General features: G+C 64.0%; 196 protein-coding genes, 3 tRNA genes and 1 other RNA gene (2 of these 200 cut by a window edge). 122 read left to right on the forward strand and 78 right to left on the reverse strand.

All coding sequences use genetic code 11. From position 1 onward, the window contains the following. The 3 genes in view from ACFZAI_RS10160 to ACFZAI_RS10170 are tightly spaced (at most 20 nt apart) and all read left to right on the forward strand, a layout consistent with a single transcriptional unit that may run on beyond the window. On the forward strand, window positions 1-523 hold the 3' end of the coding sequence (locus ACFZAI_RS10160) for a P1 family peptidase (protein WP_391567101.1). 572 nt of this gene lie to the left of the window's left edge; only the last 523 of its 1,095 coding nucleotides appear in the window; the start codon falls outside the window, past its left edge; it ends in the stop codon at window positions 521-523. Between the two features lie 20 nt (window positions 524-543). After that, on the forward strand, window positions 544-1,389 hold the full coding sequence (locus ACFZAI_RS10165) for a M55 family metallopeptidase (protein WP_391566780.1): 846 nt from the start codon (window positions 544-546) through the stop codon (window positions 1,387-1,389). Window positions 1,390-1,403: 14 nt separating this feature from the next. Next, a complete protein-coding gene (locus tag ACFZAI_RS10170; RefSeq protein ID WP_391566781.1) occupies window positions 1,404-3,194 on the forward strand; it encodes an aminopeptidase P family protein in 1,791 nt (596 codons plus the stop codon). Window positions 3,195-3,280: 86 nt separating this feature from the next. Here ACFZAI_RS10170 and ACFZAI_RS10175 read toward each other — a convergent pair whose 3' ends face one another. Continuing rightward, window positions 3,281-4,255 (reverse strand): hypothetical protein, encoded by a 975-nt coding sequence (locus ACFZAI_RS10175; RefSeq protein ID WP_391566782.1) that lies wholly within the window; start codon window positions 4,253-4,255, stop codon window positions 3,281-3,283. Window positions 4,256-4,478: 223 nt separating this feature from the next. Between ACFZAI_RS10175 and ACFZAI_RS10180 the strand changes: the two genes are divergently transcribed. The 4 genes from ACFZAI_RS10180 to ftsB all read left to right on the forward strand — a co-directional run bounded on the left by ACFZAI_RS10180 (window position 4,479) and on the right by ftsB (window position 8,439). Beyond that, the gene (locus tag ACFZAI_RS10180; protein WP_046802645.1) at window positions 4,479-6,131 is read left to right on the forward strand and encodes a CTP synthase; all 1,653 of its coding nucleotides are present in this window, start codon (window positions 4,479-4,481) and stop codon (window positions 6,129-6,131) included. 217 nt (window positions 6,132-6,348) lie between these two features. Beyond that, on the forward strand, window positions 6,349-6,633 hold the full coding sequence (locus tag ACFZAI_RS10185) for a DUF1330 domain-containing protein (RefSeq protein ID WP_006223888.1): 285 nt from the start codon (window positions 6,349-6,351) through the stop codon (window positions 6,631-6,633). Window positions 6,634-6,637: 4 nt separating this feature from the next. After that, a complete protein-coding gene (gene eno / locus ACFZAI_RS10190) occupies window positions 6,638-7,924 on the forward strand; it encodes a phosphopyruvate hydratase (RefSeq protein ID WP_050447681.1) in 1,287 nt (428 codons plus the stop codon). A gap of 71 nt (window positions 7,925-7,995) precedes the next feature. Continuing rightward, complete coding sequence (ftsB, locus tag ACFZAI_RS10195; RefSeq protein WP_391566783.1) at window positions 7,996-8,439, forward strand: cell division protein FtsB; 444 nt, start codon at window positions 7,996-7,998, stop codon at window positions 8,437-8,439. Between the two features lie 25 nt (window positions 8,440-8,464). Here ftsB and ACFZAI_RS10200 read toward each other — a convergent pair whose 3' ends face one another. The 14 genes from ACFZAI_RS10200 to ACFZAI_RS10265 form a co-directional block, all read right to left on the reverse strand. Then, window positions 8,465-9,211: a TadE/TadG family type IV pilus assembly protein gene (locus tag ACFZAI_RS10200; protein WP_391566784.1), complete on the reverse strand. Its 747-nt coding sequence runs from the start codon at window positions 9,209-9,211 to the stop codon at window positions 8,465-8,467. A gap of 91 nt (window positions 9,212-9,302) precedes the next feature. After that, window positions 9,303-10,232 (reverse strand): Hsp33 family molecular chaperone HslO, encoded by a 930-nt coding sequence (gene hslO, locus ACFZAI_RS10205; protein WP_391566786.1) that lies wholly within the window; start codon window positions 10,230-10,232, stop codon window positions 9,303-9,305. Between the two features lie 73 nt (window positions 10,233-10,305). Beyond that, on the reverse strand, window positions 10,306-10,827 hold the full coding sequence (locus ACFZAI_RS10210) for a gamma carbonic anhydrase family protein (protein ID WP_054423916.1): 522 nt from the start codon (window positions 10,825-10,827) through the stop codon (window positions 10,306-10,308). Continuing rightward, window positions 10,827-12,680: an acyl-CoA synthetase gene (locus tag ACFZAI_RS10215; RefSeq protein WP_391566787.1), complete on the reverse strand. Its 1,854-nt coding sequence runs from the start codon at window positions 12,678-12,680 to the stop codon at window positions 10,827-10,829. The genes ACFZAI_RS10210 and ACFZAI_RS10215 overlap by 1 nt, the downstream gene beginning before the upstream one ends. Window positions 12,681-12,809: 129 nt before the next feature. Continuing rightward, a complete protein-coding gene (locus tag ACFZAI_RS10220) occupies window positions 12,810-13,682 on the reverse strand; it encodes a UDP-2,3-diacylglucosamine diphosphatase (RefSeq protein WP_391566788.1) in 873 nt (290 codons plus the stop codon). 103 nt (window positions 13,683-13,785) lie between these two features. After that, a complete protein-coding gene (locus ACFZAI_RS10225) occupies window positions 13,786-14,697 on the reverse strand; it encodes a DUF2167 domain-containing protein (RefSeq protein WP_391566789.1) in 912 nt (303 codons plus the stop codon). Window positions 14,698-14,826: 129 nt separating this feature from the next. After that, window positions 14,827-15,342, reverse strand: coding sequence for an RDD family protein (locus ACFZAI_RS10230; protein WP_391566790.1), 516 nt, complete (start codon window positions 15,340-15,342; stop codon window positions 14,827-14,829). A gap of 127 nt (window positions 15,343-15,469) precedes the next feature. Then, window positions 15,470-15,658, reverse strand: coding sequence for a hypothetical protein (locus ACFZAI_RS10235; RefSeq protein WP_035212795.1), 189 nt, complete (start codon window positions 15,656-15,658; stop codon window positions 15,470-15,472). Window positions 15,659-15,911: 253 nt separating this feature from the next. Further along, a complete protein-coding gene (locus tag ACFZAI_RS10240; protein WP_391566791.1) occupies window positions 15,912-17,741 on the reverse strand; it encodes a THUMP domain-containing protein in 1,830 nt (609 codons plus the stop codon). A 34-nt stretch (window positions 17,742-17,775) separates the two neighbouring features. Beyond that, the gene (locus ACFZAI_RS10245) at window positions 17,776-18,204 is read right to left on the reverse strand and encodes a CopD family protein (RefSeq protein WP_006218118.1); all 429 of its coding nucleotides are present in this window, start codon (window positions 18,202-18,204) and stop codon (window positions 17,776-17,778) included. A gap of 60 nt (window positions 18,205-18,264) precedes the next feature. Then, window positions 18,265-19,716, reverse strand: coding sequence for a bifunctional 2-methylcitrate dehydratase/aconitate hydratase (locus ACFZAI_RS10250; protein ID WP_391566793.1), 1,452 nt, complete (start codon window positions 19,714-19,716; stop codon window positions 18,265-18,267). 72 nt (window positions 19,717-19,788) lie between these two features. Further along, on the reverse strand, window positions 19,789-20,982 hold the full coding sequence (prpC, locus tag ACFZAI_RS10255; RefSeq protein ID WP_391566794.1) for a 2-methylcitrate synthase: 1,194 nt from the start codon (window positions 20,980-20,982) through the stop codon (window positions 19,789-19,791). Between the two features lie 96 nt (window positions 20,983-21,078). Beyond that, window positions 21,079-21,969 (reverse strand): methylisocitrate lyase, encoded by an 891-nt coding sequence (gene prpB, locus ACFZAI_RS10260; protein WP_391566795.1) that lies wholly within the window; start codon window positions 21,967-21,969, stop codon window positions 21,079-21,081. Window positions 21,970-22,154: 185 nt separating this feature from the next. Beyond that, on the reverse strand, window positions 22,155-23,144 hold the full coding sequence (locus ACFZAI_RS10265; protein ID WP_391566797.1) for a malate dehydrogenase: 990 nt from the start codon (window positions 23,142-23,144) through the stop codon (window positions 22,155-22,157). Window positions 23,145-23,514: 370 nt separating this feature from the next. Here ACFZAI_RS10265 and ACFZAI_RS10270 point away from each other — a divergent pair, with 370 nt between their 5' ends. The 9 genes from ACFZAI_RS10270 to ACFZAI_RS10310 all read left to right on the forward strand — a co-directional run bounded on the left by ACFZAI_RS10270 (window position 23,515) and on the right by ACFZAI_RS10310 (window position 31,645). After that, window positions 23,515-24,294 (forward strand): GntR family transcriptional regulator, encoded by a 780-nt coding sequence (locus tag ACFZAI_RS10270; protein ID WP_054423901.1) that lies wholly within the window; start codon window positions 23,515-23,517, stop codon window positions 24,292-24,294. A gap of 121 nt (window positions 24,295-24,415) precedes the next feature. Then, on the forward strand, window positions 24,416-24,832 hold the full coding sequence (gene sdhC, locus ACFZAI_RS10275) for a succinate dehydrogenase, cytochrome b556 subunit (protein WP_006223904.1): 417 nt from the start codon (window positions 24,416-24,418) through the stop codon (window positions 24,830-24,832). Beyond that, on the forward strand, window positions 24,833-25,216 hold the full coding sequence (gene sdhD / locus ACFZAI_RS10280) for a succinate dehydrogenase, hydrophobic membrane anchor protein (RefSeq protein ID WP_006223905.1): 384 nt from the start codon (window positions 24,833-24,835) through the stop codon (window positions 25,214-25,216). 3 nt (window positions 25,217-25,219) lie between these two features. After that, complete coding sequence (gene sdhA, locus ACFZAI_RS10285; protein ID WP_391566798.1) at window positions 25,220-26,998, forward strand: succinate dehydrogenase flavoprotein subunit; 1,779 nt, start codon at window positions 25,220-25,222, stop codon at window positions 26,996-26,998. A gap of 18 nt (window positions 26,999-27,016) precedes the next feature. Next, on the forward strand, window positions 27,017-27,733 hold the full coding sequence (locus ACFZAI_RS10290) for a succinate dehydrogenase iron-sulfur subunit (protein ID WP_006218127.1): 717 nt from the start codon (window positions 27,017-27,019) through the stop codon (window positions 27,731-27,733). Between the two features lie 41 nt (window positions 27,734-27,774). Next, the gene (locus tag ACFZAI_RS10295) at window positions 27,775-28,035 is read left to right on the forward strand and encodes a succinate dehydrogenase assembly factor 2 (RefSeq protein WP_006218128.1); all 261 of its coding nucleotides are present in this window, start codon (window positions 27,775-27,777) and stop codon (window positions 28,033-28,035) included. A 20-nt stretch (window positions 28,036-28,055) separates the two neighbouring features. Next, window positions 28,056-29,366 carry a citrate synthase gene (locus ACFZAI_RS10300; protein WP_006393556.1) on the forward strand — a complete coding sequence of 437 codons (1,311 nt, stop codon included), beginning with the start codon at window positions 28,056-28,058 and terminating at the stop codon, window positions 29,364-29,366. Window positions 29,367-29,465: 99 nt separating this feature from the next. Then, window positions 29,466-30,584, forward strand: a complete 1,119-nt coding sequence (locus ACFZAI_RS10305) for a hypothetical protein (RefSeq protein WP_391566799.1) — start codon at window positions 29,466-29,468, stop codon at window positions 30,582-30,584. A gap of 161 nt (window positions 30,585-30,745) precedes the next feature. Continuing rightward, on the forward strand, window positions 30,746-31,645 hold the full coding sequence (locus ACFZAI_RS10310) for a LysR substrate-binding domain-containing protein (protein WP_391567102.1): 900 nt from the start codon (window positions 30,746-30,748) through the stop codon (window positions 31,643-31,645). Here ACFZAI_RS10310 and ACFZAI_RS10315 read toward each other — a convergent pair. The 3 genes from ACFZAI_RS10315 to mdeB form a co-directional block, all read right to left on the reverse strand. Continuing rightward, window positions 31,635-32,087: a DUF2214 family protein gene (locus ACFZAI_RS10315; protein ID WP_054423893.1), complete on the reverse strand. Its 453-nt coding sequence runs from the start codon at window positions 32,085-32,087 to the stop codon at window positions 31,635-31,637. The two genes, ACFZAI_RS10310 and ACFZAI_RS10315, sit on opposite strands and share 11 nt — an antisense overlap. A 235-nt stretch (window positions 32,088-32,322) precedes the next feature. Further along, window positions 32,323-34,620, reverse strand: coding sequence for an NADP-dependent malic enzyme (locus ACFZAI_RS10320; RefSeq protein ID WP_391566800.1), 2,298 nt, complete (start codon window positions 34,618-34,620; stop codon window positions 32,323-32,325). Between the two features lie 181 nt (window positions 34,621-34,801). Then, window positions 34,802-37,492: an alpha-ketoglutarate dehydrogenase gene (gene mdeB / locus ACFZAI_RS10325; protein WP_391566801.1), complete on the reverse strand. Its 2,691-nt coding sequence runs from the start codon at window positions 37,490-37,492 to the stop codon at window positions 34,802-34,804. Between the two features lie 220 nt (window positions 37,493-37,712). On the opposite strand from mdeB, the gene ACFZAI_RS10330 reads away from it, so the two are divergent. Continuing rightward, window positions 37,713-39,860 carry an OPT family oligopeptide transporter gene (locus ACFZAI_RS10330; protein WP_391566802.1) on the forward strand — a complete coding sequence of 716 codons (2,148 nt, stop codon included), beginning with the start codon at window positions 37,713-37,715 and terminating at the stop codon, window positions 39,858-39,860. Window positions 39,861-39,915: 55 nt separating this feature from the next. Here the strand turns inward: ACFZAI_RS10330 and ACFZAI_RS10335 are convergent, their stop codons facing one another. The 4 genes from ACFZAI_RS10335 to puuE all read right to left on the reverse strand — a co-directional run bounded on the left by ACFZAI_RS10335 (window position 39,916) and on the right by puuE (window position 45,651). After that, a complete protein-coding gene (locus tag ACFZAI_RS10335; protein WP_391566803.1) occupies window positions 39,916-41,421 on the reverse strand; it encodes a nucleobase:cation symporter-2 family protein in 1,506 nt (501 codons plus the stop codon). A gap of 261 nt (window positions 41,422-41,682) precedes the next feature. Beyond that, the gene (locus ACFZAI_RS10340) at window positions 41,683-42,912 is read right to left on the reverse strand and encodes a M20 family metallopeptidase (RefSeq protein ID WP_391566804.1); all 1,230 of its coding nucleotides are present in this window, start codon (window positions 42,910-42,912) and stop codon (window positions 41,683-41,685) included. A gap of 4 nt (window positions 42,913-42,916) precedes the next feature. Next, the gene (uraD, locus tag ACFZAI_RS10345; protein ID WP_391566805.1) at window positions 42,917-44,695 is read right to left on the reverse strand and encodes a 2-oxo-4-hydroxy-4-carboxy-5-ureidoimidazoline decarboxylase; all 1,779 of its coding nucleotides are present in this window, start codon (window positions 44,693-44,695) and stop codon (window positions 42,917-42,919) included. An 11-nt stretch (window positions 44,696-44,706) separates the two neighbouring features. Then, window positions 44,707-45,651 carry an allantoinase PuuE gene (gene puuE / locus ACFZAI_RS10350; RefSeq protein ID WP_391566807.1) on the reverse strand — a complete coding sequence of 315 codons (945 nt, stop codon included), beginning with the start codon at window positions 45,649-45,651 and terminating at the stop codon, window positions 44,707-44,709. A 190-nt stretch (window positions 45,652-45,841) separates the two neighbouring features. Here puuE and uraH point away from each other — a divergent pair, with 190 nt between their 5' ends. Further along, entirely contained in the window at window positions 45,842-46,192 is a 351-nt protein-coding gene (gene uraH, locus ACFZAI_RS10355) for a hydroxyisourate hydrolase (RefSeq protein WP_391566808.1), read from the forward strand. 283 nt (window positions 46,193-46,475) lie between these two features. Next, complete coding sequence (locus ACFZAI_RS10360) at window positions 46,476-47,681, forward strand: urate hydroxylase PuuD (RefSeq protein ID WP_391566809.1); 1,206 nt, start codon at window positions 46,476-46,478, stop codon at window positions 47,679-47,681. An 81-nt stretch (window positions 47,682-47,762) separates the two neighbouring features. Here the strand turns inward: ACFZAI_RS10360 and ACFZAI_RS10365 are convergent, their stop codons facing one another. Continuing rightward, window positions 47,763-48,779 carry a 1-aminocyclopropane-1-carboxylate deaminase gene (locus tag ACFZAI_RS10365; protein ID WP_175169641.1) on the reverse strand — a complete coding sequence of 339 codons (1,017 nt, stop codon included), beginning with the start codon at window positions 48,777-48,779 and terminating at the stop codon, window positions 47,763-47,765. 191 nt (window positions 48,780-48,970) lie between these two features. Between ACFZAI_RS10365 and ACFZAI_RS10370 the strand changes: the two genes are divergently transcribed. The 8 genes from ACFZAI_RS10370 (at window position 48,971) to ACFZAI_RS10405 (ending at window position 60,897) form a co-directional block, all read left to right on the forward strand. Continuing rightward, window positions 48,971-49,441: an Lrp/AsnC family transcriptional regulator gene (locus ACFZAI_RS10370; protein ID WP_391566810.1), complete on the forward strand. Its 471-nt coding sequence runs from the start codon at window positions 48,971-48,973 to the stop codon at window positions 49,439-49,441. A 329-nt stretch (window positions 49,442-49,770) separates the two neighbouring features. Then, entirely contained in the window at window positions 49,771-52,638 is a 2,868-nt protein-coding gene (locus ACFZAI_RS10375; protein WP_391566811.1) for a 2-oxoglutarate dehydrogenase E1 component, read from the forward strand. Between the two features lie 103 nt (window positions 52,639-52,741). Continuing rightward, complete coding sequence (gene odhB / locus ACFZAI_RS10380; protein ID WP_391566812.1) at window positions 52,742-53,977, forward strand: 2-oxoglutarate dehydrogenase complex dihydrolipoyllysine-residue succinyltransferase; 1,236 nt, start codon at window positions 52,742-52,744, stop codon at window positions 53,975-53,977. 129 nt (window positions 53,978-54,106) lie between these two features. Beyond that, window positions 54,107-55,534 carry a dihydrolipoyl dehydrogenase gene (gene lpdA / locus ACFZAI_RS10385; protein WP_054423864.1) on the forward strand — a complete coding sequence of 476 codons (1,428 nt, stop codon included), beginning with the start codon at window positions 54,107-54,109 and terminating at the stop codon, window positions 55,532-55,534. A 79-nt stretch (window positions 55,535-55,613) separates the two neighbouring features. Continuing rightward, window positions 55,614-56,705 carry a cell division protein ZapE gene (gene zapE / locus ACFZAI_RS10390; RefSeq protein WP_183016332.1) on the forward strand — a complete coding sequence of 364 codons (1,092 nt, stop codon included), beginning with the start codon at window positions 55,614-55,616 and terminating at the stop codon, window positions 56,703-56,705. Window positions 56,706-56,816: 111 nt separating this feature from the next. Next, window positions 56,817-57,347 carry a sigma-70 family RNA polymerase sigma factor gene (locus ACFZAI_RS10395; RefSeq protein ID WP_391566814.1) on the forward strand — a complete coding sequence of 177 codons (531 nt, stop codon included), beginning with the start codon at window positions 56,817-56,819 and terminating at the stop codon, window positions 57,345-57,347. Then, the gene (locus ACFZAI_RS10400; protein ID WP_391566815.1) at window positions 57,340-58,299 is read left to right on the forward strand and encodes a FecR domain-containing protein; all 960 of its coding nucleotides are present in this window, start codon (window positions 57,340-57,342) and stop codon (window positions 58,297-58,299) included. The genes ACFZAI_RS10395 and ACFZAI_RS10400 overlap by 8 nt, the downstream gene beginning before the upstream one ends. 138 nt (window positions 58,300-58,437) lie before the next feature. Further along, window positions 58,438-60,897 carry a TonB-dependent siderophore receptor gene (locus ACFZAI_RS10405; protein ID WP_391567103.1) on the forward strand — a complete coding sequence of 820 codons (2,460 nt, stop codon included), beginning with the start codon at window positions 58,438-58,440 and terminating at the stop codon, window positions 60,895-60,897. A gap of 18 nt (window positions 60,898-60,915) precedes the next feature. On the opposite strand, the gene ACFZAI_RS10410 is transcribed toward ACFZAI_RS10405, so the two are convergent. From ACFZAI_RS10410 to ACFZAI_RS10445, 8 genes are all read right to left on the reverse strand, one after another. Beyond that, complete coding sequence (locus ACFZAI_RS10410) at window positions 60,916-61,935, reverse strand: extracellular solute-binding protein (RefSeq protein ID WP_391566816.1); 1,020 nt, start codon at window positions 61,933-61,935, stop codon at window positions 60,916-60,918. Window positions 61,936-61,969: 34 nt separating this feature from the next. Beyond that, complete coding sequence (locus tag ACFZAI_RS10415) at window positions 61,970-63,622, reverse strand: ABC transporter permease (protein WP_391566817.1); 1,653 nt, start codon at window positions 63,620-63,622, stop codon at window positions 61,970-61,972. Beyond that, a complete protein-coding gene (locus tag ACFZAI_RS10420; protein WP_391566818.1) occupies window positions 63,619-64,668 on the reverse strand; it encodes an ABC transporter ATP-binding protein in 1,050 nt (349 codons plus the stop codon). Before ACFZAI_RS10420 ends, ACFZAI_RS10415 begins: the two co-directional genes overlap by 4 nt. Window positions 64,669-64,766: 98 nt before the next feature. After that, window positions 64,767-65,567 carry an inositol monophosphatase family protein gene (locus ACFZAI_RS10425; RefSeq protein ID WP_391566820.1) on the reverse strand — a complete coding sequence of 267 codons (801 nt, stop codon included), beginning with the start codon at window positions 65,565-65,567 and terminating at the stop codon, window positions 64,767-64,769. Window positions 65,568-65,576: 9 nt separating this feature from the next. Beyond that, window positions 65,577-67,307 carry an FAD-dependent oxidoreductase gene (locus tag ACFZAI_RS10430; protein WP_391566821.1) on the reverse strand — a complete coding sequence of 577 codons (1,731 nt, stop codon included), beginning with the start codon at window positions 67,305-67,307 and terminating at the stop codon, window positions 65,577-65,579. After that, complete coding sequence (locus ACFZAI_RS10435; RefSeq protein ID WP_391566822.1) at window positions 67,304-68,464, reverse strand: NAD(P)/FAD-dependent oxidoreductase; 1,161 nt, start codon at window positions 68,462-68,464, stop codon at window positions 67,304-67,306. The genes ACFZAI_RS10430 and ACFZAI_RS10435 overlap by 4 nt, the downstream gene beginning before the upstream one ends. A 20-nt stretch (window positions 68,465-68,484) precedes the next feature. Continuing rightward, entirely contained in the window at window positions 68,485-69,417 is a 933-nt protein-coding gene (locus ACFZAI_RS10440) for a 4-hydroxyproline epimerase (RefSeq protein ID WP_391566823.1), read from the reverse strand. 130 nt (window positions 69,418-69,547) lie between these two features. Continuing rightward, the gene (locus tag ACFZAI_RS10445; protein WP_391566824.1) at window positions 69,548-70,462 is read right to left on the reverse strand and encodes a dihydrodipicolinate synthase family protein; all 915 of its coding nucleotides are present in this window, start codon (window positions 70,460-70,462) and stop codon (window positions 69,548-69,550) included. A gap of 234 nt (window positions 70,463-70,696) precedes the next feature. Between ACFZAI_RS10445 and ACFZAI_RS10450 the strand changes: the two genes are divergently transcribed. From ACFZAI_RS10450 to ACFZAI_RS10470, 5 genes are all read left to right on the forward strand, one after another. Further along, window positions 70,697-71,329, forward strand: a complete 633-nt coding sequence (locus ACFZAI_RS10450) for a DUF4198 domain-containing protein (RefSeq protein ID WP_391566825.1) — start codon at window positions 70,697-70,699, stop codon at window positions 71,327-71,329. A gap of 23 nt (window positions 71,330-71,352) precedes the next feature. Continuing rightward, a complete protein-coding gene (locus tag ACFZAI_RS10455; protein ID WP_054423833.1) occupies window positions 71,353-71,634 on the forward strand; it encodes a DUF3649 domain-containing protein in 282 nt (93 codons plus the stop codon). Then, window positions 71,631-73,367, forward strand: a complete 1,737-nt coding sequence (locus ACFZAI_RS10460; protein ID WP_391566826.1) for a PepSY-associated TM helix domain-containing protein — start codon at window positions 71,631-71,633, stop codon at window positions 73,365-73,367. The genes ACFZAI_RS10455 and ACFZAI_RS10460 overlap by 4 nt, the downstream gene beginning before the upstream one ends. Beyond that, window positions 73,364-73,687, forward strand: coding sequence for a DUF3325 domain-containing protein (locus ACFZAI_RS10465; RefSeq protein WP_054423829.1), 324 nt, complete (start codon window positions 73,364-73,366; stop codon window positions 73,685-73,687). Before ACFZAI_RS10460 ends, ACFZAI_RS10465 begins: the two co-directional genes overlap by 4 nt. 157 nt (window positions 73,688-73,844) lie before the next feature. After that, entirely contained in the window at window positions 73,845-75,146 is a 1,302-nt protein-coding gene (locus ACFZAI_RS10470; RefSeq protein ID WP_391566827.1) for a tryptophan--tRNA ligase, read from the forward strand. A 109-nt stretch (window positions 75,147-75,255) separates the two neighbouring features. Here the strand turns inward: ACFZAI_RS10470 and ACFZAI_RS10475 are convergent, their stop codons facing one another. Beyond that, window positions 75,256-75,768, reverse strand: coding sequence for a hypothetical protein (locus ACFZAI_RS10475; RefSeq protein WP_391566828.1), 513 nt, complete (start codon window positions 75,766-75,768; stop codon window positions 75,256-75,258). A 290-nt stretch (window positions 75,769-76,058) separates the two neighbouring features. After that, on the reverse strand, window positions 76,059-78,437 hold the full coding sequence (tex, locus tag ACFZAI_RS10480; RefSeq protein WP_391566830.1) for an RNA-binding transcriptional accessory protein Tex: 2,379 nt from the start codon (window positions 78,435-78,437) through the stop codon (window positions 76,059-76,061). A 213-nt stretch (window positions 78,438-78,650) separates the two neighbouring features. Between tex and ACFZAI_RS10485 the strand changes: the two genes are divergently transcribed. After that, entirely contained in the window at window positions 78,651-80,762 is a 2,112-nt protein-coding gene (locus tag ACFZAI_RS10485; protein ID WP_391566831.1) for an ATP-dependent DNA helicase, read from the forward strand. Between the two features lie 101 nt (window positions 80,763-80,863). Here the strand turns inward: ACFZAI_RS10485 and ACFZAI_RS10490 are convergent, their stop codons facing one another. Beyond that, window positions 80,864-81,652 carry an outer membrane protein assembly factor BamD gene (locus tag ACFZAI_RS10490; RefSeq protein WP_391567104.1) on the reverse strand — a complete coding sequence of 263 codons (789 nt, stop codon included), beginning with the start codon at window positions 81,650-81,652 and terminating at the stop codon, window positions 80,864-80,866. Between the two features lie 107 nt (window positions 81,653-81,759). Between ACFZAI_RS10490 and ACFZAI_RS10495 the strand changes: the two genes are divergently transcribed. The 10 genes from ACFZAI_RS10495 (at window position 81,760) to ACFZAI_RS10540 (ending at window position 91,277) form a co-directional block, all read left to right on the forward strand. Further along, on the forward strand, window positions 81,760-82,779 hold the full coding sequence (locus tag ACFZAI_RS10495; protein ID WP_391566832.1) for an RluA family pseudouridine synthase: 1,020 nt from the start codon (window positions 81,760-81,762) through the stop codon (window positions 82,777-82,779). Continuing rightward, window positions 82,767-83,636: a peptidoglycan editing factor PgeF gene (pgeF, locus tag ACFZAI_RS10500; protein ID WP_391566833.1), complete on the forward strand. Its 870-nt coding sequence runs from the start codon at window positions 82,767-82,769 to the stop codon at window positions 83,634-83,636. Before ACFZAI_RS10495 ends, pgeF begins: the two co-directional genes overlap by 13 nt. A 123-nt stretch (window positions 83,637-83,759) precedes the next feature. After that, a complete protein-coding gene (locus tag ACFZAI_RS10505) occupies window positions 83,760-85,397 on the forward strand; it encodes a PHA/PHB synthase family protein (RefSeq protein WP_391566834.1) in 1,638 nt (545 codons plus the stop codon). Window positions 85,398-85,474: 77 nt separating this feature from the next. Continuing rightward, window positions 85,475-86,212, forward strand: a complete 738-nt coding sequence (gene phbB / locus ACFZAI_RS10510; protein WP_391566835.1) for an acetoacetyl-CoA reductase — start codon at window positions 85,475-85,477, stop codon at window positions 86,210-86,212. 121 nt (window positions 86,213-86,333) lie between these two features. Beyond that, the gene (gene phaR, locus ACFZAI_RS10515) at window positions 86,334-86,912 is read left to right on the forward strand and encodes a polyhydroxyalkanoate synthesis repressor PhaR (protein ID WP_054423809.1); all 579 of its coding nucleotides are present in this window, start codon (window positions 86,334-86,336) and stop codon (window positions 86,910-86,912) included. 209 nt (window positions 86,913-87,121) lie between these two features. Then, the gene (locus ACFZAI_RS10520; RefSeq protein ID WP_391566836.1) at window positions 87,122-87,658 is read left to right on the forward strand and encodes an iron transporter; all 537 of its coding nucleotides are present in this window, start codon (window positions 87,122-87,124) and stop codon (window positions 87,656-87,658) included. A 32-nt stretch (window positions 87,659-87,690) separates the two neighbouring features. Beyond that, window positions 87,691-88,014 carry a cupredoxin domain-containing protein gene (locus ACFZAI_RS10525; protein WP_056322182.1) on the forward strand — a complete coding sequence of 108 codons (324 nt, stop codon included), beginning with the start codon at window positions 87,691-87,693 and terminating at the stop codon, window positions 88,012-88,014. A 13-nt stretch (window positions 88,015-88,027) separates the two neighbouring features. Beyond that, window positions 88,028-88,879, forward strand: a complete 852-nt coding sequence (locus ACFZAI_RS10530) for an FTR1 family protein (protein WP_391566837.1) — start codon at window positions 88,028-88,030, stop codon at window positions 88,877-88,879. 39 nt (window positions 88,880-88,918) lie between these two features. Continuing rightward, window positions 88,919-90,316 (forward strand): 4Fe-4S binding protein, encoded by a 1,398-nt coding sequence (locus ACFZAI_RS10535; protein ID WP_391566839.1) that lies wholly within the window; start codon window positions 88,919-88,921, stop codon window positions 90,314-90,316. An 88-nt stretch (window positions 90,317-90,404) separates the two neighbouring features. After that, a complete protein-coding gene (locus ACFZAI_RS10540) occupies window positions 90,405-91,277 on the forward strand; it encodes a PhzF family phenazine biosynthesis protein (protein WP_391566840.1) in 873 nt (290 codons plus the stop codon). Window positions 91,278-91,379: 102 nt separating this feature from the next. Here ACFZAI_RS10540 and ACFZAI_RS10545 read toward each other — a convergent pair whose 3' ends face one another. The 3 genes from ACFZAI_RS10545 to ACFZAI_RS10555 all read right to left on the reverse strand — a co-directional run bounded on the left by ACFZAI_RS10545 (window position 91,380) and on the right by ACFZAI_RS10555 (window position 92,228). Then, entirely contained in the window at window positions 91,380-91,718 is a 339-nt protein-coding gene (locus ACFZAI_RS10545; protein ID WP_391566841.1) for a BON domain-containing protein, read from the reverse strand. A 100-nt stretch (window positions 91,719-91,818) separates the two neighbouring features. Then, window positions 91,819-91,983, reverse strand: coding sequence for a DUF1328 domain-containing protein (locus tag ACFZAI_RS10550; RefSeq protein WP_006218179.1), 165 nt, complete (start codon window positions 91,981-91,983; stop codon window positions 91,819-91,821). A 44-nt stretch (window positions 91,984-92,027) separates the two neighbouring features. Further along, window positions 92,028-92,228, reverse strand: a complete 201-nt coding sequence (locus ACFZAI_RS10555; RefSeq protein WP_391566842.1) for a CsbD family protein — start codon at window positions 92,226-92,228, stop codon at window positions 92,028-92,030. Window positions 92,229-92,596: 368 nt separating this feature from the next. Between ACFZAI_RS10555 and ACFZAI_RS10560 the strand changes: the two genes are divergently transcribed. Continuing rightward, entirely contained in the window at window positions 92,597-92,719 is a 123-nt protein-coding gene (locus ACFZAI_RS10560; RefSeq protein WP_276325541.1) for a hypothetical protein, read from the forward strand. Between the two features lie 122 nt (window positions 92,720-92,841). On the opposite strand, the gene cphA (ACFZAI_RS10565) is transcribed toward ACFZAI_RS10560, so the two are convergent. Next, entirely contained in the window at window positions 92,842-95,412 is a 2,571-nt protein-coding gene (cphA, locus tag ACFZAI_RS10565; protein ID WP_391566843.1) for a cyanophycin synthetase, read from the reverse strand. Window positions 95,413-95,426: 14 nt separating this feature from the next. Beyond that, window positions 95,427-98,042 carry a cyanophycin synthetase gene (cphA, locus tag ACFZAI_RS10570; RefSeq protein WP_391566844.1) on the reverse strand — a complete coding sequence of 872 codons (2,616 nt, stop codon included), beginning with the start codon at window positions 98,040-98,042 and terminating at the stop codon, window positions 95,427-95,429. 270 nt (window positions 98,043-98,312) lie between these two features. Here cphA (ACFZAI_RS10570) and ACFZAI_RS10575 point away from each other — a divergent pair, with 270 nt between their 5' ends. Together ACFZAI_RS10575 and ACFZAI_RS10580 are read left to right on the forward strand one after the other, a co-directional pair. After that, window positions 98,313-100,598: an ABC transporter ATP-binding protein gene (locus ACFZAI_RS10575; protein WP_054423783.1), complete on the forward strand. Its 2,286-nt coding sequence runs from the start codon at window positions 98,313-98,315 to the stop codon at window positions 100,596-100,598. Between the two features lie 21 nt (window positions 100,599-100,619). Beyond that, complete coding sequence (locus ACFZAI_RS10580) at window positions 100,620-101,090, forward strand: DUF1854 domain-containing protein (protein ID WP_391566846.1); 471 nt, start codon at window positions 100,620-100,622, stop codon at window positions 101,088-101,090. Window positions 101,091-101,099: 9 nt separating this feature from the next. Here ACFZAI_RS10580 and ACFZAI_RS10585 read toward each other — a convergent pair whose 3' ends face one another. Further along, a complete protein-coding gene (locus ACFZAI_RS10585; protein ID WP_391566847.1) occupies window positions 101,100-102,230 on the reverse strand; it encodes a GNAT family N-acetyltransferase in 1,131 nt (376 codons plus the stop codon). A 97-nt stretch (window positions 102,231-102,327) separates the two neighbouring features. Here ACFZAI_RS10585 and ACFZAI_RS10590 point away from each other — a divergent pair, with 97 nt between their 5' ends. From ACFZAI_RS10590 to ACFZAI_RS10605, 4 genes are all read left to right on the forward strand, one after another. Beyond that, on the forward strand, window positions 102,328-103,152 hold the full coding sequence (locus ACFZAI_RS10590) for a ferritin-like domain-containing protein (RefSeq protein WP_391566849.1): 825 nt from the start codon (window positions 102,328-102,330) through the stop codon (window positions 103,150-103,152). Window positions 103,153-103,177: 25 nt separating this feature from the next. Then, window positions 103,178-104,404: a lytic murein transglycosylase gene (locus ACFZAI_RS10595; RefSeq protein ID WP_391566850.1), complete on the forward strand. Its 1,227-nt coding sequence runs from the start codon at window positions 103,178-103,180 to the stop codon at window positions 104,402-104,404. Window positions 104,405-104,516: 112 nt separating this feature from the next. Then, a complete protein-coding gene (locus ACFZAI_RS10600) occupies window positions 104,517-104,930 on the forward strand; it encodes a YidB family protein (protein WP_054423777.1) in 414 nt (137 codons plus the stop codon). An 86-nt stretch (window positions 104,931-105,016) separates the two neighbouring features. Next, window positions 105,017-105,940, forward strand: a complete 924-nt coding sequence (locus ACFZAI_RS10605) for a DUF4434 domain-containing protein (RefSeq protein WP_391566852.1) — start codon at window positions 105,017-105,019, stop codon at window positions 105,938-105,940. A gap of 15 nt (window positions 105,941-105,955) precedes the next feature. Here the strand turns inward: ACFZAI_RS10605 and ACFZAI_RS10610 are convergent, their stop codons facing one another. From ACFZAI_RS10610 to ompA, 16 genes are all read right to left on the reverse strand, one after another. Further along, entirely contained in the window at window positions 105,956-107,086 is a 1,131-nt protein-coding gene (locus ACFZAI_RS10610) for an acyl-CoA dehydrogenase family protein (protein WP_391566854.1), read from the reverse strand. 9 nt (window positions 107,087-107,095) lie between these two features. Then, window positions 107,096-107,767, reverse strand: coding sequence for an alginate O-acetyltransferase AlgF (locus ACFZAI_RS10615; RefSeq protein ID WP_391566855.1), 672 nt, complete (start codon window positions 107,765-107,767; stop codon window positions 107,096-107,098). A 3-nt stretch (window positions 107,768-107,770) separates the two neighbouring features. After that, window positions 107,771-109,249, reverse strand: a complete 1,479-nt coding sequence (locus tag ACFZAI_RS10620; protein WP_391566856.1) for an AMP-binding protein — start codon at window positions 109,247-109,249, stop codon at window positions 107,771-107,773. Between the two features lie 31 nt (window positions 109,250-109,280). Further along, window positions 109,281-109,520: an acyl carrier protein gene (locus tag ACFZAI_RS10625; protein WP_391566857.1), complete on the reverse strand. Its 240-nt coding sequence runs from the start codon at window positions 109,518-109,520 to the stop codon at window positions 109,281-109,283. A 25-nt stretch (window positions 109,521-109,545) separates the two neighbouring features. Further along, window positions 109,546-111,126, reverse strand: a complete 1,581-nt coding sequence (locus ACFZAI_RS10630; protein WP_391566858.1) for an MBOAT family O-acyltransferase — start codon at window positions 111,124-111,126, stop codon at window positions 109,546-109,548. A gap of 9 nt (window positions 111,127-111,135) precedes the next feature. Continuing rightward, entirely contained in the window at window positions 111,136-112,233 is a 1,098-nt protein-coding gene (locus tag ACFZAI_RS10635) for a cell division protein FtsQ (protein WP_391567105.1), read from the reverse strand. Between the two features lie 4 nt (window positions 112,234-112,237). Then, window positions 112,238-113,242 (reverse strand): twin-arginine translocation pathway signal, encoded by a 1,005-nt coding sequence (locus tag ACFZAI_RS10640; protein ID WP_391566859.1) that lies wholly within the window; start codon window positions 113,240-113,242, stop codon window positions 112,238-112,240. A gap of 38 nt (window positions 113,243-113,280) precedes the next feature. After that, on the reverse strand, window positions 113,281-116,094 hold the full coding sequence (locus ACFZAI_RS10645) for a hypothetical protein (RefSeq protein WP_391566860.1): 2,814 nt from the start codon (window positions 116,092-116,094) through the stop codon (window positions 113,281-113,283). Further along, window positions 116,091-117,788, reverse strand: a complete 1,698-nt coding sequence (locus ACFZAI_RS10650) for a glycosyl transferase family protein (protein WP_391566861.1) — start codon at window positions 117,786-117,788, stop codon at window positions 116,091-116,093. Before ACFZAI_RS10650 ends, ACFZAI_RS10645 begins: the two co-directional genes overlap by 4 nt. 12 nt (window positions 117,789-117,800) lie before the next feature. Then, a complete protein-coding gene (locus ACFZAI_RS10655; protein ID WP_391566862.1) occupies window positions 117,801-120,017 on the reverse strand; it encodes a hypothetical protein in 2,217 nt (738 codons plus the stop codon). A gap of 32 nt (window positions 120,018-120,049) precedes the next feature. After that, complete coding sequence (gene wecB, locus ACFZAI_RS10660) at window positions 120,050-121,210, reverse strand: non-hydrolyzing UDP-N-acetylglucosamine 2-epimerase (RefSeq protein ID WP_391566863.1); 1,161 nt, start codon at window positions 121,208-121,210, stop codon at window positions 120,050-120,052. 423 nt (window positions 121,211-121,633) lie between these two features. Further along, window positions 121,634-122,023, reverse strand: a transfer-messenger RNA (tmRNA) gene (ssrA, locus tag ACFZAI_RS10665). A gap of 93 nt (window positions 122,024-122,116) precedes the next feature. Then, complete coding sequence (locus ACFZAI_RS10670) at window positions 122,117-123,295, reverse strand: MFS transporter (protein WP_391566865.1); 1,179 nt, start codon at window positions 123,293-123,295, stop codon at window positions 122,117-122,119. 352 nt (window positions 123,296-123,647) lie between these two features. Beyond that, window positions 123,648-124,322 (reverse strand): HAD-IA family hydrolase, encoded by a 675-nt coding sequence (locus tag ACFZAI_RS10675; RefSeq protein ID WP_391566866.1) that lies wholly within the window; start codon window positions 124,320-124,322, stop codon window positions 123,648-123,650. Continuing rightward, the gene (ubiG, locus tag ACFZAI_RS10680) at window positions 124,319-125,047 is read right to left on the reverse strand and encodes a bifunctional 2-polyprenyl-6-hydroxyphenol methylase/3-demethylubiquinol 3-O-methyltransferase UbiG (RefSeq protein WP_391566867.1); all 729 of its coding nucleotides are present in this window, start codon (window positions 125,045-125,047) and stop codon (window positions 124,319-124,321) included. The genes ACFZAI_RS10675 and ubiG overlap by 4 nt, the downstream gene beginning before the upstream one ends. Window positions 125,048-125,199: 152 nt before the next feature. After that, window positions 125,200-125,781: an outer membrane protein OmpA gene (ompA, locus tag ACFZAI_RS10685; protein ID WP_006218200.1), complete on the reverse strand. Its 582-nt coding sequence runs from the start codon at window positions 125,779-125,781 to the stop codon at window positions 125,200-125,202. 413 nt (window positions 125,782-126,194) lie between these two features. Here ompA and gyrA point away from each other — a divergent pair, with 413 nt between their 5' ends. The 15 genes from gyrA (at window position 126,195) to cysM (ending at window position 143,012) form a co-directional block, all read left to right on the forward strand. Beyond that, a complete protein-coding gene (gene gyrA / locus ACFZAI_RS10690; protein WP_391566868.1) occupies window positions 126,195-128,864 on the forward strand; it encodes a DNA gyrase subunit A in 2,670 nt (889 codons plus the stop codon). Beyond that, the gene (gene serC / locus ACFZAI_RS10695; RefSeq protein ID WP_391566869.1) at window positions 128,864-129,994 is read left to right on the forward strand and encodes a 3-phosphoserine/phosphohydroxythreonine transaminase; all 1,131 of its coding nucleotides are present in this window, start codon (window positions 128,864-128,866) and stop codon (window positions 129,992-129,994) included. The genes gyrA and serC overlap by 1 nt, the downstream gene beginning before the upstream one ends. Next, window positions 129,987-131,072 carry a prephenate dehydratase gene (pheA, locus tag ACFZAI_RS10700; RefSeq protein ID WP_054423743.1) on the forward strand — a complete coding sequence of 362 codons (1,086 nt, stop codon included), beginning with the start codon at window positions 129,987-129,989 and terminating at the stop codon, window positions 131,070-131,072. The genes serC and pheA overlap by 8 nt, the downstream gene beginning before the upstream one ends. A gap of 11 nt (window positions 131,073-131,083) precedes the next feature. Then, on the forward strand, window positions 131,084-132,205 hold the full coding sequence (gene hisC / locus ACFZAI_RS10705) for a histidinol-phosphate transaminase (RefSeq protein ID WP_391566870.1): 1,122 nt from the start codon (window positions 131,084-131,086) through the stop codon (window positions 132,203-132,205). Next, window positions 132,202-133,104: a prephenate dehydrogenase gene (locus tag ACFZAI_RS10710; protein WP_391566872.1), complete on the forward strand. Its 903-nt coding sequence runs from the start codon at window positions 132,202-132,204 to the stop codon at window positions 133,102-133,104. The genes hisC and ACFZAI_RS10710 overlap by 4 nt, the downstream gene beginning before the upstream one ends. Before the next feature lie 5 nt (window positions 133,105-133,109). After that, window positions 133,110-134,432 (forward strand): 3-phosphoshikimate 1-carboxyvinyltransferase, encoded by a 1,323-nt coding sequence (gene aroA / locus ACFZAI_RS10715; protein WP_391566874.1) that lies wholly within the window; start codon window positions 133,110-133,112, stop codon window positions 134,430-134,432. 12 nt (window positions 134,433-134,444) lie between these two features. Further along, window positions 134,445-135,131 (forward strand): (d)CMP kinase, encoded by a 687-nt coding sequence (gene cmk / locus ACFZAI_RS10720; protein WP_391566875.1) that lies wholly within the window; start codon window positions 134,445-134,447, stop codon window positions 135,129-135,131. A 223-nt stretch (window positions 135,132-135,354) separates the two neighbouring features. After that, window positions 135,355-137,067 carry a 30S ribosomal protein S1 gene (gene rpsA, locus ACFZAI_RS10725; protein WP_006393619.1) on the forward strand — a complete coding sequence of 571 codons (1,713 nt, stop codon included), beginning with the start codon at window positions 135,355-135,357 and terminating at the stop codon, window positions 137,065-137,067. A 3-nt stretch (window positions 137,068-137,070) separates the two neighbouring features. Next, entirely contained in the window at window positions 137,071-137,430 is a 360-nt protein-coding gene (locus ACFZAI_RS10730) for an integration host factor subunit beta (protein WP_054423734.1), read from the forward strand. A gap of 180 nt (window positions 137,431-137,610) precedes the next feature. Continuing rightward, a complete protein-coding gene (locus ACFZAI_RS10735; RefSeq protein ID WP_050447861.1) occupies window positions 137,611-137,925 on the forward strand; it encodes a lipopolysaccharide assembly LapA domain-containing protein in 315 nt (104 codons plus the stop codon). Between the two features lie 60 nt (window positions 137,926-137,985). Further along, window positions 137,986-139,200, forward strand: coding sequence for a lipopolysaccharide assembly protein LapB (gene lapB / locus ACFZAI_RS10740; RefSeq protein ID WP_391566876.1), 1,215 nt, complete (start codon window positions 137,986-137,988; stop codon window positions 139,198-139,200). After that, window positions 139,197-140,138 carry a D-glycero-beta-D-manno-heptose-7-phosphate kinase gene (gene rfaE1 / locus ACFZAI_RS10745; protein ID WP_391566877.1) on the forward strand — a complete coding sequence of 314 codons (942 nt, stop codon included), beginning with the start codon at window positions 139,197-139,199 and terminating at the stop codon, window positions 140,136-140,138. Before lapB ends, rfaE1 begins: the two co-directional genes overlap by 4 nt. Then, window positions 140,135-141,124, forward strand: a complete 990-nt coding sequence (gene rfaD, locus ACFZAI_RS10750) for an ADP-glyceromanno-heptose 6-epimerase (protein ID WP_054423726.1) — start codon at window positions 140,135-140,137, stop codon at window positions 141,122-141,124. Before rfaE1 ends, rfaD begins: the two co-directional genes overlap by 4 nt. Window positions 141,125-141,362: 238 nt before the next feature. Next, window positions 141,363-141,938, forward strand: coding sequence for a ComEA family DNA-binding protein (locus tag ACFZAI_RS10755; RefSeq protein ID WP_391566878.1), 576 nt, complete (start codon window positions 141,363-141,365; stop codon window positions 141,936-141,938). Window positions 141,939-142,103: 165 nt separating this feature from the next. Beyond that, window positions 142,104-143,012 (forward strand): cysteine synthase CysM, encoded by a 909-nt coding sequence (cysM, locus tag ACFZAI_RS10760; protein ID WP_054424663.1) that lies wholly within the window; start codon window positions 142,104-142,106, stop codon window positions 143,010-143,012. Between the two features lie 296 nt (window positions 143,013-143,308). Here cysM and mltB read toward each other — a convergent pair whose 3' ends face one another. Continuing rightward, window positions 143,309-144,463, reverse strand: coding sequence for a lytic murein transglycosylase B (gene mltB / locus ACFZAI_RS10765; RefSeq protein ID WP_391566879.1), 1,155 nt, complete (start codon window positions 144,461-144,463; stop codon window positions 143,309-143,311). A 10-nt stretch (window positions 144,464-144,473) separates the two neighbouring features. Between mltB and ACFZAI_RS10770 the strand changes: the two genes are divergently transcribed. The 17 genes from ACFZAI_RS10770 (at window position 144,474) to ACFZAI_RS10850 (ending at window position 164,769) form a co-directional block, all read left to right on the forward strand. Further along, on the forward strand, window positions 144,474-145,397 hold the full coding sequence (locus tag ACFZAI_RS10770) for a histone deacetylase family protein (RefSeq protein ID WP_082387094.1): 924 nt from the start codon (window positions 144,474-144,476) through the stop codon (window positions 145,395-145,397). A 70-nt stretch (window positions 145,398-145,467) separates the two neighbouring features. Further along, the gene (locus ACFZAI_RS10775; protein ID WP_046802734.1) at window positions 145,468-146,217 is read left to right on the forward strand and encodes an electron transfer flavoprotein subunit beta/FixA family protein; all 750 of its coding nucleotides are present in this window, start codon (window positions 145,468-145,470) and stop codon (window positions 146,215-146,217) included. 2 nt (window positions 146,218-146,219) lie between these two features. Continuing rightward, complete coding sequence (locus ACFZAI_RS10780) at window positions 146,220-147,149, forward strand: electron transfer flavoprotein subunit alpha/FixB family protein (protein ID WP_046802735.1); 930 nt, start codon at window positions 146,220-146,222, stop codon at window positions 147,147-147,149. 193 nt (window positions 147,150-147,342) lie between these two features. Beyond that, window positions 147,343-149,034 (forward strand): aspartate-alanine antiporter, encoded by a 1,692-nt coding sequence (aspT, locus tag ACFZAI_RS10785; protein WP_391566881.1) that lies wholly within the window; start codon window positions 147,343-147,345, stop codon window positions 149,032-149,034. A 110-nt stretch (window positions 149,035-149,144) separates the two neighbouring features. Beyond that, window positions 149,145-150,968, forward strand: a complete 1,824-nt coding sequence (locus ACFZAI_RS10790) for a bifunctional aspartate transaminase/aspartate 4-decarboxylase (RefSeq protein ID WP_391566882.1) — start codon at window positions 149,145-149,147, stop codon at window positions 150,966-150,968. Window positions 150,969-151,001: 33 nt separating this feature from the next. Beyond that, window positions 151,002-152,702, forward strand: a complete 1,701-nt coding sequence (aspT, locus tag ACFZAI_RS10795; protein ID WP_391566883.1) for an aspartate-alanine antiporter — start codon at window positions 151,002-151,004, stop codon at window positions 152,700-152,702. A gap of 72 nt (window positions 152,703-152,774) precedes the next feature. Next, window positions 152,775-154,601 carry an acyl-CoA dehydrogenase gene (locus ACFZAI_RS10800; protein WP_391566885.1) on the forward strand — a complete coding sequence of 609 codons (1,827 nt, stop codon included), beginning with the start codon at window positions 152,775-152,777 and terminating at the stop codon, window positions 154,599-154,601. Window positions 154,602-154,694: 93 nt separating this feature from the next. Then, window positions 154,695-155,336 carry a peroxiredoxin gene (locus ACFZAI_RS10805; protein WP_024068184.1) on the forward strand — a complete coding sequence of 214 codons (642 nt, stop codon included), beginning with the start codon at window positions 154,695-154,697 and terminating at the stop codon, window positions 155,334-155,336. A gap of 213 nt (window positions 155,337-155,549) precedes the next feature. Further along, a complete protein-coding gene (locus ACFZAI_RS10810) occupies window positions 155,550-156,578 on the forward strand; it encodes a sulfate ABC transporter substrate-binding protein (RefSeq protein WP_391566886.1) in 1,029 nt (342 codons plus the stop codon). Between the two features lie 24 nt (window positions 156,579-156,602). Further along, on the forward strand, window positions 156,603-157,493 hold the full coding sequence (gene cysT / locus ACFZAI_RS10815) for a sulfate ABC transporter permease subunit CysT (RefSeq protein ID WP_391566887.1): 891 nt from the start codon (window positions 156,603-156,605) through the stop codon (window positions 157,491-157,493). Beyond that, a complete protein-coding gene (cysW, locus tag ACFZAI_RS10820) occupies window positions 157,490-158,392 on the forward strand; it encodes a sulfate ABC transporter permease subunit CysW (protein WP_391566888.1) in 903 nt (300 codons plus the stop codon). Before cysT ends, cysW begins: the two co-directional genes overlap by 4 nt. A gap of 26 nt (window positions 158,393-158,418) precedes the next feature. Next, the gene (locus ACFZAI_RS10825) at window positions 158,419-159,483 is read left to right on the forward strand and encodes a sulfate/molybdate ABC transporter ATP-binding protein (RefSeq protein WP_391566889.1); all 1,065 of its coding nucleotides are present in this window, start codon (window positions 158,419-158,421) and stop codon (window positions 159,481-159,483) included. Further along, window positions 159,480-160,238, forward strand: a complete 759-nt coding sequence (locus ACFZAI_RS10830) for a phosphoadenylyl-sulfate reductase (RefSeq protein WP_391566890.1) — start codon at window positions 159,480-159,482, stop codon at window positions 160,236-160,238. The genes ACFZAI_RS10825 and ACFZAI_RS10830 overlap by 4 nt, the downstream gene beginning before the upstream one ends. Window positions 160,239-160,278: 40 nt before the next feature. Then, window positions 160,279-161,187 carry a sulfate adenylyltransferase subunit CysD gene (cysD, locus tag ACFZAI_RS10835; RefSeq protein WP_054423693.1) on the forward strand — a complete coding sequence of 303 codons (909 nt, stop codon included), beginning with the start codon at window positions 160,279-160,281 and terminating at the stop codon, window positions 161,185-161,187. A gap of 41 nt (window positions 161,188-161,228) precedes the next feature. Beyond that, complete coding sequence (locus ACFZAI_RS10840) at window positions 161,229-162,527, forward strand: GTP-binding protein (protein ID WP_342066462.1); 1,299 nt, start codon at window positions 161,229-161,231, stop codon at window positions 162,525-162,527. A 212-nt stretch (window positions 162,528-162,739) separates the two neighbouring features. Beyond that, window positions 162,740-164,206 carry a PA0069 family radical SAM protein gene (locus ACFZAI_RS10845; protein ID WP_391566891.1) on the forward strand — a complete coding sequence of 489 codons (1,467 nt, stop codon included), beginning with the start codon at window positions 162,740-162,742 and terminating at the stop codon, window positions 164,204-164,206. Window positions 164,207-164,268: 62 nt separating this feature from the next. Further along, complete coding sequence (locus tag ACFZAI_RS10850; protein WP_391566892.1) at window positions 164,269-164,769, forward strand: hypothetical protein; 501 nt, start codon at window positions 164,269-164,271, stop codon at window positions 164,767-164,769. A gap of 13 nt (window positions 164,770-164,782) precedes the next feature. Here ACFZAI_RS10850 and ACFZAI_RS10855 read toward each other — a convergent pair whose 3' ends face one another. Then, a complete protein-coding gene (locus ACFZAI_RS10855) occupies window positions 164,783-165,655 on the reverse strand; it encodes a DMT family transporter (RefSeq protein ID WP_054423687.1) in 873 nt (290 codons plus the stop codon). 209 nt (window positions 165,656-165,864) lie between these two features. On the opposite strand from ACFZAI_RS10855, the gene rplS reads away from it, so the two are divergent. Together rplS and ACFZAI_RS10865 are read left to right on the forward strand one after the other, a co-directional pair. Next, window positions 165,865-166,245 carry a 50S ribosomal protein L19 gene (rplS, locus tag ACFZAI_RS10860; RefSeq protein ID WP_006218237.1) on the forward strand — a complete coding sequence of 127 codons (381 nt, stop codon included), beginning with the start codon at window positions 165,865-165,867 and terminating at the stop codon, window positions 166,243-166,245. Window positions 166,246-166,368: 123 nt separating this feature from the next. Continuing rightward, complete coding sequence (locus ACFZAI_RS10865) at window positions 166,369-167,100, forward strand: CoA pyrophosphatase (protein WP_391566893.1); 732 nt, start codon at window positions 166,369-166,371, stop codon at window positions 167,098-167,100. A gap of 57 nt (window positions 167,101-167,157) precedes the next feature. On the opposite strand, the gene rsgA is transcribed toward ACFZAI_RS10865, so the two are convergent. Continuing rightward, complete coding sequence (rsgA, locus tag ACFZAI_RS10870; RefSeq protein ID WP_391566894.1) at window positions 167,158-168,120, reverse strand: ribosome small subunit-dependent GTPase A; 963 nt, start codon at window positions 168,118-168,120, stop codon at window positions 167,158-167,160. Next, window positions 168,117-169,367: a M48 family metallopeptidase gene (locus tag ACFZAI_RS10875; RefSeq protein ID WP_391566895.1), complete on the reverse strand. Its 1,251-nt coding sequence runs from the start codon at window positions 169,365-169,367 to the stop codon at window positions 168,117-168,119. The genes rsgA and ACFZAI_RS10875 overlap by 4 nt, the downstream gene beginning before the upstream one ends. A 61-nt stretch (window positions 169,368-169,428) precedes the next feature. Between ACFZAI_RS10875 and orn the strand changes: the two genes are divergently transcribed. Continuing rightward, window positions 169,429-169,974 (forward strand): oligoribonuclease, encoded by a 546-nt coding sequence (gene orn / locus ACFZAI_RS10880; protein ID WP_054423681.1) that lies wholly within the window; start codon window positions 169,429-169,431, stop codon window positions 169,972-169,974. Window positions 169,975-170,113: 139 nt separating this feature from the next. Then, complete coding sequence (locus ACFZAI_RS10885) at window positions 170,114-170,767, forward strand: NAD(P)H-hydrate epimerase (RefSeq protein ID WP_391566896.1); 654 nt, start codon at window positions 170,114-170,116, stop codon at window positions 170,765-170,767. A gap of 6 nt (window positions 170,768-170,773) precedes the next feature. On the opposite strand, the gene paaX is transcribed toward ACFZAI_RS10885, so the two are convergent. Then, window positions 170,774-171,706, reverse strand: a complete 933-nt coding sequence (gene paaX, locus ACFZAI_RS10890) for a phenylacetic acid degradation operon negative regulatory protein PaaX (RefSeq protein WP_391566897.1) — start codon at window positions 171,704-171,706, stop codon at window positions 170,774-170,776. Between the two features lie 172 nt (window positions 171,707-171,878). On the opposite strand from paaX, the gene paaA reads away from it, so the two are divergent. The 9 genes from paaA (at window position 171,879) to paaK (ending at window position 180,083) form a co-directional block, all read left to right on the forward strand. Continuing rightward, on the forward strand, window positions 171,879-172,868 hold the full coding sequence (gene paaA, locus ACFZAI_RS10895; RefSeq protein ID WP_054423676.1) for a 1,2-phenylacetyl-CoA epoxidase subunit PaaA: 990 nt from the start codon (window positions 171,879-171,881) through the stop codon (window positions 172,866-172,868). 109 nt (window positions 172,869-172,977) lie between these two features. After that, the gene (gene paaB, locus ACFZAI_RS10900; protein WP_050447891.1) at window positions 172,978-173,262 is read left to right on the forward strand and encodes a 1,2-phenylacetyl-CoA epoxidase subunit PaaB; all 285 of its coding nucleotides are present in this window, start codon (window positions 172,978-172,980) and stop codon (window positions 173,260-173,262) included. A gap of 15 nt (window positions 173,263-173,277) precedes the next feature. Beyond that, window positions 173,278-174,042: a 1,2-phenylacetyl-CoA epoxidase subunit PaaC gene (gene paaC, locus ACFZAI_RS10905; protein ID WP_391566898.1), complete on the forward strand. Its 765-nt coding sequence runs from the start codon at window positions 173,278-173,280 to the stop codon at window positions 174,040-174,042. Next, a complete protein-coding gene (paaD, locus tag ACFZAI_RS10910) occupies window positions 174,039-174,545 on the forward strand; it encodes a 1,2-phenylacetyl-CoA epoxidase subunit PaaD (protein ID WP_391566899.1) in 507 nt (168 codons plus the stop codon). The genes paaC and paaD overlap by 4 nt, the downstream gene beginning before the upstream one ends. A 13-nt stretch (window positions 174,546-174,558) precedes the next feature. Next, complete coding sequence (gene paaE / locus ACFZAI_RS10915) at window positions 174,559-175,644, forward strand: 1,2-phenylacetyl-CoA epoxidase subunit PaaE (RefSeq protein ID WP_391566900.1); 1,086 nt, start codon at window positions 174,559-174,561, stop codon at window positions 175,642-175,644. A 45-nt stretch (window positions 175,645-175,689) separates the two neighbouring features. Then, a complete protein-coding gene (paaN, locus tag ACFZAI_RS10920; protein ID WP_391566901.1) occupies window positions 175,690-177,354 on the forward strand; it encodes a phenylacetic acid degradation protein PaaN in 1,665 nt (554 codons plus the stop codon). A gap of 13 nt (window positions 177,355-177,367) precedes the next feature. Next, a complete protein-coding gene (paaG, locus tag ACFZAI_RS10925; RefSeq protein WP_391566902.1) occupies window positions 177,368-178,156 on the forward strand; it encodes a 2-(1,2-epoxy-1,2-dihydrophenyl)acetyl-CoA isomerase PaaG in 789 nt (262 codons plus the stop codon). Further along, complete coding sequence (gene paaI, locus ACFZAI_RS10930; protein WP_391566903.1) at window positions 178,156-178,626, forward strand: hydroxyphenylacetyl-CoA thioesterase PaaI; 471 nt, start codon at window positions 178,156-178,158, stop codon at window positions 178,624-178,626. Before paaG ends, paaI begins: the two co-directional genes overlap by 1 nt. Before the next feature lie 137 nt (window positions 178,627-178,763). Then, a complete protein-coding gene (paaK, locus tag ACFZAI_RS10935; RefSeq protein WP_391566904.1) occupies window positions 178,764-180,083 on the forward strand; it encodes a phenylacetate--CoA ligase PaaK in 1,320 nt (439 codons plus the stop codon). A gap of 141 nt (window positions 180,084-180,224) precedes the next feature. On the opposite strand, the gene ACFZAI_RS10940 is transcribed toward paaK, so the two are convergent. The 6 genes from ACFZAI_RS10940 to radC all read right to left on the reverse strand — a co-directional run bounded on the left by ACFZAI_RS10940 (window position 180,225) and on the right by radC (window position 186,521). Continuing rightward, on the reverse strand, window positions 180,225-181,628 hold the full coding sequence (locus tag ACFZAI_RS10940) for an MATE family efflux transporter (protein WP_391566905.1): 1,404 nt from the start codon (window positions 181,626-181,628) through the stop codon (window positions 180,225-180,227). Beyond that, complete coding sequence (locus tag ACFZAI_RS10945) at window positions 181,625-183,355, reverse strand: ArnT family glycosyltransferase (RefSeq protein ID WP_391566906.1); 1,731 nt, start codon at window positions 183,353-183,355, stop codon at window positions 181,625-181,627. Before ACFZAI_RS10945 ends, ACFZAI_RS10940 begins: the two co-directional genes overlap by 4 nt. Before the next feature lie 124 nt (window positions 183,356-183,479). Beyond that, window positions 183,480-183,746 carry a type B 50S ribosomal protein L31 gene (locus ACFZAI_RS10950; RefSeq protein WP_006218255.1) on the reverse strand — a complete coding sequence of 89 codons (267 nt, stop codon included), beginning with the start codon at window positions 183,744-183,746 and terminating at the stop codon, window positions 183,480-183,482. Window positions 183,747-184,017: 271 nt separating this feature from the next. After that, a complete protein-coding gene (gene kynA / locus ACFZAI_RS10955; protein ID WP_391566907.1) occupies window positions 184,018-184,866 on the reverse strand; it encodes a tryptophan 2,3-dioxygenase in 849 nt (282 codons plus the stop codon). A gap of 183 nt (window positions 184,867-185,049) precedes the next feature. After that, the gene (kynB, locus tag ACFZAI_RS10960) at window positions 185,050-185,676 is read right to left on the reverse strand and encodes an arylformamidase (RefSeq protein ID WP_391566908.1); all 627 of its coding nucleotides are present in this window, start codon (window positions 185,674-185,676) and stop codon (window positions 185,050-185,052) included. A gap of 167 nt (window positions 185,677-185,843) precedes the next feature. Continuing rightward, window positions 185,844-186,521, reverse strand: a complete 678-nt coding sequence (radC, locus tag ACFZAI_RS10965) for a DNA repair protein RadC (RefSeq protein WP_391566909.1) — start codon at window positions 186,519-186,521, stop codon at window positions 185,844-185,846. 49 nt (window positions 186,522-186,570) lie between these two features. On the opposite strand from radC, the gene ACFZAI_RS10970 reads away from it, so the two are divergent. From ACFZAI_RS10970 to maiA, 3 genes are read left to right on the forward strand one after another with little or no spacing between them, the layout of a single operon-like run. After that, a complete protein-coding gene (locus ACFZAI_RS10970; RefSeq protein WP_391566910.1) occupies window positions 186,571-187,047 on the forward strand; it encodes a peptidylprolyl isomerase in 477 nt (158 codons plus the stop codon). Continuing rightward, complete coding sequence (gene ispH, locus ACFZAI_RS10975; protein WP_391566911.1) at window positions 187,047-188,024, forward strand: 4-hydroxy-3-methylbut-2-enyl diphosphate reductase; 978 nt, start codon at window positions 187,047-187,049, stop codon at window positions 188,022-188,024. The genes ACFZAI_RS10970 and ispH overlap by 1 nt, the downstream gene beginning before the upstream one ends. A 47-nt stretch (window positions 188,025-188,071) precedes the next feature. Beyond that, entirely contained in the window at window positions 188,072-188,716 is a 645-nt protein-coding gene (maiA, locus tag ACFZAI_RS10980) for a maleylacetoacetate isomerase (RefSeq protein ID WP_391566912.1), read from the forward strand. A gap of 75 nt (window positions 188,717-188,791) precedes the next feature. On the opposite strand, the gene ACFZAI_RS10985 is transcribed toward maiA, so the two are convergent. The 4 genes from ACFZAI_RS10985 to ACFZAI_RS11000 form a co-directional block, all read right to left on the reverse strand. Further along, window positions 188,792-190,234 (reverse strand): DegQ family serine endoprotease, encoded by a 1,443-nt coding sequence (locus ACFZAI_RS10985; RefSeq protein WP_391566913.1) that lies wholly within the window; start codon window positions 190,232-190,234, stop codon window positions 188,792-188,794. 78 nt (window positions 190,235-190,312) lie between these two features. Beyond that, window positions 190,313-191,647 carry an ATP-binding protein gene (locus ACFZAI_RS10990; RefSeq protein ID WP_391566914.1) on the reverse strand — a complete coding sequence of 445 codons (1,335 nt, stop codon included), beginning with the start codon at window positions 191,645-191,647 and terminating at the stop codon, window positions 190,313-190,315. Further along, entirely contained in the window at window positions 191,644-192,303 is a 660-nt protein-coding gene (locus ACFZAI_RS10995; protein WP_054423629.1) for a response regulator, read from the reverse strand. Before ACFZAI_RS10995 ends, ACFZAI_RS10990 begins: the two co-directional genes overlap by 4 nt. A gap of 154 nt (window positions 192,304-192,457) precedes the next feature. Next, a tRNA-Thr gene (locus ACFZAI_RS11000) sits at window positions 192,458-192,533 on the reverse strand. A 232-nt stretch (window positions 192,534-192,765) separates the two neighbouring features. Between ACFZAI_RS11000 and ACFZAI_RS11005 the strand changes: the two genes are divergently transcribed. From ACFZAI_RS11005 to ACFZAI_RS11015, 3 genes are all read left to right on the forward strand, one after another. Continuing rightward, window positions 192,766-192,841 (forward strand) — tRNA-Asn (locus ACFZAI_RS11005). 120 nt (window positions 192,842-192,961) lie between these two features. Continuing rightward, entirely contained in the window at window positions 192,962-193,978 is a 1,017-nt protein-coding gene (locus tag ACFZAI_RS11010) for a CobW family GTP-binding protein (RefSeq protein ID WP_391566915.1), read from the forward strand. A gap of 124 nt (window positions 193,979-194,102) precedes the next feature. Beyond that, window positions 194,103-195,008 carry a LysR family transcriptional regulator gene (locus tag ACFZAI_RS11015; protein ID WP_391566916.1) on the forward strand — a complete coding sequence of 302 codons (906 nt, stop codon included), beginning with the start codon at window positions 194,103-194,105 and terminating at the stop codon, window positions 195,006-195,008. Window positions 195,009-195,696: 688 nt separating this feature from the next. On the opposite strand, the gene ACFZAI_RS11020 is transcribed toward ACFZAI_RS11015, so the two are convergent. Continuing rightward, window positions 195,697-195,773 (reverse strand) — tRNA-Met (locus ACFZAI_RS11020). Between the two features lie 62 nt (window positions 195,774-195,835). Between ACFZAI_RS11020 and scpB the strand changes: the two genes are divergently transcribed. From scpB to typA, 8 genes are all read left to right on the forward strand, one after another. Beyond that, window positions 195,836-196,948 (forward strand): SMC-Scp complex subunit ScpB, encoded by a 1,113-nt coding sequence (gene scpB / locus ACFZAI_RS11025; protein ID WP_391566917.1) that lies wholly within the window; start codon window positions 195,836-195,838, stop codon window positions 196,946-196,948. A 35-nt stretch (window positions 196,949-196,983) separates the two neighbouring features. Next, the gene (gene rluB / locus ACFZAI_RS11030) at window positions 196,984-198,822 is read left to right on the forward strand and encodes a 23S rRNA pseudouridine(2605) synthase RluB (protein ID WP_391566918.1); all 1,839 of its coding nucleotides are present in this window, start codon (window positions 196,984-196,986) and stop codon (window positions 198,820-198,822) included. Window positions 198,823-199,268: 446 nt separating this feature from the next. Continuing rightward, on the forward strand, window positions 199,269-199,772 hold the full coding sequence (rimP, locus tag ACFZAI_RS11035; RefSeq protein ID WP_391566919.1) for a ribosome maturation factor RimP: 504 nt from the start codon (window positions 199,269-199,271) through the stop codon (window positions 199,770-199,772). Next, window positions 199,769-201,247 (forward strand): transcription termination factor NusA, encoded by a 1,479-nt coding sequence (gene nusA / locus ACFZAI_RS11040; protein WP_006225085.1) that lies wholly within the window; start codon window positions 199,769-199,771, stop codon window positions 201,245-201,247. Before rimP ends, nusA begins: the two co-directional genes overlap by 4 nt. 95 nt (window positions 201,248-201,342) lie before the next feature. Then, window positions 201,343-204,429, forward strand: coding sequence for a translation initiation factor IF-2 (gene infB, locus ACFZAI_RS11045; RefSeq protein ID WP_391566920.1), 3,087 nt, complete (start codon window positions 201,343-201,345; stop codon window positions 204,427-204,429). 23 nt (window positions 204,430-204,452) lie between these two features. Beyond that, window positions 204,453-204,854, forward strand: coding sequence for a 30S ribosome-binding factor RbfA (gene rbfA / locus ACFZAI_RS11050; protein ID WP_006218273.1), 402 nt, complete (start codon window positions 204,453-204,455; stop codon window positions 204,852-204,854). A gap of 39 nt (window positions 204,855-204,893) precedes the next feature. Then, the gene (truB, locus tag ACFZAI_RS11055; protein WP_054423615.1) at window positions 204,894-205,646 is read left to right on the forward strand and encodes a tRNA pseudouridine(55) synthase TruB; all 753 of its coding nucleotides are present in this window, start codon (window positions 204,894-204,896) and stop codon (window positions 205,644-205,646) included. Further along, the gene (typA, locus tag ACFZAI_RS11060) at window positions 205,643-207,466 is read left to right on the forward strand and encodes a translational GTPase TypA (protein ID WP_391566921.1); all 1,824 of its coding nucleotides are present in this window, start codon (window positions 205,643-205,645) and stop codon (window positions 207,464-207,466) included. Before truB ends, typA begins: the two co-directional genes overlap by 4 nt. 101 nt (window positions 207,467-207,567) lie before the next feature. Here typA and ACFZAI_RS11065 read toward each other — a convergent pair whose 3' ends face one another. Next, window positions 207,568-207,966 (reverse strand): 4-oxalocrotonate tautomerase family protein, encoded by a 399-nt coding sequence (locus ACFZAI_RS11065; protein WP_391566922.1) that lies wholly within the window; start codon window positions 207,964-207,966, stop codon window positions 207,568-207,570. A 107-nt stretch (window positions 207,967-208,073) separates the two neighbouring features. On the opposite strand from ACFZAI_RS11065, the gene ACFZAI_RS11070 reads away from it, so the two are divergent. Then, window positions 208,074-208,937 (forward strand): LysR family transcriptional regulator, encoded by an 864-nt coding sequence (locus tag ACFZAI_RS11070; RefSeq protein WP_391566923.1) that lies wholly within the window; start codon window positions 208,074-208,076, stop codon window positions 208,935-208,937. A 125-nt stretch (window positions 208,938-209,062) separates the two neighbouring features. Further along, window positions 209,063-210,487, forward strand: a complete 1,425-nt coding sequence (locus ACFZAI_RS11075; RefSeq protein ID WP_391566924.1) for a M20 family metallopeptidase — start codon at window positions 209,063-209,065, stop codon at window positions 210,485-210,487. Window positions 210,488-210,579: 92 nt separating this feature from the next. Here ACFZAI_RS11075 and ACFZAI_RS11080 read toward each other — a convergent pair whose 3' ends face one another. Beyond that, on the reverse strand, window positions 210,580-211,206 hold the full coding sequence (locus tag ACFZAI_RS11080) for a TIGR00730 family Rossman fold protein (protein ID WP_391567106.1): 627 nt from the start codon (window positions 211,204-211,206) through the stop codon (window positions 210,580-210,582). 52 nt (window positions 211,207-211,258) lie between these two features. Here ACFZAI_RS11080 and polA point away from each other — a divergent pair, with 52 nt between their 5' ends. The 3 genes from polA (at window position 211,259) to ACFZAI_RS11095 (ending at window position 215,778) form a co-directional block, all read left to right on the forward strand. Beyond that, entirely contained in the window at window positions 211,259-213,976 is a 2,718-nt protein-coding gene (gene polA, locus ACFZAI_RS11085) for a DNA polymerase I (protein ID WP_391566925.1), read from the forward strand. A 120-nt stretch (window positions 213,977-214,096) separates the two neighbouring features. Continuing rightward, window positions 214,097-214,936: a ZIP family metal transporter gene (locus tag ACFZAI_RS11090; protein WP_391566926.1), complete on the forward strand. Its 840-nt coding sequence runs from the start codon at window positions 214,097-214,099 to the stop codon at window positions 214,934-214,936. A gap of 53 nt (window positions 214,937-214,989) precedes the next feature. After that, complete coding sequence (locus ACFZAI_RS11095) at window positions 214,990-215,778, forward strand: dienelactone hydrolase family protein (RefSeq protein ID WP_391566927.1); 789 nt, start codon at window positions 214,990-214,992, stop codon at window positions 215,776-215,778. A gap of 39 nt (window positions 215,779-215,817) precedes the next feature. Here ACFZAI_RS11095 and ACFZAI_RS11100 read toward each other — a convergent pair whose 3' ends face one another. Further along, a complete protein-coding gene (locus tag ACFZAI_RS11100; RefSeq protein ID WP_391566928.1) occupies window positions 215,818-217,479 on the reverse strand; it encodes a Na/Pi cotransporter family protein in 1,662 nt (553 codons plus the stop codon). Window positions 217,480-217,654: 175 nt separating this feature from the next. Between ACFZAI_RS11100 and ACFZAI_RS11105 the strand changes: the two genes are divergently transcribed. Then, on the forward strand, window positions 217,655-219,046 hold the full coding sequence (locus ACFZAI_RS11105) for an L-serine ammonia-lyase (RefSeq protein ID WP_391566929.1): 1,392 nt from the start codon (window positions 217,655-217,657) through the stop codon (window positions 219,044-219,046). A 158-nt stretch (window positions 219,047-219,204) separates the two neighbouring features. Here the strand turns inward: ACFZAI_RS11105 and htpX are convergent, their stop codons facing one another. Further along, entirely contained in the window at window positions 219,205-220,086 is an 882-nt protein-coding gene (gene htpX, locus ACFZAI_RS11110) for a protease HtpX (protein ID WP_391566930.1), read from the reverse strand. 156 nt (window positions 220,087-220,242) lie between these two features. Here htpX and ACFZAI_RS11115 point away from each other — a divergent pair, with 156 nt between their 5' ends. Next, entirely contained in the window at window positions 220,243-221,097 is an 855-nt protein-coding gene (locus tag ACFZAI_RS11115; protein ID WP_391566931.1) for a DMT family transporter, read from the forward strand. Window positions 221,098-221,127: 30 nt separating this feature from the next. Beyond that, on the forward strand, window positions 221,128-221,985 hold the full coding sequence (locus ACFZAI_RS11120; RefSeq protein WP_391566932.1) for a sulfurtransferase: 858 nt from the start codon (window positions 221,128-221,130) through the stop codon (window positions 221,983-221,985). A 30-nt stretch (window positions 221,986-222,015) separates the two neighbouring features. Here ACFZAI_RS11120 and ACFZAI_RS11125 read toward each other — a convergent pair whose 3' ends face one another. Beyond that, window positions 222,016-222,585: a phosphonate degradation HD-domain oxygenase gene (locus ACFZAI_RS11125; RefSeq protein WP_054423586.1), complete on the reverse strand. Its 570-nt coding sequence runs from the start codon at window positions 222,583-222,585 to the stop codon at window positions 222,016-222,018. A gap of 54 nt (window positions 222,586-222,639) precedes the next feature. After that, window positions 222,640-223,503 (reverse strand): LysR family transcriptional regulator, encoded by an 864-nt coding sequence (locus tag ACFZAI_RS11130; RefSeq protein WP_391567107.1) that lies wholly within the window; start codon window positions 223,501-223,503, stop codon window positions 222,640-222,642. Between the two features lie 147 nt (window positions 223,504-223,650). On the opposite strand from ACFZAI_RS11130, the gene ACFZAI_RS11135 reads away from it, so the two are divergent. The 5 genes from ACFZAI_RS11135 to ACFZAI_RS11155 all read left to right on the forward strand — a co-directional run. Then, on the forward strand, window positions 223,651-224,724 hold the full coding sequence (locus tag ACFZAI_RS11135) for a putative 2-aminoethylphosphonate ABC transporter ATP-binding protein (RefSeq protein WP_054423584.1): 1,074 nt from the start codon (window positions 223,651-223,653) through the stop codon (window positions 224,722-224,724). Between the two features lie 100 nt (window positions 224,725-224,824). Then, window positions 224,825-226,573 carry a putative 2-aminoethylphosphonate ABC transporter permease subunit gene (locus tag ACFZAI_RS11140; RefSeq protein WP_391567108.1) on the forward strand — a complete coding sequence of 583 codons (1,749 nt, stop codon included), beginning with the start codon at window positions 224,825-224,827 and terminating at the stop codon, window positions 226,571-226,573. 15 nt (window positions 226,574-226,588) lie between these two features. Next, entirely contained in the window at window positions 226,589-227,419 is an 831-nt protein-coding gene (phnX, locus tag ACFZAI_RS11145; RefSeq protein WP_391566933.1) for a phosphonoacetaldehyde hydrolase, read from the forward strand. 139 nt (window positions 227,420-227,558) lie between these two features. Continuing rightward, window positions 227,559-228,581, forward strand: a complete 1,023-nt coding sequence (locus ACFZAI_RS11150) for a putative 2-aminoethylphosphonate ABC transporter substrate-binding protein (protein WP_054423577.1) — start codon at window positions 227,559-227,561, stop codon at window positions 228,579-228,581. A 104-nt stretch (window positions 228,582-228,685) separates the two neighbouring features. Further along, on the forward strand, window positions 228,686-229,261 hold the 5' portion of the coding sequence (locus ACFZAI_RS11155; RefSeq protein ID WP_391566934.1) for a TIGR03364 family FAD-dependent oxidoreductase. It continues 555 nt past the right edge of the window; the window shows 576 of its 1,131 coding nt (coding positions 1-576); the start codon lies at window positions 228,686-228,688; its stop codon lies beyond the right edge, outside the window.

The following is a 229,261-nucleotide window of genomic DNA, read 5'->3' on the forward strand; positions in this document are numbered from 1 at the left end:
ATACACCATGGGCGCGCTGGTGCTGGCCAACTTCGGCCGCCTGCCCAACCTGACCGTGGCGGGCCGCCCGTTCGGACGCCGGCTGGCCGGCCAGTTGGACCAAAGCCTGGCGCAGCAGGGCGAGAACGCGGTGATTGTGCCCGAGAAGGGTTCCATCATCTTGCTGCTGGCCACCGACGCGCCGCTGGATTCACGCCAACTGCGCCGGCTGTCGCTGCGTGCCGGGGCAGGGCTGGCGCGCACCGGCTCGGTATTTGGCCACGGCAGCGGCGACATCGCGCTGGCGTTTTCCACGGCTTACACCGTGCCGCAATTGGCCGAGCAACCCATGCCGGCGCTGGCGATGCTGCACGAAACCCGTATCGACCCCCTGTTCGAAGCGGCCGCCGAGGCCTGCGAGCAGGCCATCATTTCCGCGCTCTGGCATGCCGATGGCGTGACGGGGCGAGACGGCCACCACCGCGCCGCCATCCGCGACGCCGCGCCGCAGTGGCGCCAGTGGCTGTCCGACACCGCATTCTGAATCTCTCGAAGGCTGATCCCATGAAGATCCTGATTTCCACCGATATCGAAGGCGTCGCTGGCGTCTTCCATGCTGAACAAGTCCGCGCCGGCAATGGCGAATATGAGCGCGCCCGCGCCTGGATGACCGCCGAGGCCAACGCGGCCGTGCAGGGCGCCATTGCAGGGGGCGCCGAAGACATCCTCGTCAATGACTCGCACGGCGGCTTTCGCAACCTGCTGCCCGACGGCCTGGACGAACGCGCCCGCCTGGTGCTGGGCAAGCCGCGCTACCTGGGCATGATGGGCGGCCTGGAAGAGGGCTGCGACGCCGTCTTCATGATCGGCTACCACTCGCGCTCGCAAGGCCGCGGCATCCTGGCGCACACGATCAACAGCTTCGCGTTCGCGCGCGTGTTCATCAACGGCATGGAACTCGGCGAAGCCGGCCTGTACGGCGCGCTGGCCGGTGAAATGGGCGTGCCGGTGATCCTGGCCACGGGTGACGACGTGTTCATCTCGGAAACCCGCGACACCTTCCCGGGCGCCGAATGGGTGCAGACCAAAGTGGCCCATGGCCAAGGCAGCGGCGTGACCTTGTCGCCGGCCGCTTCGCGCCGCGCCATTGCGGTCGCCGCCGAAACCGCCGTCCGCAACCTGAAAGCGGCCTCGGGCAAGCCGGCCAGCGCAAAAGCCATTCCTTTCCGCATTCCCGCCCCTATAGAATGCCGGTTGCAGACGCAGAGTGCGGCGCTCGCCGACCTGTTCTGCATGTGGCCCACGCTGGAACGCGTGGACGGCGTCACCTTGCGATTCACCGTGGATAGCATGCAGTCGGCCGTCCGCACGTTGAACAGCCTGGCCGCCATGTCTTTCATGTTGCGCTAAGGATTCCCTCCCCCATGTCTAGCACCGACGCCCGTATTGCCCAATTGCGGCAGGCCATGAGCCGCCGCGGCCTGTCCGCCTATATTGTTCCGTCTTCGGACCCGCATCTGTCCGAGTATCTGCCGGCGCGCTGGCAAGGGCGGCGCTGGCTGTCGGGCTTCACGGGGTCCGTGGGCACGCTCGTCGTCACCGCTGATTTCGCCGGCCTGTGGGTGGATAGCCGCTACTGGGTGCAGGCCGAGGCGCAACTGGCCGGCACCGGCGTGCAGCTGATGAAGATTGCGCTGGCGTCCACCCCCGGCCATGTTGACTGGTTGGCCGCCAACACCCGCGCGGGCGATGTCATCGGCGTCGACGGCCAAGTGCTGGGCCTGGGCGCGTTCCGCGCCTTGTCGGTGGCGGCGGCCAAGTCGGGCGCCACGCTGGAAATCCGCGAAGACTTGCTGGATGAGGTCTGGACCGATCGCGCCGGCTTGCCTGACGCGAAGATCTACGAACACGTTGCGCCCGAAGCCTGCGTGACGCGCGCCGACAAGCTGGCGCAAGTGCGCGACGCGATGCGCGCCCACGGCGCCGACGTGCATTTCATCTGCACGGTGGACGACATCGCCTGGCTCTTGAACCTGCGCGGCGCGGATGTGGATTACAACCCGGTGTTCGTCGGCCATGCGCTGATCGGCCTGGACCACGCCACGCTGTTCGTCGCCGACGGCAAGATCGATGACGCCTTGCGCGCCACGCTGGCCGCCGATGGCGTTGAAGTGGCGGGCTATGCCCAGGCAGCGGACGCGCTGGCTTCGCTGGAGCTTGACCAGAAGCTGCTGATCGATCCGGCGCGTGTGACCTGCGGCGTGTTCCATGCCATGGACCCGGCCGTGCCGCGCATTGAAGCCATCAACCCGTCTACCTTGTTCAAGTCGCGCAAGACCGACGCGGAACTGGCCCACGTGCGCCAAGCCATGGCGCAGGACGGCGCAGCCCTCTGTGAATTCTTTTCGTGGTTCGAAGGCGCGCTGGGCAACGAGACCATTACCGAACTGACGATCGACGAGCAGATCACCGCGGCCCGCGCCCGCCGTCCGGCCTATGTCTGCCCCAGCTTTGCCACCATCGCCGGTTTCAACGCCAACGGCGCGATGCCGCATTACCGCGCCACGCCGGAATCCCACGCCACCATCGAAGGCGATGGCCTGCTGCTGATCGATTCGGGCGGCCAGTACCTGGGCGGCACCACCGACATCACCCGCGTCGTCGCCGTGGGCACGCCCAGCGCCGACCAGAAGGTGGACTTCACGCTGGTGCTTAAGGGCATGATCGCGTTGTCGCGCGCGTCGTTCCCGCGCGGCACGCCGTCGCCGATGCTGGACGCCATTGCGCGTGCGCCCATCTGGGAAGGCGGCGCGGAATATGGCCACGGCACGGGCCACGGCGTGGGCTACTTCCTGAATGTGCACGAAGGCCCGCAAGTCATTTCGTATCGCGCGATGCCAAGCCCGCACACGGCAATGGAGCCGGGCATGATCACGTCGAACGAACCCGGCATCTATCGTCCGGGCCGTTGGGGCGTGCGTATCGAAAACCTGGTGGCCAACCGCAGCTGGCTGACGTCCGAACTGGGCGAATTCCTGTGCTTCGAAACGCTGACGCTGTGCCCGATCGACACGCGCTGCATTGAACCGTCGCTGATGCGCGCCGATGAAATCGCGTGGCTGAACGACTATCACAAGACGGTATTCGAACGCCTGTCGCCGTTGGTGGAAGGCGAGGCCCTGGCCTGGCTGGAGCGCCGCACGGCAGCGATCTGATCCTGTTCAGAAACGCATTAAAAAGGCCGCGGGCGATTTCGCCTGCGGCCTTTGTGTTTTGCTCGCAGTTTTTTTGTGTGCGCGGTTCAGTGGGCCGAAGCGGGCTTGGTGGAAGGGGTGTAGAACACCAGCTTGCCGATCAGGCAGCCCAGCGCCAGCAGCGCGGCATACACCAGCAGCGTTGCGGCGGTCGTCAGGTTGGATTGAGCAATGCGCATCAGCTGGCCCAGGCTCATGGCTCGAACGGCCAAAAAGCCCATGCCGACACCCAGCACCTGCGCCAGCCAGAAGGTCAGCGTGCCGTGGGCCACTGCACGCGCTTGACGCGCGGCGCCGATCGGGCGCGGCAGGATTTTCAGGCAGATCTGCGTGCACAGCACCAGGATGATCGCGGGCAGCGCCAGGTAGCCCAGCGTGTATTCCAGCCAGCCCGCGCTAAGCGTCTGCATTTGCAGGTAGCCGCCCAAGGCGAGCGACACACTCAATTGCCAGCCCAGTACCGTCAGCCCCGAACTCCAGGCGGCGTGGCGCTGTTCATACGCCGGAGCGCCGGCGGGGCCGGCAGGCTGCACGGTCCATATGGCGATGCGCACGACGACATACGCGCCCAGGATTTCCAGGACGATCGTCAAGGCTCGGATCAACAGCCCCATGGCGATGAAGTGGCCCACGCCGCCCGCGCGCTCCATGACGTACTGCATCATCACGTTGCTCAGGTAAGCCGAGGCGGCCGACACGATCAACGAGTAGAGCAACAGCAAGGCGATGAAGGTGCCGAATAGCTTGCGGGGTTCGTCCACGGCCTGCGTGTTGTGCTGCCGCAGCCAGCGGTGCATGACGCTCCACACGGTCAAGCCGGTGAAGACGGTCGACGCGGCAATGGTGGTCAGCAGCGGCAACAGGAATTGCGGCTGGCTGTACATTTCGCGCAGCAGGTCGGACTGGGGCAGCCCGAACACCGAGTAGCTTTGCACCAGTGCGGCGTAGGCCACGCGCACGATCACGGCCGTCAAGGCCAGACGCCAGGCGAGTGAGGAGGGGGAGTGGGCAAGGGCGGTCATCAGTGCTGTATGAGGAGTGTTGAGAAAAAACAGCAGTTGAAAAAATTAGGGATCGAACATAGCACGGCGCTGCGGCGCGCTCTGCTACAGGCTGGCTGTGGTTGCGTTTCTAGTGCTGCTAAATGTTACGCGTCATCGCTAGGGGAAAACCCAAATAACCTTCGCCGCCCGGCTATAATCCAAATTTCCCGCACGCGCCCGCTCGTCCCGGGTGCTCATTACGATGACCAAATACGTATTTGTCACCGGCGGAGTGGTGTCTTCCCTGGGCAAGGGCATCGCCGCTGCGTCGCTCGCCGCCATCCTCGAGTCGCGTGGTTTGCAGGTCACCATGCTGAAGCTCGACCCGTACATCAACGTCGATCCGGGCACGATGAGCCCCTTCCAGCACGGTGAAGTGTTCGTCACGGAAGACGGCGCCGAAACCGATCTGGACTTGGGCCACTACGAGCGTTTCATTTCCGCTCGCATGCACAAGGTGAACAACTTCACCACCGGCCAGATTTACGAATCGGTGCTGCGCAAAGAGCGCCGTGGCGACTACCTGGGCAAGACTGTCCAGGTGATTCCGCACATCACCAACGAAATCCAGGACTTCATCGCCCGTGGCGCCGAAGCCGGCTGGAACGGCAACACGGACGTCGCGATTGTTGAAATCGGCGGCACCGTGGGTGACATCGAATCCCTGCCTTTCCTGGAAGCCGCTCGCCAGATGAGCCTGCGCATGGGCCGCAACAATGCCGCCTTTGTGCATCTGACGCTGGTGCCCTTCATCGCCTCCGCCGGCGAACTGAAGACCAAGCCCACGCAGCACTCGGTGCAGAAGCTGCGCGAAATCGGTATCTATCCGAACGCGCTGTTGTGCCGTGCCGACCGTCCCATCCCGGACGACGAGCGCGCCAAGATCTCGATGTTCTCCAACGTGCCCCTGGACGCGGTCATTTCCGTCTGGGACGCCGACTCGATCTACAAGATTCCCGCCATGCTGCACAAGCAAGGCGTGGACAACATCGTCTGCGAAGCGCTGGGCCTGACCCCGCCGCCGGCTGATCTGTCCATGTGGGACAACCTGGTCGAAGCCCTGGAGCACCCGCAGCACCAGCTGACGATCGGCATGGTCGGCAAGTACGTCGACCTGACCGAGTCGTACAAGTCGCTGACGGAAGCCCTGGTCCACGCCGGCATCCACACGCGCTCGAAGATCAACATCGAGTACATCGACTCGGAAGACATCGAAACCCGCGGCACCGACCAACTGAAGCACCTGGACGCCATTCTGGTGCCGGGCGGCTTCGGCAAGCGCGGCACTGAAGGCAAGATCGCCGCCATCCGCTACGCCCGTGAAAACGGCGTGCCGTACCTGGGCATCTGCCTGGGCATGCAGCTGGCCGTTATCGAGTTCGCGCGCCACGTCGCCGGTTTGGGCGGCGCCAACAGCACGGAATTCGATCCGTCCGCGCCGCACCCCGTGGTGGCCCTGATCACCGAATGGATGGACCGCGAAGGCAAGGTCGAAAAGCGCGACAACTCGTCCGACCTGGGCGGCACCATGCGCAAGGGCGCGCAACGCGTGCCGATCAAGCCGGGCACCCGCGCACAGACCATCTACGGCGACGAAGTGAACGAGCGTCACCGTCACCGCTACGAGGTCAACAACGTCTACGTGCCGCGCCTGGAAGAGTCCGGCATGGTGATCAGCGCCCGCACGCCGACCGAGAACCTGCCGGAAATGATGGAGCTGCCCGACCACCCGTGGTTTGTGGGTGTGCAGTTCCACCCGGAGTTCACATCCACGCCGCGTGATGGCCACCCGTTGTTCTCCAGCTATATCCGCGCCGCCATCGAGCAGAAGTCTCGCCGCGGTCAGGAGGCGTAATGCGCGTCTGCGGTCTCGAGTTCCGTAAGCGGATCTTCGGGGCCGCGGGCCGTTCGCCCAGCGCCGCCCTATACGGCGGCGCTTCTTTCGGATACAACCAATTAGCATCGGATATGCGTCGCCGTGCCGCCTTGAGCGACACTGGCGGCCTTGCCGTATCCGGCGCGCCGTATCACGCATCAGATACCAACCAACGCAACTGCTCTGAAGGAACCCCATGAGTGCTTATCTCATCGCCGACGTCACGGTGACCAAGCCTGCGCAATACGAGGACTACAAGCGTCTGTCCACGCTCGCCATGCGCGCGTACGATGCCAAGATCCTGGTGCGAGGCGGAGAATCCAAGCACCTTGAGGGCCGTGAGCCTGGCCGCACCGTCGTCATGGAGTTTCCGTCCATGGCCGCCGCCCAGGCCTTCTACGACTCCTGGCAGTACCGCCGCGCCCGCAATGCCCGTGAGGGTGCGGCCGTCATGAATATGTTTATCGTTCAGGGAATGTAAAGTCATGAGTGCAATCGTCGATATCATCGGCCGCGAGATTCTGGATTCGCGCGGCAACCCCACCGTGGAATGTGATGTGCTGCTGGAATCCGGCGCCATGGGCCGTGCGGCCGTGCCGTCCGGCGCATCCACGGGCGCCCGCGAAGCCATCGAGCTGCGCGACGGTGACAAGGGCCGTTATCTGGGCAAGGGCGTGCTGCGCGCCGTTGAAAACCTGAACACGGAAATCTCCGAAGCGCTGATGGGCCTGGACGCCCAGGAACAGACCTTCGTCGATCGCACCCTGATCGAGCTGGACGGCACCGAGTCCAAGGAACGCCTGGGCGCCAACGCGATCCTGGCCGCCAGCATGGCCGTGGCCCGCGCCGCCGCCGACGAATCCGGCCTGTCGCTGTACCGCTATTTCGGCGGCAGCGGCCCCATGAGCATGCCCGTGCCGATGATGAACGTCATCAACGGCGGCGCGCACGCCAACAACACGCTCGACCTGCAAGAACTGATGATTCTGCCGGTGGGCGCAGGCAGCTTCCGCGAAGCCCTGCGTTGGGGCGCTGAAGTCTTCCACATGCTGAAGAAGCTGATCCACGGCCAGGGCATGTCCACCGCCGTGGGCGACGAGGGCGGCTTTGCCCCCAACGTGCCCAGCCACGAAGCGGCGATCCAGCTGATCCTGAAGGCCATCACCGAAGCCGGCTACGAGCCGGGCACGCAGATCGCCCTGGGCCTGGATTGCGCCAGCTCGGAGTTCTACCGCGACGGCAAGTACACGCTGGCTGGCGAAGGCGGCATCTCGCTGTCCTCGCAAGAGTTCACCAACCTGCTGGCCACGTGGTGCGACAAGTACCCGATCATCTCCATCGAAGACGGCATGGCCGAAAACGATTGGGACGGCTGGAAGCTGCTGACCGACCAACTGGGCAAGAAGGTTCAATTGGTGGGTGATGACCTGTTCGTCACCAACACCAAGATCCTGCGCGAAGGCATCCAGAAGGGCGTCGCCAACTCGATCCTGATCAAGATCAACCAGATCGGCACGCTGACCGAAACCTTCGCCGCCATCGAAATGGCCAAGCGCGCCGGCTACACCGCCGTCGTGTCGCACCGTTCGGGCGAAACCGAAGATTCCACCATCGCCGACATCGCCGTGGCGACCAACGCCATGCAGATCAAGACGGGTTCGCTGTCCCGTTCGGATCGTATGGCCAAGTACAACCAGCTCCTGCGCATCGAGGAAGAGCTGGCTGAAGTGGCGTCGTATCCTGGCCTGGAAGCTTTCTACAACCTGCGTTGATGGGAAGCGCGGTTGCGGCGCCTGGCGCCGCGGCCGCATCCGCGCCACGACTGCTCTGAGGGTTCTCGCGTATGCGCCTGTTGTTCCTGGTGCTGTTCGTGCTGGTAGGCTTGATCCAATACCCGCTGTGGCTGGGTAAGGGCGGCTGGTTCAAGGTCTGGGATCTGCAACGCCAAGTGGCCGAGCAGCGCGAGACCAACGAAGGCCTGCGCGCGCGCAATGCGGCGCTGGAAGCCGAAGTGCGCGACCTTGAAGGCGGTTCTGGCGCCGTTGAAGAGCGCGCCCGTGGCGAGCTGGGCATGATGCGCGACGGTGAAGTGTTCGTTCATATCCTGCCGCAAAATACGCAACCGCCCGCGGCCGGCGCCACGCTGTCGACCGATGCTGGCGCCAAGCCGCCTGCTACGCCTGCGCGTGCGGCCGCACCGGCCGCCAAACCGCCCGCCAGCCGCGCGGCGGCGACGGCGCCCAAACCCCCCGCCAATTCGGCAAACAACGCCACGGCCCGGCACTAGCAACGCGCTAGGGCAGGCCTTGGTTTCAGCCTTGGCTTTCGCCGCACCGCAGCTCGCGGCAGGCGCCCATCACCATGCCCTGTGGCATGGGTGTGATTCCCGCCCAATCGACCGGGTGCGTGTGCATCTCTATTTCCATCTCCAGCTGTATGGGCAACAAGCCCTTGGCCTGCGCCTGGCCGGCATAGCTGGCGGCATCCCCGCGCCCCAGCACGGCAAGCATTGCCCGCATCGGCGGCAACAGCGGTTTGTGCAGATACGTCAGCCGCAGCCGTAGCGTGTTGGCGTCGAAGATGGTCGGGCTGCCCGGCCGCGCGGGTTGGCGCGCGTGCTGCAAGTCTTGATAGTCGTTGTCAATGGCGCGCCGGCCGGGCGCAATGGGTACGCGTAAACCAGCGCGGCCATATTCGCGAAACGCGCGGGCATCGGGTTGAAGCACTTCGATTCGCCACGGCGTCAGGCTGCTCTGTGCCGTCAACGCGGATTGGCTTTGATCCCGCCGACCACGCGCGCCGGCCTCGCCATGTGGGCCGGCGTGTAGCGGCAGCAACCCTTCTTGAAAGGCATCGCGCATGCGCGCAGGATGCCCGTGCGCGGTGGCGCCGGCACGGCCGGCTTCGATCAGCGCCAGATGCGCCATTTGACGCACGGTTTGCCAGCGGGCGGCTTCGATGCCGAGCAATCCCAGCAGCAGCACCACCGCCCCGGCGATGGCAAATTCGATGGCGGCGGCGCCGCGCTGCCGGAAACGGGCAAAGAAAAAGGCGGTCATGGCTGCGCAGTGTGGCGCGGGCATGACCGCCTGTCGATACGGATAAGCCGAAGGGATGGAAACGTCCCGCCAGCAGGCGGGACGCGGGAAATCAGTGCACCGTGGGCGGTGCGTCGTCCGGCGGCGGCTGGTTCGGCGAGAACAGGGCGGCGCAGTCGACGGCGTCGAACTTGTAGGGCTTGCCACAGAAGTCGCAAGACACATCGACCTGGCCGCGTTCCGCCAGGACGCTGTTGACTTCTTCTTCGCCCAGCGAGCGCAGCATGCTGGCCACGCGTTCGCGGGTGCACGGGCAGTGCCAACGCACCGATGCCGGCTCGAAGGCCACCAGCGTGTCTTCCCAGTACAGGCGGTGAATCAGCGTGTCGATATCGGCTTCCAGCAGCTCGTCGCGCTTCAAGGTGCTGGCCAGCGCGTTGGTGCGGTCCCAGGTTTCAGCGGCCGACTGTTCGGTCAGCAGCGGGGCATCGGTGCCGCCATGGAAGGGCAGGCGCTGGATCAGCATGCCGGCGGCATGGTCGGCATCGGCCGCGAGCCACAAGCGCGTGTCCAGCTGTTCGGACGCTTTCATGTAGTGTTGCAGCGCTTCGGCCACCGTGTCGCCTTCCAGCGGCACGATGCCCTGATAGGTCTGCTGGCCCGGCAGCTTGCGCTGCGGGTCCAGCACCACGATGAAGCGGCCATTGCCGCCCGGGTTCAGCAGGCTTTGCATGGTGCCGTCGGCGGGCACGTCCTGGCCTTCACGCACCTTGACGGTGGCGCGCAGGCTCAGGTCAGAGCGGCATTCCACCACCAGCAGGGCGATGGGGCCGTCGCCCTGGATCTGAAGCACCAGCGAACCATCAAACTTGATGTTGGCGGCCAGCAGCGTGGACGCGGCCACCAGTTCGCCCAGCAGGTGGGTGATGGCGGGCGGGTAGTCGTGGTTGGCCTGAACGGCCTTCCAGGTTGCGTCAAGGCGCACGGCCTGAATACGGACGCTGCGGTCTTCGGTGAGGTATTTTTTGAGCTGATCGGTCATAGCGGAATGTTAGCCGATCAGGCCGCCTATTCCCCCTGCTGGCAGCAGGGGGTTCGGCGATTGCCCGGGGGGATCAAGCGAGCCGTTTCAGGGCCGTCTTGTAGTGTTGGCCCCGCGCCACGTAATGCGCGGTGTTCTTGTGCAGATTGGCGATTTCTTCTTCCGAGAGTTCGCGCACGATCTTGCCAATGCCGATCACCAGCGAGTTGTCGGGAATGACCCGGTCTTCGGGAATGATTGCGCCCGCGCCGATCAGGCAGTTGCGGCCGATGACCGCATTGTTCAGCACGATGGCCTGCATGCCCACCAGCGCGCCTTCGTGGATCGTACAGCCGTGCAGCATGGCCTGGTGGCCCACGGTGACGTTGGGGCCGATCGTCATGGGACAGCCGCTGTCCACATGCAGCACGCTGGATTCCTGGATATTGGTGCCATGGCGGATCACGATGGCGTCGTTGTCGCCCCGGATCGACACGTGAGACCAGATGCTGACGCCTGCTTCCAGCGTGACATTGCCGATGATGTCGGCGCTGTCCGCCACGTAAGCGGCGGGGTCGATGCGGGGGATCAGGTCGTCAAGCTGGTAAATGGGCATTACGTCTCCGATTGCTGCTCTGGGCCTCTGGGGGCCGGTTCAATGTTGTCTTCGGCCACGGCGGCCACAACAGGCGTGGCGGGCTTCGGCTGCTGCGCAAGCTCAGGCGCCGGCTGGGGGGCTGGCTGGGGCGCTGGCTTAGGCGATGGCTTAAGCGATGACTCAGGCTCGGGCGCGTGCGCCGGGGCCGCCGCCGCGATGGCGCGGGCGCGTTCTTCTTCGCGCAGGCGCAGAACGCGGCGCTGGATCTTGCCGGTGGTGGTCATGGGCAAGGCGTCGACGAACTCGATTTCCTTCGGGTATTCGTACGGCGCCAGGCGTTCGCGGACGTGTTCCTGGAGGTTTTCAATGACATCGGACCGGTCGCGATGAGCGAACTCGGGCGTCAGCACCACATAGGCTTTCACCAGCGCGCCGCGTTCGGCGTCGGGCTTGGGCACGACCGCAGCGTTGGCCACCGCCGGATGCCCGATCAGGCAGCTTTCGATTTCCCCGGGGCCGATCCGGTAGCCCGCCGACTTGAACACGTCGTCGGCGCGGCCGGCGTACCAGAGGTAGCCGTCGGCATCCACCGACGCCAGATCGCCGGTCAGGCACCAGTCGCCCTTGAACTTGGCCTGGGTGGCGGCTTCGTTGCGCCAGTAGCCCAGGAACATCACCGGGTCGGGAAAGCCGTGAATGTCCAGCCGGTTGACGGCGATTTCGCCGATTTCTCCGGGGGCGGCCGGCTGGCCGTCATCATTGAGCACGGCAACCTGATGGCCGGGGTACGGCCGGCCCATGCTGCCGGGGCGGGCGGGCCAGCGCCGTTGGCTGTTGCCCACCACGTAGTTCATTTCCGTCTGGCCGAACATTTCGTTGGGCGTTACGCCGAGCGCCGACTGGCACCATTCAAAGACGGTTTCCCCCACGCTTTCGCCCGCGCTCATGATGGAGCGCAGCGCCAACTGGTAACGGCTGCGAGGTTCCGGCACCGCCTTCATCATCATCTTCAGCGCGGTGGGGAACAGGAAGGTATTGGTGACCTGATAGCGCTCCATCAACTCAAAGGCGCGCTCAGCGGAAAAGCGCCCGCGCGTGCCGACGATGGGATGGCCGAAATACAGGGTGGGCAGAAGCGCGTCCATCATGCCGCCCGTCCAGGCCCAGTCGGCCGGCGACCAGAACACGTCAGCGGGCTTGGGGAACCAGTCTTGCGAAGCCACGAAGCCGGGCAGGTTGCCGATCAGCACGCTGTGCGGCAACAACGCGCCCTTGGGGGCGCCCGTTGTGCCAGAGGTATAGAGCAGGATGGCGGGGTCGGACGAACGCGTCGGAACCGCCTTGAATTCGCTGGGCTGACGGGCAAGCAGGCTGCGCCAGGGCAACACGCGCTCGTCGGCGAAACCAATGCCGATCACTTGCTGAAGATTGGGACAGTTGTCGCTCACGGCCAGCAGATTGGCGCTTGAGGCGTGGTCCACGATGGCGACGCGCGTTTCCGAATCGCGCAAGCGGCTTTCCAGCGCCTCGGGCCCGAACAAGGCCGACAAGGGCAGCACAACGCCGCCGACGGTGTAGATGGCCATGTGGGCGACGACGGTTTCAGGGCGTTGCCCCAAAACGACACCGACCCGATCGCCGCGGCCCACGCCCATTTTCACCAGGCCGTTGGCCAGTTGATTCACGGCCTCCGCCAAGCGGGCATAGGTCCAGACCTCGCGGTTGCCGGATTCATCTTCGTAGTAGATGGCAATGCGCCGCGCATCCGGACTACTGGATGCCCAGCGGTGGCAGCACGCATCCGCGATGTTGAACTGGGTGGGAACCAGCCAGCGGAAGGATTGGTAGAGCGCCTGATATTGGTCGTTCATGGCCCTATGTTGTAAGCATGTTGCAGCTGCGTGAACGGGGCGGCTCGCCCGTTGCCTCAGATGCAAGCATGACCTAGAGGGCCGTGAACTGCAATATCCCCGTTGCGTAATGGGGACGCATACGGGTTATCACGGGTGTTTGCTTTGGCGGCGCAGCGCTGAGGGCAGGGCAGGCAACGACAGCGAACGCGGCGGACGCACCGGCGGTTCCGTCTGCCGTTCGGCTTGAATGGCGGCCCAGTCCAACAACTGCAACTGGCCGTCGTGGGTTTCGGCCAGGGCCGACAGGCTTTCCACCCAATCGCCATCATTGCAGTAGAGAATGCCGCCCACGTCGCGCAGCTCGGCTTTATGGATGTGGCCGCACACGACGCCGTCCAGTCCGCGCCGGCGCGCCTCGCCCGCCAGGGTTTCTTCGAAGTCGGTAATGAACGACACCGCGTTCTTCACCTTGTGCTTCAGGTACTGCGACAGCGACCAATAATGCATGCCCAGCCGGTGGCGCAGCCGGTTGAAATGGTGGTTGATCCACAGCGCCAGCTGATAGAGCCCATCGCCCAGATGCGCCAGCCAGCGGCTGTGCTGGATCACGCCGTCGAATTGGTCGCCGTGCAGCACTAGCAGCCGCAGGCCTTTCGCGGTGACGTGCACGTCTTCATCCAGAATTTCGATGTCGCCAAACGCAAACCCCGCGAATTCCCGCGCGAATTCGTCGTGGTTGCCGGGGATGAACACCACCCGCGTCCCATTGCGCGCCTTGCGCAGAATGCGCTGGATGACGTCGTTGTGCGCCCGCGGCCAGTGCCAGTGCTTGCGCAATTGCCAGCCGTCCACGATGTCGCCCACCAGATACAGGGTGTCCGAATCGTTGTGGTCCAGGAAATCGAGCAGGAATTCCGCCTTGCACCCGGCAGTGCCCAGGTGGATATCGGAAATCCAGAGAGCACGCCAGTGCGCGGGTCGGATTTCGTTCACGGTCGCTTCCATGTGGGCTGTCGTCATGCCTCAGGATGAAATCATCCGGCGATGACGGGCGTGTGAAGCTTCCGTGACGCAGTTGTGACGGTGGGGCAGCTACCCGCCCCGTCACCGTCACGGGCGGGAATCAGCCGGGTTGCTGCGGGTCGGACTTCTTGCCGCGCAGCCGCTTCCACAGCCCGCCGCCCAGCGCGGCCGCGGCCAGGATGCCAACCTTGGCGAACTTCGCCAGGAACGCGGCGATCACTGCAAACAGACCCAGCTTCTTGGCGGCCACCCCCGCCACCAGCGCGGCCAGCCCATATTCCGCGACCTTGTCGGTCGACGAATCGAAGTCCGCGTAGCGCTTGCCGTCCACGTAGTTCAGGTTGTCCAGCAGGGCCAGTACGGCAGTCTTGTCCTTGGGCACCAGGCTTTGCTGGGTGATGAGGTCCAGCGTGATGTAGCCGTCGCGCCCCAGCGCGTAGGTGTTGTAGTTCACGGTCGGGTCTTCTTCCGCGCCCGCGCCCTTGTGCTTGGCCGCTACCGACCAGACCAGACGCTGGGTGTTGCTGTCGTACTTGGGCGCTTCGACCCAGCCGTCCACGCTCAGCTCCGGGAAGCCGCGCTTCTTGCGTTCCTCGTTGGATTGCTCGGTGCCCTCGCGCAGGCTATCCAGCAATTCGCTGACGTTCCAATTGCGGGCGTCGTCGTCCTTGATATAGCCGGCTTTGTCGAAATTGACGGTGACGACCCAGTCATCATCGTCGCTCTTGGGCATGACAACGCCCAGAAGCGATGGGTCTTTGCCATTGCCATAGGCCTGCATCAGCCGCTCGGCCTGCACGCGCGGCACGAAGAACATGTTCTGCGGCAGGTGCACGACGGCTTGCTCGCCCAGCTTCACATCGGCCGGCCCCTGTTGGGCGGCGGCGAAAGCGGCTTTCATGGCGGACTCGATTTCCTGCTGGGCTGACGCATTCTGCGCCCAGGCCCCCACGGGCAGAAAGAGAAGCGCGCTGGCGGCGGCCAGCGACAGGCGGGAAAGGAAAGCGCGCATGAGAGTCTGGAGGCGTCTGTTTTAAAGGGGCCTCATTGTCTTTGCGGTCGACTTTCAACTTTCTGAAAGCCCACGGGGAATTCGCCGCAGGTTTTTTCGGGATGTAACGTGCTGTGTGCGGGCAGCCGATCAGCGCGCTTTCTGGCGCTGGGGCGCATTGCGCAGGCGGGTGCCCAGCAAACGGTCGTGCAGGAATTGGCCGTCGGGGTCGAACCACGACCAGATGAAGATGGTGAAGGGCGCGGCCACAATGAACATGTCCATCGACGCCCAGCCCGTAAGGCTGGCGGCGCCCCAGACCACGGCAGCGCCTGCCAGCACCAGCGGCCAGACCAGCACATAGCGCAGGATCAGGCGGGGGACGCCGGGGGTGTTGCCGTCGCGGTCAACGAGCCGAATGTTCCAGGTCTTCATGGGCAGGGTCTGCCCGCGCCGGCGCCAGCACAGCACGAAGTAGGCGCCAATCGCCACGAACAGCCACGCCTGCCGGGCCGAGCGCAGTTCCAGCGCATTTTTGCTCTGCGTGAGCGTATCCAACAGATAGCCCGCAAGAAACACCACGCCAAACAGCAGCACGGCTTCGTACATCATGCAGGCAAATCGGCGCAGCCGATTGGGGGTCTGGTCGAGGGCGTCTGTCGTCATGGGACGCCATTATCCAACAATGAGGGCGAAAAAAAACCCGCCGGTAAGGGCGGGTCTATAAAAGGGGCTATGCAGCCCCCAAGGGGAAAATCGTTCGGACCTTAGCGCTTAAGGTCCAGGCCTGTCTTTAGGCTGCGGAGTGCGCGTTCTTGGCGCTCGTCTTGCCAGCCAGGGCCTTAACGCCGTGGGCCAGCTTACGCAGGCCTGCGGCCAGAGCCCGCATCGGATGCGGACGGAATTGTTCTTCAATAGCCTGGAGCATCAGTTGGCGCTCGAGTTCGTCGGTCAGGCGGATGGTGTTGTTCGGGTTGATCACGTTAGCCTCCACGGGCTTGCACAGTTGTTTGCTACTAGGGATAACCCGAATTATAGGGTTTACCCTGAAACTGTGCAAGAGGGAGGTGCAAGCAGGTGCAACTTGGCAACACCTTGGTGCTGATAATGCCCCAAAACCGAGCGGCGGGGCACCATAAGCAAAGATACGGACGCCATGTTGCGGCGCTTTTACAACGTGATGCGGACAGGCTTGTCCAGACGACGCCCGGGGGAAACGCCCCGGGCGTGTGCGATCAGGCGTCGCGGTAGCCGGCGGCGACCAGTTCGAAACCGAACAGGCGGCAGTCCAGCGCGCCGTTGTGCAGCGGCACGCGGCGCTTGGGCTTCAAGCGCATCTGATTGGGCAGGGTCAGGTCGCTGGTGATGACATGCAGTTGCCAGCCGGCGAAGTTGCGCTTCAGGCACGAGGCCCAATCGCGCCACAGGTCGGCGTCCTGCTCGGTCAACATGCGTTCGCCATAGGGCGGATTGGTGACAATCCAGCCATGGTCGGCGGGCGCCGTGATCTCGCGGGCGTCGCCCACTTCAAAACGGATCGAATCGGCGGTCAGCCACGCGCGTTCGGCGTTGTTCTGGGCGAATTCGATGGCTTGCGGGTCCAGGTCATAGCCCACCAGCGGGGCGTCCAGCTGGGGCAGGATGCGCGAACGGGCATCGTCCTTCAGGTCGCGCCAGCGGTAAGCGTCGTGATCGCGCAGGCGCTCGAAGCCGAACGGGCGCGAAATGCCCGGGGGTACGCCCAGCGCAATCCAGGCCGCTTCGATCAGGATGGTGCCCGAGCCGCAGAACGGGTCCAGGAGCGGCGCCGCCGGGTCCCAGCCTGCCAGGGCCAGCATGCCGGCCGCCAGGTTTTCGCGCAGCGGGGCCTCGCCCTTGTCCAGACGCCAGCCGCGCTTGAACAGCGATTCGCCCGACGTGTCCAGATACAGCGTGGCCGTATGGCCCGTCAGGAACAGGTGGACGCGGGCGTCGGGGCGCACCGTGTCGATGCTGGGGCGTTCGCCTTCCAGTTCGCGCAGGCGGTCGCAAATGCCGTCTTTGGCGCGCAGATTGCAGTACTGCAGGCTTTGCACCGGGCTCTTGATGGCCGAGGTGTCCACGCGCAGCGTCTGTTCCGCGCCAAACCAGCGTTCCCAGGGCGTGTCGCGAGCCAGGTCCAGGATGTCGTCTTCGTGCGAAATCTCGGCGTGGGCGACCTGCACCAGGATGCGAGTGGCCAGGCGCGAATACAGGTTCGCGCGCTGCACGCCCGCCCAGTCGGCGGTAAACGAGCAGCCGGCGCGGCCCGCCTTGGCGTCGACATAGCCCAGCGCCTGCATTTCGGCGGTCAAGGCCTCTTCCAACCCTTGGGGGCAGGGGGCGAACACCGTGAACACTTCCGCCTGGCGCGATTCGCGCGGACGGCGGCTGCGGGTCTCGACCGTGGGCGTGCGCTCGCGGGAATAATCCCGTTCGTCGGCGGCGTGCGTGTCCGGTTCGTGCTGGTGTTCCGGCTCGGCCATGAATTCCGGCGCGGGGCCATCTTCCTCGAACGGATCGTAGAAACGGCCGTCGGGGGTGGCGGGGGCGATGTATTGGTCGTCGCGCAGGCGCGGCGCGCGTTGCGGCGGGCGTCCCGAGCGCGCGCTTGGGGCGCTGGGGGTGATGGATCGGGCCTCGCGGCGCGAGTCGTCGGAACGGCTGCGCGTGGACGGGCCACGATCCGCGGAGCGGCGGTCAGACGGGCTGCGATCAGACGTGCCGCGGCCGGCCGCGCTGCGATCGGCGGCGCCACGGGTGGGCTGGTTGCGATCGTACTGGCCACGCTCGGCATGACCGCCGCGTGGCGCCTGTCCGCGCGCACCGGCTCCGGGTTTGCGGCGCGCCTCTTCTTCCTGGCGGCGTTGATAGCCTTCCGGGTCTTTCTGGCGTTCTACGTTTTCTTTGGTGCGCGAAATCTGCGCGACCAGCCGGGCGCGTGCGCCAGTGCGGACGCGCTTGGGCGCTTCTTCGGCGTGGGCGTCGCGCGCCGTTTTTTTGATCGACAGCGTCTTGCGCGGGCGGTCCTGTTCATCAGAGGACATACGAATCCTGGCGAATGTGCAAAGGTAGGGGGAATCAGAAGGGTTTGACGACGACCAGCGCCACCACCACCAAGAGCAGCAAGACGGGAACTTCGTTGAACCAGCGATAGAACTTGTGCGAACGGGTGTTTTTGCCCTGTTCGAATTTACGCAGCATCAAGCCACAGGCGTGATGGTAGCCGATGACGAGCAAGACGAAAAAGAGTTTGGCGTGCATCCAGCCGTTACCCGGGCCCACGCCGATGCGATAACCCAGGTACAGCCACATGCCGAACACGATGGCGACGACGGCCAGAATGGTGGTGAAACGGTACAGGCGGCGGGCCATGCCCAGCAGGGTGGCCTGCACGGAAGCGTCCGATTGCTGCGCCAGATTCACAAAAATGCGCGGCAGATAGAACAGTCCGGCGAACCAGGACGCGATGAAGACGATGTGAAAGGTCTTGACCCAAAGCATGGCCATGGCGGTGTCCGATCGAGGAAAGCCGCATTGTAAGCTGCGGCACCCTCGAGTCCGCGCGGATCAGATCACGTACAAATCTACGTATTCATGCACCGGCATGGCCTCAAGCGCCTGCTGGTTCAGCGATACGGTCAGGATGCGGCGCTGCTGCTTGGCCGGGAACATGCGGGCCAGGTTGGTGCGGAACTTGGCTTCCAGCAGCGGAATGCCGTCGGCGCGGCGGCGCTTGTGGCCGATGGGATATTCGCAAACGACTTCATTGAGCCGCGTGCCATCGTTGAACTCTACCGTCAGCGCGTTGGCAATCGAGCGCTTGTCGGGATCGTGATAGTCGCGGGTGTAGGCCGGGTCTTCCACGCAGACGATCTTGTCGCGCAGCGCGTCAATGCGCGGGTCGCGGGCCACGTCGTCTTCGTAGTCGGCGGCGGTCAGCCGGCCGAACAGCACGGGCACGGCCACCATGTACTGGATGCAGTGGTCGCGGTCAGCAGGATTATTCAGCGGCCCCTTCTTGTCGATGATGCGGATGCACGACTCGTGCGTGCGTATCGTGATGGCCTTGATGTCGTCTGCGGTCTTGCCCGCTGACTTCAGCTTGTCGTGGATGTCCATCGCGCATTCCACGGCGGTCTGCGAGTGGAACTCCGCCGGGAACGAAATCTTGAACAGCACGTTCTCCATTACGTAGCTGCCATAGGGCCGCTGGAATGTGAACGGCTGGCCCTTGAACAGCACATCGTAAAAGCCCCAGGTCTTGGCGCTGAGCACCGACGGATATCCCATTTCGCCCGTCTTGGCGATCAGCGCCAGGCGCACGGCGCGGCTGGTGGCGTCGCCCGCGGCCCAGCTTTTGCGGCTGCCGGTGTTGGGGGCATGGCGATAGGTGCGCAGGCTTTGGCCGTCAACCCAGGCCAACGACACGGCGTTAATCACTTCATCGCGGTCCAGCCCCAGCATCTGCGCCACGACGGCGGTGGACGCCACCTTGACCAGCACGACGTGGTCCAGGCCGACCTTGTTGAAGGAGTTTTCCAGCGCGATGCAGCCCTGGATTTCGTGTGCTTTGATCATGCCTGTCAGCACGTCGCGCATCAGCAGCGGCGCTTTGCCGGCAGCGACCGCCGTGCGCGACAGCCAATCGGCCGTGGCAAGAATGCCGCCCAGATTGTCCGATGGGTGGCCCCATTCGGCGGCAAGCCAGGTGTCGTTGAAATCCAGCCAGCGGATGGCGGTGCCGATGTTGAACGCGGCCTGGATGGGATCAAGCTGGAACGATGTGCCCGGCACTTTGGCGCCGTTGGGCACCACCGTGCCAGGCACGACCGGCCCCAGCAGCTTTTTGCACGCCGGATATTCCAGCGCTTCCAGGCCGCAGCCCAGCGTATCAATCAGGCAGTTACGGGCGGTCTCGTACGCCAGGCTGCTCTTGATCTCGTAGTTAAGAACGTAGTCCGCGATATCAACCAGGACCTGGTCGGGCTCGGGGCGTACGTTAGAGATTGGGGCGGACATTGCGAACCCTCCTTAGCGAAGAAGTGAATACAGGTGGCCATGCCGCGCCGCTCTCGTTGTGGTGGACCCGCCTTACTTGCGCTTGTCCAGCGGCACGAACTTCTGATCTTCCGGGCCGACGTAGTTGGCGGTGGGGCGGATGATCTTGTTGTCGATGCGCTGCTCAATGATGTGGGCCGACCAGCCTGCCGTGCGCGCAATGACGAACAGCGGGGTGAACATGGCGGTGGGCACGCCCATCATGTGATAGCTGACGGCCGAGAACCAGTCCAGGTTCGGGAACATCTTCTTGATGTCCCACATCACCGTTTCCAGGCGTTCGGCGATGTCGAACATCTTGGTGCTGCCGGCCTTCTTGGACAGCTTCTTCGCCACTTCCTTGATGACCTTGTTGCGCGGGTCGGACACGGTATAGACCGGGTGGCCAAAGCCGATGATGACTTCCTTGGCCTCGACGCGGCGGCGGATGTCGGCTTCGGCCTCGTCCGGCGTCTCATAGCGCTTTTGTACATCAAAGGCTACTTCGTTGGCGCCGCCGTGCTTGGGGCCGCGCAAGGCGCCAATGGCGCCGGCAATCGACGAGAACATGTCCGACCCCGTGCCCGCGATGACGCGCGCGGTGAAGGTCGACGCGTTGAACTCGTGCTCGGCGTACAGGTTCAAGGAGATGTGCATCGCCTTGACCCATTCGTCGCTGGGCTTTTCGCCATGCAGCAAGTGCAGGAAGTGGCCGCCGATGCTGTCGTCGTCGGTTTGCACGTCGATCATGTGGCCGTTGTGGCTGTAGTGATACCAGTACAGCAGCGCCGAACCCAGGTTGGCCATCAGGCGGTCGGCGATGTCGCGCGCGCCCGGGGTGTTGTGGTCGTCTTTTTCAGGCAGCACGCAACCCAGCACGGACACGGCGGTGCGCATCACGTCCATCGGGTGGCTGGCGGCGGGCAGCGCTTCCAGCGCCACTTGCAGCTGGGCGGGCAGGCCGCGCAGGCTTTTCAGCTTTTGCTTGTACGCGGCCAGTTCGGCCTTGTTGGGCAGCTTGCCGTGGACCAGCAGGTGAGCAATTTCTTCGAACTCGCTGGTGTGGGCGATGTCCAGAATGTCGTAGCCGCGGTAGTGCAGGTCGTTGCCGCTGCGGCCCACCGTGCACAGCGCGGTGTTGCCTGCGACCACGCCCGACAGGGCAACGGATTTCTTGGGTTTGAAACCGGCTTTCTCTTCCGGCTTCGCGTCCGGCTTGGCTTCTTGCTTTTTGGCAGCCGTGCTCATGTCTCTACTCCTTTCCTTTCGCTGTGGTCGATGCAATGGGGATACTCGTGGCGCCGCGCGGTTGGCGCGGCGCCGGATACCAAAGGCGTGGCGGGATTACGCTTTGCCCTTCTGGAAGAGCGCATCCAGTTTGGATTCGAATTCGTGATAGCCGATGCGGTCGTACAGCTCTTCGCGCGTTTGCATCAGGTCCACCACATTTTTCTGGTGGCCATCGCGGCGGATGGCGGTATAGACGGCTTCGGCGGCCTTGTTCATGGCGCGGAAGGCCGACAGCGGGTAGAGCACCATGCCCACGCCCACGCTCTTCAGTTCTTCCACGGTGAACAGCGGCGTCTTGCCGAATTCGGTGATGTTGGCCAGCACCGGCACCTTGACGGCTTTGACGAAGCGGTCATAGGTGGGCAGGTCGTAAGCGGCTTCGGCGAAGATCGCGTCGGCGCCGGCTTCCACGCAGGCCAGCGCGCGTTCGATTGCGGCGTCCACGCCGTGGGACGCAATGGCGTCGGTGCGGGCGATCAGATAAAAGTCGGTGTCGGTGCGCGCGTCGGCGGCGGCCTTGACGCGGTCGGCCATTTCTTCGGTGGTGACGATTTCCTTGCCCGGACGATGGCCGCAGCGCTTGGCGCCGACCTGGTCTTCGATGTGGCAAGCGGCAGCGCCGAACTTGATCAGGCTCTTGACGGTGCGGCCAATGTTGAACGCCGATGGGCCAAAGCCGGTGTCGATGTCCACCACCAGCGGCACGTCGCACACGTCGGTGATGCGGCGCACGTCGGTCAGCACGTCGTCCATGGTGTTGATGCCCAGATCGGGCAGGCCCAGGGACCCCGCCGCCACGCCGCCACCCGACAGGTAGATGGCGCGATAGCCGGCGCGCTTGGCCAGCAGGGCGTGGTTGGCGTTGATGGCGCCAATGATTTGCAGCGGGCTTTCTTCGGCGAGGGCGCGGCGGAAGAGGGCGCCGGGCGATTCGGGTCTGGACATGGAAGTCTCCGTTTCTTTTATGACTAGCCCACGACCTTATCGCGGGTCCGGAATATAAATCTGTCCCCTACGCGACAATCGCCGGCGGCGGGGCAGCGAGACAGATGTATGTTTCGGCTGGATGTTTCGGTCTTGCTTAGGAATTGGGCCCGCGTGAGCGGGCCCAATTCTGATTCAAGCGCTGCTTACTTCAGCAGGTCCTTGACGCCGTCGCGCTCTTCCAGGAGCTCTTTCAGCGTGAAGTCCAGGCGCTCACGCGAGAAGGCGTCGATTTCCAGGCCTTCAACACGCTTGTATTCGCCATTTTCGGTCGTGACCGGCACGCCGTAGATGATGCCTTCCGGGATGCCGTAGGAGCCATCCGACGGGATACCCATCGTGACCCACTTGCCGTTGCTGCCCAGGACCCAGTCACGGACGTGGTCGATGGCGGCGTTGGCGGCCGAAGCGGCCGAGGACAGGCCACGGGCTTCGATGATGGCGGCGCCACGCTTGCCCACGGTCGGGATGAACGTGTCGCGGTTCCAGGCGTCGTCATTGATGAGCTTGGTGAGCGACTCGCCGCCGACGGTGGCGAAGCGGAAGTCCGGGTACATCGTGGGCGAGTGGTTGCCCCACACGACCAGCTTTTCGATATCGGCAACCGGTTTGCCCGACTTGGCCGACAACTGCGACAGGGCGCGGTTGTGGTCCAGGCGCAGCATGGCGGTGAAGTTCTTCGCCGGCAGGTCCGGCGCCGACTTCATGGCGATGTAGGCGTTGGTGTTGGCGGGGTTGCCGACGACCAGGACCTTGACGTTGCGGCTGGCCACGTCGTTCAGGGCCTTGCCCTGCGCCGTGAAGATCTGAGCGTTGACGGACAGCAGGTCCTTGCGCTCCATGCCGGGGCCGCGCGGACGGGCGCCAACCAGCAGGGCCACGTCAGCGTCCTTGAAGGCGGTGCGGGGGTCGCTGTGGGCGGTCACTTCTTGCAGCAGCGGGAAGGCGCAGTCATCCAATTCCATGATGACGCCCTTCAGGGCCTTTTGCGCTTTCTCGTCGGGGATTTCCAGCAGTTGCAGGATGACGGGTTGATCTTTACCCAGCATTTCGCCAGAGGCGATGCGGAATAGCAGTGCGTAACCGATTTGGCCGGCGGCGCCGGTGACGGCGACACGCAAGGCAGGCTTGGACATGGACGTTCTCCGTAATGGTTTGGCGAGAAAAATCTCACCAATCAGTGTAATCGTTGGGGCATCAAAAACAGCGCGCACGAACAAGCCAGCGCGGGGCCCTGACAGCCGTGAATCCTAGAACGATTTCCAGGGGGCGTCAAACGCTCTTCTATCTTATATAAGACATAAGACGTTGGACAGCGTCCCGCCCGATATGCCACAATAGAGCGTTTATTCGAATGCGTTGCAGCACGGCCCGCTGTGCTCTTTCCAGCGCATTTTGGATGTGGGTTGACACCGCGTTTTGGCATCGTGCATTTGCATTGTGTTTCGCATCGTTTTTGCGCTGCCTCCCATCATCCGGATGAACATGACACTTTCAAGAAGATCCATGGCAGAGCCTCGGCCCGAAACCTCCTTACGCACACGCGCCGCCCGTTCAACGGGCGAGGGGGCCGCTTTCAGTCCGCTCTATCGCCAGATCAAGGATCTGCTCGTTCAAAGCCTGGAGCGCGGCGAATGGAAGCCCGGTGAACTCATCCCCAGCGAAATCGATCTGGCCGCCCGTTTTCAGGTGAGCCAGGGCACGGTGCGCAAGGCGGTTGATGAGTTGGCTGCCGAGCACATGCTGCTGCGCCGTCAGGGCAAGGGCACATTTGTCGCCACCCACCACGAAGCCCGCGTGCGCTACCGTTTCCTGCGCCTGGCCGCCGATGAAGAAGGCGAGCCCGGCCGTGCGGAAAGCCGCATCCTGGAATGCCGCCGCCTGCGAGCGCCCGCTGAAATCGCGCGCGCCCTGGATCTTCGGGCGGGCGAAACCGTAGTCATGATCCGCCGCCTGCTGTCCATGGGGCAGACGCCCACCGTCGTGGACGACATCTGGCTGCCCGGGTCCATTTTCCGTGGACTGACCCTGGAACTGCTGACCGCCAACAAGGCGCCGCTCTATGGTCTGTTCGAATCCGAGTTCGGCGTGAGCATGGTGCGCGCGGACGAGAAGCTGCGCGCGGTGATTGCGCCGGCCGAAGTCTGTCCCCTGCTTAATGTTCCGGCCGGCACGCCGTTGTTGCAGGTGGATCGGGTGTCTTACACCTATGGTGACCGCCCCATGGAAATTCGCCGGGGTTTGTACTTGACCGATCGATACCACTACCGCAATAGTCTGAATTGATGAGCTTTTTAACTACGATTTGATACCAACCCAATCTCTGGGCGAAAATACTGTGTTTGCCCGAAAGGGCCACGGCACTTTCGCCGTCACGATTCCCTAGTTCCGAAACACCGAGGCCGTCATGTCCGACACCGCTGCCAAGCCACGTCCGCAGTTTCGCAATATTGGGCTTGCCCAAGTTGCGTTCTCCTATCGCCTGCCCCTGGCCGGCAAGCTGTCCATCCTGCACCGCATCAGCGGCATTTTGCTGTTCCTCTGTTTGCCCTTGGTCATCGTGCCGCTGTTCGCAGCTAGCGTGGCCGCACCGCAATCGTTCGCCTGGATCGCCTCCATCGCGGCAAACCCGATCGTCAAGCTTGTCTTCCTGGTCCTGATCTGGGGCTACCTGCATCACTTCTGTGCTGGCATCCGCTACCTGCTGCTTGACCTGCACATCGGTATCGACAAGCTGTCGGCCAAGAAAAGCGCCGGCGTGGTTTTCGGTGTCAGCCTGGCGCTGACGCTGGTGTTCGGTCTCAAACTGTTCGGAGTGCTGTAAATGGCCGCCGCTAAAAACTACGGACCCAAGCGCCTGGTCGTGGGCGCCCACTATGGGGTCATGGATTTCATCATCCAGCGCATCACCGCCGTCATCATGGCCGTGTACACGCTGGTGCTGCTCGTCGGCATCTTGACGATGCCTGCCTTCACGTATGAACACTGGGTCAAGCTGTTCAATTTCTACGTGGGCTTCATTCCGGTTGGCCAGATCCTGGCCTCCCTTGCATTCATTGCGTTGGCCTGGCATGCCTGGATTGGCGTGCGCGACATCTGGATGGACTACGTCAAGCCGGTGGGCCTGCGCCTGCTGCTGCAAGTGCTGACGATCCTCTGGCTGATCGGTACGGTCGTTTACTTCGCGCAAATCCTCTGGAGCATTTAAGCCGTGGTCTCTGTCATGAAATCCTTGCCGCGCCGCCAGTTTGATGTGGTGGTCGTTGGCGCCGGTGGAGCCGGCATGCGTTGTTCGCTGCAACTGTCCCAAGCGGGCCTGTCCGTTGCAGTGCTGTCCAAAGTGTTCCCCACGCGTTCGCACACCGTTGCCGCACAAGGCGGCGTGAGCGCCTCGCTGGGCAACATGAGCGAAGACAACTGGTACTGGCACATGTACGACACCGTCAAGGGGTCGGATTGGCTGGGCGACCAGGACGCCATCGAATTCATGTGCCGTGAAGCGCCGAACGCCGTGTACGAGCTCGAGCACTTCGGCATGCCGTTTGACCGCAACCCCGACGGCACGATCTATCAGCGTCCGTTCGGCGGCCACACCGCCAACTTCGGTGAAAAGCCGGTGCAGCGCGCCTGTGCCGCCGCCGACCGCACCGGCCACGCGCTGTTGCACACGCTCTACCAGCGCAACGTTGCCGCGCGCACCCAGTTCTTCGTCGAGTGGATGGCGCTGGACTTGCTGCGCAACGAAGCGGGCGACGTCGTCGGCGTCACCGCTCTGGAAATGGAAACGGGCGAAATCTACATCCTGGAAGCCAAGACCACGGTGCTGGCCACCGGCGGCGCCGGCCGTATCTGGGCCGCTTCCACCAACGCCTTCATCAACACCGGTGACGGCCTGGGCATGGCTGCGCGCGCAGGCATCCCGCTGCAAGACATGGAATTCTGGCAATTCCACCCGACCGGCGTGGCTGGCGCGGGCGTGCTGATTACCGAAGGCGTGCGTGGCGAAGGCGGCATCCTGTTGAACAAGGATGGCGAACGCTTCATGGAGCGCTATGCGCCCACGCTGAAGGACTTGGCGCCGCGTGACTTCGTGTCGCGTTCGATGGACCAGGAAATCAAGGAAGGCCGCGGTTGCGGTCCGGACGGCAGCTACGTCGTCCTGAAGCTGGATCACCTGGGCGCCGACGTCATCAACAAGCGTCTGCCCTCGATCCGCGAAATCGCCATCAAGTTCGGTAACGTGGACCCGATCAAGGAACCGATCCCCGTCGTTCCGACCATCCACTACCAGATGGGCGGCATTCCGGCCAACTATCACGGCCAGGTGCTGACGCGCGAAAACGGCGAGAACAAGGTCGTCAACGGCCTGTACGCCATCGGCGAATGCGCCGCGGTGTCGGTGCACGGCGCCAACCGCCTGGGCACGAACTCGCTGCTGGACCTGATCGTCTTCGGCCGCGCCACCGGCAACCACATCGTCAATTCGCACCCGGAGCGCCAGCGTGCGCACCAGGACCTGCCGAAGGAAGCCGTGGACTTCTCGCTGGACCGCGTGAACAAGCTGGAAACGCGCACCTCGGGCGAAAAGACGCAAGACATCGGCAACGCCATCCGCTTCTCGATGCAGCGCCACTGCGGCGTGTTCCGCACGCTGGAACTGCTGAACGAAGGCGTGACGCAGATCGAAGATCTGGCCAAGCAAGCCGACAATATCTACTTCAAGGACAAGTCCAAGGTGTTCAACACCGCGCGCGTCGAAGCGCTGGAACTGGCCAACATGACCGAAGTGGCCCGCGCCACGATCAAGTCGGCCGCCGCCCGCACGGAAAGCCGTGGCGCTCACGCGCTGGACGACCACCCGACGCGCGACGACGAGAACTGGCTGAAGCACACGCTGTGGTACTCCGAAGGCAGCCGCCTGGATTACAAGCCTGTGCAGATGAAGCCGCTCACCGTTGAGTCCTTCCCGCCCAAGGCGCGTACCTTCTAAGTCCGGATAGAGCCCATTATGAGCACCAAGAGAATCGTCAAGTTCGAAATCTACCGCTACGATCCGGACAAGGACGAGCGCCCGTACATGCAGAAGCTGGACGTCGAACTCCAGCCCACCGACAAGATGCTGCTTGATGCGCTGGTGCGCATCAAGAACGACGTCGATGACAGCCTGGCCCTGCGCCGCTCGTGCCGTGAAGGCGTGTGCGGTTCGGACGCCATGAACATCAACGGCAAGAACGGTCTGGCCTGCACGACGAACCTGCGCGAATTGAAAGAACCCATCGTTCTGCGTCCGCTGCCGGGCCTGCCCGTCATCCGCGACCTGATCGTGGACATGACGCACTTCTTCAACCAGTACCACTCGATTCGTCCGTACCTCATCAACGACGCGCCGCCGCCCGAAAAAGAGCGTCTGCAGTCGCCCGAGGCGCGCGAAGAGCTGGATGGCCTGTACGAGTGCATTCTGTGCGCGTGCTGTTCCACTTCCTGCCCGTCGTTCTGGTGGAACCCGGACAAGTTCGTCGGCCCGGCCGGCCTGCTGCAAGCCTACCGCTTCATCGCCGACAGCCGCGACGAAGCCACCGGCGAGCGTCTGGACAACCTGGAAGATCCGTACCGCTTGTTCCGTTGCCACACCATCATGAACTGCGTCGACGTCTGTCCGAAGGGCCTGAACCCGACGAAGGCCATCGGCAAGATCAAGGAACTGATGGTTCGCCGTACGGTCTAGTGTCTATCTAGCGTGAAGACTTTTGTATTTATGGTGTAACGATGAGCAGGCTAACTGAACTGGAGCGGGCGCGTCTGCGTTGGCGGGCGCGCCGCGGCCTGCTCGAAAACGACTTGATCATCACTCGGTATCTTGACGCTTACGAGGCTGAACTTACCGATGATGATGTGGCCGCATTGACCCAGCTGTTCGAGATGGGAGACAACGACCTTCTCGACCTGCTGCTGGCCCGTAAGGAACTCGAAGGCGACCTGGACACCCCCAGGCTTCGGGGCATTATTGGCCAGATGCGCGCACTCTGATTAATGTGAGAGGAAATAACATGAACCTGTCTGACAAAAAAGCCACTCTATCCTTCTCGGATGGCAGCGCACCCATTGAGTTCCCTGTCTACAAGGGCACGGTCGGTCCGGATGTGATCGACATCCGCAAGCTGTATGGCCAGACGGGCATGTTTACGTTTGACCCGGGCTTCATGTCCACCGCCGCTTGCGAATCGGGCATCACGTACATCGACGGCGACAAGGGCGAACTGCTGTACCGCGGTTACCCCATCGAGCAATTGGCCGTCAATTGCGACTTCATGGACATCTGCTACCTGATCCTGAACGGCGAACTGCCGAACCAGGAACAGAAGGCTGACTTTGATTCGCAAGTGACCCATCACACGATGGTCAACGAGCAACTGCACTTTTTCCTGCGCGGCTTCCGCCGTGACGCGCACCCGATGGCCGTGCTGACGGGTCTGGTTGGCGCGCTGTCCGCGTTCTACCACGACTCCACCGACATCACGAACCCGCAGCATCGCCACATCTCGGCCATCCGCCTGATCGCCAAGATGCCGACGCTGGTTGCGATGGCGTACAAGTACTCGCAAGGCCAACCGTTCATCTACCCGCAGAACGACCTGTCCTACACGGGCAACTTCCTGCGCATGATGTTCGCCACGCCGTGCGAAGACTACAAGGTCAACGAAGTCGTCGAGCGCGCGCTGGACCGCATCTTCATCCTGCACGCGGATCACGAGCAAAACGCGTCGACCTCCACCGTGCGCCTGTGCGGTTCGTCGGGCACCAACCCGTTTGCCGCCATCTCGGCTGGCGTGGCTTGCCTGTGGGGCCCGGCTCACGGCGGCGCCAACGAAGCTTGCCTGCAAATGCTGGAAGAGCTGCAAGCCAATGGCGGCATCGCCAAGGTTGGCGAGTTCATGGAGAAGGTCAAGGACAAGAACTCGGGCGTGCGCCTGATGGGCTTTGGCCACCGCGTCTACAAGAACTACGACCCGCGCGCCAAGCTGATGCAAGAAACGTGCAAGGAAGTGCTCTCGGCCCTGGGCCTGGAAAACGACCCGCTGTTCAAGCTGGCCATGGAACTGGAACGCATCGCCCTGTCGGACCCGTACTTCGTGCAGCGCAAGCTGTACCCGAACGTGGACTTCTACTCGGGTATCGTCCAACGCGCCATCGGCATCCCGACCTCGCTGTTCACGGCCATCTTCGCGCTGGCCCGCACGGTGGGCTGGATTGCCCAGTGGAACGAAATGCTGTCGGACCCCGATTACAAGATCGGCCGCCCGCGCCAGCTGTTCACGGGTTCGGTGACCCGCGACGTGCCCCCGATGGACAAGCGTTAATCCGCTTTGCTTTCGGTATCGCACTGACAAGAAACCGCCTTCGGGCGGTTTTTTGTTGCCTGCGGCCAGGAGTTTTTCAGCCGGGTAGAAGCGGATATCATGCTGGCCATGATTCCCGTCTCACTCCCGTCAGCCAATTTTTTCCTGTTGCTTTCTCTCGGTTTCCTGACCGGGATCGTGCTTGTGGGCTGGGCGGTGGTGCTGGCGGTCAGCGCCAGCCACCGCCGCAGCGTGCGCAAGCATTGGAAGAAGTCGGCCGTGTTGTTCGTGGTGTTGGCGTTGCCTGCCGCCTTTTTCGTGTGGGTCAACGCCGTCATCTGGCAGGTGGAACGGGAGGGCGCGCGACGTGAAGCCGCGCGCCACGTCACGCTGGACCAGCCCACCACCGTCGCCGGCACGCTCATGCCCGCCGGCACGCGGCTGTCGCTGCAAGACGAAGGGCAGCCAGAGACCTATGTGGAAGCCGAATTTCCGCAGCCGGTAGAAATTTTTGGCGTGCAGGCGATGCGTGCGCGGCGCCATCTTGGCACCGACTACGACGACACGTATGCGGTGCGGGGCCGTTATCCGCAAACCGTTTTCGTGAGCGGAAAGGGCGAGCAGACCGTGCAAGGCTGGCAGTGCGACGCCACCCAAGAAATTGAATTCGACACGACCCGCGACGGCGCCATGAAGGCCTTGCGCCAGTGCCAGTTGGGCCACGGCAACCAGATAGGGGAGCTGGCCTTGGCGTCCGGATCGGTGGTGTTCGGGTCCGACGGCACCGTCTACACGGATGGCTCCTCTGACCCTGACCGCTGGCGAGTCGAAGTGAAACACTCCGTGGCGGTGCAGGTGTTCGGGCTGATGGTGAGCGCCCCTCGCCTCTATCTGGATGCCGACCGCCGCCTGATCCGCGTCAGCGACACGGAACTTGCGTGCAAGCTCGATCTGGGCGGCTTTCACTACCCGCCCGGCACGCAGGTCAAGACGGTTCGGCGGGGCGACGGGGCGGCGCGCGAGCCGTTTCCTGGCATCTTCGTCTTCAGCCCCTGGGACGGGCAGGCCGCCAAGCGCGATGGCCATGACGATGTGCCGGAAGGCATGTCGGTGATGCAGGCGTTTGACGGCACGCTGGTCGGCATCGTGACCAACGATTCGGCTGGCGTCTTCAAATTTGCCAAGTTTGTGGTGGAAGGCGACAAGGCGGTCGAGCCCCCACGGGCCCGCTGCCCGTAGTGACGCGCATTCCGTCGCGGCCCGGCATTCCATCGCACCCCCCCCATTAAGAAATTCTTAAAAGTCTGATCCGACAATGCGGCTTGCCGGCGGAGGTGCCACGCCGGCCGAACCGTAACGGAGACACGCCGGATGAGACTGCCGTGAGACGCCTGCACAGCATGGAGCTGTTTGCAGAGGTAGCCAAGGCGCGCAGCTTCAGCCGCGCCGCCCTCGTGCTGGGGCTGCCGAAATCGACCTTGTCGCGCCGGGTGGCGGAACTGGAGCGTTCGCTGGGCTTGAGCCTGCTTACCCGCAGCACGCGCAAGATGGAGCTGACGGGCGCGGGCGAGATCTATCTGGAGCGCTGCCTGCGCGTCGTGGAAGAGGCGCAGGTTGCGCACGAGGAATTACAGGCGCTGACGGCCACGCCTTCGGGTCTGTTGCGCATCAACATGCCCGCCACGTTCGCCACCGATGTGATGGCGGAAATTCTGTTGGGATTTTCGCGCCTTCATCCGGAGGTGGCGTTTCATGTGAATCTGGCCAGCCTGGAACATGCAGACCGCGTGGCCGAGCCCTGCGATCTGACGATCAAGATTGGCGATCTGCCCGACTCTTCTTCGCGCATCGCCAGAACGCTGGGCGCGCTGCGCGTGCATCTTTATGCATCAGAAGCGTATCTGTCGGCGCATGGCGCGCCCACCCATCCGTCCGAATTGGCGGGACACGAATGCATTGGATTTCGGGCGCAAGACAACGGGGCATCGACGCGTTGGCAGCTTGTCCGCGGCAACGAGCAAGCCAGCGTCATGCCCGGCAGCCGGTTTTCGGTGAACGAAGCGGGTATGGCGCGCCGGCTGGCGGTGCTGGGCGCGGGCATCGCCGCGCTAGGCGGCGATCAGACCGAGCTTGAATCCTCCGGCGGCCTGCGGCGCGTGCTGCCGGAATGGAGCCTGGGGCCGTTTCCCGTGCACGTCGTCACGGAAACCCGCTTGCTGCCCGCCCGCGCCCGAGCATTTGTCGAATACCTGATCGCCTGCCTGGCCGAAGGCTGGCCGGCGTCAGCGGCTACACGCTGATGTGGCGAGCCATCAGCACGGCGAACAGCGGCAGGAAGATGAACAGGTGCGACTCAATCATCACCCAGCGCCGTACGCTTTTGATCTCTGGCGCGGCCGGCACGAAGCCTGCCTGCTGACGGGATTGTTTCGCCCAGCGCAGGATCTTCAGCGTGGGCGGGATCGAACAGAGCGCAATGATGACGAACAGCGTGATCTTGGCGTGGAACCACGGTGAGCTCATGTAGAACGCCGCGCCCTTCGCACCCAAGGTCAGGCGCAGCAGGCCGGTGACCAGCACCAGGATGGCGCTGACGCCATAGAGCCGGTCATAGATGATCAGCCGCTTCACGCCGTTGGCGGTAAGGTCGGGGCGCAGCAGCACGGCTTCGGCGGTCAGCACCACCACCATGACGAAGATAGCCAGGTAGTGGAACCAGGCATAGAGGGCATCGGCCAGCATGTCGTCTCCAGAAAAGTGACAAGCTCGGTTTTACCATCCGCCAGGGGCGCAGACTATCTTCACGCGTGGACGATCGCGACACGATGCGGGGGGGAGGTGGGGGGCGAGGATGCGGCGGTGCGATGTGGCGATTCGATGCAGCGATGCGATGCAGCGATGCGACGCCGTAGTTCAAAACCGGGCAATGAAAACGGGCGCCCCGTGGGGCGCCCGTGCGGTTACAGCGCGTAGGTGATCAACGGCGCTTCTTGGCGGCGTCAGCGGCTTCCTGCTGCGCATCCACAACGGCCAGCGCCGTCATGTTGACGATGCGGCGCACGGTGGCGCTGGTCGTCAGGATGTGCACCGGGCGCGCCGCGCCCAGCAGGATCGGGCCCATCGCGACACCATTGCTGCCCGTCATCTTCAGCATGTTGTACGTGATGTTGCCGGTGTCCAGGTTCGGCATGACCAGCAGGTTGGCGCGGCCCTTCAGCGTGCTGTCCGGGTAAGCCAGAACACGGATCTTTTCCGACAAGGCGGCGTCGGCGTGCATTTCGCCGTCCACTTCCAGGTCAGGCGCGCGCTCTTGCACGAGCTTGCTGGCGGCGGCCATCTTCTGGGACGACTCCGTTACGCGGCTGCCGAAGTTCGAGTGCGACAGCAGGGCAATCTTCGGCACCACGCCAAAGCGCAGCATTTCGTCGGCGGCCTGGATCGTGATGTTGGCCACTTCTTCCGACGTCGGGTTTTCATTGACGTGGGTGTCGGTGACGAACAGCGTCTGGTCAGGCAGCATCAGCACGTTCAGGGCGGCGTACGTCTGGCCTTCCTTCTTGCCGATGATTTCGTCGATGTACTTGAGCTGGTTGTCGTACTTGCTGGCCACGCCGCACAGCAGCGCGTCGGCATCGCCACGGCGCAGCAGCATCGCGCCGATCAGCGTGTTGTGCTTGCGGATCATCGCCTTGGCGATGGCCGGCGTCACGCCTTCACGGCCCTTCAGCTGGTAGTACGCGGTCCAGGTTTCGTTGAAGCGCTCGTCGTCTTCCGGGTCCACGATTTCGAAGTGCTCGCCCGCCACCAGACGCAGGCCGGCCTTGTTGATGCGCATTTCGATGACCGACGGACGGCCGATCAGGATCGGGCGGGCCAGCTTTTCGTCAACCACGGTTTGCACGGCGCGCAGGACGCGTTCGTCTTCGCCGTCAGCGTAGATGACGCGCTTGGGCGCCTTCTTGGCTTGGGCGAACAGCGGACGCATCAGCTGGCCGGAGTGGTACACAAAGCCCATCAGCTTTTGGCGGTAGGCTTCGATGTCTTCGATGGGGCGGGCGGCCACGCCGGAGTCGGCGGCCGCTTGGGCCACGGCCGGCGCGATCTGGAAAATCAGGCGCGGGTCGAAGGGCTTCGGGATGATGTAGTCGGGGCCGAACGACAGTTCCTGGCCGGCGTAGGCGCGGGCCACTTCATCGTTCTGCTCGGCTTGCGCCAGATCGGCAATGGCCTTCACGCAAGCCAGCTTCATTTCTTCCGTAATGCGCGAAGCGCCGGCATCCATGGCGCCGCGGAAGATGAAGGGGAAGCACAGCACGTTGTTGACCTGGTTCGGGTAGTCCGAACGGCCGGTGGCGATGATGCAATCCGGGCGGGCGGCCTTGGCCACTTCCGGGCGGATTTCCGGTTCCGGGTTGGCCAGGGCCAGGATCAGCGGACGGTCGGCCATGGTCTTGACCATGTCGCCCGTCAGGACGCCGGCGGTCGAGCAGCCCAGGAACACGTCGGCGCCGTTGACCACATCGGCCAGCGTGCGCGCGTCGGTTTTCTGCGCGTAGCGCTTCTTGTTGGCTTCCATGTTTTCATCGCGGCCTTCCCAGATGACGCCGCGCGAATCCACCACGAAGATGTTCTCGCGTTTGACGCCCAGGTGGACCAGCAGGTCCAGGCAAGCGATGGCGGCGGCGCCGGCGCCCGAGCATGCCAGCTTGACCGAGCCGATGTCCTTGTTCACGACCTTCAGGCCGTTCAGGATAGCGGCCGACGAAATGATGGCGGTGCCGTGCTGGTCGTCATGGAAGACGGGAATCTTCATGCGCTCGCGCAGCTTCTTCTCGATGTAGAAGCACTCGGGCGCCTTGATGTCTTCCAGGTTCACGCCGCCCAGCGTGGGTTCCAGCGCGGCGATGATGTCGACCAGCTTGTCCGGATCGTTCTCGGCCAGTTCGATGTCGAACACGTCGATGCCGGCAAACTTCTTGAACAGGCAGCCTTTGCCTTCCATGACCGGCTTGGCGGCCAGCGGGCCGATGTTGCCCAGGCCGAGGACGGCGGTGCCGTTGGTGATCACGCCCACCAGGTTGCCGCGCGAGGTGTACTTCGAGGCGGCGTCTTCACCCTGGTCGAAGATGGCCATGCAAGCCGCAGCCACGCCGGGCGAGTAGGCCAGGGACAAGTCGTCCTGGTTGGCCAAGGTCTTGGTCGGCACGACCGAGATTTTGCCGGGGGTGGGATAGGCGTGGTAATCCAACGCCATTTTGGTAAGAGTGTCGTCCATGGGATCGGGGCCTCTGAGGCACTAACTGAAAAAGAAAACGGGATGACAAACGGCGGGCTCGCGGCCCGCCGGTTTCTTTGCGAAATGCTTAGGGAACTCCCGTATTTCACCAGAAAGCGCGCCCGATTGGTTGTTGCAGTGCAGCGAGCGGACGCTTTTGATCAAGAACGAGGCGGATTTTTCATGATTCCCAGGGAGGTGTTCCTCGCGTATGCGCGTTCAGTTTCTTGCGCAGCGTGTTGGCCTCTTCCTGGCGGCCCAGGCTGTCCAGCGCGTACAGCACGATCCAGTCGGCGCTGACTTCGAAGAAGTCGCGCAATTGGGCGCGCGTGTCACTGCGCCCGAACCCATCGGTGCCCAGCGTGCGGTAGGGGGCCGGCACCCAGGCGCGGATCTGGTCAGGCACGGCGCGCACGTAATCGGTGGCGGCGATGACGGGCGCGTCGCTGCCGCCCAGGCACGTGCGGACCCAGTCGGCGCCGGGGGCCGCGTCCAGGCCCAGCACGCGGGCGCGTTCGGCTTCGCGGCCGTCGCGGGCCAGCTCGGAAAAGCTGGTGACGCTCCAGACTTCGGCGTCCACGCCATGCTGATCGCGCAAACGGTCGGCGGCCATTTCGGCTTCGCGCAGCATCGGGCCCGCGCCCAGCAGCCGCACTTGCGGCTTGCCGCGTGCGGCGCGCAGGCGATACAGCCCGCGCAGAATGCCCTCGCGCACGCCGTCATCGGCGGGCATGTCGGGCTGCGCCAGGTTTTCGTTCGTGACCGTCAGGTAGAAGAATTCGTCGCGCTGCTCGTCCAGCATGCGCCGCATGCCGTGTTCGACGATAACGGCAACCTCGTACGCATAGGCCGGGTCGTAGGCGCGGCAGTTGGGAACGGCGGCGGCCATGATGTGGCTGGAGCCGTCCTGGTGTTGCAGCCCTTCGCCGCCCAGCGTGGTGCGGCCCGACGTGGCGCCCACCAGAAAGCCGCGCGTGCGTTGGTCGGCGGCGGCCCAGATCAGGTCGCCGATGCGCTGAAAGCCGAACATCGAGTAATAGATATAGAAGGGCAGCATCGGCAGACCATTGACCGAGTAGCTGGTGCCGGCTGCCGTCCACGACGAGATCGCGCCGGCTTCGGTGATGCCTTCCTCAAGAATCTGGCCGTCGCGCGCTTCGCGGTAGTACAGCACCGAGCCGATGTCTTCGGGTTCGTACAACTGGCCTTGAGCCGAGTAGATGCCGATCTGGCGGAACAGGTTGGCCATGCCGAAGGTGCGGGCTTCGTCGGCCACGATGGGCACAATGCGCGAGCCCACGGTGCTGTCTTTCAGCAACGCGGTCAGCATGCGCACGATGGCCATCGTGGACGACATTTCCTTGCCGTCGGCGGCCAGCGCGAAGCGTGCCCAATGCTCGGCATCCGGCGGCGTCAGGCGCGGCGCTTCGGTACGGCGGCGTGGGATGTGGCCGCCCAGCGCGGCGCGGCGCGCTTGCAGATGACGCAGTTCGGCGCTGTCTTCAGCGGGGCGATAGAACTTGAGCGCCAGGCAATCGGCGTCCGAAATCGGCAGCGCGAAGCGGTCGCGAAACGCCAGCAGGGCCTCGTCGTCCAGCTTCTTTTGCTGGTGCGTGGTCATCTTGCCCTGGCCGGCCGCCCCCATGCCGAAGCCTTTCTTGGTCTGCGCCAGAATCACCGTGGGCTGCCCACGGTGCTGCGCCGCGCGGTGATAGGCCGCGTGGATCTTCACCATGTCGTGGCCGCCGCGATGCAGGCGGTCGATGGCCTCGTCAGTCCAGTCAGCGACCAGCGCGGCCAGTTCAGGATTCTGGTTGAAGAAGTGGGCGCGGTTGAACGCGCCGTCGTTAGCGGCAAAGGTCTGGAATTGGCCGTCAACGGTGTTGGCGAAGGCGCGGGCCAGCGCGCCGCTTGTGTCGCGCCTGAGCAGGGCGTCCCAGTCGCTGCCCCAGACCAGCTTGATCACGTTCCAGCCCGCGCCCGCGTACAGCGTTTCCAGTTCGTCGATGATGCGGCCGTTGCCGCGCACCGGCCCATCCAGCCGTTGCAGGTTGCAGTTGACGACGAAGACCAGGTTGTCGAGCTTTTCGCGCGCGGCGAGCGTCAGGGCGGCGATGGATTCAGGCTCGTCCATTTCGCCGTCGCCAAAAATGCCCCAGACCTTGCGGTCGCCGCTGGCCGGCACCAGCGAGCGGTGCTCCAGGTAGCGCATGAAGCGCGCCTGATAGATGGCGTTGATGGGGCCGATGCCCATGGAACCGGTCGGGAATTGCCAAAAGTCTGGCATCAGCCACGGGTGCGGATAGGACGACAAGCCGCGCAGGCCGCGCGACGTGGCGGTGATTTCCTGGCGGAAGTGCGCCAGGTCGTCCTCATTCAGAAAGCCTTCCAGATACGCGCGGGCGTAGACCCCGGGCGCCGAGTGCGGCTGCATGTAGACCAGGTCGCCGGGGCCATCTTCCGACTGCGCGCGGAAGAAGTGGTTAAAGCCGACTTCAAACAAATCGGCGGCCGATGCGTAGCTGGCAATGTGGCCGCCCAATTCGCCGTGCGCCTGATTGGCGCGCACCACCATCGCCAGCGCGTTCCAGCGGTTGATGCGGGCGATGCGTTCTTCTACCGCCAGGTTGCCGGGAAAGGGCGGTTCCTGGTCGGCGGGAATCGTGTTCAGGTAGGCGGTGCGCGTCTGGCTGTTGGCGCGCAGCCCCAGCGTGGCGGCATGCCCCAGCAGGTTATCCAGCACATAGCCGGCGCGGCCGGCGCCTTCAGCGTCTACCAGTGACTGCAAGGCGTCGCGCCATTCGGCGGTTTCGGCGGGGTCGGCGTCGTGCGGATGATCGGCGTCGGGGGCGGGGTGGCTCTGGTCGCGCATCGTGAAGTTGTCTCCTGTTATCGCTCCATGCTAGACCTGTGTCGATGGCATGAGTGATCAAATTCCAGGGCGGATGTACCGGCTTTCAGCATAATCTTTTGCCAGGCTTTCTATTACCGGCAGCTTCTGCCGCCAGGCGGCGCTTACGCGTGGTGACCACTGGGTGGACGCTGAAGCGCTAGAATGCGCGGTTTAGCAGAATTCCAAACGGGAGACTTCAATGACTCAACCCGTCAGCGTCCCGGCAAACGTCACGCTTCCGGAACTTACGTTCCGCGGCGTCTTGCTCGGCGCACTGATCACCGTGATCTTCACGGCCTCGAACGTCTTCCTGGGGCTGAAGGTGGGCCTGACGTTCTCATCCGCCATCCCCGCTGCGGTGATTTCGATGTCGGTGCTGCGTCTGTTCAAAGACGCCAACATCCTTGAAAACAATATGGTGCAGACGCAGGCCTCGGCCGCGGGCACCTTGTCTTCGATCATTTTCATCCTGCCTGCGCTGGTCATGATGGGCCACTGGCAGGGCTTTCCGTTCTGGCAGACGCTGGGCATTTGCGCCGCCGGCGGCATGCTGGGCGTGATGTTCACGATTCCGCTGCGCCACGTGATGGTGGTGCAAAGCGACTTGCCGTACCCCGAGGGCGTGGCCGCCGCCGAGATCCTGCGCGTGGGTAGCGCGGAGCGGGCGCAAGATGCCGCGCAAGGTGTCGCGCAAGGTGTCGCGCAAGATGCCGCGCAAGGTGTCGCGCAAGGTGTCGCGCAAGATGCCGCGCACGGTGTCGCGCAAGATCCCGCGCAAGGCAGCGGCGGTGCATCGGCCAAACCGGCTGCGACCGGCATGGGCGACATCGTGGCGGGTGGCGCGGTGGCTGCGGCCGTCAGCTTTGCCGCGAGCGGCCTGCGGGTGCTGGGCGACAGCGTCAGCGGCTGGTTCGCGTGGGGCGGCGCGGTCATCCGCCTGCCCATGGGCTTCTCGTTGGCGCTGTTGGGCGCGGGCTACCTGATCGGCATCGTCGCGGGTTTGGCCATGCTGACCGGCCTGATCATCTCGTGGGGCATCGCCGTGCCGGTGCTGACCGCCATGGGCGACATGCCCGCCGGCGTGTCATTGGAAACGTACGCCACCGGGCTGTGGTCGTCGCAGGTGCGCTTCATTGGCGCAGGCGTGATCGGCGTGGGGGCAATCTGGACATTGGCCACCTTGTTCATGCCGATGGCGCGCGGCGTCAAAGCGTCGTTTTCGGCGCTGACGAAGGCAGGCGCGGCGCGGGCTGGCCAGGCGCCGCGCACCGAGCGCGACTTGTCCGCCGGCTGGATCTCGGTGGTGACGCTGGTGCTGGTGGTTGTTCTGGTAATCACCTTCCAGGTGTTCCTGGCGGGCGCGCCGTTGTCGGCCGCCGCCATCTGGAAGCTGGTGGCCTACGCCGTGCTGTTCGCGTTCGTGTTCGGCTTTCTGGTGGCCGCGGCCTGCGGCTACATGGCGGGCCTGGTGGGTTCGTCGACGAGCCCGATCTCAGGCGTGGGCATCGTCGCCATCGTGCTGGTGTCGCTGTTGATGCTGACGCTGGGCGGCGAGTTGCTGGCCGTGCAGAACGGCGTGCAGATGGCGATTGCGCTGGCCATCTTCAGCACGTCGGCGGTGGTGGCCGTGGCTTCTATTTCCAACGACAACCTGCAAGACCTGAAGACGGGCTGGCTCGTGGGCGCCACGCCGTGGCGTCAGCAGGTGGCCTTGTTGATTGGTTGCGTGGTGGGCGCGGCGGTCATTTCGCCGGTGTTGGAACTGCTCTACAACGCTTACGGTTTTGCGGACGCGATGCCGCGCGACGGCATGGACCCCGCCCAAGCCTTGTCGGCCCCGCAGGCGACGCTGATGCTGGCCATTACGCGCGGCATCTTCACGCATCAATTGAACTGGACGATGATCCTCATCGGCATGGCCGTGGGCGTGGCGTTGATTGTGGTGGATGAAATCCTCAAGCGCACTTGCCGCGTCGCGCGCATCCCCGTGCTGGCGGTGGGCATCGGCATCTATCTGCCGCCCACCGTGGCCGCGCCCATTGTGGCGGGGGCGGTGCTGGCGTGGCTGCTTGAGCGCGCGTTGCGCCGCCGTGCCGCCGCCGCGGGCAAGCCTTACGAACAGTTTGCGGACGCGGCTAACCGCCGTGGCGTGCTGATCGCGTCTGGCCTGATCGTGGGTGAAAGCCTGGTGGGCGTGTTGATGGCGGCCATCATCGGCGGCGCGGGTACGGATGCGCCGCTGGCCATCGCTGGCGAGGCGTTCGCCAAGCCCGCGTCGTACCTGGGCTTGGCCGTCTTCGTGATGGTGGCGGTGCTGTTCTGGCGCCGGGTGATGCGTCTGGCTTGATGGGCTTGAAGCGCCGCGGCCTGGGCCGCGGCGTATAGGGTCAGTGCCCTTGCGGTCAGTGTTCCTCGGCTTGCAACGCGGCCGTGATGATGGCGCGTTCGTCGTGCGTGGCCCCGTTCAGGAACAGGTTGAGCAGCACGGCCGACAGCGACGCCAGCAAAATGCCCGACTCAATCAGCGTATGCAGCGAATGCGGCATCCATTGTTTGAAGTTGGGTGCGATCAGCGGCACCATGCCGACCCCGATCGACACCGCCACGATCATCGCGTTGTGGCGGTTGCCCTTGAAGTCCACGCCGGACAGGATGCGGATGCCGGTGGCCGTCACCATGCCGAACATGACGATGCCCGCGCCGCCCAGCACCACGGTGGGCAACGATTCCACCAGCGCCGCCATCTTGGGCAGCAAACCCAGCACCAGCAAAATGATGCCGCCTGCGACGCAGACGAAGCGGCTTTTTACGCCGGTTACCGCCACCAGCCCAACGTTTTGCGAAAAGCTGGTGTAGGGAAACGTATTGAATATGCCGCCGATCAAGGTGCCCAGGCCATCGGTGCGCAGGCCGCGCGCCATGGCTTGCTGCGTGATTTCGCGGTCGGTCATTTCGCCCAGCGCCAAAAACATGCCGGTGGATTCGATCATCACTACGACCATGATCAGCGACATGCTCAAAATCAGCATGGGGTCGAATTGCGGCATGCCGAAGTGAAAGGGCAGCACGATATCGAACCAGTCCGCCTGACCGATTTTTTCGAACGTCATGATGCCGGTTGCGGACGCCACGACGGCGCCGATGACGATGCCCAGCAGCACCGAGATGTTGGCGATGAAGCCGCGGGTGTATTTCACGATCAGCAAGATCGCCACCAGCACCAGCGCCGCGATGCCCAGGCCGGTCAGGTCGGCGTACTTGGGGTTGGGCATGGACGGCATGATGGCGAAGCCTTGCGGCACGGGCGGAATCGCGCTGCCCGGTGAGGTGACGTCGGCCAGCCATTTGGCATAGATGGGGTCAACGATGACGGGGGCGGTGGGGCCGGACGGATTGCCGAAGATCCAGTTGATGCCCACGCGCATCAGCGTGATGCCGATGACGGTGATGATGGTGCCCGTCACGACTGGCGGAAAGTAGCGCAGCATGCGGCTGATCAACGGGGCGATGAGTATCGACACGATGCCCGCCCCGATGATGGTTCCGAACAGGAGTTGGGCGCCCGCCTGCCCGGGATTGGCGTTGGCCATCGCCACCATGGGCGCCACCGCCGCAAAGGTGACGCCCATCATGACGGGCAGCTTGATGCCGAACCATTGCGTGGCGCCCAGCGTTTGCACGAGCGTCACCAGCCCGCAACAGAACAGGTCGGCCGAGATCAGCATGGCCACTTCGTCAGGCGTGAGGTTCAGGGCGCGGCCCACGATCAGCGGCACGGCTACCGCGCCGGCATACATCACCAGCACATGTTGCAGGCCCAGCGCCGCGAGCTTGCCGTTGGGCAGGCGCTGGTCAACGGGATGGATATCTTGCGACGCGCCGGATGGCGCGGACGATGCAGCCTGCATGGGAACGTCTCCTGGCGGAGTGGAATGTCGGTCGGGAAAATCCTGAAAACTTTGCTTGTGTACGAGGAATGTATACAGCGGGGGTTAAGGTTCGGAATAGAGGAAAACCCGCATTAAATTGACACGAAAAGTTACTTAATGAAGGAATTGTACGAGCGTGCGGACGCCGGGGCAGGCTGCCGCCAGGCGTTACCGTAGAGGGGAAGGCGCGGGCGCGACGCGCCTGTTGCGGCGCCGCGCCCGGTTCAGTCAGACGATTTATCAGACCGGATGAAGCAAGTCCGCCAGCGTGCGGGCAATGACCTTGGTGGCGCGGCGCAGGTCTTCCAGCACCACGCGTTCATCGTTGCGCTTGGCGTGCGATTCCAGCACCGTGCGCGGCCCCGCACCGTAGATCACGCCGGGAATGCCGGCTTCGGCATACAGACGCACATCCGTGTACAGCGGCGTGCCCATGGCGGGGATGGGTTCGCCAAAGAGGGCTTCGCCATGCTTCTGGATGGCGGCGACCAGCGGCTGGTTACCCGGCAGCGGGCGCATGGAATTGGCCAGCAGCAGGCGCTTGATATCGACGCTGATGCCCGGCATGGAGGCGGCTGCGTCCTGGATGATCTGGCGAATATTGGCTTCGACGTCCGCCGCATTTTCTTCGGGGATCATGCGCCGGTCGAGCTTGAAGCTGACCTTGCCGGGCACCACGTTAGTGTTGGTGCCGCCTTCAATGCGTCCGACATTCAGGTAGGGGTGGCTGATGCCGGGAACGTCGGACGTGATGCGCTGATATTGCTCGTTCTGCGCATACAGCGCGTTCAGGATCTTGACCGCGCCTTGCAACGCGTCAACGCCAGTGGACGGAATGGCGGCGTGCGCCATCTTGCCGTGCACGGTCACTTCCATCTGCAGGCAGCCGTTGTGCGCGGTCACGACTTCATAGCTGAAGCCCGCGGCAATCATCAGGTCGGGCTTGGTCAGGCCTTGCGACAGCAGCCAGCCGGGGCCCAGCAAGCCGCCAAATTCTTCGTCATAGGTGAAGTGCAATTCGACCGCGCCGTGGGTGGGTCGGGCAACCGCTTCCAGCGCGCGCACGGCGAAGGTGAAGCTGGCGAAGTCGCTCTTGCTGACGGCGGCGGCGCGGCCGTACAGGCTGCCGTTGTCGATCTCGGCGCCGTAAGGGTCGTGCTGCCAGCCGTCGCCCGGAGGCACCACGTCGCCGTGGGCGTTTAACGCCACGCGGCGGCCGGGGCCGTACTCGCGCCGCACGATCAGGTTGGTGATGGATTCCATGCCGTAGTCCTTGACCTGCTCGGCGGGCACGGTGTGCGCTTCGGCGTCGAAGCCGAAGTCTTGCAGCAGTTCGGCGGTGCGGACGGCGTGGGGGGCGTTGTTGCCGGGAGGCGTGTCGGTAGGCACGCGCACCAGCGATTGCAGGAAGCGCACTTCCTCATCAAAGTGGGCGTCTACCCAGGCGTCGAGTCGGGCGTAGTCGGTCATGGTTTTAGCGTGTGATGTCGTTGGCAAGGTCGTCCAGCAGGCGCTGCATGGCAAGCGCGGCCAGTTGGATGTCGTCGCGGGTGGTGGATTCGCGGGGGTTGTGGCTGATGCCGGAGTTCTGGCCGCGCACGAACAACATGGCCTGAGGCATGACTTCGTGCAGCTTCATGGCGTCGTGGCCCGCGCCGCTGGGCATGCGGTGCAGCGGCACGCCCAGCGCATCAACGGCGCGTTCCCAGCGCTGTTGCCAGACCGGGTCGCTGGGGGCGGCGGCGGCGCGCATCGTTTCTTCTAGCGAGTAGCGCAGGCCGCGGCGTTGGCAGATGGCGGCAAGCTCGGCCAGCACGTCGTTCACCAAGGCGTCGCGTTGCGGGTCGCTGGGGGCGCGCAAATCCAAACTGAAACGGCACTCGCCCGGCACGACGTTGATGGACCCGCTAGGCACTTCCAGCATGCCAATCGTGCCGACCGAATCGCCGTCGCGCGCGGCACGTTGCTCCACAAACAACGCCAGTTCGGCGGTGGCGGTGGCCGCGTCGCGGCGGCGGTTCATGGGCGTGGTGCCGGCGTGGCAGGCCATGCCGAAGATCTGCGCCTGGTAGCGCACGCTGCCGTTGATGGACGTGACGATGCCCAGCGGCAGGCCCATTTCGAACAGCACGGGGCCTTGTTCGATGTGCACTTCGACAAAGCCCAGATAGCGGGCAGGGTCGCGGCGCAGCTTGGGGATGTCGTCAATGCACAGGCCGGCGTGAAGCATGGCGTCGCGCATCGTGATGCCTTGCGCGTCTTTCTGGTCCAGCCATTCGGGTTTGAAGTCGCCGATCAAGGCGCCCGAGCCCAGGAACGTGGCGCGGTAACGCTGGCCTTCTTCTTCGGCAAAGCCGATGACCTCAAGGTGATAGGGCAGGCGGCGTCCCTGGCGATGCAGTTCGCGCACGCAGGCCATTGGCACGAAGATGCCCAGCCGGCCGTCGTACTTGCCGCCGTTGCGGACGGTGTCGTAGTGGCTGCCCGTCATCAGCGTGGGGGCGTCCTCGCGGCTGGCGCGGTAGCGGCCGACCACGTTGCCGACGGCATCGATCTCGACTTCATCGAAGCCGCAGTCGCGCATCCAGTGCGAAATGCGTTGCGCGCAGGCGCGGTGCGCTTCGGTCAGATACGTGACGGTGAGCTGGCCTTTTTCGGCGTAGCCCGGGTCGCTGTGTATGCTGAGCCGTTCCTGCCAGTCCCAGATATCGTTACCCAGCGTCAGGTCGACACCGAATTTGTCGGCCATGCGGATTTCGACAATGCGGTGAATATTGCGCAGCGCTTCGCTGATTTCGACGTCTGGCGGGTTGTCGAGCCGGCGGGTGAATTCATCGATGATCTGCTGGCGGTTCAACCCCGTGCCGCGCGCGCCGCGCACAGCCAGGATGAACGGAAAGCCGAAGCGGGCGTTGTAGTCGGTGTTCAGTTGCTGCAACTGCGCAAGCTCGTCGGGCGAGCAATGCGTGAGCCCGGCCTGATCCTGTTCTTGCGTGGATTCGGCAGTCAGGCTATTGCGCAGCATGGCGCGGCCGGCCAGCTCCGGGTGGGCGCGGATCAGCGCCAGCCGGGCTTCGATATCGGCGTCGTCCAGCACGCGGCGCATCTGGTCCTGCAAATGGGCCAGCGACCGGAACGGGCGGGCGGCCAGCGCCTGCCGGGCGATCCAGGGCGAATGCTCGTACAAACCGTCGAGCATGGCCACGGCGTCATCGGGCGTGGCGGCGTTGAGTTGTTCCAGCGTGTAGGCCATGGTCGGAGCGCTTAGCGGTTGGGAAGGTAGGGGTGGGTAGCTTTCCAGTGCCGGGCGATGTCCAGCCGGCGGCACACCCACACGCGGTCATGGCGGGCGATGTGATCCAGAAAGCGTTGCAGCGCGGTGATGCGCCCGGGCCGGCCGAGCAGCCGGCAATGCATGCCGATGCTGAGCATCTTGGGCGCGTCATCGCCTTCGGCGTACAGCACATCGAAGCTGTCTTTCAGGTATTGGAAGAACGGGTCGGCGTGCGAGTACCCCTGGGGCAGCGCGAAGCGCATGTCGTTGCAATCCAGCGTGTAGGGCACGATCAGTTGCGGCACAACGGAGCCGTCTGTTTTTTGCACCTGCATCCAGAAGGGCAGGTCATCGCCGTAGTAATCGCTGTCGTATTCGAAGCCGCCGTAGTCGGCAACCAGGCGGCGCGTGCGCGGGCTGTCGCGGCCGGTGTACCAGCCCAGCGGGCGGCTGCCGGTCAGTTGCGTGATGGCGTCCATGCCCAGGCGCATGTGCTCGCGCTCGGTGGCTTCATCCACGTTCTGGTAATGCACCCAGCGCCAGCCGTGGCAGGCAATTTCATGGCCCAGTTCGGTGAACGCCGCCGTCAGTTCGGGGTGGCGCTGCAAGGCCATGCCCACGCCGAAGACGGTCAGCGGCAGTTGGCGCTTTTCGAATTCGCGCAAGATGCGCCAGACACCCGTGCGCGACCCGTATTCATAGATGCCTTCCATGCTGAGATGGCGGTCTGGGTAGCTGGCGGGGTTGAACATCTCGGACAGGAATTGTTCGGAGCCGGCATCCCCGTGCAGCACGGAGTTCTCGCCGCCTTCTTCGTAATTCAGCACGAATTGCACGGCGATTCGGGCGCGGCCCGGCCATTGCGCGTGCGGCGGATTGCGGCCATAACCGACCAGGTCGCGGGGATACGGAAGCGTGGAATCGTAGGTGTTCATGGATGGACGGGCGGATAGCCTGAAAGCGCGGACGTGGATGACCCTGAACGTGAAACCCCGCGCACGACGCCGGGGAGTTTCATGATGGGCTAAACAATAGCTGGAAAGCAATTAGCTGTATACAATTTATGTACATCATTAAGGATAACCATGATATCGCCCGGCGGTACGCGGGCATGAGGAGACAAGATTGGGCCTGACTACGCACGTACTCGACACCATGCACGGCTGCCCCGCAGCGGGGATGGCCGTTGCGCTTTACGCCACCGAGGGCGCGAGCGCCACGCTGCTCAACCAATTCACGCTGAATGACGACGGCCGCAGCGCCAAACCGCTATTCACCGATCAAGACCTGAAGGCAGGCACGTACCGGCTGGTGTTCGATGTGGCCGGCTATTTCAAGGCGCGCGGCGTGGCTTTGCCCGAACCCAACTTCCTGAACCAGGTCAGCCTGGACTTCGGCGTGGCCCACGCAGACCAGCACTATCACGTGCCGCTGCTTGTCAGCCCCTGGAGCTATTCGACGTATCGCGGCTCATAGGCTGGCAGCCGCAGGTCAGGCCGTTCACAGCAGGCGCCTTGCAGCAGGCAGCGCTTCAGTTTGCACCAGGCCATCTTCCGGTCGCCCGGCCTAGGGTATTCCTGATGCCGTAAGGGCCTCTATCGAATAGCCTTGTGAACAAAACCTGCATACAATTTCGCGGATCTTGATCGCAGCGGTGCATGGCCCAAAGCCTTGTGCGCGATCTGTCTTCTGCTTACAGCGCCCGCGGTGGTGAGCAGTGTGGCGGCGCCTTATCGGCCCGCCCGCTGCGGGGGCGTGAATGGAAAGCTACTACCTGGATTGGGTCAATCTGCTGCTGCGTTGGGCCCACATCATTACCGGCATCGCGTGGATCGGCACGTCGTTCTACTTTGTGATGCTGGACAACAGCCTGGAAAAACCGCGCGACGCGGAATCCGTCAACAAAGGCGTAGGCGGCGAGCAATGGGCGGTACACGGCGGCGGCTTCTACAACATGCAGAAGTACGCGGTGCAACCCAAGAAGCTGCCCGATCATCTGCACTGGTCGTTCTGGGAAAGCTACAGCACGTGGCTGACCGGCTTTGCGCTGTTCACCATGTCGTACCTGTGGAACGCCAGCACCTATCTCATTGATCGTTCAAAGATGGACTGGCAGCCTTCCACCGCCGTGGCGGTGGCGCTGGCCTTCTTTGTGGTGTTCTGGATTGTCTACGACGGCATCTGCCGGCTGTTCGGCCGCGGCAAGCACGGCGACACCATCGTGGGTGTGTTGGTCGCGGTGTTCATTGCATTGGCGTCGTGGCTGGCTTGTCACTGGTTTGCGGGCCGCGCGGCATTCCTCCTGGTGGGCGCGATGATGGCCACCACCATGAGCGGCAACGTGTTCTTCTGGATCATTCCCGGCCAGAGGAAGAACGTGGCGGCGATGCGGGCGGGCAAGCCGGTCGACCCGGTGAACGGCCAGCGCGGCAAGCAGCGCAGCGTGCACAACACTTACTTCACGCTGCCCGTGGTGTTCACCATGATGAGCAACCACTACAGCTTCACTTATACCCATCAGTACAACTGGATCGTGCTGCTGCTGATCATGCTGGGCGGCGCGGCGATACGTCAGTTCTTCGTCGTGCGCCATCGCTTCAAGCTGGGCAATGCGCGCAATCCGCTGCCGTATGTGCTGCTGGGTATCGCGGTGCTGGGCCTGACCATCATCTGGATGCGGCCTGCGCCGGTGGCGGCGTCGGCGGCGGTTGCGCCGCCCGCCGATGTGGCCTTCACGCAAGTGCGTCAGGTGTTTGATCAGCGTTGCCTACTTTGCCATGGCGCGCAGGTGCAGATGAAGAACGTGCGGCTGGATTCCGTGGAGCAGATCGCCACCCACGCGCAGGCCGTCTACCAGCAAGTGGTCGTGTCGAAAATCATGCCGATGGCCAATTCCACCGGCATGACCGACGACGAACGCGCGTTGATCGGCGCCTGGTTCCAGGCGGGCGCCAAGACAAATTGAAGCGGGCAGGGCGGGCCAGTTCAGCGTAAATCGCCCGCCGGCCAGCCCATCGAGCCGAAGCCTTGCGCCGGGTAGCCGTCTTCAGCCGTTGCGGTACAGAAAGCTATAGGCGTTGATCGCCGGCACCCCTCCCAGGTGCGCATACAGAACCTTCGACCCGGCGGGAATTTCGCCACGGCGGATGATGTCCATCATCCCCTGCATGGACTTCCCCTCGTACACCGGGTCGGTCATCATGCCTTCCAGTCGCGCGCAGGTGCGAATGGCCTCGTTGGTTTCGGCGGATGGCAGGCCGTAGGCGGGGTAGGCGTAGCGCGTGTCCAGCACCACGTCGCTGTCGGCAATGCCTTGTTCCAGCCCGACCATGTCGGCCGTGCGCCGCGCAATGCGCAGAATCTGCGCGCGCGTCTGATCCGGCGTGGCGGACGCATCGATGCCAATCACGCGGTCGGCGCGGCCATCGGCCGCAAAGCCCACCACCATGCCCGCTTGCGTGCTGCCGGTGACGGCGCATACAACGATGTAGTCGAACTTGAACCCCAGCTCGGCTTCCTGGCGCCGCACTTCTTCTGCGAAGCCCACATAGCCCAGTCCGCCCAATTCGTGGTCAGACGCGCCGGCCGGAATGGCGTAGGGCTTGCCGCCGCGCTTTCTGACGTCTTCCAGCGCCTCTTCCCAGCTGCGCCGAAAGCCGATGTCAAAGCCCTGGTCCACCAGCCGCACATCGGCGCCCATCAGGCGGCTCATCATGATGTTGCCCACGCGGTCGTAAACCGCATCCGAATAGTCCACCCAGTTTTCCTGCACCAGCACGCAGGCCAGCCCCAGCTTGGCGGCCACCGCGGCCACCATGCGGGTGTGGTTGGACTGGATGCCGCCGATTGTCACCAGCGTGTCGCAGCCTTGCTCAAGCGCCTGCGGGATCAGGTATTCCAGCTTGCGCAGCTTGTTGCCGCCGAACGCCAGGCCGCTGTTGCAGTCTTCGCGCTTGGCGTAGATCTCGACCTTGCCGCCCAGGTGCGCGGACAGGCGGTCGAGCTTTTCGATGGGGGTGTCGCCAAAGGTCAGGCGATGACGGGGAAAGCGTTGCAGATCCATGCGGGCTCCTGATGATGACGTTCCGGCCGGCGGGTGGCGCGGATGGAAAAATCATAGGAACCGCAGCGATATGCGGTCAATTGCGTATTTTTATCAATAACGTCATTCGCACGGTTTAATAATCGTTGCTTGCGAATAAATATTTGGAATATAAAAACGAATACGAAATTAAATTTTTAGGGACGCATCTTATGCCCGCGCTCGCCAGCCTGGACCGCATCGACCGCCACATCCTGCGCGTCTTGCAAGACGATGCGCAGATCACCAATCTGGATCTGAGCACGCGCGTGCATTTGAGTCCGGCCGCGTGCCTGCGGCGCGTTGAAAAATTGAAGGCCGAAGGCATCATCAAAAAGACGGTGGCGTTGTTGGAACCGGCGGAGGTCGACATGGCCACGCTCGTCATCGTGGGCGTGGTGCTGGACCGCTCCACGCCCGACTCCTTCACCGACTTTGAGGAAGCAGCGCGCGGCATCAGCGGCTGCCTGGAATGCCACTTGGTCGCCGGCGAGTTCGACTACTTTTTGATGCTGCGCATACGGGATCTTGAACGCTTCAACAAGCTGCATGCGGGCGAGATCATCAAGCTGCCTGGCGTGCGCCAGATTCGTACTTTTTTCGTGCTGAAAGAGATCTTGTCGACCACCGCGTTGCCGGTGTGACGCGGCTAATGCGCAACACTCTTTTTTTAGCGGCTAAAAAATGACGCGCTGCGGCATTTTGGATTAACAGAATTTGATGGTGCGTAGACGGCGCAATGTCAGGGGTTGCCAGGACATTCCAAAGCCGCATGGCGGCATTCCGAATCGGCTTTTTGCGTCACAGAAATGGCGGAAGACGGCCGTAAACTCAAAGGGTTATACTGCTCGGCATACGGCTTTCAAGGCTTGTACGCGCCTTCTGCCCCTGCGATCCGCTTAACGGGAAGCCCGTGTCGCGGAAGGTTTTTCCTGCATCGTGTCGAGTGAAGCACTCGTAAAGGTGAAGCGATATGTCTTCGGAAATAGAATCTCTATCCACGTCTTATCTCTTTGGCGGTAACGCGCCATATGTTGAGGAGCTTTACGAAGCCTACCTCGACAACCCCGGTTCGGTTCCTGATAACTGGCGCGAATATTTCGACCAGTTGCAGCACGCTCCCGCTACCGACGGCCAAGAGTCCACTCGTGACCAGGCCCACGCTCCCATCGTTGAATCGTTCGCCCAGCGCGCCAAGGCCAATGCCTTTGTGCAACGTACGGCCGAACCCGATCTGAGCGTCGCCAGCAAGCAAGTGTCGGTGCAGTCGCTGATTGCCGCCTACCGTTCGCTGGGTTCGCGCTGGGCCGATCTGGACCCGCTCAAGCGCCAAGAGCGCCCGCCGATTCCGGAACTCGATCCGGCCTTCTATGGCCTGACCGAAGCCGATCTGGATCAAACCTATTCGGCCACCAACACCTACTTCACGACCGCCAGCACCATGACGCTGCGCGACATCCTGAAGGCGCTGCGCGACACGTATTGCCGCAGCATCGGTGCTGAATTCACGCACATCTCCGACCCCGCCGCCAAGCGCTGGATTCAGGAACGCCTGGAAACCACGCTGGGTGCGCCGACCTACTCGGTCGAAGAAAAGCGCCACATCCTGCAGCAACTGACCGAGTCCGAAGGCCTCGAGCGCTTCCTGCACACCAAGTACGTCGGCCAGAAGCGCTTCTCGCTGGAAGGCGGCGAAAGCTTCATCGCCTCGATGGACGAAGTGGTGAACCACGCCGGTGAAAACGGCGTCCAGGAAATCGTGGTCGGCATGGCCCACCGTGGCCGCCTGAACCTGCTCGTGAACATCATGGGCAAGATGCCTGGCGACCTGTTCGCCGAGTTCGAAGGCAAGCACGCCGAAGGCCTGACCGACGGCGACGTGAAGTACCACAACGGCTTCTCCTCCGACCTGTCCACCCGTGGCGGCCCGGTCCACCTGTCGTTGGCGTTCAACCCGTCCCACCTTGAAATCGTGAACCCCGTTGTCGAAGGCAGCGCACGCGCTCGCCAAGAACGCCGCGGCGACGCCGAAGGCAAGACCGTGCTGCCGGTGCTGGTGCACGGCGACGCGGCTTTCGCCGGCCAAGGCGTGGTCATGGAAACCCTGAACCTGGCGCAAACCCGCGGCTACGGTACGGGCGGCACGCTGCACATCGTCATCAACAACCAGATCGGCTTCACGACGTCTGACCCGCGTGACTCGCGTTCGACGCTGTATTGCACCGACGTCGTCAAGATGATCGAAGCCCCGGTGTTCCACGTCAACGGCGACGACCCCGAAGCCGTGGTGTTCGTCACCAAGCTGGCGCTGGACTACCGTCTGCAATTCCGTCACGACGTCGTCGTGGACATCGTTTGCTTCCGCAAGCTGGGCCACAACGAACAAGACACCCCGTCGCTGACGCAGCCCCTGATGTACAAGCGCATCGGCCATCACCCCGGCACGCGCAAGCTGTACGCCGACAAGCTGACCACGCAAGGCGTGCTGGCTGAAGGCGAAGCCGATCAACTGGTCAAGGACTACCGTCAGCTGATGGAAGACGGCCAGCGCACGATCGAACCCGTGCTGACCGACTACAAGAGCAAGTACGCGATCGACTGGTCCCCGTTCCTGGGCGCCAAGTGGACCGACCAGGCCGACACGGCCGTGCCGCTGGCTGAACTGAAGCGCATCGGCGAACGCATCACGACGGTTCCGGAAGGCTTCACGGTGCACCCGCTGGTCGCCAAGCTGCTGAACGACCGCCGCACGATGGCCAAGGGCGAAATGAACCTGGACTGGGGCATGGGCGAACACCTCGCCTTCGCCACCCTGGTGTCCTCGGGCTACGCCATCCGCATCACCGGCCAGGACTCGGGCCGTGGCACGTTCACGCACCGCCACGCCGTGCTGCACGACCAGAACCGCGAACGCTGGAACGACGGCACCTACATTCCGCTGCAGAACGTGTCGGAAGGCCAGGCTCCGTTCACCGTCATCGACTCCGTGCTGTCCGAAGAGGCGGTGCTGGGCTTTGAATACGGTTACTCCAGCGCTGAACCGAACACGCTGACCATCTGGGAAGGCCAGTTTGGCGACTTCGTCAACGGCGCCCAGGTCGTGATCGACCAGTTCATCAGCTCCGGCGAAGCCAAGTGGGGCCGCCAGTCGGGCCTGACCCTGATGCTGCCGCACGGCTACGAAGGCCAAGGCCCCGAGCACTCGTCGGGCCGCATCGAGCGCTTCCTGCAACTGTGCGCCGACAACAACATGCAAGTGGTCCAGCCGACCTCTGCCTCGCAGATCTTCCATGTTCTGCGCCGCCAGATGATTCGCCCGTTCCGCAAGCCGCTGGTGCTGTTCACGCCGAAGTCGCTGCTGCGTAACAAGGACGCCGGCTCCCCCCTGACCGATCTGGCAGGCGGCAGCTTCCGTCCGGTCATCGGCGAAGTCGACGACACCATCGACGCCAGCAAGGTCAAGCGCGTTCTGGCTTGCTCGGGCAAGGTGTATTACGACCTGGTCAACGCCCGCCGCGAGCGTGGCGCCGACAACGTCGCCATCGTCCGCGTCGAGCAGTTGTACCCGTTTGCGCACAAGTCGTTCGAGACCGAACTGCGCAAGTACCCGAAGGCCACCGAAGTGATCTGGGTTCAAGACGAACCGCAGAACCAAGGCGCCTGGTTCTACGTTCAGCATCACGTGTACGAGAACATGGTGGAAGGCCAGAAGCTGGGCTACGCCGGCCGCGCCGCGTCGGCATCGCCGGCCGTGGGCTACCTGGCCAAGCACCAGGAGCAGCAGAAGGCCCTGATCGAAACGGCTTTCGCGCCCAAGTTCAAGGTCATGTTGACGAAGTAACCCTGACTTGATGCATGCGCCGCGCGCGGCAAGCGTTTTGGAACTCGATTTCGAACCTTGCCGCGCCGCGTGACCAGAACACAAACTTTACGGAACAAACAAAATGGCTATTACCGACGTCGTCGTCCCCCAACTTTCCGAATCCGTTTCCGAAGCGACCCTGCTGACCTGGAAGAAGCAGCCGGGCGCTGCCGTTGAAGCGGACGAAATCCTGATCGAAGTCGAAACCGACAAGGTTGTGCTGGAAGTGCCGGCCCCCGCTTCGGGCGTGCTGGCTGAAATCGTCAAGGGCGATGGCAGCACCGTGACTTCGGGCGAAGTGCTGGCCCGCATCGACACCGCTGGCAAGGCTGCCGCCGCCGCGACCGCTCCCGCCGCTGCCCCCAAGGCCGCTGAACAAGCCGCCGCCGCTGCGCCGGCCGCTGCTGCCCCGGCCTCGTCGGCCGCTGCCGGCGTGGCCTCGCCCGCCGCCGCCAAGATCCTGGCCGAGAAGGGCGTTGACGCCGCTTCCGTGTCGGGCACCGGCCGTGACGGCCGCGTGACCAAGGGCGACGCCCTGGCCGCCAGCGCACCCGCCGCCAAGGCCGCTCCGGCCAAGGCCCCGGCTGCTCCCGCCCCGACCACGCTGTCGCTGGACGGCCGTCCGGAACAGCGCGTGCCGATGAGCCGCCTGCGCGCCCGCATCGCCGAGCGCCTGCTGCAATCGCAGCAAGAAAACGCAATCCTGACCACGTTCAACGAAGTGAACATGCAAGCGGTCATCGATCTGCGCAGCAAGTACAAGGACAAGTTCGAAAAGGAACACGGCATCAAGCTGGGTTTCATGTCGTTCTTCGTCAAGGCCGCTGTGGCCGCCCTGAAGAAGTACCCGCTGATCAACGCGTCGATCGACGGCAAGGACATCATCTATCACGGCTACTTCGACATCGGTATCGCTGTCGGCAGCCCGCGTGGCCTGGTGGTGCCGATCCTGCGCAACGCCGACCAGCTGTCCATCGCTGAAATCGAAAAGACCATTGCTGACTTCGGCCGCCGCGCCGCTGACGGCAAGCTGGGCATTGAAGAAATGACCGGCGGCACGTTCTCGATCTCCAACGGTGGCGTGTTCGGTTCGATGCTGTCGACCCCGATCATCAACCCGCCGCAATCGGCCATCCTGGGCGTGCACGCCACCAAGGATCGCGCTGTTGTCGAAAACGGCCAGATCGTCATCCGCCCGATGAACTACCTGGCGCTGTCCTACGACCACCGCATCATCGACGGCCGCGAAGCCGTGCTGGGCCTGGTCGCCATGAAGGACGCTCTGGAAGATCCGCAGCGCCTGTTGCTGGACCTGTAATCTCGACGCCCCGCGCGGCGCCGCACCGGGTCTTCCGGCTCGCGGCGCCCCGGCCGGCCCACGGCTGGCCTCCGGCTCGCAAACACCGGGCGGGGCGTGTTCCACCCCACACTCAATCGCGAGAACACTATGTCCAAACAATTTGACGTCGTCGTGATCGGCGCAGGCCCTGGCGGCTACATCGCCGCCATTCGCGCAGCGCAACTCGGCATGTCGGTCGCTTGCATCGACGCCTGGCAAAACGGCCAAGGCGGCCCGGCTCCTGGCGGCACCTGCACCAACGTTGGTTGCATCCCGTCCAAGGCGCTGCTGCAATCGTCCGAGCACTTCGAACAAGCCAACCATCACTTCGCCGAGCACGGCATCGAAGTCAAGGGCGTGAGCCTGAAGCTCGACACGCTGATCGGCCGTAAGAACACGGTGGTCAAGCAGAACAACGACGGCATCCTGTACCTGTTCAAGAAGAACAAGGTCACGTTCTTCCACGGCAAGGGCCAGTTCAGCGGCCAAGTGGAAGGCGGCTGGGCCATCAAGGTCACCGGCACCGCCGAAGAAGACCTGGTTGCCAAGCACGTCGTGGTGGCGACGGGTTCGTCGGCGCGTGAACTGCCGGGCCTGCCGTTTGACGAAAAGGTCGTGCTGTCCAACGACGGCGCACTGAACATCGGCGCCGTGCCGAAGACGCTGGGCGTGATCGGCGCTGGCGTGATCGGCCTGGAAATGGGTAGCGTGTGGCGCCGCCTGGGTTCGGAAGTCACGATCCTGGAAGCCATGCCGGAATTCCTGGCTGCTGCCGACGGCCAAGTGGCCAAGGAAGCGCTGAAGGCGTTCACCAAGCAAGGCCTGAACATCCAGATGGGTGTGAAGATCGGCGAGATCAAGGCCACCGCCAAGTCGGTGACCGTGCCTTACGTCGACGCCAAGGGCGCCGAGCAAAAGCTGGTGGTCGACAAGCTGATCGTCTCGATCGGCCGTGTGCCTTACACCGGCGGCCTGAACGCCGACGCCGTGGGCCTGAAGCTGGACGAACGCGGCTTCGTGGCCGTGGACGGCGATTGCAAGACCAACCTGCCGAACGTCTGGGCAGTGGGTGACGTGGTGCGCGGCCCGATGCTGGCGCACAAGGCCGAAGAAGAAGGTGTGGCGGTTGCCGAGCGTATCGCCGGCCAGCATGGCCACGTCAACTTCGACACCGTGCCGTGGGTCATCTACACGTCGCCGGAAATCGCCTGGGTCGGCAAGACCGAACAGCAGCTCAAGGCCGAAGGCCGCGAGTACAAGGCGGGCAGCTTCCCGTTCCTGGCCAACGGCCGCGCTCGCGCGCTGGGCGACACCACGGGCTTTGCCAAGGTGATCGCTGACGCCAAGACCGACGAAGTCCTGGGCGTGCACATTGTGGGCCCGATGGCCTCGGAACTGATCTCGGAAGCCGTGACCATCATGGAATTCCGTGGCGCCGCTGAAGACATCGCCCGCATCTGCCACGCACACCCGACGCTGTCGGAAGCCGTGAAGGAAGCCGCTCTGGCCGTGGACAAGCGCGCGCTGAACTTCTAAGCGTCCTTGACCTGAGCTAGACAGGGGGCGGGTTCAAGGACCCGCCCTTTTTTCATTTTGGTTGGTTGAGCTAAGCCCCATGAACGTCCGCGAATACTATGAACACGCCCTGGCCGAACGTGGCTACAAGCCCGATGCCGCGCAGAAGCTGGCCATCGACCGCTTGCAGCGCTATTACGACGAATGGGTGAAGTTCAAGTCGATGCGCTCGAACGCGCTGAAGAAGCTGCTGAATCGGCCCGACGTGCCGCGCGGCGTGTATCTGTGGGGTGGGGTGGGGCGCGGCAAGAGCTTCCTGATGGATGCCTTCTACGCGACCGTGCCGGTGGTGCGCAAGACGCGTCTGCACTTCCACGAATTCATGCGCGGCGTGCATCGCGAGCTGGAAGAAGTGAAGGGCATGCAAGACCCGCTGGACGAAGTGGCCAAGCGGGTCGCCAAGCGCTACCGCCTGATCTGCTTTGACGAATTCCACGTGTCGGATGTGGCCGACGCGATGATTCTGCACCGCTTGCTGCTCAAGCTGTTCGAATACGGCACGTCGTTTGTGATGACGTCCAACTACGAGCCGTCCACGCTGTACACCGATGGCCTGCACCGCGACCGCGTGCTGCCCGCCATTGCGCTGATCCAGTCGCGCATGGACGTCATGAACGTGGATGCCGGCGTGGATTACCGCCGCCGTTCGCTGGAGCAAGTGCAATGCTTTCACACGCCGCTGGATGAGCACGCGCAGGCCGCGTTGCAAAAGGCCTTCGACAGCCTGGCCGACACCCCGCCGCAAGACCCCGTGCTGCACATCGAACACCGCGAGATCCGCGCGTTGGCCTTGGCGGGGGCCGTGGTGTGGTTTGATTTCGCGACGCTTTGCGGCGGCCCGCGTTCGCAGAACGACTACCTGGAACTGGCCAACCGCTTCCACGCCGTGATCTTGTCAGGCGTGCCGAAGATGGGGCCGCGCCAGGCTTCCGAAGCACGCCGCTTCACGTGGCTGATCGACGTGTTCTACGACCACCGCGTAAAGCTCATCATGTCGGCCGAGTGCGAGCCCGAAGAGATCTACACCGAGGGCGCGCTGGCCAATGAATTCCATCGCACCGTGTCGCGCATTCTTGAAATGCAGTCGCGCGAATACCTGGAATCGGAACGCCGCCTGACCGTGACGTTGTAGTAATGCCGCATCCGGCCCCTGTTACACGGGGCCGGCGTGCATAAGATTGGTAATGCAAGTCATTATCACTTAAGATTTTGAGACTTTTGGTCCCGCACCGCTGTCTCAACCGTGTCCTCCTCCGTCCTTTCCTCATCGGCTCCTTGCGCTGACGCTGTTGCGCCTGTCGATGGCCTATACCGCGATCACCGCCCCTGGCTGTTCGGCTGGCTGCGCCGCAAGCTCGGTTGCGAGCATCGCGCCGAAGATCTGGCGCAGGATGTATTCGTGCGCGTGATCCAGGGGCGCAAGGCCGTGCGCGCCAACGAGGCGCGGGCCTTGCTGACCACCATCGCGAAGGGCCTGGTCGTGGACCACCAGCGCCACGCCGCGCTGGAATACGCCTACCTGAGCTATCTGGCCACGCTGCCCGAAGCGTATGCGCCGTCGCCCGAAACGCAAACCGAACAGCTGCAATCGTTAAAGCAACTGGACCGCCTGCTGGATGGATTGCCGCCCAAGGCGCGCGCGGCATTTCTGATGTCGCAACTGGACGGGCTGACGTATCCCGACATCGCCCAGCGCCTGAACGTATCCCTGAGTTCCGTCCAGCAGTACATGGTGCGCGCGATGTCCGCGTGCTACACGGCGTTCTATGAGTAACGCCGCAGGCCGAATGCCGCCGGACCCGGTCGTGCGCCAGGCGATTGCCTGGTGGGCCAAGCTGCAATCCGGCTTGGCTGATGCGCACGACCGGGAATCCTGTCGGGCCTGGCTGGACGCGGACGCCGCGCACCAGCAGGCCTGGGACCGCTTGCAGGCCATAGGCCGCGACGCCCGCCGCGTGCCAGCGGCTTTGGCGCACGCGGCGTTGAATGCGCCGCCGTCACACGGGCGCCGGGCGGCGTTGCGCAGCTTGCTGGGCGTGACGGCGCTGGCCGTAACGGGCTGGGCGGGCTATCGGCATACGCCGTGGCAGCGCCTGGCGGCCGACGTGAGCACAAGCATAGGCGAGCGGCGCACGGTGGCGGTTGCCGATGGCTTGAGCATTACCTTGAATAGCGACAGCGCCGTGCGCTTGCGGCTGACCGGCAGCGCGCGCGGCATCGATCTACTGCGCGGCGAAATGCTGGTCGACACCGCCATGCGCCCGGGCGCGGACGCCTTGCACGTCGACACCGGGCATGGCGAGCTGCGGGCGGAACACGCCCGCTTTGACTTGCGCCGTACCGATACCGGATCGCGCTTGGGCGTGTATGAAGGCAGCGTGGCCTTGCTGCGCGACGGCGTGTGGACGCATGCCGCAGCGGGTGAGCGATTGGCCTTCGAGGACGACGGTGAGCTGCACCGCAACGCGTCGGACCCCGACCGGCTGGCCTGGGTTGACGGCCTGGTGGTGGCCAAGGAATGGCGGCTGGATTATTTCGCGCAGTATCTGGCGCGCCAACGCATGGGCGTGATCCGCGTGGACCCGGCCGTGGCCGGTTTGCAGTTGTCGGGCGTGTTTCCGCTGGACGACGCCGAACGCGCGTTAAAGGCGCTGGAACCCGCGCTGCCCATCACCGTGACGCGGCACACACAGTATTGGCTGCAAGTGGGCCCGCGTCAGATCTGACCGTTACAACTTTTTTGCCCGACGCATTGCAGGTTTTTGATCCCCATACGGAAAGGCAGAGATAGACCACCGTACAGGGAGAGTTTTGTGTCTGCTTCATCTCAATCGCGCCTGCGCGCCACATTGACCGCCGGCCGCATGGCCGTGCTGGCCGCCACGTGCGCGGGCGCGCTTGCCGCGGGCATGCCCGCCGCCTGGGCGCAGTCCGCGCCGGCCGCCGCCGCCAATGCGTCGCGCACATATCAAATTCCCGCTGGCCAGCTGGCCGACGCCTTGACGCAATTCGCGCGTAGCGCGGGCGTGGTCCTGTCGTTTGACCCCGCGATGGTGCGGGGTTTGCGCTCGGACGGATTGAATGGCGCGTACTCGGTGGGCGCCGGCTTTGCCCGCCTGCTGTCGGGCAGCGGCTTGCAAGCACGCGGGCAGTCGGGCAACACGTGGACGCTCGTGCCTGCGCCCGCTTCGTCTGGCGACACGCATGTGCTGGCGCCGGTGACGGTGTCCGGCATGGCGGACAGCGCGTTGGCGCCCACGGTGGGCTATGTGGCAACCGCCAGCGTCAGCGCCACCAAAACCGATACGCCGTTGATTGAAACGCCGCAGTCGGTGTCGGTGGTGACGCGTGAACAGATCACGGAGCAGGGCGCGCAGACCTTGAACCAGGTGCTGCGCTACACGGCCGGCGTGGCGACCGAATCGCGCGGCGCCACCGCCACGCGTCTGGACCAGTTCAGCGTGCGCGGCTTTTCCGCGTCGAGCTACCTGGACGGCCTGCGCGTATTCGGCGGGCGCGATGCCTTGCCGCAAGTGGACACCTACCGCCTTGAGCGCGTGGATGTGCTGAAGGGGCCGGCGTCCGTCATGTACGGGCAGGGCGGCCCGGGCGGCGTGGTGAACCAGGTCAGCAAGCGCCCCTTGGCCGAGACGCTGCGCGAAGTGGAAGTGCAGGTCGGCAACTACGACTACGGCCGCGCGAACTTTGATTTTGGCGGCCCGGTAGATGAAGAGGGCAAGTACCTGTACCGCCTGGTGGGTTCTGGCTATATGTCTGACGGCCAGGTCAAGGACACCAAGGAACGCCGCTACTTCGTGTCACCGGCCTTCACGTGGAAACCCAATGGCGACACGTCGCTGACCGTGCTGACGAACTTCCAGCGCGACCCCGACATGGGTTCGTATGGCGCCGCGCCGGCGATGCGCACGCTGTTATCCGCGCCGGACGGCATCCGTCTGCCCGCTGACTATTACGACGGCGACGCGAATTTCGAGAAGAGCGATCGCAAGAGTTACTCGCTGGGCTATGTGCTGGACCACCGCTTCAACGACACGCTCAAAGCCACGCAAAGCCTGCGCTGGACGCGGTCAGAAGCCAAGTACCGCAGCATTTACGGCGCGATGACGAACAACTACGGCTACACGGACAACACGTACCTGTACCATCAGCGCGCGTCGATTGCGACCGATGTGGATGTGGGCGCGCTGACGATCGACAACAACCTGCAAGCGCGCTTCAACACCGGCGTGTTCGGGCACACGGTGCTGCTGGGCTTTGACTATCAGCACGTCAAGACCGATACGTTGTCGGGCTTTGGCACGGCCCCGGCGCTGTCGGTGCTGCACCCGAATAATCATCAGAACATTCCGGTGCCGGCGTTCTCGTCGGATGCGACCTCGACGCAATATCAGACCGGCCTGTACTTCCAGGACCAGATCAAGATTGATCGCCTGTCGGTGCTGCTGGGCGGCCGCTATGACTGGTCGCGCACGGTGGGCGAAACCACCACCCTTTCCACGGGGCGCGTGGCGCCGTCGTCGCTGAATGCGGAAGCGTTCACGGGCCGCATGGGCGTGATCTACAACTTCGACAATGGTGTTGCGCCGTACTTCAGCTATTCGGAATCGTTCGAGCCGCAATCCGGCACGGGCTGGCAGAACGCGCCGTTCAAGCCGATCGAAGGCAAGCAGTATGAAGTGGGCATCAAGTACCAGCCGCCTGGCACCGCCACGATGCTGTCGTTTGCAGCCTTTGATATCCGCCGTGAAAACATGACGACCACCGATCCGGACCCGACGCACGTGTGCGGCACGGCAGGCGGGCGTTGCTCGATCCAGGCTGGCGAATTGCGCACGCAGGGTATCGAACTGGAAGCCAAGACGGAGCCGATGCGCGGCCTGACGCTGGTGGCGGCGTATTCGTTGATGGACAACGAATACTCCAAGGCCTATCCCAGCGTGGCCGGCCTGAACCTGAAGGGCAAGACGCCCGCCGCCGTTCCGTCGCAACAAGCGTCGGCGTGGGCGCGTTACCAGTTGCAGGAAGGCCCGCTGGCGGGCATGGGCGTGGGCGGCGGCGTGCGCTACATCGGTTCGTCGTACGCAAACGAGACCAACACCTTGAAGGTGCCGTCGGTGACGCTGTTTGACCTGATGCTGGACTACGACATGGGCCGCGTGTCACCCACGTTGAAGGGCATGCAGGTTGCGCTGAACGTACAGAACCTGTTCGACAAGGAATACATCGCGTCTTGCTCGGGCGAGTCGTGGTGCTGGTACGGTTATCAGCGCTCCATCAAGGCGAGCCTGCGCTACCGCTGGTAAACGGAAAGCGCGGGTCAATCACGCGCTGCGCGCCGCCGCCACATGCGCCCGCCACCGCGACAGGAACGCGTCGCGGTCGGCGGCGGCCTCGGCTTCGTCCACTGGCACGATCTTCACGTCGGCCAGCGCGGGCATGTCCAGATGCTTGCTGACGTCGATGTCGTTGCGGCTGGGGCGGCGGTAGGCGTTTTGCAGCAGCGCCACTTGCATGTCGCGCGACAGCAGCAAGTCGTACATGCGTTTGGCGGCGGCCGGGTTGGGGGAATTCTTCACCAGCGCCATGTTGTCCGCCACGGTGAACGTGCCGTCCTCGGGATACAGGATGCTGATTTCCTTCTGCCCGCCCGCTATATACGGGTAGGCGGTGGATTCGAAGGTGATGCCGACGGCGTATTCGCCTTGACCCACGCTGCGCACCACATGCGAGGCGGCGCTGGAGACGCTGACGTTGCGCGCCAACGCCTTCAGGCCGTCTTCGCCCAGCACGCGTTCTATCCCCCACAGCGCGGTGAAGGCGGTGGAGCTGTTGCCCGGGTCGCCGATGATGACCTTGCCTTTGAAGCGGCGGTCGGTCAGGTCCGCCCAACGGACGGGGGCGGGGCCGGAAAGCTGCCGCGCGTTGACCATGCCGACCACGATGTGCAGGTTGGCCGCCATCCATAAGTCATCGGGGCCATGCAGCGGGGCAGGAATTGCGTCGGCTTCGGGTGAGCGATAAGGCTCGAACAGGCTGCGATAGCCGTGCATGACGTTGGCGCTGGATGTCCAGAACACGTCACCCTTGGGCTGGCCGGCCTCGGCCTCGATCCGCCTGAGCAACTGGCTGCTGCCACCCACGACGGCGCTGGGTTTGACGTGCGGCAGCATGTCACGCGCGATGTCGCTGGCGGTGTCCACCGATTGTGAGTTCAGCGTCGTGTAGAGCACGACCTGTTCGGTGCGTTGGGCCATGGCGCGCGTGGGCAGCGCCGACATGCCGCCCGTGACGGCCAGCAGTTTGAGCACCTGACGGCGGTTGAGGGTAGGAAGCTGGATCATGGAGATTCCCTTGAGATGAGAGCGAAAGAAAGGATCAGGCAAAGAGCCGGATGCGAAATACCCGGGTCGCCAGCAGCACAGGCGCCAGGATCACGGTGATCAGCACCAGCCCGTAGGCCGATGCCTGGGCCATGAGGCCGCTGTCGATCAGCCGGAAAATCTGAATGGGCAAGGTCTCGTGTCCCGGCGAATACACGATTACCGATGCGCTGAGTTCGGACACGGTAGTGGTCCAGGTCAGCACGGCGGCGGCCGCGATGGCTGGCGCCATCAACGGCAGAACCACCTTCAGAAAGGACGTGAAGGGTGGCACCCCCAGACTGACCGAGGCTTCTTCGATGGAGTCCGGCAGGTTGAATAGCGTGGACGAGGCATTGCGCACGCCGAAGGGCAATCGCCGCACGATGTAGGCCAGCACGATCAGCGACGCCGTGCCAGACAAGTCGAACGCGCCGTGGCCGAAGGTCATCAGCAGGCCGATGCCGATCACCGTGCCGGACAGCGCCAGCGGAATGGCGCTCAGGTAGTCCAGCCAGGGCGTCAGCAGGTTGCGCTTCTTGACGATCAGATAGCTGGCCAGCGTGCTGAACGCGATGGCGATCAAGGTTGCCGCGCCCGCGTAGCCGATGGAGTTCACGACCGGCGCGGGCGCATTGACCAGCACGCGTTCCAGATGCGCCAGGGTCCATTCCCCCCAACGCATTACGGGGCCGTGCGCGCGGGTGAATGCGCCGGCCGCAAGCGTGCCTAGCGGCAGCATCGACAGCCCCATCACCACCAGCGCCGCGCAGGCCATGGCCGCACCACGCGGGCCCCGCATTGGGGTCTCGGGTGCGCCGCGTCCTTGCGTGATCTCGTAGCGTCCGCGCGAGACAATCCAGCGTTGCAGAAACAGCGCCAGCATCACCAGCGAGATCGATGTTGTCGCCAGCGTGCTTTGCATGACCGGGTCGCTGCCGGTTTCCGAGACCGACGCCTGATAGGTCAGTACCGATAGCAGCTCTACACGATGCCCCAGAATCATTGAGGTGGCGAAGTTGCCTACGACCATGGTGAACACCAGCAGCGCGCTGGCCAGGATGGCGGGCATGACGACGGGCGCCATCACCTTGAACCGCGACACGGGCGGCGATGTGCCCAGGCTTTGCGCGGCTTCTTCCAATTGCGAATCGAAGCCGCGGATGGCCGCCAGCGTGCCGATGTAGATGTAGGCGTAATACGTGAAGGTCATGACGGTCAGCAGGCCCGGCCAGCCGTAAAACGATGGCGGGTCCAGCCCCAGCCCATCGCGCAGCGCACGCGTCAGCACACCGTTGTTGCCCAGAATCATCAGCCAGGTTTGCGCGCCGATGACTTCGGGGATGACAAGCGTGATCAGCGGCAAGATCGACACCAGGGCCTTGCCCGGGTAATGGTGGCGCGCGGTCAGATATGCGAGCGGCACGCCGATGCCGGCGGCAAGCACCGTGACGCCCGCGCCCAGCAGCAAGGTGTTGCCGATGGCGCGCAGGTATCGCGGGTCGGACATCAGAATGTGCCAGCCTGACTGGCCGGCGTCATCGCGGGCCAGCACACTGGCCGACAGAATGTTTAGCACTGGCCACACCAGAAAGACCAGCAGCATCGCCAGCACCGCCACGGACAGCCACATCCATGGCGAGCGGAGCAGAGCGATCAGGCGCTTCATGATGCGAGCACCAGCGTCTTCTGCGGATCAAACATCAGGCCGATCTGCATGCCCCGGCCCAACGGCGAGGTTTGGCCGCCATGGACGTCCACGTTCATCACACGCCCACTGGGCAGTTCCACCCGGTAGTTCATCTTGATGCCCAGGTATTGTTCGGCCAGGATGCGGGCGGGCACGCCGGCTTCGGGTTGCGTGGATACGCGGATGTCTTCGGGGCGAGCGACCAGCACGGCTTGCCCTGACAGCGGCGCGGGCGCGTGGGCGGCGACGGGGTGGCCGTCAAGCTCCAGGCGGACGGACCCTGATGCCGACGCCACACATTGCACCGGCAGCAGATTGGCCGCGCCGATGAAATCGGCGACATAGCCGCTGGCGGGCTGGCCATAGACGTCGCGCGGCGTGCCCAATTGCGCCACGCGGCCCTGCTCCATGACGGCGATCTGGTCAGACAGGGCCAGCGCTTCTTCCTGGTCATGGGTGACGAAGACGGTGGTGATGCCCGCTTCACGCTGAAGCTCGGCAATGGTCTGCCGCACTTGAATGCGCAGCTTGGCGTCCAGGTTGGACAGCGGCTCGTCCATCAGCAGCACCTGCGGCTGAATCACCAGCGCGCGGGCAAGCGCCACGCGTTGACGCTGTCCGCCCGACAGCTCGGCGGGCAAGCGCGATGCATATTGCGCGAGCCCCACGCGGTCTAGCGCGGCGGCGACTCTTTGCTTGATCAGGGCCAGTGGCACCTTGCGGGCGCGCAGGCCGTAGGCGGCGTTGTCAAAGACGCTGCGGTTGGGAAAGAGCGCGTAGTCCTGAAACACCATGCCGATGTTGCGCTGATGCGCCGGCACGCGCGTGACGTCGTTGCCGCCGAATGACAAGCGGCCGGATTCGACCGGGATGAAGCCTGCCAGCGTGCGCAGCAAGGTGGTCTTGCCGCAGCCGCTGGGGCCGAGCAGGGTGAAGAAGCAACCCGGAGGAATGGCCAGGTTCAGGCCGTCGATGACCCGTTGTTTGCTATACGAGATGCAGAGATTTTCAATGCGGATATCCATGGCAGGCAGTTCCTGGCTCTCAAGAGTCGACACATCAACGAACAACAGTGGGCAAGCGGCGGGCAAGGGGCGGGGAAGCGGCGGGCAAGCCGCGAGCGTCAGGGCATGGCGGGGCGTAGCAGGCCCAGCGCTTCGTGGTGACGGGCGGGGTCGCCCGCGGCGAGTATCTGCGTGGCGGGGTTGTCCAGGCTGAGCGCGCGGCCGTGCCAATCGGTGATGACGCCGCCCGCACCTTGAATGACCGGCACGAAGGGCGCGTAGTCGTAAAGCGCCAGCTTGGCGTCGATGGCGACATCGGTGCGCCCCGACGCCAGCAGCCCGTATGCCAGGCAGCAGCCGCCGTAGATGCGCCAGCGGGTGCGCTCGCGCAGCACCTGAAATGCGGGCAGCTCATCGGCGGTGTAGAAGTCGGGGTTGCTGGTGCTGAGCATGGCGTCGCCCATGGCGTCGCACGGGCGGGTGTGGCAGGGCTGGCCCCGATGCCGGGTGGGCTGGCCGGCAGCGCCAACCCAGCGGTCTGCGGTCGAGGGAAAGTCCATGACGCCGATCACGGGTTCGCCGCGATGCAGCAGGGCGATCAGCGTGCCGAATACCGGTACGCCAGCCAGGAAGGGCGCGGTGCCGTCGATGGGATCAAGCACCCAGACGTATTCGGCGTCCAATCGGACAACGCCGCCTTCTTCGCCGTAAATGCCGTGGTCGGGATAGGCGTGTTCGATGCGGGCGCGCAGATGCGCTTCAATGGCATGGTCCAACGCGGTGACTAGGCTGCGGTCTGGCTTGATGTCAGGGCGCGGCACGCTGTGTTGCCCCGTCGCCAAGTAAGGCGCGAAACGTTCGCGGGCCTCTTGGGCCAGGCATTCAGCGAAGACGATGAAGGGAGCCAGGCGGTCTGTCATGAGGTTTCCTTATTCGGTTGAGCGGCTGGTGGAAGGCGGCGGGCGGCCATCGGAAGCGAGGCTGGCGCCTAGGCCCGCCAGCGCGCCAATGTTGTCGCTGACGCCCGCTAAGGTGCCGATGCTGTCGCCTACGCTCGCCAAGCTGCCGATGCTGTCACCCATGCCCGCCAGCGCGCCGATGCTGTCGCCCATGCCCGCCAAGGTGCCGACGCGGGCGGGTGCAAGCAGGTGCTTAGGCGGCGCGGGCGTCCAGCCATAGAGGGCTTGCGTGGCGGCGCCGCACACGCGGCCCTGACAGGCGCCCATGCCGCAGCGTGTGTGCAGCTTGGCGTCGATCCAGCTGTTGCATGCGGCCAAGGCGGATTGCGGAACGTCTTCGCAGCGGCAGATCAACGTGTCGGGGCGAGCCAGCGTCAAAAGGGGCGAGCGCAGCGTGAAATGCCGGCGCACGGTGTTGGCGAAGCCTTGCCATCGCGCGAGGTCGGGCGCCAGGCGCGTGGCCTGCGCCAATTCGCCAATCGCCGCGTGGCCCGCGATGGCCCCCTGAATCTGCGAGCGTTCGCTGCCGCCAATGCCAGTGCATTCGCCCGCCGCGAAGACGCCGGGGACAGACGTCTGAAGCAGACCGTCCACTTGCAACGCCTGATGCGCATCCAATTCGCATCCCAGCATCTGGCCCAATTGGGTATTGGGGATCAGGCCGAAGCCGCAGGCCAGGCGATGGCAGGCGATCTGTTCTTCACCATTGGCGCGGCGCAGGCGCACGTGCTGAAGCCGGCCGTTGCCGCTGGCCTCAAGCACATGGCTGGCGCTGCGGTATTGCGGATGGAACAGGGTCATGGCTTGCAGGGCTTTGACCGGCCAGCGCGGCAGGCCGCTGGCAAAGCGCAGGAGCGCGCGCCAGTCTGCCTGTTCGGCAATGCGTACAACAGTGGCGCCCGCGTCGCGTGCGGTGCGGGCGGCGGCCAACAGCAGCGGCCCGGTTCCCGCGATGACGATGCGCTGGCCGCGCAGCGAGGTGCCAGCCTTGACCAGCGCCTGCAACCCTCCGGCGCCGGTGACGCCGGGCAGCGTCCAGCCGGGAAACGGCAGCAGCAATTCGCGTGCGCCGGTGCAGAGAATCAGCGAGTCATAATGCTGGGTCCAACCCTGGCGCGCATCTTCAAGCAGCAGCGCGGCCTGTCCGGGTTGGCCGGCCAGGCCCACCACGCGCGTGCCGCATAGCACCGTGATGTTTGCGTGACGCGCCAGCTGTTCGCGCAGGCGCTGCGCGGGGGCGGGCAGGGCGGCAGCGGGGCCGTCGCGCCAGATTTGCCCGCCTGCGGCGGGGTTGTCGTCCACCAGCACGATGGCGCGCCCGCTTGCGGCCGCCGCCAACGCCGCCGACATGCCGGCGGGGCCGGCGCCCACAATGAGCAGGTCGCAGGTGCGGTGATGGCCGGCTGCCCGATCCGGTACGCCGGCCCAGCTGGTTGGGTCTAGAACGGTGTCGACGCGCATACCGTCGTGGCAAGGGGTCTGGCAGGCCAGGCGCAAGTGGCCCTCGACCAGCACGCGGCATTCATGGCAAATGCCCATCCCGCAAAACGCTGCACGCTTTTCGCCCGAGACAGAGATGCGGGAGTTGCCGGGCGCTCGCAAGGCGAGCGCGGCGGCGACGCTGCTGCCCGCGGCGACGCGCAAGGATTGGCCGTCGAGCCGGATGCGCACCCGTGCGCAGTCAGGCGGAGTCTTCGTCATGGCGTGACCTCGTCGAAGGAGCGGGATGCGGCGAAGGGAGTGGGGTCCAGCGGGGGAGCCGCGCCGGTCATCAGCGCGGCCAGCAGGCGGCCGGTGGCGGGGGCTGTAGTCACACCCAGCCCTTCGTGGCCGACCGCCAGCCACAGCTTGTCGCGCGCAGGGTGGCGGCCAATCAGCGGAAGCCCATCCGGGGTGGCGGTGCGCACGCCCGTCCAGGTGCGGATGAGGTTCAAGCCGGACAGGCCAGGCAGATAGCCGATTGCGCGCCGGAGCATGCGGGCCAATACGGCGGGTTCGACGGCGGGGGTGAGGGCGGTGCCGGAGGCGGAACCCGTCGCGCATTGGGCTTCACCGATTTGCCGGGATGACCCGATCAGCAGTTGGCCGGTGGGACGGGGCTGCACGTTGAAGGCAACCGCAGCGCCCTCGCGCTGCTGGGTGCTGGCCGTGTAGCCGAGTTCAACCAATTGATGGCGGATGCCGGTGGGGTAGCGGTCGGTGATGGCCAGATGGCCTTTCTTGGGATGCAGGGGCAGGTCGTCACACAGTCGGCTTGCCAACATGCCCGCCGCCAGCACAATGGCTTCGGCGGTGCGCCGGGAACCGTCGGTAAGGACCACGCCTTGCGCGTCGATCTTGCAGACTTCAACGGCTTCGAAAGACAGACACGGAGGGGCATGCGTGAGCAGCCAGCGCGCGGCGCTGGGTGCATAGATCAGCGCGTCGCCAGACACTTGCAATGCGCCAGCGAGTCCGGTGCGCAAGGCCGGCTCGGCGTGCGCCAGTTGTTGTGCGTTCAACAGCGTGGAGGGCACGCCGTGTTCCAGCAAGCGGCGCTGCTTGCGCTCGGCCTCTGCCATGTCGTGATCGCTTTCGGCCACCCACATCGTGCCGCAACCGGTATAGGCGCATGCCGGGTCCGTGTGGTTCATGCGCGCGCCCCAGTCGCGCCAGATATCCAGCGAGGCGGCGCTTAACGCCAGTTCGGCCGGGTGGGCATCCATGGCGACCAGGTGCCCCATGCCGGTTTGCGTGGCGCCCCCCAGCCGGGCATCCACCACGCGTACCGACAGGCCGGCCCGCGCCAGTTCGTGCGCGCAGGCAGCGCCGATGATGCCGGCGCCGATGACCAGCACATCCGTATGACGGTGAGACATGGAAAGCCCCTGTGGAGGAATTACAGCCGGATGCCCCAGCCGAACGGATCGTCCGGCGGAATCAGCAAGGTGGATTCCGCGCAGACATAGGCGCGGCCTCGGATCGTGGGGATGATGTGGTCGCCGTCCCGCACATAGCTGGCTTCGAACACGCTGCCAATCACGCTGGCCTGGCGCCAGACTTGCCCGGGGGCGAGCTTGCCATCGGCCGCCAGGCAGGCCAGCTTGGCGCTGGTGCCCGTGCCGCAGGGCGAGCGGTCATAGGCGTTGCCGGGGCACAGCACGAAGTTGCGGCTGTCGGCTGCCGGGTCGGGGGCGAACAGTTCGATGTGGTCGATTTCGGCCCCATCCGCGCCAGTCATGCCCGCTGCCGCCAGGGCTTGCCGTACGGCCCGGGCGTAATGAGTCAGTGCGTCAAGGTTGTCGGGCGCGACGCGTTGATCGTGTTCGCCGATCAGGAAGAACCAGTTGCCGCCCCAGGCGACATCGCCGACGACCTCGCCGTAACCCGGCACATTGACGCACACCGCGTGATGCTTGCGGTACGCAGGCACATTGCGCACGCTGACCGCGCCATCGTTGTGCAGCGTGGCGCGGACAACACCAACGGGCGTTTCGATGCCGTGTTCACCCGGGGCGATGCGTTTCAGATAGGCAAGCGTGGCGACCAGGCCGATGGTGCCGTGGCCGCACATGCCCAGGTAGCCGGCGTTATTGAAGAAGATGACGCCCGCGGCGTTGGCGGGGTCTGCGGGTTCGCACAGCAAGGCGCCCACGATGACATCGCTGCCCCGGGGCTCCTGCACGGTGGCGGCGCGCCACGCATCGTGATCGGATGCGAGCCGGCGTTGCCGCTCAGCCATGCTGCCCGTGCCTAGCGCAGGAAAGCCGGCCACGACCAGCCGGGTGGGCTCACCGCCCGTGTGGGAATCGACGACACGAATCTGTTTCATTGACGCGCCTCATCTGCAAGGGAATGAAGGGCCAGCCACCACGGCCAATATCGGGACTGGCTCAGTCTAGGCAATTACCTGCGTGACGTCGCCCCAACCGTGATGGCGATGTCACGCATATGCCCGTGCCTTACGGAACGGATTGGTATTTAGCCGGACGCGTGGCCAGCGCCTGTGCCACCACGCGTTCGATCAGCGCGCGCTCTTCGCCGATAACGGGCAGGCGGGGGCGGCGAACGTGTTCGGTGCCAACGCCCACAAGCACATCGATCAGCTTCAGGTTTTGCACGAGCTTGGTGGACACGTCCAGATGCAGCAGCGGCGTCATCCATTGATAGAGCGCCAGGGCTTCAGCGTGCTTGCCGGCTTTCATCAAGTCATAGAGCGCCACGGTTTCGCGCGGGAAGGCGCAGCCCACGCCTGCCAGCAGGCCATCGCACCCCAGCGCCAGCCCTTCATAGGCCAGATCGTCCACGCCCAGGAAGATCTGGTAGCGGTCGCCGACGGCGTTGCGCAGGTCGGTCACGCGGCGGGTATCGCCCGAGCTGTCTTTGACGGCCGCCAGCCATTGGCAGTCGGCCAGTTCAGCCATGTGCGAGGCGGTTAAATCCACGCGATAGGCGATCGGGTTGTTGTAGACCATTACAGGCTGCTGGGCGGCGTTGGCCATGGTGCGCACGTTCTGCATGGCTTCGCGGGCGTCCGCGACGTAGATCAGCGAGGGCATGACCATGAATCCGGCCACGCCGAGCTTGTTGGCGCCGTCGATAAATCGCAGGGCTTCACGGGTGCTGGTCTCGGACACGTTGGCCAGAACCGGGATGCGGCCGCCAGCGGCGTCCAGCGCAATCTTGGTGACTTCCAGCTTTTCTTCCAGCGTCAGCGTGCTGGCCTCGCCCAGTGAGCCGCAGGTGACCACGCCGTGAATGCCGTTGCGGATCTGGAAGTCGATGTGCTTGGCCGTGCCTTCGGCGTCGATGCGTTCATCGGCGTGGAACTTGGTGGTGATGGCGGGAAAGATGCCAGTCCAGCGAGGGTGGGTCATGACGGACTCCTGGTTGAAGGGGCGTTAGGAACACAAAATATACGTTAAATATATTTAAAGAGAAGGGGTCAGGCATGAGGGTTAACCAGCGCAAAGTGTCAGGCCCCAATTTTTAGATGTGGATCATAGTGAGAATGGTTATAATTCAGGCCCTGCCAAACAGGCATTGGCCGCGGGGCTTGCCTGGGTGGTGATCGGACGACAGACAAGATCCACAAAGAGGAAAGATCCACAATGAAATTCGCAAGGACTTTGGCCGCTATCGCCCTGTTGGGCAGCGCCGGCGCCGCGCAAGCGCACTTTGTTTGGTTGGAACGCACGGCCGAGGGGCCGGCCAAGGCGTACTTTGGCGAGTGGGCCGATGACCTGCGCGAAAAGCGTGATGGCTTGTTGGGCAAAGTTCTGGTGTCGCCGGTGGTGACGGCAGCCGACGGCAAGACGCTGAAGGCATCGGCCGAAGGCGCCGACTTCATTGAGTTCGCGGCCGCGGGCAAGGGCGACGTCCGGCTGGCTCAGCCCATCCAATTCAAAGACACGCTGGTGAAATACGGCGCCAAGGCCGGCCGCGCGGAGACGCAAGGCAAGCTGGATCTGGAACTCGTACCCACCGCCGCAGACGCCAACACCTTCGTGCTGCAATTCCAAGGCAAGCCGCTGGCCAAGACCGAAGTCACCGTGTTCGGCCCGCCGAAGTGGGAAAAGCGTTTCCACAGTGATGAAAATGGCCGCATCGAAATCACGACGCCATGGCCCGGCCAGTACGTGCTGGAAGCCGCGCACGTCGAAGAGAAGGCGGGCGAGGCGGATGGCAAGTCCTACGCCAAGATCCGCTACGTTTCCACCCTGACCTTCAACGTGTCCAAGTGAAAGCTCCCGCAGCCGGCGCAGGCATGATGCGCTATCGAATGGCCGTATTTTCCAGGGCGGCTGCGGCCATCCTGGGCGGCTACGCCCTTGCCTCGGCGGCTGCGGCTTGCCTGGCCGTCTGGCTGCCCATGGGGCGCGCGGACGCCGTCACCACGGCGCAAATGTTGTCCTTCGTGGTCTACGCCTGCGGCGTGATCTGGGTATTCGCCACGCGCAACGCCTGGCGCGCCTGGGCGGGCATCCTGATCCCTGCCGCCGTGCTGGGCGGCTTGTTCCTGGCCGGCCGCACGATGGGGGTGGCATGAAGGCAGGCAAAGCCCGCGCGCAAGGCGAAGAAGGCCTGCGCCAGTCCATGTCCTGGTTGCATACCTGGGCGGGGCTTATTTTTGGCTGGGTGTTGTTCGCGATGTTCCTGACGGGGTCGCTCGCGTTTTTCCGGCCCGAGATCACGCGCTGGATGCAGCCGGAAATTCAGGTGCAGGCCACGCCCGCAGTGCAAGCGGTGGAGATGGCGCAACGCTATCTGAATGAGCATGCGCCGGATGCCAAGCGGTGGTTCATCACGCCGCCCACGCAGCGTGAACCGTTGACGCTGCTGCTGTATCAGGTTGCCAAGCCCAAGCCGGGCGAGCGTGGTTTTGTGCGCGTGAAGCTGGATCAGAACGGGCAGGAAGTCAAAGGCCGGGAAACACGCGGTGGCGACTTCTTCTACCGCTTTCATTTCGAGTTGGAAACCGCATTCCCGTGGGGACGCTGGCTGGCCAGCATTGCGGGCATGTTCATGCTGGTGGCGATCATCAGCGGCATCATCACGCACAAAAAGATATTCACCGATTTCTTTACCTTCCGCCCTAAGAAGGGCGGGCAGCGCGCCTGGATGGACGGCCATAACGTCTTGTCGGTATTGGGCCTGCCGTTTCACCTGATGATCACCTTCAGCGGCCTGATGCTGTTCATGGTGATGCTGATGCCGGCCGGGATCAGCGCCGTCTACGAGAATCCGCGCCAATACACTGACGACGTTTTCAAATCGTTCAAGGTCACGCCGCCGCTGAATCAGCCCGCCCCGCTGCTGCCGATTGCGCCGCTGGTTGAGCAGGCGCAGCAACACTGGCAAGGCCGCGTTGGCCGCGTCACCGTCAATAACCCGGGCGATGCCGGCGCCACCGTGACGATGGTGCGCGACGCCGCCGATGGCGTGTCGTATGGACGCTTGGCGCCGTACATGCGTTTTGATGGCGTGACTGGGAAGTACCTTGAAGGCGAGGATGACCTTAGCGCCACCGTACAGACGGCCGGCACCATCATCGGCCTGCATCTGGGCTTGTTCGCTGAACCGCTGCTGCGCTGGTTCTACTTCGTGGTCAGCCTGGCTGGCACCGGTATGGTCGGCACGGGGCTCGTGCTGTGGATCGCCAAGCGCCGTCAGAAGGCGCGTCCGGGCGATGTCCGCGACGCCTTTTCACTGCGTCTGGTCGATGGCCTGAACGCGGGCACGATCGCGGGCGTGGTGTTCGGCGTGGCCGCATTTTTCCTGGCCAACCGCCTGCTGCCCGCGGATATGCCCGGCCGTCAACTTTGGGAAGTGCGCGCGTTCTTTTCGGCGTGGGGCTTGTCGCTGGTCTATGCCTTCCTGTTCCAACGCCGTAAATGGCAAGACCTGCTGGCCGTGGCGGCTGCCGCGATGGCCTTGGTGCCGGTCGTCAACGCACTGACCACGTCGCGCCACCTGGGCGTGTCGCTGCCGCAGGGCGATTGGGTGATGGCTGGTTTTGACCTGACTTGCCTGGCCACGGCGCTGTTGTTCGCCTGGATGGCGCGCAAGGCGGCGCGGGTCCGCAAGGCGCCTGCCACGCTGCCGGCGCGCGCCGCCGCCAAGCCGCGTGCGGAAAAGGGGGCTGCCGCTGAACGTGCCGGCGCCTCTGCGTCCGCCGCTGCCGCCTCCACCCCGCATCCGTCTTTCCCCGTTGCCGACGCACCCGTGGCGAAGTCCGCCCCCAGTGCCGTTGTCTATGAACCGCGAGGTGATACGCCATGACGCTTGCCGCCTTCTGCCTGGCCTACGCAGGGTTTTCCGCCCTGTGCCTGGGCATGGACCGCCACTACGAAGATCTATTCGACCGCGCGATGCCCCGGCGTCACCGCGTGCCGTTGCGCGCGTTTGGCTGGATCGCGCTGGCCTTATCGCTATGCGCGTCCGCCGCGGTGTGGGGCTGGAGCTATGGCACGGTCGAGTGGATCGGCATCCTCAGCATTGCCGGCCTGCTGCTGATCTGGTTCCTGACTTTCCGCCCGCGCGCCGCGCTGACCACGGGCGGGGTGTGCGCCCTGGCGGCGCCTCTTTTGGCGGTGCTGTAAGTTCGCAGGCTGGCTCGGGTTGCGCCAAGCCAGACCTGACCGGGCCGAGCCAAGCCAAGCCCTTCCACGCAGCCCGGCGACGAAGGCGCCCGCCCGACGGCTGGGCGCTCCGGCACGTTACACTGCTCGTTTCCCCTAGCAAACGCCTCTTCGCCCCATGAATACCCGCGTCCTTACTGGCATTACCACCACTGGCACCCCCCACCTTGGCAACTATGCGGGCGCTATCCGGCCCGCCGTGCAGGCCAGTACGCAGCCCGGCGTGGACGCATTCTTCTTTCTGGCGGACTATCACGCGCTGATCAAGTGCGATGATCCGGCGCGCGTGGCGCGTTCCCGCTTGGAAATCGCGGCGACCTGGCTGGCCGTGGGCCTGGACCACGATCGTGTCACGTTCTATCGCCAGTCCGACATTCCTGAAATTCCCGAACTCAGCTGGCTTTTGACCTGCGTCACGGCCAAGGGCCTGATGAACCGCGCGCACGCCTACAAGGCGTCGGTGGACCAGAACGTGGCCAAGGGCGTGGAGCCTGACGACGGCGTCACGATGGGCTTGTTCTCGTATCCGATCCTGATGGCCGCGGACATCCTGATGTTCAACGCGAACCGTGTGCCGGTCGGCCGCGACCAGATCCAGCATCTGGAAATGGCGCGCGACATCGCCCAGCGCTTCAACCACCTGTACGGCCGTGATTACTTCACGCTGCCCGAAGTGGTGATCGAGGAAGACGTGGCGACCTTGCCCGGCCTGGATGGCCGCAAGATGTCCAAGAGCTACAACAACACCATCCCGCTGTTCGAAGGCGGCGCAAAGGCGCTGCGCGCGTCGGTGATGCGCATCGTGACCGATTCGCGTGAACCGGGCGAACCCAAGGACGCCGAAAGCTCGCACCTGTACACGCTGTACCGCGCGTTCGCCACGCACGAGCAATCGGCGGCGTTTCGCAAGCAGCTGGAAGACGGCATGGGCTGGGGCGACGCCAAGCAGGCGCTGTACGAGCATCTGGAAAACCTGCTTGCGCCGATGCGCGAGAAGTACGTTGACCTGATCGCCAACCCCGGCCGCATCGAAGACATTCTGCAAGCCGGCGCCGCCAAGGCGCGCAGGCTGGCGCTGCCACTGATGCAGGAACTGCGCGAGGCCGTGGGCCTGCGCAACCTGAACGCGGGCGCCACGACGGGTAAAGCGCAGGGCAAAAAGGAAAAGGGCAAGGGCGCGCGCTTCGTCAGCTTCCGCGATGAAGACGGCGCGTTCCGCTTCCGCCTTCTGGCTGCCGATGGCGAAGAACTGCTGCTGTCGCCGGGCTTTGCCAATCCGAAGGACGCGGGCGGCTTGATGCAAACGCTGAAGTCCGATCCCTCGGACGCGGCGCTGGCTGGGTTGCTGCCAGGGGCTGACGCCGACCCGGCCTTGCTGGGCCGTGTGCGCGACGCGCTGGTGTCGATGTCTCAGGAATGAATGTAGTAGCGGGGGCGTGTGGCGGCATCATGCGCCGTTGCACCTGCCGCCCGCTCTGGCAAAGATACGACGCGGTATGGGATAGCGCCCCATCCGCGTCGTTTCACATTCAGGCGGCGCGTGCGTTCGCGCTTGCGACGATGCGGCCGTCGCGCACCTGGAAGCGCTGGGCGTTGCCCTGGCCGGCAATTTCCAGCATGTCGCCTTCCGAATAGCCGGTGACGTTCGGGCAGTCCAGCCATTCCGGGTTGATGAACGGAAAGTACTTCAGCGTGCCGCTGCCCTGGCTGACGAAGTCGAAGGTCGTGTTGGCGACCACTTCCGGGTCCCATTGGCTGGCGTCGAATATCAGCGCGCAGCCCGCGCCGATGCGGTACACGATGCTGGCGCCCATGCTGGCGAATCCCAGCGCGCCCACATGCAGCTGCGCGCCATTGCGCAATTCAATAATGCGGGTGCCCAGGCGCTCCAGCGTGATGTGCTTGAAGGTGACTTCTGCGCCATCAACGATCAGGTGCGCATATTGGCCCAGCGTGACTTCGTTATAGGCGCCGCCCGCGCCAGCTTCTTTTTCGGTGATCGTTGCCGCTTCATTGGCGGCAAGCGTAATGGTATTGCGCATGACGAATCGCTCTCCGGGCTCTCAGGGTAGGGGCGCTTTTTTTGGATTTCTTGCCTGATAGACGGTTCGCGCCGCGGTTCGCCTGATCATGGATGTTTGTGTCCGCCGTGTTCCCCAACGCCACCGGCTTTTATTATTTGGACACAATTCGATATTTTCCCTTATTTTTAGATTTCTTGATTGAGGGAGCGCAAGGAAATCACCAATCTACGGGAAAGTCCTAGGCTAAAGAAAAAAGCCCGGCGCATGCGATGCGCCGGGCTTTTTGATGAGCGGTGAGTCTTGTGGAATCAGCGCTTGAGTTTGGCGAAGGCGTCGGCCATCGCGCTGTTCATGCCGCCTGCGGCAGCGCCTGCGTTACCGCGGCCGCCATCGCTTTGCGAACGGCGCGGGCGGTCACCGCCCTTGGGCGCGTCGCCGCTGCGGCGAGCCGGGGCGGCGGTGTCGTTCAGGCGCATGGTCAGCGCGACGCGTTTGCGCGCGGCGTCCACTTCCAGCACCTTCACGCTGACCGTCTGGCCCACGCGCACCACATCGCGCGGGTCTTTCACGAACTTCTCGGCCAGCGCCGAGATGTGGACCAGGCCGTCCTGATGCACGCCGATGTCGACGAACGCGCCGAAGTTGGCCACGTTGGTCACGACGCCTTCCAGGATCATGCCCGGGTACAGGTCGTTCAGCGTTTCCACGCCTTCCTTGAACTGCGCCGTCTTGAATTCGGGGCGCGGATCGCGGCCCGGCTTTTCGAGTTCGGCGAAGATGTCGCGCACCGTGGGCAAGCCGAAACGCTCGTCGGTGAAGTCGGACGGCGACACGCCTTTCAGGGCGTCGCGCTGGCCGATGATCTGCTTTACTTCCGCCTTGATCTTCGCGACGATGCGCTCGACCACGGGATAGGCTTCGGGGTGAACCGACGACGCATCCAGCGGGTTGTCGCCGTTGGGAATGCGCAGGAAGCCGGCGGCCTGTTCGAAGGCCTTCTCGCCAAAGCGCGGCACCTTGCGCAGGATTTCACGCGTGGGGAACGCGCCGTTCTCGTCGCGCCACGCCACGATGTTCTTGGCCAGCAGCGAGTTCAAACCGGACACGCGGGCCAGCAATGCAGCCGACGCCGTGTTCACGTCCACACCCACCGCGTTCACGCAATCTTCGACCACGGCGTCCAGCGAACGCGCCAGCTCGCGCTGGTTGACGTCGTGCTGGTACTGGCCCACGCCGATCGCCTTGGGATCGATCTTGACCAATTCGGCCAGCGGGTCTTGCAAGCGGCGGGCGATGGACACGGCGCCACGCAGCGTCACGTCCAGGTCGGGGAATTCCAGGGCGGCGGTTTCCGATGCGGAATACACCGACGCGCCGGCCTCGGAGACCACCACACGGGTGACCTTCAGGTCGGGGAAGCGTTCCATCATGTCGCCCACCAGCTTCTCGCTTTCGCGCGATGCCGTGCCGTTGCCAATGGCGATCAGGTCCACCTTGTGGCGCGCCACCAGCGCGGCCAGCGTGTTGATGGTGCCTTCACGGTCGCGGCGCGGTTCAAAGGGGTAGACGGTGGTGGTGTCGACGACCTTGCCGGTCTGGTCGATCACGGCAACCTTGCAGCCCGTGCGGATGCCCGGGTCCAGGCCCAGCACGGCCTTGGGGCCGGCGGGTGCGGCCAGCAGCAAGTCTTTCAGGTTGGCGGCGAACACGCGAATGGCTTCGGCTTCGCCGCTTTCGCGCAGGCGGCCGATCAGTTCGCTTTCGAATGCCGTCAGCAGCTTCACGCGCCAGGTCCAGCGGCAGACTTCGCCCAGCCAGCGCGCGCGCGGCGTGGCGTCCAGTGCGAACAGGCCGTTGCCCAGCTTCAGGAAGTTGGCGATGCGCGCCACGCACGGGTGCGGCAGTTGCGCTTCCAGTTCGGCTTCCAGGCCCAGACGCAATTCCAGCACGCCTTGCTGGCGGCCGCGCAGCAGCGCCAGGATGCGGTGCGAGGGCAGCGTGCGCAGCGGCTCGTTGAAGTCGAACCAGTCGCGGAAGTTGGCGCCCTCGGTTTCCTTGCCGTCGATCATCTTGGAGTAGATCAGGCCGGTGGACCACAGGTGCTCGCGCATGTCGGCCAGCAGGTCCGCGTTTTCCGCGTAGCGCTCGGCCAGGATGTCGCGCGCGCCGTCCAGCGCCGCCTTGGCGTCGTTGATCGACGCTTCGGGGTTCAGGTACTGCGCGGCCAGCACGGCGGGGTCGCAGGCAAGGTCCGCCAGGATGGCGTCGGCCAGCGGTTCCAGGCCGGCCTCGCGGGCGATCTGGGCGCGGGTGCGGCGCTTGGGCTTGTACGGCGCGTACAAGTCTTCCAGGCGCTGCTTGGTATCCGCCGTGGCGATTTCCTGATGCAGCTCGGGCGTGAGCTTGCCCTGCTGCGAGATGGATTCAAGGATCGAGCCGCGGCGCTCTTCGAGTTCGCGCAGGTAACCCAGGCGCACTTCCAGATTACGCAGCACGGTATCGTCCAGGCCGCCAGTGGCTTCCTTGCGATAGCGGGAGATAAACGGCACGGTGGCGCCGTCATCCAGCAGTTCTACCGCCGAAGCGATCTGGGAGGCGCGCGCGCCGAGCTCGGTAGCGAGCTGCGCGACGATGCGGGCGTTGTCGACGCCAGCGGCGACGTTCGTGATAGCGGAAGTTTCAGACATCTCTATACGACGACAAAAAGGAAAAACAAGGGGCGGATTGTGCCATAAGCCACTGTTACAGAACGTGTGAGGGTGGACTGATCTGTCCCTTCGCGAGCCGGATCAGGCGGCTGCACCGAGTATCATTTGGTCCTTTCCCACATCAGTGTCTGGCGGCCGTACCGTATGGGTACCGGGCTCTCCGAAGACGCCGACTGACACTAGGCTGCCGTAATGCTGGACCTGGATATATCCGAATTTTTTGACGAGGACGGGCCGCTGGCTACGGCCATGCCCGGCTACAAGCCACGCCCTTCGCAGGTGGAATTGTCGCAGGCGATTGGCGACGCCATCCAAGACCGCGCCACACTGGTGGCCGAAGCCGGCACCGGTATCGGCAAAACCTGGGCTTACCTTGTACCCGCCTTCATTCAGGGCGGCAAGGTGCTGATTTCCACCGGTACCCGCACGCTGCAAGACCAGTTATTTGCGCGAGACCTGCCGCGTGTGCGCGCGGCGTTGGCTGCTCCGGTCACGGCCGCGTTGCTCAAGGGCCGCGGCAATTACGTCTGCCACTATCACCTGGAACGCTTGCAGGGCGACGAACGCGCCTTGAAGTCGCGCACCGAAATCCAGCAGCTGCGCCAGATTCAGGTGTTCGCCGGTATCTCCAAAACGGGCGACCTCAGCGATCTTGCGCAGGTGCCTGAAGACGCCGACATCTGGCAGCGCGTGACGTCCACGCGCGAAAACTGTCTGGGCCAGGAATGCCCGCGTATCCGCGATTGTTTCGTCGTGAAGGCGCGCCGCCAGGCGCAGGAAGCTGACGTCGTGGTCGTCAACCATGCGCTTTTCATGGCCGACCTGGTGTTGCGCGAAGAAGGCGTGACCGATCTGCTGCCTGAAGCCGATACCGTCATCTTCGACGAAGCGCATCAGTTGCCCGACACGGCTACGCGCTTTCTGGGCAGCAGCGTGTCCACCCACCAACTGATGGACTTTGGCCGCGCGCTGGAAGTGGCGGGCTTGGCGTATGCCCGCGAGGCCGCCAAATGGAGCGACGTCAGCCGCCATCTGGAAACCGCCGCGCGCGAACTGCGCCTGGTCTGTGCGCCGCTTGACCGCATGCCGGGCCGCAAGGCCACGTTCGACGCCATTCCCAACCCCGAGGAATTCGACGAGGCCCTGTTGGCCTTGCGCGAAGCCGTGGATACGGCCACCAAGGCCTTGGGCGTGGTCGCGGAAAAACATCCTGACCTGATGGCGGCTGCGCGCGTCGGCGCCGAGATCTCGGTGCGGCTCAAGCGCTGGGCCACGCCCGGCCGCGCGGATGCCGGGTTTGCCGACGAAGGGTGGGGCCGGGACGATCAAGCCCCCGAGCCGGCCGCCGCTGACGCCATCGCCGCGCTGGGCGACGGGGCGTCTACGCCTGCGGCCATACTGGAAGGCGTGGCCGCCGCAGCCGAACAATGGACGGGGCCTGCGGTGCGCTGGGTCGAACACGGCCAGCACCACGTCCGCCTGCATTCGGCGCCGTTGTCGGTGGCACAGGCTTTCTCGAAATACCGCAAGCCGGGCCAGGCCTGGATCATGACGTCGGCCACGCTGTCGGTGAATGGCGAGTTCCATCATTTCACCAGTCAGCTGGGGCTGGAAAAGGCGCGCACGGGCAAGTGGGAGTCGCCGTTCAACTATCCCGAACAGGCCCTGTTGTTCGTGCCGCGCGGCATGCCCGAGCCGCAATCGCCGCAGTTTCTAGACCGCTTCGTCGACACGCTGATGCCGCTGCTGGAAGCCAGCCCCGGCGGCACGCTGGTGCTGTGCACGACCTTGCGCGCTGTCGAAAAGGTGGCCACGTTGCTGGCCGACGCCTTTGACGATGCTGGCCATGATTGGCCGCTGCTCAAGCAAGGCGAAGGCACGCGCCGAGACCTGCTTGACCGCTTCTGCAAGCTCAAGCATCCGGTACTGGTGGGTAGCGCCAGCTTCTGGGAAGGCATCGACCTGCCCGGCGATGTGCTGACGTTGGTGGCCATCGACAAGCTGCCGTTCGCGCCGCCCGATGATCCCGTCATCGAAGCCCGGCTACGTGCGTGTCGGGCGCAAGGCGGCAATCCGTTCTCGGAATACCAATTGCCCGAAGCCGCCATTTCGCTCAAGCAGGGCGCGGGCCGGCTAATTCGTACCGAGTCGGATTGGGGCGTGCTGATGGTGGGCGATGCGCGGCTCGTGGAAAAGCCTTACGGCAAACGTCTGTGGCGCGGGTTGCCGCCCTTTGCGCGAACGCGCGAGCTGGAAGAGGTGCTGGCGTTCTACCGCCGCAAGCAAGAGGGCGGGGAAGGCTGACGCTGCCGTCGCCGCGCTGGGCCGCAGCCAAAAAAAAGCCCCTCGAATGAATCGAGGGGCTTTTTCTTTCCCATGCGGGGGAGTTCGCTAACGTTGCCGGATCAGTCGAACGGGTTCCACCAGCTGCGATCCGCCTTCAGGCCCTTGGACTTGAAGTCGCTATTGGGGAAGTTCTTGTCGTACACGCGCTGCGAGTCGTTCTTCAGTTCGGTCATGCCCAGCTTGTCGTAGGACTGGATCATCAAGTACAGCGCTTCTTCGGTGGCGGGGGCGCCTTCGAAGTCGGTGATGACGGTTTGGGCACGGTTGGCGGCGGCCACGTAGGCGCCGCGCTCGTAGTAATAACGGGCGACGTGCACTTCGTTCATGGCGATGGTGTTGACCAGCCATGCCACGCGCTTTTCGGCATCCACGGTGTACTTGCTGTCCGGGTAGCGCTTGATCAGCTCGTTGAAGGCGTCGTACGACGCGCGCAGGCCCTTGGGGTCGCGCTCGGCCGGGTCCTGGCCGGTGATGCTGGTCATGAAGGCGCTGGCCGGCGTGAAGTTGATCAGGCCCTTCAGGTAGAGCGCGTAGTCGGTGCCGGGGTGGTTGGGGTACAGCTGCTGGAAGCGGTCGATGGCGGCCAGGGCTTGTTCGTTTTCGCCGTCTTTCCAGTTGACGTAGGCCAGTTCAAGCAGGGCTTGCTGGGCATAGACGCCAAAGGGGTAGCGGCTTTCGATGGCGGTCAGGCGCTCGCGCGCTTCTTTCCAACCGCCCGAGGACATTTCGGACTTGGCGTCAGCGTAAAGCTGTTCGGCGCTCCAGTTGGTGGTCTTGTCGTACTTGCTGTTGGTCGAGCCGCAACCGGCGATGACGATGACGGCAAATAGCGCGATAACCACGCGCAAAACCGGCCCGCTTCGGGATGCGGGGTTCGAGGGAGCTGCGGAGTGGTGAATCACGAGAATCGTATCCTTGGTGTTAGCATGGCAGGCTGATTATATGATTTGTCTCCATGTCTGATACAGCCGCCGGCACAGATCTCGTTTCCGACGACGAACTCCTGGGCCTTCCTGACGAAAATGCGGACGGAAACCCCGGGGAAAACCGGGGTGAACCGCAACTTGTAACGGTTCCTTCCAGCACCAAAGCCGATCGGCTCGACAAGGTTCTGGCTGGGCTGATGCCCGACCATTCCCGCAGCCGCCTGCAAGGCTGGATTGAATCCGGCAATGTGCATGTGAACGGTGCGCCCGGCAAGATCCGCCAAACGGTAGGCCCCGGCGACGAGCTGCTGGTATGGGCGCAGCCCGCCCCCGACGCCCGCGCCTTCACGCCCGAACCCGTTGAATTCACCGTGGTGGGCGAAAGCCCCGACTGGATCGTCGTGAACAAGCCTGCTGGCCTGGTCACGCATCCGGGCGCTGGCAACTGGAGCGGCACGCTGCTCAACGGTCTGCTTTATCGGTATCCGGAATTGGCGGCCGTGGCGCGTGCCGGCATTGTTCACAGGCTGGACAAGGACACCTCCGGACTCATGGTCGTGGCCCGCAACGAAAAGGCCCAGACGCATCTGGTGCGCCAGTTGCAGGCGCGCAGCATGGGCCGCGAATACGTGGCCCTGGCTCATGGCTGGGTCGCAAACGGCGGCCGTGTCGATCGCGCCATTGGCCGCGATTCCCGCGTGCCCATCCGCATGAGCGTCGAGCGCCCCGTGGCGCCCAAGCCCGCCATCACCAATTACGCACCGGTGCGCCGCGGCCAGGTTGACCCTGGCGGCCGCGTCACCGAAGTGGTGTGCCGTCTGGAAACGGGGCGCACCCACCAGATTCGCGTGCACATGGCCAGCCTGGGGCACCCGCTGCTGGCCGACACCATCTATGGCGGCAAGAACATCGCGGGGGCGCAGCGCCAGATGCTGCACGCCCGCGCCCTGCATTTCGATGATCCGGGCGGCAACGGTGAAGTCCAATTCGCCGCTGCGGTGCCGGCCGACATGACCCTGGTCCAGGAAAGCATTGCATGGAACGCGTGATCGCCAGTCTGCCTGTCGTCACCGGCCCCCAGTGGGCCGGCGTGAACTATTTCTGCACGACACGCGCGGGCGGCGTGGGCGTGGCCCCGCATGACACCCTGAACCTGGGCCGCCGCGCGGGCGACAACCCCGACACCGTGGCCGAGAACCGCCGCCGCGTGCGCGCCGCCGTGCCCGCCGAGCCGCTGTGGTTGCGCCAAGTGCACGGCAGCGAGGTCGTGGACGCGGACGTGATGGATGCGGCAGGCGAACCTGCGACAGGCGATCCTGCGGCGGGCGAACCCGCGGCAGGCGAACCTGCGGCGGGCGTCCCCGCGGCGGGCGTCCCCGCGGCAGGGGCTCCCATACAGGATGAACCCGCCGTGGACGCCAGCGTCACGACGCAGCCGGGCCGTGTGCTGGCCGTCATGGTGGCGGATTGCCTGCCCGTTGTGATTACCGATTCCAAGGGCCTGGTGCTGGGCGCGGCGCACGCCGGCTGGCGCGGCCTGTCGGGCGGCGTGCTGGAAAACACATTGGCCGCCATGCGGGCCAAGGCGCCGCAGGCCGAAGGCTGGCGCGCCTGGGTGGGCCCCGGCATCGGGCCGCAACATTTCGAAGTTGGCCAGGATGTGCTGGATGCGTTCACGGCCGATGATCCCGCCACGGCGCGTTACTTCACGCCGCGTCCCGGGCTATCGGGAAAGTGGCTGGCCGACCTCGCCGGATTGGCCGATTTCCGCCTGCGCCGCGCCGGGGTACAAGAGGTGGCGTTGAGCGGCTTGTGCACCGTGTCGGCCTCGGATCGCTTCTTCTCATATCGGCGCGACGGCGAAACCGGACGCATGGCATTGCTGGCCTGGCTCGACCCGGTTTGATCTTGCGCAAGGCCGGCGGGCGGGCTTGAGACCTACCCTGATTGCCTCCTTGTATACCCGCATTGACAGTCCTGGACCCGGAATGCAACATCAATCGAGCAGTGTCGATAACAAGGTGTCGAAGTGAACGCCAATCTCTCCGCAGGACCCATTCCGGTGAGCGTGGCACCGGAAATCCTGGCCGACATTCAGGCCGAATTCTCTCGCGAGTGGCAGCGCCTTTGCGACGATGCCCGGCGCGGCGCGCTTGCGCCCCTGGCTGACCGCCGCTTCGCTGGCGACGCCTGGTCCGCCAATAGTTCGCATCTGCTGATGGCGCACACCTATCTGCTGTCGGCGCGCGCCATGCAGCGCATGGTTGACGCCGCCCAGGTCAGCGAACCCATGCGCGACCGCCTGCGCTTTTCCATCATGCAATGGGTGGATGCGCTGTCGCCGTCGAACTTCCTGGCGCTGAACCCGGACGCCCAGCAATCCATCGTCGAAAGCGCGGGCCGCGCGTTAAACGAAGGGCTGGCGAATCTGCTGGGCGACGTCAAGAAAGGCCGCATCACGCAAACCGACGAATCGCAGTTCGAGATCGGCCGCAACGTGGCGGTGACGCCCGGCGAAGTGGTCTACGAGAACACGCTGTTCCAGCTGATCCAGTACGCGCCTTCGACCAGCACGGTGTACGAACGCCCGCTGGTGATCGTGCCGCCGAACATCAACAAGTTCTACATCCTGGATCTGCAGCCCGAGAATTCCTTCGTGCGTCACGCGGTGGAGCAGGGCTTTACGGTGTTCCTGGTGTCGTGGCGCAACCCGGTAGCCAGCGACACCGACGGCATCGACCGCGCCACCTGGTCCGACTACCTGGACAACGCCGTGCTGCAAGCGCTGCGCGTGGCCAGCGACATCACCAAGCAACCCAAGGTCAATGCGCTGGGCTTCTGCGTGGGCGGCACGATGCTGGCTTCCGCGCTGGCGCTGGCCGAAGCGCGCGGCGAGCATCCGGTGGCTTCGCTGACGTTGTTGACCTCGCTGCTGGATTTCCACGACACGGGCATCCTGAATGTGTTCGTGGACGAAGCCCACGCGTTGCTGCGCGACCATCAATTAGGCAACGGCGGGCTGATGCCTGGCCGCGACCTGGCCACCACGTTCTCGTTCCTGCGGCCCAATGAGCTGGTGTGGAACTACGTGGTCGGCAACTATCTGAAGGGCCAGAAACCGCCCCCGTTCGATCTGCTGTTCTGGAATGGCGACAGCACCAATCTGCCGGGGCCGTTCTTTTCCTGGTACTTCCGCAATACCTATCTTGAGAACAACCTGAAGGTGCCGGGCCGCGCGCAAGCCGCCGGCCTGCCGCTGGACCTGACGCGCCTGACGATGCCGGCGTACATCTTCGGGTCACGCGAAGACCATATCGTGCCGTGGGTGTCGGCCTACGCGTCTACGCAGCTGCTGCGCGGCCCGCAACGCTTCGTGCTGGGGGCCTCGGGCCACATCGCGGGCGTGGTCAATCCGCCGGCCAAGAAGCGCCGCAGCTATTGGGTGGCGGACGGGCTGGGCAAGCAGGGGCACGACGACATGCCCGGCGACCCCAATGCCTGGTTCGCACAAGCGGCCGAGCACGCGGGCAGCTGGTGGCCCGATTGGGCAGACTGGCTGTCGCATCATTCAGGTAAGCAGGTCAAGGCGCGTACAAAATTAGGCAATGCCAAGCACCAGCCGATCGAGCCGGCGCCTGGCAGGTATGTGAAGGTCCGGGCAGCCTGAAACCGCCCTGCGCGGTTGGCCCAGGCCAATAAGAAAGTTAATCAACGAGGCGTCCGTCGCACACAGGAGGAAGTCCAATGAGCGGAAAACTGGCTTACGTAACAGGCGGGATGGGCGGTATCGGCACCTCTATTTGCCAGCGCTTGGCCAAGGATGGCTTTCGCGTGGTGGCAGGTTGCGGCCCCAGCCGCAATTACCAGCAATGGCTGGATGAGCAGGCAGCACAGGGCTACACGTTCCACGCATCGGTGGGCAACGTGTCGGATTGGGAATCCACGGTAAAGGCTTTCGAGAAAGTCACCGCGGAGCTCGGTCCGGTCGATGTGCTGGTGAACAACGCGGGTATCACCCGCGATGGGCTGTTCCGCAAAATGAGCGCCGACGATTGGCGCGCGGTGATCGACACCAACCTGAACAGCCTCTTCAACGTGACCAAGCAGGTCATTGAAGGCATGGTTGAACGGCAGTGGGGCCGCATCATCAACATCAGCTCGGTGAACGGTCAGAAAGGCCAGTTCGGCCAGACCAACTACTCCACCGCGAAGGCTGGCATCCATGGTTTCACCATGGCGCTGGCGCAGGAAGTGGCCAGCAAGGGCGTGACCGTCAATACGATCTCGCCGGGCTACATCGGCACGGACATGGTTCGCGCCATCCGTCCCGAAGTGCTGGAAAAGATCGTGGCCACCATTCCGGTGCGCCGCTTGGGCACGCCCGAGGAAATCGCTTCCATGACATCGTGGCTGGCTTCTGATGAGTCGGGTTTTTCGACGGGCGCAGACTTCTCGCTCAACGGCGGCCTGCACATGGGCTGATGCTGGCAAGCGGGGCCGCCGTGGGCGGCCTCAGGCGCCGGAAGGCCTCGGGGAGAGGGCCTTCCGGCATTACACTCCACCTTATTCGAAGTCTAAGAGATCGCCCGATCCGGGGACACACATGACGCAAGCACAAACCGGCGCCAGCCTGCGCCTGATTAAAAAGTACCCCAACCGTCGCCTATACGACACCCGGACCAGCACCTACATCACTCTGGCAGATGTCAAGCAACTGGTTCTGGCCAACGAAGAATTCCAAGTCGTCGACGCCAAGAGCGGCGAAGACCTGACCCGCAGCATTCTCTTGCAGATCATTCTGGAAGAGGAAAGCGGCGGCATGCCCATGTTCTCGTCGAACATGCTGTCGCAGATCATCCGTTTCTACGGCCATGCCATGCAGGGCATCATGGGTTCTTATCTTGAGAAGAACATCCAGGCCTTCATGGAAATCCAGACGCGCATGGCCGAGCAGTCCAAGGGCCTGTACGGCAGCCAATTCGGGCCCGAGGCCTGGACGCAGTTCATGAATGTGCAGACGCCCATGCTGCAGAACATGATGAACAACTACATCGATCAGAGCAAAAACCTGTTCGTGCAGATGCAGGATCAAATGCAGGACCAAACGCGCGCGATGTTCTCGACGTTCCCGTTCACGCCCGGCAGCACGCCGGGCACGGGTACGGGTACGGGCCGCAAGTAAAGCCCGGCGTCCGTTCGTTCAACAGCCGGTGCGGCGCCAGCCCTGCCGGCTTTTTTGTGGCCCGCCGGCACTTGAGTAAACGCAAAAAACAGCCCCTTTTGGGAGCCCCTGGTTCAGGGATATGTCAGTTTTTTTCGTTACATTAATGAAAACGGTTCTTGTTTAGCTTCTTAGAACCGCCATTCATTTGTGTCTCAAGGATTATGCACATGATCAAGAAAGCCTTGGCGCTGGCCATCGTCGCTCTGAGCGTGTCTGCCGCCAACGCGGCCGAATACCCCATCGGCAAGCCGGTAGAAAAGGGCGGTATGGAAATTGGCGCGGTGTATCTGCAGCCGATCGAAATGGACCCGCCCGGCATGATGCGCGCCGCCAAGGATTCCGATGTGCACCTTGAGGCCGACATCCACGCCACCGCCGGCAACAAAACGGGCTTTCCGGAAGGCGAATGGGTGCCGTACCTGGTGGTGAACTTCGAGATTCAGAAAGTCGGCAGCCAGAACGTGCAGAAGGGCACCTTCATGCCCATGGTCGCGAACGACGGCCCGCACTACGGCGACAACATCAAGCTGGAAGGCCCGGGCAAGTACAAGCTGAAGTACACGATTCTGCCGCCGTCCGAAAACAAGATGGCCCACTTCGGCCGCCACATCGACAAGGAAACCGGTGTGGGTCCGTGGTTCGAGCCGTTCGAACTGGAATATGAATTCGTCTACGCCGGCACTGGCAAGAAGGGCGGTTACTGATCGTGCGCCGCCTGCTTAACGGAGTTGCCGCGCTGCTGATCGGCCTGGCCGGTGTTGCCGGCATGGCGCCTGCGCAGGCGGATGAATTGCCCACGTTCACACTCAGGTTCAAGCCGGACGGCACGTTCGAGCCGGCCACGCTCGAAGTGCCCGCCGGCCGTTTCAAGATTGAACTCATCAACGAAAGCAACGAGCCGGTGGAATTCGAAAGCATTCCGCTGCGCAAGGAAAAAGTTTTGGGACCAGGGGTGAAATCCTTCGTGGTGATCACCATCTCGCGTCCCGGCGAGTATCCCTTCTTTGATGACTTTCACCAAAGCGTGAAAGGCACCCTGGTCGTCAAGCCCAAGGAATAAGCGGTAGCTATACATGGAACAGGTCCTCTTTATCGTCTGGCGTGAAAGCGTCGAAGCCTTGCTCGTGGTGGGTATTTTGTACACCTGGCTGCGTTCTACGCCCGAAGGCAAGCGGGGGCTGAACTATCTGTGGGGCGGCGTTGCGGCGGGTCTGGCGCTGGCCGTGGCCTTGGCGCTGGTGCTGCTGGGCGTGTCGTCCTGGCTCAGCGACGAAGGGCAGGAATGGTTCCAGGCCATCATGTCGCTGGCCGCATGCGCCTTGGTCGTGCAGATGGTTGTATGGATGAAGAAGCACGGACGCACGCTGAAAGGCGAGCTTGAAAGCGGGGCGCGCACGTCGGTTGCCAATGACAACTGGTGGGGCCTGTTTGTGCTGGTCGCCATTGCGGTTGCCCGTGAAGGCAGCGAAACCGTGGTGTTCCTGTATGGCACCGTGTCGGCGGGTGAAGGCGGCGGCGACATGCTGAAGCTGGCGCTGGCCGGCGTGGCGGGCTTTGCCGCGGCGCTGTTGACGTTCTGGCTGCTGCAACTGGGCGGCAAGCTGATCACGTGGCGCCGGTTTTTCCGCGTGACCGAAATTCTGCTGTTGCTGCTGGCCGGCTCGCTGCTCGTGGGCGGCCTTGACCATCTGATTTCACTGGATGTCCTGCCCACCATCATCGACCCCGTCTGGGACAGCTCGTGGCTCTTGAGCGACAGCACCGGCGTGGGCAAGGTCCTGGCTGACTTCGCCGGCTACCGCGCATTGCCCGCCCTGATCTCGGTGTTGTTGTGGGTGGCTTACTGGATTGTGGTCTGGGCGCTGTTGCGCTGGGTGGGCAACAAGCCCGCCCGCGCGCCGGCCGCTGCGCGGAGCGCATCCTGATTCCGGTGTAATGCCGGACTGAACAATGAAGGTTTGACCATGGCTGCTGTACTCGGGAGGGTGACCTCCCGGATCGCCGACTTTCTTCGTGACCATGCCCCGCTGTTGCGCAAGCTTCAGTGGGGCATTGTTGCGATATACGCGTTCCTGTTGATCGTGCCTGTGCTCCTGCCGTTGCCGGACAACACGGCGTCGGTGTTCAACAATCTGACGATCGTTGCGCAGTTCGCATTTTGGGGCGTGTGGTGGCCATTCGTGCTGATCTCCATGCCCATTCTTGGCCGCGCCTGGTGTGGCTGGCTGTGTCCCGAAGGCATGCTGACCGAATGGGCCAGCGAGCGCGGGCAGGGCCACGCCATTCCCAAATGGATGCGGTGGGGCGGCTGGCCGTTCGTGGCCTTTGCGCTGACCACGGTCTATGGCCAGCTGGTCAGCGTCTACCAATATCCGCTGGCGGTGCTGGCCGTGCTGGGCGGCTCGACCGTCGCCGCCATGATCGTCGGCTGGCGCTATGGCCGCAGCAAGCGCGTGTGGTGCAAGTACCTGTGCCCGGTCAATGGCGTGTTCAATCTGCTGGCCAAGCTGGCGCCCTGGCATTTCAAGGTTGACGAAGAAAAGTGGCGTCACCCGGTCATCCGCATCGAGCCCATCAACTGTGCGCCGCTGGTGCCCCTTCGTCACATGAAGGGCGCCGGCGACTGCCACATGTGCGGGCGTTGCAGCGGCTATCGCGGCGCCATCGAGCTGACCGCGCGTTCGCCCGAAGAAGAAATCGTGAACGTGGCCGACGGCGATGGCTGGCAGACCGCCTTGCTGTGCTTCGGCCTGATGGGCATTGCCATCGGCGCCTTCCTCTGGAGCGCCAGCCCCTGGTTCGTGACGGCCAAGCAATGGGCCGCAACGTGGCTGGTCGAGCACGACATCATGTGGCCGTTGATGGACAACGCGCCCTGGTTCATCCTGACCCACTACCCGGATGTCAACGACAGCTTCTCGTGGCTGGACGGCGCGGGCATTCTGATGTTCGTCGTCGGCGCAACCATCGTCGTGGGCGGCTCAAGCTTCCTGTCGCTGTGGATTGCCGACCGCCTGGCGCCCGCCGCCATTCAAGCCGACGCGCGGGCTACCGGCTGGATTCGTCCCGGCGTGCACAAGCTTGCGCAGGCGCTGATTCCGTCGGCTGGCATCGGCGTGTTCCTGGGCTTGTCGGCCACCACCGTCAACCTGCTCAAGCACGAAGGGGTGCAAGCTGCGTGGGCCGGTCCCGTGCGTTTCACCTTGCTGACGCTTGCCGTGTTGTGGACCTTGCGTCTCTTCGCACGCCTGCTGAATCAGCGCCAGACCCGTGGCTGGCGCAAGGCTGCGGCCTGGCTGGTGCTGGTGGCGGGCCTGGCGCCGTTCTGCATGGCCTGGGTGTTTTTCTTTGCAATCTGGTAAGAACCGCTTGATAGCCTGAGGCCGGGCGCTGCGATACAGTGCAAGGCTGCGCCGGGCTGGCCGGCGGCCTTTTCCTACACGCATCTTCATGACTTCTTACGCGTTTCGCCTGCTCAACGTTTTTGCATCTACCCCCTTCAGCGGCAACCAGCTGTGCGTGTTTGAAGACGCGCGCGGCATGGACGACGCCACCATGCTGAATCTGGCGGCCCAGTTCAATCTTTCCGAAACCACCTTCATCCTGCCGTCTGAACAGGCGGATGCGTACGTGCGCATCTTCACGCCCGGCTACGAAATGAAGTTTGCGGGCCACCCCACCATCGGCACCGCGCAAGTGGTGCGCGATCTGCGCCAAACGGGCGATGCACTGACGCTGGAATTCAAGGCCGGCGTCGTACCCGTGCAAGCCCGTGGCGACACCTGGACCTTCACCGCGCCATGCCCCGGTGGCGTGCGCACCGCACCGCCTGAAATGGACCGTGCCGAGATTGCCGGCCTGATTGGCCTGAACGCCGATGACCTGCTGGGCGATCCGATCTGGGTCGATACCGGCGCTGACCAGTTGCTGGTGCCGCTGGCCAACGTTGACGCCGTGCGCCGCGCCGCGCCTGACTCATCCAAGCTGCACCGCTGGCAAGTCAGCAGCCTGGGCCGCAAGACGCTGTATGTGTTCGCCTTCGACGAAGGCAATGTGCAAGACGAACGCCAGGTCGTCGTGGCGCGCTACTTCTTCGCCAAGGCGGGCGGCGGCGTGGACGAAGATGCCGGCACCGGTTCGGCCTGCGCAAATCTGGGCGGCTGGCTGATTCACCAGAAGCGTGCTTTGCCCGCCAGCATCCTGGTCGAGCAGGGCGATCAAATGGGCCGGCCCTGCCGCTTGCTGCTTGATGTGCTGGCTGATGGCCGCATCCAGGTCGGCGGCCGCGCATTGGAGATCGGGCGGGGCGCCGTCAGCCTGTAGCCTCAGCCAAGCGCAATTTCCGGCGCACCAAAAAAAACGGCGCCCGTGTCAGACACGGGCGCCGTTTGGCTCTCTAGGCCTCAGTATGGAATGCAGCCTTGCTTACTTCTTGTTCTTGGCCGGGTCGACTTTGATGTTGTTCTTCACTTGCTTCACGCCTTCCACGCCACGGGTGACGGTGGCTGCGTGATCGGCTTCGGCCGCGGTGCCGACGGTACCGGTCAGGGTGGCGACGCCGTTATTGGTTTCCACCGCAATGTCCAGCGCGCTCAATTGCTTGTCGGCAACGAAGGCGGCCTTGACCTTGGTCGTGACCGTCGCGTCAGAGGCGTACTCGCCTACGGATTGCTTGGGCTTGCCGTCATCGGCCGCGAATGCCATGGAAGTGAAAACAGCGCCCGTACCCAGTGCGGCGGCGGCGATCAGCTTACGAATTTCCATAGTCGTGCTCCTTATTCATTATTCATGTGGTCTGGCGCGGCGAGGTATCGTGCGCCAGACGTTCAATCTGTTTGGGGGGTATGCGTGCTATCGGCGTGTTCTATTTCTTTCGTAGGGCGCCGCTCAAGATGGACAAGAGCGCCAGCACCAGGAAGACAAAGAACAGGATCTTGGCGATACCCGCGGCCCCGGCGGCAATACCGCCAAAGCCGAGAACCGCCGCGATGATCGCGATGACGAAGAAAACTACGGCGTAATGCAACATGTCAGCTTCTCCAGAAGTTTCGACCGATCAAGGCGGGGCAGGAATCAGGGATTGCGGTCGAAGAAATCCCGGACTTCCTTCTGAGCTTGTTCCTTGGTCTTGCCATAACGCTCCTGGATCAAGCCAGCCAGGCGCTCGGCGTTGCCTTCCGTACGGGTCAACTCGTCGTCGGTGAGCTCACCCCAAGCCGCCTTGGCCTTGCCGGTCAGTTGCTTCCACTTGCCGGCGATGATGTCGTTATTCATGGTGACCTCTCTTTGTCTGCTGCGACACAAGGCTTATGGCCTATAAGTCTTGCAATCGCGGTTGAGTTGGACGCTGATCAGCTAGCCCCTACCGTACGAGTGGGCCAGGGGGGCTGTCAAACCTGGCTGTCGGCAAATGTAACAGCCGAATTGCCCCCTGGCAGCCCGGTTTTTCGACGGAAATCCGCATCCGGAAAATGCCGTTCAAGAGTTACATTCCCGCAATGTTTTGTCCCCTTTTGAGCGGGGCTAGTAACGGGAGATACGAGGTTTTTGGGTGGTTTTCGCCCTGGCCGGCAGGGGGGCGCCCCGGTATAGTCGTGACGGAACACGTCGAGGTTCATCAACAGGAAAGGGAGAAGGCACGCATGACGCAACGACTTTGCAGCGCAATCTTGCTGGCGCTGGCCGCCATGGCGGCAGTAGGGTGCACGCACGTGACGGATCGGTATCAGGCCACGGCGCCCGCCGTGGTGACGCCCAGCACGTAGGATGCAGCCGGGCAGGGGTGCTGCCAGGTAGGGGCTGAAAGATCGGGCCCATCATGCAAACGGGGCGCCAGAGCGCCCCGTTTGCATTGCAGCGATCGCGGCACAGAGCCGCGGCCGCGGGTTCAGGCTTGCGCGATACGCTGCGCAATGTGCTCCAGCGCCTCTTCCACCTGGTCCACCAGGATCAGGCACAGATCGCCCGCGGACAGGCGCGCAAGCGCGGTGTCGATGGCCAGGAACTCGCCATGGATTTCCTCGATGTGCGTCGTGCGCGGCGCACCGACCAGGCCTTCTTGCAGCAACGCCAGCACTTCGCCATCGGCGCGGCCACGTTGGCATTGGTCCTGATACAGCAGCACGTCGTCAAAGGCGGCGCCCAAGATTTCGGTCTGCATGCGGATGTCTTCATCGCGGCGGTCGCCCGCCCCGCTGATGACCACCGACCGGCGCTTGGCCGGCATGGCGTCCACCGCGCGCACCAAAGCCAGGATCGCGTCGGGGTTGTGGCCGTAGTCCGCAATGACCGTGGCCCCGCGATAGTCGAACACGTTGAAGCGGCCAGGGGCCGTCTGCGCGTCGTTGACGAAGGAGGCCAGGCCACGGCGCACGATGTCCCAATCCAGGTTCAACGCCCATGCCGCGGCAATCGAGGCCATGGCGTTTTCGACCTGGAACGTGATTGTGCCGTTGCGCGTCAGCGGAATCTCGGCCAGCGGGAAGCGGGTTTCTTCCGCGCCCTGGGCCGCCACGATGGCGTCGCCATCGCGATACACCGAACGCAGGCCCTGCGCGCGATGCGTCGCCAGCACCGGGTGATTGCGGTCTTCGGCGAAGTAGGTGATCGAGCCGGGGCAGCTGGAAGCCATCTCGGCCACGATCGGGTCGGCGGCATTCAACACCGCCGTGCCTGACGGATGCACATGCTGGACGATGACGCGCTTGACGACCGCCAGGTCTTCCACCGTGCTGATATAGCCCAGGCCCAGGTGGTCGCCCATGCCGATGTTGGTGACGATGGCCACGTTGCAGCGGTCAAACGCCAAGCCTTCGCGCAGGATGCCGCCGCGCGCCGTTTCGAACACGGCGGCGTCGACGTCGGGGTGCATGAGCACGCTGCGGGCGCTGCGCGGGCCGCTGCAATCGCCCGTGTCGATACGCAGGTTGTCTACGTAGACGCCGTCGGAATTCGTCATGCCGACGCGGTTGCCGGCCGTGCCCAGGATGTGGGCGGTCAGGCGCACCGTGGTCGTCTTGCCATTGGTGCCGGCCACGGCCACAACCGGAATGCGGCCGTCGTCGCCGTCGGCGTACATGTTGGCGATGATGGCTTCGCCCACCGCGCGGCCCTTGCCGAACGAGGGGTTCAAGTGCATGCGCAGGCCGGGCGCGGCGTTCACTTCCACCACGCCGCCGTGCTGTTCTTCAAGCGGGTAATGCACGCTTTCCGCCACGACGTCCACGCCGCAGATGTCCAGGCCGATCATGCGGGCGGCCGACACGGCGCGCGCGGCCATCTCGGGGTGCACTTCGTCGGTGACGTCGGTGGCCGAGCCGCCCGTGCTCAGGTTGGCGTTATTGCGCAGGAAGATCAGCGTGCCGGGAGGCGGCACGGAATCGGCGTCGAAGCCCTGCTTTTTCAGCGTGGCCAACGCAATGTCGTCAAAGCGGATCTTGGTCAGCGACGTTGCGTGGCCATCGCCGCGCAAGGGGTCGGCGTTGACCTGGTCCACCAGTTGGCGGATGGTCTGCTGGCCGTCGCCCGTGACTTGCGGCGGGTCGCGGCGCGATGCCGCCACCAGCGCGCCGCCCACCACCAGCAAGCGGAAATCGTGGCCGGGAATGTAGCGTTCAACGATCACTTCCGAGCTGATCTCTTCGGCCACTTCAAAGGCCTGGATCACGCGCTCGCGCGTTTCGATGTTGACCGCCACGCCGCGCCCCTGGCTGCCGTCGCGCGGCTTGACGACCACGGGGCCGTTCAATTCCTGCGCCGCTTCCCAGGCTTCTTCAGCCGTGGTCACCGAACGGCCCATCGGCACCGGCACGCCGGCGGCGTCCAGCAGCATCTTGGTCAGGTCTTTGTCTTGCGCAATCGATTCCGAGATGGCGCTGGTCAGGTCAGTTTCGGCGGCCTGAATGCGGCGCTGCTTGCTGCCCCAGCCGAACTGCACCATGCTGCCTTGCGTCAGGCGGCGGTACGGAATATTGCGCACGACGGCCGCGTTCACGATGGACCCGGTGCTGGGTCCCAGGCGCACATCTTCGTCCAGTTCGCGCAGGCGCTTGAGCGCGTCGGCCAGGTCGAACGGCGTGTCATCCAACGCGGCGCGCACGAGCTGCTGCGCCAGTTCCATCGCCAATAGGCCGACTTCTTCTTCGCTGTATTCGACAACGACCTGGAACACGCCGGGCTCGATGGTCGAGTGCGTGCGGCCAAAGGTGACGGGGCAGCCGGCATGCGCCTGCATCGTCAACGCCACGATCTGCAACACGTGGGCAATCGATACGGCGTCTTGATGGCCTTCCGGGCGCATCAGCCCCATCTGCGGCAGGCGTGCGCGCAGCCGGGCTTCGAACTCAGGCAGGTTATCGATGGAGCACTCGGCGTCGGCGCACGAAACAATGGCCTCGATCGCGGTGTTCTTGCTCCACAGATTGGGGCCGCGCAGGGCCCGGATACGGGAAACTTCCATGGCAGGTATTCCTGTCAGTATTGTTGAATCCAGCGGCGCACCAGATCGATGGTGGGGCCAGAGAAGGCTTCGTCGGATTGCAGCAGCGCGAAGTCGCCCGCCGCGATGCCGTTCAGCACGCTCTCGATGGCTTTGCCATGGTCCGGCTCGTCCTGGATGTCTTTCACACGGCTGCCTTGCGACAAGCCCTGGCGCAGCAGCGCGCGCGCTTCGCCGTCGGGGCGCTTGCTCTTGACCGTCTTGTCGTCATAGAGCACGACGCGGTCAAAGGCGTCGCCCAGCAGGCGGCCCTGTTCGATCAGATCGGCATCGCGGCGGTCGGCGCCGGCGGAGTAAACCGCGGCGCGCGTCGTCGACGGGAACTGGTCGATGGCGGCGATCAGCGGGCGCAACGCGGACGCGTTGTGCACATCGTCCACCACCACGGTGCCGCCGTTGCGTTCAAACAGCGTGAACTGCCACGGCGCGTCGGCCTGGTCGATGTCGAAGGTTTCGATGCCGGCGCGGATCAGTTCCACGGGGATGTCCAGCGCCCAGGCGGAGCCCACGGCGGCCAGCACGTTTTCCACCTGGAAGGCCACGCGTCCGCCATGCGTCAGCGGAATCGCGGCGACGTCAGCCAGCCGCTCTTCGCGGGCGCCTTGCGCCAGGATGATGCTGCCGTCGCGAACAAACACGGCGCGGCCATCTTGTTGCAGATGCGCGGCGATGGCGGGCAGGGCGGGGTCGATGCCGAAGAAGATGACGGCGCCGTCGCACAGCTCGGCCATTTCCACGACACGCGGATCGCGGGCGTTGAGCACGGCGGCGCCGGTCGGCAGCACCACGTCAACCTGCGTGCGGAACACATTGAACATGCGCTCCGTTTCGTTGATGTCGAAGTCGCCCAGATGGTCGGCATCGTCGATGTTGGTAACGACGCCAACCTGGCAGCGGTCGTAAGCCAGGCCTTGGCCCAGGATGACGCCGCTGTCGTTTTCGATGACGGCGGCATCCACGTTGCGGTTCATCAGCAGGCGGGTGCCGGATGCGAAGTCGGCGCGGTCGCCCTTTTGCACCAGGCGGCGGTCCAGGTACAGGCCTTCGCTGCAAGCCAGGCCCGTACGCTTGCCGGACAGATGCAGCAGGCGCGCCACCAGGCGCGCGACGACGGTCTTGCCGTTGGTGCCCGTCACGCCCACGATGGGAATGCGGCCCGCATCGCCTTCGGGGAACAGGTGGTCGACGATGGCGCGGCCCACCGGGCGCGGCGTGCCGTCAGCGGGCTTCAGGTGCATCAGCAAACCGGGGCCGGCGTTGACTTCCACGATGGCGCCGCGCTGCTCAGCCAGCGGCCGGGTGATGTCTTCAGCCACCAGGTCTACGCCTGCGATATCCAGGCCCACCACGCGGGCGGCCAGCGTTACGGTGGCGGCAATGCTCGGGTGGACGCGGTCGGTCACGTCAAAGGCGACGTTGCCGCTGCGCTGCACCAACACGCGCTGGCCGTCGGCCGGCACGCTGTCTTCCGACATGCCCTGGCGCGCGATTTCCAGCCGGGCGGCGGAATCCAGGCGCACAAAGTTCAGCGGATGGTTTTCGGTGCGGCCACGGCGCGGGTCAACGTTGATCTGGCTGTCGATCAGTTCGGTAATGGTGGACTTGCCGTCGCCGGTTACCCAGGCCGGTTCGCCGGCGGCCGCGGCCACCATGCGGTTGCCCACCACCAGCAAACGGTGTTCGTTGCCCAGCACGAAGCGTTCGACGATCACGCCGCTGCCTTCGTCCACCGCCACGCGGTAGGCGGACACCACCTCTTCGCGGGTCGTCAGGTTGGTGAACACGCCACGGCCGTGGTTGCCGTCGTACGGCTTGACTACAACGGGCAGGCCGATGTCTTCGGCCGCTTCCCAGGCGTCGTCTTCGCTGCGCACCAGGCGGCCTTCCGGCACCGGCACGCCGCAGGTCGACAGCAATTCCTTGGTCAGGTCCTTGTCGCGCGAAATGCCTTCGGCGATGGCGCTGGTCCGGTCGGTTTCAGCCGTCCAGATGCGGCGCTGGGCCGATCCGTAGCCGAATTGCACGAGGTTGCCCTCGAACAGGCGGATGTAGGGAATGTCGCGGTCATCGGCCGCGTCCACGATGCAGGCGGTGCTGGGACCCAGGCAGTGCCGGTCCACCAGCGTGCGCAGCTTGGCAATCGTGGCGGGCACGTCGAACGGGCGGTCTTCAATGGCCGCCATGACCAGGTCGCGGGCTTCGTTCAGCGCCGTGCGGGTGACCTGTTCCTGCCAGGCGCGCACCACCACTTTGTAGACGCCGCGGGTCGACGTTTCGCGGGCCTTGCCGAAGCCGCCGCGCAAGCCGGCCAGGTTCTGCAATTCCAGCGTGACATGTTCAAGAATGTGGCCGGGCCACGTGCCTTCTTTCAGGCGGGCCAGGAAGCCGCCGCGCACACCGGGGCTGCAACGGTGCTCAATCAGCGACGGCAACCATTCAGACAGGCGCTCGTAAAACCCGGGAATGGTGTTGGACGGATAGTCCTCCAACTCACCAATATCCACCCACGCTTCAAGGACCGGGCGATACGTCCAAATGTTCGGGCCGCGCAAAGCCACGACATCGAGAAATTCAATGTCTTTCTTTTTCATGTTTTAATTTACTTGAGAAGCAGGTTGGCACGCGCGGACGCCCCTATGTAAGACCGCGAATTTACTGGCAAATTTATGGGGTTGCGCTTTAAGAATAATGCCAACGAGTGGGGGATCCCAGATATTCCTAATTAGAAAAATCGGCTGCTACTATACGACGCCTTCAAGGCGTGAACTCGTTGTGTTGTAAGGAAGGGACACGTTTGCCGCCGTTGGTGGTAAACCGGTTGCCGCCTAGTAGGGCAGAGTCCTGGCCCGGTATGCGTTCCAATGAAAAAACCACACCTGCTTTCTGGCCTTGCCGATGCCTTTCCTGCCGCCTGGCGGGATGAAATCCGCGCTGAATTAGCGGACGGCGAAACCTTGCTGGCCTGGGTTGAAATAGACCTGGACCAGCGGCTGAAGTTCCAGCCGGGGCTGATTGCCGCGACTGACCGTCGCCTATTGGCCCGTAACGCCGCCGATAACGGCTGGGAATCGTGGGTCTACGGCCCCCAATTAACGCTCAACCTTACCGACCACGCCGGCGCCGCCGTGCTGGAATTGCACGACGATACTGCGCGTCTGGCCATCTGGCGTTTCACGCTGGCCCGCAATCCGGCCGCGCTGCGGCTGCTGTCGCACTTCGAATCGCAACAGGCGATCCGCCTGTCGGGCCATCAGGAAGAGGCGCCGCAGGAACGCAACTGCACCATCTGTAATAACGTTATTCCCGCGGGCGAAGAAGAATGCCCCACCTGCAATCAAGAGCAGGCGGCGCCGTCTTCCACCTGGGCGCTGCTGCGCCTGTGGCGTTTTGCCCGGCCGTATCGCGGCGCGTTGCTGGCCGGTTTCGTGCTGACGTTGCTGGGCACGGCCGCGACGCTGGTGCCGCCGTACCTGACGATGCCGCTGATGGACGACGTGCTGATCCCGTTCCAGAACGGCGCGCCCATTGATTACAGCAAGGTGCGCCTCTACCTGAGCGGCCTGTTGGCGTCCGCCATCCTGGCCTGGGGGCTGGGCTGGGCGCGCACCTACATTCTGGCGTGGGTCAGCGAGCGGATCGGCGCCGACTTGCGCACCACCACCTACGAACACTTGCAGCAGCTGTCGCTGGAGTATTTCGGGGGCAAGCGTACGGGCGATCTGATTTCCCGTATCGGTAGCGAGACCGACCGCATTTGCGTGTTCCTGTCTTTGCATCTGCTGGACTTCGCCACCGACATTCTGATGATCGTCATGACGGCGGTGATTCTGGTGTCCATCAACCCCTGGCTGGCGCTGGTTACGCTGGTGCCGCTGCCGTTCATTATCTGGATGATTCACGCGGTGCGCGACCGGCTGCGTCACGGCTTTGAAAAGGTCGACCGCATCTGGTCCGAGATCACCAACGTGCTGGCGGACACCATTCCGGGCATCCGCGTGGTCAAGGCGTTTGCTCAGGAAAAGCGCGAAGTGGCGCGCTTTCGCGAAGCCAATAACCGCAACCTGGAAGTGAACGACCGCGTGAACACGACGTGGTCGCTGTTCTCGCCCACGGTCACGTTGCTGACGGAAGTGGGTCTGCTGGTGGTGTGGATTTTCGGTATCTGGCAGGTGTCGCAAAAGCAGATTACGGTGGGCGTGCTGGCCGCGTTCCTGGCGTATATCGGGCGCTTTTATCTGCGCCTGGATTCGATGAGCCGCATCGTCTCGGTCACGCAGAAAGCGGCCGCTGGCGCCAAGCGCATCTTCGATATTCTTGACCACGTCTCCAGCGTTCCCGAACCGCAGAACCCGGCCAAGCTGCCGCACATCAACGGCCGCATCGAACTGCGCGACGTGGGCTTTCGCTACGGTAATCGCCAAGTCATTCGCGGGCTGGACCTGACCATCGCCCCGGGCGAGATGATCGGCCTGGTGGGCCATAGCGGGTCGGGCAAGAGCACGCTGATCAACCTGATCTGCCGCTTCTACGACGTGTCTGAAGGGGCGGTGCTGGTGGATGGCGCCGATATCCGTTCGGTGCGCGTGGCCGATTACCGCCGCAATATTGGGTTGGTGCTGCAAGAGCCTTTCCTCTTCTTCGGCACCATTGCCGAGAACATCGCCTACGGCAAACCCGACGCCACGCGCGATGAAATCGTGGCCGCCGCCCGCGCGGCGCATGCGCACGAGTTCATTCTGCGCTTGCCGCATGGCTACGATTCCCTGGTGGGCGAGCGCGGCCAGGCTTTGTCCGGCGGCGAACGCCAGCGTATTTCGATTGCGCGTGCGTTGCTGATCGACCCGCGCATCCTGATCCTGGACGAAGCCACGTCGTCGGTGGACACCACCACGGAAAAGGAAATCCAAAAGGCGCTGGACAATCTGGTGCGCGGCCGCACCACCATCGCCATCGCGCACCGCCTGAGTACGCTGCGCAAGGCAGATCGCCTGGTTGTGCTGGATCGCGGCCAGATCGTGGAGCAAGGGCCGCACGAAGAATTGATGGCCCGCGAGGGCGCCTACTATCGTCTCTACCAGGCGCAGGCGCGTCAGGCGGAAGCCGACGCCCAAGCGTCGGACGGCGAAAACATCGCCGCCGTGGCCTGACGCGGACCCAGGATTATCGTCATGACGTTGCCGACCTTTCACTTGCGCCGCAATGCCTTCGGGCGCCTGGAATATCAATCCGCCGACGGCGAAACGCACGAAGGCGTGATTCCCGTGCGCGCCTTTCCGATCAGTGAAGCGGGCCGCGGCCTGTCGCTGGTCACCAGCGACGGCCACGAGCTGGTGTGGATCGAGCACCTGTCCGATGTTCCCGCTGAGCCGCGCGCGCTGATCGAAGAAGAATTGGCGGGCCGGGAATTCATGCCCGAAATCCGCAAGCTGGCCAGCGTGTCCACCTACGCGACGCCCAGCACCTGGAAGGTGGAAACCGATCGCGGCCCGACGTCGTTCACGCTGCGCGGCGAAGAAGACATCCGCCGGCTCAGCCCGCAGACGCTGCTGATCGCCGACAGCCACGGCATCTTCTATCTGGTGCGCGACATCCTGTCGCTGGACAAGCACAGCCGCAAACTGCTGGACCGGTTCCTGTAAGCGTGTCGCTTACGCGCTGCCCTTGAACGGCGTGTGCGCTTCCAGTTCGCCCAAATAGTCCGTCACCGCCGAGGTCTCTTCGTCCAGGAAGTTCTGGATCGCCTCGGCGAAGCCGGGGTGGGCGACCCAATGCGCTGACCAGGTCGGCGTGGGCAAGAGGCCGCGCGCCATCTTGTGTTCGCCCTGCGCGCCGCCTTCAAAACGGGCGATGCCGTGCGCGATGCAATACGCGATGGACTGCATGTAGCACGTCTCGAAATGCAGCCCCGGCACATATTCCGTCGCGCCCCAATAGCGCCCGTAAAGCGCATCGCCGCCCGCCAGATTCAACGCCGCCGCCACCGGCTCGCCATCACGCTCGGCCATGATCAGCACAAAGGCGTCGGGTTGATCGTGGTAGGCGCGCACAAAGAAATCGCGATTCAAATAGGGCGGGTTGCCGTGCTGAAAATACGTGCGGCAATAGCAGTCATAGAAGAAGGCCAGATCGGCCTCTTGGATATCGCTGCCGCGCAGCCATCGGAACGCCAGCCCGGCGGCGGCCACCTTTTTTCTGTCTTGCCGGATTTTCTTGCGCTTGTCGTGGCTCATCCGCGCCAGGAACGCGTCAAAGTCCGCAAAGCCGTCGTTGGTCCAATGAAACTGCACGCTCTCGCGAATCATGAAGCCGGCGTCGCGCAGTACGCGCATGTCGGCGTCAGACGGAAACAGCAGATGCAGCGACGACACCTTGACCTCTTCGGCAAAGGCCACCAACCCGCGCACGAGCGTGGCGCGGTCTTCATCATTCGATGCCAGCAGCCGCGGGCCCGTCACCGGCGTGAAGGGGATGGCCGACAGCAGCTTGGGGTAGTAGCGCATGCCGTGGCGCTGGAAGGCGTCGGCCCAGGCGTAGTCGAACACGTATTCGCCACGAGAGTGGGATTTCAGATAAAGCGGCGTGGCTGCAATCAGCGCGCCGTCGCGCCACAGCGCCAGATAATGCGGCGCCCAACCGGTCTCGGGGGCGGCGCAGCCCGTCTCGTGCAGCGCGCACAAAAACGCGTGCCGCAGAAAGGGCTGGTCCCCGGCCAACGCGTCCCAGGCTTGGGCGTCGATGCGGGACAGGTCGGTTTCAATGGTCAGGCGCAGGGAATCCATTCGTGAATGATAAAGTCTTCGTCAACGCACGGTATTGAAACCGTTGGTTTTTTCAGGTTTTGCAGCGGCTTCGCGCCGCTTGGGATTCGCAAACATCATGGATAGCAACACGACCCCTTCCGTCAAGGAAGGGTCAGGCCAGCACTGCCTGCGCGGCCAGGCCCTCGCAGCGCTTGCCGCGCGTGAGTGGCCCGAGAAAATGGCGGCGGTGCGCGCCATCAGCGACACCGCCGTGATGGACTGCCAGCGCGAATTTTCGGCGCCGCTTGGCTTGCCGGGCCGGCCCGCGCGGCCAGAATTGGTGGCGCCCGGCTTGGTCAAGCACCGGTCCATGGCCACGCTGGAAGGACGCGCGGCGTTGCTGCACGCGCTGGCCCATATTGAATTCAACGCGGTCAATCTGGCGCTGGACATCCTCTGGCGCTTCGCCGGGATGCCCGATGCGTTCTACCGGGATTGGCTGCGCGTCGCCCGCGAAGAGGCCTATCACTTCGATCTGCTGCGCCAGCGGCTGGACACCTTGGGCTATGCCTATGGGGATTTTCCGGCGCACAACGGTTTGTGGGACATGGCCGAACGCACGCGCGGCGATCTGCTGGCCCGGCTGGCGCTGGTGCCGCGCACGCTGGAGGCGCGCGGCCTGGATGCGTCACCGATGATCCGCAACAAGCTGGCTGGGGCGGGGGATGCCGACAGCGCCGCCATTGTGGACATCATCCTGCGCGATGAGATCGGCCACGTCGCCATCGGCAACCACTGGTTCAAACGGCTGTGCGCGCAAGCGGGCCAGGAACCCGTGGCCTGCTATGCCGATCTGGCGCAGCGCTATGATGCGCCGCGCTTACGCGGCCCCTTCAACCTGGAAGCCCGCCGTGCGGCCGGCTTCGACGACGCCGAACTCGCCGCGCTGCAAGCCGGTTGATTCAATCCCCAAAGGAACGCTACGCATGACCACCCGATTGGCCTCCGCGCTGCCTTATGCCGCCTTGACCTTGGCGGGGGCGCTTTGCATGGCGAGCGCCCACGCCGCTGACCCGTTCGCCGCGTGCCTTGCGCAATTGCGCGGCCCTGCGCTGAAAGCAGGCGTGTCCGGCGCCACCTTCGACACGCACACCGCCGGCCTGACGCCCGACATGGCGGTGATTGACCTGCTGGACGCCCAGCCCGAATTCAAAACGCCCATCTGGGATTACATGGCCGGGCTGGTCGACGACGAGCGCGTGGCGGACGGCAAGGCGGGCATGGCGCGCTGGCAGTCCGACCTGAACCGCGCCGCCTCGCGCTATGGCGTAGACCCGGCCACCATTGCGGCGGTGTGGGGCGTGGAAAGCAATTTCGGGCGCACGCTGGGCGGCCGGCCGCTGCTGACGTCGCTATCCACGTTGTCGTGCTTCGGCCGCCGCCAGGCGTACTTCCGGGGCGAGTTTTTCTCGACGTTAAAGATCATCCAGGACGAGCACATCGCGCCCGACCGGCTGGTGGGCTCCTGGGCGGGCGCGTTCGGGCAGACGCAGTTCATGCCGTCCACCTACTTGCGTTTGGCCGTGGATTTTGATGGCGATGGCCGCCGCGATCTGGTGGACAGCGTGCCCGATGCGCTGGCGTCCACCGCCAATTTCTTGAAGCGCGCGGGCTGGAATTCGTCGCTGGCCTGGGGCTACGAGGTCAAGCTGCCCGGCGGCTTGGACACGGCGGGGGCGGGGCGCAAGAACAAGCGTCCGATGTCGTCGTGGGCCAAGCAAGGGGTGACGCGGGTGGACGGGCAAGCCTTGCCTGCCGGCGACACGCCCGCCGGCCTGCTGCTGCCCGCCGGCCGTAACGGCCCGGCCTTCCTGGTCACGCGCAACTTCGATGCGCTGTATTCGTACAACGCCGCGGAAAGCTATGCGCTGGCCATCGCGCATCTTTCGGATCGGCTGCGCGGCGGCGGGCCGCTCGTTCAAGCCTGGCCGACCGATGACCCCGGCCTGTCGCGGGCGGAACGGCGTGAGCTGCAACGGCTGCTGATTGCCAAAGGCTATGACGTTGGCGAACCCGATGGCATGATCGGCGCCCGCACGCGCCAGGCCTTGCAGGCTGCCCAGCGGGAACTGGGCTTGCCCGCGGATGGCCGCGCGGGGCAGAAGGCGCTGAAGGCGCTGAAAGCCGCTGCCGCGGACAAGCGTCCCGGTTAAAGCCCGCCAGATTTACAAGTTTTGCAAAGATCCGGCCCCCGGTAACGGGGCTGACATGCGTTACGCCAGCCACCGCCCTATACTGGTTTTCCGATTTTTCAGGAGCACGGTGATGAGTCTGTTGGATACCTTGGCCTCGATGGCCGGTGGCGGTCAGCAAGGGGGCTCCGCGTCATTGCTGCCTGCCCTGATCGAACAATTGAATAAGTACCCGGGTGGGCTGAGCGGCCTGATCGCCAGCTTCCAGAAGGGCGGTTTAAGCGAAATTGTGGCGTCCTGGGTCGGCACGGGCCAGAACCTGCCGGTCAGCCCCGACCAGCTTGGCGCGGTGCTTGACCCCGGCGTTGTCAATGAACTGGCCGCCAAAACCGGCCAGGACACGGATTCCGTCTTGGGTTCGCTGTCGTCCCTGCTGCCGCAACTGGTCGACAAGGCCACGCCGCAAGGCGAGGTGCAGCCCGGCCAGCCCTTCAACCCGACCGACCTGCTGGCCTCGCTGGGCGGCTTGTTCGGTAACCGCGGTTAAAGACGGGACGGGATCTTCTCCTGACACGCCGTCTGCTTGCATCCCCCACCCGCCGGCGCCTGTTTCAGGCGCTGGCGCTGGGCGCCTTGGCCCCGCTGGCCGCCTGCGCGCCGCCCCTGTCCCTGAACGCCACGTTTCTGCAACTGTGGCGCAGCCACCTGGATCTGAAGCCTGAAGACTGGCGCGTGCGTCTGTCGGCCTATCGCCGGCTGGGCTGCCGCGAGATCTTCCTGCAATGGGTGGGCCTGGAAGGCGGCCGTCCGGACGACTGGATGGCGCCCGACGCCGTGCTGCGCATGATCTTTGACGAAGCCGAACACCAGGGGCTGGGCGTGCACGTGGGCCTGCCTTATGACCAGCGCTGGTGGGATGTGCTGGCGGGCAAGGACAAGGCGGCGTTTACCGCCTATCTGGATCAGACGCGCGCCCGGGGCGTGGCGTATATGGAATCCGCGCCCTGGCCCAAGCGCCGCGCGTTTCGCGGCTGGTATCTGCCCTACGAACTTGAGCAATACAACTGGGCATCCGAAGCCCGGCAGGCGCAGCTGATTCCTTGGCTGGACGCGTTTTCGCGCACGGCGCAGGCAACCAGCCGGGGCGTGCCATGCATTTCCACGTATCACAGCCGCCTGCCCACCGATGGCTCGCTGATGAAGCTGTGGAGCGGCATTCTGGATCGCGTGCGCATCCATCCGATGATTCAGGACGGCGTGGGTGTGGCGGGCTTGGCGAACTATCAGGCGCTGGCGCCGCTGCACGACATGCTGCTGGCGCGCCGCGCCTCGTTTGACCTGATCCTGGAGCTGTTCGAAGAGCTGCCGTCGGGCAGCACTGATGGCTCTACCTTCAAGGCGCGTTCGGCCGACTTTGACCGCGTGAAACAGCAGTGGGAAGTGGCTCGCGGCTACGGCGCCAAGCGCGTCGTGGCGTTCGCCATGGAACCTTGGGTGATCGACAACACGCCCGAGGCGCGCGCGCTGATGCGTGCGTGGCTGGCGGCGCGCGTTTAAGCGCGCCGGCCCGGCTTAATTGAAGCTGCGGCCGATGATTTCCAGCATGACTTCACTGGTGCCGCCAAAGATGCGCAACGCGCGCGCGTCCACCCACGCGCGGCCGATGCCGTATTCCGCCATATACCCGTAGCCGCCGTACATTTGCAGCAGGTCGTCCAACACGCGCCCCTGGATTTCGGTGGCGTTCAGCTTGGCGATGGCGGCGGTGGTGGGGTCCAGTTCGCCTTCCATCTGCCGCGCCAGGCAATCGTCCAGGAACACGCGCAGCATGGTCGTTTGCGCACGTGCATTGGCCAGTTTGAAGCGGGTGTTTTGGTAGTCGATGACGCGGCGGCTGAAGACCTTGCGGTCGCGCGTGTACTGCGCGGCTTCATCCAGCATGCCTTCGACCGAGGCCGCCGCGCGCAAGGCGATGGCCAGCCGTTCGCGGGCGAGTTCGCGCGTCATATATTCGAAGGCGGCGTTCTCCAGGCCCAGCAGGCAATCCGCTGGCACGCGGACATCGTCAAAGTACAGCTCGCAGGTGTCCTGGCTGTGCTGGCCAATCTTGTTCAACGCGGTGCCCTTGGTGTAGCCGGGCAGATTTTCTTCAATGCAGAATAGCGACAAGCCCCGCGCACCCAGGTCGGGGTCGGTGCTGGCCAGCACGATCGCCAGGCCGGCGTTCACGCCATTGGTGATGAACGTTTTCTGGCCGCTCAGCACGTAGTCGTCGCCATCGCGGCGTGCGCGGGTGCGGATGGCTTTCAGGTCGCTGCCCGCGCCGGGTTCAGTCAGCGCAATGGCGCCGACGATGTCGCCCCGCGTCATGGCGGGCAGCCAGCGGTCTTTCTGGGCGTCAGTGCCGAAGTTCAGCAGATAGGGCGACACCATGTCCGAGTGAATCGAAAAGCCGATGCCCAGGAAATTGGCATGCGCCAGCTCTTCGATCACGACGGCGGAATGGCCGAAGTCACCGCCCAGTCCGTAAGGATCGGGCAGCGCGCAGTTGAGCAGGCCTTCGTCGCCGGCCCGCTTCCACAGCGCGCGCGGCGTGACGCCGGCCTTTTCCCATTCGGCGTAGTGGGGCGCGATTTCGCTGGCGACAAAGCGCCGCACTTGGTCGCGGAACAGTTCGTGGTCATCCCGGAATACGCGTCGCATGATGCCTCCTTAGCGGCTGTACGGGTCCGTGGCGCTGACCTGCCCGCTCAGGACGGGCGCGGCGGCGCTGCCGGTCAGGAACAGGCTGTAGTGGTCGCCGGGTTGCAGCGCGGGCAACGGTTGCGGGGGCGAGACCGCCGCGCCGCAGCCCGTGGCCAAGGTGGCGCTGACCGGGTTGATGGCGCGGGCGGCGGCGGCGCCGGGTTTGACGTCCTGGAACAGTACGGGGCCGGACGGGCTCACGCTCAATTGCCCCGCCGCGCAATCGGCCGCCAGGTTATAGAAGCGCAATTCCGCCTTCAGCGCGTCCTGCGCGCCGTTGCTGTCGTCGATAACGGTGAACGTCAGCGTGCCGCCGTCGCGCTTGGGAATCAGCGTGCTGAAGGTGTCAGGCGCGACCTGCAATGTGGCGGCCGGCTTGCCATCGACCTGCACGGTGAAGGGCTGATTGCCTTTGACGATGGCGTAGGTGGTGGCAGGCTTGGCCGCGCCGGGTTCCTGCGCCGGGCCGTTGGCGATCTGCACGCGCAACGGCGTTGCGTCAGGGTTCACGACGCGCACGAAAGACGAACCAGCGGGCGGACGGGCGGCGTACAACTGCGCGAACGCGCCTTCGGCCGCCGCGTTGCCGGCCAGTGCGGTCAGCGCAATGGCCACCGCCAAGCGGGAAGGGATGAACATGATTCAAGACTCCGGTTTTTTGCTGAGGCGGGCGTCCAGGTACAGGCGCGCCAGCTGTTTGCGATCCGCCTTGTCTGTGCTGGTCGTGGGGAAGCGATGGCAGGCGACAAGCTCTGACGGGATCATGTAGGGCGGCAGACGGCGGCCCAGCACGGCTTTCCACTCGTGCAGGTCTGGCGGCAGCGGCTGCACGCCGTCAGGCCCCGCGACCGCCGGTTCAACAAAGCCGATCAGCCGCACAATGGCGCCGTCGGCGCGGCGCAGCGCAACGGTGGCGCCTGCGCGCACGCCGGGCAGCGTGGCGATGGCGGCATCAATCTCGGCGAGTTCAATGCGGTAACCATGCAGCTTGATCTGGTCGTCGATGCGGCCGCGGAAAGTGACCAGGCCTTGATCATCGATTTCGCCCAAATCCCCGCTGCGATAGCCGCGTTTGCCGTTGCGCGTGAACATGCGGGTGGCGTTCAGGTCGGGGCGGTTCAAGTAGCCGCGCATGACGTGGTCGCCCGCGATGCTGATTTCCCCGTTCTCGATGAACACGTCGGCATAGGGTTTGGCGCGGCCGATGGGAAACGGGTTCGGCGCGGCGGCGCGCAGGGCAGCGTCGATTTCGACCCACGTCGTTGAGCAGGTGGCTTCGGTCGGCCCGTAGGAATTGATGATGCGCACATCCGGAAAGCGCTGCCACAATTCTTCCGCCATCGGCGGCGTCAGCGATTCGGCGCCAAAGACGAAGACGCGCAAGTCGGGCAGGTGGACGTGATTGAAATCGGGGTTGAACAACTGCTGGCGCACGAACGACGGCGTGGATGCCCAGACGTTGATGCGCGTGTCCGCCAAATATTTGATGAACGCGTCGCGCTCGGCGATGACCTCGCGCGGGCACAGCACGCACGTGCCGCCCAGCGCCAGCGCACCCACCCAGTTGAACAGCGAGAAATCGAAGCTGAACAGCATCTGGTCCATGAACGCGGGGGCCGTGCCCAGGTTCAGGCAATCTTGAATCCAGCCGGCAAACAGCGTGACGCTTTCGCGGCCGATCTGCACGCCTTTCGGGTCGCCCGTGCTGCCCGACGTGAACATTACGTAGGCCAGGTCTTTCTCGGCCAGCGGCGCGGGCGCGTCGCTGGCGGGTAAAAAGGTGCCGGCTTGCGCGTCATAGCGCAGCCCGGCGTTGACCAGTTGGCCGATGCGCGCAATGCGTTCGGGCGGGTTGATCACGTCCACCGGCACGAACGGCACGCCCAGCCGCAGGCATCCCAGTATCGCCACCAGAAACGCCGCTTCCTTGTGGCCGGATATTGCCAGCGGCGCGGCGTCGTGGCCGCCCACCACGCCGGCCTGGCCCGCCGCCCGTATCCAGGCGTCGGTGGCGGCTTTCAATTCGCTCCACGTCATGGCGCCTTGCGCGTCCACTACCGCCACGGCGTCGGCGTTTGTGGTGAGGCCGGTGAAGTCGTAGGTGCTGAAATCGAAACGCATCTGCCGTTCTCCTGACTGCGTGCGGGCGCCTTCAGGCGCGGCCATTCTCCGCGATGAAGGCGGCAAGGGTGTGCACCGATTCCAGATGCACGTCGATTTCGGTCGGCGGAATCTTGCAGCCGAACTCACGTTCGACGGCCAGCGCCAAGTCGACGGCGGCCAGCGAATCCACCAGACCGGAATCGATCAGCAGGGTGTCCGGGTCGACCTTGGTCAGGATGATGCCTTCGATGATGTCGGCGACTTTGGTTTCGATGGTCTTGATGTCCATTGCATGCTCCGTGACCGCACGGCGGTCAGAATTGGAAATAGAGGAAACGGGTTTCCTTGTGCAGGTTTACCAGGCAGAGAAACAGCAGCGCCAGCATGACGACAAGCCATGCGGTGTTGGGGCGCCACCGCATGAACGCGCGCGGCGCTTCCTGCGGTTTGAACAGCGCTGGCGAATAGCGGCCCAGGATCTGGTGCGCGTTGGGCGTGAACCAGGCGATGCCCAGCAGCACAATCGTGTACAGCAATTGCATGTGATGGCCCACGATAACGCGCCACGCGTCGCCCCAGGCCAGGCCCGCCACATGCGTGGACAGGTCCAGTGATTCCATGCCGCGTGCGCCCACCATGCCCTGCATCAGCAGCATCGCATCCCCCACGCCATGCGCGCGGAAAAACGCCTGCGCGATCAGCACGGCCACGAACGTCAGCAGGATGCAGGCGGCGCGTTTGATCACGCCCACCTGGCGCGCCGCGGCCGGCTTGCGGCCCACCACGAAAATGCGCCACGCATGGTTCACCGACAGGTACATGGCGTGCAGCAGGCCGAACACAATGAACTGAAAGCCCGCGCCGTGCCACACGCCGGCCAGCGTCATCGTGAACAGCGTGGGCACCACGATGCTGCTGGCAAACCCGCCGGGTGTGCGGATGCCTGCGGAGCCCACGGGCAGGTTGTGATCCGTGCGCCATTTCGACACCGCCATCGCCACCGGGTAGTACAGGTACGCCGTGATGTAGCGCGTTAGCGTCATGTGCCAGCGCGCCCAGAAGTCGATGATACTGCTGGCCTTGTAGGGCGAATTGAAATTCAGCGGGAAGCGGATGCCAAACATTTTGGCCAAGCCCAGCGCCATGTCCGAATAGCCCGAGAAATCAAAATACAGCTGCAAGGCGTAGCAGACGCTGGCGCCCCACGAGCCCCAGAACATCAGCTCGCCAGGTGCGGCGAAACCCGCGTCGGCATAGGGCGCAATGCCGTCGGCCAGCAGCACTTTCTTGGCCAGTCCGATCGTGAACAGCATCGCGCCCACTGACAGGTTTTCGGCCTTGAAGCGGTAGTTTTCCGGCTGCGCGAACTGCGGCATCATTTCTTTGTGATGCAGGATCGGGCCGGCGATCAGGTGCGGAAAGAACGTCACAAACAGCACGTAGCTGAGCAGGCTGCGTTCTTTCACCACGCCCGCCTTGCAGTCGAGCAGGTAGCCGATCTGCGTGAAGGTAAAGAACGAAATACCCAGCGGCAGGATGATGTCGTCCATCGTCGTGCTGGTCATGCCCAGGTCTGTCAGGAAGTTCAGCAGCGTGGCGAAGTACTTGTAGTGAAACAGCAGCACCAGGTCGGCGCCCACGCCGAACGCGACGATCATGCTTTGCCATTTCGGGCGCGCGGTGTTGTGCAGGATCAACTGGCTGATGAGGTAGTTGAACGCAATGGACCCGGCTAGCAGCACCACGAACTGCGGGTTCCACCAGCCATAGAACACCAGGGATGTCAGGCACAGCCACAGCGCAGCCAGGCGCACGTTCAGCGGGCCCACCGCGTAGTACACGGCCAGCGTGACGGGCAGGAAGATCAGCAGGAACAGGTAGGAATTAAATAGCATTTGGGTTCGCTACGGCAGGCGGGCCAGCACGGCTTTTTCGTCCGCGGTCAGCGGCAGGGACAAGGCGTTTTCCGAGAATTCCCAGATCAGCAGCTTCAGGCTCTTGGGCCATTGCTCACGCTGGTTCAACGCCATCTGCAACGCGCCCGAGAACTGCCCGCCGTCCAGGCTCATGTTCCAGACTTCGCGGCCCAGGCCCATGCCCAGCCGTTCGGCGAACTGGCTGCGGCGGCCGTTGGACGTGCCCGCCAGCAGCACCTCTACCGGCGGCGCGTCATCCAGCAGGCCGCCCGCGCGCACGGGTTCGATCTTTTGTTCCGACACCACTTCCAGCTCGGGACGCCAGCCGGGCCGCGCCTGCTCGAGGCCGGACAGCACGATCAAGTCGCCCATGCGTGGCGCGGGCGGGGCGGGCGGTTCGGTCTTGAATGCTTGATTGCCGGGGCCTTGTAAAAGGGGCAAGGCCGCCTCGGCCACGCGGGTGGCGGCGGCTTGCGCGCCTTGCGCGTTCATGTGGACGTCGGTGCGGAAAAAGCGGGGGGCGGGCGCGGCTTGCAGTGCGTCACGCAAGTCCACAAAAGGCACGCCTTGCTCGCGCAGCGCGTTCTGCCAGGCGTCCAGCGTCTGGCGCATCGGCAGCGATACCGGCAGGCCGCAAAGCCGGTCGGCTTCGACGCGCGATTTATCGGGCACCGCCACGACCAGCACCTGCACCTGCTTTTGACGCAGCGCATCCACCCAATGCCGCATCAGCCGCAGGCGTTCATTGAAGACATGAACGCCCGGCGGCGGACGCAGCCCGTCGCGATAGAACAGCCACTGCGGGCAACCCATGGCGACCTGATCGCCCAAGTCGCCCAGCGCGCGATACCGCAACGACGCGTTCCACGTGTCGAGCGCCGTCTGCATGGGCATGTGCAGCGCCTTGTTCAAGACGCTGCCGGCCGAGCCATCTTTCCATGCAGACGGGGCGACCTCTGCCGGGTTGATTTTGGCTTTGACCAGGCACCACGCGCCCCAGCCCATGCCCAGCGCCAGCAGCACGGCGACGACGGCCGCGTGCAGCCGATGGCTGGGCAGGGCAGGTTTGTTGTCGGACGGCTCCACGGCGTTACCGGGCGGCGGCGGTGCCAGCGGCTTGGCCAACGGCGGCCTTCATGCGGCTGCGCCACGTGTCGGCGCTGAGGATGGACGCGTTGTCCCACAGCCCCTTGGCGTCAGGCCCTTGCGAGTACGTCGGCTCAAACATCTGCCAGACCAGCACCTGCGGCTTGTTCTGCTTGAAGGCGGGCGACTCCAGGTATTCCAGCAGCATGATCCAGTGGCCGACGTTGCCGGGCTTCCAATTCACCGACACGGGGCGGTCCAGCGCGTTGGACAGCTTTTGCGGAAAGCCGAAGTACGGCTGCACCATGCTGTGCCCCGTCACGTGCACGGGGGCGGGCGCATCGTCCAGCAGGCTCTGATTGTCGGCCTGGCGGCGCACGGTGAAGGTTTCGCGGCCCGCTTGTTTGCGTTGGTCCGGCGTCAGGAACAGTTCGGCCAGATCGCCATAGCGGCGTTCATTCACTACGCTGCCCAGCGGCATGCCGGTGCCGGGCTTGCCCGCCAGTGTTTTCACATCCTGCTTGATACGTTGCGCAAGCGCTTCGGCGGTGGCGTCGGCCGCGGCTTGCGTCCAATGCTGGTCGGTGCGGTAGAACACGTCCTGTCCGCCGTCCTTCACCCGCTTGAGCACGGCTTCGTCGTCAAACGTCGACACGCCGGCCTGCTTGAGCTTGTCTTGAATGGTCTGATAGCGCTTCTTCACGTCAGCGCTCAACGCCTTTCCGTCGGGCAGCTTGTCTTGGTAGAAGAGCGTCTTGTCCGGCAGCACCAGCACTTCCAGCTGGATGCCCTTGGCCGCCAGCGCATCGCGGGTTTCGCGCACCAGCTGCGTCGCGGCATCGATGCCGCGCGAATCGACTTGGGTCAGGCTGCCCCAGCCCGGGAACAGCCAGTTGTCTTTACCCTGGATCACGATGGACGAGCCCTCTTGCGCGTGCGCGGCCACGGCCAGCAGCGCGGCGGAAAACCCAAGCGCCATGCGGCGGGAAAAGGGGGAGGTGATTTTCATGAAGACAGGCTCCTTGATCGTGGCGGTGTGGCGTGTCGTCAGTACGACAACGTCAGGTTGATGAACAGGCCCCGGGCCCGGTCAGCCGCGCCGCCGCCAATGTTGAATCGGTATTGCGTAGTCAGGTCCAGATAAGACCGGGGCGCGTTGTAATGGTCTTCGCGGAACCAGTATCGGATGTTGAAGCCCGGGCCCGCGCCCATGGACCACGATGAGCCGTTGCCCAGCAGGTTGTAGGAATCGGTGCCGTCGATATCCAGCCCCGATACGCGGTTGCGGTTCGACAGCCAGTCCGCGCCGATCACGGCGTACGGGAAGAACACCAGGCGGTCGCTGATCGCGTCCACGCGATAGCTTCGGCCCACGCGCAATTCACCGGCGCCGAAGGCCTGGTCGCGCTTGAGCTTGCCCGATGACTTGTCGCCGTCCACACCCGTGGCGTTGTCGCGCAGCCAGAGCTTGGCATTCATGTCTTGCCACGAATAGCCGGCCTGCACATAGCCTTCCATCGTGAACCAGTCGGGGCGGTCGATGCGCAGCGTGGTGCCTTCGTACAAGCCATAGGTGACATACGCCAGCCAACCGCCGCTGCCCGCATCGGTCTGGTAGTGCGCGGTTTGGTTGTCGCGGTTCAGCGCGCAGCGCAAGCGGGAAGGGTCGGGGCTGAACGTGCCACGCCGAGTGGCCGTGCCCAGGTTGAACTGGCGTTCCAGGCCAAAGGTCAGCCCCACTTCGGTAGACGGCGTGAAGCGCATGCCCAACGAGCCCACCGTGGTGGGAATGCCTGCCAGCCCCTGGTTGGTGGTTTCGTTGATGTCGATGCTGCCGCCGCAAGGATCAGACACCGTCTGGCTCGTCGTCTTGCCGCCCTTGTCATACAGCGTGTTGGACAAGCGGCCGTACAGCTCGAAGGTCTGCGTGGACGAGTTCAAGAAGTCCGACGGACGCCAGAAAATTTCGGCGGTGCTGAACACGGCATCGCCCGGTACGGTGACGGCGGCGCCACCCAGCCCCGACGACGCGGGCCGCGCGCCGCGATAACCGGCCGAGAAATAGCCACCCCATTCGCGCGACAAGCCCCCGATGCCGTTGCGCGTGTCAAAGCGCTGCTGGGGCGTCAGTTCCAGTTTTCCGGCATCCGCTTCATCGATGGCTTCCTTCAGTTTTTCGACCGCGCCGCGCTTGTCGCCCACGCCAGACAACGCATAGCCCTCGTCCAGAATGACCGTGGGCGGCGCCTTGCCGGTGGCGCGGGCCGCCTGAAAATCTTGCAGCGCCAGCTTGGGCTGCTTCATGCGTTGATGCAGATAGCCGCGCTGCATCAGCAGGGTGGGGTCATCAGGTTGCGCCGCTAGCGCGTCGCTCATGCGCTGATTGGCTTCGGCCAGTTGCTGGGGGTTGCCTGCCGCCAGTGTGGTGGTCAGCAGGCGTTGCAGTTCTTTGTTGGCGGGGTCTTGGTCGGCGGCCTTGCGCGCCTGCGTAATGGCTTCTTGATAGTCTTCGCGCGCGTAGGCCGCATAGGCCAGCGCGGCGGGGCCGCCGCTGCCGGCCGCATCCGACGGCAACAGCTCGCACGAGGTGCCGTAGGGCGTGTCGCGGCAATCCTGCACGGGGGCCGGGTAGTTCGCCAGCGTCAAGGTGGCGGGTACGGCGGGTCTTGATCGTGCGCGTTTGATGCGAGCATCGGCGGCCTCGTCTTTGGCGTCCTTGGCGCCCTTGGCGCTCAAGGGCTGAACCAGGGCAAGCGCGCGCGCGTTCTCCCCCGCAGCCAACGATGCATCGGCGGCAATCAGGCGGATGTTTCGCTTCTGGTCGTCGTCCAGCCAATCTTGTTTGAGCGCGGCGTCGAAGTCCTGGTTGGCCAGATCGGTCTTGCCCTGGCGCTGGCGCAGATAGCCGCGCATGACAAGCGCCACGGTGTTCTCGTCGTCCTGCTTCATGGCGTCGGTCGCGGCGTCTTCGGCGGCCGCCAGCTGGTTGTCCAGCATCAGCGCCGTCATCAGCAGCAAGCGGTGGCTGGCGGTGTCGGGCGCCAACGCGACGGCCTGACGCGCAAGCGGCACGGCATCGCCCGGCCGGTTGGCGATCAGCGCCTGATAGCCTTCTTCGGCCGGCTTCACCGCCATGCGCCGTTTCATCGTCTGGCGCCGTGCGGTCAGGTCGTTCTTGTTGGGCGCGCCCAGCGCAATGGCCTTGTCCGCTGCGGCCTCGGCCTCGGCATACAGGTTCTGAGCTTCCAGCGCGTCCAGCCACAGCATCGCCCATGCGCCTTGCTTGGGGTCGATACGGAAAGCTTGTTCCGCGCCGCGCGCCGCTGCTTTGTAGTCAGCGCGGTTGTAGTCGGCGTACGCGCGGGTGGCGATGGGAAAGCCGCGTTGGTAGGCTGACGAAGGGGCAGCGCCACCCGCAGCACGGGGAGCAGGCCGCGCGCTGGTTTGCGGCCGCAGGTTGGCGCGCGCTTGGCGCAGGGCCGGCGTGTCCAGGCCATTCTTGATAGCGTCGGCTGCGGCCTGATCCGCCTCTTTCAGCTTGCCTTGTTTTTGCAGCGAATAAATCAGCAGCAGGCGCAACCGTTCCACATCGGGCCGCAACGCGATGGCGGACTCCGCCTGCTGCTGCGCCAGTTCGTACTTGCCCGCGTCGTAGTTCTTGTAGCCTTCGTCGGCAAACTGCCAGGCCGCGCCTTCCAGCGGCGCTTCCGCTTTGGTCTGCGTACTGGTCTGCTTGTTGGCTTGGGGGTTGGCTTGCGTGTTTGCTTGCGTGTTTGCTTGCGCCAGCGCGGCCACGGGCGCGGCGGTCCATACGCTGGCCAGCGCGGCGGACAACAGGAGCGTACGGGTCAGCGGAGTCATGGGGTCGCGGGTTTTTCTTCGGAATGCGGGGGCGGCGCATCGGCTTCGCCCGCTTGTTGAAAATCAATGGCTTCGTTCAACGTGCGTTCGTCCAGCCAGCCTTGTTCCATCAGAATCTTGCCCAATGGTTTTTTCTCGCGCGCTTGAATTTCCAGCGCGCGCGCCAGCGTGTCCTGATCGATGGCCTGCCAGGACAGCAGCAATTCGCCCAGCCGCTTGCGCTGCTGCGACAGCTGATCGGTGCTGGGGAAGTCATGCATGGTCTTGTCCCAGGCCAGGCGCTTGCCGGTGATCAGATGCACGATGAACAGCCGCCACGCGCGCGCCGCCGCCATGGCGTTGATGAAGTTGCCCACGATCATCCGCGGGATCGACAGCATGGCGTGTTCCCACCCATACATGTGGCCGACGAAGTACGCGCGCTGCACCACGCGCAGCAAGAGCGCGACGGCGTTGATCCACATCAGCGTCACCAGCCAGCCGCCCGGCTTGAAGTAGGACGGGTAATACACCGTCCACCAGCCGAATTTGTCGGCCAGGAAGAACAGAAAGAAATTGGCCAGCAGCACATACGCAAGGATCGCGATGAACGAAGTGACCAGGCCCTTGCGATCTCTGAACAACAGATACTTCGTGGCAAATGATCCCGTCCAGCCCACTTGCTGCCAGCCTTGCAAACCAATGCCCAAGGTCCAGCGGGCCTTTTGGCGATAGGCGGTGCGGAACGTGTTGGGAAAATACTCACGCACGCCCAGCGGCATGCGGATGGTGGATATTTTTTCAGGCCCGAGGCCAAACCAGGAGTCTCGGCGCGTGACGTATTCCACGCGGAACTTGCCGAAGATCTGCTTCATGCCGCGCTGGGCCAGGCGCGCGCCGATGTCGTAGTCTTCGGTCAGCGTATCGGTGTTGAAGGGCTGGTTATTCGTTTCGGCGGCCAGCGATTCCAATGCATGGCGCGAAAAGCACGTGCCTACGCCGGCCGACGGCACCATCCTGGACAGGCTTTCGCGCACCACCAGGTCTTTCGTGTGCCACTCGGCGAACTCATCCATGTAGGTGCCTGCCACCAGCTCATACCAATGGCGCTCCAGCGATGTCACCGGCAGCTGGATGAAGTCGATGCGCGGCAGCAGGTAGTTGTAGTACTTGAGTTCCAGCGGGTGCAGCACGTCTTCGCTGTCATGCAGGATGACGCCGGCAAACGGCTCGGGCTGTTTCTCGTTTTGCGCAAAGATGGCCTGCACGATCCAGTTCAGGCAATCGGCTTTGCAGGTCGGGCCGTCGTGCGGCACTTCCACGCGCACCAGTTGGCGATAGCGCCGCCGCATCCTCTCCACTTCATCAATCGTTCGTTGGTCGTTTTGATACGTGCCAACGAAGATCATGTAGTTCTTGTATTCCAGCGTGGACACCATGGTTTCAAGCATCGACGAGATCACGTCGTACTCCAGCCATGCGGGCACCATGATGGCCAGCGGCTGCTCCGGCTTTTGGCGCAGTTGCTCGGCGGTAAGCGGCGCGTAGCGGCGCTTGACCGTCAGCGAACGCTTCAGCTCGCGCAGCCAGAACCAGCCGTCGATGAACAGATCATCCAGGCTTGAGAGCAGGATGATCACGCCCACGACGGCGGTCACGACTTCCAGCCCGCGGTAGTAATCCGCGATGAAGTAGGGCCAGTAAAGCGAGGACATGGCGCTTCCGGTTTACGTGTTGTCCTTGTTCTTCCTGCGGTTCACCCGCAACGCGACGATCAGGATCAGGATCAGCACCAGCATGCTGATGCTGATGGCCGGCACGCTCCACGAGATATAACGGCGCCATTCAAAGAAAGCGCTTTCGCCAGCGCCGGGCGGGTGGCTGGCGTCGGGGCTGGCGCTGTCGATCCACGCCACCGGCCCCGCAGCGCCGATGATGGCGACGTTGCCGCGGTTCAGCACGAAGGGCGCATCCAGCATGCCCGGATGCTGGCCCAGCGTGTGCCACAGCAAGCCGTCTTGCCCGCTGCCGCGGATGACTTCGGCGGTGCTCAGATGATCCAGGCCAGAAATATCGAGCCAGGTCGCGGCTTTGCCGTCCACCTTCAGTTGCTTGCGGTCGGTGACCTGAACCATGGGCTTGGCGCCGTCCACCGCCACTTCCATCGCCAGGAAGGGCCGGGTGGGTTTAACGGCCTGACCGGCCGGCGTCACCGACAATTCCGCCCGCGTGGCCGATACGCCGCTGGCGGACGCGATGCCGATCACGCGCTTGATGTTGTCGGGCGCGTCGGCCAGGTAGCTGTCGGGGATGATCAGTTGCGGCGAGCCTGCCAGCAGCGGCAAGAGCCCGACGAAGGTGCCGTCGGGTTCGGCGCGCTCAGGCTTCACGTAGCTGGTCGGCAATACATTGACCGGGTAGCCCTGGGGGATTTCATTGCAATCCACGGAAACCGGCTGACGCTGGAACGTCACGCGCACAGCGTTGGTGACGCCCAGCGCATAGCCAGGCACACGCGCCGTCAGACGTTCGGGCTTGCCGTCCGCGTCCAGCTGCTTGGCCGACAGCAGGATGCCATTCCAGAAAACCGACGCCACGGGCCGGGTCGACGAGGCGCCGGGCGCGGCCGCCAGGTCCATCACCAGCTCGCCGGGCATGCGGCCGTCGGCGGACACGGCGGCCAGCGGGAACGTCGCGTTCCAGTCACCGCGCGCGACCACATCGAAGCTGTCTGCCGAACCGCCCAACGTGGTCAGACGCAGCCCGCCATCGGCGAAGGTCTGCGGCGGCGTGGCGGTCTTTACGTTGACCTGCCGCGTGGCCAGGATGCGGCGCCACGCGGTGTCGAAGACGCCCGCGCCTTGCGCGCCGGCGTCGGCCGCAATGGCGATGACGGCCTGACGGCCCAGCGCCAACAGCCGAATGTCTTTAGACGGCAGGTCTGCGCCGGCCAGCGGCATGCGCTGCTGGCGCCACGCCTTGAACGCGTCGGCGGCATCGCTGTCGGACGCCAGTTGCGCCTGCAAGGCGTCCAGCGCGTCGTTGTAGCGGGTGCGCAGCGAGGCGTCGGCGATCACGACGTCGCCACTGACGGCGGGCGCGCCCAGCACGAGCAGCGCGCCGATCTCGGCGGGGCTGGCCAGCTTGTGCTTCTCTTGGTTCGCCACTGCTGCAAACGCGGGAACCTGGTCCAGGCCCGCGGGCATTTGCAGGCCACGCGTATCGACCTCGTCGCCAACGGACGGGAACGCGCGTACCGACACGCGCTTGCCCGTGCGCTCCATGGCCACGCCGATGCGCCATGCGCTGTCGAACGCTTGCGAGTCCAGTTTTTTGCTGGCGACCATCAGCACCGGCTTGCCGGGCAGCGTGCCCCACGCGTCGTCAAGATTGCCGATCGCCGACGCGTCGTAGCGGTAACTCAGCCGGGTTTGCGGCGAAATGGTCAGCGCGTTTGCGGTGGCGCGATTGCTTTCGCAATGCCGGAGCGCAATTTCCGATTGCCAGTCCACCCCCAGGCGCAAGAAGCCCGACTCGCGGCTGCGGCGCTCAACCGCCAGACTGCGCGTGACGGTGCCGTCGCCGTCGGCAATGCGCTGGGCCGATTGCGGCACGCCATCCACCCACAGCACCATGCTCGTGCGGCCCGGCTCGCCCTTGGTGTATTTGGCGTCAAAGTTCAGCGTGGCGTCCGAGATGGGCACGCCGCGCGGCACGGGCAGGTAGAAGTCCTGCCGGGCGTCGCTGTTGCTGAGCACGACCGGTTCACTGATCCCCAGATCTTGCAGCGTGGTGTTGCGCGTCACCCAGTCATCGCTTTGCAGGCGGCGCAAGGCATCGCCGGCGGGGCTGGCCATCGCGGTCAGCGGCAGCAGCAGGCCGGCGGCCATCAAGGCGCGGCACAGGGTACGGGCAATGGGGTGGGGCAGGGCAGGGTGGGGCATGGGGGCTCCGGCAGAATGCGTCGCGGGGGGCATCAGGCAAAAGGGGCGGCAGCCGATCCGTAAGGATCAAACTCCGACACGGCGCGGCCGCATAGTGCGTCCACGATGCGTTGGCTGGCGCGGCCGTCGCCATAAGGGTTGATGCGTCGCGAGAACGACGCATGCAGTTCAGGGTGGTCCAGCAGGCGGCTCACCTCGGTCACGATGCGCCGCGTATCAGTGCCAACCAGCGCCACCGTTCCGGCTTGCACGGCTTCAGGGCGCTCGGTGACGTCGCGCATCACCAGCACGGGCTTGCCCAGATACGGCGCTTCTTCCTGCACCCCGCCCGAGTCGGTCAGGATGAGATAGGCGCGCTGCATGAACCAGACGAAATCCAGGTAATCCAGGGGATCGATCAGATGCACGTGCGACAAGCCGGCCAGTTCCTTCATCACCACATTGCGCACCTGCGGATTCAAGTGCACGGGATAAACGATTTGCAGGTCGTCGCGTTGCGCGAGTTCGGCCAGCGCCGCGCAGATGTTCTTGAAGCCATCGCCAAAGCTCTCGCGCCGATGGCCCGTGACCAGCAGCAGGCGCCGCGACGGGTCGATCCAGTCGTATCGGGCTTCGAGCTGCTGCGCCAACGCGCCTTGCGGCTCGAGTTTGGCGCAGGTCATCGCCAGGGCGTCGATCACCGTGTTGCCGGTAATGGTGATCCGGCCCGCCAGGTTTTCGCGCATCAGATTGGCGCGTGACTGCGCCGTGGGCGCGAACAGCCAGTCGCCCACCGCGTCCACGACGCGCCGGTTCATTTCTTCGGGAAAGGGCATCGCCAGATTGCCCGTGCGCAAGCCGGCTTCGACGTGGCCAATGCGCACACGTCGGTGAAATGAGGCCAAGGCGCACGCGGACGCGGTGCTCGTATCCCCGTGCACCAGGACGCAGTCGGGCTGTTCGGCCTCGAGCACGCTGTCCACCCGGCTGATCAGCCGCGCGTACAGTCCGTTCAATGTTTGATTGGGCACCATGATGTCCAGGTCATGTTGGGCGCGCAGATCAAACAGCGCCAATACCTGGTCCAGCATTTCCCGGTGCTGGCCCGTCACGCAAACCACGCTCTGGATTTCCGGCTCCTGCTGAAGCGCGGTCACCAACGGCGCCATCTTGATGGCCTCGGGGCGGGTGCCGAAAATGGAAAGGACTTTCATCGCAAGAGTGACCTCACAGACGCCGGTGGCTTTTCCTTGTTTGATTATGTCTTGAAAGCATTCGTAATATGTGACGGATTATTTCGGATCTCGATGAGATTGCCGACATGTTCAGTCAATGATTGCGATAGCCGCTGAATGCCTTCATAGACAAAATAGGGCCAGACTTGATGGCAGCGGGTTTTGAAATCCCGCGCGGATCGCCCAGCTGTTACCGATAGTTGCTTGGGAAAATGTCGTGGTCGGGCAACAAGGGTCTAAAAGATACCTTGTTTAAGCCCCTTGTTCGGCGCGTGCCGCGTCAAGGATTGCAAAGCTGCTGTGCAGGAAAGGGGTGGAAATTTCTCTACGCTGGGCGCAAAAAAAATGGCCAACTCCGAAGAGTTGGCCATTTGCTAAAGCACTGTGCAATAAAGCGGAATTTGGTGGAGCCGGGGGGAATTGAACCCCCGTCCGCAAGCCCTCTGCAATCAGTTCTACATGCGTAGTCGATTTATTTAGTTTTAACTTTGGACTTAGCCAACCGACAGGCCGGACCAAAGCGATTCACGTAATTTAAATCTGAGCCGTGTGACCCCAGCGCAGACCGATTCCTTGTGAATGTCGCTGCTGTGGTTCGAGGGTTACCCCCCTAGGAAGTTGCCTTCCTCCACCTGACCCAAGGACAGATCAGTGCAGCGGCTCACCGCTTAAGCGGCGAGAGCGAAACGCTCGTCGTTGGCGTTTGTAGTGTTTCCAGTGGTTTAACGAGCGAACTGGTGCTCGGCATGCCCTGAGTTGTTTCGCGACCCACGTCGAATCCGGATCGGCCCCAAGAACTTTCTATTGTACTGGTAAACGTCATAGCCTGCTGCATTTCCGCAGAGCCACCCGTCAAGGCGTGGCGCGGCGGGCATGCGCAAGGGGTCAGGCGGCGTTGGCGCAGGCTGTTTTGGCTGGCGCGCGAGGGCGTGACGCGGCCATCAGCACAAAGGCCAATCCCACCGAAATCGCCACGATGACGGCGGCGGCCCAGCCCAGCGACGCCAGTCCGTAGTGGTCGATGACGTTGCCACCCACCACGGCGCCCAGGCCGATGCCGATGTTGGCGCCCGAGATGTTCAAAGACGCGGCAAAGGCGGGCGCTTCGGGCGCCGCTTTCATCAGGCGCACGTGGCACACGATGAACAACGCGGCTTGCGCGATGCCCCAGATGCCTAGCGCGATTGCCAACAGCCCGTGCGATTGCATCACCGGCGCCACGAAGGCCAGGCCGGCCGCCATCATGGATGAAAACAACGCGGTGGCGCCCAGCGGGCTGCGGTCAACCATGCGCCCGCCCAGCGTATTGCCGATGAGCCCCACGCCGCCAAACGCCATCATCGTCCAGCCAACAATCTGGCCATTGAACCCGGCCAGACGTTCAAGCATGTCCGCCAGATACGTATAGGCCGTGAACATGCCGGTAAACACCAGCAGCGACAGCATCACGTGGCCCAGCACGATCGGGTTGCGCAGAATGCGCAGCTGCGTGACCAATTTGACGCTGTCGGCGCGGATGCGCGTGCTGGGGAAGGTGAGCAGCAGCAACAGCGCCTTGGCGAAGGCGACGCCCGACAGGACCCAGAACGCGGCGCGCCAACCGAATGCGTCCGAAATCAGCACGCCAATGGGAATGCCGAACACGGTGGCGGCGACGATGCCGAACGCGACCATGGAAATCGCACGTCCTGCACGAGCCGGGCCCACCAGTTCCACCGCCGTGGCGCTGGCCAGCGACCAGAACACCGGCAGCGCCAGCGCGGGCACGAAGCGGGCCACCGCCATGACCCAGATGTTCGGCGCCATGGCCGCCACGGCGTTGGACACGCCAAACAGCACCAGCACGCCGATGAACAGGCGCTTGCGTTCCATGTTGGCCATCATGGCCGTCAGCAGCGGGCCGGTCGCCGCCACGGTGAACGCGAACAGAGAAACCAGCAATCCTGCCTGCGACACGGTGACGTCCAGGTCACGGGCAAGGCCGGGCAGCAGCCCGACGATCAGGAATTCGGTGGTCAGAATGGTGAAACCGGCGGCAGAAAGTAGCAGGATGGGCAAAAGCATAGGCATTCCTCTGGCGCGATGCCGGATGGCAGCGCGCGGGGGCAGGGCGTTGTAGGCGGACTAAAAGGTCAAAGGTGCGCGGCGCGGTATGGCCAGAGCACGGTGCACGTCGGCAATAAGCCGTCGGCGGGGAGGGATGTTGTTGCGAAAGGGGGCTTGCGCAACACCGGCGTCAGCCGGAATGGCAATCGGTAAGCGCCCGAATGCCACGCATGGTTCACACTTTAGGGGAGTTCGGAATCCGGATAAAGGGGTCGAGTCCGGATAGATTGTTCGTGCAGGTCAACCAATAGGCGCGAACCGGTGTCAGAAAGCGGGCAGGGGCCAGACACGGCCCCCACGCTTTAGGCGATCAACGCACGTCGGCAGGCAACAGCGGTTCGATGGCGGCCCAGAGTTCTTCAGGCGTGTAGGCGCAGGTTTCGGCTTCCCACGCCGTGATGTTGTCGTCTTCACCCACGTAACCGTAGGCGGCCGCAACGGCGGGCATGCCTGCCGCGTGCGCGGCCTGGATGTCGCGCAGATCGTCACCCACATACACGCAGCGGTCCGTGGCGAAACCGGCTTCCCGCGCAGCATGCTGTAGCGGCAGCGGGTGCGGCTTGGCGTGGGCGGTGGTGTCGCCGCAGACCAGCACAGCGCTGTCGCGCGTCAGGTCCAGGAATTCGACGATCGGCAAGGTCAGGTACGTGACCTTGTTGGTGACGATGCCCCACGACAGGCCACGGCGGCGGATGTCGGACAGCAGCCCTTCGATGCCCGGAAACAGCTTGCTGTGGACGGTTGAATTCGCGGCGTAGTCTTCCAGGAACTGCAAGCGCGTCGGCTCGTAATCCGGGTCGCCAGGTTTCAAGTCCAGCGCGACGCGCAGCAGGCCGCGCGCGCCTTGCGAGGCCACGGGGCGCAACGCTTCGTAGGCCATCGGTTCCAGGCCGCGGCGCGTGCGCTGCTGGTTGGCGGCGGCGGCCAGGTCAGGGGCGGTGTCGGCCAGGGTGCCGTCGAAGTCGAACAGAATCAGGGCGCTCATTTGCGGGTAGCCATCAGGTAGTTAACCGACGTGTCGGACGACAAGGTGTAGATCTGGGTAATGGGGTTGTATTCCATGCCGCGCATGCTGATGGGCTCAAGGCTGGCGGCGCGGGCTGCGGCGGACAGTTCGCTGGGTTTGATGAACTGGTCGTAGCTATGCGTGCCGCGCGGCAGCAGGCGCAGTACGTATTCGGCGCCCACGATGGCGAACAAAAACGACTTGGCGTTGCGGTTCAGTGTCGAAAAGAACACCCAGCCGCCCGGTTTCACAAGCGTCGAGCAAGCGCGCACGATCGAGGCCGGGTCCGGCACGTGTTCCAGCATTTCCATGCAGGTGACCACGTCGTACTGGCCGGGCTGCTCCGCCGCCAGTTCTTCGACGGGCACCTTGCGGTATTCCACCTTCACGCCCGATTCCAGGCCATGCAGGCGCGCCACCTTCAGGGATTTGTCGGCCAGATCGATGCCGGTCACGTCTGCACCGCCACGCGCCATGGCTTCAGACAGAATGCCGCCACCGCAGCCCACGTCCAGCACCTTCTTGCCGGCGAGGCTGCCCGCGCATTCCTGAATCCATTCCAGGCGCAGCGGATTGATCGCATGCAGCGGCTTGAACTCGCTTTCGGGGTCCCACCAGCGGCTGGCCAGGGCGCTGAACTTGTCGAGTTCAGCCTGATCGGCGTTGACGGCAGGGCGATCGGAGTCGTGAATTTGCGTGGTCATGGGAAGGTCCAGCGAAAGGCGACGCTATATATATAGAGGGGCCCGTCCGCGCGAGGGCGGGGCGGCTACGCGCCATGGCACCGCATTGGTGCATGACGGACGAAAAAAAGGGCCTCGCTATGCGAGGCCCCTTATTGTAGCTAGTCCGGCAATTACTTGCGGCTACCCACGATTTCGATTTCAACGCGACGGTTTTGGGCACGGCCCTCTTTCGTCTTGTTGGAAGCGATCGGGTTCAGCTCACCCTTGCCTTCCGTGTAGATACGGTTCGGGTCGATGCCCTTGCTGACCAGGTAGGTCTTGACCGAAGCGGCGCGGCGCTCGGACAGCTTCTGGTTGTAGGCTTCCGTGCCGATCGAGTCGGTGTGGCCAACAGCAATGATGGTTTCCAGCTCGATACCGCGAGCTTGCTGGGCGACTTGGTCCAGCAATTGACGGCCTTCGGGCTTCAGGGTCGACTTGTCGAAGTCGAAGAACGTGTCAGCATTGAACACGACCTTTGCCGCCATCGGGGCCGGCTTCGCCTTCTGTTGTGCAACCGGGACACCGTCGCAACCGGGGATGCCGGTGGCAGGGGTCCAGAAAGCATCGCGCCAGCACAGTTCGTTCGTACCGTTTTTCCAAACGTTACCGAACGGGTTGCGCCAGTTGTCCACGGTTTGCGCGGAAGCTACACCAGAGGCCGTGACGGCGGCGAAGGCGAGCGCCAGAGCGAATTTGGAGGGTTTGTTCATGTTTCTCCTCGTTGAGCTTGAAGCTGGATAAGTGACTCGCAGCGAACCCCCGCCGCATATCAGGAAAACGGGGCCAGTATAGCAACGCCAAGAGCTGGTTCAAAGGAATAGCTACTGGGTTTCCTGCGTGCTGGAAACAATCTTAAGGCATTTGGGGGGCTTTGGCTTCCCTGGAGAGGCGCATTAACGCTGGATACGACGTTTTCGGCACTCCATCGGTTTTCCCTGTTGGTTTTTGACAACAGGGCCGCTGGGCGCGGTCGGGCGGGCGGGTCGTTGGTCCGATCGGCGGCCGCGGCAAGCGCGTCAGAGGCAGCTTGCCGCGGCCCTGCCGGCCTGGAATGGAATCGAATGATAGAATTTCCTGTTTACCCGGCCCGGGTTCCTCCTTACACGATTCTGTCGTTATATATATGGATTCCTTTGCCAAGGAGACGCTTCCGGTTTCGCTGGAAGAAGAGATGCGCCGCAGTTACCTCGATTACGCGATGAGCGTGATCGTTGGGCGGGCGCTACCGGATGTGCGGGACGGGCTCAAACCCGTCCACCGGCGCGTGCTCTACGCGATGCATGAGCTGAACAACGATTGGAATCGCGCCTACAAGAAGTCGGCGCGTATCGTCGGGGACGTCATCGGTAAGTACCACCCCCACGGCGACCAGTCCGTCTATGACACCATCGTCCGCATGGCGCAAGATTTCTCAATGCGCTACATGTTGGTTGACGGTCAGGGTAACTTCGGCTCGATCGACGGCGATAACGCCGCGGCGATGCGTTACACCGAAATCCGTCTGGCCAAGATTGCGCACGAGCTGCTGGCCGATATCGACCAGGAGACGGTGGACTTCGGCCCCAACTACGATGGCAGCGAACAAGAACCGCTGCTGTTGCCGTCGCGGCTGCCCAACCTGCTGGTCAACGGCAGCTCGGGTATCGCGGTGGGCATGGCCACCAATATTCCGCCCCACAACCTTCAGGAAGTGGTCGACGGCTGCCTGTACTGCCTGCGCAATCCGGCCTGCACGGTTGACGAGCTGATCGAGCTCATCCCGGCGCCGGACTTCCCCACGGGCGGCATCATCTACGGCATGTCCGGCGTGCGCGAAGGCTATCGCACCGGTCGCGGCCGCGTCATCATGCGCGCCAAGACCCACTTCGAAGACATGGAAAAGGGCAATCGCCAAGCCATCGTCATCGACGCGATTCCCTACCAGGTCAACAAGAAGACGCTGCAGGAACGCATTGCCGAACTCGTCAACGACAAGAAGATCGAAGGCATCTCCGATATTCGGGACGAGTCCGACAAGGACGGCATGCGCCTGGTCATCGAGCTCAAGCGCGGCGAGGTTCCCGAGGTTGTTCTGAACAACCTGTACAAGAATACGCAGCTTCAAGACACCTTCGGGATGAACCTGGTGGCGCTGGTCGACGGCCAGCCCCGCCTGCTCAACCTGAAGCAGATGATCGACTACTTCCTGCAACATCGCCGCGAAGTGGTCACGCGCCGCACGGTGTTCCAGCTGCGCAAGGCCCGCGAACGCGGCCATGTGCTGGAAGGTCTGGCGGTTGCGCTGGCCAACATCGACGATTTCATCGCCATCATCAAGGCCGCGCCGACGCCTCCCGTCGCCCGTCAGGAATTGATGGCGAAGTCGTGGGATTCGTCCCTGGTTCGCGACATGCTGTCGCGCGCCGACGGCGACACCCCGGGCGGCCGCGCCGCATTCCGTCCGGACGATCTGGGCGTTGAGTTCGGTCTTCAAGGCGACGGCCTGTACCGTCTGAGCGACACGCAGGCTCAGGAAATCCTGAACATGCGCCTGCAACGCCTGACCGGGCTGGAGCAGGACAAGATCGTTGGCGAATACAAGGACATCATGTCCACCATCGCCGACTTGCTCGACATCCTGGCCCGCCCCGAGCGCATCACGACGATCATCAGCGACGAGCTGCAAGCCATCAAGGCTGAATTCTCGACCGGCACGAAGGACACGCGCCGTTCGGAAATCGAGATGAACGCCACGGAGCTCGACACCGAAGATCTGATCACGCCGACCGACATGGTCGTGACCTTGTCGCACGGCGGCTACATCAAGAGCCAGCCGCTGTCCGAGTACCGCTCGCAAAAGCGTGGCGGACGCGGCAAGCAAGCCACGGCGATGAAGGAAAACGACTGGATCGACCAGCTGTTCATCGCCAACACGCACGATTACCTGCTGTGCTTCTCGAACCGCGGCCGCGTGTACTGGCTGAAGGTCTGGGAAGTGCCGCAAGGCACGCGCAACTCGCGCGGCAAGCCCATCGTCAACATGTTCCCGCTGGCTGACGGCGAGAAGATCACGGTGGTGTTGCCGGTCAAGGAATTCAGCGAAGATCACTACGTCTTCATGGCGACGTCGCGCGGCACGGTCAAGAAGACCCCGCTGTCCGACTTCTCCAACCCGCGCAAGGCCGGCATCATCGCCGTTGACCTTGACGATGGCGACTACCTGATCGGCGCCGACCTCACCGACGGCAAGCACGACGTCATGCTGTTCTCGGACTCTGGCAAGGCCGTGCGTTTCGACGAAAACGACGTGCGTCCGATGGGCCGCAATGCCCGCGGCGTGCGCGGCATGATGCTGGAAGAAACGCAGACCGTCATCGCGCTGCTGGTTGCCGGCGACGAAACGCAGACCGTGCTGACCGCCACCGAAAACGGTTACGGCAAGCGCACCCCGATCGGCGAATACACGCGCCACGGCCGGGGCACGAAGGGCATGATCGCCATCCAGACCAGCTCGCGTAACGGCAAGGTGGTGGGTGCGGTGCTCGTCAACCCGACCGACGAAATCATGCTGATCACGACCGGCGGCGTGCTGGTGCGTACCCGCGTCGCGGAAATCCGCGAAATGGGCCGCGCCACGCAAGGCGTCACGCTGATCAACGTGGATGACGGCAGCACGCTGTCCGGTGTGCGCCGTGTCGTGGAAAGCGATGCGGACGACGACGGCGAACTGGACGAAGACGTCCAGGCTGACGGCGGCGACGACAGCAACGGTGCAGCAGACTCGACGGATTCGACGGAACCTACGGAGCAATAATGGCCCGCCCCTGGAACTTCTCGGCAGGCCCCTCGGCCTTGCCCGAGGTGGTATTGCAGCAAGCAGCAGCTGAGATGCTGGATTGGCATGGCAGTGGCATGTCGGTGATGGAAATGTCTCATCGCGGCAAGCACTTCGTGCAGATCTGCGACGAAGCCGAATCCGATTTGCGTGAGCTGCTGGGCTTGCCCGCGGATTACGCGGTCATGTTCATGCAAGGCGGAGGTTCCGGGGAGAACGCCATCGTTCCCATGAATCTCATGGGACGACGCAGCACGCCGGCTGCCGATTTCGTCGTGACGGGCCATTGGTCCAAGCGGTCGTACAAGGAAGCCGGGCGCTATGGCAGCACCCATGTCGCGGCAAGCAGCGAGCAAGCCATCCAGCTTGATGGCCGCGAGCAGGCGCCGCTGACCTGGGTGCCGCCGGTCGATACCTGGAATGTGCGCAAGGAATCGGCTTACCTGCACCTGTGCAGCAATGAAACCATCGGCGGCGTCGAGTTCATGGACTGGCCCGACACCGCCGCGCTGGGCGCACCCGACGTGCCGTTGGTCGTCGATGCGTCTTCGCATTTCCTGTCGCGTCCGATGGACGTGACGCGCTGCGGCATGATGTATGCCGGCGCGCAAAAGAACGCGGGCCCGGCTGGCGTGACCATGGTCATCGCCCGCCGCGACCTGATCGGCCACGCCTTGCCGATCTGCCCGTCCGCCTTCGATTACGCCAATGTGGCCGCGGATCATTCGCGCTACAACACGCCGCCGACCTTCGCGATCTACGTCGCGGGCCTGGTGTTCAAGTGGGTCAAGGCCAATGGCGGCGTGGCCGGCATGGAAGCCGCCAACAAGGCCAAGGCCGACCTGTTGTACGGCTACTTGGACAGCACCAATTTCTATCGCAATCCCATTCACGCGCCCGTGCGTTCGCGCATGAACGTGCCGTTTGTGTTGCGCGATGAATCGCTGAATGACGCCTTCCTGCAAGGCGCCGACGCAGCGGGTCTGACGCAACTGAAGGGCCACAAGAGCGTGGGCGGCATGCGTGCCTCCATCTACAACGCCGTTCCCCTTGCCGGGGTTGCGGCGCTGGTCGAGTACCTGAAGGAATTCGAGCGCCGCTATGGATGAAGATCTGCAGCGCAAGCTGCGTCCCTTGCGTGAACGCATTGATGCGTTGGACGCGCAGATCCTCGACCTGCTTTCGCAGCGCGCGCGCGCCGCGTTGGAAGTGGGCGAGGCCAAGCATGCCGCGCAAGCGGATGGCCCGGTGCTGCGCCCCGAGCGCGAAGCCGAAGTCATTCGCCGCCTGCAGCAGATCAACCCCGGCCCGTTCCCGAATGCGGGCGTGGCGTCGGTATGGACGGAAATCATCTCGGCTTGCCGTGGCCTGGAGCGCGGCATGACCGTGGCGTATCTGGGTCCGCAAGGCTCGTTTTCCGAGCAGGCCGCGCTGGAGCATTTCGGCCACGCCGTGCAAAAGCTGCCGTGCGCGTCGTTTGATGAAGTGTTTCGTGCCGTCGAAGGCGGCCAGGCCGATGTGGGCATGGTGCCGGTGGAAAATTCCACCGAAGGCGCCGTCAACCGCAGCCTGGACTTGCTGCTGAACACGCCGCTGACGATTCTGGGCGAGCGCTCGCTGGTGATCCGCCATTGCCTGATGTCGCAGTCGGGCAGCATGGACGGCATCAAAACCATTTCCGCGCATCCGCAAGCGCTGGCGCAGTGCCAAGGCTGGCTGACGCGCAACTATCCCGATGTGGACCGCGTAGCGGCGTCCAGCAATTCCGAAGCGGCCCGCGCCGCGGCGGGCGATCCCACCATCGCGGCCATTGCCGGCGAAGTGGCGGCGCCTGCCTGGAATTTGCAGGTCGTCGCGGCCGGCATCCAGGACGACCCCCACAACCGCACGCGCTTTTTGGCCATCGGCAATATCCAGCCGCTGGTCAGCGGCAAGGACAAGACCAGCCTGATCCTGGCGGTGCCGAACCGCGCGGGCGCGGTCTACGAAATGCTGGCGCCGCTGGCGGCAAACGGCGTGTCGATGACGCGCTTTGAGTCGCGCCCGGCGCGCACCGGCCAGTGGGAATACTACTTTTACGTTGATGTCCTGGGTCATCGCAATGATCCGAACGTCGAGCGCGCCCTTGCTACCTTGCAGGCGCAGGTTGCCTATCTGAAAGTGCTGGGTTCTTACCCCGCGCCGTGAGCCTCCACACCATGACCACCGCATCCAAGCCCCTCGTTGCTCCCGCGCACGTCAGCGCCATCGCGCCTTATCAGGCGGGCAAGCCCATTGAAGAACTGGCCCGTGAGTTCGGCCTGGACCCGGCGGGCATCGTCAAGCTGGCGTCGAACGAAAACCCGCTGGGTATGCCGAAGTCGGCACGTGCCGCCATGCTGGCCGCCGCCGAGTCGCTGGCCCGCTATCCCGACCCCAACGGCTTTGACCTGAAGGCGGCGCTGGCCGAGCGTTATGGCGTGCCGATGAACTGGATCACGCTGGGCAACGGTTCCAACGACATCCTTGAAATCGCGGCGTTGGCATTGCTGGAACCGGGTTCGTCGGCGGTGTATGCGCAGCATTCGTTCGCCGTCTACCGCCTTGCCACGCAAGCGCGCGGCGCGCGCCACATCGTGGTGCCGGCGCAAGACTATGGCCATGATCTGGATGCGATGTTCGACGCCATTGCCGACGACACGCGCCTGCTGTTCATCGCCAACCCCAACAACCCGACGGGCACCTTCGTGCCGGGCGACAAGGTCGCGTCCTTCCTGGAACGCGTGCAAGCTGCCCATGGCGACCGCGTCACGGTGGTGCTGGACGAGGCTTACAACGAATACCTGGACCCGGAACACCGCTTCGACAGCACTGCGCTGGCGCGCCGGTTTCCGAACCTGATCATCTCGCGCACGTTCTCCAAGGCCTATGGCCTGGCGGGCTTGCGCGTGGGTTTCTCGGTGGCGCAGCCTCCGCTGACCGACCTGCTCAATCGTGTGCGTCAGCCGTTTAACGTCAACACGCTGGCGCAGGCCGCGGCCATTGCTGCGTTGGGCGATGCCGCCTATCTGGAAGAGGCCTATGCCTCGAACAAAGCGGGCAAGGCGCAGCTTTGCGCGGCGTTCGACCAGCTGAAGCTGCGCTACGTGCCTAGCTACGGCAACTTCGTGCTGGTGCATGTGGGCGACGCGCCTCGCATCAATCTGGAATTGCTCAAGCGTGGCGTGATCGTGCGCCCGGTGGCGGGCGATGGCCTGCCGGAATGGCTGCGTGTGTCGATCGGCTTGCCGGAAGAAAACGCGCGCTTCATCGATGCCCTGACCGCCATTTTGTCCGCATGAACGACGCGTTACCTTCTACCAATCAGGGGGCCGCTGGCCCCCTGATTCCTGTATTGGCCGTGGTGGGTGTGGGCCTGATCGGCGGTTCATTTGCTGCGGCGTTGCGCCGGGCCGGCCAGGTTGGCCGCGTGTTGGGCGTAGGGCGCAATGCGTCATCGCTTGCGCGTGCCGTGGAGCTGGGGCTGATCGATGAAGCGGTCAGCGCGGAAGAGGCAGCCGCCCGGGCGGACCTGGTGCTGCTGTCCACGCCGGTTGGCGGCTTGAAGAACGTGCTGGCGCGGATGCTGCCGCATTTGGGCGCGGCCACGGTCTTGACCGATGCAGGCAGCACCAAGGCCGAGGTCGTCGAAGCCGCGCGTGACGCGCTGGGCGAACACGTCGGGCGTTTCGTGCCGGGCCACCCCATTGCCGGCGCCGAGCGCACGGGGCCGGATGCCGCCGATGCCGATCTGTATGGCCAGCGCACCGTCATTCTGACGCCGCTTGCCGAGAATGCCGCCGCGTCCATCGACCTGGTGCGCCGCGCGTGGCAAGCCTGCGGCGCCACGGTGATCGACATGGATGCCGGCGCGCACGACCGCGTGCTGGCATCCGTCAGCCATCTGCCGCACTTGTTGTCGTCGGTGTACATGGAGCAGGTGGCGACCGCTGCTGACGCCCCGACCCGGCTGGCGCTGGCCGGCAGCGGCTTTCGTGATTTCACGCGCATCGCGGCGGGGTCGCCCGAGATGTGGCGCGACATTTTTCTGTCTAATCGCGACGCGATGCTGGCCGAGCTTGCCGATGTGCGCGCCGTGCTGGATCGCGCTGAACGCGCCATTGCCGATGGCGATGACGCCGCTTTGCTGGCGCTGCTGGACACGGCAGCCCAGGCGCGCCGTCATTGGCGCAAGGAGTAGCTGACATGAACGCTATGGCTTATCTGGATCTGCCGCGCGTGCGGCAGGCGCAGGGCGTGATGGCCTTGCCCGGTTCCAAAAGCATTTCCAACCGCGTGCTGCTGCTGGCGGCGATTGCCGAGGGCACGACGGTCATCACCGGCCTGCTGGATTCTGACGATACCCGCGTCATGCTGGGCGCCTTGCGCCAGCTGGGCGTGCAGGTGTCTGACCTGGACGCCGGCCGCGTCACCGTCGAAGGCGTGCGGCGTTTTCCCGTGGAAAGCGCGGACCTCTTCATGGGTAACGCCGGCACCGCGATTCGTCCGCTGACGGCCGCGCTGGCCTTGATGGGGGGCGACTACCGCTTGTCGGGCGTGCCGCGCATGCATGAACGCCCCATCGGTGATCTGGCGGATGCCTTGAATGCGCTGGGCGCCCGCATCGATTACTTGGGCCAGCCGGGCTATCCGCCGCTGCATATCGGCCGCGGCGACATCGCTGAAGACGCCGTCACGCGCGTGCAGGGTTCCGTGTCCAGCCAGTTCCTGACGGCATTGTTGCTGGCTGCGCCCTTGCAGGCGGGCCGCAGTGGCAAGCCCGTCACGATTGAAGTGGCGGGCGAGCTGATCTCCAAGCCCTACATCGAAATCACGCTGAATCTGATGGCGCGTTTTGGCGTGCAGGTGCAGCGTGATGGATGGAGCCGTTTCGTGATTGAAGGCGGCGCGGGTTATCGCAGCCCCGGTCAGATCGCGGTGGAAGGCGATGCGTCGACGGCATCCTACTTCCTGGCGCTGGGCGCCATTGGCGGCGGCCCGTTACGCGTGACTGGCGTGGGTGCCGACAGCATCCAGGGCGATGTCGCGTTTGCCGACACCCTGGCGCAGATGGGCGCCACCGTCACGTACGGCCCCGACTGGATCGAAGTGTCGGGCGTGCGCGTGGCCGACGGCGCACGCCTGAAGGCCTTCGACACCGATTTCAATCTGATCCCCGACGCGGCCATGACGGCCGCCGCGCTGGCCCTGTATGCCGACGGCCCGTGCCGCCTGCGCAACATCGGCAGCTGGCGCGTGAAGGAAACCGACCGCATCCACGCCATGCAGACCGAGCTGGAGAAGCTGGGCGCGCAGGTGGAATCGGGGCCGGATTGGCTGCGCGTCATCCCGCCAGCGCAGGACGCCTGGCGCGATGCGCACATCGGCACCTGGGACGACCACCGCATGGCCATGTGCTTTTCGCTGGCGGCGTTTGGCCCGTCGGCGGTCAGAATTCTGGACCCAGGCTGCGTCAGCAAGACGTTCCCGGGTTACTTTGATGTCTACGCGAGCCTGGTATCGGCCTAGCGAAAAACCTAAATGACTTTGACTTCTTCGATTGAATCTCCCTTGGCTGCGGTCATCACGATTGACGGGCCTACCGCGTCGGGCAAGGGCACCGTGGCGCATCGCGTCGCCAAGGCGCTGGGCTGGGACGTGCTGGACAGCGGCGCCTTGTACCGCCTGACGGCGCTGGCCGCCATCAAGCAGGGCGTGGCCGCGGACGACGAGCCGGGCGTGGCCCGGGTGGCCGAAACGCTGGATGTGCGCTTTGACGGCCCCCATGTGTATCTGGAAGGCGCCGATGTCGGCCACGACATCCGCCGCGAGGAAGTGGGTAATTTTGCATCCCGTGTGGCGGCTTTCCCGGGCGTGCGCCAGGCGCTGCTCGAGCGCCAGCGCGCTTTCCGCCTGCCTCCCGGGCTGGTGGCCGACGGCCGCGATATGGGCACGGTGGTGTTCCCCGATGCGTCCCTGAAGGTGTTCCTGGTTGCCGACGTGGTCGCCCGGGCGGAGAGGCGGCGTAAGCAGTTGATCGAAAAGGGAATTTCTGCTAATCTAGACGACCTTCTGCGAGACATGCGCGAGCGAGACGCCCGCGACACCCAGCGCGCCACGGCGCCGCTTGCTCCCGCAGCAGACGCACACGTGCTGGATTCGTCAAATTTGACGATTGCAGAAACAGTGCAGGCAATACTGGATTTCTGGCAACAAGCGCAAAAATAGTCCAACAGCGATGGCTGAAAAGCAGCAGCTGAAAGGCAGTAGCTAAAAGGCGAAAGCGCAGACAGCCAGAAAATTTTTTTAGGCCCTGTTCTAGCCAGGCGCAACCCCCCACGGGCCACCCCGCAGGGGCGAACCGGCAAACAGGTATTTTGACTCCACTGTGGCGGGCAATCCGCTGCGGTGTGTTCTTAACGGCCATTTCGGCCCAATGGATTTCAACCCCATGTCTTCCGTTTCCACTACCGCCACCGGCGGCGAAAGTTTCGCCGACCTTTTCGCACAAAGCCTCAAGAGCCAGGACATGAAGTCCGGCGAGGTCATCAGCGCCGAAGTCGTGCGCGTCGACCATAATTTCGTCGTCGTCAACGCCGGCCTGAAGTCCGAAGCGCTGATCCCCCTGGAAGAGTTCCTGAACGACCAGGGCGAGCTCGAAGTGCAACCCGGCGATTTCGTCTCGGTGGCCATCGATTCCCTGGAAAACGGCTACGGCGACACCATCCTGTCGCGTGACCGCGCCAAGCGCCTGTCGGCCTGGCTGCAGCTGGAAAAGGCCCTGGAAAACGGCGAACTGGTTACCGGCACCATCACCGGCAAGGTGAAGGGCGGCCTGACCGTCATGACCAACGGCATCCGCGCGTTCCTGCCGGGTTCGCTGGTGGACCTGCGTCCGGTCAAGGACACCACCCCGTACGAAGGCAAGACCCTCGAATTCAAGGTCATCAAGCTCGACCGCAAGCGCAACAACGTTGTGCTGTCGCGTCGCCAAGTGCTGGAAGCCAGCATGGGCGAAGAGCGTCAAAAGCTGCTCGAAACCCTGCACGAAGGTGCTGTGGTCAAGGGCGTGGTCAAGAACATCACCGACTACGGCGCGTTCGTTGACCTGGGCGGCATCGACGGCCTGCTCCACATCACCGACATGGCATGGCGTCGTGTGCGTCACCCGTCCGAAGTCCTGCAAGTGGGTCAAGAAGTCGAAGCCAAGGTCCTCAAGTTCGACCAGGAAAAGAGCCGCGTCTCGCTGGGCGTCAAGCAGCTGGGCGAAGATCCGTGGGTGGGCCTGGCTCGCCGCTACCCGCAAGGCACCCGCCTGTTCGGTAAGGTCACGAACCTGACCGACTACGGCGCCTTCGTCGAAGTCGAAGCCGGCATCGAAGGCCTGGTTCACGTCTCCGAAATGGACTGGACCAACAAGAACGTCGACCCGCGCAAGGTTGTTACCCTGGGCGAAGAAGTCGAAGTCATGGTCCTGGAAATCGACGAAGACCGTCGTCGTATCTCGCTGGGCATGAAGCAGTGCCGTCAAAACCCGTGGGAAGAGTTCGCGACGAACTTCAAGCGCGGCGACAAGGTCCGCGGCGCCATCAAGTCGATCACCGACTTCGGCGTGTTCGTGGGTCTGCCTGGCGGCATCGACGGCCTGGTTCACCTGTCCGACCTGTCGTGGACGGAAACGGGCGAAGAAGCCGTGCGCAACTTCAAGAAGGGCGACGAGATCGAAGCCGTGGTTCTGGGCATCGATACCGACAAGGAACGCATCTCGCTGGGCATCAAGCAGCTGGAAGGCGACCCCTTCAACAACTTCGTCGCCACGTTTGACAAGGGCGCCGTTGTTCCGGGCACCATCAAGTCCGTCGAAGCCAAGGGCGCTGTGGTTACGCTGTCCGTGGACGTTGAAGGCTACCTGCGCGCTTCCGAGATCTCCTCGGGCCGTGTTGAAGATGCCACCACCGTTCTGAACGCTGGCGAAAACATCGAAGCCATGATCGTCAACATCGACCGCAAGACGCGTTCGATCCAACTGTCGATCAAGGCCCGCGACAACGCTGAGACCGCCGAAACGATCCAGCGCATGTCCGACGCCAGCGCTTCGTCCGGCACCACCAACCTCGGCGCGCTGCTGAAGGCCAAGCTGGACCAACAGCGCAACGACGGTTAATTCGTGACCAAGTCGGAGCTGATCGCCGCCTTGGCGGCCCGCTATCCTCAGCTGGCCGCCCGCGACACCGATTACGCGGTCAAGACCGTTCTGGATGCAATGACCCAGGCCCTGGCCTCGGGTCAGCGCATCGAGATCCGCGGTTTTGGTAGCTTCTCGTTGTCGCAGCGGTCTCCCCGCATCGGCCGCAATCCGAAATCCGGCGAACAAGTGCTGGTGCCTGGTAAACAGGTGCCGCACTTCAAGGCGGGCAAGGAATTGCGCGAACGGGTAGACCTGGTCGGCGGCAATGACGAGGACGCTCAATCTTCTGGATCGAGTGAACCGATGGCGTCCATGGCAGGTTTGCACGCCATGCATTGACGTATCGGCTAGTAAAGGCTGCCTACGGGCAGATCGGACCGAGAACAGGCCCCTTGAGAAATCAAGGGGCTTTGTTTTTTCCGGCTGCCGCCGCGTCAGCGTGATGCGGGGATTTTTTTTCTTGGGACCTTTACGACGTCGCTTACAATTGACAGTCTTGAATTCTTTGGAGCATGCGTCATGCGCTATCTCGTCTGGGCCCTGCGATTGCTCGTGTTTATTGCGGTATTGATGTTCGCCTTGAAGAACACCGATCCGGTTGCCGTGAAGTTCTACGCGGACTACGTCGTGCAAGACGTGCCGTTGATCGTCGTGATGCTGGTGGTGTTTGTGGCGGGCGCCTTGTTTGGCCTGCTGCTGACCGTGCCCGCCGCCATGCGCCGCCGCCGCGAAGCCATCCGCTTGCGCCGCGAGCTGGACCGCGTGCAGGCCGCCGTGAATGGCACCACGCCTGTCGTGCCGCCCGAAGCCGTTGCGCCGATGTCGCCGCTGTAATGGCGCACCAATCCTTGCACGCCATCAATTTCGCACTGAATTACCGCAAGAGCCCGAAACGTGGATTTTGAACCTTGGTGGTTGATTTTCGTGCCGGTGTTGTTCGCGCTGGGCTGGTTGGCCGCGCGCTTCGATATCCGGCAAATGCTTCGGGAAACCCGCAGCCTGCCTGACTCGTATTTCCGGGGGCTGAACTTCCTGCTCAACGAGGAGCCCGACCGCGCGATCGACGCCTTTGTCGAAGTCGCCAAACTGGACCCGGAAACCACCGAACTGCACTTTGCGCTGGGCAGCCTGTTCCGCCGCCGTGGCGAGATGGAACGCGCCATCCGCGTGCATCAAAGCCTGCTGAGCCGCTCCGATCTGCCCGCTGCCGAGCGTGAGCACGCGCAACACGAACTGGCGCAAGACTTCCTCAAGGCTGGCATGCTGGACCGCGCCGAAAGCGGGTTCGAGCAATTGAAGGACACGCGCTATGCGCTGCCCGCCCTGCGTTCGCTGATCCGGATTTTTGAATCCGAGCACGACTGGCCGCGCGCCATTGAAGCCGTCAAGACCTTGCAGGGCCTGGTCGACGAGCCGGTGCCGCAGATCGTGCACTATTACTGCGAGCAGGCGCAGACCGCGCTGACGGCCAAGCCGGCGGATGTGGATGCCGCGCACAAGGCGCTGGACGCCGCTGATCACGCCTTGACCACGACCGACGCGGCCGCCGGCAAGGGCGCGATGGTGCGCACCGCCATGCTGCGCGCCCGCCTGGCGTCCATGGAGCAAGACCCCAAGCGCGAACGCCTGTACCTGGAGTCGGTCATGACCGACGCCCCCGAATTTGCGGGGCTGGTCGCCGAGCAGTTGCTGGCCAATTACCGCGCCGCCAATCAGGTGGAAGCGGGCCTGGAATTCCTGCAAAAGCAGTATCAGCGCCATGCGTCGCTGGATCTTTTCAACGTCGTGTTCCGCGAGCTGCGCGTGCAACAGGGTTCGGCCGTGGCTTGGGCGTTTGCGCGCGGTGCGCTGCGCAGTCATCCGTCCCTGCTGGGCCTGGATCGTTTGCTGGAAGCCGAGCTGGCCAACCCGGATGCGGGCGCCGAGCAAGGGCCGGTGCCGGGCGCCGATCTGACGCTGTTGCGCAGTCTGATCCACAAGCATACGCAACGACTGGACCGCTATGCGTGCCGCAGTTGCGGTTTTCAAGCGCGTCGTTTTTACTGGCAATGTCCCGGCTGCAACGCCTGGGAAACCTATGCGCCGCGCCGTCTGGAAGAACTTGAATGAAGCCTTTCCCCGCCGAAGCCATTTCGCATAGCCGCGTTCTCGTGGTCGGCGACGTCATGCTGGACCGCTACTGGTTTGGCGAAGTCGAACGCATTTCGCCGGAAGCGCCGGTGCCGGTGGTGCGCGTGGCGCGCCGCGAAGACCGCCTGGGCGGCGCGGCGAACGTGGCGCGCAACGTGGCGGCCTTGGGCGGCCATGTGACGCTGGTGGGCGTGCTGGGCGCGGACGAGGCGGGCGACAGCATCCGCCGCTTGTCCGCCGAGGCCGGCATCCAGGCTGACCTGATCGCCGACCCGTCTTTGCACACCACGCTGAAGATGCGCGTGCTGGGCCGCCAGCAGCAGCTGCTGCGCGTGGACTTCGAACAGCACCCGGAGCAGGCCGCACTCGACAGTGTGGACGCTGCGCTGGCGCGTCATCTGGCTAACCATGACATCGTTGTGCTGTCCGACTATGCCAAGGGCGTGCTGACCCGCGTTGAAACGCTGGTGGCCATGGCGCGCCATGCAGGCATCCCGGTGCTGGTGGACCCCAAGGGCGACGACTACGCGCGCTATCGTGGCGCAACGCTTGTCACCCCGAACCGCTCGGAAATGCAGCAGGCCGTGGGCCGCTGGAATTCCGAAGCCGAACTGACCGATCGCGCGCAGCGCCTGCGCGCCGACCTGGACCTGGAAGCCTTGCTCGTGACGCGTTCCGAGCAGGGCATGACTTTGTTTACCGACACCGGACGAGACCACATCGATGCGCAAGCGCACGAGGTGTTCGATGTGTCCGGCGCGGGCGACACCGTGCTGGCCACGCTGGCCGTCTCGCGCGCCATCGGCTTGCCGTGGGCCGAGGCGATGGGCTGGGCCAACAAGGCTGGCGGCATTGCCGTGGGCAAGCTGGGCACGTCCGTCGTCACCGCTGCGGAATTGGCAGGAGAACCCTCATGATCGTCGTAACCGGAGCCGCGGGCTTCATTGGCAGCAATCTGGTGCGCGGGCTGAACCGCCGCGGCATCACGGACATCATCGCGGTGGACGATCTGACCGAAGGCGACAAGTTCGTCAATCTGGTCGATTGCCAGATCGCCGAGTACATGGACAAGGACGACTTCCGACGCCGTGTCGTTGACGGCAGTCTGCCCGCCGTTCGCGCCGTGCTGCACCAAGGCGCGTGTTCGGACACGACCGAGCGCAACGGCCGCTACATGATGGACAACAACTACCGTGTCACGCTGGAGTTGTTCGAGTTCTGCCAGGAGCGCCGCATTCCGTTCCTGTATGCGTCGTCGGCCGCCGTCTATGGCGGGTCGTCGATTTATGTCGAAGACCCTGCCAACGAAGGCCCGTTGAACGTCTACGGCTACTCCAAGCTGCTGTTCGACCAGGTGCTGCGCAAGCGCATGAACAGCCTGACCGCGCAGGTCGTGGGCCTGCGCTACTTCAACGTCTACGGCCCGCACGAGCAGCACAAGGGGCGCATGGCGTCCGTGGCGTTCCACAACATGAACCAGTTCCTGGAACACGGCCATGTGCGTCTGTTCGCAGGCTGGGACGGTTACGTGGACGGCGGTCAAAGCCGCGATTTCATTTCGGTGGAAGACGTGGTGGCGGTCAACCTGCACTTCCTGGATCACCCGGAACAGTCGGGCATCTTCAACTGCGGCACGGGGCGCGCCCAACCGTTCAATGACGTGGCGGCGGCCGTGGTGAACACCTTGCGCGCTGAACGTGGCGAAGCCGAGCTAACGCTGGCGCAATTGGTGGAGCTGGATCTCATCCGCTACATCCCGTTCCCCGACGATCTGAAGGGGCGCTATCAAAGCTACACGCAAGCCGATGTGACGCAGCTGCGTACAGCAGGGTTCTACGCGCCGATGCGGGATGTGCAGACGGGCGTGGCCGAGTACGTGCGGTACTGGCGCGCGCGTCGATAAGCACTGCATGAGTGCTGCATGAGTGCTGTATGAGTGCTGCATGAGTACTGTATGAGTGCTGCAATTCGCGCGGCGCATCTCGTAAAAATGGAAGCCACCGATCCGGTGGCTTTTTTTCGTCTGCGTAGTTGCCGAGGTGGATCAATCCGTTCACTGCGCGGCCCAGGCGCGGGGCGGGCGGCCATCATCCAGGGGTGGCGCAACAACCGTTGTGCTCGGGTCCATTCAGGAGACACCCATGAATCCTTTTATCGAATCCACCTCCGCCGAGTTGCTGCCGTGCCAGGCAGGGCGCGCGCCTCGTTCGCCCTGGGCGGCAATGCGTGCGCGCGGTGGCCGCCACGCCTTGCGGCGAGTAATGGGTGCGTTGCTGGTCACGGCCGGGCTGGGCTTTGCCACGCCGCAGGCCCACGCGCTGGACGTCAACCAGGCCAACGCGCAGCAATTGGAGACGATCCGCGGCATCGGCCCGCGCACGGCTGAAGTCATCATTGCCGAGCGCGAGCGCGGCGGCAAGTTCGAATCGTTTGAAGACTTGGCCGAACGGGTGCGCGGTATCGGCCAGAAAAAGGCGCAGGCCTTGCAAGCGGCGGGCTTGCAGGTGGGCGACGGGGAGCCGTCATCCGCTATGGGCAAGGGGGCTGCGGGCGGCACGACGGAAGCCGCCAAACCGGGTGAAGGTAAGCCGGGTGAAGGCAAGCCGGCTGCGGGGGCTGGCGCGGGGGCTGCGGCCAAGTCGGGGGCCAGAGCCGCCGGCAAGTCTGCTGGCGTGCCAGCCGGTGCTTCCGGCTCTGCGGCCGCCGTGCGGCCCTGAGCTTCCCCGTTACCTGGAACCTCACTCGGAACTTCACTCGGAACGTCACTCGGAACTTTACCCGGAACGTCACTCGGAACGTCACCCGGAAATTCACTCAGGAACCCCTGGCGGGAGCGCGGCTTTTCGCCGCGTCTGCCGCCAGGCGGAGTTATGATCGACCGCATGACTACTACCTATCCCACTATCGAGCAGACCGTCGGCAACACGCCGCTGGTCCGATTGCAGCGCATTCCGGGTGCCGCGGGCGCCGCGCGTGGCAACGTCATCCTGGCCAAGCTGGAAGGCAATAATCCTGCCGGGTCCGTGAAAGACCGCCCGGCCTTGTCGATGATCAATCACGCGGAAGCGCGCGGCGATATCAAGCCGGGCGATACCCTCATTGAAGCCACCAGCGGCAACACGGGCATTGCCCTGGCCATGGCGGCTGCGATGAAGGGCTACCGCATGATCCTGATCATGCCGGACAACCTGTCGGTGGAACGCCGCGCCGCAATGGCCGCCTACGGCGCAGAGCTGATCCTGACGCCGGCTGACAAGGGCGGCATGGAATACGCGCGCGACCTGGCCACTGAAATGCAGGCAGACGGCCGCGGCGTGGTGTTGGACCAATTCGCCAACCCCGACAACCCGCGCGCGCACGTCGAAACCACGGGGCCTGAACTCTGGACCCAGACCGATGGGCGCATCACGCATTTCGTCAGCGCAATGGGTACGACGGGCACGATCATGGGCGTGTCGACCTACCTGAAGTCGCGCAATCCGGCGGTGCAGGTGGTGGGCGCTCAACCCGCGGAAGGCTCGCAGATTCCGGGCATCCGCAAATGGCCCGAGGCCTATCTGCCGAAGATCTTCGACCGCAGCCGCGTCGATGCGTACGAATCCATCGAGCAGTCGGAAGCCGAAGTCATGGCGCGCCGGCTGGCCGCGGAAGAGGGCATCTTTGGCGGTATCTCGTCCGCTGGCGCGCTGGTCGCCGCGTTGCGCGTGGCCGAACGCGTCAACGACGCCACCATCGTGTTCATCGTGTGCGATCGCGGCGACCGCTATCTGTCGACCGGCGTCTTCAACTGACGCCGCTCAGCCCGGTGCGTGCCGCACTGGGCTGATGCAAAAACGCAATGCAAAAACGCCCCAATCGTGGGGCGTTTTGCTTGGGGGACGACAGGGCAGCGCAAGCCCTGCGCCAAGCCCTGCGAAGTTTGGCCAGGCTTCGCCAGCGCAACGCCTAAGCCATGTCACCGCAACATCACCGCAACGTCACCGCAACATCACCGCAACGTCACCGCAACATTATCGCAACGTCACCGCAACATCATCGCAACGTCACCGCAACATCATCGCAACGTCACCGCGACATCATCGCAACATCAACGGGTTACGCGCGCTTCGATCTCGCTGGCCAGGTCAGCCACCGACGTGGCGTAAAAGTAGCTGCGGTTGTACTTGGTCAGCGCAAAGAAGTTGGGCGTGCCCACGCGGTACTGCGCGGTGCCGCGCGCTTCTTCCACCAGGTCGACCACGCCCAGCGGCTGGCTGCCCCAGCCCGCCGCCGAAGCGCCGGGTTGCAGGCGTGCGCCTGCGGCGGACAGCGTGGTCCAGCTTTGCTTGGGTTCCAGGCCGCCGTCGACAAGCGCGGTGGGGTCGGCCGGCAGCACCACGGGCGCAAACACCGGCAGGCCGCGTTGCCAGCCATGCTGGGCCAGGAAGCTGCCCACCGACATGATGGCGTCCTGCGTGTTGTTCGTCAGGTCGATATGGCCGTTGTCGTCGCCGTCCACCGCGTAATGCATGATGCTGGTCGGCATGAATTGCGGCATGCCGATGGCGCCGGCGTACGAGCCGCGCGTTTCCAGTTCCAGCTTGTCTTTCATGACCAGCGTCAGGAAGTCGGCCAGCTGGCCGCGGAACATCGTTGCGCGTTCGGGCTTGTTGGGATCGGGGTAGTCGAAGGCCAGTGTGGCCAGCGCGTCCAGCACCCGGAAATTGCCCATGTTGCGGCCATATAGCGTTTCGACGCCGATGATCGACGCAATGATGGGTGCGGGTACGCCAAAGCGCTGCGCGGCCTGATTGAGCAGGTCGCGGTTTTCGTTATAGAACTCCACGCCCCAGCCGATGCGCTTGGGCTCGACAAACCGTGAACGGTACGTCAGCCAGCTGCGCCAGATTTTCTTGCCGGGCGGGGCGGGCGCAATCAGGCGCGAGACCGTCGCGTTGTAGCGCGAACTTTCCAGCGCCTTCACCATGGGGTTCAGCGGCAAGTTGCGTTCGGCGGCCAGTTCTTCCACGAACGTACGCACTTCCGGGCGCAACGCGCCGGAGGCGGTGAGCGTGGCGGGCGCGTCGTCCGGCAGTTCGGAGCCTGGTGTCGGCGTACTAGGTCCGATGCGGATAGCGGTGTTGCCAGAGGCGGCAGCCGGTTGGGTGGCAAGGGAATTCGGGGCAGTGGGAGCGGTGGTGGAGCAGCCCGCCAACAGGACGGAAAGCGCTCCGAGTTGCAGTAATCGCCGACAGATGAACATAATCTTCCTTATGGAGACCATGTATCTTACCCACCCCGCATGCCGCTTGCATGAAATGGGCAGTTGGCATCCCGAAAGCCCACAGAGGCTGGACGCCATTTCCGACCAGCTATTGGCCAGCGGCTTGATGCCCTATCTGGACGACCGGCAGGCGCCTCAGGCGTCGCGTCACGACGTGCTGCGCGTGCACACCGTCCAGTATCTGGACAGTTTGCGAGAACATACGCCGGACCAAGGGTATTACCCGATAGATCCGGACACCCTGATGAATCCCCACACCTACGAAGCGGCCCTGTACGCCGCTGGCGCGGGCGTGGCGGCGGTGGATGCGGTGATGGGCGGCGAGGCCCGCACGGCCTTCTGCGCGGTGCGTCCGCCCGGCCATCACGCCTGCCGTTCCCAGGCGATGGGGTTCTGCTTTTTGAATAACGTGGCCATCGCGGCGCGCCACGCGCTGGAGTTTCACGGCCTGTCGCGCGTGGCCATCGTTGACTTCGATGTGCACCACGGCAACGGCACCGAAGACGTCTTCGCGGGCGATGAACGCGTGCTGATGTGCAGCTTTTTCCAGCATCCGTTCTTTCCCAACAGCGGCGCCGAGCACCCGGCCGACAACATGATCAACGTGCCGGTGGCCGCCTATACGGGCGGGGCCGCCGTCAGGACGATCGTCACCGACACCTGGCTGCCCAAGCTCGACGCGCACCGGCCGGAGCTGATCCTGGTGTCGGCGGGCTTTGACGCGCACCGCGAGGACGACATGGGCCAGATGGGCCTGGTGGAAGCCGACTATGCGTGGATTACCGAACAGCTCGTCGACGTGGCCGAACGCCACTGTCAGGGGCGCATCGTCAGCACGCTTGAAGGTGGTTACAACTTATCTGCCCTGGGTCGCAGCGTGGTTGCGCATATACGAGCGCTGGCGAAGCTGTAGAATCAGGAAAAAATTGTGCAATGCGATCCCGGCCCATGCCGGGTAATTATTTCCATTTGGAGGCTGCGGGATGAAGGTGTTGGTACCTGTCAAGCGCGTCGTTGACTACAACGTCAAGGTGCGCGTCAAGTCGGATCAGACTGGCGTGGATATCGCCAATGTGAAGATGTCCATGAACCCCTTTGACGAAATCGCCGTCGAAGAAGCGACCCGGTTGAAAGAGAAGGGTGCCGTCGCTGAAGTCGTGGCGGTTTCTTGCGGCGTTGCGCAATGCCAGGAGACGCTGCGCACCGCCATGGCCATTGGCGCCGATCGCGGCGTGCTGGTCCAGACCGATGCCGAATTGCAGCCGCTGGCTGTTGCCAAGCTGTTGAAGGCGTTGGTGGACAAAGAGCAGCCGCAACTGGTCATTCTGGGCAAGCAAGCCATCGATGACGACGCCAACCAAACCGGCCAGATGCTGGCCGCGCTGCTGGACTGGCCGCAAGCCACGTTCGCCAGCAAGGTTGAACTCGCCGACGGCAAGGTCACGGTCACGCGCGAAGTGGACGGCGGCCTGGAAACGCTGACGCTGACGCTGCCCGCTATCGTCACCACCGACTTGCGCCTGAACGAGCCGCGTTACGTCACGCTGCCGAACATCATGAAGGCCAAGAAGAAGCAATTGGACACCGTCACGCCCGAAGAACTGGGTGTTGATCCCGCACCGCGCCTGAAGACGCTGAAGGTCAGCGAGCCGCCCGCCCGCAAGGCGGGCATCAAGGTGGCTGATGTGGCTGCCCTGGTGGACAAACTCAAGAACGAAGCGAAGGTGGTCTGAACATGACGACGCTGGTTATTGCCGAACACGATAACGCCCAGTTGAAGGGCGCAACCCTGAACGCCGTTGCCGCCGCCGCCAAGATCGGAGGCGACGTGCACGTGCTGGTCGCTGGCGCCAACGCGCGCGCCGTGGCCGACCAAGCCGCCGCCGCCGCCGGTGTCGCCAAGGTCCTCTTGGCCGACGCGCCGCAGCTTGCCGATGGCCTGGCTGAAAACGTCGCCGCCCAAGTGCTGGCCGTGGCCTCGAACTACAGCCACATCCTGTTCCCGGCTACCGCCTCGGGCAAGAACGTGGCGCCCCGCGTCGCGGCCAAGCTCGACGTGGCGCAGATCTCGGACATCATCGGTGTGGAATCCGCCGATACGTTCCAGCGCCCGATTTACGCGGGTAACGCCATTGCCACCGTGCAATCGGCCGACGCCGTGAAGGTCATCACCGTGCGTACGACGGGCTTTGACGCCGTCGCCGCGCAAGGCGGTTCGGCTGCGGTGGAAGACGTTGCCGCCGTTGCCGATTCGGGCAAGTCCACGTTCGTGGGCCGCGAAGTCGCCAAGAGCGACCGTCCTGAACTGGCCGGTGCGCGCGTGGTGGTGTCGGGCGGCCGCGGTCTGGGCAGCGCCGAAAACTTCAAGATCCTGGACCCGCTGGCTGACAAGCTGGGCGCGGCGCTGGGCGCTTCGCGTGCTGCGGTCGACGCCGGCTACGCGCCGAACGACTGGCAAGTGGGCCAGACGGGCAAGATTGTTGCGCCGCAGCTGTACGTGGCCGTGGGTATCTCGGGCGCGATCCAGCACTTGGCCGGCATGAAGGATTCGAAGGTCATTGTGGCCATCAACAAAGATCCCGAAGCCCCGATTTTCGGCGTGGCCGATTATGGCTTGGTGGGTGATCTGTTCCAGGTTGTGCCCGAACTGACTGGCGCGCTGTAAGCCGCTTGTTCCTGTCGTTTGAAAAGCCCGTGGATGGTATGTCCACGGGTTTTTTTATGCCCGTTTATTTGCGGCGATCAGATTCGTCTGTCGTATTTCTTTTGAATTTCTGAAAGATTCTGATAATGTGTTCCGCGCGCATCGGGATTGTTCGCGCACGTGCTCGGCCTGTACAGAACGAAGGAGATTCGGGATGGAATGGTTCTTTGACACATTGCGGAAGTACCCTGAATTAGCGATCTTCCTGACCTTGGGTTTAGGGTATTGGATCGGAGCCAAAAAGCTTTTTGGTTTTAATTTAGGCGCGGTAACAGGTACTTTGCTGGTCGGTGTGTTGGTCGGACAACTCGACATCACGATCGCTCCCATTCTCAAGCAGGTGTTCTTCCTGCTGTTCCTCTTCGGTCTTGGCTACGGCGTCGGACCACAATTCTTCCGCGGCATGAAAAGCGATGGCCTTCCCCAGGTTATCTTCGCGGTCGTCATTTGCGTTATCTGCTTGCTGGTCACCTGGGCAACCGCCGTGGGCTTTGGCTTTGACGCCGGCACGGGCGCGGGGCTGCTGGCCGGCGCGCAAACCATTTCCGCGGTGATGGGCGTGGCCACAGACACCATCAATGGCCTGAGTGTGGATGCCGCAACGAAAAAGCAATGGATCGACAGCATCCCGGTGGCGTATGCGGTTTGCTATATCTTCGGCACCGTCGGCAGCGCCTGGCTGCTGGCCTCGTTGGGCCCGAAGCTGATGGGCGTGGACATCGTCAAAGAGTGCAAGGAATACGAAGCCAAGATGTCCGGCAGCAGCGACTCCATGGAGCTGTCCGGTTACCGCAAATTCATTGCGCGCGCCTACAAGCTGGATCACGCTGAATTCGCAGGCAAGACGGTAGCTGAACTGGAAGCCAGGTTTGTCGATGCGCGCGTGTTTGTCGAACGCATCCGGCGCGGCGATCAGATCATCGATAACGACTCCACCACCGTGCTCCAGGCCGGCGATGTGCTGGGCGTGACCGGGCGCCATGACGCGCTGGTGCTGCAAGCGTCAGGCATCATCGGCAGCGAGGTCGAAGATCGCGACCTGATCAATCTGCCTGCCGAAATCGTCGAAGTGGTGCTGACCAATAAAAACGTGGCCGGCAAGACGCTCAAGGAACTTGCCGACAACGAAACCGTGCGCCAGCTGGGCCGAGGCGTGTTCCTGCGCAAGGTTGTTCGCGGCGGCCACGAGATGCCGGTCAATTGGGGCTTGAAGCTGGACCGCGGCGACCGCCTGTTCATCCTGGGCGCCAAGCGCGATGTTGAACGCGTGGTGAGCAAGCTGGGTTATGTGGACCGCGCCACCGAGCAGACGGACATGGTGTTTGTGGGTTTCGGCATCTTGCTGGGCGGCCTGTTCGGCTCGCTGGTGCTGACGGTCAGCGGTATTCCCATTACTTTGTCGACCTCTGGCGGCGCCCTGATTTCCGGCTTGATCTTCGGGTATCTGCGCTCGGTGCATCCCACCTTCGGCCGCGTGCCGGAACCGGTGCACTGGTTCCTGACCTCTGTCGGCCTGACCGCCTTTGTAGCCGTGGTCGGCATTACGTCCGGGCCGGGCTTCGTTCAGGGCTTCCAACAATTGGGCGCCAAGCTGTTTCTGGCGGGCATCATCGCCACCAGCGTCCCGATGATTCTGGGCGTGTTCATCGCCCGATATGTCTTCAAATTCCATCCGGCCATCGTGCTGGGCGTCTGCGCAGGCGCTCGCACCACCACGGCTGCGATCGGCCAAATCACCGAAACGGCGAAAAGCCAGGTGCCCGCCCTGGGCTACACGGTGCCTTATGCGATCGGCAATACCCTGCTCATCATCTGGGGGATTGTCATAGTCATGCTCATGACCTAGTGGGACGCCCCGCAAGCCTTGTGGCTTGCGGGCAGCACACCGGGGGCGCGGATACATCCGCACCGCCCCCGGCAAGCGCCAATCACAACGCAAATCAGGAGTACTGAAAAATGGCTTCCACCGCGCCTGTCACCGTCAACCTGGCTTCGGCCTTGAAAACCACCCGTTCGCGTCAACGCGACCTGGAGCAGTTGTCTCCCTTTGAGTTGAAGGATTATCTGATTACGCTGGCCAAGGAAAATCAGCACACGGCTGCCTTGACCATGTTGAACGCCGGCCGCGGCAATCCGAACTGGATCGCCACCGAGCCGCGCGACGCCTTCTTCCTGCTGGGCCAGTTCGCCATGAAGGAAGCGCGCCGCGTGCGCGATGATTCCATCTTGGCGGGCATGCCGGCCAAGAAGGGCTGCGCCGACCGCCTGCGCAAATTCCTGTCCAAGCACAAGGGCGAAGACGGCTACGACTTCCTGGTGGGCGTGCTTGAGTACGGCGTGAAGATCAAAAGCTTCGACCCCGATGAATGGATTCATGAGCTGACCGACAGCATCATCGGCGACAACTACCCCGTGCCGCCGCGCGCACTGGTGCACATCGAACAGATCGTGCACGACTACCTGATCAAGGAAATGTGCGACGGCCGCCCGCCCAAGGGCAAGTTCGACCTGTTCCCGGTTGAAGGCGGCACCGCCGCCATGTGCTACATCTTCGACTCGCTGATGCAGAACGGCTTGCTGAAGCAGGGCGATACGATTGCGCTGTTTCTGCCGACGTTCACGCCCTATATCGAAATTGCCCACCTTGAGCGCTTCCAGTTCAAGATCGTCGCCATCAATGCCAGCAGCTTGCGCGCCGATGGCACGCACGATTGGCACTATCCGGCGTCCGAAATCGCCAAGCTTGAGAATCCGAAGATCAAGCTCGCGGTGACGGTGAACCCCAGCAACCCGCCGTCGGTGGCGTTCAGCCCGGTCGAGATGAAGCAGATCGTGCGTCTGATCCGCAAGAATCCTGACCTGGTGCTGGTAACCGATGACGTGTACGGCACCTTTGTGCCGAACTTCCGTTCGCTGATGGCCGAAGTGCCGCACAACACCATCTGCGTGTATTCGTTCTCGAAGAACTTCGGGTGCACGGGCTGGCGCCTGGGCGTGATCGCCACGCACGAAAAGAACACGATGGACCGCCGCATCGCTGAGCTGCCGGCATCGTGGAAGCAGCGTTTGAACAAGCGCTACGGCGCCATGACGATGGAACCCGAGAAGCTCAAGTTCATTGACCGCATGGTGGCCGATAGCCGCAACGTGGCGCTGAACCACACGGCCGGCCTGTCGTTGCCGCAGCAGGTGCAGATGGGCTTTTTTGCGTTGTCCCACCTGCTGGACCTGAAGGATTCCTACAAGCATCTGACCATGCAGATCGTGCGCGCACGCCGCGATTCGCTGTGGAGCGGGCTGGGCATTCCGCTGCCGCCCGAAGATCCGATGCGTGGCTGGTATTACGTGGAACTGGACTTCATGGTCTGGGCCAAGGTCAATTACGGCGACGCCTTCTGCAAGTACATGACCACCAACTACGAGCCGGTGGACTTCCTGTTCCGCCTGGCCGAGAAGTCGGGCGTGGTGCTGATGGACGGCGGCGGCTTTGGCGGCCCGCCGTGGTCGATCCGTATCTCGCTGGCCAACCTGGACGACGGCGACTACGCCAAGATCGGCAAGTTCATGGTCGAGTGCGCGACCGAGTATGTCGAGGCCTGGAAGGCATCCGAGCTGGTGCGTTCTGGCCCGACGGCAGGCAAGGGCCAGACGCTCAAGGCCAGCGCCGCCAAGAAGGTCGCCAAGAAGGCGGCGAAGAAGGTCGCCAAGACGGCGGTGAAGAAAGCCGTCAAGAAGGCGGATACCGCCGCCAAGTCGGCCAAGAAGGCGGCCGCACGCTAGCAGACGCAGGCAACCACAGGGCGACATGACCTCATGACGTGCTCAGTCGGGTTTTTCAATAGCGTCCCCATCGCCGTGTTGTTCGTGACGGTGGGTTTGGGATACCTGATCGGCAAGCTCAAGGTCGGGCCGATTCAGCTGGGCGGGGTGTGCGGAACCCTCATCGTCGCCCTGCTGATCGGCCAGACGGGCTGCCAGATGCGCGGCGACTTGAAAGAGGTTGCGTTCGCCCTGTTCATCTTTGCCATGGGCTACTCCGGCGGCCCGCAGTTCTTCGCCAACCTGAACCGTTCCAGCCTGCGCTACATCGCCCTGCCCATCATCGAGGCGCTGCTGGTGCTGACCATTGTGCTGGCCGCCGTGTCGCTGTTTGGCCTGGATGCCGGCACGGCAGCGGGGCTGGCGGCGGGGGCGGCGACGGAATCGGCGGTGGTGGGCACGGCGGCCGAAGCGCTCAAGCATCTGGGGCTGGCCGACGCGGAAGTGCAGCGCATGGAAGCCAACATCGCCACGGCCTACACGCTGACCTATCTGGTGGGCCTGATCAGCATCGTGTTCTTCACCAGCCAGGTCGCGCCTGCGCTGTTGCGCATCAACTTGCGCGAGGCGTCCAAAGCGTTGGAAGAGAAGCTGGGCGTCGCATCGGGCGATAACGAAGAAGCCAACCTGCCGACGTTGCCCCGCCTGGTCGGGCGCGCCCATGTGGTTAAGGACGCCGATGGCATGCGCGTGGGCGACGTTGAAGCGCAATTGGGCGGACGCACGGTGATCAGCCGTATCCTGCGCAATGGCGAAGGGGTGGACGCCACGCCCGAAGACACGCTGAAGACGGGCGACATCGTCGTGGTGCTGGGCTTGCGCCGGTTCGCGCTGCGCGCGGGGGCGGTCGTCGGCCCCGAAATCCAGCTGCCTGAAGGCCATGTGGATGACCTTCAACTGAGCGAGCTGGCGGTAATCGTTAACAAGAAGACCATCAACGGACACACGGTGGGCGAGCTGTCCAAGCGGCCCGGCGCGCGCCGGGCGCGCGGCGTGTTCGTGCAATCCATCATGCGTTCCGGCCATGTGTTGCCGCTGACGCCGGCCACCGTCGTGCAGTATGGCGATCTGGTCACGCTGGTGGGCGCCGAACCCGAATTGTCGGAAGCCGGCGCGGCGCTGGGTAACGAGCTGCGCCGCAGCGGCATCACCGACCTGGTGTTTCTGGCCTTCGGCATTCTTGCCGGGCTGATGATCGGCAGCCTGAGCGCGCGCATGTGGGGCATTCCGGTCTCGCTGGGCAGTGGCGGCGGGGCGCTGGTCAGCGGGCTCGTCTGCGGCTGGATCAACGCCAAGCGGCCTGCGCTGGGGCATATACCCGGCCATGCCGTGCAGTTGCTGAAAGACCTGGGGCTGGCGGTATTTGTGGCCTGCGTGGGATTGTCGGCGGGGCCGGAGGCGGTGTCGCTGATCCGTGAGCACGGCGCCGTGCTGCCGTTGATTGGCTTGCTGGTGTCGCTGGGGCCTGCCTGCCTGTCGCTATGGGTGGGCCACAAGATCCTGAAGATTGAAGGGCCCTTGCTCGTGGGCGCCATTGCCGGCCAGCACGTCAGCACCCCCGCCATCAGCGCCATCCTGAATGCCAGCGGCAGCTCCGTGCCGCTATTGGGTTACACCGTCACCTACGCGATCGCCAACGTGTTGCTGCCGGTGCTGGGGCCGATCATTGTGTCATTGGCGTACCATCTGAGTTAAACCGCACACATCAAGAATCGCAGTAGACACGAGGCGCCCGGCGCCTCGCTGTCATTTGCCCACGGAGACGCAATGCCCTATGTCACCCCGCTACAGGATTTCCGCTTCGCGCTGAAAGAGCTTGCCGGCCTGGACGCCATTTTGAAATTGCCCGGGTTTGAAGAGATAACGCCCGACCTGGTGGACGCCATCCTGGACGAGAACGGCCACTTTGTTGAGCAGGCCGTGGCGCCCCTGAACGTGCCAGGCGATACGCAGCCGCCCGTCTGGAAAGATGGGCAGGTCACGACCACGCCCGGCTACGCCCAGGGGTTCAAGGACTATGCGGCAGGCGGCTGGCAGGGCTTGCAGCATCCGCAGATGTGGGGCGGACAAGGGCTGCCGAAGCTGGTGGCGGCAGCGCCAGGTGAAAATATCCAGGCGGCCAGCCTGGCGTTTTCCTTGTGCCCGATGCTGACGGACGGCGTGATCGAAGCCGTGCTGACGGTGGGGTCGGAAGCGCAGCGCAAGCAATATGTGCCGAACCTGATCGCCGGCAAATGGACGGGCACCATGAACCTGACCGAGCCGCAGGCGGGGTCCGATCTGGCCCAGGTCGCCACGCGCGCGGTGCGCCAGGACGACGGCACGTTCCGCCTGTTCGGGCAGAAGATCTTCATCACGTTTGGCGAACACGACCTGGCCGAGAACATCATCCACCTGGTGTTGGCCCGCACGCCGGATGCGCCGGCCGGTGTGAAGGGCATCTCGCTCTTTATCGTGCCGAAGTTCCTGGTCAACGCCGACGGCAGCCTGGGCAAGCGCAACGACGTGTGGTGCGCATCGCTGGAACATAAGCTGGGCATCCATGGCAGCCCCACCGCCGAGCTGCTGTACGGGTCGGGCAAGGGCGATGTCGGCGAAGGCGCGGTGGGCTATCAGGTGGGCGAGCTGAACCGCGGCCTGGAATACATGTTCATCATGATGAACGCGGCGCGTTACTCCGTGGGGCAGCAGGGCATCGGCGTATCCGAACGCGCGTATCAGCATGCGCTGGCCTATGCGCGCGAACGCGTGCAGGGCCGCGCGGTGGAAGGGTCGCCGGGGCCGGTGGCCATCGTGCGCCACCCCGATGTGCAGCGCATGCTGTTGACGATGAAGGCGCTGACGGAAGCGGCGCGCGCGGTGTCCTACGTGACGGCCGCTGCGCACGACAAGGGCACGCATCACCCTGACCCGGAACAGCGTTCACGCAACCGCGCGTTTTACGAATACATGGTGCCGGTGGTGAAGGGCTATTCCACCGAAATGGCCGTGGAAGTGGCCTCGCTGGGCATTCAGGTGCACGGCGGCATGGGCTTCATTGAGGAAACGGGCGCGGCCCAGTTCTACCGCGATGCGCGCATTCTTCCCATCTACGAAGGCACCACCGCCATCCAGGCCAATGATCTGGTCGGCCGCAAGACGCAGCGTGACGGCGGCGCCACCGCCTATGCGGCCATCGCGGCGATGCGCGAAACGTTGCGTGCGGTGGAAGCGGAATCGACCCGGGCGGCGGCGAACGAACGCGATGCGCTGCGCCTGTTGCGCGACAACCTGGACAGCGCCATTCAGGCCTATGAAGCCGGCGTGGGTTTCATTCTTGAGCAGTCGGCCGCAAACGTGCGGGCCGTGTATTCCAGCAGCGTGCCGTACCTGATGCTGGCGGGCGTGGTGCATGGCGGCTGGCAGATGGCGCGCGCGGTGCTGGCTTGCCGCAAGCACCTTGCCGCGGGGTCCACCGACCCGTTCCATTCGTCAAAGATCGCAACCGGATTGTTCTATGCCGCGCACATCCTGCCGCGCGCATTGTCGCTGTCTGCCGCGGTGCGTGCCGGCGTCGTTGCAGACGCTTGCGGAGCGGCTTCAGATATTGCATAAGGTTATATGGCTTGCGTATTTCCTCCACCGAAGGTTTGATGGAAGAATCGTTTCACACGAGCCACTCTCAACTGCATCTGCATAGGAGACACCATGAGTCATCTACGTCTGGGCGATACCGCCCCCGATTTCGAACAGGAATCCTCGGCCGGCCCCATCCGCTTCCACGAATATCTGGGCAATAGCTGGGGGGTGCTGTTTTCGCACCCGGCCGATTTCACGCCGGTGTGCACGACCGAATTGGGCTACACGGCCAAGCTGGCGGACGAGTTCGCCAAGCGCAACGTGAAGGTGCTGGCCTTGTCGGTGGACGGCGCCGATTCCCACTCCAAGTGGATCGAAGACATCAACGACACGCAATCGACCAAGGTCAACTTCCCGATCCTGGCCGACAAGGACCGCAAGGTTTCCGAGCTCTACGACATGATCCACCCGAACGCCAACGCCACCCTGACGGTGCGTTCGGTGTTCATCATCGATCCGAACAAGAAGGTGCGCCTGATCATCACGTATCCGGCCAGCACGGGCCGTAACTTCAACGAGATCCTGCGCGTTATCGATTCGCTGCAACTGACCGATAGCCACAGCGTGGCCACGCCGGTCAACTGGGAAGATGGCGACGATGTGATCATCGTTCCGTCCCTGCAAGACGAAGCCGTGATCAAGCAGAAGTTCCCCAAGGGTTACAAGGCCGTGCGCCCGTACCTGCGCATTACGCCTCAACCGAATAAGTAAATTCGGAATTTGGGGGGTAGCAACCTCCATCCGAATGCGGCGTTCAGCCGCCCGAACCACCGCCTTTCTCATAGGGAAACGCGGTGGTTTTTTTTATGCGTACGACTTGTCCTATATGCCTGGAGGCGATGAGCAATCAAAAAATGATTCGTTCCGTTCAGAATGTCCAGCCAGCACACTTGCTTCCACATTGCCAAATACAGGGAGCAAAGGATGTCGTTCAGGAAAGCCGGTTGGTTGGCCGCGTTCGCGGCGGTGACAGTTTCGCTGGCGGCGATCGCCCCGGCCCACGCGCAGCAAAAGCAGACCTTGCTGAACGTGTCCTACGACCCGACGCGCGAGCTCTATCGCGCCATCGATGACGCCTTCATCAAGCAGTACAAGGAAAAGGCCAACGTCGACCTGACGATCCGCCAATCCCACGGCGGTTCCGGCCGCCAGGCGCGTTCGGTCATCGACGGGCTGGAAGCCGACGTGGTGACGCTGGCGCTGGCCTATGACATCGACGCCATCGCCGACCGCGGCCTGGTGCCCGAGAACTGGCAGACCCGTTTGCCGCAGAACAGCTCGCCCTATACCTCCACCATCGTGTTCCTGGTGCGCAAGGGCAACCCCAAGGCCATCAAGGACTGGGACGACCTGGTGAAAGACGGCGTGCAAGTCATCACCCCGAACCCGAAGACTTCGGGCGGCGCGCGCTGGAATTACCTGGCCGCCTGGGCCTATGCGCTGGAGAAGAACGGCGGCAGCGAAGAGAAGGCCCGCGCGTATGTCGGCGACCTGCTCAAGCATGTGCCGGTGCTGGATACGGGCGCACGCGGCGCCACCACCACCTTCGTCGAACGCGGGGTGGGCGACGTGCTGCTGGCCTGGGAAAACGAAGCCTTTCTGGCCTTGGAAGAGCTGGGTCCGGACAAGTTCGACATCGTGGTGCCGTCGCTGTCCATCCTGGCCGAACCGCCGGTGGCCATCGTCGACAAGATCGTCGACAAGAAGGGCACCCGCGCCGCCGCGCAGGCCTATCTGGAATTCCTGTACACGCCTGCCGCGCAGGAAATCATTGCGAAGAACTATTACCGGCCCATCGACAAGACGGTCGCCGCTAAGTACGAAAGCAAGTTCCCCAAGGTCAAGCTCGTCACCATCGACGACAAGATCTTCGGCGGCTGGCGCAAGGCGCAGAAAGATCACTTCAGTGATGGCGGCACCTTCGACCAGATTTACCTGCCGCAAAAGAAATAATCAGACGACGATCGGACGACGGCTATGACGACTGCCTCGAACCCGGCGGCAAACGGCGCGCAAGCGCCTTTTGCCGTTCGGCGCAACAGCCCGGGCGTGCTGCCCGGATTCGGCATTTCCATGGGTTACGCGGTGCTGTATCTGAGCGTGCTCGTGTTGATCCCCCTGGCAGCCTTGCCCATCAAGAGCGCAGAACTGGGCTGGCAAGGGTTCTGGGACGCCGTGACGGCGCCTCGGGTGATGGCGTCTTATCAGCTGACGTTCGGCGCATCGCTAATTGCGGCGCTGGTGAATCTGGTGTTCGGCACGGTTGTGGCCTGGGTGCTGGTGCGCTATCGCTTTCCCGGCAAGAAGATTCTGGACGCGCTGGTGGACTTGCCGTTCGCCCTGCCGACGGCGGTGGCTGGCATTGCGCTGACCGCGCTGTATTCCGAAAAGGGCTGGCTGGGCGGGCCGCTGTCTGAATGGTTTGGCCTGAAGGTCGCGTTCACGCCGCTGGGCATTGTGATTGCGCTGATCTTTATCGGCGTGCCGTTTGTGGTGCGCACCGTGCAGCCGGTGCTGGAAGACGTGGAACGCGAAATCGAAGAAGCCGCGGCCAGCCTGGGCGCAAGCCGCTGGCAGACCATTCGCCGCGTCTTGCTGCCCACCATCACGCCAGCGCTGATGACGGGTTTTGCGCTGGCGTTTGCGCGCGCGGTGGGCGAGTACGGCTCGGTGGTGTTCATCGCCGGCAACATGCCCATGGTGTCCGAGATCACGCCGCTGCTGATCATTTCCAAGCTTGAACAGTTCGACTACGCCGGCGCTGCCGCCATCGCTACCGTAATGCTGGTGTTGTCGTTCGTGCTGCTGCTGGTCATCAACCTGCTGCAAGGCTGGCAGGCGCGCCGCAACCTGGGGAGGCTCGCATGAGCGCATCGGATCGTCCGGCCCATCTGACCGAGCCGCGCTGGGTGCGCGGCATTCTGCTGTTTATCGCGCTGGCGTTTTTGACGCTGTTTCTGCTGGTGCCGCTGGCTGCCGTTTTCGCCGAGGCATTCAAGAAAGGCTGGAAGCTGTATCTGGACGCCATCGTCGAGCCGGACGCGTGGTCCGCCATCAAGCTCACGTTGCTGGTGGCGGCGATTGCGCTGCCGGTGAACCTGGTGTTCGGCGTGGCGGCCGCGTGGGCCATCACCAAGTTCCAGTTTCGCGGCAAGCAATTCCTGATCACCTTGATTGATCTGCCGTTCTCGGTGTCGCCGGTGGTGGCCGGGCTGGTGTTTATTTTGCTGTTCGGCACGCAAGGCTGGCTGGGCGGCTGGTTACAGGCCCACGACATCAAGATCGTCTACGCCGTGCCGGGAATCATCCTGGCCACGCTCTTTGTCACCTTTCCGTTTGTGGCGCGTGAATTGATTCCGCTGATGCAGGCGCAGGGCAGCGAAGAAGAGCAGGCCGCGCTGACACTGGGCGCCAGCGGCTGGCAGATTTTCTGGCGCGTGACGCTGCCGAACATCAAGTGGGGCCTGCTGTACGGCGCCATCCTGTGCAATGCGCGGGCCATGGGCGAATTCGGCGCGGTGTCGGTCGTGTCTGGGCAAGTCCGGGGCCTGACCAACACGATGACGCTGCACGTCGAGATTCTCTACAACGAATACCAGTACTCCGCGGCGTTTGCCGTGGCATCGCTGCTGGCCTTGCTGGCGCTGGTGACGCTGGTGGCGAAGAACGTAGTCGAGTGGCGCAACGCGCGCTTCCTGCGGGCGGCCGACCTGCCGGTCGAATACCCCGGCCAACCGGCGCCAACCCTCAAACCGGCCGTCGCCTGACGCGCCCGGTTCAGACGGAGACAAGCATGAGTATCGAAGTTCGTAATCTATCCAAGCAGTTCGGCCAGTTCCGGGCGCTGAATGACGTATCGCTGCACATCGAAACCGGCGAGCTGGTGGCGCTGCTGGGGCCGTCGGGCTGTGGCAAGACGACGCTGCTGCGCATCATCGCGGGTCTTGAAGCGCCGGATGCCGGCAGCGTGCTGTTCGCGGGCGAAGACGCCACCGCGGTGGACGTGCGCCAGCGTCAGGTGGGGTTCGTGTTCCAGCACTATGCGCTGTTCAAGCACATGACGGTGTTCGAGAACGTGGCCTTCGGCCTGCGTGTGAAGCATCGTTCGCAGCGCCCGTCCGAAGACCAGATCAAGCGCAAGGTGCATGAGCTGTTGACGCTGGTGCAATTGGACTGGCTGGCCGACCGCTACCCGGCGCAGCTGTCGGGCGGCCAGCGCCAACGCATTGCGCTGGCCCGCGCGCTGGCCGTTGAGCCGCGCGTGCTGCTGCTGGACGAGCCGTTCGGCGCGCTGGACGCCAAGGTGCGCAAGGAACTGCGGCGTTGGCTGCGCCGGCTGCATGATGAGCTGAACGTGGCCAGCGTGTTCGTCACGCATGACCAGGAAGAAGCGCTGGAAGTGTCCGACCGCGTGGTGCTGATGAACGCCGGCCGTATCGAGCAAGTGGGTACGCCGCGCGAAGTCTGGGAAGGGCCGGCCACGCCGTTCGTCTATGGCTTCCTGGGCGATGTGAACCAATTGCAGGGTGTGGCGACGCGCGGCGTTTGGGAAGGCGCGGGGTTGTCGCTGCCCGCGCCTGACCTGGCGCAAGCCGATGCGCAGCGCGCCACCGCCTATGTGCGCCCGCACGAGTTCGACATCGAACGGTATCGCGCGGGCGGCGAGGGGATACCGGTGCGGCTGGCGCATGCGTATCTGGCCGGGCCCAGCGCGTATCTGGAACTGACCCGTCAGGATTCCGACGCCATCATCGAAGCCGAAGTGCCCGAGTACCAGTACCGGGAGCTGAATCTGCGCGATGGCGAAACCTTGTTGGCGCGTCCCCGACGCGCCCGTATTTTTGCGGTGCAGCCATGACGACCGTGTCCCTGCCTTCCGCTGATCTTTCCGCCAGGCTCGAACCCGCGTTGGCCCAACGCTGGCGCGAGCTGGTCGAGCGCCTGACGCAAGTCCAGCGCCGCTATCCGGACGCCGCCCTGGCGTCGTCGCTGGCGGCCGAAGACATGGTGCTGACGCACGCCATCTACGAATCGGGCCTGGACCTGGAAGTGTTTACGCTGGATACCGGGCGCCTGCATGCCGAAACGCTGGGCGTGCTGGACGCCGTGCGCGCGCGTTACGGGCGTGACGTGACGGTTTACCGCCCTGATGCGTCCGCCGTCGAACAACACGTGGCGGCGCACGGCGCCTACGCCTTCTACGAAAGCGTGGACTTGCGCAAAGCCTGTTGCCAGATCCGCAAGGTCGAGCCGCTCAAGCGCGCGCTGGCCGGACGCGGCGCGTGGATAACCGGCCAGCGCCGTCAGCAATCCACCACGCGCGGCGAACTGCCGCTGGAAGAGCAAGACGCCACGTTTGGCCTCTACAAATTCAACCCGCTGGCCGAGTGGAGCGAAGACGACGTCTGGAATCTGATCCGGGCGCTGGGCATTCCGTACAACCCGCTGCACGACCAGGGCTACCCGTCCATCGGATGCGAACCCTGTACGCGCGCGATCCGCCCCGGCGAAGACCTGCGGGCGGGGCGCTGGTGGTGGGAGTCGTCGGACTCCAAGGAATGCGGCCTGCATGCGGGCAACCGGGTCATCAGTGTTGTGACGCGCGGCGATTGACGCCGTCCATGAATTCGAAATCTGTTTTAGGGGAATACCTATGTCTGCTGTGATCCAACGCAGCCACCTGGATTGGCTGGAATCGGAAGCGATATTCATCTTGCGCGAGGTGGCCGCTGAAAGCGAAAAGCCCGTGCTGCTGTTCTCGGGCGGCAAAGATTCCGTGGTGCTGCTGCGCCTGGCTGAAAAGGCCTTTCGTCCGGGACGCTTTCCGTTCCCGCTCATGCACATCGATACGGGTCACAACTTCGATGAAGTGATTGCGTTCCGCGACCAGCGCGCGGCCGAACTGGGCGAAACCCTGATCGTGCGCAGCGTGGAAGATTCGATCAAGCGCGGCAGCGTGGTGCTGCGCCGCGAGACCGATTCGCGCAACGCGGCGCAAGCCGTCACCTTGCTTGAGGCGATCGAAGAATTCGGCTTTGACGCCTGCATAGGCGGCGCGCGCCGCGATGAGGAAAAGGCGCGCGCCAAGGAACGCATCTTTTCCTTCCGCGACGAATTCGGCCAATGGGACCCGAAGGCGCAGCGCCCGGAACTGTGGAACCTGTTCAACACCCGCGTGCATCGCGGCGAGAACATGCGCGTGTTCCCCATTTCGAACTGGACGGAGCTGGACGTCTGGCAATACATCCAGCGCGAACAGCTGGCGCTGCCGTCGATCTACTACAGCCACGAGCGCGAGGTGGTGCGCCGCAAGGGCCTGCTGGTGCCGGTGACGCGTTTGACGCCGCCGCAAGAGGGCGAGCAGGTCGAGCGCCTGCCGGTGCGTTTCCGCACGGTGGGCGATATTTCCTGCACCTGCCCGGTGGCGTCTGACGCCGCCGACACCTACGCCATCATCGCCGAGACGGCCGTGACGGATATCACCGAGCGCGGCGCCACGCGCATGGACGACCAGACTTCCGAGGCCTCGATGGAGCGCCGCAAGAAGGAAGGCTATTTCTGAATGCACGATACGCCGGCTGCGGCCGGCGGCAGGGGACGCACATGAACGCACTGAATGATTCTTTCCTTTCCGGCGCCGGCACGGGCGTGCTGCGCCTGATCACGGCGGGTTCCGTCGACGACGGCAAGTCCACGCTGATCGGCCGCCTGCTGTACGACAGCAAGGGCGTGTTCGCGGATCAGCTGGACGCGATCTCGCGCGCCAAGCACAAGCGGGTGGCGGGCGACGGCATTGATTTTTCGCTGCTGACCGACGGCCTGGAAGCCGAGCGCGAGCAGGGCATCACCATTGATGTGGCCTATCGCTACTTCTCGACGCCCGCGCGCAAATTCATCATTGCCGACGCGCCGGGGCACGAGCAGTACACGCGCAACATGGTTACGGGCGCATCGACGGCGGACGTGGCCGTCATCCTCATCGACGCCACGCGTGCGGCCGACGGCAAGCTGTTGGCGCAGACCAAGCGGCACAGCACCATCGCGCGCTTGCTGGGCATTCGCCACATTGTGGTCGCGGTCAACAAGATGGATCTGGTCGATTGGGACCGCGCCGTCTTCGAACGCATCCGCGATGCGTATGCGGATCTGGCGGGCAAGCTGGGCATCGAACACTTCGATGCGCTGCCCTTGTCGGCGTTGAATGGTGACAACGTCGTCACGCTGTCGCCGAAGACGCCGTGGTACGAAGGCCAGCCCTTGCTGGCGCTGCTGGAATCGCTGGACCTGGCTAGCGACGGCCGCGCGTTGCCGCTGCGCTTCCCGGTGCAATGGGTGGCGCGCCATGATGGCGACCGCAAGGAAGACTTCCGCGGTTATGCCGGCCGCGTGGCAAGCGGCGTGCTGCGTCCGGGCGACGCCATCACCGTGCAACCGTCGGGGGTAAGCGCGGTGGTGCGGGAAGTGCGAGTCTTTGATCGCGTGCTGGATGAAGCGGTGGCGGGTGATTCGGTCACGCTGGTGTTGGACCGTGATGTGGATGTGTCGCGCGGTGATGTCATCGTGCATACCGCCGCACCCGCGCAAGTCACGCGCGAGTTCGAAGCCGAGTTGTGCTGGCTCGATTCGCAAGCGTTGAACCCGGCGCGCAAGTATCTGTTGAAGTCGGGCACGCGGCTCACGTCGGCGAAGATTCGTGCGGTGTTGTCGCATCGTGACATCCATGAATTGCAGGAAGTGGAGAACACCGAAGGCACGTTGCGCATGAACGATATCGGCCGCGTGACGTTCACCACGCGCGAGGCATTGGCGGTGGATCGCTATGCCGATGTGCCTGCCACCGGGGCCTTTATTTTGATCGACGAGGCGACGCACCAGACGGCTGCCGCGGGCATGTTGCGATAAGCCGGGGATGGGCCGGAAAACAACAAAATCCGGCCTGGATTTTTGGTGTTGTATTTCATCCAAACTCAATGCTGGTGCGGCTCTCCGGGCAATATCGCCTGATGAAATCGATTTGTTCAGACGGCGTCCGCGTCTTGCGGTAAAGTTGGGCTGTCTTACGAAAAGGCTTTTGGTGCTTGTCAAAACCACTGTGTTTTTGTACAGTAGTTTTTATGGCACGCACCGATCATTCTTTTCCCGCCGGTTCTGGGTCCCCGGCTGCCGCCCCCGCCGCCTTGCGCGGTCGGGGTGCGGTTACTAATGTTCGGCATCGCTTTCAGCGCGATGACCGCGTGCAGGTCGACGATGGCTGGTCCTCGTCAGGTCTGCCGGCGGATTTTGTTGAATCCGTCCCTGATACTTTCCCGTCTGATTTCCCGTCTGACTGCCCGGCCGACTGCCCGGCCGAACCCCTCTCCGAATTTCCTTCTGATTTCCCCGATCAGGGTTCCGAGGCGGGCAACGCGCGCGCTGGCTCGCGTTCTGGTTCGGCCATCATCCCGATCCTGCCCGACACCCGCCTTGCGCCGCCCGCCCCCAAGACCACCGTCACGGCGGAAGAAGCGCGCAAGATGCTGTCGCGCAACGATTCGCCCGATATTCCCTTTGATGTCGCCGTCAATCCGTACCGGGGCTGCGAGCACGGCTGCGTGTATTGCTACGCCCGTCCGACCCATTCCTACCTGGGCATGTCGCCCGGGCTCGACTTCGAAACCCGGCTGGTCGCCAAAGCCAATGCCGTGGAAGCGCTGCGGGCTGAACTCGGGAAGCCGGGCTACAAACCGTCGCCCATCAACATCGGGTCGGCCACGGATGCTTACCAGCCGATTGAACGCGATTGGCGGCTGACTCGGGGCATGCTCGAGCTGATGCTGGAAACCCGGCATCCGCTCACGATCGTCACGAAGAACGCGCTGGTCGCCCGCGACCTTGATCTGTTGGCGGCATTGGCCGAACAGAAGCTGGTGGTGGTCTACATGAGCATCACCACGCTGGACGCCGGCATGGCGCGCACGCTGGAGCCGCGCGCCGCCGCGCCCTGGCGCCGCCTGGAGGCCGTGCGCAGTCTCACCGACGCCGGCGTGCCGGTGGGCGTGCTGGTGGCGCCGGTCATCCCGTTCATCAACGACGAGTCCATGGAACACATCCTCCAGGAATCCAAGGCGGCCGGTGCGCATTACGCCAGCTACACCGTCTTGCGCCTGCCCTGGGAGGTCAAGACCCTGTTCGAAGACTGGCTCAACACCCATTACCCCGACCGCGCCCAGCGCGTGTTGCACCGCATTGAAGACCTGCGCAATGGCCGCCGCAACGATCCCAACTTCGGTTCCCGCATGCGCGGCACCGGCATCTGGGCCGATTTGCTGCGCCAGCGTTTCACCGTCGCCACGCGCAAGCTGGGGCTGAACCGCCACCGCCTGGCGCTGGACTGTGATCTTTTCCAGCCGCCGCTGGCGGCTAACGCCACGCCGTCGCTGTTCACCGCAGCCCAAGCTACCGATTTCCTATCCCCGGTTGGCGCGCAAGCGTCTTCAGGGGTCCCCCTTTCTGATGGCCTGCCTGCCGTGAGCGGCGCGGTTGGCCGCGGTGCCCGCCAATTGCGTGCATTGGCGGCCGGGCAGTTGTCGTTGTTTGACTGATCGCGGCTTGCCGCCGCGTCGGCCGCTGCGGCGGCATGGAATCGTTTCTCCAAGGAGTTCCTATGAACACCGCTGATATTTCCGTTTTGTCGGACGAGCTCGTCGTGACGCTGAACCCGCTGCGTCGCGGCGCCTATCGCGCCCGCGCCGTGTGCGCCAAGCTGGCCGGTCTGGCCATGCCCTGGAACACGTCGGCAGACGCCGAGCCGCGTCAGCGCGTACGCTCAAGCACGCGGCCCGCACGCTGGCCTTTCCCGCCCGCGCCGGTGGAAGAGGGGGCGCTGTCAGGCCAAGCAGCCAATGTTTCCGTCGGTATGCCGGTGCCGATGCCGGTGCCGGTGGCTCGGCCCGTAGCGGATACCGCTGGCTGGGTGGCCGCACCGGCTTCGCCCAGCCAGCCCGCCGCAACCGCCGTGCGCGAGCGCAGCCTGGGTAACGCCACGGTGGAACCCGTGACGTCCCAGGTCACCATGAAAGCCATGGTGCTGGATGTGGTGATGGTGTTGGCCTGGGGGGCGATTATCCCCGGCTTGATGTGGCTGGGCGCGGCCGCAGGGTTCTGAGGCCGGCCGTTTTTCAGCTGGAACCCAGCAGCACGACGCCGATCAGGATCGACACGCAGCCGGCCAAGCGGCCCGGTCCGACCTTTTCGCGCAGCAGGAACATGCCGGCCAGGGTGCCCAACATCATGGACATCTCGCGGGCAGGGGCCACCAGACTCAGCGGTGCACCGTTGCGCAAGGCGTACAGCACCAGGATGTAGCCCAACGGCGATAGCAGCCCAACCGCCAGCGCCAGATGCCAGTGTCCGCGCATGGACTCCCAGGCTTGAGCGCGCCGGCTCAGCATGTGAGGCGTCATCATCGTGGTGCGGGTGACACAGGTAAACCAGTCGAATAGCACGGGGCTGATCAGCAGCACCTTGACGCCATAGGCGTCCACCACGGTGTAGGCCGCAATGAACAGGCCAATCACCACCCCCCAGCGCACACCGACCCAGGCCTGCGCCTGCTTGAAGATGGCCAGCCGCCCTTGGGTAGCAATCAGCAGCACGCCGATCACCACGCACAGCATGCCGATGATGCCGGTGCTGGTGGCGGGTTCGCCCAGCAGCAGAAAAGCGCCCGTGGTGGAAAGCAGGGGGCCGGTCCCGCGAGCAATGGGATACACCACCGACAGATCCGCCACCTGGTATCCGCGTTGCAGGCACAGGCTGTAGCCCAGATGCAACAGGCTGGAGGTCAGGATGGCGCCCACGATGGGCCAGGTCCACGTCATGCCGTCGTGCAGCAACACCCAGATCACCCAGGGCGCGTAGAGCACCGAGGCGCACAGGCCATAGGCGAAGACGAAGGGAGCGCCCACCATGGCCGCGCGCTTGGCGAGCAGATTCCACGTTGCGTGGGCCATCGCCGCCAGGACGACCAATAACAGGGACGTATACGACATGGGGGAACAGCGTCAGATGACGTGTTTGTTACAGAAGCGGCAAGAGTACAGCAAAGCCGCAGGAAGGTCGCCATTCTACCCGACGCCTAACGGAATTTTTGGTGTAGAATCATTGGTTTGCCAAATCTCATCCTCTGCTTGCGGCATCAGCAACAACATCGATCGGCAAAAGTTTTAGCCCGCAAAGACATGATGATCTAGGAGTTCTAATGAACCTCATCGCTATCCTGGAACAGGAAGAAATTGCCCGTCTGACCGGCGGTCAAGCCAAGCCTGAATTTGCTCCTGGTGACACCGTCATCGTGAGCGTGAACGTCGTTGAAGGCACCCGCAAGCGCGTGCAGGCTTTCGAAGGCGTTGTCATCGCCAAGCGCAACCGCGGCCTGAACTCCGCGTTCACCGTGCGCAAGATTTCGTCGGGTGAAGCCGTGGAACGTACGTTCCAGCTGTACTCGCCGCAAATCGCCGGCATCGAAGTCAAGCGCCGCGGCGACGTGCGCCGCGCCAAGCTGTACTACCTGCGCAACCGCTCGGGCAAGTCGGCACGTATCAAGGAAAAGCTGGTCAGCAAGCAAGCCTCGGCGGCTTGATCGCTTATCGGCACACGGCCCTACCAGTGTCGGACGTTCGCGCCATTCAGCGTTTCCGTCCGGCACAGGTTTCCGGGTTAAAAAGGCACCTGCGAGGGTGCCTTTTTCTTTTTGCAAAGCCGTATGTCTGATTCCTCGTATTCCGCGCGGCCCCGACGGCCGCTCGTGCGCCCCGGCTTCGATCCGGCGACGCAACCGTGGGTAGTGGCCAACGATTCTCTGCCGGCCGTGCCTGCCAGTCTGTTGACCCCGGATTCTTTGCGGGGCACGCTGACCCAGCCGTCCACCTGGACGCTGGAGCTTTCACGCGACAACGATCTGCGCTATCCCGGACGCGAAGGCACGCCAGTGCCGGCCGCCGTGCTGATTCCGCTGGTCACGCGCGATAACGGCGTCCACATCATGCTGACGCAGCGCGCGGCGCACCTGCATGACCACGCGGGGCAGATCAGCTTTCCCGGCGGCCGCATTGAAGTCAGCGACCCCACGCCCGTCGATGCCGCGCTACGCGAAGCCCAAGAAGAAACCGGTCTGCCCGCCAACTTCGTGGAGGTGCTGGGCAGCATGCCGCCCTACCTGACGGCGACAGGCTTTTCCATCATTCCGGTGGTGTCGTTGGTAAGGCCGGGGTTTGACTTGGCGCCCGACGCGTTCGAAGTGGCCGAGGTGTTCGAGGTGCCGTTGTCCTTCTTGATGGACCCGGCCAACCATCGCTTGTACGAAGCGCGGCTGGATGATGGCCGCGTGCGCAACTATTACGGCATGCCTTACGGCAAGCATTTCATCTGGGGCGCAACCGCCGGCATGTTGCGCAACCTCTATCACCTGCTGCGTCACGGCCTGGCGCCGCGCTGATCCCCGTGTTGAATACCCGCGCGCATTCTGCGTGCGGGCGGGGAGACAGGCACGCGTTCAATACCGCTGCTGCCCCGCCAGGTTCTCTTCCAGGATGCGCTGATACAGCGCATACCGCAGCGGATTGATCTGCCCCGACTCCAACGCGGCCACCACACCGCAGCCCGGCTCTTGCCGGTGCGTGCAGTTGTAGAAGCGGCATTGCTCAATCGGCTTGGTGAATTCCGGGAAGCCGCGAATGATGTCGTCGCGGGTCAGGTGCTGCAAGCCGAACGCCTGGAACCCCGGGGAATCGATCAGGTCGCCCCCTGGCTCGGGCAGGTGATACAAGCGCGTGCTGGTCGTGGTGTGCTTGCCCATGTCCAGCGCCGTCGAATGTTCGCGGGTGGCTGCGCGCGCATCGGGGATCAGCGCGTTCAGCAGCGTCGATTTGCCCATGCCGCTTTGGCCCAGCAGCAGGTTGGTGCGGCCGGCCAAACGCGGGGCCAGCAGCGTGTGGACGTTATCGGGTTCCAGCGCGCTGAGTTCGATGACGGGCACGCCCAAGGCGGCGATCGGCGCCAGACGCGCTCGCGCGGCGGGCAATTCATCCACCAGGTCGGTCTTGTTCAACACGATCAGCGGCGAGATGCCGGCGCTCCAGGCGCCGGCCAGCGCGCGGCCGGTCAGGTCGTCTGAAAACGTGGGCTGCACGGCAATCACGATCAGCAATTGGTCGACGTTCGAGGCGAACTGCTTGGACCGCATTTCATCAGAGCGATACAGCAGGTTGCTGCGCGGCAGAATGGCGTCGATGGCGCCTTCGTCTTTGCCTTGCGGCGCAACCAGCACGCGGTCGCCCACGGCGGCGCCGGCTTTCTTGCCGCGCGGGAAGCACTTGCGCACCGAACCGTCGGCAAGCTCTACCGTGTAGTGGCGGCCGTGGGCCGCGATGATGCGGCCATCCAGCAAGGTGCTTGCGGCCTGCGAAGCAGACGCGGCGCCAGCGGGGGCGTTTTTGGTTTTGCGCGGGGCGCTCATGCGGCAGCCGCCATCAGGTGGCGGATGCGCTCGGCGGCGGGGGGATGGCTATCGTAGAAGGCGGAATGCACAGGGTCGGGGGTCAGCGTGGCGGCGTTGTCGTCGTAGAGTTTGACCAGGGCGGAAACCAGGCGTTCGGGCGAACTTTGTTCGGCCGCATAGCGGTCCGCTTCGAATTCGTCGCGGCGCGAGTACCAGCTGGCCAACGGCGTGAACATGAAAGTGAAAACAGGAATGACCAGGAAGAACAGCAGCAGGGCCATGGCGTCGTTGCGCCCGCCCAGTTGCGGCAGCACGCCCAGGTCTACGTAGAACCAGGGTTGCTGGGCGATCCAGCCCAGGATGGCGAAGAAAACCAGCGCGCCGCCAAAGCTGAAGAGGACGCGCTTGATGATGTGGCGCTTGGCGAAATGGCCGAGTTCATGGGCCAGCACGGCTTCGATCTCGTCGCCGTTCAAACGGGCGAGCAGGGTGTCGAAGAACACGATGCGGCGCGAACGGCCAAAGCCCGTGAAGTAGGCATTGCCATGCGCAGACCGGCGCGAGCCATCCATCACGAACAGCCCATTCAGCGCGAAGCCGCAACGCTGCGCCAGGCGCTGGATGCGGCCTGCCAGGTCGGGGTCGGACAGCGGTGTGAACTTGTTGAAGAGCGGCGCGATGAACATCGGATAGACGATCAGCAGCACCAGATTGAATGCCGTCCACAGCGCCCACGCCCAGATCCACCAGTACGTGCCTGCACTGCCCATCAGCCACAACACCGCGGCCGCCAGCGGCAGGCCCAGCACTGCGGCCACGAGCAAGCCCTTGGCGGTGTCGGCAATGAATAGTTCGGGCGTCATCCGGTTGAAACCGAAGCGCGCTTCCAGCTTGAACTGCCGCCACAGCGTAAAGGGCAACCCCAGTACCCCCAGCAACAGCGCCACCACCACCAGCAACAGCATCTGGCGCAGGAAGTCATTGCTGGTAAGCTGGCCTACCATCAGGTCGATGAATTGCAGCCCGCCCATCAAGGTCAGACACACGAGCAGGATCGCGTCATAGGTGCGTTCCAGCATGCCCAGCTTGACGCGGGCAACCGTGTAATCCGCCGCACGCTGATGGCTGGTCAGCCCGATGCGGTGAGAGAATTCAGCCGGCACCTGATCGCGGTGACGTGCGACGTGGCGGATCTGGCGCGTTGCCAGCCACAGGCGCACGGCCATGTCGGCCAGCAGGAAAGCTACGAACAGCAGTGTGAACATGGGCGAAGCGGTGAGCTCAAATAGGGATGTGCGAAAATCGCGTGTTTTATAGGCAAATTATATGGCTGTGAACGAAAATCGCCTGGTCTGGCTCGACATGGAAATGACGGGGCTGGAACCTGAGAAAGAACGCATCATCGAGGTGGCCGTTGTGGTGACGGAACCCGATCTGACCGTGGTCGCCGAAGGCCCCGTGCTGGTGATTCACCAGCCCGACAGCCTGCTTGACGCCATGGACAACTGGAACAAGTCCACGCATGGCAAAAGCGGCCTGATCGACAAGGTCAAGGCGTCGACAGTGACCGAGGCGCAGGCAGAGGATACGCTGTTGGCGTTTCTTGCGCAGCATGTGCCGGCAGGTAAGTCGCCGCTGTGCGGTAACACCATCAGCCAGGACCGCCGCTTCATGTTTGCGTACATGCCGCGCCTGGAACAGTTCTTCCACTACCGCAACCTGGACGTCAGCACGCTGAAGGAATTGGCGCGACGCTGGGCGCCGGCGGTTTACAAGGGCTTCGAAAAGAAGAGCCGCCACGAAGCGCTGGCCGATATCTACGAATCTATCGACGAACTCAAGTACTACCGCGAACACTTCCTGAAAGTGTAAGAAATCGGGGGGCGTCCTGGAGGGGGGTGAACGGGCCACGGCCCGGCCGCCTGCGCTCAGCCGCCAGCCGTCAGCGGCGAGCGGCTCGCCCCAGGCCCTGCCTCTGCCTTAGCCCCCGGGGCGCTAGCCGTGTGCCGCCATGCCGTCCGACTTCCCGTCCTATTCCGTTGCCCAGATCCGCCACGCGGAGCAGCTTGCCCTGGCTGAAGGCCGGGCGTTGATGCCGCTTGCGGGCAGGGCCGCCGCCGCGTTCATCGCGGCCCGCTATCCCCATCCGATCTCCATCCTGGTGTTGGCTGGCCCCGGCAATAACGGGGGCGATGCGTTGACGGCGGCAAGCCTGCTGCGCGAGCGTGGGGATGATGTGGTCGTCCTATTGCCATCCGGCCCCGGCAAATTGCCGCCCGATGCCGCCACCGCGTGGCGGGCCTGGTCTGATAAAAAAGGGCCGGTGCTGACGGAATTACCCGATCAATCTGCGTTCGATGTGGTGATCGATGGCCTGTTTGGCATCGGGCTCAACCGTCCGCTAACGCAGGCCTGGCAGTCGCTGGTAGACCGGGTCAATGCCTGGCGCTTGCCCGTGTTGGCGCTGGACGTGCCCAGCGGCATTGACGCCGACACCGGCGCGGCATTGGGCCGCCCGGTGCAAGCCCGCTGGACGTTGTCATTCATCGGTATGGCGCGCGGGCTGGACGCGCCTGGCGCGGGCCGCAATGCGGCAGGCGAGCGCTACGTGGACACGCTTGGCGTGGTGATCGCGACGGAAAACGGACCGGCTCCCGCTTTGTAGCCAGGCTCAAGCGGCCGGCCGGCCGCCGAAACGCGCATCCACGTCCGCCTTCAATGGCGCGTAGCGTTCGTTATCTTTTCCGGCCAGCGCATCCAGATGCGTTTCTGACGCATCGAACACCTTCCAGTAGATCCGCCCGCACAGCTCGCGCGCGGCATGCCCGGGCCAGTTGTCGGGCAGCATGGGCCCCGGCAATTGGGGGTCATGCAGCACGATCCGCCGCCAATGGTGCAGCAGCATGACGCGGATGACGAAGGCGTCCGCCGGGGCGGGCGTTTCTTCCAGCAGCTTTTCCACCGGCCCGAAATTTCTGGAGAACTGCCGGTACTGTTCGGCCACGTCGTCCAGGTTCCAGCACTGCGTAGCCAGACTGGCGATAGGCAAGCCGCCCGCACCAGCCAGGTCACGCGCGGACAGCACCAGCGCCCGGTCTGGAATGCCCAGCTTTTCCAGGATGTCGTGCGCGGCCCGCGCCTCGGTGTGCGGGTGGGCGAACAGCCCCGGCGCGATCATGCCGAAACCTTCCCACACCAGCTCGCGGCGCAGCTCCGCGCGTTCGGCCAGGCCATTGCCCGTGCGCGGCAACGCCACCAGCGTCCATTCGCCATTCCAGTCTTGCGACGCGCCCTCGTAGATGCGCTGCGAGGCATGGGCGGTGTGTCTCAGTCCCTGTTCGGAAATCAGGTACAGGCTGCGCCGCCCATGCCGTTCCGATTGCAGCCAATTCTGGGCGACCAGCCGAAAGACGCTGGTGCGCAGCAGGCGTTCATTGATGCCCAGCGGGGCCAGCAGTTCGATGAGGTCGCCCAGCCAGATGGCGCCGCCGTGAGGCGCGAGCGCGTCTCCCAGCAAGCTGACGCAGAGCGATTTGGCGCGAGGCGGGTCGCTTTTCAACAACCGGGTCAGGAAACGGTCCAAAGGCGACGTAGGGTTTGCCATAGGGTGGGCCGCAAGCGGCCATTATCAGGATCTGCAACATGATACATAAATCCAATGTGATACAGATTTGAGTTTGACAATGGTTTTTTTGTATTAAATAATCCGCCTATGACATGACGGCACTGCGGAACGTTTGCTTTGCGTTTTCGCAAACCGTCTCAAGGAGACAAACATGTACGCTCAACTCGTCGAAACCGGCGTCAAGCAGGTCAAGACCGCGGACCAGCTCGAAGGCCGCGAACAGACGTTCCAGCGCCGCATTGACGACGGCGTGCGCATCGAAGCCAAGGACTGGATGCCCGATGCGTACCGCAAGACGCTGGTGCGCCAGATCTCGCAGCACGCGCATTCGGAAATTGTCGGCATGCTGCCGGAAGGCAACTGGATCACCCGCGCGCCGTCGCTCAAGCGCAAGGCCATTCTGTTGGCCAAGGTGCAAGACGAGGCCGGCCACGGGCTGTACCTGTACAGCGCCGCCGAGACGCTGGGCGTGTCGCGCGATGACCTGATCGACGACCTGCATGCGGGCCGCGCCAAGTACTCCAGCATCTTCAATTACCCCACGCTCAGTTGGGCCGATATCGGCATGATCGGCTGGCTGGTTGACGGCTCGGCCATCATCAACCAGATCCCGCTGTGCCGCTGTTCCTATGGTCCGTACGCGCGCGCCATGGTGCGCGTCTGTAAGGAAGAGTCCTTCCACCAGCGCCAGGGCTACGACCTGCTGATGCAGATGTGCCTGCACGGCACGCCCGAGCAAAAAGCCATGGTTCAGGATTCGCTGAACCGCTGGTGGTGGCCCGCCCTGATGATGTTTGGCCCCTCGGATGCCGATTCGCCCAACAGCGCGCAATCCATGGCCTGGAAGATCAAGCTCTTCTCCAATGACGAGCTGCGCCAAAAGATGGTGGACCAGACGGTGCCGCAGGCCGAATACCTGGGCCTGACCGTGCCGGACCCCGAACTCAAGTGGAACGCCGAACGTGGCCACTACGACTTCGGCGAAATCGACTGGAGCGAGTTCTACGCGGTGCTCAAGGGCAACGGCCCTTGCAACCGGGAACGCCTGGCCGCGCGCGTCAAGGCGCACGAAGACGGCGCCTGGGTACGCGACGCGCTGGTCGCCTACGCGGACAAGAAGGCGCAGCGCAAGGCCGCTTGAAGCAAACCGGCCAACGCGCATCGGCGTTTCTCTTTTCCACCCGCGACATCACCTCATCATTGCCGTCCGGAGCGCGCCGCGCGCGCCCGGCATTTCAAGGATATTCATCATGAGCAAAGACTGGCCTTTGTGGGAAGTGTTCATCCGCAGCCAGCACGGCCTGGCGCATAAGCATGTCGGCAGCCTGCATGCCTCCGACGCCGAAATGGCGATCAACCACGCCCGCGACGTCTACACGCGCCGCAATGAAGGCCTGAGCATCTGGGTCGTGCGCGCCTCCGATATCTCGGCAAGCAGCCCCGGCGACAAGGAACCCCTGTTCGAACCGGCCAACAGCAAGGTCTATCGGCATCCCACGTTTTTCCCGATGCCCGACGAAATCAAGCACATGTAAGGCGGCGGGGGAGACATGGACAAGACTTTGTTTGAATATCTGCTGCGCCTGGGCGACTCGTCGCTCATCCTGTCGCAGCGGCTGGGCGCCTGGACGGGCCACGGCCCGATCCTGGAAGAAGACCTGGCGCTTACCAACACCGCGCTGGACTTGCTGGGCCAAGCCCGCATGTGGCTGACGCTGGCGGGCGAAGTCGAAGGCGCCGGCCGCGATGAAGACGCGCTGGCCTATCACCGCGACGCGCATCAGTTCCACAACGTGCTGCTGGTTGAACGCGACAACGGCAACTACGCCGACACCATGGCGCGCCAGTTCCTGTTCGACGTCTGGCACTACTTCCTGCTGCAACGGCTGGAGCAGTCCACTGACGAACGCGTGGCCGCCATCGCGGCCAAGTCCATCAAGGAAGTGACGTACCACGTGCGCCGCTCGTCAGACATGGTCGTGCGCCTGGGCGACGGCACGGATGAAAGCCACACCAAGATGCAGGCCGCCATCGACGACGCCTGGCGCTTTACCGGCGAACTGTTCGCCGATGACGCCGTGGATCAGGACGTGGCCGCGCGCGGCATTGGCTGTGATCTGTCCGCGTTGCGCGAACCGTGGATCGCCCACGTGCGCGACGTGCTGGAAGAGGCCACGCTGACCGTGCCGGATGACGCCGCCGCCAACCATCTGGCCTATCGCGGCGGCCGCCAGGGCAAGCACACCGAAGCGCTGGGCTACGTGCTGGCCGAAATGCAGTACCTGCCGCGCGCCTATCCGGGAGCCACGTGGTGAACGCGCTGGCGCCCATTTCCGCCGACCAGGTCTACACCTGGCTGCAAGAGGTCCCCGATCCGGAGATCCCCGTGCTGTCCGTGGTGGATCTGGGCGTGGTGCGGGACGTTACCTGGGACGGCGGCACCTGTGTCGTCGTCATCACGCCCACGTACTCCGGCTGCCCGGCCATGCGCGAGATCACGCAAGACATCCAGCAGACGCTGGCGCGCCACGGCATCGACGAGGTGCGTGTCGACACCCGCCTGGCGCCCGCCTGGACGACCGACTGGATGAGCGAAAAGGGCCGTGAAGCGCTCAAGGGCTACGGCATCGCCGCGCCCGCTGAACGCGCCATCGACATCTCGGGCATCAGCCGCCGCGCCGCCGCCCCCGCCATTGCGTGCCCGCGCTGCGGTTCGCACGACACGCGGATGGTCAGCAACTTCGGGTCCACGTCATGCAAGGCGCTGTATCGCTGCGTGTCGTGCCGCGAACCCTTCGATTATTTCAAGACTCACTGAGAGCGGTTTCAAGATGAGCAACCAATTTCATTCCTTGAAGGTGGCCTCGGTGGCGCGCAACACGCGCGATGCCGTCGTCGTAACCTTCGATCTGCCCGACACGCTGGCCGACGAGTTCGCGTTTCTGCCGGGGCAGTACCTGACCCTGCGCACGCAGTTAAATGGCGAAGAGCTGCGCCGTTCGTATTCGATTTGCTCTGCGCCGCATGACAAGCTGCTGCGCGTGGCCATCAAGAAGGTCGACGAAGGCACGTTCTCAAGCTGGGCCAATCAGGAATTGCAGCCGGGCCAGACGCTGGAAGTGATGGCGCCGGCCGGCAACTTCACCGTGGATTTCTCGCCCGAGAACCAGCGCCATTACGTCGCGTTCGCCGTGGGCAGCGGCATCACCCCGGTGTTCTCGCTGGTGAAAACTGCGCTGTCCATCGAGCCGAACAGCAAGTTCACGCTGTTCTTCGGCAACCGCGCATCGTCGGCGGTGTTGTTTCGCGAAGAGATCGAAGACCTGAAGAACCTGTACATGGAGCGTTTCTCGCTGGTGTACGTCATGAGCCGCGAAACGCAAGACATCGAACTCTTCAACGGCCGCCTGGATGGCGACAAGGTTGACCAGTTGATGTCGGCCTGGATGAGCCCCGAGGATATCGATTACGCTTTTGTCTGTGGCCCGCAGACCATGACGGAAAGCGTGGTCGAGCACCTGCAAGCGCGCGGCATTCCCAAGGCGAACATCAAGTTCGAGCTGTTCGGCGCCCCCAAGGGGCCGCGCGCCCTGCGTACCGGCCACGACGCCCGCCAGGCGCCCGGCAAGGGGCAGTGCGAAGTCACCGTGGTGCAAGACGGCCACAGCCGTAAATTCGTGATTGATAAGAACAAAGACAGCGTGCTGGATTCGGCGCTGGCGCAAGGGATCGAACTGCCGTATTCGTGCAAGGGCGGGGTGTGTTCCACCTGCCGCTGCAAGGTCATCGAAGGAGAAGTCGACATGGATGCCAACTTCGCCTTGGAAGACTACGAAGTGGCGCGCGGTTTCGTCTTGAGCTGCCAGAGCTTCCCGGTCAGCGACCGCCTGGTCATCGACTTCGACCAGGAAACCTGACACGGCGCAGCCGGTCAGACACAACCTATTCATTGGAGAGACGCAGTGTCCCAGAAATTCTTCGAACGCCATCAGCCCCTGCTGGAACAATCCCTGGCTGCCGCCGCACTGCGCGGCTACTGGAGCCCGTTTGCCGAATCGCCCAGCCCCCGCAACTATGGCGAAACCGCCAACGACGACGGCCGCGCCGCGTTTGAAGCGCTGAAGGGCAAGCCTTTCCCGCTGAATCTGCATGATGCCGATGGCACCGTGGGCGGCGAGAAATCTCCTTATGGTTTTGATCTGGGCATCACGTACCCGCACGTGCCCGTCGACAAGCTCATTGCCGCTTCCAAGCGCGCGCTGGAAGACTGGCGCCGTGCCGGCCCGCAAGCGTGGGTGGGCGTGTCGCTGGAAATTCTGGCGCGGTTGAACAAGCTCAGCTTCGAGATCGCCTACGCGGTCCAGCACACCACCGGCCAAGGCTTCATGATGGCTTTCCAGGCTGGCGGCCCGCACGCGCAAGACCGCGGCTTTGAAGCCGTGACGTACGCGTGGCAGGAAATGTCGCGTATTCCGGGCGTGTCGATCTGGGAAAAGCCGCAGGGCAAGAACGACCCCATCCGCATGGAAAAGCAATTCACCGTGGTGCCGCGTGGCGTGGCGCTGGTGATCGGCTGCTCGACGTTCCCCACCTGGAACGGCTACCCGGGCCTGTTTGCCAGCCTGGCTACCGGCAACACCGTTATCGTCAAGCCGCACCCCGGCGCCATTCTGCCGTTGGCCATCACCGTGAAGGTCGCGCGCGAAGTGCTGCAAGAAGCCGGTTTTGACCCCGACGTGGTGTTGCTGGCCGCACATGAAGCCGGCGACGACACGGCGCAAAAGCTGGCGCTGGACCCAGCCGTCAAGATCGTCGACTTCACCGGCAGCACCGCCAACGGCGACTGGCTGGAAAACAATGCCCGCCAGGCGTTGGTCTACACCGAGAAAGCCGGCGTCAACCAGGTCATCATCGATTCCACCGACGACCTGAAGGGCGTGGCGCGCAACCTGGCGTTCTCGCTGGCGCTGTATTCGGGCCAGATGTGCACCGCGCCGCAAAACATCTACGTGCCGCGCGATGGCATCAACACGCCGGAAGGCCGCGTCAGCTTTGATGACGTTGCCGCCGCCCTGGGCGTGGCGCTGGAAAAGCTGGGCGCCGACGCCGCACGCGCGGTCGAACTGACGGGCGCCATCCAAAACGAAGGCATTGTCGAACGCATCGAAAAGGCCCGCGCGCTGGGTCTGCCGGTGGTGGCCGACAGCAAGACGCTGACGCATCCGCAATTTGAAAATGCCCGCGTCCGCACGCCGCTGCTGCTGCGCACGGAAGCCGGCAATGCCGCCATCAGCCAGGAATGGTTTGGCCCGATCGCTTTCGTGGTGGCGACCGACTCCACCGCGCACAGCGTCCAGCTGGCGCGCGATAGCGTCATCCAGCATGGCGCGCTGTCGCTGTCCGCCTACACGACCGACCCGCAAGTGGCCGATCAGGTGCAGGACGCGGCGGAAGTGTCGGGCGTGTCGTTGTCGTTGAACCTGACGGGCGCGGTGTTCGTCAACCAGACCGCGGCCTTCAGCGACTTCCACGGCACCGGCGCCAACCCGGCCGCCAACGCGGCGCTGTCCGATACGGCCTTCGTGTCGAACCGCTTCCGCGTGGTGCAAACCCGCCGTCACGTCTGACAGGGCGACGCTTATGAGCTATCAGGATATTCAATTTGATTTGTCCAACGGCATCGCGCGTCTGACGCTGAACCGCCCGGACAAACTGAACAGCTTCACCGCCAACATGCACGGCGAAGTGGCCGACGCGTTGACGCGCGTTGAAACCGAAGGCGCGCGCGTGCTGGTCTTGACCGGCGCCGGCCGCGGCTTTTGCGCAGGCCAGGACTTAAGCGAGCGCAAGCCCGCCGAAGACGGCACGCCGCCCGATCTGGGCGAAACCGTCGACAAGTTCTATGGCCCGCTGGTTCGCCGCTTGAATGCCTTGCCCATGCCCGTTGTCGTGGGCGTGAATGGCGTGGCGGCCGGTGCGGGCGCCAACCTGGCGTTCGCGGGCGATATCGTCATCGCCAAGGCCTCGGCCAATTTCATCCAGTCGTTTTGCCGGCTGGGCCTGATCCCCGACACCGGCGGCACCTTCGTGCTGCCGCGTCTGGTGGGCCGGGCGCGCGCCATGGGTTTGGCGATGCTGGGCGACAAGCTCAGCGCCAAGCAGGCCGAAGAATGGGGCTTGATCTGGCAATGCGTGGCGGACGAAGAGTTCGACGCCACGCTGAACCGCCTGGCTCAACATTTTTCGACGGCGCCCACCAAGGGCCTGGCGTTCACCAAGCGCGCTTTGCAGGCCAGCTTGAGCAACGATCTGTCGACGCAGCTGGACCTGGAACGCGACATGATGCGCGAACTGGGCCGCAGCGCCGATTACGCTGAAGGCGTGGCCGCGTTCCTGGGCAAGCGCGAACCGCAATTCAAGGGGCAATGATGACCGTGCACGTTCCCACTGTTGAGGTGCCGAGCGATCCCCAGGAATTGGCGCAGGCCGTTGGCACCGTGATGTATGCGGGTGACGCGGCGTCGCAGGGCTTGGACATGAAGGTCGAAGAGATGGCGCCGGGCTATGCGCGTCTGACGATGCGCGTGCGCGCCGACATGCTCAACGGGCACAAGACCTGCCATGGCGGCTTCATCTTCGCGCTGGCCGACAGCGCGTTCGCGTTTTCTTGCAATTCGCGCAATGTCAGTACGGTGGCTTCCGGCTGCACGATCGACTATCTGGCCCCGGGCTTTGAAGGCGATCTGCTCACCGCTGTGGCGCAAGAGCGGTCGCTGGCCGGCCGCACGGGTGTGTACGACGTGACCGTCACGAATCAAGACGGGCGCAACGTCGCGCTGTTCCGAGGGCGGTCCTATCGCATCAAGGGCCAGATCGTGGGAGTCCCCGCCGAGGCCTGAGTGGCAGGCCTTAGGCACAACGCTGAACCCGTCATCCAACCAAAGACAAGATCGCCGGCCAAGCGGCGCGCGCGTGGGGGTGTTGCCCCCGGCGCGGCCCGGACCGGTGTAGAGCGAATTTCAGGAGAGAGATAACCATGTCCAACACCATAAGCAAGCCGGGGCTGGACCCCATCGAGCATGCCAGCGAGGACGAGCTTCGCGCGTTGCAGCTTGAGCGTCTGAAGTGGACCCTCAAGCACGCGTACGAGAACGTCGCGCACTACAAAAAGGCCTTCGACGAAGCGGGCGTGCATCCGGACGACTTGAAGCAGCTGTCCGATATTTCCAAGTTTCCCTTCACCACGAAGAAGGAACTGCGCGACAACTACCCGTTCGGCATGTTTGCGGTGCCGCGCGAGCGCATTTCGCGCATCCATGCGTCCAGCGGCACGACGGGCAAGCCGACGGTTGTGGGCTACACCAAGAGCGACCTGGACAACTGGGCCAATCTGGTGGCGCGCTCGATCCGCGCGGCGGGCGGCAAGCCGGGCGACACCGTGCACATCGCCTACGGCTACGGGCTGTTCACGGGCGGCCTGGGCGCGCACTATGGTGCGGAACGCCTGGGCTGCACGGTCATCCCGATGTCGGGCGGCCAAACTGAAAAGCAGGTGCAGCTGATCAATGATTTCCGTCCGGACATCATCATGGTCACGCCTTCCTACTTCTGCAATATTCTCGAAGAACAGCGCCGCCAGGGCATTGATCCGCGTCAAAGTTCGCTGCGTATCGGCATCTTCGGCGCTGAGCCGTGGACGGGCCAGATGCGCGCCGACATCGAGGCCGAAGCCGGCATCGACGCCGTGGACATCTACGGCTTGTCTGAAGTGATGGGCCCGGGTGTGGCCAGCGAATGCGTGGAAACCAAGGATGGTCCGGTGGTGTGGGAAGACCATTTCTACGCCGAGATCATCAACCCGGACACGGGCGAACCCGTGGCTGACGGCGAACCCGGCGAGCTTGTGTTCACGTCGTTGACCAAGGAAGCGATGCCCATCATCCGCTACCGCACGCGTGACCTGACCCGCCTGTTGCCGCCCACCGCGCGCAGCATGCGCCGCATTGGCAAGATCACGGGCCGCAGTGACGACATGCTGATCGTGCGTGGCGTGAACATGTTCCCGACGCAGGTTGAAGAGCTGGTGCTGAAGATCGCGCAACTGGCGCCGCACTATCAGCTGGTGCTGTCGCGCACGGGCAATATGGACGAGCTTGAAATCCTGACGGAAGTGCGCGCCGAGTTCTCGGGGCTGTCTGACGACGAACGCAACAACCTGGGCAAGCAGCTGCAACATGCCGTGAAGACGCACATCGGCGTCAGCGCGCGCATCCAGGTGTCGGATGCGGGGCATGTCGAGCGCACGTTGACGGGCAAGGCGCGTCGTGTGATCGACAAGCGTCCGAAGGTGGTCTGAGCCTGGGGCCTGGGGCCTGGGGCCTGGGGCCTGGGCCCTGGGTCCTGGCTTGTGGCTTCTGGCTATAAATCAGTCGGGTAATAAAAATGGCAGCCTTTTCGGGCTGCCATTTTTTTTGGTTCAGCGCTGAACGCCGCGGCGTTACCGCTGCGCCATCGTTCGCACGATGCGGCGGTACCAGAAGTGGAGCAGCGCGGCCGACAAGGCCAGCCCCACCATCGCCATCAGCCACATGCTGCCCGCGCCTTCGGGCGACCCTGGCACCAGCACATTGCGGATGCCATCCAGCCCGCCACGGCCCGGGCCGAAGCCAAACCACCAGCCGCCGACGAGCCCCACGCCCGCCAACGCCACCATTTGCAGCAGCAACGGCACCACCGCCACCTTGTAGGCGCGCAAGAGGTAGGAATTGATGCACTGCATGGAATCGAACAAGTGAAACAGCGGCAGTACCGCCAGCAGCGTCGTGGCCACGGCGGCGACTTCGACGTCGTCGGTATAGGCGGCAAGAATAAGCGGACGGCCCGCCAGCAGCACCGCCGCCGTCACCAAAGCGCCGATCAGGCCCAGCGCCAAGCCGGCCATGCCCGTGCGATGCGCGTGCGCCATATTGCCGGCGCCGATGGCTTGTGCGGTGAGCGCGGCGGTGGCCACCCCCAACGCCATCGGCATCATGTAGCACAGCGCCGCCAGGTTCGACATGATCTGGTGGCCGCCCGTGACGAACGTGCCTTCGCGGGCCACCAGCAGGGCCATGAATGTGAACGCCGACACTTCCACCAGGTACGAGCCGCCCATCGGAATGCCCAGCCGCAGCAGTTCCTTCAGTGTCTTCCAGTCGGGTTTGCCCACGCGAAGATGGAAGCGGCGGTAGAAGCGGTCATGCGTGATCACCCACAGCCCCAGGCCCAGGCTCATCCACGACACCACGGCCGTCGCCAGCCCAGCGCCGGTTGCGCCCATGGCGGGCAGGCCGAAGTTGCCGTAGATGAACAGCCAGTTGAAGAAGGCCTTGAAGCCGATCGCCGACAGGTTGATCGCCATGACGAGCTTGGGCCGCGACACCGATGTGCCTAGCGCGTAGATCGTGCGGAACACCAGCGCCGCGGGCAGCGCGATAACCAGCGCTTGCAAGTAGGAGCCGATGCGCTCGCGCACGCCGGGGGCCACATTGCCCGACATCGATAGCCAGACATCGGGAAACAGCATCAGGATGGCGCCCACGACCGACAGCCCAAGCGCCAGCCACACGCCCTGGCCCCAGCTGCGGCCCACTTCGTGATTGTTGCCCGCGCCGTACTGCTGCGCCAGGATGGGAATCAAGGCGTGCACCACGCCCATCAGGCCGACGAACACCGTAATGTAGATAGAGGCCGACAGGGCCATCGCGGCCAGGTCGTTGGCGCTGGAGTGGCCCGTCATGGCGGTGTCCAGTACGCCGAACGAGATGCCGGCCCACTGGCTGATCAGCACCGGCCAGGCCTGCTTGGCAATGCCGCGCAGAGTGGCGCCGAATGACATCGGCGCCGCGTTCACGGCATTCATCGGTTGGGGCCGACTCGCAGCAGGCGGAAGACTTCCTGCCGGTCGGCGCGGCGGCCGCCTTGCCACAGCACGTCGGCGCCGTCGCTATACGCGGCGGTGTTGTCGCGCAGGCTTTGATTGCTGGTCTGTTGCAGGATCAGCGTGCACTTGGCGTCAAACGTGAAGCTCAAGTTATTGAAGATCAGGAACGACGCGCGCTGGCCGCTGCCCAGGCTCAAACCCCGCACGCATTCGCCGGGCCGCATGTGTTGTTGCAAGGCTTGCGCCAATTGGCCCGATACCGTGCGATAGCTGCGCGCGTAGTCCACGGCGGGCTGCCACAGCAGCACCAGCAGAATCCACGTCACCGTCAGGCCGCCTGCGGACAACACCGTGCCGCGCCACAGGGCTTGCGGACGCACGCGCAGCCGCCACACCACCAGTGCGATCCAGGCCACGGTGAAAATCACGGCGAGCGTGAATGCGCCCCACGAAATGACGGGCTCGTAGCCGGTCGTCTGGCGGGCGATGTTGCGGGAAATCTGAGCCGGGATGTTGAAGTGCAGCGCCACCCAGCCCAGCCAGGCGGTGGCGGCCGTCAGCGAGAAGCACATGACGGCAAACCAATCCAGCGTATTGACGACACCGCGGCGCAGCGTCGGCAGCGAGAACGCACCCAGCACGGCGCACGGCACCGCCAACAGCACGTATTCGGAATCGGTGGCTTCTTCCAGGCCGAACAGCACCAGCGCCGAGCATGCCAGCAGCATCAGCGGCAGCCAGATGTGGGGGGCGTAAATCCAGGCGCGCCAGCGCCAGACGGCCAGCAGCGCCAGCGGCCAGGTCGGCCACAAGTACCAGGGCAGGTCGCGCAGCGTGCGTCCAATGTCATGCCATGACGGCAGCGCGAATGACGACAGGTTCCAGGTCTTCCAGTTGCGTACCCAGTACTGGCTGGTTTCGCTGGCCGGAATCCACCAGGCCAGGATCAGCGCCACGGTCAGCAGGGCGGCCCAGGGCAGCCAGCGCTTGCACTTCCACAATTGGCTGCGCGGGTAGAAGGCCAGCAACGCGCCGATCATGATGGGCACCGCGCCCACCCAGCCGCGCGTCAGGAAACTGGCGGCCAGCGCAATGCCCAGCGTCGTGGTGCCGGTGAAGGGGCGGTCAACGCTGCGCGCCAAGGAATAGAACGCCAGCGCCTGGCACGCCATGATCGCCGGCACGACCGTGGTTTCGTGTGTGCGTTGCAGGATGCCGACGGTGGCCAGCAGCAGCAGCAAAGCGGCGTCGGCCAGCATGCGGCCGTAGTCGCGCGGTTCAGGTTCACCGCCGAAGGGCAGGGCCAAGGGTTGGGCTTCGGCGCGGCGGCCCAGCAGATAGGTGCCGTACCAGACGCTGGTTGCGGTAATGCCAAACCACAGCAGGTTGGGCAGGCGGCCGGCGGTGATGTCGCCAATGAAGGGGCCAAACAGCCAAATGCAGATGGCGCCCACCCAGGTGATCAGCGGGCCTTCTTCGGCGTGCGCCAAGTGGCCCACTTGCGGCAGCAGCCACGTGATGCCGCCTTCGCGGATCGCCGTGATCATCGTCGCCAGACCCACCGCATCATCCGTTTTCCACGGGTCGCGCATGAACAGGCCGGCCACGACATAGGCCAGCGCCAAGCCCAGCAATATCAGTCTGGGGAGCTTCGCGGTCGCCACGGACGTGAGCCGGGCGGGAGTGGAAAGAGAAAGTGGGGACACGGGCGTTACTGTAACCGAGTGATCTGGTTGCGCCAGCCCCCAGCATGCACGAAGCCGTCCAGGGGGGAAAAAAAAGCAGCCCGAAGGCTGCCTTTTTGCTGTGACTCCCGTAGGAGCAACAGGATCAGGAAGCGGACTTGACCGTGCCGGCCGTACGGGCGAAGCGGGCGCGGAACTTTTCCACACGGCCGGTTTCGACGATACGCGTTTGGGCGCCGGTGTAGAACGGGTGCGATTCGGAGGTCACGTCGCACTTGAAGAGCGGGTACGTCTTGCCGTCGATTTCAACGGTTTCGCGCGTGTGGACCGTCGAACGGGTGATGAACTTGTTGCCCGTTTGCAGGTCGGCGAAGACGACTTCGCGGTATTCGGGGTGAATGCCTTCTTTCATGGTGCTTAATCCTTGGACCCGCTAGGGAGTCTTTCTCAAGAGTTAGGGTCGCCAGCCAGGACGCGAAAAGCGGGTTTCAGGGGCTTCGATATTTTGGCTGACAACGATAGTTGCCGCTGCGAAATACCGAATCACTGAATCACTTATGCGAGGACTCTAGCCACGTATCCAAAAAGTAACCCCAAATTCTAGCACGGGAAAATCCCGCTACGCCAGGGCAAAAGGGTGCCGCGGCGTGCGTTGCCTTCGGTGCTGAATAAGGGGACGGATTTCAAAGTTCCGTGCGCAGTTTCCAGATTTCCGGGAACAGCACGACATCCAGCATGCGCCGCAGGTAATCCACGCCCGACGTCCCGCCCGTGCCGCGCTTGAAGCCGATGACGCGTTCGACCGTTGTGACGTGGCGGAATCGCCACAGCCGGAACGCGTCTTCCAGGTCGGTCAGCTTTTCGCCCAACTGATACAGATCCCAATAGCGGTCGGTGTCGCGGTAGACCGTCAGCCAGGCGGCTTCCACGCCTTCAGAGGATTCGTACGGCTGCGTCCAGTCGCGGTCTAGCCGGTCGGCGGGCACCGCGATGCCCTGACGCGCCAGGAGGCGCAGCGCTTCGTCGTACAGCGAGGGGGCGACGTAGGCGCTTTGCACCTGAGCCAGCAGGTCTTCGCGATGCGCGTGGGGTTTGAGCATCGCGGCGTTCTTGTTGCCCAACAGGAATTCGATCTGGCGGTATTGATAGCTTTGAAAGCCGCTGGAACGGGCCAGGTACGGGCGCAGCGCGGAATACTCGGGCGGCGTCATCGTCGCCAGCACATCCCAGGCGTGAACCAGCTGCTCCATGATCTTGCTGACGCGCGCCAGCATCTTGAAGGCGGGTTGCAACCGGTCGGCCGCCACGTTGGCGATGGCGGCGCGAAGTTCGTGCAGCATCAGCTTCATCCAGAGTTCGCTGGTCTGGTGCTGAATGATGAAGAGCATCTCGTTGTGCTCGGGCGACAGCGGATGCTGCGCGCCCAGCACGTCGTCCAGATGCAGGTAGTCGCCGTAGGTCATGTCGCGCGTGAAATCCAGCTGCGCTTTTTCCTCGCGGACGATGTCTTCGGGGCGGTGCGGGCAGCTCATGCTTGGCCTCCGTGGCAGGGCGGGGCGGCGCGGCGGGCCGATGCGGGCAGGGCGCGCCAGCCGGGCGCGCGGGGGCGGACGCAGGCAAGCGCCGCACAGAGGGTGTCAGACAGGTTCATGGTCGTGCGTCTTCGAGAGCGAGCGGCCGGCGTGAGGCGGCCGCTCGAAGGCCAGCGGACCAGCCTACAGTTCGCGCAAGACGGCGCGAACCGGGCTGGCATCAGCCTGGACCAAAGCCAACGGCAGGGCGATCAATTCGTAATCGCCTTCCGGCACATCATCGAGCACCAGGTTTTCAAGCACCCGCATGTCGTGCCGCAAGATCGTGTGATGGCTGTCCAGGGTCTTGCTGGACGCGGGGTCGATGCTGGCGGTATCCAGTCCGATCAGCATGACGCCGCGTTCGGCCAGCCATTCGATGGTCTGGGGCGCGTAGGCGGAGAAATCGTCGGTCCACCAGTCTTGCGCCGCATGCTTGGCGGTGCGCACGAGCACCCGCGGCGGAAGATTCAGGGCCGCATGGGCCAGGTGGTCGGGGGTGATCAGCGGGCCGCAGTCGATCGCGTGGATCACGCGGCAGGGGCCAAGAAAGGGTTCCAGCGACACCGCGCCGATGGCGGCGGCGCCGTTCTGATAGTGCAGCGGGGCATCGGCATGCGCGCCGATATGCGGCGACAGCGTGATTTCACTGACATTGACCGGACAGCCGGGCGTAAGCGACCACTTCCATTGCTGGCGGTACGGCGTGTCGCCGGGAAAAACAGGCGACGCCGCGGAGACGGGCGGGGAAATGTCCCACAAGCGTTTCATTAGAAGCGTTTCAAGTCAGGCTGGGAGGGGTCAGGCAAAAGTCGGTCGGGCAAGAGCGGGTCGGGCAAAAGCGGGCTTGGCCACGACGGCGATTGGTCACGCGAATAGGTTAAAGCCTAAAGCAATTCCGGGCGGTAGTCTAACGAATTCCGGCGGCCTGCGGGAAGCTATACGCCGCCCAGTTCGGCCATGGAGATCACGGCCGCCCCGGCGACGATCAGGTGGTCGACCAGTTTGATGTCCACCAGCGCCAGCGCCTGTTTCAGCTGCTGCGTGAAGCCGCGGTCGGCGGCGCTGGGTTCGGCCAGGCCCGATGGGTGGTTGTGCGCCACGATCAAGGCGGCGGCATGGTGGCGCAGCGCCTCGCGGACGACTTCGCGGGGGTAGACCGAGGCCTGGGATAGCGTGCCGCGCGCCAGTTCGCCCGTGGCGATCACGCGCAGCTGGTTGTCCAGGTAGAGCGCAATGCAGTGTTCCACCTGGCGATGCCCCAGCGCCGTCATGCAATAGCGTTTTACCTGAGACGGGTGGCGCAGGGCGTCCGCGCGCGTCAGGTCTTCCTCGACGGCCCGGCGGGCCAGTTCCAGCAGCGCGGCCAGCGTGCAGGCTTTGGCCGTGCCCAGCCCGGAAACGGTCATCAGTTCGTCGGGTGTGGCCCCTAATAAACCCCGCAAGCCCGAAAAACGCTCGAGCAGGCGGCTGGAAAGATCCACCACATTCAGCCCCGGAATGCCCGTGCGCAGGGCGATGGCGAGCAGTTCCGCATCCTGTAGCGCGGCGGCGCCGTGGCGTAGTAAGCGCTCTCGGGGGCGCTCGTGTTTTGACAGCCGGACAGACAATTTCATAAGAGGCTCTAAAATCAGGGTTTATCCAATATCTATACGGTGGCAGATCTTGAGCATCGCCTCTAACGAAGTGAACGTTTTTGTCCGTCAGGATTCCTACCTAACGCTGCATTACCGCATCACGCTCGCGTCCGGTCCTGGCAAGGATTCGGTCTTCGCCGACACCTTCGACGGCCGTCCCGGCACGCTGCAAATGGGCAGCGGCCAGTGGGCGCCCGGCCTGGAAGCCGCGCTGATCGGCCATGCCGAAGGCGAAAAGTTCAGCGTGACGCTGGAGCCGGCTGACGCCTACGGCGACCGCAACCCCGAGCTGATTCAGCGCGTTACGCGCGGCATGCTGGCCGAGCACGCGGGCGCCGACGCCACGTTCGAGCCGGGCGACCTGGTGGAATTCACCGCGCCCAACGGCGGACGTTATTCTGGCGTTCTGAAAGAAATCAACGATGAGTCGGCGCTGTTCGACTTCAACCACCCGCTTGCGGGCATCAGCTTGCGAGTCGACGTGGCGCTGCTGGGAGTTCTCTGATGAGCAAGGCCGTTACCGCCGCCGACGCTGAAGTCCTGCTGGCCCAGCCGCGCGGCTTCTGTGCCGGTGTGGACCGCGCGATCGATATCGTCGAACGCGCAATCGAACTGCATGGCGCGCCGATCTACGTGCGTCATGAGATCGTGCACAACCGTTATGTGGTCGAAGACCTGCGCGCCAAGGGCGCCATCTTCATCGACGAGCTGGACGACGCGCCGGCGGGCGCCATCGTCGTGTTCTCGGCGCATGGCGTGTCCAAGGCGGTGCGGGCCGAAGCGGAATCGCGCGGCTTGCAGGTGTTTGACGCCACCTGCCCGCTGGTCACCAAGGTGCACATTGAAGTGGCGCGCATGCGCGCGGCCGGCCGCGAGATCATCATGATCGGCCACAAGGGCCACCCCGAGGTCGAAGGCACGCTAGGTCAGGCCCAGGGCGGCATGTATCTGGTCGAGACCGTGGAAGATGTGGCGGGCCTGGAAGTGACCGACCCCGAAAACCTGGCCTACGTCACCCAGACGACCCTGTCCGTCGATGACGCGGCCGCGGTGTCCAAGGCGCTCAAGGCGCGTTTCCCCAGCATCGTCGAACCCAAGAAAAGCGACATCTGCTACGCCACCCAGAATCGTCAGGACGCGGTGAAGGTGATGGCGCCGGATTGCGATCTGGTGCTGGTCGTGGGTAGCGTCAACAGCTCAAACTCGAATCGTTTGCGCGAAGTGGCCGAGCGCAAGGGCGTGGCGTCTTACCTGATCGATGGCGCGCAATCGATCGACCCCGCCTGGCTGGTGGGCCGCAAGCGCATCGGCGTCACGGCGGGCGCTTCCGCCCCCGAGATTCTGGTGCAACAGGTGATTGACCGCGTGAAGGAATTGGGCGCGGTATCGGTGCGCACGATGCCCGGCCTGGAAGAAAATGTGGCGTTCCCGCTGCCCAAGGGCTTGTCGCGCAAGGCGGCGCAAACGGAATCGCTGGAATAAGCGGCCGCCGCCCGGCGCGGCGCCAGAAAAAACGTCAAGGAGACTTCATGCAGTTGTATAGCTATTTCCGCAGCTCGGCCGCGTACCGCGTGCGCATCGCCTTGAATCTCAAGGGTTTGCCGTACGAGACGGTGCCGGTGCATCTGCTGAAGGATGGCGGCCAGCAATTGTCGGAGGGCTATCGCAAGCTGAATCCGACGGCGCTGGTGCCTACGCTGATCGATGGCGACGCGGTCATTGGCCAGTCGCTTGCCATCATTGAATATCTGGAAGAAACGCACCCCGGTGTGCCGCTGCTGCCCGCTGACGCGATTGGCCGCGCGCGTGTGCGCGATCTGGCGTTGGGCATTGCGTGCGACACGCATCCGTTGAACAACCTGCGCGTGCTGAAGTATCTGAAGCACACGCTGGGCGTGGATGAAGCCGCCAAGACTGCTTGGTACAAGCATTGGGTGCATCAGGGGCTTGAGGCCCTGGAATCGCAACTGGCGCGTTCGAGCGCCACAGGTACTTTCTGTCACGGCGATACGCCGACCATTGCTGATCTGTGCCTGGTGCCGCAAGTGGCTAACGCGCAGCGCTTTGAATGCGATTTGTCGTCGATGCCCAACGTGGTGCGCATCGATGCGGCTTGCCGCGCGCTGCCGGCTTTCGCAAACGCCGCGCCGGGCAAGCAGCCCGACGCGGAGTAGGACGACTCGACGCCGTATGGCCCCAAGTCCGGCGACTCGAAGTCATACGGCGTCGATCGTACGGAGCAGGCTGGCTTAGCCGATCTGCACCGGCACGAAGATCTTGTCTTCGCCGCGCTGCACCAGCAGCGCAACCGTCTTGCCGGCTTTGGACAGTTCCGCCTTCACCTGCGCGATGTCGCGCACGGGCACGCCGTTCAAGGACAGCAGTACATCACCCGGTTCGATGCCCGCTTTGGCAGCCGGACCGGCCGAGCGCTCAATCAGCAGGCCTTCGGCGCCCGACGCCTGTTGCTCTTGCGGGCTTAGCGGGCGCAGGGCCAGACCCAGTTGGCCGCGCTGCACGCCCTCATCCCCTGACGCCGTTTGCGACTTGTCCTTCGGCACGCCGCCCAGCGTGGCGACAAGCTCCTTGGGCGCGCCGGCACGCCAGACATCCAGCTTGATCTTCTCGCCGGGCGAGGCCAGCGTGATCATGGATGCCAAGTCGCCGGAAGACACGATGGTCTTGCCATCGATCTGCCGCACAACGTCGCCGGGTTGCAGGCCGGCCTTCTCGGCCGCGCTGCCTTTCTCGACGCTGGACACCAGCGCGCCCGAGGGCGACTCCAGCTTGAACGAGTTGGCCAGGTCTTGATTCACTTCCTGCACCGTCACGCCCAGCCGCGCATGCTGCACCTTGCCGTGCTGCAAGATCTGATCCTTGATCTTGTAGGCCACATCGATGGGGATCGAGAACGACAGGCCCTGGAAGCCGCCCGTGCGGCTGTAGATCTGCGAGTTGATGCCCACGACTTCGCCGCGGTCGTTAAACAGCGGGCCGCCCGAGTTGCCCGGGTTGACGGCCACGTCCGTCTGGATGAACGGCACCGACGTATCGTCCGGCAGCGAACGTCCCTTGGCGCTGACGATGCCCGCCGTCGCGGTGTTCTCCAGGCCGTAGGGCGAGCCAATGGCCAACACCCATTCGCCCACCTGCAATTGGTTGACGTCACCCACCTTCACCACCGGCAGGTTCTTGGCGTCGATCTTGAGCACGGCCACGTCCGTCTGCGGGTCGGCGCCCAGCACCTTGGCCTTGAATTCGCGGCGGTCGGTCAGCTTGACGGTGACTTCCTTCGCGTCTTGCACCACGTGCGCATTGGTCAGGATGGTGCCGTCGTTGCTGATGATGAAGCCCGAGCCTTCGCCGCGCATCGGGACTTCACGCGCCGGCATACGGCCGCGCGAGCCGGGGATCTGGCCAAAGAACTGGGCGAAGGGGTCGTCATCGTCTGCCGACACCTTGCGGGTGCCGCTGACGCTGATATTTACAACGGCCGGCCCGAAGTCGCGCGTGATCTGCGCGAAGTTCGGCGGGCTGGAAGTATTGATCGATTGCGGCGCAGCGGCGACGGCCGGCGCGTTGGCCGCCATCGACACGCCGCCCATCACGGCGGTTGCGCCAGCGCCGCCAATGGCGCCAGCGGCCAGCAGCGCCAGCATCAGGCGCGAGGGTTTCATTTGCGAGGTCTTCATGTCGGCTCCTGGGTTCATGTTTGAGGACATGACGCTATCTTCGGGCCCGACACTTAGGTGAATCTTAAATCGCTGAAATCATCCGCGCAGGGGGAATTCCACGCGTGCGCGCAACCCGTGGCCGCCGGGGGCGTCTTCCAGGAAAATTGCGGCGTGATGGCGGTCGGCGATGGCGCGGGCGATAGACAGCCCCAGGCCGCTGCCGTGCTGCGTATTGCCTTCGGCGCGGTAGAAGCGGTCGAAGACGCGTTCGCGTTCGGCGGGAGGAATGCCGGGGCCTTCGTCGTCAATCGTGAAAGACACCTTGTCTTTCGCCTGATCCAAATGCAGCCGGATGCGCCCGCCTTCCGGCGAGTGCTTGATGGCGTTGTCCAGCAGGTTGCGCGCCAGCAGCACCAGCGCGTCGCGGTGGCCTTGCATGACGGCTTCATCGGCGCCGTCCATGTCGATCGTGATGGACTTGGTATTCGCCTGCGGCAGGTTTTCAGACAGGGCCTGACGCAGCACGTCGGCCAGGTCCACGGGGGCGGCGGGCGTCTGTTCGGCGGTGCTTTCGTGGCGGGCCATGGACAGCAGCTGTTCGACCAGGCGCGTGGCGCGGTCGATGCCGGCGGCCAGGCGCTGTTCGGCAAGCTGGCGGGCGTCTGCGTCGCTGGCGCGCCGCAGTGCTTGCAGTTGCAGGCGCAGTGCCGTCAGCGGAGATCGCAATTCATGTGCGGCGTCTCCGACAAATTGCTTTTGTTGTGCGAACGCGCCTCGCATGCGGTCCAGCAGCAGATTCAGTTCGACGATAAGGGGGCGGATTTCATCGGGCAGCCCCGTCACGCTGACCGGCGACAGGTCTTCGGGCTGCCGCGCGGCAACCTGTTCGCGCGCGCGATTGACGGGGCGCAGCGACCAGCTCACCACGCACCAGATGATCAGCATCAGAACGGGCGCCGCAGCCGCAATGGGCGCGATGGTGCGCAGCGCCAGCGCGCGCGCCATGTGCTTGCGCACGTCCATGTCCTGCGCGACCTGGATCACCTGGAAGGGCGTCGCCAGCGAATACACGCGATACGTGGTGCCTTCCATCTTGGCGTCGGAAAACCCCAGCACGATCTGGTCGGGCAGGGGGCGGCGCGAGCGTGAGTTGAAGACGCGCAGGCCGTCAGGCGTCCAGATCTGGATGATCAGGTCGTCGGCCATGGGCGTGGCGGCGCCGCGGTTATGGGTGGGGCCTGTGCTGAGCAGGCCGTCGCCCGTGCCTAGCGACAAGGCGGTGCGTTGCAGCAGCGAATCAAAGATGTCGTCGGCCTGCGCGAGCGTGCTGCGATAGGCGATGGCGGCTTGCGCGAGCGCGCCGACCACAATGGCGGCCAGCAGGAAGAACAGCAGACGGGCTCGTAGCGAGTCGCTAAGCCGAATGCTCATGTTTTGGGAATGACATAGCCGACGCCTCTGACGTTCTGGATCAGGTTCGGACCCAGTTTCTTGCGCAGGCCATGAATATAAACCTCAACCGCGTTGCTGCTGACGCTGTCTTTCCAGCTGTAGAGTTTTTCTTCCAGCTGGGCGCGCGAAAAGATCATGCCCGGGCGGGCGATCAGCGGTTCCAGCACGGCCCATTCGCGGGCGGTCAGCGCAACGGGCGTGCCATCCACCATCGCCGCATGCGATTGCGGGTCGATGGTGATGCCTTCATGCTCAAACACGGGTTCGGCGCGCCCGGCGCTGCGGCGGATCAGCGCGCGCATGCGGGCCAGCAGCTCGTCTACGTCATACGGTTTGACGACGTAGTCATCCGCGCCGGCGTCCAGCCCCGCAATGCGGTCGCTGACGGCGTCGCGCGCGGTGGCGATCAGGACCGGCGTGCGGTCCTTGCGCGTGCGCAGGTCGCGCAACAGCGTCAGGCCGTCGCGCTTGGGCAGGCCCAGGTCCAGCAGAATCAAGTCATAGGTGTCGGTGCGCAAGGCCAGCTCGGCAGCGTTGCCGTCCTTGACCCAGTCGACGGCGTAATGCTCCGCGCGCAGGCAGTCCAGTACGCTTTCACCGATCATGATGTCGTCTTCGACGAGAAGGATGCGCATGGTGGTCTTCGCTTGGCTGAAGGAAAAATCCAGCAAGTTGGACGCGTGTGGGGCGGATGGAGTTCCCGTGAGCGGGGCCGCCAAGGGCAGGGGCGTTCGAGCGAAGGATGTGCGGAAATGAAAAAAGCAGCCCGAGAGGGCTGCTTTTTGAATTTGGTGCCGGCAATAGGAGTCGAACCTACGACCTTCGCATTACGAATGCGCTGCTCTACCAACTGAGCTATGCCGGCAAGACCATTTGCTTCAACTTCTGCGTGCCGGTGTTGAATTCGGCGATGCTGAACAACAAGCAAAACATCTTTGTTTCTTCCAGTTCGTCGCCTTGTTTTTAGGGCCTGATCTGGAAAGACCGAAATCATATCAGAGTTTTTTCGCGATGGGAAACAATCGACGCAAAAAGATTTAAAAATTCTGCGATTTGCATGCGCCAAAAATTTAGTTCATAATTACGTTCTTGGCAGATCCCCGATAGCTCAGTCGGTAGAGCGACGGACTGTTAATCCGCAGGTCGCTGGTTCGAGCCCAGCTCGGGGAGCCAAAACAAATACCGAACATCAAGGCCACTCACGCAAGCGAGTGGCCTTTTTGTTTGCGCGCGCGCAGGTAGCGTGCCCTCTGTTGTACGCTGCGCGATCCGCGTCCACGGTGGGGTGGCGCAATGCAACCGGTTGGGTCGAAGACGATGGAAAACGACAAACGCATTGGCGTGACCGTGATTTCTGGGTTTCTGGGCAGCGGCAAAACCACGCTGCTCAACCGCTTGCTGCACGAACCGGCCTATGCCGATTCGGTTGTCGTCGTCAACGAGTACGGCGATATTGGCGTCGACCATCACTTGGTGCGCCTGGCGCCGGCCAATGTGGTTCTGATCGAAGGCGGCTGCCTGTGCTGCGTGGTCAGCGGGGCGGTGGTCGACACCTTGCGCGATCTCTTCATGTTGGCGCTCAGCCGCCGGATCAAGCCGTTTCGCCATGTGCTGATCGAAACCAGCGGGCTGGCTGATCCGGCGTCCATTCTGTTCATGCTCAAACACGACCATTTCTTGGCCGAGCGCTATGCATATCGCGGCGCGATCGTGCTGGTGGACGTGCGTCATGGTGAAGCGCAATTGGCCACGCAGCCCGAGGCGTCCCGGCAATTGGCCTTGGCCGATACCGTGGTGCTCAGCAAGTCCGACCTGGCGGATGCAGCGCAATTGCGGCGGGTGGAGCAGGCGGTTGTTGCTATCAACCCCGGTGCGCAACGGTGTGTGCAGCGTCAGGATTCGCCATTGGCGGGTGTGTTGCGCGATGGCCCGGATATGCTGGCGCGGCGGGACGGCGTTGCGCTGTCGCATTGGCTACAGGCATTCGCCCAGCCGGCGGCTGGCCGGCATGCGCAAACCGCCAGTTTTTCGTTGACCTTGTCATCGCCAATCAGCCGGGCTGCTTTCCTGGCCGGGGTGTCGCGCATTCAGGAACGTTTTGGTCAGGCGTTGCTACGCATGAAGGGGCTGGTGTGTTTCGAAGGCGAGGCGCTGCCGTGCGAGGTGCACGGTGTGCATGGTGAGCTGTATCCCTTGCGCGGGCTGACGCAATGGCCGGACGATGATCGATCCTCGCGTCTCGTCTATATCGTGCGTGGCTTGGATACGGACGAGATGCGGGCCGCGGTTTGTGAGGCGCTGGGCCAGTAGTCCGACTCAAGAGGGTGCCGTTTCCGTCTGTCGGTTCAGTGCGCAAAATGTCTCATATTCGACGCGGATAATGCACAGAAATACGGTATAACCGGTACGGTCTGATGCAAGAATCGAGACAATCATGGATCGTCTGAAAGCCATGCAGGTGTTCGTCGAAGTCGCTGACCGGGGTAGCCTGTCGGCGGCCGCAGTGCATTTGGATATGTCGCGAGCGATGGTGTCGAGGTATCTGGCTGAGATGGAGCAGTGGGTGGGGGTGCGCTTGCTGCATCGCACGACACGCCGCCTGAGTCTCACGCCAGCGGGCGCGGAAACCTTGCCCCGCTGCCGGCAGATGCTGGATATGGTGGGCGATCTGCGCAGTGCGGTCTCGACCCCTGAGGACACGCCGCGCGGGTTATTGCGCATCACCACGAGTATGTCGTTTGGCGCCAAGCACCTGGCCGGCGCCGTCACCGATTACGTCAAGCAGCATCCCGGCACGTCGGTGGATCTGATGCTGGTCGAGCGCGCCGTGAACCTGGTCGAAGAGCGGGTGGATCTGGCGGTGCGCATCACCAATGACCTGGACCCGAACCTGATTGCGCGCAAGCTGGCGGTCTGCCGTTCGGTGGTGTGCGCGTCACCCGACTATCTGGCGCGCGAAGGCGTGCCGGCACGCGTCGAGGACCTGTCCCTGCGCAACTGCCTGACCCATTCTTACTTTGGCAAGAGCTTGTGGCGTTTTGAACGAGACGGCCAGCCGGTGGATGTGCCGGTCAGCGGAAACATCAGCGCCAACGAGGTGTCGGTGCTGTGCAGCGCTGCGCTGGAAGGGGCGGGCATTGCCATGCTGCCCACCTACTACGCGGCGGAGCATATTGCTGCGGGCCGGTTGAAGGCGATTCTGCCGCAGTGCAAGCCTCAGGAATTGGGCATTTATGGTGTGTATGCGTCGCGCCGCCAAATGCCGCTGATTCTGCGTTCAATGCTGGATTTTCTGGTGGACAGGTTGGGTTCCGCGCCGTGGGATAAGCCTGCGGGATAGATTCTGACGTGCGCATTGCGGCCCGGTGGGCTTGAGAGCGAGGGTTATGGCGGTATAATTTGCAAATTGCTCGCGCAGGTTTGGCAACTGAGCCAAATTCATGTTCTTGAGCAGTAGTCTTCGAAAATATCTAAGAATCGTAAGTCCGGCCTGGATTGGGCTATGGCATCGCGAAGAAATCTTCGCATGTGCAAGGGGCGCGTGGATTCAGGGCGCGGCAGCTCGCCGCGACACCGTATTCATTGTTTGATGATCCGGGTCTTGATACTGATTGCCGCAGGATGATGACGCCGGGTACCGGCGTGTCTTGCAGGCTCGTTGGCGAGTGATGCCAACTTTCCAGAATTTGCTTAAGGCGTCTGCCGCGATAGAAATCGGGCAGGCTTGTCGCCCTATCTGGCGCGCCGCGGCCGTATTGCCGCATGGCCGTCGTAGATGGCAATCAACGCAGGAATCGTGTGAACACTACGCAAATCAACGCCGTCGGTAGCGGATCTGTCCGAGCTATTGCTTGTGATGGGGTTTGGCCGGCTGCGGAGTTGCGGGTGGCGACGTGTGCGGGATTGCGAGTTGGGTCGCGAATTGGGTCGCGTGTTGGGCTGGGTATGCCCATCGCCCTGACAAACGCCAAAAAAATCGCTGAACAAATGAAAAAGGCCCAGCGAAATCGCCAGGCCTTCATCAAATTTGGTTGCGGGGGCAGGATTTGAACCTACGACCTTCGGGTTATGAGCCCGACGAGCTGCCAGACTGCTCCACCCCGCGTCTGAGAAAAGAATATTAACCTTATTTCCAACCTAGCGCAAGTTAGCCCTTTTTGAATTTGAATGTCGATGAACGATAGCGAGGCAATACTCGTGCTGGAAACCGCGCTTTTATGTGCGGTGCAGCCGATGCAACTGTCCGATATGCGCAAGCTATTCGGTGACGATGAACAATTCGACAACAGTAAGCTGCGTGCGCTGTTGGAGACACTGCAAGCCAATTGGGCCGATGGCGGCCTGGAGCTGGTGCAGCTGGCAAGCGGATGGCGCTTTCAAAGCCGCCCGCATATGCAGCGCTACCTTGAGCGGCTGAGTCCTGAAAAGCCGCCCAAGTATTCGCGCGCCGTGATGGAGACGCTGGCGATTGTTGCGTGGCGTCAACCGGTGACGCGAGGCGATATTGAAGATATCCGGGGTGTGACGGTGTCTTCGCAGATCGTGAAGGCGCTGGAAGATCGGGGCTGGATCGAAGTGATCGGGCATCGTGATGCGCCCGGCCGCCCGGCGCTCTTCGGCACGACGCGCCAGTTTCTGGACGATCTGGGGCTGCGCGCGCTGGACGAGCTGCCGCCGCTGGAATCCGCGCAAGCTGCCGCTGCGTTGGCGGGCCTGGATCTGGGGGAAGTACAGCAAGTGACAGGCGAAGCGCCGGGCGGGATGCCGGGCGAAGTTCCGCTGGAAAGTGCTGAAAATGACACTATCCCCGTTGCGGAATTGTCTGTTTCGGAAGACGATGCACCCATAGCCCCGGTCGATAGCGTAGAATCCGTCGTTTCGCGCACAGAAGAAGGCGCGATTCCCGCCGACGAACCCACCGTCCGGGAGCAAGCCGAAGGCTTGTCCAATACGCCGACCCTGTCCGGTTTTCCCGACGACAGAGCCGGTAACGACATTTCCGATATGGCCGCCGATTCCCCTGAGGACGGTGCTGCAAAGGAAAGTGTCGAGAACGCAAAACACGCGGAACCGACCGACCCGATTGACGAGACCGATCACGCAGCGCCTGGCGCCGCTGGGCATGAGCCCGATTTCGGCCTTGATGATCCTGTTCGGCCCGACCCCGATGCCGCCTCCGTGGCCTCGGATGAAACGGACCCGGCGCGGCCTGGCGCCAGCCGAGATTCGGCGTCCCCTGATGATGACGAGCCTGCCCCTGGCAGGCCTACCCAAGTTTGAAATTCGGAGCTGTCCCAGTGACAACGAATACAGCAATGCAGGACGAGAATCCCCGTTCGGATGACACCGTTTCCAACGGTCAGCCGGAATCCTCCGCCGCGCGCGAGCCGGCAGCCGAAGGCGAGGGCGCAGCCCGTGGCCGCGGCCGCAAGCTGAGGACGCCGTTCCGTCGCCGTCGTGGCGACGCAACGGGCGAGCAAGCACCCGCTGTCGAAGGCCAGCCCGCGGCGGCCGCCGCTGCTCCGGTCGAGTCGCCTGACTCCCGTGGTGGCGAGCAGGAAGCCGAGCAGGCCCTGTCGTACCTTGAGACGGCTGACCGCATGGAGCAGCGTCTGGGCAAGTACCTGAACAGCGATTCGGTCATGCCCAAGCTGCACAAGGTGTTGGCGGACGCCGGCATCGGTTCGCGCCGCGAAATGGAAGAACTGATTGTTGCTGGCCGCGTGTCGGTCAACGGCGAGCCGGCCCATATTGGCCAGCGCGTGGCCCCGAACGACCAGGTTCGCGTGAACGGCAAGCCGATCATGCGCGTGAACACCAAGAAGCCGCCGCGCGTGATCCTGTATCACAAGCCGGCAGGCGAAATCGTCAGCCATGACGACCCGGCTGGCCGCGCCAGCGTATTCGCGCGCTTGCCCAAGCTGCGCACCGGCAAGTGGCTGTCGGTCGGCCGTCTGGACTTGAACACCGAAGGGCTGCTGATCTTCACGACTTCCGGTGACATGGCCAACCGCATCATGCACCCCCGTTATGGCACCGAGCGCGAATACGCGGTTCGCGTGCTGGGCGAAATGGACGAGGCGCAGCGCCAGTCGCTGGTCGATGGCATCGAGCTGGAAGACGGCTTGGCCGCGTTCGGCGCGCTGGATTATCTGGGTGGCGACGGCAGCAACCGCTGGTATCGCGTGACCTTGCAAGAAGGCCGCAACCGCGAAGTCCGCCGCATGTTTGAAGCCGTGGGCGTTACGGTCAGCCGCCTGATCCGCACCCGTTTCGGTGATGTGGTCCTGCCGCGTACGTTGCGCCGGGGCCGCTGGGAAGAATTGGATGGTTCGCTCGTCACCGCCTTGATGGTCCAGCTTGGACTGTTGCGTGAAGACGACGAATCTGGCGGTAATCGCCGCCGCTCGAAGCAGCCGCAATCGCATGACAGCGCGCTGCCCCCGGGCTTTGGCACGATGGATCGCAACGGCATGAACGGCGCGCGTATCGGCCGTCGCGGCAAGTTGCAAGGCGGCCGCTTGGGCAGCGCGGGTCAAACGGCGGCGTGTCCGTCCGACCCGTTCGGCACCGGTCTGATGATCGCGGGCGGTTACGCCAACGGCCACCCGCTGGCTGCGGAAGGCGCGGGCGGCAATCGCAAGGGCGGCAAGCCGGGCGGCCGTTCGGCGGCGCCGGGTGGTGGCCGTTCGGGTGGTAAGCAAGGCGGTAAGCCGGGTGGCAACGCAGGCGGCAAGCCGGGCGGCAAACCGCGCGGTCCGCGTTCGGCGGCGGCCAATGGCCCGTCGGGCAACGTGGGTTCGGCGGATGTGGCCGTGGGTAATGTGGCTGAAGCGCCTATGGGCGGCGGCCGCAAGCCTGGTGGCGGCAAACCGGGTGGCAAGCCTGCGGGTGCGCGTGGCGGCAACGCCGGCGGCCGCAATGGCAAGCCGGCAGGTGCTGGCGGCCGGGGTGGCAACAAGGCTGAAGGTCCGCGCGGTGCAGGCAATTCCGCCGGAAACAAGGGTCCGGGCGCAGGCGGCAAGCCGCGCGCTCCGCGTAGCGCATCGTCGTCTTCGTCGTCGCCTCGTGGTGATGATTGGCAACCGCGTGGCGCATCGGCGCACGAGTCCCGCCTGGGTGTGATGGGCGGACGCGGCCGTCAAGGCCGCTGAGCGTGGCTGGCGGCGGCGCTAACGGCGCCGCCGGGCACGATGTGTCCCGCATAACTGTAAGCCCGTGACGAATCAGGCGTTTTTCCAGTTTATCTGGTAAAATCAATGGTTTTCATGGCTTCGCGTCATTGCTTTTTGTCAGGCAAAGGCGGTTGGCGTGGTGCTTATCGCTCTGCTGTGGCGTGCAAATATCGCAAGCAGGGCAGTGCTGGGAAGCGTTAAGCAAGAGCAGTTGGCATCGGAATTTGCGCCAAGTGCTGTCGGGTCCGCAGGTCGGGCCGGGGCGGCCAAGGTTGAGAAACCCTGCTAGGGTTTCGTGGCGCAAACCACAAATTAGGTCGCAATATAGGGCGCTGCCCAGCATTGCTCCTTACGTGTAGTAGGGAAGCGGCTGGGCTCTGCGCAATATCGGTGGGCTGGGCGTGCAGCCCATTTTTTTTGAGTATATGGCTGATTTATTCGCATTGACCGAAGAGGCTCTGGCCGGCATGGACGTCGAACTCGTGGACGTCGAGCGTGCCGCCCTGGGCCTTTTGCGCGTAACGATCGATCGGGTCGGCGGTGTGCGCATCGAAGACTGTGAACAGGTGTCTCGCCAATTGTCGCGGGTGTTTGAAGTCGAAAACGTCGACTACAAGCGCCTGGAAGTGGGCTCGCCGGGCATTGACCGCCCGCTGCGCAACGAGGCTGAGTTCCGGCGCTTTGCTGGCGAGCGCATCGAGATCAAGCTGCGCGAGGCATTAGACGGACGTAAGGTCTTCTCCGGCACGTTGACCGTGCCTGAAGACGACGCCGCCGCCTCGGACGCTGCTGCTGGGATGCACAAGACCGTCTTCGGTCTCGAATTTGAGGCAAAAAAGAACGACATCCAGGTGTTGAATTTCACGGTCGATGATATCGAGCGTGCAAAACTGGACCCCGTTCTGGATTTCAAGGGCAAAAAGCGATGAGTCGCGAAATTCTTCTGTTGGTCGATGCCTTGGCGCGTGAAAAGAACGTCACGCGTGACGTCGTGTTCGGCGCACTGGAAAGTGCGCTGGCCTCGGCCATGAAAAAGCGCTTCAAGGATGATGCGGACATTCGTGTCGCCATCGATAGGGAAACCGGCGATCACGAAGGCTTCCGCCGCTGGCTGGTGGTGCCGGACGAAGCCGGCCTGCAAGAACCCGACAAGCAGGAAATGCTGTCGGATGCGGTGGAAATCGTTCCTGGCATCCAGGAAGGCGAATACATCGAAGAGCCGCTTGAACCCATCGAGTTCGGCCGTATCGGCGCGCAGGCGGCCAAGCAGGCCATTCTGCAAAAGATCCGTGACGCCGAGCGCGAACAGGTGCTGAACGACTTCCTGGATCGTGGCGAAACCATTGTGTCCGGCACGATCAAGCGCATGGACAAGGGCGACGCCATTGTCGAAACCGGCAAGATCGAAGCGCGCCTGCCCCGTTCCGAGATGATTCCGAAGGAAAACCTCCGGGTCGCCGACCGCGTCCGCGCCTTTGTGTTGCGTGTTGACCACGCCGCGCGTGGCCAGCAAGTGATTCTGTCGCGCACCTCGCCCGAGTTCATCCGCCAGTTGTTCGAGAACGAAGTTCCGGAAATCGAGCAGGGTCTGCTCGAGATCAAGGCTGCGGCCCGTGATGCGGGTGTGCGTGCGAAGATCGCCGTCGTGGCATACGATAAGCGGATCGATCCCATCGGCACGTGTGTCGGCATGCGTGGTTCGCGTGTTACCGCCGTGCGCAATGAGTTGGGCGGCGAGCAGGTTGATATCGTGTTGTGGTCGGAAGACCCCGCGCAGTTTGTCATCGGCGCGCTGGCGCCGGCCAACGTCGAATCGATCGTCGTTGATGAAGACAAGCATGCGATGGACGTCGTCGTCGACGAAGAAAACCTGCCCAAGGCGATCGGCGCCAAGGGTCAGAACGTGCGCCTGGCGTCCGAACTGACCGGCTGGCAGATCAACATCATGACGCCGGAAGAAAGCCTGAACCGCCAGGAAGTCGAGCGGTCGGGTCTGCGCGCCACGTTCATGAGCAAGCTGGACGTTGACGAGGAAGTCGCTGACATCCTGATCGACGAAGGTTTTACCGGTATCGAGGAAATCGCTTACGTGCCCATGCAGGAACTGCTGGAAATCGAAGCGTTTGACGAAGACACCATTAATGAATTGCGCGCCCGTGCCCGCAATGCGTTGCTGACTGAGGCCATTGCCCAGGAAGAGCGCCTTGAGACCGCACAGGATTTGCTTGAACTCGAAGGCATGACGCAAGAGCTGGCTGGCAAGCTGGCCGAGCGTCAAGTGCATACGCGTGATGATCTGGCCGAATTGGCAACGGACGAACTGGCGGAAATCGCCGGCTTGACCGAGCAGGAAGCCAGCGACCTCATCATGCGTGCCCGCGCCCATTGGTTCGACGAAGAATAACCAAAAGGACACGGGTCTGCGGTGGGTAGTGCTGGTTTTGTCCACCGCAAGTTCACGTTGTTTGTAATAGCTGCATATAGGGAAGAGAGAGCCTAATGTCGAGTAACACCGTCGCCCAGTTCGCTACCGAGCTGAAAATGCCTGCCAATGTGCTGCTGGATCAGCTGCGCTCGGCTGGTGTTGACCTCAAATCGGTTGACGATTCCGTCACCGACAGCGACAAGGCGAAATTGCTCGAATCGCTGCGTCGCGCCCACGGCGCGACCGAAGGCAAGAAGATCACCCTGACGCGCCGCCAAACGTCCGAGATCCGGCAGGCTGACGCCACCGGCCGCTCGCGCACGATTCAGGTCGAAGTGCGCAAGAAGCGCGTGTTCGTCAAGCGTGATCCCTCCGAAATCGCCCTGGAGCAGGCCGCGTCCGCGCGTGCTGATGAAGAAGTCTCCGTCGAAGAAGAGCAGCAGGTGTCCGCGCCGGCTGCACCCGAGGCGCCTGCCGTGGTCGAGCCCCGCGAGACCACTCCCGTGCAGGCGGAGGCTGCGGCCCCCGCTGAATCGGCAGAGCCCGTTGCTGTAGAAGCGCCCGCGCCGGTTGAAGCGCCCGCGCCTGTTGAATCCGTCGCGGCCGAAGTGCCCGCCACCGTCGAGGCGCAAGCCGCCGACGTTCAGGCCCAGCCTGAACCCGAACCGACGCCGGCGCCTGCTCCTGCCGAGCCCGTGGCCGAAGAGGCCAAGCCCGAAGTTAAGACTGAATCCACCGAGCCCAAGGCTGAAGAAGCCAAGCCGGAACCTGTTGTGCTAGCTAATAAGTCCGAAACACCTTCCCCCCAGGCCAATGCGCCGATCGCCCAGGCTCAGCCTGCTGCGAAGTCCGAACCCGTGAAACCCGCCGCCAAGCCCGAGGCCGCCGCGCCTGCCGCTCCTGCTGCGGCCGCCGCACCGGCGCCCGCCGCCCGCGTGGGCAATCGCGCCGACAACCGCCGCGCTGGCCCGCCGCTCGCCGCCTCCGCTACGTCGGGTGGCCGCGATGAGGCCCGCCGCGCCGCCGAAGCCGAAGCCGCTGCCCTGCGCGAGATGCTGAACCGTCCGCGCAAGGTGCTGCGCGCCCCCGAGCCGGAGGCGCCTGCCGCCGCCGCTGCGCCGATTTCGGGCACGCTGCACAAGCCGGCTGGCAAGCCGGGTGCAACGCCTGGCGCCAAGAAGGACGCCAAGCCGGCCGCTCCTGGCACGAAGAAGACCATCAAGACCGCCGAAGTCGCTTCGACCTGGTCCGATGACGCGTCGCGCAAGAAGCCCGCCGACAAGCCGGCAGCCCCGGCTAGCCGTGATGGCTGGCGCGCAGGCGGCAAGGGTGGTGGCAAGGGCGGCGGCCGTGGTGGCCGCAACCAGCAGAACGACCGCCGCAACGAGCCGGCACCCGCAGAATTCATCGCACGTGAAGTTCACGTGCCGGAAACCATCAGCGTGGCCGACCTGGCGCACAAGATGTCCGTGAAGGCCGCAGAAGTCATCAAGCAATTGATGAAGCTGGGCCAGATGGTCACCATCAACCAGGTGCTGGACCAGGAAACGGCCATGATCGTGGTCGAGGAACTGGGCCACGTGGCTATCGCCGCCAAGCTGGATGACCCGGAAGCCTTCCTGGACGAAACCGCGACCGTCTCCGAAGCCGAGCAACTGCCTCGCGCTCCGGTCGTGACCGTCATGGGCCACGTCGACCACGGCAAGACCTCGCTGCTGGATTACATCCGCCGCGCCAAGGTTGCCGCGGGCGAAGCCGGCGGCATTACGCAGCACATCGGCGCCTACCACGTTCAGACCGAACGCGGCATGGTGACCTTCCTTGACACCCCGGGCCACGAGGCGTTCACCGCCATGCGTGCCCGCGGCGCCAAGGCGACCGACATCGTCATCCTGGTGGTGGCTTCCGACGACGGCGTAATGCCGCAAACGCGTGAAGCGATCCACCATGCCAAGGCTGCGGGCGTGCCCATGGTCGTGGCCGTGACCAAGATCGACAAGCCGTCGGCCAACCCGGATCGCGTCAAGCAGGAACTGGTTGCCGAACAGGTTGTGCCGGAAGAATACGGCGGCGACGTGCCGTTCGTGGGTGTGTCCGCCAAGACCGGCGAAGGCATCGACGATCTGCTCGAAAACGTGCTGCTGCAAGCCGAAGTGCTGGAACTGAAGGCGCCGGAAGACGCACCCGCCAAGGGTCTGGTCATCGAAGCCCGTCTGGACAAGGGCCGCGGCCCGGTCGCGACGATTCTGGTGCAAAGCGGCACGCTCAAGCGCGGCGACGTCGTGCTGGCCGGCGCAAGCTTTGGCCGCGTGCGCGCCATGCTGGACGAAAACGGCAAGCCGATTCAATCGGCCGGCCCGTCGATCCCGGTGGAAATCCAGGGTCTGACCGAAGTCCCGGCCGCCGGCGACGAGCTGATGGCGCTGTCCGACGAGCGCAAGGCGCGCGAAATCGCGCTGTTCCGCCAAGGCAAGTTCCGCGACGTCAAGCTGGCCCGCCAACAGGCCGCCAAGCTGGAATCGATGTTCGACAACCTGGGCGAGGGCACGCAAACGCTCACGCTTATCGTCAAGACCGACGTGCAAGGTTCGCAGGAAGCGCTGGTGCAGTCGCTGGTCAAGCTGTCGACCGACGAAGTCCGTGTGCAAGTGGTGCACGCGGCCGTTGGCGGCATCTCGGAAACCGACATCAACCTGGCTATCGCCTCGAACGCTGTCGTGATCGGCTTTAACGTGCGTGCGGAAGCAAGCGCCAAGAAGCTGGCCGAAAACAACGGCATCGATGTGCGCTACTACAACATCATCTATGACGCCGTGGATGAAGTGAAGGCAGCCATGTCGGGCATGCTGGCGCCCGAGAAGAAAGAAGAAATCATCGGCCTGGTCGAAATCCGTGAGGTCTACAGCATCTCGCGTCTCGGCAACATCGCCGGTTGTATGGTGCTTGACGGCATCGTCCGCCGCGATTCCCAGGTACGCCTGCTGCGCAACAACGTCGTTCACTGGACCGGGCATCTCGAATCGCTGCGCCGCTTCAAGGACGACGTCAAGGAAGTCAAGTCGGGCTTCGATTGCGGTCTTACGCTGCGCGGCAACAATGACATCCAGGTGGGTGACCAGCTGGAAGTCTTTGAAATCAAGGAAATCGCGCGTACGCTGTAAAGCGTCGCGAGGCATTATTGCTAATGAGCCGTCACAAGTCCAAAGCCATCCCCGGCCGCAATCTGCGGCTGGCCGACCAGATCCAAAAGGATCTGGCCGAGATCATCCAGCGCGAAATCGATATGTCTCGCGCTGGCCTGATCACGCTCTCCGGTGTGGAATTGTCGACCGACTACGCGCATGCCAAGGTGTGGTTCACGGTGTTGGGCGCTGAGCCCGAAGCCGCGACCGCCTTGCTGAACGAAAAAGCCGGTTGGCTGCATTCTCAGCTTTACAAGCTGCTGCACATTCACACTGTCCCCACTTTGCGTTTCTTCCACGACGAGCAAATTGCCCGTGGTATCGAAATGTCGATCCTCATCGACCGCGCAAACCGGCCCGGCCCGCACTCGGGCGTGCCCGACGAACCTGAAGACCAGTCCTGATCGGGCTGTCGTCACTGCTTTTTCAACCGGATTTCGACGATGGCTAAACGACGCGGGCTCGCGCTCGACGGTGTGCTGTTGCTCGACAAACCCGTAGGTTTGTCGAGTAACCACGCTTTGCAACGCGCCAAACGCGCCATGGATGCGGCGAAAGCCGGTCATACGGGTACGTTGGACCCCTTCGCCACCGGCTTGCTGGTGTGCTGCATGGGTCGCGCAACTAAAATTTCCGGCGCGATGCTGAACGCCGACAAGGCATATCGCGCTACGCTGCAATTTGGCAGCGAAACCGATTCTGGCGACCTGACCGGCAATGTCGTGTCGACCGCCGAACCGGGTTTTGCCGTCGAGGAACAAGCACTGCGCGACGCGCTGTCACGTTTCTCGGGCACGATTGAACAGATTCCGCCGATGTACTCCGCGCTCAAGCGCGACGGCAAACCGTTGTACGAGTACGCGCGCGCCGGCATCGAGCTGGAACGCGCTCCGCGACAAATCACGATACACCGCATCGAGCTGTTGTCCCTTTCGGGGACGCAGGCAGAGATCGATGTGGCTTGCAGTAAAGGCACATACATCCGAACACTGGCCCAGGACATCGGGCGCGTGCTGGGCTGTTTCGCCCACCTGACGGCGCTGCGGCGCACGCATGTCGGGCCATTTTCTCTGGAACGCGCCGTTGAGCTGGAAGCCTTGCAGGCCATGCCAGACCCCAAGCAGGCATTGCTTGCACTGAACGAATTGCCGGAGGGCTTGCTGCCCTCCACCCTGACCTTAAAGGACTCGCTATGACTCGCGCCTTGCGCAACGTCGCCATCATCGCCCACGTGGACCACGGTAAAACAACCCTGGTCGACCAGCTGCTGCGCCAATCCGGCACCTTCCGCGAAAACCAGGCGCTGACCGAACGGGTCATGGACTCGAACGATCTGGAAAAAGAACGCGGCATTACGATTCTGGCCAAGAACTGTGCCGTTGAATACGAAGGCACGCACATCAACATCGTCGACACCCCGGGACACGCGGACTTCGGTGGTGAAGTCGAACGCGTGCTGTCCATGGTTGACGGCGTGCTGCTGCTGGTGGACGCCGTTGAAGGCCCGATGCCGCAGACCATCTTCGTGACGCGCAAGGCGCTGGCCCTGGGCCTGAAGCCGATCGTGGTCGTCAACAAGGTTGACCGCCCGGGCGCCCGTACCGACTTCGTCATTAACGCCACGTTCGACCTGTTCGACAAGCTGGGCGCGACCGAAGAGCAGCTGGACTTCCCGGTGGTGTACGCCTCGGGTCTGTCGGGCTACGCCGGTCTGACCCCGGACGTGCGCGAAGGCAACATGCGCCCGTTGTTCGAAGCCATTCTGCAGCACGTGCCGCAGCGTGACGACGATCCCAACGGCCCGCTGCAGATGCAAATCATCTCGCTGGACTACAACAGCTACGTCGGCAAGATCGGCGTGGGCCGCATCAACCGTGGCCGTATGCGCCCCGGCATGGAAGTGGCTTACAAGTTTGGTCCGGAAGGCCAGGGCGGCCGCGGCCGTATCAACCAGGTGCTGAAGTTCCACGGTCTGGAACGCGTGGTCGTGGATGAAGCCGAAGCCGGCGACATCGTGCTGATCAACGGTATCGAAGAACTGGGCATCGGCTGCACCGTCACCGACGTCACCACGCAAGAAGCCCTGCCGATGCTGCGCATCGACGAGCCGACGCTGACCATGAATTTCATGGTGAACACGTCGCCGCTGGCCGGCCGCGAAGGCAAATTCGTGACCAGCCGCCAAGTGCGCGACCGTCTGGACCGCGAACTGAAGTCCAACGTGGCGCTGCGTGTGCGCGACACGGGCGACGACACGGTGTTTGAAGTGTCGGGCCGTGGCGAACTGCACCTGACGATTCTGCTGGAAACGATGCGCCGCGAAGGCTACGAGCTGGCCGTGTCGCGCCCGCGCGTGGTGTTCAAGGAAGTCGACGGCGTGAAGTGCGAGCCGTTTGAATCGCTGACGATCGACGTTGAAGATGCTCACCAGGGCGGCGTCATGGAAGAGCTGGGCCGCCGCAAGGGCGACCTGCAAGACATGCAGCCGGACGGCCGTGGCCGTACCCGCCTGGAATACCTGATCCCGGCCCGTGGCCTGATCGGTTTCCAGAACGAGTTCCTGACGCTGACGCGCGGCACGGGCTTGATGAGCCACATCTTCCACGAATACGCCCCGATCAAGGAAGGCTCGATTGGCGAGCGCCGTAACGGCGTGCTGATCAGCCAGGACAACGGCGACGCCGTGGCCTACGCACTGTGGAAGCTGCAAGACCGCGGCCGCATGTTCGTGAACCCGGGCGATGCGCTGTACGAAGGCATGATCATCGGCATCCACAGCCGCGACAACGACCTGGTCGTGAACCCGATCAAGGGCAAGCAGCTGACCAACGTGCGCGCCTCGGGCACCGACGAAGCCGTGCGCCTGGTTCCGCCGATCCAGATGTCGCTGGAATACGCCGTGGAATTCATCGACGACGACGAACTCGTGGAAATCACGCCGAAGTCGATCCGTCTGCGTAAGCGTCACCTGCTGGAAAACGAACGCAAGCGCGCCGCGCGCGAAGCCGCTGTCTAAGCCACGCGGGGGCTCACGCCCCTTGCGGTTCGGCAGCAAAAGAAAAGCCGCACACCTTCGGGTGCGCGGCTTTTTTTTGCGCGTTGTTTCTGGCCGGGGAATTACACGCCGCTTTGCTGGTGCCGGTATTCCTGCGTGGCGCCGCCATAGCCATAGGCCGCAGCGCGCGCATCGATCACATGCACGTACGAGCATTCGTGGAGCTCGCCCAGAATCTCTTGGAACGCGGCGTAGATCTCCTTGATGAAGCGCGCCTTTTCGCCCTTGGTGTTGGTCTCGTCGGTGACGCTGATGTCCAGGTGGAAGGCATTCTTGCCCAGTTCCGACAGCGGCTGCCCGCCGATGAACCACAGGTCGTGCGGAATATGCTGCAACGTGATCGCGATGACGGGCAGCTTTTTTCCCAATACGGACTGGGTCAGGCTGGCGACGGATTGCACCACGCGGCGGTTGATGGCGGGGTCGGGCTGGCCCGAGAGATGAACGACGATGTGGGGCATTTTTAGCTCCTGAATGGGGAAGGGACAGGGCCAGTTTAGGTAGCCGTTTGACATCGGAAAAGCGGGAAATTACGATTTAATCCATCGATAAATCCGTTGGATAAATCATGTCGGGATTCGATCTGGACCAGCTGCGCACCCTGGTTGCCGTGCTGGATGCAGGCAGCCTGACGGCGGCCGCGCCCAAGGTGTTTCTGTCGCAGTCATCCGTCAGCGAGCAGATGCGCAAACTGGAAGACCGTGCCGGCCAGCCGCTGCTTGTGCGCGGCAAGACGGGTGTTGCGGCCACGCCCGCGGGCGAACGCCTGCTGGCGCACGCGCGCGCCATTCTGGCTTTGAGCGACGAGGCCTACCGCGACCTGCGCGGCGTGGCGCTGCAAGGCGAGCTGCGGCTGTTCATCACTGACTACTTCCGCCCTGGTGACGTGGCGCGCATGCTGCGCCGCCTGAACGAGCAATATCCGCAAGTGCGGCTGCACGTCACCATCATGAAAAGCGGCGCGATCGAGGCCGCCTATGAACGCGGCGAGATTGATGTCGGCATCTCCATGTCGATCCAGGAACGGGGCGCGCCCCGAGCCCGTGCGCAAGGCGCGCTGCTGCGCCGCGAACCGTTGCTGTGGATGGCGGCGGAAGGCGCAAGCGTGCCGCAACATGACGCCTTGCCGCTGCTGGTGTTGCCCGAAACTTGTGCGCTGCGTCAGTACGTAGAGCGCTTGCTGTGCCGCCGAGGCGTGCCCTATACCGTGTCGCATGTGGCCTCGGGCGTGGCCGGTTTGCAGCTGGCGATTTCCGCGGGGTTGGGCGTGGCCTGCCTGAATGAATCGGCGCTGGCGCCAGGCATTGCGCGCTTGCACGCGCCGGGTTTGCCGGCCTTGCCGATGGTGGAATTCCGCTTGCTGCCCGCGCGCGCGGGCGAAAGCGAATTCATCGGGCTGGCGCGCGACGCCATCATCAAAGCGATGAGCTGATCCGGCCAGCTGCCTTGATTCGCTCTGGCTTCCCGCCCGGAAATGATTGAAACTGCCGGAATCAAGCAGGACGAATCACAGGCTTTTTTCACCGAGACAGGATCATCCCTTTCACTGGAGAAGCAATGGGTGCCATCGATACACTCGCGCCGTTCATCGACGCGCGCAGCGACCGTTATGCGGACTTGAGCGACCGCATCTGGAGCCTGGCCGAGCTGCGCTACGACGAGCACAAGTCGGCCGAGCTGCACATCGCGATGCTTGAGGAAACGGGCTTTCGCATCACGCGCGACGCCGCCGGCATTCCCACTGCGTTCGTGGCCGAAGCCGGCCAAGGCGGCCCCGTCATCGCCATTCTGGGCGAGTACGACGCGCTGTCGGGCTTAAGCCAGGAAAGCGGCGCCTTTGCGTGCGCGCCGTCGCCCGAGACGCCCAATGGCAACGGCCACGGTTGCGGCCATCATCTGCTGGGTACAGCCGCCCATTTCGCCGCCGTCGCCGTCAAGGAATTCCTTGAGGCCAATCAATTGCCCGGCACGATCCGGTTTTACGGCTGTCCGGCGGAAGAGGGCGGGTCGGGCAAGACCTTCATGGCGCGCGCGGGGTTGTTTGACGATGTGGATGCGGCGCTGACGTGGCATCCGGCGTCGCACACGGGCATTTTTTATCAGTCGTCACTGGCCAACATTCAGGCCTACTTCCGCTTTCGAGGCATCGCGGCGCACGCGGCGAATTCTCCGCATCTGGGCCGCAGCGCGCTGGACGCGGTGGAGCTGATGAACGTGGGCGTGAACTATCTGCGCGAACACATGGTGCCGGATGCGCGCGTGCATTACGCCGTGACCAACAGCGGCGGCATTTCTCCCAACGTGGTGCAGGCGCGTGCCGAAGTGCTGTACCTGGTGCGCGCGCCCATCAATTCGCAGGCGGCCGAGCTGTATGAACGGGTGAAGAACGTGGCGCGCGGCGCGGCCTTGATGACCGGCTGCGAGCTGGACATTGTGTTCGACAAGGCCTGCTCCAACTACATGCCGAACCGCGTGCTGAACGAGGTGATGTACGCCAACATGCAGGCGCTGCAAGGGCCGGCGTACACGCCGGGCGAAGAGCAGGCGGCGCGCCGCATGTGGGATGCGATCAGCGAAGACGACATTGATAACGCGGGTAAAAACCTGGGCGCGGTGCTGCGCAACCCCACGCCCTTGTTCGCGGGCGTGGCGCCGTTTGACCCGGCCAAGACGGAGATCAGCTACGGCTCTACCGATGTGGGCGACGTCAGCTGGGTGACGCCCACGGCGCAGTGCTGGGGCGCTTGCTATGCCTATGGCACGCCGTTCCATTCGTGGCAGATGGTGGCGCAGGGCAAGATGTCGATGGCGCACAAGGGCATGGTGCATGCCGCGAAAATCATTGCGGCGACCGCTGCGGATTTGTATACGCAGCCCGGCGCATTGGCGCGCGCCAAGGAAGAACTGCTGGAGGCGCGCCGCGGTCAGCCTTACGTGTGCCCGATCCCGGCCGATGTCGTGCCGTCGTTCATGCGCAAGTGATGCCGGGCGGCGGGGCCGCTAGGAAATCCGGGATGTGACATGACACGCCCCGCCGCCAGGCGGCGGGGCGTGTCTGTTTTCCTGATGCGAAATCAGGCCGGCAGCGACGGCGCGTACTGCGCTTCCGAGGTGACTTTTTCGTGGAATTCCACGACGCGGCGCACGACCTTGACGGGATCATCTTCGATGATGAAAAGATCCAGGTCATGCGCGCCGATCATGCCGTTGCTCAGCACCTGGTCGCCCAGCCATTCGACCAGGCCAGACCAGTATTCGCTGCCCACCAGCACGATGGGCGCCGGCGGAACCTTGCCCGTCTGGATCAGCGTCAACGCTTCGAAGAGCTCGTCCAGGGTGCCAAACCCGCCCGGCATCGCAACGTAGGCGAAGCTGTGCATGAAAAACGTGGCCTTGCGCGAGAAGAAATATTCGAACGACAGGCTGATGGTTTGGTATTCGTTGTTGTGCGCTTCGTGCGGCAGGCTGATGTTCAGCCCGATGCTGGTGCCGCCTGCCTCGAATGCGCCCTTGTTCGCGGCCTCCATGATGCCGGGGCCGCCCCCTGCAATCACCGCAAAACCGGCGCCGGCCAGGGCGGCCGAAATCGCAACGGTAGTTTCATAGTGGGGGGAATTGCGGCTGACTCGTGCGCTGCCGAAGACGCTGACTGCGGGCCCGATGTTTGCGAGCTTGTCTGCCGCCGTCCGTATCTCTGACATAATCAGCGGAATTTGTTTGCCGGCGGGTGTTTCCATATCTGCCTTTGTAACCATGAAAAAAACCTTATTACTGGTCGACGGTTCAAGTTACTTGTACCGCGCTTTCCACGCTATGCCTGATTTGCGCAATGCGCAAGGCGAACCTACGGGTGCGCTCTACGGCGTGGTGAACATGTTGCGCAAGCTTGTATCTGACCACAAGGCAGAGTATGCCGCATGTATTTTCGATGCTCGCGGCAAGACCTTCCGGGACGACCTCTATCCCGAGTACAAGTCGCACCGTCCTCCCATGCCGGAGGACCTGGCCGCGCAGATTGAACCCATCCACCGCGCCGTGCGTGCGCTGGGCTGGCCGGTGCTGGCCATTGAAGGGGTGGAGGCCGATGACGTGATCGGCACCCTGGCCAAGCGTGCCACCGAACACGACGTGCACACCATCGTCTCTACGGGTGATAAAGACCTGGCCCAACTCGTCAACAGCCACGTCACGCTGGTCAACACCATGACGGGCGAAGTGCTGGACGAACCTGGCGTCGTCAATAAATTCGGCGTGCCTGCCGACCGCATCGTGGACTACCTGATGCTGGTGGGCGACACCGTCGACAACGTGCCGGGTGTGACCAAGGTCGGCCCGAAGACGGCCGTCAAATGGCTGACTGAATTCGGTTCCATCGACAAGCTCATCGAAGGCGCCGATGGCATCAAGGGCGTGGCGGGCAACAACCTGCGTGAAGCCATTCCGAACTTTCCGCTGACGCGCCAACTGCTGACGGTGAAGTACGACTGCGACCTGACCGGCCATGTCGAAAGCGTGGACGACCTGACCCCGCGCGCGCGCGACGACGCCACGCTGACGGAACTGTACGAGCGCTATGGTTTCCGCACCTGGCTGCGTGACCTGACGGGCGACGCCGAACGTGTGCCCACAGGCGATGCGCGCATCGCCGCCGAGGCGCCCGCAGCGCCCACTGAAATCGACTACCGCATCATTTCCGATTGGGCTGAATTCGACGCCTGGTTTGAAAAGCTGCAAGGCGCGCCGCTGGTGGCGCTGGATACCGAAACGACGTCGCTTGATCAGATGCAGGCGCGGCTCGTGGGCCTGTCGCTGGCAGTAGAGCCGGGCGTGGCCTGCTACATCCCCGTGGCCCATCGCGGCCCGGACGGCGCGACCCAACTGCCGAAAGCCGAAGTGCTGGCGCGTTTGAAGCCGTGGCTGGAAGACGCCTCGCGCGCCAAACTGCTGCATCACGCCAAGTACGACGCCCATGTGTTCGCCAACGAAGGCATCAAGCTTGCGGGCATCACCGACGACACGATGCTGCAAGCCTACGTGCTGGAATCGCATCGGGGCGTGGGGCTGAATGATCTGGCCCAGCGCTATCTGGGCCGCAGCGGCGTGTCGTATGAAGACCTGTGCGGCAAGGGCGCCAAGCAGATCGGCTTTGACGAAGTGGCGGTGGACAAGGCCGGCCATTACGCCGCCGAAGACGCGGACTTCACCTTGCAGCTGCATCAGGTGCTGCGCCCGATGGTGGCGGCCGACGAAGGCTTGAACCGCATCTACCAGCTTGAGATCCAGGTGTCGGCGGTGCTGACCACCATCGAACGCAATGGCGTGAAGGTGGATGCCGCTGAACTCGGCCAACAAAGCCACAAGCTGGGCCAGGAAATGCTGCGGCTGGAACAAAAGGCCTATGAACTGGCCGGCCAGCCGTTCAACCTGAATTCGCCCAAGCAGTTGGGCGAGATACTGTTTGAGCGCATGCAACTGCCCGTCGTGCGCAAGACCGCAAGCGGCGCGCCGTCTACGGACGAAGACGTGCTGACCAAGCTGGCGCAAGACTATCCGCTGCCGCAGGTGCTGCTGGAATATCGGGGTTTGTCCAAGCTGAAATCCACGTACACGGACAAGCTGCCGCGCATGATCAACCCGGCGACGGGGCGCGTGCATACGCGCTATTCGCAGGCGGCGGTGATCACGGGCCGCCTGGCGTCGTCTGATCCCAACTTGCAGAACATTCCGGTGCGCACCGAGGCGGGCCGCCGCGTGCGCGAAGCGTTCATCGCTGAACAGGGCATGTTGCTATCGGCGGACTATTCGCAGATTGAACTGCGCATCATGGCGCATGTGTCCGACGACGAGAACCTGCAACGCGCCTTCGCCGCGGGCGAAGACATCCACCGCGCCACGGCCTCTGAAGTGTTCGGCGTAGCCTTGCCCGATGTGTCCACCGAGCAGCGCCGCGCGGCCAAGGCCATCAACTTTGGCCTGATCTACGGCATGGGCGTATTCGGCCTGGCGTCCAACCTGGGCATCACGCGCGACGCGGCGCAGGCGTATATCGACCGCTACTTCGCCCGCTATCCCGGCGTGGCGATGTACATGGAAAACACCCGCCGCTTGGCGCGTGAGCAGGGCTACGTGGAAACGGTATTCGGCCGCCGGCTGCAATTGCCGGAAATCCGCGGGGCTTCGGGCCCGCGCCGGCAGGGCGCCGAACGGGCCGCCATCAACGCGCCCATGCAAGGCACCGCGGCTGACCTGATCAAGATGGCCATGGTGGCCGTGCAAGATTGGCTGGAAGCGGAAAAGCTGCAAACGCGCATGATCATGCAGGTGCACGATGAACTGGTGCTGGAAGCGCCGGACGCCGAGATCGACATGGTCAAGGAAGCGCTGCCCCGTTTGATGTGTGCGGTGGCCGAGCTGCGCGTGCCGCTGGTGGCCGAAGTGGGCATGGGCAAGAACTGGGAGCAGGCGCACTAAGGGCGGAAACGCTTCGCCGGCTTGACCCTCGGTGGGCCGTCTTCGGACGGCCCATTTCCGATTTTGGGATTGCAACAATATAATGTTGCGCTTCCCTCCCGCCTTTATTGCGTCCCCCAAATGTTGCTGCTCTGGGTCCTGCTTGCCACCGTAACCGGCGGGCTTATCGCCGTCTTTGTCGCCAGCTGGCTGGCCTACAGAGTGTTTGCCCAATACCTGCATCACATGGTCAGCCTGTCGGTGGGCGTGCTGTTGTCGGTGGCGCTGTTGCACCTGCTGCCCGAGGCCTTTGAGGGCGCGGTGGGTGACGCCCACGCGCTGTTCGGGCTGATGCTGGCCTCGCTGATCGGCTTCTTCGTGCTGGAGAAGATTGCGCTGCTGCGCCACAGCCATCACCACGAGGGCGACGGCCACCACCATCACAAGGGCCACGACCATCACGAAGCGGGCCGGGGCGGCATGTTGATTCTAATCGGCAGCTCGTTGCACAACCTGTGCGACGGCGTGCTGGTGGCGGCGGCCTTCCTGACCGACCCGCTGCTGGGCGTGCTGACGGCGGCGTCGATCATCGTGCATGAAGTGCCGCACAAGCTGAGCGATTTCGTCGTGCTGCTGAATGCTGGCCTGGCTCGCCGCCGGGCGTTTTCGCTGATTCTCTTCACCAGCTTGTGTTCAGCCGTGGGCGGCATAATAGGGTACTTCGTGCTGCAGCAGGCGCAGGGCTGGGTGCCGTATGTCTTGGTGGTTGCCGCCAGCAGCTTCCTCTATATCTCGGTGGCCGACCTGATGCCGCAGATGCACGAACGGGTATCCCTTTCGGATGCCGTCCCGCAATTGCTGCTGGTAGGCGTGGGCGTGGCGCTGATCTACAGCGTCACGACTCTGATGCACCATGGACACGAGCACGGGGCCGACGCCGGCCACGGCGCGCCCCATGCGGAGCACGCTCACCCGCACTAGGGCGCGCGGACGGGATGCCCGGCCGTCTTCGATTCCACCCTAGGAGTGTGCCCATGAGTTTTTCCGCCGCCGCCGGTAACGTCGCGCCCACCGTCATCCATACCGACACGGATGGATTGGTCCACGGAGACTTCAAACTGCCCGTGGCCGATGGTTCCATCGCCGCCTATTACGCAGCGCCTGAAGGCCGCCGTGACCTGCCCATCGTGCTGGTGGTGCAAGAGATCTTCGGCGTGCACGAGCACATCAAGGATTTGTGCCGCCGCATCGCCAAGGCCGGCTACCTGGCCGTTGCCGCCAACCTGTATGAACGCCAGGGCGACGCCTCCGTCTACACCGACATCCCGAAACTCATCGCCGAGCTGGTCAGCAAAGTGCCCGACGAGCAGGTGTTTGCAGACCTGGACGCCAGCGTGGCCTGGGCCGCGCAGAACGGCGGCGACGCCAAGCGTGTGGCCGTGACGGGCTTTTGCTGGGGCGGCCGCTTGACCTGGATGTACGCCGCGCACAACCCCGATGTGAAGGCGGGCGTGGCCTGGTACGGCAAGCTGAGCGTGGGCCACGGCCCGCTGATCAAGCGCGTGGCCTTCGACGTGGTCAACGAACTGCACGGCCCCGTGCTGGGCTTGTATGGCGCGAAGGACGCCAGCATTCCGCTGGCCGACATCGAAACGATGAAGACGAAACTGGCCGCGGGCAACGCCGCCGCCAAGCAGTCAGAGTTCGTGGTGTACCCGGATGCCGACCATGCGTTCCTGGCGGACTACCGGGCCAGCTACAAGCCGGAAGCGGCGAAAGATGGCTGGAGCCGGATGCTCGCCTGGTTCCAGCGCTATCTGTAGGGATAAAAAAAACCGGCCCAAGGGCCGGTTTTTTTACGTTCAGTTCCCAGCTTCGCGCAGCCGGCTTGGCAGCAGTTCGCCGTGGCGGGCCAGCAGCGGGTAAGCCGCTGCGCCCACCAGATGCGAGTTGATGCCCTTCATGTCGCGCAGAATATCCAGGTACAGCGCGCCGACTTCGGCGGCGTCGACCTGACCAGCCTTGATCTTTTGCAGGTGCGTCTCGGACGCTTGGATTTCGATGGTGCGGAAACGCGCCTTCTCGCCGGCAAGGGCCCGGGCCTGGCGCAGATCGTCGTTGACGAACAGGGCCGCGGCTTGGCGCTCGTTGGCGATCAGCTGGCCCAGCGTGTCGTCCAGGCTGGCGCGCTGCTCGGGCGAGAAGGTCCAGCCCTGTTTGCGCAGCTTGGCGACGTGGCTCAAGAGGCCATGGTGGGCGATGTCGCCCGCGTGGCCGATGTTGCTGGTGAAGGCCAGGATGTCATCCATGCGCTGCACGTCGTCGCGCGTCATGTTTTCCTGATCCAGCGTGGCCAGGTAGGTGGTGATGGCGTTTTCCAGCTTGTCCAGCGCGGCGTCCAGCTGGCGCGCCTGCACCATGCGGTGGCGGTTGTCGCGCTTGAAACCGGCGCGCGCGTACAGCAGCAGCGTTTGCACCATATCGGCCATGCGCAGCGCTTCGCGTGCGGCATTGCCCAACGCCACGGCGGGCACGTCGTGCGCCCACTCGTCCAGATATTGGGGACGGGAAGGGTCGTTCGGGTCGGCGCGCTTGGGCAGCCAGCGGGTGAGCAGGGCGGCGTAGGGCGTGAGCAGCGGCAGGAACACCAGCGCGATCACCGCGTTGAACAGCGTGTGAAAGTTGGCCACGGCGCGCGCCGGGTCGCTCGCCATGTCGCTCATCAGCGGTTGCAGCACGGGCAGCAGAATCAGGCCGGCCAGCACGCCCAGCACGCGGGTCAGCAGGTTGCCCAGCGGCAGGCGGCGGGCGGCCGGGTCGTCGCCCGTCACGCCTTCGATCATCGGGTTGATGGCGGTGCCCAGGTTGGCGCCCAGCACCAGCGCAAAGGCCACGTGCGGCGCCACCATGTGGTGGCTGGCCAGCGACATCACCAGCACCACCACGGCCACGCTGGAGTGCGCGGCCCAGGTGAAGGCGGCTGACAGCAGCACGGCAGCCACCGGCTGGGTGGACAGCGCGTCAAGAATCATGCCCAGCATGGGGGCGGTCTGGAACGGCTCGAAGAGTTCAACCAGTTGATGCAGCGACAGCAGCAACAACCCCAGCCCGATGAACACCCGGCCCAGGTCGCGGGTGCGGCCGGGCGGATAGCGCCGGAACATCCATACGCCCGCCAGGATCAGGATGGGGGCCAGCGAGGTCAGGTCAAACGACAGCAACTGAACGATCAGCGTGGTGCCGACGTTGGCGCCCAGCATCGCGGCCAGGGCGGGCACCAGGCCAACCACGCCGCCTGCGGCGAAACCGGTAATCATCAGGCCCGTGGCGGTGCTGCTTTGCAGGGCGGCGGTGATGCCCAGCCCGGCGGCAAAGGCACGCAAGCGCGTACCCAGCGCTTTGCCCAGCGCCGCGCCCAAGGCCGCGCCGAAAGCGCGCTGGACGCCCGTTTGGACCATGTGCACCCCCCAAAGAAGGAGCGCGACGTAGCCGGCGAAGTCAAGCAGGGTAATAAGTCCAGACATCCAGGGGTAGTTCCGTTCTTTTTATGACATGAAATAATTTTGTAATGATCGCATGCCTGACCGGGCGGCGAAACCCGGCGGCGCAATACAGCTTACGCCCGTCGGGCCTTTACTGCGCGCGGCTGTGGCTACGCGTATCATTGCCTGACTATTCTTTGATGTACTGGAGTTTCGCGTGGCCGTTTCCGTATTCGATCTGTTCAAGATAGGCATAGGCCCGTCTAGCTCCCATACGGTGGGCCCGATGCGGGCCGCATTGCTATTTGCGCAGGGGCTTGAACGCGACGGCCTGATCCCCCAAGTCGCCTATGTGCGCGCCGAAATGTACGGCTCGCTGGGCGCCACCGGCAAGGGCCACGGCACCGACAAGGGCGTTCTGCTGGGCCTGATGGGCGAAGCCCCCGACACGGTTGACCCGGCCGCTATCGCCGGCATGTTGGCCTCGGTGCGCGCCAGCCGCCAGTTGCCGCTGCTTGGCCGTTTCCCCGTGCCCTTCATCGAGAAGGAACACATGGTGTTCTACCGCCGCGAAGCGATGGCCGAACACCCCAATGGCATGAAGTTTCACGCCATCGGCGCCAATGGCGAGTCGCTGCGCGAATCGCGCTATCTGTCGGTAGGCGGCGGCTTTGTCGTAACGGCCGGCGCGTCGAACAGCCAGGTCATTGCCGCGCATAACCAGTTGCCCTATCCGTTTCGCACAGGCCGTGAGCTGTTGACCATGTGCCGCGAAAGCGGCATGACCGTGGCGCAGCTGATGATGCAAAACGAGCTGACCTGGCGCGAAGCGTCGGAAACGCATAGCGGGCTGGACCGTATCTGGCAGGTCATGCAGGACTGCGTGGCGCGGGGCTGTGGCATCAATTACCCGGAAGCCGATGGCGAATTGCCTGGCCCGCTGCGCGTGCGCCGCCGTGCGCCCGAGCTCTACCGCAACCTGACGCAGCGCGCCGAACGCACCTTGTCCGATCCCTTGTCGGTGATGGACTGGGTCAACCTGTACGCCATGGCCGTCAACGAAGAAAACGCGGCGGGCGGGCGTGTGGTGACGGCGCCGACCAACGGCGCGGCCGGCATCATCCCGGCGGTGCTGCATTATTACGACCGATTCGTGCCGGGCGCCAACAGCGACGGCGTGCGCAATTTCCTGCTGACCGCTGCGGCGGTGGGGCTGCTGTACAAGTACAACGCGTCGCTGTCGGGGGCCGAAGTGGGCTGTCAGGGCGAAGTGGGCGTGGCGTGTTCGATGGCTGCGGGCGGCTTGGCGGCCGCCTTGGGCGGCACGGTTGAGCAAGTTGAGAACGCCGCCGAAATCGGCATGGAGCACAATCTGGGCCTGACGTGCGACCCCGTGGGCGGGCTGGTGCAAATTCCCTGTATCGAACGCAATGCCATGGCTTCCATCAAAGCCGTGAACGCGGCGCGCATGGCGCTGCGCGGCGACGGGCAGCACTATGTGTCGCTGGACTCTGTCATCAAGACGATGCGCGAAACGGGCGCCGACATGAAGACGAAGTACAAGGAAACCGCGCGTGGCGGCCTGGCGGTGAACATCGTCGAGTGCTGATCCAGGCGTGATCGGGTGCGTGGTGGCCTCGGCCTTGTCTTCGGTGTGACAGGGCCTCGGCCCGCCGCCAGCCGCAGCGATCCGGCAATTCGCCGTCCCAAGAAAAATCCCCTCTGACCGAGGGGATTTTTGCTGCCTGCCTGCGAGTGGGGCAGGGCTCAGACCACGCGTGCGTTTTGCAGTGCGGCGATGCGCGCGGGGATCGGCGGGTGCGAAGCGAACATGGCCGACAGGCCGCCCTTGCCGGTGATGCCCGAGGCTTCAAACGACTTGGGCAAATCGCCCGGTTCCAGGCCGCCCAGGCGCGCCAGCGCGCGGATCATCGGTTCGCGCGCGCCCATCAGGTGCGCCGAACCGGCGTCTGCGCGGTATTCACGCTGGCGCGAGAACCAGGCCACGATGATCGAGGCCAGCACGCCGAAAATGATTTCACAGACCAGCACGGTGATGTAGTAGCCCGGGCCGATTCCGCGTTCGTTCTTGAACACGACGCGGTCGATGAAGTAGCCAACCACGCGCGCCAGGAACACGACGAACGTGTTCACCACGCCTTGGATCAGCGTCAGCGTGACCATGTCGCCGTTGGCGATGTGGGCCACTTCATGCGCGAGCACGGCCGCGACTTCTTCTTCGCTCATGCTTTCGAGCAGGCCCGTCGACACGGCAACCAGCGAGTCGTTCTTGAACGCGCCGGTGGCGAATGCGTTGGGGGCGCCTTCATAGATGGCGACTTCGGGGCGGCCGATGCCGGCGCGGTCAGCCAGCTGATGCACGGTGTCGACCAGCCAGGCTTCGCGCTGGTTGCGCGGCGCGTTCGGGTCCAGCACTTGTGCGCCGGTGCTCCATTTGGCCATCGGCTTGCTGATCAGCAGCGAGATGATCGCGCCGGTAAAGCCCACGACCACCGAGAAGATCAGCAGCGCGTTAAGGTTCAGGCCATTGGCGGTGATGTAGCGGTCTACGCCCAGGATGCGCAGCGTGGCCGACAGCACGAGCATGACGGCCAGGTTGGTGATGACGAACAAGACAATGCGTTTCATGTTTTTTGTGTTCCTCTGCGAGCGGGAAATACCCGGGGTTCGACATGGCGGCGGCCCGCCAGTTCCCCGACTCGCCGGCACCGCTCCCGGTGACGGAGAGTATAGTATCGCTTTCCCCTATTTCTCCCCCACTTTTCCCTTAGCGCAGACCCCCAAATGCAGGCTCTTTGGATGTTGCTGGCGTCCGCCATGTTCGCCATCATGGGGTCGTTCGTGAAGCTCGGCACCGAGCACGGCGCGTCGTTGCCGCAGATCGTGCTTTTCCGCGGGCTCCCCTCCGTCATTCTGTTGCTGCTGTGGGCGCGAGCCGGCCGGCAATCCATCATCCCCACCAGTTGGAAGCTGCACATCTGGCGCAACTTGTCTGGCGTCACGTCGATGTGGCTGGGGTTTTTCGCGATCTCGCATTTGCCGCTGGCTACCGCCACCAGCCTGAACTACACGGCGCCGCTGTTCATCGCCTGTTGGATGCTGGGCTGGGGCGGCGCGCAGCGCGACCCGGTGCGCATCATCGCGGTAGCGCTGGGTTTTCTGGGCGTGATCGCGGTACTGCGCCCCAGCATTACCGACGACCAGTGGCTGGCCGCGGTGATGGGCATGGGCGCGGGCGCCATGTCGGCGATTGCCATGATGCAGATCCGCCAGCTGGGCCGCATTGGCGAACCCGAGTGGCGCACCGTGCTGTTTTTCTCGGTGGCGGTCTGCGTGTCCAGCGTGGCTGGCCTGTGGTTCGAAGGCTGGGGCCAGGCTGACTGGCAGGGCTACGCATCGCTGTTCGGCGTGGGCGTGGCGGGCATGTTTGGCCAGTTGGCCATGACCCGGGCCTTCGGCATGGGCTCAGCCCTGCTGACGGCGGCGTTGCAGTACAGCACCATTATTTTCGCGGCCTTGCTGGGCATGGGCTTCTGGGGCGACCATCTGGACGCTCTGGCCTGGGCCGGCATGGGCTTGATCATTTCCGCGGGCCTGCTGTCGGTGTGGCGCACCATGCGCGACCCCAAGCCGACCTGACCCGCCTCTTTTCGATCAGGAGCACCCCGAATGACGATGACACTGATTTCCGCCGCCGACCTGGCCGCCCGCCTGGGCGCGAGCGATGCGCCCGACGTGCGCATCTTCGATGTGCGCCATGACCTGACCAACCACGCTGCGGGCCGCCAGGCCTATGACGCCGGCCACATTCCCGGCGCGCGTTATCTGGATCACGAAACCGAGCTGGCCGCGCCGCGCACCGGCAAGAACGGCCGCCATCCGCTGCCGTCGCGCGCCGAGTTCGGCGCCTTGATGGCCGCGCACGGCGTCACGCCGCAAACGCTGGTGGTAGCGTATGACGGCAGCGGCGGCATGTATGGCGCGCACTTGTGGTGGATGCTGCGCTGGCTGGGCCATGAGCGCGTGGTGGTGTTGGATGGCGGCTGGCAAGCCTGGGTGGCGGCCGGTTTGCCGACCACGACCGAAGCCGCGCCGGCAGTCAAGGCGGGTCAACCGGTGGAACCCGGCGCATCGCTCGCGGGCGCCGTCGACGCCAAGGCCGTGCTGGACAACATCGCCCAGCCGTCCTTCACGGTGATCGATGCACGCGCCGCCAACCGCTATCGCGGCGAGGTCGAGCCCATGGACCCGGTGGCCGGCCATATCCCCGGCGCGCTGAACCGCCCCAACGGCGAGAACCTGCAAGCCGACGGCCGCTTCAAATCCGCCGAGCAATTGCGCACCGAATTCTCGGGCCTGCTGGCAGGGCGCGACCCGGCGGCAATCGTTCATCAGTGCGGCTCGGGCATTACGGCCTGCCACAACCTGCTGTCCATGGAGATCGCGGGCTTGTCGGGGTCGCGCCTGTACCCGGGTTCGTGGAGCGAGTGGTGCAGCGACCCGTCCCGCCCGGTGGCCAAAGGCTGAAGACGGCCGCCGCCTCGGCCTAGCCGCGCATCACCAGATCGCCGCCAGCTTGACCCGCCCGGAGACGCTTTCGGCGATCTCCAGGAAATGGTCCAAGGGCGGCGTCGCCAGCCCTGGCACCTTGGCCATGTCGTCCCAACGCCTTAGACGAATCGCATCCGGCGCGCCCGGCATGCTGGCGAAATCCACCGCCTGGCCCGCATCGAAACTGCCCCCTTGCAACGCCAGGCTGCGCTTGGAGTCCTCCGAGAGCGACGCTTCATATTGCGGCTCCACGTAGCAAAGGTAGCGCTTGGCTTCGACATGGAGCCGGATGGGGTCCAGCACCGCCGAACTGAACAGCCCGCGCAAGAAAGGCAGCACGAAATATTGATGCTTGTCGTCGATGCCGCGCAGCGTGGGCGTGCCGGGCCGGTCGGCAATCAGATGGCCCAGGTCATGCAACAGGCACGCGGTGATCAGCTGCGCGTTTGCGCCATTGCGTTCGGCCAGCGACGCCGTTTGCAGCGCATGCCGCAAATGGCTCACGGACTCGCCGTGATAGGAACGGTGCCCCCGTTCCAGGAAAATCTGCTCGATGTCTTGCAAGGTCAAGGCCATGGTTGTCTCCTGAGTGGCCGCAAGGGGGAGGGGGCGGGCAGTGACCGTAGACGGTCAGCCGGCTGCCGGCGCCATCTCCAGAAAGCGCGCGATCAATTGCACCGGTTGGCGCTCGCGCAGGCAGTACAGGTATTCGTTCATCATGATCTCGGCCCCCTGGATATCCAGGGCCGCCAGATCGGGATGGGACGGGATTTCACGCGACGGGATCAGGCTGATCCCCAGATCGCAAAGAATGGCTTGCCGGATCGATTCGCGGCTGCCGATCTCCAGCGTGCGGCGCACGGTGACGCCGGCCTCGGCCAGCGCGTCTTCGGTCAGCTGACGCGTCATGGAGCCGGGCTCGCGCAGCAGCACCGCGTGGTCGGCCAGATCGGCCAGACGCACCTTGCCGCGCCGCGCCAACGGATGGTCGCGGTGAGTGACCACGCGGATCGGGTCGGCGGCAATCATCCGGCGGTACAGATGCTTGTCATCCATCAGAAAAGAAGACGTGGCAATCTCGATGCGGTAGTCGTGCAGCGCTTGCAGCATCGACTGCGAATTGCCGATCGTCACCGTCAGGTCGATGCCCGGATAGCGCTGGTTGTACCGGCGCACGGTATCCATGATGTAGAAGGGGCCTGTTGCGCCAATGCGCAGGTTGCCTTCACGCAGGTCGCTCGCGTCGCGCAGCCGGAAATCGATTTCCGTTTCTTGCTGCACCAGCTTTTCCACCATGGGCATCAGGCTGTGGCCGGCGTCAGACAGCCGCATGCCGCGGCCTTGCCGGTGGAACAGCTCAACGCCGTAACGCGATTCCAGCTGGCGCAATTGCCCCGTCACCGTGGGTTGGCTGACACCCAGTTGGGCGGCGGCTTTGGTGACGGTGCCGCAGCGAGCCACGGCGTAGAAGGATTTGAGTTCGGCGACAAGCACGATGGTGGGGGCGGGAAAGGGACGCAATGCGCAAGACCGCCAGTACACCAAAATAATTTGATGTTTTTATTACTGCATTTGCGCGAAGTGTCATAAACGCTCAATACGCGCCTTCCATACTGCCTTCGTTCCCAGACCGGAGGCACCATGCCCCAACCCGATAGCGCCTTTCTCTCAGTACGAAATTTAGTGAAACGATTCGGCAGCCACACGGCGCTGGCCGACGTGTCGCTGGATATCCGCGCCGGAGAGCTGGTGTGCCTGCTGGGCCCGTCCGGTTGCGGCAAGACGACGCTGCTGCGCGCCATTGCCGGGCTCGAGCGTCAGGACAGCGGCGCGATCGTGCTGTCGGGCCGCGATATTTCTTATGCCGAACCGCAAGAGCGCGACTACGGCATCCTGTTTCAGTCCTACGCGCTGTTTCCCAATCTGACCGTGGCGCAGAACGTGGCCTATGGCCTGAGCGGCAAGCGCGCGCATCGCAAGCATGTGGCCAGCCGGGTCGAAGAAATGTTGACGCTGGTGGGCTTGGCGGGGGCGGCGGATAAATATCCGGGACAGATCTCGGGCGGCCAGCAGCAGCGCGTGGCCCTGGCGCGCGCGTTGGCCCCGTCGCCCTCATTGCTGTTGCTGGACGAACCGATGTCGGCGCTGGACGCCCGCGTGCGTGAGCATCTGCGCATCGAGCTGCGGGCGTTGCAAAAGCGTTTGTCCATCACGACGCTGATGGTGACGCATGATCAGGAAGAGGCCATGGTGATGGCCGACCGCATCGCCGTCATGAATGGCGGCGTCATTGAACAGTACGGCACGCCGCGCGAACTGTATCGTCAGCCGGGTTCGGCCTTCATTGCCGATTTCGTGGGCGAAGCGAACTGGCTGCCGTTCGAACGCGTGGATGCGCACCGAGCGCGCGTCGGCCGTCAGGAACTGGCGGTGGACGAGGCGTTGGGCGGCCAGTCGGGCAAGCTGTTTGTGCGCCCCGAGGCCGTGCGCGTCACCATGGCGCGCCCGGAAGAACCCAATTCCATGTTGGCCGATGTGCTGGACGGCGTTTTCCTGGGCCGCGGTTACCGCCTGGCCTTGCGGCTGGAAGGGGTGCCCGGGTCCACCGTGCATTCCATCGTGTCCCCTGAAATTGGAGACGCCCTGTTGGGCCCTCACGCTGCCAGCCGTTGCTGGGTGGAGCTGCCGCGCCATGCGATTCGCGCCTACGCTTGAGTCCGCCATGACCGGTTCGCCTTCCGTGGCTGAGACCTCCGCTGCGCCGATGGGTGCTGCGGCTTCTGCGGCTGCGGTGTCTGCGACCATGCCGGCAGCAATGCCGCCCCCTGCGTCCGCCGCAACGCTGGCCACCCCTCCTGCGGCGCCTTTGGGCCGCCGCCCCCTGCCCGCGTGGATCGGGGCGCTGGGTCTGACGATGGGGCAGGGCGCGCTGGTCTTGTTTCTGGTGCTGTTCCTGGCGCTGCCGTTGATCGGCATTCTGGCCAAGTCCGTGACGGATAACGACGGCGCTTGGGCGGGCTTGTCGGTCGTTGGCGGCATCATCGGCGCGGACGGCTTTCTGCCGATGGTCGGGCGCAGCCTGACGGTAGGCATCGTGACCCTGCTGTTGGTGGTGCCTTGCGCGTACGCGTTTGCCTACGGCCTGACGCGCACGCGCCTGCCGGGCAAGGGCCTTTTGCGCACCATCGCCTTGCTGCCGCTGCTGGCCCCGTCGCTGTTGCCCGGCATTGCGCTGGTGTACTTGTTGGGCAACCAGGGCCTGCTCAAGGGCCTCACGGGCGGCGCCACCATTTATGGTTTCTGGGGCATCGTGGTCGGCGAGGCGTTCTACACCTTTCCGCATGCGCTGATGATTCTGCTGACGGGCCTGACGCTGGCCGACGGACGCCTGTATGACGCCGCGCGCGCCATGGGTGCGGGGCCGTGGCGCACTTTCATGACCGTCACCTTGCCCGGCACGCGCTATGCCGTGTTCTCGGCGTGCTGCGTGGTGTTCACGCTGACGGTCACGGATTTCGGCGTGCCCAAGGTGGTGGGCGGCGACTACAACGTGCTGGCCATGGAAGCCTACAAGGCGGTGGTCGGCCAACAGAACTTCCCCAAGGGCGCAGCGATCGGCATCTTGCTGCTGCTGCCGGCCTTGCTGACCTTCGTGCTGGACCGCCGCCTGCGCGCCCGTCAAGGCGCCCAGATGAGCGGCCGCGCCCAAGCCTACGCGGCGGGCCAGAACCGCCGCCGCGATGCCGCCTTCCTGGCGGTGGCGGGCGTGATGGCCGCCTTCCTGCTGCTGATCATCGGCGTGGCCGTCTGGGCTTCGTTCGTGAAGATGTGGCCGTACAACCTGTCGATGTCGCTGCGGTCCTACGACTTCGACAACATGGACGGCGGCGGCTGGCTGGCCTGGCGCAACAGCTTGCAGCTGGCGTTTTGCACCGCGCTGATCGGCACGGCCGTGGTGTTCGTAGGCGCATGGATGATGGAAAAGGTGCCGGCGCGCGGCCAGGTGGCGCGCGGCTTGCGCGGCGTGGTCAGCATGTTGGCGTTGATGCCCATGGCCGTGCCTGGCCTGGTGCTGGGCCTGGGCTACATCTTCTTCTTCAACAGCCCGATGAATCCGCTGAACGTGTTGTACGGAACGATGCCGCTGCTGATCTTGTGCACGGTCGTCCACTTCTACACCAGCGCGCATCTGACGGCCGCCACTGCGCTCAACGCGCTGGACCCGGAATTCGAAGCCGCGTCCGCGTCGCTGAAGGTGCCGCGCATGACGACGTTCCTGCGCGTGACCTTGCCGATGTGCCTGCCCGCCGCGCTGGATGTCGCCCGTTACCTGTTTGTTTCCGCCATGACGACCGTGTCGGCCGTGGTGTTCCTGTATAGCCCGTCCACGGTGCTGGCCGCCGTTGCCGTGCTGAACATGGACGACGCCGGCTTCATCGGCCCGGCCGCCGCCATGTGCACGGTCATCATGGCCAGTTCCGCCACGGCGGCGCTGGTGCTGCATCTGGCCAGCCGTGCGCTGGTAGCGCGCAGCCAGGCCTGGCGCCGTCCGGTGACGCTTTGAACACTTATTTCTAGGATGACCCTCATGACTGTTTCTTCCTTGCCCGTGCAGCTGGAAGCCGTGATCTTCGACTGGGCCGGCACGCTGGTCGACTTCGGTTCGTTTGCCCCCACCAAGGTGTTCGTGGATGCGTTTTCGCAGTTCGGCATGGACGTGTCGCTGAAAGAGGCCCGCGGCCCGATGGGCATGGGCAAGTGGGATCACATTCGCACGCTTTGCGACCAGCCCGCCATCGCCAGCCAGTACCAGGCTCAGTTTGGCCGCCTGCCCACCGACGACGACGTCACCGCCATCTACGAACGCTTTCTGCCGATGCAGATGGAGAAGGTGGCGCAGTATTCGGCGGCCATTCCTGGCGCGGCCGAGCTGCTGCGCGCGCTGCGCCAGAAGGGCCTGAAGATTGGTTCGTGCTCGGGCTACCCGGACAGCGTGATGCGCCGCGTAGTCGAACGCGCCGCCTCTGAAGGCCTGGAGCCTGATTGCATCGTGGCCAGCGACGACGTGCCGCGCGCGCGTCCCGCACCCGCCATGGCGCTGAAGAACGTGGTGGAACTCGGGCTGTCGGATGTGGCCGCCTGCATCAAGGTGGACGACACCGCGCCCGGCATTGAAGAAGGCCGCCGCGCCGGCATGTGGTCCGTGGGCTTGCTGCTGTCGGGCAACGCCGCCGGCCTGACGCTGGACGAATACCTGAGCCTGGACGAGGCCGGCCGCGACCTGGTGCGCGCCGACGCCAGCCGCGAGCTGTCAACCGCCGCGCCGCATTACCTGATCGACACGGTGGCCGATCTGCCGGCCGTCATCATCGACATCGAAGCCCGTCTGGCACGAGGCCAACGACCCTGAGCTAGCTTTTTCTTCCGGCGCCGCCGGACGCGTTTTCCCTTTCTGTTTTTACCTTGCACCGCAGCCGGCAGCCGCCGGCAGTGGGGGCGACCTTCACCCTTTTTTTGCGCAATTTTTCCGCTCATCCACGGAGTTCCACATGAATCGCTACAAGCTGCTTGCCCTGGCCGCCGCCCTGACGGGCGTGATGGGCGCCGCCTCCGCCGAGACCACGCTGACGGTCTACACCGCGCTCGAAGCCGACCAGATCAAGGTCTACCAAGCCGCATTCGAAAAGGCCAACCCCGACATCAAGATCCAGTGGGTGCGTGATTCCACCGGCATCATCGCCGCCAAGCTGCTGGCCGAAAAAAGCAACCCCAAGGCTGACGTGATCTGGGGCCTGGCTGGCACGGCGCTGGGCCTGATGGACAAGGAAGGCATGCTGCAACCCTACGCCCCCAAGGGCCTGGACCAGATCGCCGCCAACATGCGCGACGCCAAGGCCGAGCCGTCGTGGGTCGGTATGGACGGCTATGCCGCCGCCATCTGCTTCAACACCATCGAAGCCGAAAAGCAAAAGCTGCCCAAGCCCACATCGTGGCAAGACCTGACCAAGCCGGTCTACGCCGGCAAGATCGTCATGCCGAACCCGGCTTCGTCCGGCACGGGCTTCCTGGACGTCAGCGCCTGGCTGCAAATCTTTGGTGAAGAGAAGGGCTGGGCCTATATGGACGCCCTGCACAAGAACATCGGTTCGTACACGCACTCGGGTTCGAAGCCGTGCAACATGGCGGCCGCGGGCGAGTTCCCGATTGGCGTGTCGTTCGACTACCGCGCGGCCAAGCTGAAGGCCGATGGCGCACCGGTCGAAGCCGTGTTCCCGTCGGAGGGCCTGGGCTGGGAAGTGGAAGCCACCGCCATCATGAAGGGCACGAAGAACCTGGACGCCGCGCGCAAGCTGGCTGACTTCTCGGCCAGCCGCGAAGCCAACGAGCTGTACAAGGCCAACTTCGCGGTGCTGGCGATTCCGTCCATCGCCACGGTCAACCCCAACCTGCCGGCTGACCTGACCAAGCGCATGATCAAGAACGACTTCGTGTGGGCCGCGACGAACCGCGAACGCATCATCGCCGAGTGGACGAAGCGCTACGACGGCAAGTCCGAGCCGAAGAAGAAGTAAGCCTGCGCGCGCACGGCGGCAAGGGCGTTGCGCCCACGCCGCCGTCCTCGGGGAAGGGCCTTACTTGGCGGTTCCCCTGCTATTTCTCTTGCAATGTTCCTCTGATGAAAACTTACGACGTAATCGTGGTGGGCGCGGGCATGCTTGGCATCGCCCACGCCTGGGCGGCCGCCAAGCGCGGCCTGTCGGTGGCGGTGATCGAGCGCAGCCGTCAGGCGCACGGCGCCACGATCCGCAACTTCGGCCAAGTTATCGTGACGGGCCAGGCGCCCGGCATGATGCTGTCGCACGCGCAGCAAGCCCGCGAACTGTGGCTGGACCTGGCAGGCAAGGCGGGCTTTCATGTGCGCGCCAATGGCGCGCTGGTGCTGGCCCGCAATGCCGACGAGGCCGCTGTCTTGCAGGAATTCGCCGACACGCGCTTGAAGCAGGAAGGCTATCGCGCCGATCTGCTGTCGGCGCGTGACGTGGCGGGCCTGTACGGCGGGCAATTGGCGCACCACTGCATGGCGCTGCGCGGCCATGACGACCTGCAAATCTATTCCCGCGAAGCCTTGCCCGCCATCACGGCGTACCTGGCCGAGTCGTTGGGCGTGACCTTCATCACCGGCACGCTGGCGCGCGCCGTGGAAAATGGCCTGGTCGGCACCACGGCGGGTGAATTCCAAGGCAAGCATGTG

It is taken from the genome of Achromobacter sp. NPDC008082 (assembly GCF_042957345.1).
In the GTDB taxonomy this organism is placed as follows: Bacteria; Pseudomonadota; Gammaproteobacteria; order Burkholderiales; family Burkholderiaceae_B; genus Achromobacter; species Achromobacter kerstersii_A.

What these genes read in the sequence shown, in the direction of transcription:
- prpC (WP_391566794.1), bottom strand. Translation starts at nt 20,982, where the DNA reads ATGAGCACGGCTGCCAAAAAGCAAGAAGCCAAGCCGGACGCGAAGCCG.
- ACFZAI_RS10305 (WP_391566799.1), top strand. Translation starts at nt 29,466, where the DNA reads ATGCTGGCCATGATTCCCGTCTCACTCCCGTCAGCCAATTTTTTCCTG.
- ACFZAI_RS10640 (WP_391566859.1), bottom strand. Translation starts at nt 113,242, where the DNA reads ATGAAAATCACCTCCCCCTTTTCCCGCCGCATGGCGCTTGGGTTTTCC.
- puuE (WP_391566807.1), bottom strand. Translation starts at nt 45,651, where the DNA reads ATGAACACCTACGATTCCACGCTTCCGTATCCCCGCGACCTGGTCGGT.
- ACFZAI_RS10400 (WP_391566815.1), top strand. Translation starts at nt 57,340, where the DNA reads ATGAGTAACGCCGCAGGCCGAATGCCGCCGGACCCGGTCGTGCGCCAG.
- ACFZAI_RS10405 (WP_391567103.1), top strand. Translation starts at nt 58,438, where the DNA reads ATGGCCGTGCTGGCCGCCACGTGCGCGGGCGCGCTTGCCGCGGGCATG.
- ACFZAI_RS10240 (WP_391566791.1), bottom strand. Translation starts at nt 17,741, where the DNA reads ATGTCCTCTGATGAACAGGACCGCCCGCGCAAGACGCTGTCGATCAAA.
- ACFZAI_RS10220 (WP_391566788.1), bottom strand. Translation starts at nt 13,682, where the DNA reads ATGACGACAGCCCACATGGAAGCGACCGTGAACGAAATCCGACCCGCG.
- ACFZAI_RS11080 (WP_391567106.1), bottom strand. Translation starts at nt 211,206, where the DNA reads ATGTCAGAGATACGGACGGCGGCAGACAAGCTCGCAAACATCGGGCCC.
- ACFZAI_RS10830 (WP_391566890.1), top strand. Translation starts at nt 159,480, where the DNA reads ATGACGACCGTGTCCCTGCCTTCCGCTGATCTTTCCGCCAGGCTCGAA.
- phbB (WP_391566835.1), top strand. Translation starts at nt 85,475, where the DNA reads ATGAGCGGAAAACTGGCTTACGTAACAGGCGGGATGGGCGGTATCGGC.
- ACFZAI_RS10185 (WP_006223888.1), top strand. Translation starts at nt 6,349, where the DNA reads ATGAGTGCTTATCTCATCGCCGACGTCACGGTGACCAAGCCTGCGCAA.
- ACFZAI_RS10245 (WP_006218118.1), bottom strand. Translation starts at nt 18,204, where the DNA reads ATGGCCATGCTTTGGGTCAAGACCTTTCACATCGTCTTCATCGCGTCC.
- scpB (WP_391566917.1), top strand. Translation starts at nt 195,836, where the DNA reads ATGTCGATGAACGATAGCGAGGCAATACTCGTGCTGGAAACCGCGCTT.
- cphA (WP_391566843.1), bottom strand. Translation starts at nt 95,412, where the DNA reads ATGGAAGTTTCCCGTATCCGGGCCCTGCGCGGCCCCAATCTGTGGAGC.
- ACFZAI_RS10790 (WP_391566882.1), top strand. Translation starts at nt 149,145, where the DNA reads ATGGCTTCCACCGCGCCTGTCACCGTCAACCTGGCTTCGGCCTTGAAA.
- ACFZAI_RS10485 (WP_391566831.1), top strand. Translation starts at nt 78,651, where the DNA reads ATGCTGGACCTGGATATATCCGAATTTTTTGACGAGGACGGGCCGCTG.
- ACFZAI_RS10940 (WP_391566905.1), bottom strand. Translation starts at nt 181,628, where the DNA reads ATGAATGCCGTGAACGCGGCGCCGATGTCATTCGGCGCCACTCTGCGC.
- rplS (WP_006218237.1), top strand. Translation starts at nt 165,865, where the DNA reads ATGAACCTCATCGCTATCCTGGAACAGGAAGAAATTGCCCGTCTGACC.
- ACFZAI_RS10270 (WP_054423901.1), top strand. Translation starts at nt 23,515, where the DNA reads ATGGCAGAGCCTCGGCCCGAAACCTCCTTACGCACACGCGCCGCCCGT.
- paaK (WP_391566904.1), top strand. Translation starts at nt 178,764, where the DNA reads ATGTCCAACACCATAAGCAAGCCGGGGCTGGACCCCATCGAGCATGCC.
- hisC (WP_391566870.1), top strand. Translation starts at nt 131,084, where the DNA reads ATGACCACCGCATCCAAGCCCCTCGTTGCTCCCGCGCACGTCAGCGCC.
- hslO (WP_391566786.1), bottom strand. Translation starts at nt 10,232, where the DNA reads ATGACCGATCAGCTCAAAAAATACCTCACCGAAGACCGCAGCGTCCGT.
- ACFZAI_RS11125 (WP_054423586.1), bottom strand. Translation starts at nt 222,585, where the DNA reads ATGGCCTTGACCTTGCAAGACATCGAGCAGATTTTCCTGGAACGGGGG.
- ACFZAI_RS10840 (WP_342066462.1), top strand. Translation starts at nt 161,229, where the DNA reads ATGAACGCACTGAATGATTCTTTCCTTTCCGGCGCCGGCACGGGCGTG.
- ACFZAI_RS10210 (WP_054423916.1), bottom strand. Translation starts at nt 10,827, where the DNA reads ATGCCCATTTACCAGCTTGACGACCTGATCCCCCGCATCGACCCCGCC.
- ACFZAI_RS10410 (WP_391566816.1), bottom strand. Translation starts at nt 61,935, where the DNA reads ATGATCCAGCTTCCTACCCTCAACCGCCGTCAGGTGCTCAAACTGCTG.
- ACFZAI_RS10230 (WP_391566790.1), bottom strand. Translation starts at nt 15,342, where the DNA reads ATGACGACAGACGCCCTCGACCAGACCCCCAATCGGCTGCGCCGATTT.
- ACFZAI_RS10755 (WP_391566878.1), top strand. Translation starts at nt 141,363, where the DNA reads ATGAATCCTTTTATCGAATCCACCTCCGCCGAGTTGCTGCCGTGCCAG.
- ACFZAI_RS10875 (WP_391566895.1), bottom strand. Translation starts at nt 169,367, where the DNA reads ATGTTCACACTGCTGTTCGTAGCTTTCCTGCTGGCCGACATGGCCGTG.
- rpsA (WP_006393619.1), top strand. Translation starts at nt 135,355, where the DNA reads ATGTCTTCCGTTTCCACTACCGCCACCGGCGGCGAAAGTTTCGCCGAC.
- lpdA (WP_054423864.1), top strand. Translation starts at nt 54,107, where the DNA reads ATGTCCAAACAATTTGACGTCGTCGTGATCGGCGCAGGCCCTGGCGGC.
- ACFZAI_RS10670 (WP_391566865.1), bottom strand. Translation starts at nt 123,295, where the DNA reads ATGCTTTTGCCCATCCTGCTACTTTCTGCCGCCGGTTTCACCATTCTG.
- zapE (WP_183016332.1), top strand. Translation starts at nt 55,614, where the DNA reads ATGAACGTCCGCGAATACTATGAACACGCCCTGGCCGAACGTGGCTAC.
- ACFZAI_RS10580 (WP_391566846.1), top strand. Translation starts at nt 100,620, where the DNA reads ATGACGTTGCCGACCTTTCACTTGCGCCGCAATGCCTTCGGGCGCCTG.
- ACFZAI_RS10600 (WP_054423777.1), top strand. Translation starts at nt 104,517, where the DNA reads ATGAGTCTGTTGGATACCTTGGCCTCGATGGCCGGTGGCGGTCAGCAA.
- ACFZAI_RS11090 (WP_391566926.1), top strand. Translation starts at nt 214,097, where the DNA reads ATGTTGCTGCTCTGGGTCCTGCTTGCCACCGTAACCGGCGGGCTTATC.
- ACFZAI_RS10465 (WP_054423829.1), top strand. Translation starts at nt 73,364, where the DNA reads ATGACGCTTGCCGCCTTCTGCCTGGCCTACGCAGGGTTTTCCGCCCTG.
- ACFZAI_RS11120 (WP_391566932.1), top strand. Translation starts at nt 221,128, where the DNA reads ATGACGATGACACTGATTTCCGCCGCCGACCTGGCCGCCCGCCTGGGC.
- ACFZAI_RS10950 (WP_006218255.1), bottom strand. Translation starts at nt 183,746, where the DNA reads ATGAAAGAAGGCATTCACCCCGAATACCGCGAAGTCGTCTTCGCCGAC.
- ACFZAI_RS10865 (WP_391566893.1), top strand. Translation starts at nt 166,369, where the DNA reads ATGTCTGATTCCTCGTATTCCGCGCGGCCCCGACGGCCGCTCGTGCGC.
- ACFZAI_RS10200 (WP_391566784.1), bottom strand. Translation starts at nt 9,211, where the DNA reads ATGACCGCCTTTTTCTTTGCCCGTTTCCGGCAGCGCGGCGCCGCCGCC.
- ACFZAI_RS10225 (WP_391566789.1), bottom strand. Translation starts at nt 14,697, where the DNA reads ATGCGCGCTTTCCTTTCCCGCCTGTCGCTGGCCGCCGCCAGCGCGCTT.
- cmk (WP_391566875.1), top strand. Translation starts at nt 134,445, where the DNA reads ATGACTTTGACTTCTTCGATTGAATCTCCCTTGGCTGCGGTCATCACG.
- aspT (WP_391566883.1), top strand. Translation starts at nt 151,002, where the DNA reads ATGACGTGCTCAGTCGGGTTTTTCAATAGCGTCCCCATCGCCGTGTTG.
- ACFZAI_RS10560 (WP_276325541.1), top strand. Translation starts at nt 92,597, where the DNA reads ATGACGCAACGACTTTGCAGCGCAATCTTGCTGGCGCTGGCCGCCATG.
- ACFZAI_RS10615 (WP_391566855.1), bottom strand. Translation starts at nt 107,767, where the DNA reads ATGTTCATCCCTTCCCGCTTGGCGGTGGCCATTGCGCTGACCGCACTG.
- phnX (WP_391566933.1), top strand. Translation starts at nt 226,589, where the DNA reads ATGACCCTCATGACTGTTTCTTCCTTGCCCGTGCAGCTGGAAGCCGTG.
- ACFZAI_RS10545 (WP_391566841.1), bottom strand. Translation starts at nt 91,718, where the DNA reads ATGGAAATTCGTAAGCTGATCGCCGCCGCCGCACTGGGTACGGGCGCT.
- ACFZAI_RS11015 (WP_391566916.1), top strand. Translation starts at nt 194,103, where the DNA reads ATGGATCGTCTGAAAGCCATGCAGGTGTTCGTCGAAGTCGCTGACCGG.
- odhB (WP_391566812.1), top strand. Translation starts at nt 52,742, where the DNA reads ATGGCTATTACCGACGTCGTCGTCCCCCAACTTTCCGAATCCGTTTCC.
- ACFZAI_RS11075 (WP_391566924.1), top strand. Translation starts at nt 209,063, where the DNA reads ATGGGTGCCATCGATACACTCGCGCCGTTCATCGACGCGCGCAGCGAC.
- maiA (WP_391566912.1), top strand. Translation starts at nt 188,072, where the DNA reads ATGCAGTTGTATAGCTATTTCCGCAGCTCGGCCGCGTACCGCGTGCGC.
- ACFZAI_RS10420 (WP_391566818.1), bottom strand. Translation starts at nt 64,668, where the DNA reads ATGGATATCCGCATTGAAAATCTCTGCATCTCGTATAGCAAACAACGG.
- rfaE1 (WP_391566877.1), top strand. Translation starts at nt 139,197, where the DNA reads ATGAAGCCTTTCCCCGCCGAAGCCATTTCGCATAGCCGCGTTCTCGTG.
- ACFZAI_RS10535 (WP_391566839.1), top strand. Translation starts at nt 88,919, where the DNA reads ATGGCTGCTGTACTCGGGAGGGTGACCTCCCGGATCGCCGACTTTCTT.
- nusA (WP_006225085.1), top strand. Translation starts at nt 199,769, where the DNA reads ATGAGTCGCGAAATTCTTCTGTTGGTCGATGCCTTGGCGCGTGAAAAG.
- polA (WP_391566925.1), top strand. Translation starts at nt 211,259, where the DNA reads ATGAAAAAAACCTTATTACTGGTCGACGGTTCAAGTTACTTGTACCGC.
- ACFZAI_RS10735 (WP_050447861.1), top strand. Translation starts at nt 137,611, where the DNA reads ATGCGCTATCTCGTCTGGGCCCTGCGATTGCTCGTGTTTATTGCGGTA.
- ACFZAI_RS10475 (WP_391566828.1), bottom strand. Translation starts at nt 75,768, where the DNA reads ATGCGCAATACCATTACGCTTGCCGCCAATGAAGCGGCAACGATCACC.
- ACFZAI_RS10800 (WP_391566885.1), top strand. Translation starts at nt 152,775, where the DNA reads ATGCCCTATGTCACCCCGCTACAGGATTTCCGCTTCGCGCTGAAAGAG.
- orn (WP_054423681.1), top strand. Translation starts at nt 169,429, where the DNA reads ATGGCTGTGAACGAAAATCGCCTGGTCTGGCTCGACATGGAAATGACG.
- kynA (WP_391566907.1), bottom strand. Translation starts at nt 184,866, where the DNA reads ATGAGCTGCCCGCACCGCCCCGAAGACATCGTCCGCGAGGAAAAAGCG.
- ACFZAI_RS10310 (WP_391567102.1), top strand. Translation starts at nt 30,746, where the DNA reads ATGGAGCTGTTTGCAGAGGTAGCCAAGGCGCGCAGCTTCAGCCGCGCC.
- ACFZAI_RS10550 (WP_006218179.1), bottom strand. Translation starts at nt 91,983, where the DNA reads ATGTTGCATTACGCCGTAGTTTTCTTCGTCATCGCGATCATCGCGGCG.
- rimP (WP_391566919.1), top strand. Translation starts at nt 199,269, where the DNA reads ATGGCTGATTTATTCGCATTGACCGAAGAGGCTCTGGCCGGCATGGAC.
- ACFZAI_RS11010 (WP_391566915.1), top strand. Translation starts at nt 192,962, where the DNA reads ATGCAACCGGTTGGGTCGAAGACGATGGAAAACGACAAACGCATTGGC.
- ACFZAI_RS10365 (WP_175169641.1), bottom strand. Translation starts at nt 48,779, where the DNA reads ATGGATCTGCAACGCTTTCCCCGTCATCGCCTGACCTTTGGCGACACC.
- ACFZAI_RS10850 (WP_391566892.1), top strand. Translation starts at nt 164,269, where the DNA reads ATGAACACCGCTGATATTTCCGTTTTGTCGGACGAGCTCGTCGTGACG.
- paaG (WP_391566902.1), top strand. Translation starts at nt 177,368, where the DNA reads ATGAGCTATCAGGATATTCAATTTGATTTGTCCAACGGCATCGCGCGT.
- rbfA (WP_006218273.1), top strand. Translation starts at nt 204,453, where the DNA reads ATGAGCCGTCACAAGTCCAAAGCCATCCCCGGCCGCAATCTGCGGCTG.
- phaR (WP_054423809.1), top strand. Translation starts at nt 86,334, where the DNA reads ATGACGCAAGCACAAACCGGCGCCAGCCTGCGCCTGATTAAAAAGTAC.
- aspT (WP_391566881.1), top strand. Translation starts at nt 147,343, where the DNA reads ATGGAATGGTTCTTTGACACATTGCGGAAGTACCCTGAATTAGCGATC.
- infB (WP_391566920.1), top strand. Translation starts at nt 201,343, where the DNA reads ATGTCGAGTAACACCGTCGCCCAGTTCGCTACCGAGCTGAAAATGCCT.
- ACFZAI_RS10290 (WP_006218127.1), top strand. Translation starts at nt 27,017, where the DNA reads ATGAGCACCAAGAGAATCGTCAAGTTCGAAATCTACCGCTACGATCCG.
- cysT (WP_391566887.1), top strand. Translation starts at nt 156,603, where the DNA reads ATGACGACTGCCTCGAACCCGGCGGCAAACGGCGCGCAAGCGCCTTTT.
- ACFZAI_RS10415 (WP_391566817.1), bottom strand. Translation starts at nt 63,622, where the DNA reads ATGAAGCGCCTGATCGCTCTGCTCCGCTCGCCATGGATGTGGCTGTCC.
- ACFZAI_RS11150 (WP_054423577.1), top strand. Translation starts at nt 227,559, where the DNA reads ATGAATCGCTACAAGCTGCTTGCCCTGGCCGCCGCCCTGACGGGCGTG.
- ACFZAI_RS10315 (WP_054423893.1), bottom strand. Translation starts at nt 32,087, where the DNA reads ATGCTGGCCGATGCCCTCTATGCCTGGTTCCACTACCTGGCTATCTTC.
- ACFZAI_RS10460 (WP_391566826.1), top strand. Translation starts at nt 71,631, where the DNA reads ATGAAGGCAGGCAAAGCCCGCGCGCAAGGCGAAGAAGGCCTGCGCCAG.
- aroA (WP_391566874.1), top strand. Translation starts at nt 133,110, where the DNA reads ATGAACGCTATGGCTTATCTGGATCTGCCGCGCGTGCGGCAGGCGCAG.
- sdhD (WP_006223905.1), top strand. Translation starts at nt 24,833, where the DNA reads ATGGCCGCCGCTAAAAACTACGGACCCAAGCGCCTGGTCGTGGGCGCC.
- ACFZAI_RS11070 (WP_391566923.1), top strand. Translation starts at nt 208,074, where the DNA reads ATGTCGGGATTCGATCTGGACCAGCTGCGCACCCTGGTTGCCGTGCTG.
- ACFZAI_RS10620 (WP_391566856.1), bottom strand. Translation starts at nt 109,249, where the DNA reads ATGCGTTTCGATTTCAGCACCTACGACTTCACCGGCCTCACCACAAAC.
- serC (WP_391566869.1), top strand. Translation starts at nt 128,864, where the DNA reads ATGGCCCGCCCCTGGAACTTCTCGGCAGGCCCCTCGGCCTTGCCCGAG.
- paaE (WP_391566900.1), top strand. Translation starts at nt 174,559, where the DNA reads ATGAGCAACCAATTTCATTCCTTGAAGGTGGCCTCGGTGGCGCGCAAC.
- ACFZAI_RS10215 (WP_391566787.1), bottom strand. Translation starts at nt 12,680, where the DNA reads ATGAACGACCAATATCAGGCGCTCTACCAATCCTTCCGCTGGCTGGTT.
- ACFZAI_RS11135 (WP_054423584.1), top strand. Translation starts at nt 223,651, where the DNA reads ATGCCCCAACCCGATAGCGCCTTTCTCTCAGTACGAAATTTAGTGAAA.
- gyrA (WP_391566868.1), top strand. Translation starts at nt 126,195, where the DNA reads ATGGATTCCTTTGCCAAGGAGACGCTTCCGGTTTCGCTGGAAGAAGAG.
- ACFZAI_RS10645 (WP_391566860.1), bottom strand. Translation starts at nt 116,094, where the DNA reads ATGACTCCGCTGACCCGTACGCTCCTGTTGTCCGCCGCGCTGGCCAGC.
- ftsB (WP_391566783.1), top strand. Translation starts at nt 7,996, where the DNA reads ATGCGCCTGTTGTTCCTGGTGCTGTTCGTGCTGGTAGGCTTGATCCAA.
- ACFZAI_RS10845 (WP_391566891.1), top strand. Translation starts at nt 162,740, where the DNA reads ATGGCACGCACCGATCATTCTTTTCCCGCCGGTTCTGGGTCCCCGGCT.
- eno (WP_050447681.1), top strand. Translation starts at nt 6,638, where the DNA reads ATGAGTGCAATCGTCGATATCATCGGCCGCGAGATTCTGGATTCGCGC.
- ACFZAI_RS10295 (WP_006218128.1), top strand. Translation starts at nt 27,775, where the DNA reads ATGAGCAGGCTAACTGAACTGGAGCGGGCGCGTCTGCGTTGGCGGGCG.
- paaC (WP_391566898.1), top strand. Translation starts at nt 173,278, where the DNA reads ATGGACAAGACTTTGTTTGAATATCTGCTGCGCCTGGGCGACTCGTCG.
- ACFZAI_RS11140 (WP_391567108.1), top strand. Translation starts at nt 224,825, where the DNA reads ATGCCGCCCCCTGCGTCCGCCGCAACGCTGGCCACCCCTCCTGCGGCG.
- typA (WP_391566921.1), top strand. Translation starts at nt 205,643, where the DNA reads ATGACTCGCGCCTTGCGCAACGTCGCCATCATCGCCCACGTGGACCAC.
- ACFZAI_RS10250 (WP_391566793.1), bottom strand. Translation starts at nt 19,716, where the DNA reads ATGTCCGCCCCAATCTCTAACGTACGCCCCGAGCCCGACCAGGTCCTG.
- wecB (WP_391566863.1), bottom strand. Translation starts at nt 121,210, where the DNA reads ATGAAAGTCCTTTCCATTTTCGGCACCCGCCCCGAGGCCATCAAGATG.
- ACFZAI_RS10855 (WP_054423687.1), bottom strand. Translation starts at nt 165,655, where the DNA reads ATGTCGTATACGTCCCTGTTATTGGTCGTCCTGGCGGCGATGGCCCAC.
- ACFZAI_RS10495 (WP_391566832.1), top strand. Translation starts at nt 81,760, where the DNA reads ATGTCTGATACAGCCGCCGGCACAGATCTCGTTTCCGACGACGAACTC.
- cphA (WP_391566844.1), bottom strand. Translation starts at nt 98,042, where the DNA reads ATGAAAAAGAAAGACATTGAATTTCTCGATGTCGTGGCTTTGCGCGGC.
- cysD (WP_054423693.1), top strand. Translation starts at nt 160,279, where the DNA reads ATGTCTGCTGTGATCCAACGCAGCCACCTGGATTGGCTGGAATCGGAA.
- ACFZAI_RS10540 (WP_391566840.1), top strand. Translation starts at nt 90,405, where the DNA reads ATGACTTCTTACGCGTTTCGCCTGCTCAACGTTTTTGCATCTACCCCC.
- ACFZAI_RS10710 (WP_391566872.1), top strand. Translation starts at nt 132,202, where the DNA reads ATGAACGACGCGTTACCTTCTACCAATCAGGGGGCCGCTGGCCCCCTG.
- ACFZAI_RS10990 (WP_391566914.1), bottom strand. Translation starts at nt 191,647, where the DNA reads ATGAGCATTCGGCTTAGCGACTCGCTACGAGCCCGTCTGCTGTTCTTC.
- ACFZAI_RS10775 (WP_046802734.1), top strand. Translation starts at nt 145,468, where the DNA reads ATGAAGGTGTTGGTACCTGTCAAGCGCGTCGTTGACTACAACGTCAAG.
- pgeF (WP_391566833.1), top strand. Translation starts at nt 82,767, where the DNA reads ATGGAACGCGTGATCGCCAGTCTGCCTGTCGTCACCGGCCCCCAGTGG.
- ACFZAI_RS10770 (WP_082387094.1), top strand. Translation starts at nt 144,474, where the DNA reads ATGGAGACCATGTATCTTACCCACCCCGCATGCCGCTTGCATGAAATG.
- ACFZAI_RS10360 (WP_391566809.1), top strand. Translation starts at nt 46,476, where the DNA reads ATGGAAAGCTACTACCTGGATTGGGTCAATCTGCTGCTGCGTTGGGCC.
- paaI (WP_391566903.1), top strand. Translation starts at nt 178,156, where the DNA reads ATGACCGTGCACGTTCCCACTGTTGAGGTGCCGAGCGATCCCCAGGAA.
- ACFZAI_RS10335 (WP_391566803.1), bottom strand. Translation starts at nt 41,421, where the DNA reads ATGCAGGCTGCATCGTCCGCGCCATCCGGCGCGTCGCAAGATATCCAT.
- ACFZAI_RS10440 (WP_391566823.1), bottom strand. Translation starts at nt 69,417, where the DNA reads ATGAAACAGATTCGTGTCGTCGATTCCCACACGGGCGGTGAGCCCACC.
- ACFZAI_RS10170 (WP_391566781.1), top strand. Translation starts at nt 1,404, where the DNA reads ATGTCTAGCACCGACGCCCGTATTGCCCAATTGCGGCAGGCCATGAGC.
- ACFZAI_RS10320 (WP_391566800.1), bottom strand. Translation starts at nt 34,620, where the DNA reads ATGGACGACACTCTTACCAAAATGGCGTTGGATTACCACGCCTATCCC.
- ACFZAI_RS10340 (WP_391566804.1), bottom strand. Translation starts at nt 42,912, where the DNA reads ATGACCGACTACGCCCGACTCGACGCCTGGGTAGACGCCCACTTTGAT.
- ACFZAI_RS10575 (WP_054423783.1), top strand. Translation starts at nt 98,313, where the DNA reads ATGAAAAAACCACACCTGCTTTCTGGCCTTGCCGATGCCTTTCCTGCC.
- ACFZAI_RS10165 (WP_391566780.1), top strand. Translation starts at nt 544, where the DNA reads ATGAAGATCCTGATTTCCACCGATATCGAAGGCGTCGCTGGCGTCTTC.
- kynB (WP_391566908.1), bottom strand. Translation starts at nt 185,676, where the DNA reads ATGAAACGCTTGTGGGACATTTCCCCGCCCGTCTCCGCGGCGTCGCCT.
- ACFZAI_RS10425 (WP_391566820.1), bottom strand. Translation starts at nt 65,567, where the DNA reads ATGACAGACCGCCTGGCTCCCTTCATCGTCTTCGCTGAATGCCTGGCC.
- paaB (WP_050447891.1), top strand. Translation starts at nt 172,978, where the DNA reads ATGAGCAAAGACTGGCCTTTGTGGGAAGTGTTCATCCGCAGCCAGCAC.
- mltB (WP_391566879.1), bottom strand. Translation starts at nt 144,463, where the DNA reads ATGTTCATCTGTCGGCGATTACTGCAACTCGGAGCGCTTTCCGTCCTG.
- ACFZAI_RS10470 (WP_391566827.1), top strand. Translation starts at nt 73,845, where the DNA reads ATGAATACCCGCGTCCTTACTGGCATTACCACCACTGGCACCCCCCAC.
- ACFZAI_RS10650 (WP_391566861.1), bottom strand. Translation starts at nt 117,788, where the DNA reads ATGTCCTCGCTTTACTGGCCCTACTTCATCGCGGATTACTACCGCGGG.
- ACFZAI_RS10995 (WP_054423629.1), bottom strand. Translation starts at nt 192,303, where the DNA reads ATGCGCATCCTTCTCGTCGAAGACGACATCATGATCGGTGAAAGCGTA.
- htpX (WP_391566930.1), bottom strand. Translation starts at nt 220,086, where the DNA reads ATGAAACGCATTGTCTTGTTCGTCATCACCAACCTGGCCGTCATGCTC.
- ACFZAI_RS11095 (WP_391566927.1), top strand. Translation starts at nt 214,990, where the DNA reads ATGAGTTTTTCCGCCGCCGCCGGTAACGTCGCGCCCACCGTCATCCAT.
- mdeB (WP_391566801.1), bottom strand. Translation starts at nt 37,492, where the DNA reads ATGCGCGACCAGAGCCACCCCGCCCCCGACGCCGATCATCCGCACGAC.
- ACFZAI_RS10585 (WP_391566847.1), bottom strand. Translation starts at nt 102,230, where the DNA reads ATGGATTCCCTGCGCCTGACCATTGAAACCGACCTGTCCCGCATCGAC.
- radC (WP_391566909.1), bottom strand. Translation starts at nt 186,521, where the DNA reads ATGAAATTGTCTGTCCGGCTGTCAAAACACGAGCGCCCCCGAGAGCGC.
- ACFZAI_RS10810 (WP_391566886.1), top strand. Translation starts at nt 155,550, where the DNA reads ATGTCGTTCAGGAAAGCCGGTTGGTTGGCCGCGTTCGCGGCGGTGACA.
- paaX (WP_391566897.1), bottom strand. Translation starts at nt 171,706, where the DNA reads ATGGCAAACCCTACGTCGCCTTTGGACCGTTTCCTGACCCGGTTGTTG.
- ACFZAI_RS10430 (WP_391566821.1), bottom strand. Translation starts at nt 67,307, where the DNA reads ATGACGAAGACTCCGCCTGACTGCGCACGGGTGCGCATCCGGCTCGAC.
- paaA (WP_054423676.1), top strand. Translation starts at nt 171,879, where the DNA reads ATGTACGCTCAACTCGTCGAAACCGGCGTCAAGCAGGTCAAGACCGCG.
- ispH (WP_391566911.1), top strand. Translation starts at nt 187,047, where the DNA reads ATGAGCAAGGCCGTTACCGCCGCCGACGCTGAAGTCCTGCTGGCCCAG.
- ubiG (WP_391566867.1), bottom strand. Translation starts at nt 125,047, where the DNA reads ATGACCACGCAAATTCACGACTCCGATCGCCCTGCCGTCAACGCCGAT.
- ACFZAI_RS10985 (WP_391566913.1), bottom strand. Translation starts at nt 190,234, where the DNA reads ATGAAGACCTCGCAAATGAAACCCTCGCGCCTGATGCTGGCGCTGCTG.
- ACFZAI_RS10175 (WP_391566782.1), bottom strand. Translation starts at nt 4,255, where the DNA reads ATGACCGCCCTTGCCCACTCCCCCTCCTCACTCGCCTGGCGTCTGGCC.
- ACFZAI_RS10555 (WP_391566842.1), bottom strand. Translation starts at nt 92,228, where the DNA reads ATGAATAACGACATCATCGCCGGCAAGTGGAAGCAACTGACCGGCAAG.
- rluB (WP_391566918.1), top strand. Translation starts at nt 196,984, where the DNA reads ATGCAGGACGAGAATCCCCGTTCGGATGACACCGTTTCCAACGGTCAG.
- ACFZAI_RS11100 (WP_391566928.1), bottom strand. Translation starts at nt 217,479, where the DNA reads ATGTCTGGACTTATTACCCTGCTTGACTTCGCCGGCTACGTCGCGCTC.
- ACFZAI_RS10450 (WP_391566825.1), top strand. Translation starts at nt 70,697, where the DNA reads ATGAAATTCGCAAGGACTTTGGCCGCTATCGCCCTGTTGGGCAGCGCC.
- ACFZAI_RS10370 (WP_391566810.1), top strand. Translation starts at nt 48,971, where the DNA reads ATGCCCGCGCTCGCCAGCCTGGACCGCATCGACCGCCACATCCTGCGC.
- ACFZAI_RS10265 (WP_391566797.1), bottom strand. Translation starts at nt 23,144, where the DNA reads ATGTCCAAGCCTGCCTTGCGTGTCGCCGTCACCGGCGCCGCCGGCCAA.
- ACFZAI_RS10590 (WP_391566849.1), top strand. Translation starts at nt 102,328, where the DNA reads ATGGATAGCAACACGACCCCTTCCGTCAAGGAAGGGTCAGGCCAGCAC.
- pheA (WP_054423743.1), top strand. Translation starts at nt 129,987, where the DNA reads ATGGATGAAGATCTGCAGCGCAAGCTGCGTCCCTTGCGTGAACGCATT.
- ACFZAI_RS10445 (WP_391566824.1), bottom strand. Translation starts at nt 70,462, where the DNA reads ATGACCCACCCTCGCTGGACTGGCATCTTTCCCGCCATCACCACCAAG.
- ACFZAI_RS10885 (WP_391566896.1), top strand. Translation starts at nt 170,114, where the DNA reads ATGCCGTCCGACTTCCCGTCCTATTCCGTTGCCCAGATCCGCCACGCG.
- rfaD (WP_054423726.1), top strand. Translation starts at nt 140,135, where the DNA reads ATGATCGTCGTAACCGGAGCCGCGGGCTTCATTGGCAGCAATCTGGTG.
- ACFZAI_RS11065 (WP_391566922.1), bottom strand. Translation starts at nt 207,966, where the DNA reads ATGCCCCACATCGTCGTTCATCTCTCGGGCCAGCCCGACCCCGCCATC.
- ACFZAI_RS10520 (WP_391566836.1), top strand. Translation starts at nt 87,122, where the DNA reads ATGATCAAGAAAGCCTTGGCGCTGGCCATCGTCGCTCTGAGCGTGTCT.
- cysW (WP_391566888.1), top strand. Translation starts at nt 157,490, where the DNA reads ATGAGCGCATCGGATCGTCCGGCCCATCTGACCGAGCCGCGCTGGGTG.
- cysM (WP_054424663.1), top strand. Translation starts at nt 142,104, where the DNA reads ATGACTACTACCTATCCCACTATCGAGCAGACCGTCGGCAACACGCCG.
- ACFZAI_RS10825 (WP_391566889.1), top strand. Translation starts at nt 158,419, where the DNA reads ATGAGTATCGAAGTTCGTAATCTATCCAAGCAGTTCGGCCAGTTCCGG.
- ACFZAI_RS10180 (WP_046802645.1), top strand. Translation starts at nt 4,479, where the DNA reads ATGACCAAATACGTATTTGTCACCGGCGGAGTGGTGTCTTCCCTGGGC.
- ompA (WP_006218200.1), bottom strand. Translation starts at nt 125,781, where the DNA reads ATGAACAAACCCTCCAAATTCGCTCTGGCGCTCGCCTTCGCCGCCGTC.
- ACFZAI_RS10455 (WP_054423833.1), top strand. Translation starts at nt 71,353, where the DNA reads ATGATGCGCTATCGAATGGCCGTATTTTCCAGGGCGGCTGCGGCCATC.
- ACFZAI_RS10330 (WP_391566802.1), top strand. Translation starts at nt 37,713, where the DNA reads ATGACTCAACCCGTCAGCGTCCCGGCAAACGTCACGCTTCCGGAACTT.
- tex (WP_391566830.1), bottom strand. Translation starts at nt 78,437, where the DNA reads ATGTCTGAAACTTCCGCTATCACGAACGTCGCCGCTGGCGTCGACAAC.
- ACFZAI_RS10595 (WP_391566850.1), top strand. Translation starts at nt 103,178, where the DNA reads ATGACCACCCGATTGGCCTCCGCGCTGCCTTATGCCGCCTTGACCTTG.
- ACFZAI_RS10300 (WP_006393556.1), top strand. Translation starts at nt 28,056, where the DNA reads ATGAACCTGTCTGACAAAAAAGCCACTCTATCCTTCTCGGATGGCAGC.
- ACFZAI_RS10530 (WP_391566837.1), top strand. Translation starts at nt 88,028, where the DNA reads ATGGAACAGGTCCTCTTTATCGTCTGGCGTGAAAGCGTCGAAGCCTTG.
- ACFZAI_RS10625 (WP_391566857.1), bottom strand. Translation starts at nt 109,520, where the DNA reads ATGGACATCAAGACCATCGAAACCAAAGTCGCCGACATCATCGAAGGC.
- truB (WP_054423615.1), top strand. Translation starts at nt 204,894, where the DNA reads ATGGCTAAACGACGCGGGCTCGCGCTCGACGGTGTGCTGTTGCTCGAC.
- rsgA (WP_391566894.1), bottom strand. Translation starts at nt 168,120, where the DNA reads ATGAGCGCCCCGCGCAAAACCAAAAACGCCCCCGCTGGCGCCGCGTCT.
- ACFZAI_RS10780 (WP_046802735.1), top strand. Translation starts at nt 146,220, where the DNA reads ATGACGACGCTGGTTATTGCCGAACACGATAACGCCCAGTTGAAGGGC.
- sdhC (WP_006223904.1), top strand. Translation starts at nt 24,416, where the DNA reads ATGTCCGACACCGCTGCCAAGCCACGTCCGCAGTTTCGCAATATTGGG.
- ACFZAI_RS10375 (WP_391566811.1), top strand. Translation starts at nt 49,771, where the DNA reads ATGTCTTCGGAAATAGAATCTCTATCCACGTCTTATCTCTTTGGCGGT.
- ACFZAI_RS10655 (WP_391566862.1), bottom strand. Translation starts at nt 120,017, where the DNA reads ATGCCCCACCCTGCCCTGCCCCACCCCATTGCCCGTACCCTGTGCCGC.
- ACFZAI_RS10805 (WP_024068184.1), top strand. Translation starts at nt 154,695, where the DNA reads ATGAGTCATCTACGTCTGGGCGATACCGCCCCCGATTTCGAACAGGAA.
- ACFZAI_RS11115 (WP_391566931.1), top strand. Translation starts at nt 220,243, where the DNA reads ATGCAGGCTCTTTGGATGTTGCTGGCGTCCGCCATGTTCGCCATCATG.
- ACFZAI_RS10675 (WP_391566866.1), bottom strand. Translation starts at nt 124,322, where the DNA reads ATGAGCGCCCTGATTCTGTTCGACTTCGACGGCACCCTGGCCGACACC.
- ACFZAI_RS10435 (WP_391566822.1), bottom strand. Translation starts at nt 68,464, where the DNA reads ATGTCTCACCGTCATACGGATGTGCTGGTCATCGGCGCCGGCATCATC.
- uraD (WP_391566805.1), bottom strand. Translation starts at nt 44,695, where the DNA reads ATGGCCTACACGCTGGAACAACTCAACGCCGCCACGCCCGATGACGCC.
- prpB (WP_391566795.1), bottom strand. Translation starts at nt 21,969, where the DNA reads ATGTCCAGACCCGAATCGCCCGGCGCCCTCTTCCGCCGCGCCCTCGCC.
- ACFZAI_RS10610 (WP_391566854.1), bottom strand. Translation starts at nt 107,086, where the DNA reads ATGCGACGCGTATTCCGGGATGACCACGAACTGTTCCGCGACCAAGTG.
- ACFZAI_RS10630 (WP_391566858.1), bottom strand. Translation starts at nt 111,126, where the DNA reads ATGCTATTTAATTCCTACCTGTTCCTGCTGATCTTCCTGCCCGTCACG.